The 230,686-nt window shown below is 56.2% G+C and carries 201 protein-coding genes, 4 tRNA genes and 3 pseudogenes (2 of these 208 cut by a window edge); 108 read left to right on the top strand and 100 right to left on the bottom strand.

Annotation, left to right across the window (positions count from 1 at the left end; translation table 11 throughout):
- Positions 1-403, bottom strand: partial view of a peptide-methionine (S)-S-oxide reductase MsrA gene (msrA, locus tag E0L20_RS12175; RefSeq protein WP_131634161.1) — the 5' portion only. The gene continues 239 nt to the left of window position 1, outside the view; the window shows 403 of its 642 coding nt (coding positions 1-403); its start codon is at positions 401-403; its stop codon lies off the left edge, out of view.
- 224 nt (positions 404-627) lie between these two features.
- Here msrA and tamA point away from each other — a divergent pair, with 224 nt between their 5' ends.
- From tamA to E0L20_RS12160, 3 genes are read left to right on the top strand one after another with little or no spacing between them, the layout of a single operon-like run.
- The gene (gene tamA, locus E0L20_RS12170) at positions 628-2,361 is read left to right on the top strand and encodes an autotransporter assembly complex protein TamA (protein WP_131634160.1); all 1,734 of its coding nucleotides are present in this window, start codon (positions 628-630) and stop codon (positions 2,359-2,361) included.
- Positions 2,358-6,134 (top strand): autotransporter assembly complex protein TamB, encoded by a 3,777-nt coding sequence (tamB, locus tag E0L20_RS12165; protein WP_131634159.1) that lies wholly within the window; start codon positions 2,358-2,360, stop codon positions 6,132-6,134. The genes tamA and tamB overlap by 4 nt, the downstream gene beginning before the upstream one ends.
- 2 nt (positions 6,135-6,136) lie before the next feature.
- Positions 6,137-6,481 (top strand): gamma-glutamylcyclotransferase family protein, encoded by a 345-nt coding sequence (locus E0L20_RS12160; RefSeq protein WP_131634158.1) that lies wholly within the window; start codon positions 6,137-6,139, stop codon positions 6,479-6,481.
- Between the two features lie 124 nt (positions 6,482-6,605).
- Here E0L20_RS12160 and ppa read toward each other — a convergent pair whose 3' ends face one another.
- Positions 6,606-7,136: an inorganic diphosphatase gene (ppa, locus tag E0L20_RS12155; RefSeq protein WP_010427397.1), complete on the bottom strand. Its 531-nt coding sequence runs from the start codon at positions 7,134-7,136 to the stop codon at positions 6,606-6,608.
- A 309-nt stretch (positions 7,137-7,445) separates the two neighbouring features.
- On the opposite strand from ppa, the gene ytfQ reads away from it, so the two are divergent.
- The 5 genes from ytfQ to E0L20_RS12130 all read left to right on the top strand — a co-directional run bounded on the left by ytfQ (position 7,446) and on the right by E0L20_RS12130 (position 13,724).
- On the top strand, positions 7,446-8,402 hold the full coding sequence (ytfQ, locus tag E0L20_RS12150; RefSeq protein WP_131634157.1) for a galactofuranose ABC transporter substrate-binding protein YtfQ: 957 nt from the start codon (positions 7,446-7,448) through the stop codon (positions 8,400-8,402).
- Between the two features lie 130 nt (positions 8,403-8,532).
- A complete protein-coding gene (gene ytfR / locus E0L20_RS12145; protein WP_131634156.1) occupies positions 8,533-10,035 on the top strand; it encodes a galactofuranose ABC transporter, ATP-binding protein YtfR in 1,503 nt (500 codons plus the stop codon).
- A gap of 10 nt (positions 10,036-10,045) precedes the next feature.
- Complete coding sequence (ytfT, locus tag E0L20_RS12140; protein ID WP_165500711.1) at positions 10,046-11,071, top strand: galactofuranose ABC transporter, ATP-binding protein YtfT; 1,026 nt, start codon at positions 10,046-10,048, stop codon at positions 11,069-11,071.
- Positions 11,058-12,059 (top strand): galactofuranose ABC transporter, permease protein YjfF, encoded by a 1,002-nt coding sequence (yjfF, locus tag E0L20_RS12135; protein WP_131634155.1) that lies wholly within the window; start codon positions 11,058-11,060, stop codon positions 12,057-12,059. Before ytfT ends, yjfF begins: the two co-directional genes overlap by 14 nt.
- A 93-nt stretch (positions 12,060-12,152) precedes the next feature.
- Entirely contained in the window at positions 12,153-13,724 is a 1,572-nt protein-coding gene (locus tag E0L20_RS12130; RefSeq protein WP_131634154.1) for a methyl-accepting chemotaxis protein, read from the top strand.
- Here the strand turns inward: E0L20_RS12130 and E0L20_RS12125 are convergent.
- Positions 13,696-14,052 (bottom strand): helix-turn-helix domain-containing protein, encoded by a 357-nt coding sequence (locus E0L20_RS12125; protein ID WP_131634235.1) that lies wholly within the window; start codon positions 14,050-14,052, stop codon positions 13,696-13,698. The genes E0L20_RS12130 and E0L20_RS12125 overlap by 29 nt on opposite strands.
- Before the next feature lie 151 nt (positions 14,053-14,203).
- Positions 14,204-15,202 carry a class 1 fructose-bisphosphatase gene (gene fbp, locus E0L20_RS12120; protein WP_131634153.1) on the bottom strand — a complete coding sequence of 333 codons (999 nt, stop codon included), beginning with the start codon at positions 15,200-15,202 and terminating at the stop codon, positions 14,204-14,206.
- Between the two features lie 198 nt (positions 15,203-15,400).
- On the opposite strand from fbp, the gene mpl reads away from it, so the two are divergent.
- The gene (gene mpl / locus E0L20_RS12110) at positions 15,401-16,777 is read left to right on the top strand and encodes a UDP-N-acetylmuramate:L-alanyl-gamma-D-glutamyl-meso-diaminopimelate ligase (protein WP_131634151.1); all 1,377 of its coding nucleotides are present in this window, start codon (positions 15,401-15,403) and stop codon (positions 16,775-16,777) included.
- 49 nt (positions 16,778-16,826) lie between these two features.
- On the opposite strand, the gene yjgA is transcribed toward mpl, so the two are convergent.
- The gene (gene yjgA / locus E0L20_RS12105) at positions 16,827-17,378 is read right to left on the bottom strand and encodes a ribosome biogenesis factor YjgA (RefSeq protein ID WP_131634150.1); all 552 of its coding nucleotides are present in this window, start codon (positions 17,376-17,378) and stop codon (positions 16,827-16,829) included.
- A 95-nt stretch (positions 17,379-17,473) separates the two neighbouring features.
- On the opposite strand from yjgA, the gene pmbA reads away from it, so the two are divergent.
- Both pmbA and cybC read left to right on the top strand, forming a co-directional pair.
- Positions 17,474-18,826 (top strand): metalloprotease PmbA, encoded by a 1,353-nt coding sequence (gene pmbA, locus E0L20_RS12100; protein ID WP_131634149.1) that lies wholly within the window; start codon positions 17,474-17,476, stop codon positions 18,824-18,826.
- A 38-nt stretch (positions 18,827-18,864) separates the two neighbouring features.
- Complete coding sequence (gene cybC / locus E0L20_RS12095; protein ID WP_131634148.1) at positions 18,865-19,251, top strand: cytochrome b562; 387 nt, start codon at positions 18,865-18,867, stop codon at positions 19,249-19,251.
- Between the two features lie 72 nt (positions 19,252-19,323).
- Here the strand turns inward: cybC and E0L20_RS12090 are convergent, their stop codons facing one another.
- Positions 19,324-19,446, bottom strand: a complete 123-nt coding sequence (locus E0L20_RS12090; protein WP_242673403.1) for a Hok/Gef family protein — start codon at positions 19,444-19,446, stop codon at positions 19,324-19,326.
- A 449-nt stretch (positions 19,447-19,895) separates the two neighbouring features.
- Here E0L20_RS12090 and E0L20_RS12085 point away from each other — a divergent pair, with 449 nt between their 5' ends.
- From E0L20_RS12085 to E0L20_RS12030, 12 genes are all read left to right on the top strand, one after another.
- Complete coding sequence (locus E0L20_RS12085) at positions 19,896-20,234, top strand: glycine dehydrogenase (RefSeq protein ID WP_108417867.1); 339 nt, start codon at positions 19,896-19,898, stop codon at positions 20,232-20,234.
- Positions 20,235-20,244: 10 nt separating this feature from the next.
- Positions 20,245-20,607, top strand: a complete 363-nt coding sequence (locus E0L20_RS12080; RefSeq protein WP_010427372.1) for an SFCGS family glycine-rich protein — start codon at positions 20,245-20,247, stop codon at positions 20,605-20,607.
- A gap of 2 nt (positions 20,608-20,609) precedes the next feature.
- Complete coding sequence (locus tag E0L20_RS12075) at positions 20,610-20,909, top strand: DUF4312 family protein (RefSeq protein ID WP_006810338.1); 300 nt, start codon at positions 20,610-20,612, stop codon at positions 20,907-20,909.
- Between the two features lie 22 nt (positions 20,910-20,931).
- Entirely contained in the window at positions 20,932-21,708 is a 777-nt protein-coding gene (locus tag E0L20_RS12070; protein ID WP_131634146.1) for a DUF4311 domain-containing protein, read from the top strand.
- A gap of 13 nt (positions 21,709-21,721) precedes the next feature.
- Positions 21,722-22,363 (top strand): DUF4310 family protein, encoded by a 642-nt coding sequence (locus E0L20_RS12065; RefSeq protein ID WP_006179056.1) that lies wholly within the window; start codon positions 21,722-21,724, stop codon positions 22,361-22,363.
- A 42-nt stretch (positions 22,364-22,405) separates the two neighbouring features.
- Positions 22,406-23,539 carry an amidohydrolase/deacetylase family metallohydrolase gene (locus tag E0L20_RS12060; protein WP_131634145.1) on the top strand — a complete coding sequence of 378 codons (1,134 nt, stop codon included), beginning with the start codon at positions 22,406-22,408 and terminating at the stop codon, positions 23,537-23,539.
- Positions 23,523-24,641 carry a DgaE family pyridoxal phosphate-dependent ammonia lyase gene (locus E0L20_RS12055; RefSeq protein ID WP_131634144.1) on the top strand — a complete coding sequence of 373 codons (1,119 nt, stop codon included), beginning with the start codon at positions 23,523-23,525 and terminating at the stop codon, positions 24,639-24,641. The genes E0L20_RS12060 and E0L20_RS12055 overlap by 17 nt, the downstream gene beginning before the upstream one ends.
- On the top strand, positions 24,638-25,378 hold the full coding sequence (gene dagF, locus E0L20_RS12050) for a 2-dehydro-3-deoxy-phosphogluconate aldolase (RefSeq protein ID WP_029739262.1): 741 nt from the start codon (positions 24,638-24,640) through the stop codon (positions 25,376-25,378). The genes E0L20_RS12055 and dagF overlap by 4 nt, the downstream gene beginning before the upstream one ends.
- Positions 25,379-25,502: 124 nt before the next feature.
- Complete coding sequence (locus E0L20_RS12045; RefSeq protein WP_131634143.1) at positions 25,503-26,639, top strand: lactonase family protein; 1,137 nt, start codon at positions 25,503-25,505, stop codon at positions 26,637-26,639.
- Between the two features lie 19 nt (positions 26,640-26,658).
- Complete coding sequence (locus tag E0L20_RS12040) at positions 26,659-28,569, top strand: BglG family transcription antiterminator (RefSeq protein WP_131634142.1); 1,911 nt, start codon at positions 26,659-26,661, stop codon at positions 28,567-28,569.
- A 77-nt stretch (positions 28,570-28,646) separates the two neighbouring features.
- On the top strand, positions 28,647-28,889 hold the full coding sequence (locus E0L20_RS12035) for a type II toxin-antitoxin system RelB/DinJ family antitoxin (protein ID WP_131634141.1): 243 nt from the start codon (positions 28,647-28,649) through the stop codon (positions 28,887-28,889).
- Positions 28,879-29,163: a type II toxin-antitoxin system RelE family toxin gene (locus tag E0L20_RS12030; RefSeq protein ID WP_131634140.1), complete on the top strand. Its 285-nt coding sequence runs from the start codon at positions 28,879-28,881 to the stop codon at positions 29,161-29,163. The genes E0L20_RS12035 and E0L20_RS12030 overlap by 11 nt, the downstream gene beginning before the upstream one ends.
- A gap of 3 nt (positions 29,164-29,166) precedes the next feature.
- On the opposite strand, the gene nrdG is transcribed toward E0L20_RS12030, so the two are convergent.
- The 5 genes from nrdG to treR all read right to left on the bottom strand — a co-directional run bounded on the left by nrdG (position 29,167) and on the right by treR (position 36,474).
- The gene (nrdG, locus tag E0L20_RS12025; RefSeq protein ID WP_131634139.1) at positions 29,167-29,631 is read right to left on the bottom strand and encodes an anaerobic ribonucleoside-triphosphate reductase-activating protein; all 465 of its coding nucleotides are present in this window, start codon (positions 29,629-29,631) and stop codon (positions 29,167-29,169) included.
- Positions 29,632-29,772: 141 nt separating this feature from the next.
- Positions 29,773-31,911, bottom strand: coding sequence for an anaerobic ribonucleoside-triphosphate reductase (gene nrdD / locus E0L20_RS12020; protein ID WP_131634138.1), 2,139 nt, complete (start codon positions 31,909-31,911; stop codon positions 29,773-29,775).
- A gap of 373 nt (positions 31,912-32,284) precedes the next feature.
- A complete protein-coding gene (gene treC, locus E0L20_RS12015) occupies positions 32,285-33,928 on the bottom strand; it encodes an alpha,alpha-phosphotrehalase (protein WP_131634137.1) in 1,644 nt (547 codons plus the stop codon).
- A gap of 51 nt (positions 33,929-33,979) precedes the next feature.
- Positions 33,980-35,398 carry a PTS trehalose transporter subunit IIBC gene (treB, locus tag E0L20_RS12010; RefSeq protein ID WP_207389447.1) on the bottom strand — a complete coding sequence of 473 codons (1,419 nt, stop codon included), beginning with the start codon at positions 35,396-35,398 and terminating at the stop codon, positions 33,980-33,982.
- Positions 35,399-35,526: 128 nt separating this feature from the next.
- The gene (treR, locus tag E0L20_RS12005; protein ID WP_131634135.1) at positions 35,527-36,474 is read right to left on the bottom strand and encodes a trehalose operon repressor TreR; all 948 of its coding nucleotides are present in this window, start codon (positions 36,472-36,474) and stop codon (positions 35,527-35,529) included.
- Between the two features lie 389 nt (positions 36,475-36,863).
- Here treR and mgtA point away from each other — a divergent pair, with 389 nt between their 5' ends.
- On the top strand, positions 36,864-39,572 hold the full coding sequence (mgtA, locus tag E0L20_RS12000; protein ID WP_131634134.1) for a magnesium-translocating P-type ATPase: 2,709 nt from the start codon (positions 36,864-36,866) through the stop codon (positions 39,570-39,572).
- A 210-nt stretch (positions 39,573-39,782) separates the two neighbouring features.
- Positions 39,783-42,167, top strand: a complete 2,385-nt coding sequence (locus tag E0L20_RS11995) for a beta-N-acetylhexosaminidase (RefSeq protein WP_131634133.1) — start codon at positions 39,783-39,785, stop codon at positions 42,165-42,167.
- An 83-nt stretch (positions 42,168-42,250) separates the two neighbouring features.
- Here the strand turns inward: E0L20_RS11995 and gbpA are convergent, their stop codons facing one another.
- The 5 genes from gbpA to E0L20_RS11970 all read right to left on the bottom strand — a co-directional run bounded on the left by gbpA (position 42,251) and on the right by E0L20_RS11970 (position 45,847).
- Positions 42,251-43,702 carry an N-acetylglucosamine-binding protein GbpA gene (gene gbpA, locus E0L20_RS11990; RefSeq protein ID WP_131634132.1) on the bottom strand — a complete coding sequence of 484 codons (1,452 nt, stop codon included), beginning with the start codon at positions 43,700-43,702 and terminating at the stop codon, positions 42,251-42,253.
- Positions 43,703-43,840: 138 nt separating this feature from the next.
- Positions 43,841-44,227 (bottom strand): 2-iminobutanoate/2-iminopropanoate deaminase, encoded by a 387-nt coding sequence (gene ridA, locus E0L20_RS11985; RefSeq protein WP_014882305.1) that lies wholly within the window; start codon positions 44,225-44,227, stop codon positions 43,841-43,843.
- Between the two features lie 74 nt (positions 44,228-44,301).
- Entirely contained in the window at positions 44,302-44,763 is a 462-nt protein-coding gene (pyrI, locus tag E0L20_RS11980) for an aspartate carbamoyltransferase regulatory subunit (RefSeq protein WP_003863370.1), read from the bottom strand.
- A 12-nt stretch (positions 44,764-44,775) separates the two neighbouring features.
- Positions 44,776-45,708 (bottom strand): aspartate carbamoyltransferase, encoded by a 933-nt coding sequence (gene pyrB, locus E0L20_RS11975; protein ID WP_131634131.1) that lies wholly within the window; start codon positions 45,706-45,708, stop codon positions 44,776-44,778.
- A 34-nt stretch (positions 45,709-45,742) separates the two neighbouring features.
- Positions 45,743-45,847: a pyrBI operon leader peptide gene (locus E0L20_RS11970; protein ID WP_022646880.1), complete on the bottom strand. Its 105-nt coding sequence runs from the start codon at positions 45,845-45,847 to the stop codon at positions 45,743-45,745.
- Between E0L20_RS11970 and E0L20_RS11965 the strand changes: the two are divergent.
- Positions 45,827-45,944: pseudogene (locus E0L20_RS11965) on the top strand (hypothetical protein). The gene E0L20_RS11970 and the pseudogene E0L20_RS11965 sit on opposite strands and share 21 nt — an antisense overlap.
- Positions 45,945-45,947: 3 nt before the next feature.
- Here the strand turns inward: E0L20_RS11965 and E0L20_RS11960 are convergent.
- The 5 genes from E0L20_RS11960 to arcA form a co-directional block, all read right to left on the bottom strand.
- Entirely contained in the window at positions 45,948-46,427 is a 480-nt protein-coding gene (locus E0L20_RS11960) for an arginine repressor (protein ID WP_003863366.1), read from the bottom strand.
- An 80-nt stretch (positions 46,428-46,507) separates the two neighbouring features.
- The gene (locus E0L20_RS11955) at positions 46,508-47,911 is read right to left on the bottom strand and encodes a YfcC family protein (protein ID WP_131634130.1); all 1,404 of its coding nucleotides are present in this window, start codon (positions 47,909-47,911) and stop codon (positions 46,508-46,510) included.
- A gap of 46 nt (positions 47,912-47,957) precedes the next feature.
- Positions 47,958-48,962 (bottom strand): ornithine carbamoyltransferase, encoded by a 1,005-nt coding sequence (argF, locus tag E0L20_RS11950; protein WP_119935755.1) that lies wholly within the window; start codon positions 48,960-48,962, stop codon positions 47,958-47,960.
- A gap of 129 nt (positions 48,963-49,091) precedes the next feature.
- Positions 49,092-50,003 carry a carbamate kinase gene (locus E0L20_RS11945; RefSeq protein ID WP_131634129.1) on the bottom strand — a complete coding sequence of 304 codons (912 nt, stop codon included), beginning with the start codon at positions 50,001-50,003 and terminating at the stop codon, positions 49,092-49,094.
- A 10-nt stretch (positions 50,004-50,013) separates the two neighbouring features.
- Entirely contained in the window at positions 50,014-51,234 is a 1,221-nt protein-coding gene (gene arcA / locus E0L20_RS11940) for an arginine deiminase (protein ID WP_131634128.1), read from the bottom strand.
- A 675-nt stretch (positions 51,235-51,909) separates the two neighbouring features.
- Here arcA and E0L20_RS11935 point away from each other — a divergent pair.
- The 5 genes from E0L20_RS11935 (at position 51,910) to E0L20_RS11915 (ending at position 58,727) form a co-directional block, all read left to right on the top strand.
- On the top strand, positions 51,910-52,362 hold the full coding sequence (locus tag E0L20_RS11935) for a YhcH/YjgK/YiaL family protein (protein WP_131634127.1): 453 nt from the start codon (positions 51,910-51,912) through the stop codon (positions 52,360-52,362).
- Between the two features lie 242 nt (positions 52,363-52,604).
- Positions 52,605-53,513 (top strand): 2-keto-3-deoxygluconate aldolase, encoded by a 909-nt coding sequence (gene yagE, locus E0L20_RS11930; RefSeq protein ID WP_131634126.1) that lies wholly within the window; start codon positions 52,605-52,607, stop codon positions 53,511-53,513.
- A gap of 14 nt (positions 53,514-53,527) precedes the next feature.
- On the top strand, positions 53,528-55,495 hold the full coding sequence (gene yagF, locus E0L20_RS11925) for a xylonate dehydratase YagF (RefSeq protein ID WP_131634125.1): 1,968 nt from the start codon (positions 53,528-53,530) through the stop codon (positions 55,493-55,495).
- A 227-nt stretch (positions 55,496-55,722) separates the two neighbouring features.
- Positions 55,723-57,105, top strand: coding sequence for an MFS transporter (locus E0L20_RS11920; RefSeq protein ID WP_131634124.1), 1,383 nt, complete (start codon positions 55,723-55,725; stop codon positions 57,103-57,105).
- An 11-nt stretch (positions 57,106-57,116) separates the two neighbouring features.
- Positions 57,117-58,727 (top strand): glycoside hydrolase family 43 protein, encoded by a 1,611-nt coding sequence (locus E0L20_RS11915; protein WP_131634123.1) that lies wholly within the window; start codon positions 57,117-57,119, stop codon positions 58,725-58,727.
- On the opposite strand, the gene xynR is transcribed toward E0L20_RS11915, so the two are convergent.
- The 3 genes from xynR to argL form a co-directional block, all read right to left on the bottom strand.
- On the bottom strand, positions 58,712-59,473 hold the full coding sequence (xynR, locus tag E0L20_RS11910) for a DNA-binding transcriptional repressor XynR (RefSeq protein WP_131634122.1): 762 nt from the start codon (positions 59,471-59,473) through the stop codon (positions 58,712-58,714). The genes E0L20_RS11915 and xynR overlap by 16 nt on opposite strands.
- A 180-nt stretch (positions 59,474-59,653) precedes the next feature.
- A complete protein-coding gene (gene argF, locus E0L20_RS11905) occupies positions 59,654-60,658 on the bottom strand; it encodes an ornithine carbamoyltransferase (protein ID WP_023299201.1) in 1,005 nt (334 codons plus the stop codon).
- Positions 60,628-60,723, bottom strand: a complete 96-nt coding sequence (argL, locus tag E0L20_RS24070; protein WP_233606871.1) for a putative translational regulatory protein ArgL — start codon at positions 60,721-60,723, stop codon at positions 60,628-60,630. Before argL ends, argF (E0L20_RS11905) begins: the two co-directional genes overlap by 31 nt.
- Positions 60,724-60,822: 99 nt before the next feature.
- Between argL and rraB the strand changes: the two genes are divergently transcribed.
- From rraB to E0L20_RS11830, 14 genes are all read left to right on the top strand, one after another.
- On the top strand, positions 60,823-61,248 hold the full coding sequence (rraB, locus tag E0L20_RS11900; RefSeq protein WP_119935749.1) for a ribonuclease E inhibitor RraB: 426 nt from the start codon (positions 60,823-60,825) through the stop codon (positions 61,246-61,248).
- A gap of 46 nt (positions 61,249-61,294) precedes the next feature.
- Positions 61,295-62,053: a tRNA isopentenyl-2-thiomethyl-A-37 hydroxylase MiaE gene (gene miaE / locus E0L20_RS11895; protein WP_131634121.1), complete on the top strand. Its 759-nt coding sequence runs from the start codon at positions 61,295-61,297 to the stop codon at positions 62,051-62,053.
- A gap of 30 nt (positions 62,054-62,083) precedes the next feature.
- On the top strand, positions 62,084-62,815 hold the full coding sequence (locus E0L20_RS11890; protein ID WP_131634120.1) for a topoisomerase II: 732 nt from the start codon (positions 62,084-62,086) through the stop codon (positions 62,813-62,815).
- Positions 62,816-62,921: 106 nt separating this feature from the next.
- Positions 62,922-63,006, top strand: a tRNA-Leu gene (locus E0L20_RS11885).
- A 198-nt stretch (positions 63,007-63,204) separates the two neighbouring features.
- Positions 63,205-64,470 (top strand): tyrosine-type recombinase/integrase, encoded by a 1,266-nt coding sequence (locus E0L20_RS11875; protein ID WP_022650293.1) that lies wholly within the window; start codon positions 63,205-63,207, stop codon positions 64,468-64,470.
- A gap of 1,140 nt (positions 64,471-65,610) precedes the next feature.
- Positions 65,611-70,320 carry a hypothetical protein gene (locus E0L20_RS11870; protein ID WP_116696540.1) on the top strand — a complete coding sequence of 1,570 codons (4,710 nt, stop codon included), beginning with the start codon at positions 65,611-65,613 and terminating at the stop codon, positions 70,318-70,320.
- A complete protein-coding gene (locus tag E0L20_RS23875; protein ID WP_165500710.1) occupies positions 70,317-72,548 on the top strand; it encodes a hypothetical protein in 2,232 nt (743 codons plus the stop codon). Before E0L20_RS11870 ends, E0L20_RS23875 begins: the two co-directional genes overlap by 4 nt.
- Positions 72,549-72,800: 252 nt before the next feature.
- Positions 72,801-75,659: a DEAD/DEAH box helicase gene (locus tag E0L20_RS11860; RefSeq protein WP_032645918.1), complete on the top strand. Its 2,859-nt coding sequence runs from the start codon at positions 72,801-72,803 to the stop codon at positions 75,657-75,659.
- Positions 75,660-75,661: 2 nt separating this feature from the next.
- On the top strand, positions 75,662-80,590 hold the full coding sequence (locus tag E0L20_RS11855) for a DNA methyltransferase family protein (RefSeq protein ID WP_131634119.1): 4,929 nt from the start codon (positions 75,662-75,664) through the stop codon (positions 80,588-80,590).
- On the top strand, positions 80,590-86,931 hold the full coding sequence (locus tag E0L20_RS11850) for a DEAD/DEAH box helicase (protein ID WP_022650298.1): 6,342 nt from the start codon (positions 80,590-80,592) through the stop codon (positions 86,929-86,931). Before E0L20_RS11855 ends, E0L20_RS11850 begins: the two co-directional genes overlap by 1 nt.
- Complete coding sequence (locus tag E0L20_RS11845; protein WP_022650299.1) at positions 86,928-89,051, top strand: ATP-dependent helicase; 2,124 nt, start codon at positions 86,928-86,930, stop codon at positions 89,049-89,051. Before E0L20_RS11850 ends, E0L20_RS11845 begins: the two co-directional genes overlap by 4 nt.
- Positions 89,052-89,231: 180 nt before the next feature.
- The gene (locus tag E0L20_RS11840) at positions 89,232-90,614 is read left to right on the top strand and encodes a hypothetical protein (protein WP_022650300.1); all 1,383 of its coding nucleotides are present in this window, start codon (positions 89,232-89,234) and stop codon (positions 90,612-90,614) included.
- Complete coding sequence (locus E0L20_RS11835) at positions 90,611-92,512, top strand: phospholipase D-like domain-containing protein (RefSeq protein WP_022650301.1); 1,902 nt, start codon at positions 90,611-90,613, stop codon at positions 92,510-92,512. The genes E0L20_RS11840 and E0L20_RS11835 overlap by 4 nt, the downstream gene beginning before the upstream one ends.
- The gene (locus tag E0L20_RS11830) at positions 92,502-95,156 is read left to right on the top strand and encodes a DEAD/DEAH box helicase family protein (RefSeq protein WP_022650302.1); all 2,655 of its coding nucleotides are present in this window, start codon (positions 92,502-92,504) and stop codon (positions 95,154-95,156) included. Before E0L20_RS11835 ends, E0L20_RS11830 begins: the two co-directional genes overlap by 11 nt.
- 423 nt (positions 95,157-95,579) lie before the next feature.
- Here the strand turns inward: E0L20_RS11830 and E0L20_RS11825 are convergent, their stop codons facing one another.
- The 4 genes from E0L20_RS11825 to E0L20_RS11810 form a co-directional block, all read right to left on the bottom strand.
- Complete coding sequence (locus tag E0L20_RS11825; protein ID WP_032645919.1) at positions 95,580-96,152, bottom strand: YagK/YfjJ domain-containing protein; 573 nt, start codon at positions 96,150-96,152, stop codon at positions 95,580-95,582.
- 170 nt (positions 96,153-96,322) lie between these two features.
- Entirely contained in the window at positions 96,323-96,946 is a 624-nt protein-coding gene (locus tag E0L20_RS11820; RefSeq protein ID WP_022650304.1) for a hypothetical protein, read from the bottom strand.
- A gap of 95 nt (positions 96,947-97,041) precedes the next feature.
- Positions 97,042-97,248, bottom strand: coding sequence for a helix-turn-helix transcriptional regulator (locus E0L20_RS11815; RefSeq protein ID WP_022650305.1), 207 nt, complete (start codon positions 97,246-97,248; stop codon positions 97,042-97,044).
- Positions 97,249-97,355: 107 nt separating this feature from the next.
- A complete protein-coding gene (locus tag E0L20_RS11810) occupies positions 97,356-97,934 on the bottom strand; it encodes a YagK/YfjJ domain-containing protein (protein WP_022650306.1) in 579 nt (192 codons plus the stop codon).
- Between the two features lie 415 nt (positions 97,935-98,349).
- Here E0L20_RS11810 and E0L20_RS11805 point away from each other — a divergent pair, with 415 nt between their 5' ends.
- Together E0L20_RS11805 and E0L20_RS11800 are read left to right on the top strand one after the other, a co-directional pair.
- A complete protein-coding gene (locus tag E0L20_RS11805; RefSeq protein ID WP_022650307.1) occupies positions 98,350-99,267 on the top strand; it encodes a hypothetical protein in 918 nt (305 codons plus the stop codon).
- Positions 99,268-99,608: 341 nt separating this feature from the next.
- Positions 99,609-101,192 (top strand): P-loop ATPase, Sll1717 family, encoded by a 1,584-nt coding sequence (locus E0L20_RS11800; protein WP_032645920.1) that lies wholly within the window; start codon positions 99,609-99,611, stop codon positions 101,190-101,192.
- A 410-nt stretch (positions 101,193-101,602) separates the two neighbouring features.
- Here E0L20_RS11800 and E0L20_RS11795 read toward each other — a convergent pair whose 3' ends face one another.
- Entirely contained in the window at positions 101,603-105,232 is a 3,630-nt protein-coding gene (locus E0L20_RS11795) for a DEAD/DEAH box helicase (protein WP_131634118.1), read from the bottom strand.
- Between the two features lie 290 nt (positions 105,233-105,522).
- Between E0L20_RS11795 and E0L20_RS11790 the strand changes: the two genes are divergently transcribed.
- The 10 genes from E0L20_RS11790 to E0L20_RS11745 all read left to right on the top strand — a co-directional run bounded on the left by E0L20_RS11790 (position 105,523) and on the right by E0L20_RS11745 (position 112,524).
- Positions 105,523-106,128, top strand: coding sequence for a hypothetical protein (locus E0L20_RS11790; RefSeq protein ID WP_124982910.1), 606 nt, complete (start codon positions 105,523-105,525; stop codon positions 106,126-106,128).
- Positions 106,129-106,359: 231 nt separating this feature from the next.
- Complete coding sequence (locus E0L20_RS11785; RefSeq protein ID WP_022650310.1) at positions 106,360-107,235, top strand: GTPase family protein; 876 nt, start codon at positions 106,360-106,362, stop codon at positions 107,233-107,235.
- A 315-nt stretch (positions 107,236-107,550) separates the two neighbouring features.
- Positions 107,551-108,009 (top strand): hypothetical protein, encoded by a 459-nt coding sequence (locus E0L20_RS11780; RefSeq protein ID WP_236728077.1) that lies wholly within the window; start codon positions 107,551-107,553, stop codon positions 108,007-108,009.
- Positions 108,010-108,109: 100 nt separating this feature from the next.
- On the top strand, positions 108,110-108,583 hold the full coding sequence (locus tag E0L20_RS11775; protein ID WP_022650312.1) for a hypothetical protein: 474 nt from the start codon (positions 108,110-108,112) through the stop codon (positions 108,581-108,583).
- 118 nt (positions 108,584-108,701) lie between these two features.
- Entirely contained in the window at positions 108,702-109,523 is an 822-nt protein-coding gene (locus E0L20_RS11770) for a DUF932 domain-containing protein (protein WP_131634117.1), read from the top strand.
- Positions 109,524-109,553: 30 nt separating this feature from the next.
- Positions 109,554-109,997 (top strand): antirestriction protein, encoded by a 444-nt coding sequence (locus E0L20_RS11765; RefSeq protein WP_022650314.1) that lies wholly within the window; start codon positions 109,554-109,556, stop codon positions 109,995-109,997.
- 12 nt (positions 109,998-110,009) lie between these two features.
- Positions 110,010-110,552, top strand: a complete 543-nt coding sequence (gene radC, locus E0L20_RS11760; RefSeq protein ID WP_022650315.1) for a RadC family protein — start codon at positions 110,010-110,012, stop codon at positions 110,550-110,552.
- A 10-nt stretch (positions 110,553-110,562) separates the two neighbouring features.
- The gene (locus E0L20_RS11755) at positions 110,563-110,904 is read left to right on the top strand and encodes a type IV toxin-antitoxin system YeeU family antitoxin (RefSeq protein WP_116696546.1); all 342 of its coding nucleotides are present in this window, start codon (positions 110,563-110,565) and stop codon (positions 110,902-110,904) included.
- 20 nt (positions 110,905-110,924) lie between these two features.
- Positions 110,925-111,266, top strand: coding sequence for a TA system toxin CbtA family protein (locus tag E0L20_RS11750; RefSeq protein WP_022650317.1), 342 nt, complete (start codon positions 110,925-110,927; stop codon positions 111,264-111,266).
- Positions 111,267-111,516: 250 nt separating this feature from the next.
- Positions 111,517-112,524 carry a restriction endonuclease gene (locus E0L20_RS11745; protein ID WP_022650318.1) on the top strand — a complete coding sequence of 336 codons (1,008 nt, stop codon included), beginning with the start codon at positions 111,517-111,519 and terminating at the stop codon, positions 112,522-112,524.
- 180 nt (positions 112,525-112,704) lie between these two features.
- Here the strand turns inward: E0L20_RS11745 and E0L20_RS11740 are convergent.
- A pseudogene (locus tag E0L20_RS11740) lies at positions 112,705-113,574 on the bottom strand (phosphorothioated DNA-binding restriction endonuclease).
- 300 nt (positions 113,575-113,874) lie between these two features.
- On the opposite strand from E0L20_RS11740, the gene E0L20_RS11735 reads away from it, so the two are divergent.
- The gene (locus E0L20_RS11735) at positions 113,875-114,330 is read left to right on the top strand and encodes a SymE family type I addiction module toxin (protein WP_131634116.1); all 456 of its coding nucleotides are present in this window, start codon (positions 113,875-113,877) and stop codon (positions 114,328-114,330) included.
- A gap of 43 nt (positions 114,331-114,373) precedes the next feature.
- Here the strand turns inward: E0L20_RS11735 and trpS are convergent, their stop codons facing one another.
- Positions 114,374-115,375 carry a tryptophan--tRNA ligase gene (gene trpS / locus E0L20_RS11730; RefSeq protein WP_131634115.1) on the bottom strand — a complete coding sequence of 334 codons (1,002 nt, stop codon included), beginning with the start codon at positions 115,373-115,375 and terminating at the stop codon, positions 114,374-114,376.
- Positions 115,376-115,574: 199 nt separating this feature from the next.
- Here trpS and fosA point away from each other — a divergent pair, with 199 nt between their 5' ends.
- Complete coding sequence (fosA, locus tag E0L20_RS11725; RefSeq protein ID WP_131634114.1) at positions 115,575-116,000, top strand: FosA/FosA2 family fosfomycin resistance glutathione transferase; 426 nt, start codon at positions 115,575-115,577, stop codon at positions 115,998-116,000.
- Here fosA and E0L20_RS11720 read toward each other — a convergent pair.
- Positions 115,986-116,993 (bottom strand): LacI family DNA-binding transcriptional regulator, encoded by a 1,008-nt coding sequence (locus E0L20_RS11720; protein WP_131634113.1) that lies wholly within the window; start codon positions 116,991-116,993, stop codon positions 115,986-115,988. The genes fosA and E0L20_RS11720 overlap by 15 nt on opposite strands.
- 185 nt (positions 116,994-117,178) lie before the next feature.
- On the opposite strand from E0L20_RS11720, the gene E0L20_RS11715 reads away from it, so the two are divergent.
- Positions 117,179-118,267, top strand: coding sequence for a cellulase family glycosylhydrolase (locus E0L20_RS11715; protein WP_131634112.1), 1,089 nt, complete (start codon positions 117,179-117,181; stop codon positions 118,265-118,267).
- Between the two features lie 50 nt (positions 118,268-118,317).
- Positions 118,318-119,712, top strand: coding sequence for an MFS transporter (locus E0L20_RS11710; protein ID WP_063428687.1), 1,395 nt, complete (start codon positions 118,318-118,320; stop codon positions 119,710-119,712).
- 41 nt (positions 119,713-119,753) lie between these two features.
- On the opposite strand, the pseudogene E0L20_RS11705 reads toward E0L20_RS11710, so the two are convergent.
- From E0L20_RS11705 to E0L20_RS11680, 6 genes and pseudogenes are all read right to left on the bottom strand, one after another.
- Positions 119,754-119,966 (bottom strand): annotated as a pseudogene (locus tag E0L20_RS11705) (alpha/beta fold hydrolase); the annotation flags it as partial.
- A 75-nt stretch (positions 119,967-120,041) separates the two neighbouring features.
- Positions 120,042-121,283 (bottom strand): hypothetical protein, encoded by a 1,242-nt coding sequence (locus E0L20_RS24065; RefSeq protein ID WP_242673401.1) that lies wholly within the window; start codon positions 121,281-121,283, stop codon positions 120,042-120,044.
- A gap of 125 nt (positions 121,284-121,408) precedes the next feature.
- A complete protein-coding gene (locus tag E0L20_RS11695; RefSeq protein WP_131634111.1) occupies positions 121,409-122,230 on the bottom strand; it encodes an alpha/beta fold hydrolase in 822 nt (273 codons plus the stop codon).
- A 30-nt stretch (positions 122,231-122,260) separates the two neighbouring features.
- Positions 122,261-123,880, bottom strand: a complete 1,620-nt coding sequence (locus E0L20_RS11690) for an MFS transporter (protein ID WP_131634110.1) — start codon at positions 123,878-123,880, stop codon at positions 122,261-122,263.
- Entirely contained in the window at positions 123,877-124,284 is a 408-nt protein-coding gene (locus tag E0L20_RS11685; protein WP_131634109.1) for a DoxX family protein, read from the bottom strand. Before E0L20_RS11685 ends, E0L20_RS11690 begins: the two co-directional genes overlap by 4 nt.
- Complete coding sequence (locus E0L20_RS11680) at positions 124,284-126,155, bottom strand: amidohydrolase (RefSeq protein ID WP_131634108.1); 1,872 nt, start codon at positions 126,153-126,155, stop codon at positions 124,284-124,286. The genes E0L20_RS11685 and E0L20_RS11680 overlap by 1 nt, the downstream gene beginning before the upstream one ends.
- Positions 126,156-126,375: 220 nt before the next feature.
- Here E0L20_RS11680 and E0L20_RS11675 point away from each other — a divergent pair, with 220 nt between their 5' ends.
- From E0L20_RS11675 to E0L20_RS11655, 5 genes are all read left to right on the top strand, one after another.
- Complete coding sequence (locus E0L20_RS11675) at positions 126,376-127,062, top strand: hydrolase (protein WP_131634107.1); 687 nt, start codon at positions 126,376-126,378, stop codon at positions 127,060-127,062.
- Between the two features lie 61 nt (positions 127,063-127,123).
- The gene (locus tag E0L20_RS11670; protein ID WP_131634106.1) at positions 127,124-127,345 is read left to right on the top strand and encodes a DUF1427 family protein; all 222 of its coding nucleotides are present in this window, start codon (positions 127,124-127,126) and stop codon (positions 127,343-127,345) included.
- On the top strand, positions 127,342-127,602 hold the full coding sequence (locus E0L20_RS11665; RefSeq protein ID WP_131634105.1) for a XapX domain-containing protein: 261 nt from the start codon (positions 127,342-127,344) through the stop codon (positions 127,600-127,602). Before E0L20_RS11670 ends, E0L20_RS11665 begins: the two co-directional genes overlap by 4 nt.
- A gap of 23 nt (positions 127,603-127,625) precedes the next feature.
- The gene (locus E0L20_RS11660; RefSeq protein WP_131634104.1) at positions 127,626-128,006 is read left to right on the top strand and encodes a response regulator transcription factor; all 381 of its coding nucleotides are present in this window, start codon (positions 127,626-127,628) and stop codon (positions 128,004-128,006) included.
- 9 nt (positions 128,007-128,015) lie between these two features.
- On the top strand, positions 128,016-133,601 hold the full coding sequence (locus E0L20_RS11655) for a trifunctional serine/threonine-protein kinase/ATP-binding protein/sensor histidine kinase (protein WP_131634103.1): 5,586 nt from the start codon (positions 128,016-128,018) through the stop codon (positions 133,599-133,601).
- Between the two features lie 2 nt (positions 133,602-133,603).
- On the opposite strand, the gene E0L20_RS11650 is transcribed toward E0L20_RS11655, so the two are convergent.
- Together E0L20_RS11650 and E0L20_RS11645 are read right to left on the bottom strand one after the other, a co-directional pair.
- Positions 133,604-134,221 carry a response regulator transcription factor gene (locus E0L20_RS11650; protein ID WP_131634102.1) on the bottom strand — a complete coding sequence of 206 codons (618 nt, stop codon included), beginning with the start codon at positions 134,219-134,221 and terminating at the stop codon, positions 133,604-133,606.
- A gap of 182 nt (positions 134,222-134,403) precedes the next feature.
- A complete protein-coding gene (locus E0L20_RS11645; protein WP_131634101.1) occupies positions 134,404-134,790 on the bottom strand; it encodes a VOC family protein in 387 nt (128 codons plus the stop codon).
- An 88-nt stretch (positions 134,791-134,878) separates the two neighbouring features.
- Between E0L20_RS11645 and E0L20_RS11640 the strand changes: the two genes are divergently transcribed.
- Together E0L20_RS11640 and E0L20_RS11635 are read left to right on the top strand one after the other, a co-directional pair.
- Positions 134,879-135,481, top strand: coding sequence for an ATP-dependent Clp protease proteolytic subunit (locus tag E0L20_RS11640; protein WP_131634100.1), 603 nt, complete (start codon positions 134,879-134,881; stop codon positions 135,479-135,481).
- A 135-nt stretch (positions 135,482-135,616) separates the two neighbouring features.
- Complete coding sequence (locus E0L20_RS11635; protein WP_131634099.1) at positions 135,617-136,738, top strand: ribosomal protein uL16 3-hydroxylase; 1,122 nt, start codon at positions 135,617-135,619, stop codon at positions 136,736-136,738.
- 38 nt (positions 136,739-136,776) lie between these two features.
- On the opposite strand, the gene E0L20_RS11630 is transcribed toward E0L20_RS11635, so the two are convergent.
- Positions 136,777-136,962, bottom strand: coding sequence for a hypothetical protein (locus tag E0L20_RS11630; RefSeq protein ID WP_010427252.1), 186 nt, complete (start codon positions 136,960-136,962; stop codon positions 136,777-136,779).
- Between the two features lie 219 nt (positions 136,963-137,181).
- Between E0L20_RS11630 and E0L20_RS11625 the strand changes: the two genes are divergently transcribed.
- The 3 genes from E0L20_RS11625 to foxA all read left to right on the top strand — a co-directional run bounded on the left by E0L20_RS11625 (position 137,182) and on the right by foxA (position 140,806).
- Positions 137,182-137,415 carry a DUF2171 domain-containing protein gene (locus E0L20_RS11625; RefSeq protein WP_131634098.1) on the top strand — a complete coding sequence of 78 codons (234 nt, stop codon included), beginning with the start codon at positions 137,182-137,184 and terminating at the stop codon, positions 137,413-137,415.
- A 201-nt stretch (positions 137,416-137,616) separates the two neighbouring features.
- The gene (locus tag E0L20_RS11620; RefSeq protein WP_131634097.1) at positions 137,617-138,576 is read left to right on the top strand and encodes a helix-turn-helix transcriptional regulator; all 960 of its coding nucleotides are present in this window, start codon (positions 137,617-137,619) and stop codon (positions 138,574-138,576) included.
- A gap of 121 nt (positions 138,577-138,697) precedes the next feature.
- Complete coding sequence (gene foxA / locus E0L20_RS11615) at positions 138,698-140,806, top strand: ferrioxamine B receptor FoxA (RefSeq protein WP_131634096.1); 2,109 nt, start codon at positions 138,698-138,700, stop codon at positions 140,804-140,806.
- Between the two features lie 61 nt (positions 140,807-140,867).
- On the opposite strand, the gene E0L20_RS11610 is transcribed toward foxA, so the two are convergent.
- A complete protein-coding gene (locus E0L20_RS11610; protein WP_131634095.1) occupies positions 140,868-142,283 on the bottom strand; it encodes an aminotransferase-like domain-containing protein in 1,416 nt (471 codons plus the stop codon).
- A 176-nt stretch (positions 142,284-142,459) separates the two neighbouring features.
- On the opposite strand from E0L20_RS11610, the gene E0L20_RS11605 reads away from it, so the two are divergent.
- On the top strand, positions 142,460-142,621 hold the full coding sequence (locus E0L20_RS11605; protein ID WP_023334364.1) for a DUF1127 domain-containing protein: 162 nt from the start codon (positions 142,460-142,462) through the stop codon (positions 142,619-142,621).
- Between the two features lie 85 nt (positions 142,622-142,706).
- On the opposite strand, the gene pdxR is transcribed toward E0L20_RS11605, so the two are convergent.
- Positions 142,707-144,095 carry a MocR-like pyridoxine biosynthesis transcription factor PdxR gene (gene pdxR / locus E0L20_RS11600; RefSeq protein WP_131634094.1) on the bottom strand — a complete coding sequence of 463 codons (1,389 nt, stop codon included), beginning with the start codon at positions 144,093-144,095 and terminating at the stop codon, positions 142,707-142,709.
- Positions 144,096-144,196: 101 nt separating this feature from the next.
- Between pdxR and E0L20_RS11595 the strand changes: the two genes are divergently transcribed.
- The gene (locus E0L20_RS11595; protein WP_131634093.1) at positions 144,197-144,676 is read left to right on the top strand and encodes a carboxymuconolactone decarboxylase family protein; all 480 of its coding nucleotides are present in this window, start codon (positions 144,197-144,199) and stop codon (positions 144,674-144,676) included.
- Here the strand turns inward: E0L20_RS11595 and E0L20_RS11590 are convergent.
- Positions 144,663-145,565 carry a LysR family transcriptional regulator gene (locus E0L20_RS11590; protein ID WP_131634092.1) on the bottom strand — a complete coding sequence of 301 codons (903 nt, stop codon included), beginning with the start codon at positions 145,563-145,565 and terminating at the stop codon, positions 144,663-144,665. The genes E0L20_RS11595 and E0L20_RS11590 overlap by 14 nt on opposite strands.
- 100 nt (positions 145,566-145,665) lie before the next feature.
- On the opposite strand from E0L20_RS11590, the gene E0L20_RS11585 reads away from it, so the two are divergent.
- The 7 genes from E0L20_RS11585 to E0L20_RS11555 all read left to right on the top strand — a co-directional run bounded on the left by E0L20_RS11585 (position 145,666) and on the right by E0L20_RS11555 (position 151,820).
- A complete protein-coding gene (locus tag E0L20_RS11585; protein WP_131634091.1) occupies positions 145,666-147,081 on the top strand; it encodes an aldehyde dehydrogenase family protein in 1,416 nt (471 codons plus the stop codon).
- A gap of 152 nt (positions 147,082-147,233) precedes the next feature.
- Positions 147,234-147,557, top strand: coding sequence for an antibiotic biosynthesis monooxygenase family protein (locus E0L20_RS11580; RefSeq protein WP_131634090.1), 324 nt, complete (start codon positions 147,234-147,236; stop codon positions 147,555-147,557).
- Positions 147,550-147,945: an amino acid-binding protein gene (locus tag E0L20_RS11575; protein WP_131634089.1), complete on the top strand. Its 396-nt coding sequence runs from the start codon at positions 147,550-147,552 to the stop codon at positions 147,943-147,945. Before E0L20_RS11580 ends, E0L20_RS11575 begins: the two co-directional genes overlap by 8 nt.
- Entirely contained in the window at positions 147,920-148,615 is a 696-nt protein-coding gene (locus tag E0L20_RS11570; protein ID WP_131634088.1) for an ArsR/SmtB family transcription factor, read from the top strand. Before E0L20_RS11575 ends, E0L20_RS11570 begins: the two co-directional genes overlap by 26 nt.
- A 589-nt stretch (positions 148,616-149,204) precedes the next feature.
- Positions 149,205-149,675 carry a MarR family winged helix-turn-helix transcriptional regulator gene (locus tag E0L20_RS11565; protein WP_119935696.1) on the top strand — a complete coding sequence of 157 codons (471 nt, stop codon included), beginning with the start codon at positions 149,205-149,207 and terminating at the stop codon, positions 149,673-149,675.
- Positions 149,672-150,739 carry an HlyD family secretion protein gene (locus E0L20_RS11560; RefSeq protein ID WP_131634087.1) on the top strand — a complete coding sequence of 356 codons (1,068 nt, stop codon included), beginning with the start codon at positions 149,672-149,674 and terminating at the stop codon, positions 150,737-150,739. Before E0L20_RS11565 ends, E0L20_RS11560 begins: the two co-directional genes overlap by 4 nt.
- 4 nt (positions 150,740-150,743) lie before the next feature.
- Positions 150,744-151,820 (top strand): DUF2955 domain-containing protein, encoded by a 1,077-nt coding sequence (locus E0L20_RS11555; RefSeq protein WP_131634086.1) that lies wholly within the window; start codon positions 150,744-150,746, stop codon positions 151,818-151,820.
- On the opposite strand, the gene E0L20_RS11550 is transcribed toward E0L20_RS11555, so the two are convergent.
- Positions 151,790-153,088 carry a DUF445 domain-containing protein gene (locus tag E0L20_RS11550; RefSeq protein WP_131634085.1) on the bottom strand — a complete coding sequence of 433 codons (1,299 nt, stop codon included), beginning with the start codon at positions 153,086-153,088 and terminating at the stop codon, positions 151,790-151,792. The two genes, E0L20_RS11555 and E0L20_RS11550, sit on opposite strands and share 31 nt — an antisense overlap.
- A 170-nt stretch (positions 153,089-153,258) precedes the next feature.
- On the opposite strand from E0L20_RS11550, the gene E0L20_RS11545 reads away from it, so the two are divergent.
- Positions 153,259-153,546 carry a BrnT family toxin gene (locus E0L20_RS11545; RefSeq protein ID WP_010427219.1) on the top strand — a complete coding sequence of 96 codons (288 nt, stop codon included), beginning with the start codon at positions 153,259-153,261 and terminating at the stop codon, positions 153,544-153,546.
- Entirely contained in the window at positions 153,533-153,835 is a 303-nt protein-coding gene (locus E0L20_RS11540; RefSeq protein ID WP_131634084.1) for a BrnA antitoxin family protein, read from the top strand. The genes E0L20_RS11545 and E0L20_RS11540 overlap by 14 nt, the downstream gene beginning before the upstream one ends.
- 30 nt (positions 153,836-153,865) lie before the next feature.
- Here E0L20_RS11540 and E0L20_RS11535 read toward each other — a convergent pair whose 3' ends face one another.
- Positions 153,866-154,504: a LysE family translocator gene (locus tag E0L20_RS11535; RefSeq protein WP_131634083.1), complete on the bottom strand. Its 639-nt coding sequence runs from the start codon at positions 154,502-154,504 to the stop codon at positions 153,866-153,868.
- Positions 154,505-154,551: 47 nt separating this feature from the next.
- Positions 154,552-155,295, bottom strand: a complete 744-nt coding sequence (locus E0L20_RS11530; RefSeq protein WP_131634082.1) for an AraC family transcriptional regulator — start codon at positions 155,293-155,295, stop codon at positions 154,552-154,554.
- A 156-nt stretch (positions 155,296-155,451) separates the two neighbouring features.
- Here E0L20_RS11530 and E0L20_RS11525 point away from each other — a divergent pair, with 156 nt between their 5' ends.
- Positions 155,452-156,822, top strand: a complete 1,371-nt coding sequence (locus E0L20_RS11525; RefSeq protein ID WP_131634081.1) for an NAD-dependent succinate-semialdehyde dehydrogenase — start codon at positions 155,452-155,454, stop codon at positions 156,820-156,822.
- Positions 156,823-156,972: 150 nt separating this feature from the next.
- On the opposite strand, the gene E0L20_RS11520 is transcribed toward E0L20_RS11525, so the two are convergent.
- From E0L20_RS11520 to hpaG, 15 genes are all read right to left on the bottom strand, one after another.
- Positions 156,973-157,518 carry a YfaZ family outer membrane protein gene (locus tag E0L20_RS11520; RefSeq protein ID WP_131634080.1) on the bottom strand — a complete coding sequence of 182 codons (546 nt, stop codon included), beginning with the start codon at positions 157,516-157,518 and terminating at the stop codon, positions 156,973-156,975.
- Between the two features lie 389 nt (positions 157,519-157,907).
- Complete coding sequence (gene yjiA / locus E0L20_RS11515) at positions 157,908-158,861, bottom strand: GTPase (protein ID WP_131634079.1); 954 nt, start codon at positions 158,859-158,861, stop codon at positions 157,908-157,910.
- A gap of 10 nt (positions 158,862-158,871) precedes the next feature.
- Positions 158,872-159,075 (bottom strand): YbdD/YjiX family protein, encoded by a 204-nt coding sequence (locus tag E0L20_RS11510; protein WP_003856610.1) that lies wholly within the window; start codon positions 159,073-159,075, stop codon positions 158,872-158,874.
- Between the two features lie 116 nt (positions 159,076-159,191).
- Positions 159,192-161,345: a carbon starvation CstA family protein gene (locus E0L20_RS11505; protein WP_131634078.1), complete on the bottom strand. Its 2,154-nt coding sequence runs from the start codon at positions 161,343-161,345 to the stop codon at positions 159,192-159,194.
- 217 nt (positions 161,346-161,562) lie between these two features.
- Positions 161,563-161,820: an HTH domain-containing protein gene (locus E0L20_RS11500; protein WP_131634077.1), complete on the bottom strand. Its 258-nt coding sequence runs from the start codon at positions 161,818-161,820 to the stop codon at positions 161,563-161,565.
- A 121-nt stretch (positions 161,821-161,941) separates the two neighbouring features.
- Positions 161,942-162,454, bottom strand: coding sequence for a 4-hydroxyphenylacetate 3-monooxygenase reductase subunit (locus E0L20_RS11495; protein ID WP_131634076.1), 513 nt, complete (start codon positions 162,452-162,454; stop codon positions 161,942-161,944).
- A gap of 17 nt (positions 162,455-162,471) precedes the next feature.
- On the bottom strand, positions 162,472-164,034 hold the full coding sequence (gene hpaB, locus E0L20_RS11490) for a 4-hydroxyphenylacetate 3-monooxygenase, oxygenase component (RefSeq protein ID WP_131634075.1): 1,563 nt from the start codon (positions 164,032-164,034) through the stop codon (positions 162,472-162,474).
- Positions 164,035-164,246: 212 nt separating this feature from the next.
- The gene (gene hpaA / locus E0L20_RS11485) at positions 164,247-165,152 is read right to left on the bottom strand and encodes a 4-hydroxyphenylacetate catabolism regulatory protein HpaA (protein ID WP_131634074.1); all 906 of its coding nucleotides are present in this window, start codon (positions 165,150-165,152) and stop codon (positions 164,247-164,249) included.
- Positions 165,124-166,470, bottom strand: a complete 1,347-nt coding sequence (gene hpaX / locus E0L20_RS11480; RefSeq protein ID WP_131634073.1) for a 4-hydroxyphenylacetate permease — start codon at positions 166,468-166,470, stop codon at positions 165,124-165,126. Before hpaX ends, hpaA begins: the two co-directional genes overlap by 29 nt.
- A 21-nt stretch (positions 166,471-166,491) precedes the next feature.
- Positions 166,492-167,289, bottom strand: coding sequence for a 4-hydroxy-2-oxoheptanedioate aldolase (gene hpaI / locus E0L20_RS11475; protein ID WP_131634072.1), 798 nt, complete (start codon positions 167,287-167,289; stop codon positions 166,492-166,494).
- A 9-nt stretch (positions 167,290-167,298) separates the two neighbouring features.
- Positions 167,299-168,102 carry a 2-oxo-hept-4-ene-1,7-dioate hydratase gene (gene hpaH / locus E0L20_RS11470; RefSeq protein WP_108417166.1) on the bottom strand — a complete coding sequence of 268 codons (804 nt, stop codon included), beginning with the start codon at positions 168,100-168,102 and terminating at the stop codon, positions 167,299-167,301.
- Between the two features lie 130 nt (positions 168,103-168,232).
- A complete protein-coding gene (locus E0L20_RS11465; protein WP_131634071.1) occupies positions 168,233-168,613 on the bottom strand; it encodes a 5-carboxymethyl-2-hydroxymuconate Delta-isomerase in 381 nt (126 codons plus the stop codon).
- A 9-nt stretch (positions 168,614-168,622) separates the two neighbouring features.
- Positions 168,623-169,474 carry a 3,4-dihydroxyphenylacetate 2,3-dioxygenase gene (hpaD, locus tag E0L20_RS11460; RefSeq protein ID WP_121424955.1) on the bottom strand — a complete coding sequence of 284 codons (852 nt, stop codon included), beginning with the start codon at positions 169,472-169,474 and terminating at the stop codon, positions 168,623-168,625.
- Positions 169,475-169,476: 2 nt separating this feature from the next.
- Entirely contained in the window at positions 169,477-170,943 is a 1,467-nt protein-coding gene (hpaE, locus tag E0L20_RS11455; protein WP_047367279.1) for a 5-carboxymethyl-2-hydroxymuconate semialdehyde dehydrogenase, read from the bottom strand.
- A complete protein-coding gene (hpaG, locus tag E0L20_RS11450; protein ID WP_131634070.1) occupies positions 170,940-172,217 on the bottom strand; it encodes a 4-hydroxyphenylacetate degradation bifunctional isomerase/decarboxylase in 1,278 nt (425 codons plus the stop codon). Before hpaG ends, hpaE begins: the two co-directional genes overlap by 4 nt.
- 270 nt (positions 172,218-172,487) lie before the next feature.
- Between hpaG and hpaR the strand changes: the two genes are divergently transcribed.
- Together hpaR and tsr are read left to right on the top strand one after the other, a co-directional pair.
- Positions 172,488-172,928 (top strand): homoprotocatechuate degradation operon regulator HpaR, encoded by a 441-nt coding sequence (gene hpaR / locus E0L20_RS11445; protein WP_131634069.1) that lies wholly within the window; start codon positions 172,488-172,490, stop codon positions 172,926-172,928.
- Positions 172,929-173,012: 84 nt separating this feature from the next.
- Positions 173,013-174,677, top strand: coding sequence for a methyl-accepting chemotaxis protein (gene tsr, locus E0L20_RS11440; protein WP_131634068.1), 1,665 nt, complete (start codon positions 173,013-173,015; stop codon positions 174,675-174,677).
- A 58-nt stretch (positions 174,678-174,735) separates the two neighbouring features.
- Here the strand turns inward: tsr and E0L20_RS11435 are convergent, their stop codons facing one another.
- The 18 genes from E0L20_RS11435 to E0L20_RS11350 form a co-directional block, all read right to left on the bottom strand.
- Positions 174,736-175,242 (bottom strand): GNAT family N-acetyltransferase, encoded by a 507-nt coding sequence (locus tag E0L20_RS11435; protein ID WP_131634232.1) that lies wholly within the window; start codon positions 175,240-175,242, stop codon positions 174,736-174,738.
- A gap of 29 nt (positions 175,243-175,271) precedes the next feature.
- Positions 175,272-175,745 (bottom strand): hypothetical protein, encoded by a 474-nt coding sequence (locus E0L20_RS11430; protein WP_131634067.1) that lies wholly within the window; start codon positions 175,743-175,745, stop codon positions 175,272-175,274.
- Between the two features lie 3 nt (positions 175,746-175,748).
- Positions 175,749-176,492, bottom strand: coding sequence for a winged helix-turn-helix domain-containing protein (locus tag E0L20_RS11425; RefSeq protein ID WP_131634066.1), 744 nt, complete (start codon positions 176,490-176,492; stop codon positions 175,749-175,751).
- 129 nt (positions 176,493-176,621) lie between these two features.
- On the bottom strand, positions 176,622-177,551 hold the full coding sequence (locus E0L20_RS11420; protein ID WP_242673400.1) for a Csu type fimbrial protein: 930 nt from the start codon (positions 177,549-177,551) through the stop codon (positions 176,622-176,624).
- A gap of 14 nt (positions 177,552-177,565) precedes the next feature.
- Complete coding sequence (locus tag E0L20_RS11415) at positions 177,566-179,797, bottom strand: fimbria/pilus outer membrane usher protein (protein ID WP_131634064.1); 2,232 nt, start codon at positions 179,795-179,797, stop codon at positions 177,566-177,568.
- A complete protein-coding gene (locus E0L20_RS11410) occupies positions 179,778-180,554 on the bottom strand; it encodes a fimbrial biogenesis chaperone (protein ID WP_131634063.1) in 777 nt (258 codons plus the stop codon). Before E0L20_RS11410 ends, E0L20_RS11415 begins: the two co-directional genes overlap by 20 nt.
- A 2-nt stretch (positions 180,555-180,556) precedes the next feature.
- On the bottom strand, positions 180,557-181,051 hold the full coding sequence (locus E0L20_RS11405) for a Csu type fimbrial protein (protein WP_131634062.1): 495 nt from the start codon (positions 181,049-181,051) through the stop codon (positions 180,557-180,559).
- A gap of 23 nt (positions 181,052-181,074) precedes the next feature.
- A complete protein-coding gene (locus tag E0L20_RS11400; protein ID WP_131634061.1) occupies positions 181,075-181,623 on the bottom strand; it encodes a helix-turn-helix domain-containing protein in 549 nt (182 codons plus the stop codon).
- Positions 181,620-182,258: an EAL domain-containing protein gene (locus tag E0L20_RS11395; RefSeq protein WP_131634060.1), complete on the bottom strand. Its 639-nt coding sequence runs from the start codon at positions 182,256-182,258 to the stop codon at positions 181,620-181,622. The genes E0L20_RS11400 and E0L20_RS11395 overlap by 4 nt, the downstream gene beginning before the upstream one ends.
- A 179-nt stretch (positions 182,259-182,437) precedes the next feature.
- Positions 182,438-184,729 (bottom strand): phosphatidylglycerol--membrane-oligosaccharide glycerophosphotransferase, encoded by a 2,292-nt coding sequence (opgB, locus tag E0L20_RS11390; RefSeq protein WP_131634059.1) that lies wholly within the window; start codon positions 184,727-184,729, stop codon positions 182,438-182,440.
- 269 nt (positions 184,730-184,998) lie between these two features.
- Complete coding sequence (locus E0L20_RS11385; protein ID WP_131634231.1) at positions 184,999-185,481, bottom strand: YjjA family protein; 483 nt, start codon at positions 185,479-185,481, stop codon at positions 184,999-185,001.
- 84 nt (positions 185,482-185,565) lie between these two features.
- Positions 185,566-186,303 (bottom strand): replicative helicase loader DnaC, encoded by a 738-nt coding sequence (gene dnaC / locus E0L20_RS11380; RefSeq protein ID WP_131634058.1) that lies wholly within the window; start codon positions 186,301-186,303, stop codon positions 185,566-185,568.
- Positions 186,300-186,845 carry a primosomal protein DnaT gene (gene dnaT, locus E0L20_RS11375; protein ID WP_131634057.1) on the bottom strand — a complete coding sequence of 182 codons (546 nt, stop codon included), beginning with the start codon at positions 186,843-186,845 and terminating at the stop codon, positions 186,300-186,302. Before dnaT ends, dnaC begins: the two co-directional genes overlap by 4 nt.
- A gap of 149 nt (positions 186,846-186,994) precedes the next feature.
- Positions 186,995-187,423, bottom strand: a complete 429-nt coding sequence (locus E0L20_RS11370) for an organic hydroperoxide resistance protein (RefSeq protein ID WP_119935649.1) — start codon at positions 187,421-187,423, stop codon at positions 186,995-186,997.
- Positions 187,424-187,506: 83 nt separating this feature from the next.
- Positions 187,507-187,959: a MarR family winged helix-turn-helix transcriptional regulator gene (locus E0L20_RS11365; RefSeq protein WP_131634056.1), complete on the bottom strand. Its 453-nt coding sequence runs from the start codon at positions 187,957-187,959 to the stop codon at positions 187,507-187,509.
- Between the two features lie 41 nt (positions 187,960-188,000).
- Positions 188,001-188,642 (bottom strand): TetR family transcriptional regulator, encoded by a 642-nt coding sequence (locus E0L20_RS11360; protein ID WP_131634055.1) that lies wholly within the window; start codon positions 188,640-188,642, stop codon positions 188,001-188,003.
- A gap of 59 nt (positions 188,643-188,701) precedes the next feature.
- A complete protein-coding gene (locus E0L20_RS11355) occupies positions 188,702-189,175 on the bottom strand; it encodes a threonine/serine exporter (RefSeq protein WP_131634054.1) in 474 nt (157 codons plus the stop codon).
- Positions 189,166-189,942 carry a threonine/serine exporter family protein gene (locus E0L20_RS11350; RefSeq protein ID WP_131634053.1) on the bottom strand — a complete coding sequence of 259 codons (777 nt, stop codon included), beginning with the start codon at positions 189,940-189,942 and terminating at the stop codon, positions 189,166-189,168. The genes E0L20_RS11355 and E0L20_RS11350 overlap by 10 nt, the downstream gene beginning before the upstream one ends.
- 409 nt (positions 189,943-190,351) lie before the next feature.
- On the opposite strand from E0L20_RS11350, the gene E0L20_RS11345 reads away from it, so the two are divergent.
- Positions 190,352-191,089, top strand: a complete 738-nt coding sequence (locus E0L20_RS11345; protein ID WP_131634052.1) for a helix-turn-helix transcriptional regulator — start codon at positions 190,352-190,354, stop codon at positions 191,087-191,089.
- Positions 191,086-191,721, top strand: a complete 636-nt coding sequence (gene bglJ / locus E0L20_RS11340; protein WP_131634230.1) for a DNA-binding transcriptional activator BglJ — start codon at positions 191,086-191,088, stop codon at positions 191,719-191,721. The genes E0L20_RS11345 and bglJ overlap by 4 nt, the downstream gene beginning before the upstream one ends.
- Before the next feature lie 37 nt (positions 191,722-191,758).
- Here bglJ and E0L20_RS11335 read toward each other — a convergent pair whose 3' ends face one another.
- A complete protein-coding gene (locus E0L20_RS11335; protein ID WP_131634051.1) occupies positions 191,759-192,217 on the bottom strand; it encodes a YbaK/EbsC family protein in 459 nt (152 codons plus the stop codon).
- A 328-nt stretch (positions 192,218-192,545) separates the two neighbouring features.
- Between E0L20_RS11335 and E0L20_RS11330 the strand changes: the two genes are divergently transcribed.
- On the top strand, positions 192,546-193,892 hold the full coding sequence (locus tag E0L20_RS11330; RefSeq protein ID WP_131634050.1) for a PTS sugar transporter subunit IIC: 1,347 nt from the start codon (positions 192,546-192,548) through the stop codon (positions 193,890-193,892).
- Positions 193,893-194,032: 140 nt separating this feature from the next.
- Here E0L20_RS11330 and fhuF read toward each other — a convergent pair whose 3' ends face one another.
- Both fhuF and E0L20_RS11320 read right to left on the bottom strand, forming a co-directional pair.
- Entirely contained in the window at positions 194,033-194,821 is a 789-nt protein-coding gene (gene fhuF / locus E0L20_RS11325; protein WP_131634049.1) for a siderophore-iron reductase FhuF, read from the bottom strand.
- A gap of 94 nt (positions 194,822-194,915) precedes the next feature.
- Complete coding sequence (locus E0L20_RS11320) at positions 194,916-195,980, bottom strand: GGDEF domain-containing protein (protein ID WP_131634048.1); 1,065 nt, start codon at positions 195,978-195,980, stop codon at positions 194,916-194,918.
- 215 nt (positions 195,981-196,195) lie between these two features.
- Here E0L20_RS11320 and E0L20_RS11315 point away from each other — a divergent pair, with 215 nt between their 5' ends.
- Positions 196,196-196,465, top strand: a complete 270-nt coding sequence (locus E0L20_RS11315; protein ID WP_207389445.1) for a DUF1435 domain-containing protein — start codon at positions 196,196-196,198, stop codon at positions 196,463-196,465.
- Positions 196,466-196,516: 51 nt separating this feature from the next.
- On the opposite strand, the gene E0L20_RS11310 is transcribed toward E0L20_RS11315, so the two are convergent.
- The 4 genes from E0L20_RS11310 to rsmC form a co-directional block, all read right to left on the bottom strand.
- Positions 196,517-196,603 (bottom strand) — tRNA-Leu (locus tag E0L20_RS11310).
- 32 nt (positions 196,604-196,635) lie between these two features.
- A tRNA-Leu gene (locus tag E0L20_RS11305) sits at positions 196,636-196,721 on the bottom strand.
- 28 nt (positions 196,722-196,749) lie between these two features.
- Positions 196,750-196,836: transfer RNA gene (locus E0L20_RS11300), tRNA-Leu, on the bottom strand.
- Between the two features lie 174 nt (positions 196,837-197,010).
- A complete protein-coding gene (gene rsmC, locus E0L20_RS11295; protein ID WP_131634046.1) occupies positions 197,011-198,039 on the bottom strand; it encodes a 16S rRNA (guanine(1207)-N(2))-methyltransferase RsmC in 1,029 nt (342 codons plus the stop codon).
- A 102-nt stretch (positions 198,040-198,141) separates the two neighbouring features.
- Between rsmC and E0L20_RS11290 the strand changes: the two genes are divergently transcribed.
- The 8 genes from E0L20_RS11290 (at position 198,142) to E0L20_RS11255 (ending at position 204,511) form a co-directional block, all read left to right on the top strand.
- Complete coding sequence (locus tag E0L20_RS11290; protein ID WP_131634045.1) at positions 198,142-198,555, top strand: DNA polymerase III subunit psi; 414 nt, start codon at positions 198,142-198,144, stop codon at positions 198,553-198,555.
- A complete protein-coding gene (gene rimI, locus E0L20_RS11285) occupies positions 198,524-198,967 on the top strand; it encodes a ribosomal protein S18-alanine N-acetyltransferase (protein WP_131634044.1) in 444 nt (147 codons plus the stop codon). Before E0L20_RS11290 ends, rimI begins: the two co-directional genes overlap by 32 nt.
- A 20-nt stretch (positions 198,968-198,987) precedes the next feature.
- Positions 198,988-199,665, top strand: a complete 678-nt coding sequence (yjjG, locus tag E0L20_RS11280; protein WP_131634043.1) for a pyrimidine 5'-nucleotidase — start codon at positions 198,988-198,990, stop codon at positions 199,663-199,665.
- A gap of 91 nt (positions 199,666-199,756) precedes the next feature.
- Positions 199,757-201,346: a peptide chain release factor 3 gene (prfC, locus tag E0L20_RS11275; protein ID WP_131634042.1), complete on the top strand. Its 1,590-nt coding sequence runs from the start codon at positions 199,757-199,759 to the stop codon at positions 201,344-201,346.
- A gap of 304 nt (positions 201,347-201,650) precedes the next feature.
- Positions 201,651-202,268, top strand: a complete 618-nt coding sequence (gene osmY / locus E0L20_RS11270; protein ID WP_131634041.1) for a molecular chaperone OsmY — start codon at positions 201,651-201,653, stop codon at positions 202,266-202,268.
- A 127-nt stretch (positions 202,269-202,395) separates the two neighbouring features.
- Complete coding sequence (locus tag E0L20_RS11265; RefSeq protein ID WP_003856556.1) at positions 202,396-202,557, top strand: DUF1328 domain-containing protein; 162 nt, start codon at positions 202,396-202,398, stop codon at positions 202,555-202,557.
- Between the two features lie 122 nt (positions 202,558-202,679).
- Positions 202,680-203,732, top strand: a complete 1,053-nt coding sequence (locus E0L20_RS11260; protein ID WP_131634229.1) for a patatin-like phospholipase family protein — start codon at positions 202,680-202,682, stop codon at positions 203,730-203,732.
- Positions 203,729-204,511 (top strand): TatD family hydrolase, encoded by a 783-nt coding sequence (locus E0L20_RS11255; protein WP_131634040.1) that lies wholly within the window; start codon positions 203,729-203,731, stop codon positions 204,509-204,511. The genes E0L20_RS11260 and E0L20_RS11255 overlap by 4 nt, the downstream gene beginning before the upstream one ends.
- Here E0L20_RS11255 and E0L20_RS11250 read toward each other — a convergent pair.
- Positions 204,506-205,366, bottom strand: coding sequence for a YjjW family glycine radical enzyme activase (locus tag E0L20_RS11250; RefSeq protein WP_131634039.1), 861 nt, complete (start codon positions 205,364-205,366; stop codon positions 204,506-204,508). The genes E0L20_RS11255 and E0L20_RS11250 overlap by 6 nt on opposite strands.
- Entirely contained in the window at positions 205,341-206,876 is a 1,536-nt protein-coding gene (locus E0L20_RS11245) for a YjjI family glycine radical enzyme (protein ID WP_131634038.1), read from the bottom strand. Before E0L20_RS11245 ends, E0L20_RS11250 begins: the two co-directional genes overlap by 26 nt.
- 261 nt (positions 206,877-207,137) lie before the next feature.
- Here E0L20_RS11245 and deoC point away from each other — a divergent pair, with 261 nt between their 5' ends.
- The 4 genes from deoC (at position 207,138) to deoD (ending at position 211,465) form a co-directional block, all read left to right on the top strand.
- A complete protein-coding gene (gene deoC, locus E0L20_RS11240) occupies positions 207,138-207,917 on the top strand; it encodes a deoxyribose-phosphate aldolase (protein ID WP_207389444.1) in 780 nt (259 codons plus the stop codon).
- 100 nt (positions 207,918-208,017) lie between these two features.
- Complete coding sequence (deoA, locus tag E0L20_RS11235) at positions 208,018-209,340, top strand: thymidine phosphorylase (RefSeq protein ID WP_131634036.1); 1,323 nt, start codon at positions 208,018-208,020, stop codon at positions 209,338-209,340.
- A 53-nt stretch (positions 209,341-209,393) separates the two neighbouring features.
- Positions 209,394-210,617: a phosphopentomutase gene (gene deoB, locus E0L20_RS11230; protein ID WP_131634035.1), complete on the top strand. Its 1,224-nt coding sequence runs from the start codon at positions 209,394-209,396 to the stop codon at positions 210,615-210,617.
- 125 nt (positions 210,618-210,742) lie between these two features.
- A complete protein-coding gene (gene deoD / locus E0L20_RS11225) occupies positions 210,743-211,465 on the top strand; it encodes a purine-nucleoside phosphorylase (RefSeq protein ID WP_010427122.1) in 723 nt (240 codons plus the stop codon).
- 38 nt (positions 211,466-211,503) lie between these two features.
- Here deoD and E0L20_RS11220 read toward each other — a convergent pair whose 3' ends face one another.
- The 7 genes from E0L20_RS11220 to E0L20_RS11190 form a co-directional block, all read right to left on the bottom strand.
- The gene (locus E0L20_RS11220; RefSeq protein WP_131634034.1) at positions 211,504-212,076 is read right to left on the bottom strand and encodes a DUF1120 domain-containing protein; all 573 of its coding nucleotides are present in this window, start codon (positions 212,074-212,076) and stop codon (positions 211,504-211,506) included.
- The gene (locus tag E0L20_RS11215; RefSeq protein ID WP_131634033.1) at positions 212,073-214,493 is read right to left on the bottom strand and encodes a fimbrial biogenesis usher protein; all 2,421 of its coding nucleotides are present in this window, start codon (positions 214,491-214,493) and stop codon (positions 212,073-212,075) included. The genes E0L20_RS11220 and E0L20_RS11215 overlap by 4 nt, the downstream gene beginning before the upstream one ends.
- Positions 214,494-214,518: 25 nt before the next feature.
- Positions 214,519-215,226, bottom strand: a complete 708-nt coding sequence (locus E0L20_RS11210) for a fimbria/pilus chaperone family protein (protein WP_131634032.1) — start codon at positions 215,224-215,226, stop codon at positions 214,519-214,521.
- A gap of 77 nt (positions 215,227-215,303) precedes the next feature.
- On the bottom strand, positions 215,304-215,987 hold the full coding sequence (locus tag E0L20_RS11205; RefSeq protein WP_131634031.1) for a DUF1120 domain-containing protein: 684 nt from the start codon (positions 215,985-215,987) through the stop codon (positions 215,304-215,306).
- A gap of 53 nt (positions 215,988-216,040) precedes the next feature.
- On the bottom strand, positions 216,041-216,742 hold the full coding sequence (locus E0L20_RS11200) for a DUF1120 domain-containing protein (RefSeq protein WP_131634030.1): 702 nt from the start codon (positions 216,740-216,742) through the stop codon (positions 216,041-216,043).
- A 247-nt stretch (positions 216,743-216,989) separates the two neighbouring features.
- Entirely contained in the window at positions 216,990-218,006 is a 1,017-nt protein-coding gene (lplA, locus tag E0L20_RS11195) for a lipoate--protein ligase (RefSeq protein ID WP_131634029.1), read from the bottom strand.
- Positions 218,007-218,045: 39 nt separating this feature from the next.
- Positions 218,046-218,690 carry a YtjB family periplasmic protein gene (locus tag E0L20_RS11190; protein ID WP_131634028.1) on the bottom strand — a complete coding sequence of 215 codons (645 nt, stop codon included), beginning with the start codon at positions 218,688-218,690 and terminating at the stop codon, positions 218,046-218,048.
- Positions 218,691-218,807: 117 nt separating this feature from the next.
- On the opposite strand from E0L20_RS11190, the gene serB reads away from it, so the two are divergent.
- The 3 genes from serB to nadR all read left to right on the top strand — a co-directional run bounded on the left by serB (position 218,808) and on the right by nadR (position 222,506).
- Complete coding sequence (gene serB / locus E0L20_RS11185; protein ID WP_131634027.1) at positions 218,808-219,776, top strand: phosphoserine phosphatase; 969 nt, start codon at positions 218,808-218,810, stop codon at positions 219,774-219,776.
- A 74-nt stretch (positions 219,777-219,850) separates the two neighbouring features.
- Positions 219,851-221,236: a DNA repair protein RadA gene (gene radA / locus E0L20_RS11180; protein ID WP_119935623.1), complete on the top strand. Its 1,386-nt coding sequence runs from the start codon at positions 219,851-219,853 to the stop codon at positions 221,234-221,236.
- A gap of 37 nt (positions 221,237-221,273) precedes the next feature.
- On the top strand, positions 221,274-222,506 hold the full coding sequence (nadR, locus tag E0L20_RS11175; protein WP_131634026.1) for a multifunctional transcriptional regulator/nicotinamide-nucleotide adenylyltransferase/ribosylnicotinamide kinase NadR: 1,233 nt from the start codon (positions 221,274-221,276) through the stop codon (positions 222,504-222,506).
- A gap of 67 nt (positions 222,507-222,573) precedes the next feature.
- Here the strand turns inward: nadR and E0L20_RS11170 are convergent, their stop codons facing one another.
- The gene (locus E0L20_RS11170; RefSeq protein WP_131634025.1) at positions 222,574-223,575 is read right to left on the bottom strand and encodes a zinc-binding alcohol dehydrogenase family protein; all 1,002 of its coding nucleotides are present in this window, start codon (positions 223,573-223,575) and stop codon (positions 222,574-222,576) included.
- Between the two features lie 108 nt (positions 223,576-223,683).
- Between E0L20_RS11170 and E0L20_RS11165 the strand changes: the two genes are divergently transcribed.
- A complete protein-coding gene (locus E0L20_RS11165; protein WP_131634024.1) occupies positions 223,684-224,583 on the top strand; it encodes a LysR family transcriptional regulator in 900 nt (299 codons plus the stop codon).
- 91 nt (positions 224,584-224,674) lie between these two features.
- Here the strand turns inward: E0L20_RS11165 and ettA are convergent, their stop codons facing one another.
- Positions 224,675-226,342 (bottom strand): energy-dependent translational throttle protein EttA, encoded by a 1,668-nt coding sequence (gene ettA / locus E0L20_RS11160; RefSeq protein ID WP_131634023.1) that lies wholly within the window; start codon positions 226,340-226,342, stop codon positions 224,675-224,677.
- Positions 226,343-226,568: 226 nt separating this feature from the next.
- On the opposite strand from ettA, the gene sltY reads away from it, so the two are divergent.
- Both sltY and trpR read left to right on the top strand, forming a co-directional pair.
- Entirely contained in the window at positions 226,569-228,506 is a 1,938-nt protein-coding gene (gene sltY / locus E0L20_RS11155; protein WP_131634022.1) for a murein transglycosylase, read from the top strand.
- A 55-nt stretch (positions 228,507-228,561) separates the two neighbouring features.
- Positions 228,562-228,891, top strand: coding sequence for a trp operon repressor (trpR, locus tag E0L20_RS11150; RefSeq protein ID WP_119935618.1), 330 nt, complete (start codon positions 228,562-228,564; stop codon positions 228,889-228,891).
- A 7-nt stretch (positions 228,892-228,898) separates the two neighbouring features.
- On the opposite strand, the gene yjjX is transcribed toward trpR, so the two are convergent.
- Complete coding sequence (gene yjjX, locus E0L20_RS11145; RefSeq protein ID WP_131634021.1) at positions 228,899-229,414, bottom strand: inosine/xanthosine triphosphatase; 516 nt, start codon at positions 229,412-229,414, stop codon at positions 228,899-228,901.
- 49 nt (positions 229,415-229,463) lie between these two features.
- Between yjjX and gpmB the strand changes: the two genes are divergently transcribed.
- Positions 229,464-230,111 carry a 2,3-diphosphoglycerate-dependent phosphoglycerate mutase GpmB gene (gpmB, locus tag E0L20_RS11140; RefSeq protein WP_008502057.1) on the top strand — a complete coding sequence of 216 codons (648 nt, stop codon included), beginning with the start codon at positions 229,464-229,466 and terminating at the stop codon, positions 230,109-230,111.
- On the opposite strand, the gene robA is transcribed toward gpmB, so the two are convergent.
- Positions 230,108-230,686 carry the 3' portion of an MDR efflux pump AcrAB transcriptional activator RobA gene (gene robA / locus E0L20_RS11135; protein ID WP_131634020.1) on the bottom strand. Its footprint extends 291 nt past the window's final position, so the window shows 579 of its 870 coding nt (coding positions 292-870); the start codon falls outside the window, past its right edge — the gene reads right to left on this strand; it ends in the stop codon at positions 230,108-230,110. The genes gpmB and robA overlap by 4 nt on opposite strands.

Here is a 230,686-nt window from a genome sequence, read left to right as displayed (position 1 = left end):
ACTGGGTGCCGCGATCGTTGCCCTGACGCATGCCCTGGGCCGGGTCGTGGTTTTCCCAGAAGACCTGCAGCAGCTGTTCGTAGCTGATGATGGCAGGATCGTACACCACGCGCACGGCTTCAGCGTGGCCGGTTTCGCCGGAGCACACTTCGCGGTAGGTTGGGTTTGGCGTATAGCCACCGGTGTAACCTGCGGCGGTACTGTAAACGCCCGGCAGCTGCCAGTAGAGCCGCTCGACGCCCCAGAAGCAGCCCATCGCGAACAGGGCAATCTCCATTCCATCAGGAACGTTTGTCATTGAATGGTTGTTTACGGCGTGTAACGTTGCCACTGGCATAGGGGTATTGCGTCCCGGTAACGCATCGGCTTGCGAAACCAGATGCTTTTTGTCGAATAAACTCACGGTGGGGCCTCCCGGGTAGCGATGTTTCGGTTAAGGTTGTCACGACGCGTTTAATTGAACACAATAAATGCGCTGAATGAGACTAGATTTAATCATAAGAAATATTTGGGTGTTACACCCTTTTTCAACCCGCGAATTGGGTTTTTGGCTAACAGGCCGTATTGAGCCGCGGAGCGGCACTTCATTTGCTTCCAGGGTGGAAACAGGGATATTCAGGAGAAAACGTGACAAAAATCCGCCAGTTATGTCTAGTCAGCGTATTGCTGACAAGCGGGATTGCCAGCGCGGCGAATGTCCGTTTGCAGGTTGAGGGGTTATCCGGGGCGCTGGAAAAAAACGTGCGCGCGCAGCTGTCGACGATCCAGAGCGATGAAGTCACGCCGGATCGGCGTTTTCGCGCGCGCGTAGATGACGCGATCCGTGAAGGGCTAAAAGCGCTGGGGTATTACGAACCCACCATTGATTTCGATTTACGTCCACCTCCGGCCAAAGGGCGGCAGGTGCTGATTGCCCGCGTCTCGCCGGGGGAGCCGGTATTGATTGGCGGCACCAACGTGGTGCTGCGCGGCGGCGCGCGCACCGACCGGGATTATCTGGATCTGCTCAGCGAGCGCCCGAAGGTGGGCACCGTGCTGAACCACGGTGATTACGACCACTTCAAAAAATCGCTCACCAGCGTGTCGCTGCGCAAGGGCTATTTCGACAGCCAGTTCAACAAAAGCCAGCTTGGCGTTGCATTAGGCCGACGTCAGGCGTTCTGGGATATCGATTTCGACAGCGGCGAGCGCTATCGCTTTGGCGATGTCACCTTTGAAGGCTCGCAAATCCGCGAAGAGTATCTGCAGAACCTGGTGCCGTTCAAAAAAGGCGATTACTACCAGTCGAGCGATCTGGGCGAGCTGAACCGCCGCCTGTCGGCGACCGGCTGGTTTAACTCGGTTGTTGTCGCGCCGGAGTTCGATCACGCGCGCAAAACCAAGGTGTTGCCGCTGCACGGCGTTGTTTCGCCGCGCACCGAGAACACGATTGAGACCGGGGTTGGCTATTCGACGGACGTAGGCCCGCGCGTGAAGGCGACGTGGAAAAAACCGTGGATGAACTCCTATGGCCACAGCCTGACCACCAGCGCCAGCATCTCCGCGCCGGAACAGCAGCTCGACTTCAGCTACAAAATGCCGCTGCTGAAAAACCCGCTGGAACAGTATTACCTGCTGCAGGGGGGCTTTAAGCGCACCGACCTGAACGACACCGAGCAGGATTCCACCACGCTCGCCGTGTCGCGATTCTGGGACCTCTCCAGCGGCTGGCAGCGCGCCATCAACCTGCGCTGGAGCCTTGACCACTTTACCCAGGCAAACGTCACCAACACCACCATGCTGCTTTATCCGGGCGTGATGATTAGCCGTACCCGCTCGCGCGGAGGGCTGATGCCCGTCTGGGGCGACTCGCAGCGGTACTCCATCGACTATTCCAACTCCGCCTGGGGCTCAGACGTGGATTTCTCCGTCGTTCAGGCGCAAAACGTCTGGATCCGGACGCTGTATGACAAACACCGCTTCGTGATGCGCGGCAACCTCGGCTGGATTGAAACCGGCGATTTCGAACGCGTTCCGCCGGACCTGCGTTTCTTCGCCGGCGGCGACCGCAGCATTCGCGGGTATAAGTACAAATCCATCTCGCCGGAAAATAGCAAAGGCCAGCTGACCGGTGCGTCCAAGCTGGCGACCGGCTCGCTGGAGTATCAGTACAACGTCAGCGGAAAATGGTGGGGCGCAATGTTTGTCGACGGCGGCGAGGCGGTGAATGATATCCGCCGCAGCGATTTCAAAACCGGCGCGGGCGTCGGCGTGCGCTGGCAGTCGCCCGTCGGGCCGATCAAGCTCGACTTCGCCGTCCCGGTGGGCGACAAAGACGAACACGGATTACAGTTTTACATCGGTCTGGGGCCTGAATTATGAGTTTATGGAAGAAGATAAGCCTCGGCGTGTTGATATTCATCGTGCTGCTGCTCGGCACGGTGGCGTTTCTGGTCGGCACGACGACCGGTCTGCATTTGCTGTTTAACGCGGCTAACCGCTGGGTACCGGGTCTGGAAATTGGTCAGGTGACGGGCGGCTGGCGCGATCTGCGCCTCAAAAACATTCGTTATGAACAGCCCGGCGTGGCGGTGAACGCAGGGGAGTTCCACCTGGCGGTGAAGCTCGGCTGCCTCAAAGACAGCAAGCTCTGCGTTAACGATCTCTCGCTAAAAGATGTCAACGTGGCGATAGATTCGAAAAAAATGCCCAAGTCGGCGCCTGTCGAAGAAGAGGATAGCGGCCCGCTGAACCTCTCAACGCCGTACCCGATTGCGCTCTATCGGGTGGCGCTGGATAACGTCAATATCAAGATCGACGACACCACCGTATCGGTAATGGATTTCACCTCCGGCCTGCGCTGGCAGGAGAAAAACCTCACCCTGACGCCAACCTCCCTGCAGGGGCTGCTGATTGCCTTGCCAAAAGTGGCCGACGTGGCGCAGGAAGAGATCGTCGAGCCGAAGATCCAGAACCCGCAGCCGGAAGAGAAGCCGCTGGGCGAAACGCTGAAAGACCTCTTCTCGAAGCCCGTCCTGCCCGAGATGACCGACGTTCATCTGCCGCTGAACCTCAACATTGAAGAGTTTAAAGGTGAGCAGCTTCGACTGACCGGCGATACCGATCTGACGGTCTTCAACATGCTGCTTAAAGTGAGCAGCATTGACGGCAACATGAAGCTCGACGCGCTGGATATCGACACCAATCAGGGCTCGGTTAACGCGTCGGGGAATGCCCTGCTGCGGGATAACTGGCCGGTGGACATTACGCTCAACAGCGCGCTCAACATCGATCCGCTGAAAGGCGAAAAGGTGAAGGTGAAGGTTGGCGGCGCGCTGCGCGATAAGCTCGAGTTTGGCGTGAATCTCTCCGGCCCGGTGGATATGGTCCTGCGGGGGCAAACCCAGCTGGCGGAAGCCGGTTTACCGATCAATCTGGAGATTGTCAGCCAGCAGCTTTACTGGCCGTTCACCGGCGAAAAACAGTTCCAGGCCGATGACCTGAAGCTGAAGCTGAGCGGCAAGATGACCGATTACACCCTGTCGTTCCGCACGGCGGTGAAGGGGCAGGGCGTGCCGCCCGCGAACATCACGCTGGACGCGAAGGGGAATGAACAGCAGGTTAACCTTGATAAGCTGACCGTCGCGGCACTGGAAGGGAAAACCGAGCTGACCGCGCTGCTCGACTGGCAGCAGGCGATCAGCTGGCGCGGCGAGCTGAAGTTGACGGGCATCAACACCGCCAAAGAGGTGCCGGACTGGCCGTCGAAGCTGGACGGCCTGATCAAAACGCGCGGCAGCCTGTACGGCGGCACGTGGCAGATGGACGTGCCGGAAATCAAGCTCACCGGTAACGTGAAGCAGAATAAGGTCAACGTTGAAGGTTCCGTTAAGGGCAACAGCTACCTGCAGTGGGTGATCCCGGGTCTGCACGTGGCGCTGGGCCGCAACACGGCGGACATCAAAGGCGAGCTGGGGGTGAAGGATCTCGATCTGGACGCCACCATCGACGCGCCGAATCTGGACAACGCCCTGCCTGGACTTGGCGGTACGGCGAAAGGGCTGGTGAAGGTGCGCGGTACCGTGGAGGCGCCGCAGCTGCTGGCGGACATTACCGCCAATAACCTGCGCTGGCAGGAGCTGAGCGTGGCCCGCGTTCGCGTAGAAGGGGATGTGAAATCCACCGATCAGATTGGCGGTAACCTGAACCTGCGCGTGGAGCGCATTTCTCAGCCGGACGTGAACATTAATCTGGTCACCCTGGACGCCAAAGGGAACGAGAAGCAGCACGATCTCCAGCTGCGCGTGCAGGGCGAACCGGTCTCCGGCCAGCTGCACCTGACAGGCAGCTTCGACCGCAAGGAAGAACGCTGGAAAGGGACGCTGGATAATACGCGTTTCAATACACCGGTCGGGCCGCTGGCTCTGTCGCGCTCCATCGCGCTGGACTACCGCAACGCCGAGCAGAAGATCAGCATTGGGCCACACTGCTGGACCAACCCGAACGCCGAGCTGTGCGTACCGCAAACCATTGATGCGGGCGCGGAAGGGCGCGCGCAGATCAATCTCAACCGCTTCGATCTGGCGATGCTGAAACCGTTTATGCCGGATACCACCCAGGCCAGCGGCGTGTTCAGTGGAAAAGCGGACGTGGCGTGGGACACCACCAAAGAGGGGCTGCCTCAGGGGAGCGTCACGCTTTCCGGGCGTAACGTGAAGGTGACGCAGACGGTCAATGATGCGCCGCTGCCGGTCGCTTTCGACACCCTGAACCTGAGCGCCGACCTGCACAATAACCGTGCGCAGCTGGAGTGGCTTATCCGCCTGACCAACAACGGCCAGTTTGACGGGCAGGTGCAGATTACCGATCCGCAGGGTCGACGCAATCTGGGCGGCAACGTCAATGTCCGTAACTTCAACCTCGCGATGGTAAACCCAATTTTTTCTCGCGGGGAAAAAGCCGCCGGGATGCTCAATGCAAACCTGCGCCTGGCCGGCAGTGCGCAAAGCCCGCAGCTGTTTGGCCAGATGCAGCTAAACGGCGTGGATATCGACGGTAACTTTATGCCGTTTGATATGCAGCCGAGCCAGATTGCAATGAACTTCAACGGCATGAGCTCGACGCTCAGCGGATCGGTGCTGACCCAGCAGGGGCAGATCAACCTGAGCGGTGACGCCGACTGGAGCCAGCTTGATAACTGGCGTGCCCGTATCGCGGCGAAGGGCAGCCGGGTGCGTATTACCGTTCCGCCGATGGTGCGCCTGGACGTCTCGCCTGATGTGGTCTTCGTCGCGACGCCAAGCCTCTTCACCCTGGATGGACGCGTCGACGTTCCCTGGGCGCGTATCGTGGTTCACGACGTGCCGGAAAGCGCGGTTGGCGTCTCCAGTGATGAAGTTATGCTCAGTGATAATCTGAAACCTGTCGAGGAGAAGAGCGCGGGCATACCGATCAATAGTAATCTTATCGTGCACGTGGGGAATAACGTGCGGTTGGATGCGTTTGGGCTGAAGGCGAGGCTGACGGGCGATCTGAAAGTGGCCCAGGATAAACAAGGGCTTGGCCTGAACGGGCAGATCAATATTCCTGAGGGGCGTTTCCACGCCTATGGTCAGGATCTGATTGTGCGTAAGGGTGAGCTGCTGTTCTCTGGCCCGCCGGATCAGCCTTTGTTGAACATCGAAGCGATTCGTAACCCGGATGCGACCGAAGACGACGTGATTGCCGGCGTGCGCGTGACCGGCTCTGCCGACGAGCCGAAGGCGGAAATCTTCTCCGACCCGGCGATGTCGCAGCAGGAGGCACTTTCTTACCTGCTGCGTGGACAAGGCCTGGAGAGCGGTCAAAGCGACAGTGCGGCGATGACGTCAATGTTAGTCGGCCTGGGGGTTGCACAAAGTGGTCAGGTTGTGGGTAAAATCGGCGAGACGTTCGGCGTAAGCAATCTGGCGCTGGACACCCAGGGCGTGGGTGACTCCTCGCAGGTGGTGGTCAGCGGCTACGTACTGCCGGGTCTGCAGGTAAAATATGGCGTGGGGATCTTTGACTCACTGGCAACACTCACGTTACGCTATCGCCTGATGCCCAAGCTATATCTGGAAGCAGTGTCTGGCATAGATCAGGCACTTGATCTGCTCTATCAGTTTGAGTTTTAGCAATGCGAATATTTGTTTACGGCAGTTTACGAACCAAGCAGGGCAACAGTCACTGGATGACCAATGCCTTGCTGCTGGGGAATTACAATATCGATAACTACCAGTTGTACAGTCTGGGCCACTATCCAGGCGCGGTTCCGGGGGAAGGAACGGTACAGGGTGAGGTTTATCGTATTGATAATGCTACGCTTGCCGAACTTGATGCCTTGCGCACCAGGGGCGGTGAATACGCACGCCAGTTGATCCAGACGCCGTACGGAAGTGCGTGGATGTACGTGTACCAGCGTCCGGTCGATGGGTTAACGCGGATTGAAAGCGGTAACTGGTTAGACAGAGACCAGTACTGATAAAAACAACGCCACCGAAAGGTGGCGTTGTTTTTTTGCGCCTCTTGCAGGCTGGCGCTGCGCGAAACTCTCCAGCCACAAAAAAGCCCCGACTCGCGGGGCTTTTTTGGATCGGCAGTCAGAATTACTTCTTAGCCGCGCGCTCGAAGGACGCGATGATTTCTGCTTTCGCAGCTTCAGCGTTGTCCCAGCCGTCAACCTTAACCCACTTGCCTTTTTCGAGGTCTTTGTAGTGCTCGAAGAAGTGAGTGATCTGCGCTTTCAGCAGCTCTGGCAGGTCGTTCACATCTTTGATGTGATCGTACTCTTTGCTCAGCTTGGTGTGCGGTACCGCAACCAGCTTCGCATCTTCACCGGATTCGTCGGTCATTTTCAGCACGCCAACCGGACGGCAGCGAATGACGGAGCCTGGCTCCAGCGGGTATGGCGTTGGGACCAGCACGTCAACCGGGTCACCGTCCAGAGACAGGGTGTGGTTGATGTAGCCGTAGTTGCACGGATAGAACATCGCGGTAGACATGAAACGGTCTACGAACAGGGCGCCGCTCTCTTTGTCCACTTCGTATTTGATAGGATCTGCGTTAGCCGGGATTTCGATAACAACGTAGATGTCTTCTGGCAGTTCTTTACCCGCAGGGACGTTGAGTAAGCTCATGTCTGTGTCCTTTAAAATGGATGGTAAACAAGTGGCAGGTATTATAGCCAACTGGCGCTGAATGTCTCCGCCTGTTTTTGCCCTCTCGCCTCGTTTGTCTCACTTTTCAGACCGTTTCCATGGCAGGAAAATCCATAAACTCAGCTGCATTTTAAATGCTGAAATGAAAGCGATTACAAACTTGTGATTAACGTTTCATTCACTTTTCTGAAGTGTGATGTAACGCAATTCGTTACATATATCATTGGCTATAGTCATTTCGCAGAACACCTTTTAACCAACGATAAACACCCCTACGAGGACGTTCATATGTGGAAGCGCTTACTTCTTGTCACAGCAGTTTCGGCAGCCATGTCGTCTATGGCGATGGCCGCACCCTTAACCGTAGGATTCTCGCAGGTCGGATCTGAATCCGGCTGGCGCGCGGCGGAAACCAACGTTGCGAAAAGCGAGGCCGAGAAACGCGGTATCACGCTGAAAATTGCTGATGGTCAGCAAAAACAAGAGAACCAAATCAAGGCGGTACGCTCCTTTATTGCCCAGGGCGTGGACGCCATCTTCATTGCGCCGGTCGTGGCAACGGGCTGGGAACCGGTACTGAAGGAAGCGAAAGACGCAGAAATTCCGGTCTTCCTGCTCGATCGTTCCATCGATGTGAAAGACAAATCTCTCTATATGACCACCGTCACCGCCAACAACGTGCTCGAAGGCCAGCTGATTGGCGACTGGCTGATAAAACAGGTCGACGGCAAGCCGTGTAACGTCGTTGAGCTTCAGGGCACCGTCGGCGCGAGCGTGGCGATTGACCGTAAGAAAGGCTTCGCTGAGGCTATCGGCAAAGCGCCAAACATCAAGATTATCCGCTCGCAGTCCGGCGATTTTACGCGCAGCAAGGGCAAAGAGGTCATGGAAAGCTTTATCAAGGCTGAAAACAACGGCAAGAACATCTGCATGGTTTACGCCCACAACGACGACATGGCGATCGGGGCCATCCAGGCCATTAAGGAAGCGGGCCTGAAGCCGGGCAAAGATATCCTCACCGGCTCTATCGACGGCGTGCCTGACATCTACAAAGCGATGATCGACGGCGAAGCCAACGCCAGCGTCGAGCTGACGCCGAACATGGCGGGCCCGGCATTTGACGCGCTGGAGAAATTCAAGAAAGACGGCACGATGCCAGAGAAAGTGACGGTCACCAAGTCCACGCTCTACCTGCCGGATACGGCGAAAGAAGAGTTAGAGAAGAAGAAAAATATGGGCTACTAAGTTCCTCGCCCCTCACCCTTGCCCTCTCCCCAGAGGGGAGAGGGCAAAGGGCAGGTTGGGCAGAAAATTAAAGATTGGCACGATCTCTCCCCTCTCCCCTCCGGGGAGAGGGTCAGGGTGAGGGGGAACCATGACTACAGCACAACACCAGGAAATCCTCCGCACAGAGGGCTTGAGTAAATTCTTCCCCGGCGTGAAGGCGCTGGATAACGTTGATTTCAGCCTGCGGCGCGGCGAGATTATGGCGCTGCTGGGCGAGAACGGTGCGGGTAAATCGACGCTGATCAAAGCCCTGACCGGCGTGTATCACGCGGATCGCGGCACCATCTGGCTGGAAGGCAACGCCATTTCGCCAAAAAATACCGCCCACGCCCAGCAGCTGGGGATCGGGACGGTGTACCAGGAAGTGAACCTGCTGCCGAACATGTCGGTGGCGGACAACCTGTTTATTGGCCGTGAGCCACGCCGTTTTGGCCTGCTGCGCCGCAAAGAGATGGAGGCGCGGGCGACAAAGCTGATGGAATCGTACGGCTTCTCCCTCGACGTCCGCGAGCCGCTGAACCGCTTTTCCGTGGCGATGCAGCAGATCGTCGCCATTTGCCGCGCCATCGATCTCTCGGCCAAAGTGCTGATCCTCGACGAACCCACCGCCAGCCTCGATACCCAGGAAGTGGAAATGCTCTTTACCCTGATGCGCCATCTGCGCGATCGGGGCGTAAGCCTGATCTTCGTCACCCACTTCCTCGATCAGGTGTATGAGGTGAGCGATCGAATCACGGTGCTGCGCAACGGCAGCTTTGTCGGCTGCCGCGAAACCCGCGAGCTGCCGCAGATTGAGCTGGTCAAAATGATGCTGGGCCGCGAGCTGGAAACCAACGCGCTTCAGCGCGCAGGCCGCACGCTGCTGAGCGATAAACCGGTCGCCGCGTTCAGCGATTACGGCAAAAAAGGCGTTATCTCGCCGTTCAGCCTGGCGGTCCGTCCCGGCGAGATCGTCGGGCTGGCGGGCCTGCTGGGCTCGGGTCGCACCGAAACCGCCGAGGTGATCTTCGGGATCAAGCCTGCCGACAGCGGCAGCGCGCTGATCAAGGGCAAACCGCAAACCCTGCGGTCGCCGCATCAGGCCTCCTGTCTGGGCGTCGGCTTCTGCCCGGAAGACCGGAAAACGGACGGCATTATTGCCGCCGCCTCGGTGCGGGAAAATATCATTCTGGCGCTGCAGGCGCAGCGCGGCTGGCTGCGCCCGATACCCCGCAAAGAGCAGAACGCCATTGCCGAGCGCTTTATCCGCCAGCTGGGCATCCGCACGCCGAGCGCGGAACAGCCCATCGAGTTTCTCTCCGGCGGCAACCAGCAGAAGGTGCTGCTGTCGCGCTGGCTGCTGACCAAACCGCAGTTCCTGATCCTCGACGAGCCCACGCGCGGCATTGACGTGGGGGCGCACGCCGAAATTATTCGACTGATCGAGACGCTCTGTGCGGACGGGCTGGCGCTGCTGGTGATCTCGTCCGAGCTGGAAGAGCTGGTGGGCTATGCCGATCGCGTCATCATCATGCGCGATCGCAAACAGGTGGCAGAGATCCCGCTGGATAAGCTGTCCGTTCCGGCAATCATGAATGCCATCGCGGCGTAAGGAGTTAATCGTGATGCCCCGTTCCCTTTCGCAAACCGGCGAGTCAAAGCGCCGCTTCAGCTGGCCGACCGGCACGCCGCAAATCGCTGCGCTGCTGCTGGTGCTGCTGGTGGATAGCCTGGTCTCGCCGCATTTCTTCCAGATCATCATTCAGGATGGCCGCCTGTTCGGCAGCCCGATAGACATTTTAAACCGCGCTGCCCCCGTGGCGCTGCTGGCGATTGGCATGACGCTGGTGATTGCCACCGGCGGGATTGACCTCTCCGTTGGCGCGGTGATGGCCATCGCCGGCGCTACCGCCGCCTCGATGACCGTGGCCGGACATAGTCTGCCTGTCGTGCTGCTGGCCGCGCTGGGGTCAGGCGTACTGGCCGGGCTGTGGAACGGCATTCTGGTGGCGGTTCTCAAAATTCAGCCCTTTGTCGCCACGCTGATACTGATGGTGGCCGGACGCGGCGTGGCGCAGCTCATTACCTCCGGGCAGATCGTCACCTTTAACTCTCCGAGCCTGGCGTGGATCGGCAGCGGTAATTTTCTCTTCTTCCCGACGCCGGTGATCGTTGCGCTGGTGACGCTGCTGGCGTTCTGGCTTGTTACCCGCAAAACGGCGCTCGGCATGTTTATTGAAGCGGTGGGGATTAACATTCGCGCCGCGCGCAACGCCGGGGTGAATACCCGGCTGATGGTGATGCTGACCTACGTGCTGAGCGGCGTCTGCGCTGCGATTGCCGGGGTTATTGTCGCCGCGGATATTCGCGGCGCCGATGCCAACAACGCCGGACTCTGGCTGGAGCTGGATGCCATTCTGGCGGTGGTCATTGGCGGTGCATCGCTGATGGGGGGCCGCTTTAACCTGCTGCTCTCCGTAGTAGGGGCGCTGATTATTCAGGGGATGAACACCGGCATTCTGCTCTCTGGCTTCCAGCCGGAGCTTAACCAGGTGGTGAAAGCGGTGGTCGTGCTCTGCGTGCTGATCGTTCAGTCGCCGCGCTTTGTCAGCATCATTAAGGGGATCCGTGGCCATGATAAAACGTAATTTACCGCTGATGATCACGCTGGGCGTGTTTGTGCTGGGCTACCTGTATTGCCTTACGCAGTTCCCCGGCTTTGCCTCCACGCGCGTGATTTGCAATATCCTGACCGATAACGCGTTTCTGGGCATCATCGCCGTCGGGATGACCTTTGTGATCCTCTCCGGCGGAATCGATCTCTCCGTCGGCTCGGTGATCGCCTTTACCGGCGTATTTCTCGCAAAAGCCATTGGGTTCTGGGGCATCTCGCCGCTGGTGGCATTCCCGCTGGTGCTGGTCATGGGCTGCGCGTTCGGCGCTTTTATGGGGCTACTGATCGACGCGCTGAAAATTCCGGCCTTTATCATCACTCTGGCGGGCATGTTTTTCCTGCGCGGCGTGAGCTATCTGGTGTCGGAGGAGTCGATTCCGATTAACCATCCGATCTACGACACGCTCTCAAGCCTGGCGTGGAAAATTCCCGGCGGCGGTCGCCTGAGCGCGATGGGGCTGCTGATGCTGGGCGTGGTGGTGATTGGGATCTTCCTGGCGCACCGCACCCGGTTTGGCAATCAGGTCTACGCCATTGGCGGTAGCGCCACCTCGGCCAACCTGATGGGCATTTCCACCCGCAGCACCACCATCCGCATCTATATGCTCTCGACCGGGCTGGCAACGCTGGCGGGGATCGTGTTCTCAATTTACACCCAGGCCGGTTACGCGCTGGCGGGCGTGGGGGTGGAGCTGGACGCGATTGCCTCCGTCGTGATTGGCGGCACGCTGCTCAGCGGGGGCGTGGGAACGGTGCTGGGCACGCTGTTCGGCGTGGCGATCCAGGGGCTGATTCAGACCTACATTAACTTCGACGGCACGCTCAGCTCGTGGTGGACAAAGATCGCCATCGGCGTTCTGCTGTTTATCTTTATCGCCCTGCAGCGCGGCCTGACGGTGCTCTGGGAGAACCGCCAAAGCTCGCCTGTTACGCGCGTGAGCACGTCAGCAACAAAGCTATAACACTATGAATTTGCTTAAAGACTAAACATTTTCCGGTAGCAGCCGATACTCTTCTTTTACGCCAAGAAATATCTCGCTACCGGAAATAACATCATGCTTAAAACGCTATCGATTCGTACCGGCTTGCTCTCTTTACTGGCCGTTATGACCCTTCTGCTGCTGATTGTCAGCGGCATCGGCATTTATGCCCTCACGCAGAGTTCCAGTTCGCTCCAGCGCATCAACCACCTTCAGGGTGAGCAGATGGTGCAGCTTAACTCTGGCTATACCCTGATCCTGCGCGCGCGCAATGAGGCGGGCCAGGCCGTCAGGATGATGGAAATCGGTCTGCTGGACGATGCATCCAAATCGGTAAAAAACATCAATCAGGAAGTCGCGTTGGCTCAGAAAACGCTGAAGGGCGTGATCGACGGCGGCGTGGCTGACGAGCAGGGACAAAAGCTGCTGGATAACGTGGCGAAGAGTCTGGCGGCGTACAACCAGCAGGGGATCAACCCGATGCTGAAAGCGCTTAACGACCAGAGCGCCGACGGTTATTACGATCTGCTGGAGAATACGCTGATCCCGGTCGCGAAGCAGTTTGACAACGACATGCAGGCGTTCCAGGCGTGGAGCGAAGCGCGCGGGAAAGCGGAAGTTAGCGCGGTGCAGGCGAGCAAAACGCGGGTGCTGATCCTGATCGTCGTGGCGGCGCTGCTGACGGCGGGGATTATCGTCCTGGCCTGGCTGGTGCTGCGTCACATGCTCCTCAAGCCGCTCTCGGCATCGATTTCCCAGCTTGAGCACGTGGCATCAGGCGATTTAACCCACACGCTGAACGCCCCGGCGAGCCAGGAATTCAACCGCCTGAACGCGGCCATTGAAGAGATGCGCCAGTCGCTGATGGGCTCGGTTTTGCGCGTGCGCGATGCCAGCTCGCAAATTGATGTCGGCAGCCGCGAGCTGACGGCGGGGAACATGCACCTTGCCCAGCGCACGGAATCCAACGCGACGTCGCTGGAGCAGACGGCAGCCAGCATGGAAGAGATTACCGCCACGGTGAAGCTCAATGCCGATAACGCGGAGCAGGCGCACCAGATGGCGAAATCCGTGTCCGATACTGCCGACCACGGCAGCGAGATGGTCTGCTACGTAATTGAAAAAATGCGCGATATCTCAGGCAGCTCGGCGCGTATCGCCGACATCCTGAGCGTGATTGACGGCATTGCGTTCCAGACCAATATTCTGGCGCTTAACGCCTCCGTGGAAGCGGCGCGCGCGGGCGAGCAGGGGCGCGGTTTTGCCGTTGTGGCGGGTGAAGTACGTAACCTGGCCAGCCGCAGCGCCGATGCCGCAAAAGAGATCCGTTCGCTTATTAGCGATTCGCAAACCCACGTGAATGAGGGCAGCGAGCTGGCGCAGCAGGCTGGCGAAACGATGGACGAAATTGCAACGGAAGTGATGCGTATGACCAGGCTGATGCGCGAAATTGCGACCGCGTCTCAGGAGCAGAGCCGCGGTATTGAGCAGGTGAATATTGCGGTGAACCAGATGGATGAAACCGCCCAGCAAAACGCGGCGCTGGTTCAGCAATCTTCCGCCGCGACGCGCTCGCTGGAAGAGCAGTCGCGGGAGCTGATGGAAGCCATGTCATCATTTAAGCTGACGGTTCAGACTGCGGGATAAATATCTCCGGCCCTGGTACAGGCTGTGCCAGGGTTTTATTTTTCCCTGAATTCGCTTCACGCATATTATCGTGAATATTACCGATTAATATTTCCAGAGAACAGGTGAGCGCTAAAGCTTTCTCGGTCGGTTCAAGAAATAAACCTTTACGGAAAAACAGCGGCTCATCAAACAGCTGATTAAACCGCTTTAACGCCAGGCTCACCGCCGGGCGAGACATCTCCAGGCGTACCGACGCCTTCGCCATGCTGCCGCAGCGGACCACTTCAATAAAAACAGGAATAAGATTTAAATCAATGCCGGTATTGGCACGAGAATAATTATTTATCACGACGTGATGCTCCACGAAATAACGGTCAAACTGTTATGGAAATAATGCAGGAGCAGTGATGAATGTTAAAGCGCGTTTTTTATAAACACTTATACGGTAAAATATATAAATGAGTTGGGGAGCCGAAGTGGCTCCCCTGAAAGGTGCGTTACGCGTCCGGATACTCGCGGATCAGACGTTCAACATCTTCAACCATATGGTCATTGCCCACGAAGAACGAACGACGCTGGTGCAGGCTTTCCGGCACGATGTCCAGGATACGCTCTTTACCGTCGCTCGCCTTGCCGCCCGCCTGCTCGGCCAGGAACGCCATTGGGTTGCATTCATACAGCAGACGCAGCTTGCCGTCCGGGTGGCTGGCGGTGCTTGGGTAGAGGTAAATGCCGCCCTTCAGCAGGTTGCGGTGGAAGTCTGCAACCAGAGAGCCGATGTAGCGCGAGGTGTACGGGCGCTGCGTGGCTTTGTCTTCTTCCTGGCAGAATTTGATGTACTTCTTCACGCCGTTCGGGAAGCGGATGTAGTTACCTTCGTTAATGGAGTAAGTGTTGCCCTTCTGCGGGAAGCGCATACGTTCCTGGCTCAGGCAGAAAACGCCCAGCGACGGATCGTAGGTAAAGGCGTGAACGCCGCAGCCGGTCGTGTAGACCAGCATGGTGGATGAGCCATACACCACATAGCCCGCCGCAACCTGCTTGCTGCCCGGCTGGAGGAAATCTTCTTCCGTTACCGGTGTGCCAACCGGCGTGACGCGGCGGTAGATGGAGAAAATGGTGCCAACAGAGACGTTCACGTCGATGTTGGAGGAGCCGTCGAGAGGGTCCATCAGAACAACGTATTTTGCGTGTTCGCACCCTTCGAAAACGACAATTTCATCTTCTTCTTCCGAGGCGATACCCGCAACGATGTCGCGCGCGCGCAGTGCAGCTTTCAGTTTTTCATTTGCGAACAGGTCGAGCTTCTGTTGAACCTCGCCCTGAACGTTCTCGGCACCGCTGGCACCCAGGATATCGACCAGTCCGGCCTTGTTGATATCGCGGTGGATGATCTTAGCGCCCAGCTTTATTGCCGACAGCAAAGCAGTGAGTTCACCGGTAGCATGAGAGAACTCGTGCTGCTTTTCGACAATAAATTCACCTAACGTTTTCATAACACTTTCCCTGCATCTTATGTGAGTAGAGCGATCGTATGTTCACTAAAACGACTAAAGCCCAACAATCTTAACAAACATTCAAATATTAGCGCAGAGGTGAATCGCGCCAGCAGGATACGGAATTTCCTGAAATGCGTTTTACTGCCGCTGACATGTGAGTAAAATGTGCGCCACATTGAAGAAGGATAGTGACGTATGCGCATTCATATATTGGGGATTTGTGGCACTTTCATGGGCGGGCTGGCAATGCTGGCGCGTTCTCTTGGCCATGAGGTGACAGGTTCGGACGCCAATGTGTATCCGCCGATGAGCACGCTTCTGGAGAAGCAGGGTATCTCTCTTATTCAGGGATACGATGCCAGCCAGCTTGATCCACAGCCGGATCTGGTGATTATCGGTAACGCCATGACCCGCGGTAATCCGTGCGTTGAAGCGGTGCTGGAACGTAATATTCCGTTCATGTCTGGCCCGCAGTGGCTGCATGATTTCGTCCTGCGCGACCGCTGGGTTGTTGCCGTAGCCGGCACGCACGGCAAAACCACCACTGCCGGGATGGCAACCTGGATCCTCGAAGCCTGCGGCTACAAGCCGGGCTTTGTGATCGGCGGCGTCCCGGGTAATTTCGACGTTTCTGCACGCCTGGGCGATAGCCCGTTCTTCGTGATCGAAGCCGACGAGTACGACTGCGCGTTCTTCGACAAACGATCCAAGTTCGTCCATTACTGCCCGCGCACGCTGATCCTCAACAATCTTGAGTTCGATCATGCGGATATTTTTGACGACCTGAAAGCCATCCAGAAACAGTTCCACCACCTGGTGCGCATCGTGCCGGGTCAGGGCCGCATCATCCTGCCGGAGAATGACATCAACCTGAAGCAGACGATGGCGATGGGCTGCTGGAGCGAGCAGGAGCTGGTGGGCGAGCAGGGCCACTGGCAGGCGAAAAAACTCAACGCGGATGCCTCCGAGTGGGAAGTGCTGCTCGACGGCGAGAAAGTGGGTGAGGTGAAGTGGGGCCTGGTGGGCGAGCACAACATGCACAACGGCCTGATGGCGATTGCCGCCGCGCGTCACGTGGGCGTGCTGCCTGCGGATGCGGCCAATGCGCTGGGCTCGTTTATCAATGCCCGTCGCCGTCTGGAACTGCGCGGTGAAGCCCACGGTGTGACCGTGTATGACGATTTCGCGCACCACCCAACGGCTATTCTGGCCACGCTTGCCGCCCTGCGCGGTAAAGTGGGCGGCACTGCGCGCATTCTTGCGGTGCTGGAGCCGCGATCTAACACCATGAAAATGGGCATCTGCAAAGACGATCTCGCGCCGTCGTTAGGACGTGCCGACGAGGTCTTCCTGCTGCAGCCGCAGCATATTCCGTGGCAGGTGGCGGAAGTCGCCGACGCCTGCATTCAGCCTGCGCACTGGAGCGCGGACGTGGATGTCTTAGCGGATATGGTGGTGAAAGCCGCACAGCCTGGCGACCACATTCTGGTGATGAGCAACGGCGGGTTCGGTGGCATCCATCAGAAGCTGCTGGACGGTCTGGCGAAGAAAGCGGAAGCGGCCGCAGAGTAGCGGTATAAAAGTCCCCTCTCCCCTTTGGGGAGAGGGTTAGGGTGAGGGGTTACTCTTCGTTCTCAGACAGCTCGCGCAGATACTGGAAAATCAGGCGCGCGGACTTCGGCGGCTTATTCCCTTCTTTCTCTTTCTTCGCGTTGCGGATCAATGAACGCAGCTGCTGGCGGTCGGCATCCGGCCACAGGTTCAGCACTTCAGGTACGGCATCATCGCCTTCTTCAATCAGACGATCGCGGATCTGCTCAAGCTTATGGAAAAACGCAACCTGCTGGTTGTGGCGGTTTTTCAGCTTGTCCAGCGCCTGGCGGATCGGATCTACGTCGCGCTGACGCAGCATTTTCCCGATGAGCTGAAGCTGGCGACGACGGCCTTCTTTCTTGATTTTCTGTGCCAGTTCAATGGCATCGCGCAGATCCTGGTCGAGCGGGATCTTGTCCAGCGCGTTTTTACCCAGTTCTACCATTTCTGCGCCAAGCTGTTTTAACTCTTCGGCGTCACGTTTAATTTCACTTTTACTGACCCAGATGATCTCATCATCTTCGTCTTCGATGTCATCACCGGGAACGTCGTCGAGCCAGTCTTCGGGCTGCTTAGTCATGTCAGGCTCCTTAAAAAAAGAGGCTAATGTTACCAGTTAAGACGCGCACTGAAAAACGGTTCTCTGTTAGACTTCAGTTAACTCTCTCTTACAGTATGGCATTTGCGATGAAAGTAACCTCACAAGTTGAAGCGCAGCGTAAGATTCTGGAAGAAGCCGTCTCCACCGCGCTGATGCTTGCTTCAGAAAAATCAGATGGTGCCGAAGTGGCGGTCAGCAAAACTACCGGCATCAGCGTGAGCACCCGCTATGGCGAAGTGGAAAATGTCGAATTCAACAGCGATGGCGCGCTTGGGATCACGGTATATCACCAGAATCGCAAAGGCAGCGCGTCATCCACCGATCTCAGCCCGGATGCCATTGCCCGTACGGTGCAGGCGGCGCTGGATATCGCCCGTTACACCTCCCCGGACCCTTACGCAGGCGTAGCGGATAAAGATCTGCTGGCCTTCGATGCCCCGGATCTCGATCTTTTCCACCCTGCGGAAGTAACCCCGGACGAAGCGATAGAGATGGCCGCGCGTGCCGAGCAGGCTTCCCTGCAGGCTGATAAGCGCATCACCAATACCGAAGGCGGCAGCTTCAACAGCCACTACGGCATCAAAGTCTTCGGCAACAGCCACGGCATGCTGCAGGGCTACTGCTCAACGCGCCACTCGCTCTCCAGCTGCGTCATCGCCGAAGAGAACGGCGACATGGAGCGTGACTACGCGTACACCATTGGCCGCGCGCTGGGGGATTTGCAGTCTCCTGAGTGGGTCGGTAAAGAGTGTGCCGAGCGCACGCTGTCTCGCCTGTCGCCGCGCAAACTCTCCACCATGAAGGCCCCGGTCATTTTTGCCAACGAAGTGGCGACCGGCCTGTTTGGCCATCTGGTCGGCGCGATCGCGGGCGGCTCGGTGTACCGTAAATCGACCTTCCTGCTCGACTCGCTGGGCAAACAGATCCTGCCGGAATGGCTGACGATTGAAGAGCATCCGCACCTGCTGAAAGGGCTGGCCTCCACGCCGTTCGACAGCGAAGGCGTGCGCACCGAACGTCGCGATATCATCAAAGACGGTATTCTGACCCAGTGGCTGCTGACCAACTACTCTGCGCGCAAGCTGGGGCTGAAAAGCACCGGGCATGCGGGCGGCATTCATAACTGGCGCATTGAAGGGCAGGGCCTGAACTTCGAGCAGATGCTGAAAGAGATGGGCACCGGCCTGGTCGTCACGGAACTGATGGGCCAGGGCGTAAGCGGCATCACCGGCGACTACTCGCGCGGTGCGGCGGGCTTCTGGGTTGAAAACGGCGAAATTCAGTATCCTGTGAGCGAAATCACCATCGCCGGCAACCTGAAGGACATGTGGCGCAACATCGTTACGGTCGGTAACGATATTGAAACACGTAGCAATATACAGTGTGGTTCTGTGTTACTTCCGGAGATGAAAATCGCCGGACAATAGATTTAGCGTTTTGTTAATAATAAAAAAGGAAGTGAGCAATGCGTAAACACCTGTTAGCGATCGTCGCAGCTTCAACGCTGGTTCTTGGCTCGTCTGCGTTTGCCGCCGATCTTGAAGACAACATGGACATCCTCAGTGAAAACCTGAAGGTAGTGCAAAAAACCGACAATGCGGCGGAGATGAAAGACGCATTGACGAAGATGCGTGAAGCGGCGCTGGACGCGCAAAAAGCGACCCCTCCGAAGCTGGAAAGCAAAGCGGCAGACAGCGCCGAGATGAAGGACTATCGCCACGGCTTTGACGTGCTGGTTGGCCAGATCGACGGCGCGCTGAAGCTGGCTAACGAAGGCAAAGTGAAGGAAGCCCAGGCGGCAGCCGACCAGTTCGTGGCTACGCGCAACACCTACCACAAAAAATATCGTTAATTGGGTGCCTGAGCTGTACGTCCTTTCTCCGTGTGCGGGGGCACGCTCTGTACCCCCGCGCATGCTTGCTCCCTACTTACCGGAGCGACAATCCATCCTCGCTGTCACTGCAAAAGAATCGTTTCGAAAACTGATCTCGCACAGTGTTTTCCGCGTCACCAGCGTTAAGATGATTATTGTCAAAGCAATAATCATCAAAACTCCAGTGCCTGGATTTTGGCGTTTCATGGATGCCTCCTTGCTGTAAAGCGGGCGAGGTAGCGAACTCCACGGTTGGACGTGTCGTTTACGGCCCCGCCCTGATTTAAATTCAGGTTGGGGCTTTCCACTTTCCGTCCCATGCATGAGACGGTCAGTCTCAAGCACCCGCAGCCACTCTAGCGAATCCCCATAAGAAAACCTTATCCACGTCACATTTCTACGAGCCTGCTCGGAAACTTTTCGACTCTGATTACCTGTTAACGCCCGTTTAATAGCGTGACATTCATCACGTAAATACAGCGATTTATCCAGATTCACCGTATTTATGTGGCACAGATCACTGCTGCGGCTCGCCTTTCCACTTCGAAGTGGAAAACAACTCGCTACAAACAATTCCCCTGCAACGTTAGTTTTATTCCAGAGCCATTAACGGGGTAAGACCAGTGATTAACGGAGCGGTAATGAACGACGTTGGGGAACAGGCGGAGCAAACAGAGCAGCTCGCGAACACCATGCTGCAGCAGGTTTATGCCCTGCTGGCCAGACACGACATCATCCCTAATGCAGTGCAGGAGCAGATGCTGACCTCCCACGTTCGTGCGATGGCGCACCGGTCCGTGACCGGCGAGCCGCTGCCGGAGGTTGAAGCGGAGCTGTTCGACGAAATTTCACCCGATTCAATGCAACTTGCCCGTGAAGTGGTAGCGCAGTTCGGCAACCTTCCTGATGAAGAAGCCTGGCTGCTCTCCGTTCACTTCGAAGTCGCGAAAGACAACCTTTAAGGAGCAACACATGGAACAGATTACAGTCGTGATTGGCGATCGCTTGGGCAAAGGTCAGAAAGTGGCTGCCGGTGTGGAAAAAGCAGGTGGACGCGCGGTGGTTGTGCCGGGCATGGCCGCGGATATGAAGCTGGGCGACATGATGAAAGCGGAAAACGCCACCTTCGGCATCTCCTTCTGCGGCAGCGGCGGCGCGGGTGCCATCACTGCCCAAACCAAATATGGCTACAAGGCCAAATACGGGATGCGTTCCGTGGAAGAGGGCGTAACCGCCATCAACGAAGGCTGCAACGTGCTGGGCTTTGGCTTTATGGATAAAGAAGAGCTGGGCGAGCGTCTGGTGCAGGCGTGGCAGAAGAAATACGGCGCATAAGCATGAAAGAACAGTTCACAACCACGGTGAGAGTGAAGGGGAAAGGCGACGCCAAAGCGCGCGCCTTTGCCGACGCGCTCAACCACGTTCAGGCCGCGGTGATGAAAGCCTCACCGCATATCTTACTGCGTATTGAGCCACAGGATGTGCAGGTTGTTCAGGCGCAAGAAGCGGTGCGTAAAGAAGCGTTTCTGTTCTTCTTTCTGCGCCGGGAAAGACGCACCTACAGCGTGGAGCTGGATGTGACCGTCAACGTGACCGCCATCAATCTTGACCAGGTGGATTTCGTCACGCAACGCTGATTATTCATAAAAGGGCAGACTGATGTTCTTAATTATATTAATAAAATCGCTCATCATTGGCGGCCTCGTTGGCGTCGGTGTGGGAGCCGGGGCTGCACGCATGTTTCATGCGCCTACCACTCAGGGTATGGGCGCGTTTCGTACGTTGGGGGAGCTGAACTCCTGTGAAGGGGATCCGGCATCCCACTTCTCCTTTGGGTTAGGCTTCTTCTTTAACGCCTGGGCCTCTTCCGTGGCCGCAGGTGCCTTCACACAGGACGTTGACCACCGCATCATCCCGAACTGGGGTGCTGCTGCACTGATGATCAAAAACCGTAATGTCGGCGAAACGCTGCACGACCCGCGCAAAATGGCGATTGCCTGCGGCGTGATCGGCATGATCGTCGTGACCTTCCTGAACCTGACCGCCTCCTCCGTGCCGGCAGCGCTTCAGGTCACCGCCGTGAAGGTGCTGGTGCCTGCGGCAAACCTGCTGGTGAACACCGTGATGCCGGTGATCTTCTGGCTGGCGGCCATCGACGCGGGTAAAAAATCCGGCTTCTGGGCCACCGTGTTCGGCGGCGCAGCGCAGCTGATCATGGGTAACGCCGTACCGGGCCTGGTGCTGGGTATCCTGATCGGTAAAGGCGTAGAAGAGAGCGGCTGGAACCACGTCACCAAAGTGATGATGGCGGCCATTGTTGCCCTGTTCGTGCTGAGCGGCTTCTTCCGCGGCTTCGACATGAAGATGATCGAATCCTTCCATCTGACGGTGCCGAACTGGCTCGACATGATCCACAACTCGCTCAGCGGTAAATAACAGGAGCCTCTAAATGGAACAGAATAAAGGTTTTTGGTATGCCGACTGGTCGTTCCCGATCTTCGTTGGCCTGCTCTCCTCCGGCGTCTTCGCCGGGACGCACATGTACTACCTCTACGGCATCGGCGCGTTTAACGAAGTGGCCTTCGTGGCGATGCTGAAAGCGGGAATGGATACCGGCGTCTACGGCGCGGTCGCGGCGTTCGGCGCGAGCTTCCTGTTCGCCCGAATTATCGAAGGGTCGCTGGTCGGTATTCTTGATATCGGCGGAGCCATCCAGACCGGCGTGGGCCTCGGCGTTCCGGCGCTGCTGCTGGGCGCGGGCATCATGTTCCCGGTGACCAACTTCATTGCCGCGCTGATCACCGGCCTGGTGATTGGTCTGGCGATTGGCTACGTCATCATCCTGGCGCGTAAGTTCACCATCAACCAGAGCAACTCCACCTACGGTGCAGACGTGATGATGGGCGCGGGTAACGCCTCCGGCCGCTTCCTCGGGCCGTTGATTATCCTCAGCGCCATGACCGCCTCCATCCCGATCGGCGTCGGTTCCCTGCTGGGCGCGCTGCTGTTCTACATCTGGCAGAAGCCGATTACCGGCGGTGCGATCCTCGGTGCAATGCTGTTGGGCTGGCTGTTCCCGGTCGCCCTTTAATACCCGCGGGCGCTCAGGCGCCCGCCTTATCAGGAGATCCTCATGTTTGATTTACTCCTGCGCCGTGCGCGCCTTGCCGACGATACCCTGACCGATATCGCCATTCAGGACGGGAAAATCGCGGCGCTGGGCGAGATTGATGCTCCCGCTCGTAAAACGGTCGAGCTGAACGGCGACGTGTTCGTCAGCGCAGGCTGGATTGATTCCCACGTTCACTGCTACCCGAACTCCCCGATTTACCACGATGAACCCGACAGCGTGGGCATTGCCACCGGCGTAACCACCGTGGTGGACGCGGGCAGCACCGGCGCCGACGACGTGGACGATTTCTACGACATCACCCGCAGAGCCTCCACCGAAGTCTTTGCCCTGCTGAACATCTCCCGCGTGGGGCTTATTGCCCAGAACGAGCTGGCCAACATGGCGAACGTTGACGCCAGCGCAGTGCAGCAGGCGGTGAAGCGCCACCCCGATTTTATCGTCGGCCTGAAGGCGCGCATGAGCAGCAGCGTGGTCGGTGAAAACGGCATAACGCCGCTGGAGCGCGCCAAGGCCATTCAGAAAGAGAACGGCGACCTGCCGCTGATGGTGCATATCGGTAACAACCCGCCGAACCTCGACGAAATTGCCGAACTGCTGAGCTCCGGCGACATCATCACCCACTGCTACAACGGCAAGCCAAACCGCATTCTGACGCCATCCGGCGAGCTGCGCGCCTCCATCACCTCTGCCCTGAAGCGCGGCGTGCGCCTGGACGTCGGCCACGGCACGGCGAGCTTCAGCTTTGAGGTGGCAAAACGCGCCATCGCGATGGGCATTCTGCCGCACACCATCAGCTCGGATATCTACTGTCGCAACCGCATCAACGGCCCGGTCGGCTCGCTGGCAAGCGTGATGTCGAAGTTTCTCGCCATCGGCATGTCATTGCCGCAGGTGATTGACTGCGTGACCGCCAACGCCGCCGACGGCCTGCGCCTGACGCGCAAGGGCCGCATCCAGCCTGGCCTCGACGCCGACCTGACGCTGTTCACGATTAAACGCCAGCCGACGGTGCTGACGGATGCTGAAAACGACAGCCTGCAGGCTGAACACATTCTGGTGCCGCTTGCCGCGATCCGCGCGGGCAAGGGCTACATGACCGAACAAGGGAGCACGGAACATGCCTTCGATTTATGAGAAGTACAACTTAAAGCAGGTGATCAACACCTCCGGCCGCATGACGGCGCTGGGCGTCTCCACCCCGCGCCCGGAAGTGGTGCAGGCGGCGATGGACGGCATGAATCACTATTTCGAGATGAAGGATCTGGTCAACAAAACCGGGGAATACATCGCGAAGCTGCTGGACGTGGAAGGCGCGACGGTCGTCTCCTGCGCGTCGGCGGGCATTGCCCAGTCCGTGGCGGCGGTGCTGGTGAAAGACAGCGACTGGCTGCTGGAAAACCTGCACGTGACCCCGATTGAGAACAACGAAATCGTCCTGCCGAAAGGCCACAACGTGAACTTTGGCGCGCCGGTGGGCACCATGGTCGCGCTGGGCGGCGGCAAGCTGGTGGAAGCGGGCTACGCCAACGAATGCTCCGCCGATCAGCTGGCGGCGGCGATCACTTCGCGCACGGCGGCGATCCTCTACATCAAATCGCACCACTGCGTGCAGAAAAGCATGCTCAGCGTCGAGCAGGCGGCGGTGGTGGCGCGCAAGCACGATCTCCCGCTGATCGTCGATGCGGCGGCGGAGGAAGATCTGCACGCCTACTACCGCTCCGGCGCCGATCTGGTGATCTACAGCGGCGCGAAGGCGATCGAAGGGCCAACCAGCGGGCTGGTGATCGGCAAAACCCAGTACGTTGAGTGGGTGAAGCGCCAGACGGCGGGCATTGGTCGCGCGATGAAGGTCGGTAAAGAAGGTATTCTTGGCCTGACCTGCGCCATCGAACACTACCTGACGGCGACCAAAGAGAGCGGGGCCGAGATGGTGGCGAAGATGACGCCGTTTATCGACGCGCTCAACACCCTGAACGGCGTCACCGCGCGCGTGGTCTGGGACAGCGCCGGCCGCGACATCGCGCGCACCGAGATTAAGTTTGACGAAGCGACAACCGGCGTCGGCACCGGCGATCTGGTGGCGAAGCTGAAGCAGGGCGAATACGCCATTTACTTCCGTGGCTACAAGGCCAACGAAGGGATTATCGAAGCGGACGTGCGCAGCGTGAATGCTGACCAGCTGAACATCGTATACCGCCGCATTAGCGAAGTATTAGGACAGGAGAAAAAAGCATGAAACTGACCCCCAATTTTTACCGTGACCGCGTCTGCCTGAACGTGCTGGCAGGATCGAAAGCCAACGCCAGCGCCATTTACGAGGCGGCGGAAGGTCACGTGCTGGTGGGCGTGCTCTCCAAAAATTACCCGGACGTGGCGAGCGCCGTTGCCGATATGCGTGAATATGCCGCGCTGATTGATAACGCGCTCTCCGTTGGGCTGGGCGCGGGCGATCCGAACCAGTCGGCGATGGTGAGTGAAATTTCCCGTCAGGTCCAGCCGCAGCACGTCAACCAGGTGTTCACCGGCGTAGCCACCAGCCGCGCGCTGCTGGGGCAGAATGAATCGGTGGTTAACGGTCTGGTCTCGCCGACCGGCACCGTCGGGATGGTCAAAATCTCCACCGGCCCGCTGAGCAGCAACGCGCCTGACGGCATCGTGCCGGTTGAAACCGCGATTGCCCTGCTGAAGGATTTCGGCGGCAGCTCCATCAAATACTTCCCGATGGGCGGCCTGAAGTGCCGTGACGAGTACAAAGCGGTGGCGGAAGCCTGCGCCCGTCACGACTTCTGGCTGGAGCCAACCGGAGGTATCGATCTGGAAAACTACGAGGAGATCCTGCAGATCGCCCTCGACGCGGGCGTGAGCAAAATCATCCCGCATATCTACAGCTCAATTATCGACAAAGCCAGCGGCGACACGCGCCCGGAAGACGTGCGTACGCTGCTGGCGATGACGAAGAAGCTGGTTAAGTAGCAAAAACAACACCCCTCACCCCAGCCCTCTCCCCAAAGGGGAGAGGGTGTCATCGTCCCCTCTCCCCTTTGGGGAGAGGGTTAGGGTGAGGGGGCAAACACCGCACACACCCGAAGGAGCCGCCATGCACACCCGTAACCTGCTCGTCGCTTCACTCTCTCTGCTTGCCACCACTGCCGTCGCTCAAACCCAGTACGCCTGGGTCGGCACCTACAACCCCAACGGTGAAGGGCTGTACCGCTTTACCGTCGATCCGCAAACCGGCGCGCTCGGCAACAAAACGCTGGTGAGCACATTGCCCAACGCCGCGCAGCTGGCCGCCTCTCACGACGGCAAAACGCTGTATCTGGCAAGCGAAGTGGAGCAGGGCGTGGTGCAGGCGCTGCGGGTGGGGGATAACGGCGCGCTGAGCGAGTTGAATCAGGTGGCGTCCGGCGGTGCCGGGCCGGTGTATCTTTCCCTGACGCCGAACGGCAAGCATCTGCTGGTGGCGAACTACGTCAGCGGATCGATTGCCGTTTTGCCGGTCAACACAGACGGCAGCCTGGGTGAGGCCACGGACACTCATCAGGATCAAGGCGAAGCGGGCGCGGCGAAGCCAGAAGCGGCTGCGGAGGGCAGCTTTGCCATCAGCGATCACAACGGCCCCCATGCGCACATGATCGCCGCCGATCCGAGCGGGAAATACGTATTTTCTACCGATCTGGGGCTGGATCGCCTCTACCAGTACCGTTTTGACGATCGAACAGGGAAGTTAACCCCGAACGATCCGCCGTTTATCAGCGCTTCCTCAAAAGGCGCCGGGCCGCGCCATTTTGTCTTTACGCCAAAAGGGGATGGCCTGTGGCTGATTAACGAAGAGGCGTCTACGCTGACCCATTATGCCGTGACGGCAAACGGCACGCTGCAAGAGGGCAAAACGGTTTCCGCGCTGCCGGAAGGTTACAAAGGCACCAGTTTTGCCGCAGGGCTGGCGTTAAGCGCCGACGGCAAGCAGCTGTATGTGGCTAATCGTTTGCATAACAGCATCGCGCACTTTACCGTAACGGCGGATGGCACGCTGATCCATCGGGACGACGTGTGGACGCGGGGGGATTACCCGCGCACCCTGACGCTTGATAAGCAGGGGCGCTGGCTGTACGTCATGAACCAGCGCAGCGACAACATTACCCGTTTCCGCGTGGCGCAGGACGGCAAACTCAGCTTCGAGCCGGACTATACCCCGGTCGGCAGCCCATCCCAGATGGTCATTTCACCCTAAGCCGTAAGAGGACAACGACGTGCGATTCCCGAACCAACGTTTAGCGCAACTTTTCGACCTGTTGCAAAACGAGACGCTGCCGCAGGACGAGCTGGCGCAGCGGCTGTCGGTCTCCACGCGAACCGTCCGTGCCGATATCACCGCCCTGAACGCGTTGCTGGCAAGCCACGGCGCGCAGTTTATTCTGAGCCGCGGCAACGGCTATCAGCTCAAAATCGACGACGCTGAACGTTATCAGCAATTGCAGGCATCCCACCCGCGCGCGCTGCGCATTCCCCGGACCGGGCCCGAGCGCGTGCATTATCTGGTGGTGCGTTTTCTCACTTCCGCATTCTCTCTCAAGCTGGAAGATCTGGCGGACGAGTGGTTCGTCAGCCGCGCCACGCTGCAAAGCGACATGGTGGAGGTCCGCGAGTGGTTCCATCGCTATCACCTGACGCTGGAAACCCGCCCGCGTCACGGCATGAAGCTGTTTGGCAGCGAGATGGCGACCCGGGCCTGCCTCACCGATCTTCTCTGGGAGCTGGCGCAGCAGGACAGCCTGAACCCGCTGGTGACGGACGTTGCGCTGAATGCGGGCGTAGCGGAACAGATGGTGCCCGTGCTGCACGACGCGCTGACGCGTCACCACATCCGCCTGACCGACGAAGGCGAGCTGTTCCTGCGCCTGTACTGCGCGGTGTCGGTGCGCCGCATCAGCGAGGGCTATCCGCTGCCGGAATTCCACGCCGAAGACGTGGAAGAGAACGTGCGCGAGGCGGCGAAGGATATCGCCGTCACTATCCAGCAGCTGGCGGGCAAAGCGCTTTCACCTTCGGAGGAGAGCTGGCTCTGCGTGCACATTGCGGCGCGGCAGATCCAGGAGATTGCCCCGAGCGCCATCAATGCCGACGACGACGAGGCGCTGGTCAACTACATCCTGCGCTATATCAACACCCACTATAACTACAACCTGCTCAGCGACGAGCAGCTGCACGCGGACCTGCTCACGCACATCAAAACCATGATCACCCGCGTGCGGTATCAAATCATGATCCCCAACCCGCTGCTGGATAACATTAAGCAGCACTACCCGATGGCCTGGGATATGACCCTGGCGGCGGTGTCGAGCTGGGGCAAATACACGCCGTATGTGATCAGCGAAAACGAGATTGGCTTCCTGGTGCTGCATATTGGCGTCGGGCTGGAGCGCCACTACAACATTGGCTACCAGCGCCAGCCGCGCGTGCTGCTGGTGTGCGACGCCGGTAATGCTATGGTCCGCATGATTGAAGCGGTGCTGCAGCGTAAATATCCGCAAATTGAGGTCACGCGCACGCTCACCCTGCGCGAGTACGAGCTGGCCGAATCCATCGGCGAAGACTTTGTCATATCCACCGCCCGCGTGAGCGAAAAGTCTAAGCCGGTGGTAATGATCGCCCCGTTCCCGACCGACTATCAGCTGGAGCAGATCGGCAAGCTGGTGCTGGTGGACCGCACCCGCCCGTGGATGCTGGATAAATACTTCGACGCCGCCCATTTCCGTATCATCGACACGCCCGTTGACCAGCAAACGCTGTTCCGCGAGCTGTGCGAGCAGCTTGAAGGCGAAGGCTACGTCGGGGCGGAGTTCCTGGAATCGGTTATCGAGCGTGAGGCCATCGTCAGCACCATGCTCGGCGACGGCATTGCGCTGCCGCACTCCCTCGGCCTGCTGGCGCAGAAAACGGTGGTCTATACCGTGCTGGCGCCGCAGGGCATTCAGTGGGGCGATGAAACCGCGCACGTCATCTTCCTGCTCGCCATCAGCAAAAGCGAATACGAAGAGGCGATGGCGATTTACGATATTTTCGTCACCTTCCTGCGTGAACGGGCGATGTCGCGGCTGTGTAGCTGCGGAGATTTTGCCGAGTTTAAGGCGGTGGCGATGGAGAGTTTGAGTCGGTTTTGAGAGGCGTTATCCATAATTCGATGTAATGCGAATGTAATGCTAAACTGCATTACACATTCGATTTTGCTGGAGGCATAATGGCCACGCTAAACGTCCGTCTGGATGACAAACTCAAAAACGAGGCTTATGCCGTGCTGGAAAAACTCAATATCACCCCAACGGAAGCCGTGCGATTACTGTTTCAGTACGTCGCGGAGACGGGACGTATGCCGGTGAAAACGGTCACCATTAGCGACAGTGAAGATGAACTGGTACAGGCAGTCCGGGAGCGACTAGCGAATCCGCAAAAGGGAATTAAGGTTAGCCTGGATGACTTATGAACTGGAATTTGACCCGAGGGCGTTAAAGGAGTGGAGCAAGTTGGGGGAGACTGTAAAAGACCAGTTTAAGAAGAAACTAGCGGACGTGTTGGTGAACCCCAGGGGCGAATCGGCCCGCCTTCATGGTCTACCTGATTGCTACAAAATAAAACTCAGAGCGCAGGGTTATCGTTTGGTCTATCAGGTTCAGGACAACGTTGTAACGGTATTTGTTATCGCTATCGGTAAGAGAGAGAAATCAGCCGTTTATCATGATGCTAACAAACGGCTCTAACGATCACCGCAGATGATGCACAACCTGGTTACTGCTTCCGCGCCAAATCAGCGCCGGGTCTTTTAAATCCTGCACGAACTTGCCGTCGACCAGGACGTTAATCAGATCGACCACTTCCCTTTGCTGCGCGTTCAGCTCATCCAGCTTATAGCCTGTCCAGACCCAGATATCTTTTCCCACGCACTCGCGGCGAATGCGTTTTACCAGCTTCATGATATCCGGCACGTTTTGCGGGTGCAGGGGGTCGCCGCCGGAAAGTGAGATCCCCTGACGGTGAATGCGCGTGTCGTTCAGGTCGTTGATGATTCGGTCTTCCATCTCGGCGGTAAAAGGCATGCCGGAGTTCAGGCGCCAGGTGCTTTTGTTGTAGCAGCCGGGGCATTCGTGAACGCAGCCTGAGACGAACAGAGTGCAGCGGGTGCCGGGACCGTTGACGATGTCGACGGGGTAGTACTGGTGATAATTCATAGCGTTAACCTGATGCCCTCACCCCAGCCCTCTCCCACGGGGAGAGGGAGAAAACCGGAGTCAGGCTTAGCAATGTGCTCGATCGGTTCCCTCTCCCTTGAGGGAGAGGGGTAGGGTGAGGGGGAGAACCCTGCGCAGAACTTACCCGATCTGCCCATTCCCTAAATGCTTCACGCGGCGCTTAACCTCTTCCTGCTTGCCGGCGTTAAACGGACGGGCATCCGGGCTGCCGAGATAACCGCACACGCGACGGGTCACGGAGACGCGGGCCGCGTCGTGGTTGCCGCATTTCGGGCAGGTGAAGCCTTTGCTCGTACACTCAAACTCACCGGTAAAGCCGCACTCGTAGCACTCGTCGATTGGCGTGTTGGTTCCGTAATACGGCACGTGCTGATAGCTGTAATCCCACACGTCTTCCAGCGCCTTCAGGTTATGCTGGATGTTCGGGTACTCGCCGTAGCAGATGAACCCACCGCTGGCGATCGGCGGATACGCCGCTTCGAAGTCGATCTTGTCGTACGGGTTCACCTTTTTCTCCACGTCGAGGTGGAAGCTGTTGGTGTAGTAACCTTTGTCGGTCACGCCTTCCACGATGCCGAACTCGGCGGCGTCAAGGCGGCAGAAGCGGTCGCACAGGTTCTCGCTCGGCGTGCTGTAAAGGCTAAAGCCGTAGCCGGTTTCGTCTTTCCACTGGTCAACCGCGTCGCGCAGGCGCTGAACAATCGCCACGCCTTTTTCACGCAGGGCTTCGCTGTCGTACACGTGCTTGTCGCCAAACAGCGCGTTGATGGTTTCGTGAATGCCGATATAGCCCAGCGAAATCGACGCGCGGCCGTTTTTGAAGATCTCGGACACGTCATCGTCCGCTTTCAGACGCACGCCGCAGGCCCCTTCCATATAGAGGATGGGCGCGACGCGGGCCTTCACCCCTTCCAGACGGGCAATGCGGGTCATCAGCGCTTTGCGCGCAAGCTGCAGGCGTTCATCCAGCAGTTTCCAGAATTCGGCCTCATTGCCTTTGGCTTCCAGCGCGATGCGCGGCAGGTTCAGGCTGATGACGCCCAGGTTGTTGCGCCCGTCGTGGATCTGCTCGCCGTTTTCATCTTCGTACACGCCGAGGAAGCTGCGGCAACCCATAGGCGTTTTAAACGACCCGGTCACTTTGACCACCTGATCGTAGTTCAGGATGTCCGGATACATGCGCTTGCTCGCGCACTCCAGCGCCAGCTGTTTGATGTCGTAGTTCGGATCGCCAAACTTGTGATTCAGGCCGTCGCGGATGGCGAACACCAGCTTCGGGAACACCGCGGTTTTGCGGTTTTTGCCGAGGCCGGAAATGCGGTTACGCAGGATGGACTGCTGGATCAGGCGTGATTCCCAGCTGGTGCCCAGACCAAAACCGAAGGTCACAAACGGCGTCTGGCCGTTGGCGGTGTGCAGCGTGTTCACTTCGTATTCCAGAGACTGGAAGGCGTCGTAGCACTCTTTTTCTGTGCGGGAATGGGCATAGCCGTCCGCGTCCGGGATCTGCCACTCTTCGGCCGTTTTACGATGCTTGTTAAAGCTTGCCGTCACGAACGGGGCCAGCACTTCATCAATGCGGTTGATGGTAGTGCCGCCATAAATGTGGCTCGCGACCTGAGCGATAATTTGCGCGGTGACGGCCGTGGCGGTGGAAATAGATTTTGGCGGTTCAATCTCGGCGTTACCCATCTTAAAGCCGTGGGTCAGCATGCCCTTCAGGTCGATGAGCATGCAGTTGAACATCGGGAAGAACGGCGAGTAGTCGAGATCGTGATAGTGGATTTCACCGCGCTCGTGCGCAGACACCACGTCGCGCGGCAGCAGATGCTGACGGGCATAGTGTTTCGCGACGATACCGGCCAGCAGATCGCGCTGGGTCGGGATCACTTTGCTGTCTTTATTGGCGTTTTCGTTGAGCAGCGACGAGTTTGTCTGCTCCACCAGGCCACGAATTTCCTGGTTCAGGCGGCCGCGCTTCTCGCGCTGGACGTCGCGATCGTGGCGGTACTCAATATAGGCACGCGCCAGCTGCTTGTAGGGGCCCGACATCAGCTGGTTCTCAACGGCGGTCTGGATCTCGTTGATATCGACCTGGCTGCGTTCATTCATCTGGCTGCTAACGACTTCTGCGACGGTGGCGCAGTAATCTGCGTCATCGACTCCCGCTGCTTTAGCTGCACGCAGAATGGCTTCCTGGATGCGCTCTGATTTAAACGGCACTTTACAGCCATCACGTTTCATCACATGCGGTGTCATGATCACTCCATTTTTAAAAACAGGTTATCCACAGAGGTAGAAAAGTATGCACCGGGCGTATTGCCAACCAGGCCAGAGACTTCCCTCGTTTCCAACGCCTGTTATCCACAATTCCGGCCAGCGTCGTCGCCGTCTTGTTGTTGGAATAGTAGACGATAAATACAATATGTTGGGTCGGGATGCATTTTAAGTGCTACATATAGTGATTTGCATCAAACATGTTTGCGTTTTTTTTGATTCAGGACAAAGTAAAAAGACGAGAGTACAAACGGCGGGCGCTTCAGCGATTGTAAATGCGCGTGAGAAAAATCTGATTAATTATTCAACAAAAACAGTAAAATAAGCCGGGCGGTGGATAACGCCCGGCCAGAAATTACGCCTGTCGCCACCAGACGGCTTCAAACGGGCGAAGCGAGGTGGCTTGTGGTGTCGGATAGTTACTCATTACCACCTGCGCGTCGCCGCTCAGAACGTTTGACGGCCAGGCCAGAATTTCGCTGCTCAGGTTTGCTACCACAATCAGGGTTTGCCCCTGCCACTGGCGACGATAGCACCACAGAGAAGGGTGCTCGGGCAGCAGATCCTGATAATCCCCCCACGTCAGTACCGGCAGGGTTTTACGCAGGCGAATCAGCGACTGGTAGGTGTAAAACACCGAGTCCGGGTCGTCGAGCGCCGCGCGGGCGTTCACGGTTTCGTAGTTATCACAGACGCCAATCCACGGCTCGCCCTCGGTAAAGCCCGCGTTGTGCGACGCGTCCCACTGCATCGGCGTGCGGCCATTATCGCGGGACTTGCTTGCCAGGATCGCCAGCAATTCGTCCGGATCGCGACCGTTTGCCCGCAGTTCGGCGAACATGTTCAGGCTTTCTACGTCGCGATAGTCGGTGATACGGCTAAAGTGCGGGTTGGTCATGCCCAGCTCTTCACCCTGATAAATATACGGCGTGCCCTGCATCCCGTGCAGCACCATGCCGAGCATTTTCGCGGCGGCTACGCGGTGTTCCCCTTCGTCACCAAAGCGCGACACGATGCGCGGCTGGTCGTGGTTACACCAGAACAGCGCGTTCCACGCCTTGTTGTGCATCCCCTGCTGCCAGTGGGTAAACAGCGTTTTCAGCGCCACGAAGTCCGGCTTCGCCTTCGTCCACTTTTCGCCGCCGGGGTAGTCCACCTTCAGGTGGTGGAAGTTAAAGGTCATCGACAGCTCGCTGCCGTCGAGCGACGCGTACTGCTGGCAGTTTTCCAGCGAGGTCGAGGACATTTCGCCCACCGTCATCAGGCTGCGCGGCGTAAAGACGTCGCGGCTCATCTCCTGCAGATATTCATGGATGCGCGGCCCGTCGGTATAGAAGCGGCGGCCATCGCCAATATTGTCGTCCGGGAAATCCTGATCTTTTGAAATCAGGTTAATCACGTCCAGACGCAGGCCGTCCACGCCGCGATCGGCCCAGAATTCGCACACCTTTTTCAGCTCGGCGCGCACCTCCGGGTTTTCCCAGTTGAGATCGGCCTGCTCTGGCGCAAACAGGTGCAGATAATACTGTTCGCTCTCGGCGTGCCAGCGCCAGGCGTTGCCGCCAAACTTGGAGCGCCAGTTGTTGGGCAGCTGCTCCGGCGTGCCGTCGCGCCAGATGTAAAACTGGCGGTACGGACTCGCTTTGTTCAGCGACTCGCGGAACCAGGCGTGCTGGGTCGAGGTGTGGTTGAACACCATATCCAGCACGATGCGAATGCCGCGCGCGTGCGCCTCGGCAACCAGCTCGTCGAAGTCATCCAGCGTGCCGTAGGCCGGGTCGATGGCGGTGTAATTCGCCACGTCGTAGCCGTTATCCACCTGCGGGGAGATGTAAAACGGCGTCAGCCAGATGGCGTCGATGCCGAGGGTTTTCAGGTAGTCCAGGCGCTGCGTCACGCCGCGCAGATCGCCGGTGCCGCGCCCGGTAGTGTCCTGGAAACTCTTCGGGTAAATCTGATAGATGACGCCGTTCTGCCACCAGTGAGGAAGGGTATTCATAGTGTGTTCCTGCAAATGCGAAGGGGCGCAACTGCGCCCCGAAAGAAGAAGTTAAACAATCTGCAGCGTGCCCTGACGGAACTTACGCTGATAAACCACGGTGGTGAGCGCCATTGGAATGATAATCGCGATAGCCATCGCCAGCGCAAACACCTGCCAGAAAGCGGGCTGGATAGAGAGAATGCCCGGCAGGCCGCCGACGCCAATGCCGTTCGCCATCACGCCGTACAGGCCGCACAGCAAGCCCGCCAGACCGGAGCCGATCATCGCGCAGAGCATCGGGAATCGGTACTTCAGGTTAATGCCGTACATCGCCGGTTCGGTGACGCCGAGGTAGGCGGAGATGGCCGCCGGAACGGAGATTTCACGCTCGTTGTGCTTGCGGCTGACGATGATGATGCCGGTCACCGCAGAGGCCTGCGCAATGTTCGACAGGGCGATAATCGGCCAGACCGGCGTGCCGCCGAGGCTTTGAATCATCTGCATATCAATCGCCAGCGTGGTCTGGTGCACGCCGGTGATCACCAGCGGGGCATACAGGAAGCCGAACAGCGCGGCACCGATCGGCGCGAAGCTGCCGGTCATCAGATGGCGCACCGCGAAGGCCACGCCGTCGCCAATCATGCGGCCAAACGGACCGATAAAGGCGTGCGCCAGGAACACCGCCAGGATCAGCGAGCAAACCGGCACCACCACCAGATAGAGATAATCCGGCACGATGCGCTTCAGGCGGGTTTCAATAAAGCCCAGCGCCAGACCCGCCAGCAGTGCCGGAATGACCTGCGCCTGATAGCCCACCTTGGCGATGGTAAACAGGCCGAAGTTCCACACCTCAGGCACCTGCTGCCCAAGTAAGTAAGCGTTCATTAACTGCGGAGAGACCAGGGTGACGCCCAGCACGATACCGAGAATCGGCGTCCCGCCCATCTTGCGTACCGCAGACCAGCAAATCCCTACCGGCAGATAGAAGAAGATCGCTTCGCCAATCAGCCACAGGAAGTCGTAGATGCTTTGCAGCGCGGGGTACATCTGCGCCAGCGTTTTGCCGTCGCTCATCGGCACATCGCCGATGACGTTACGGAAGCCTAAGATTAAGCCCCCGCTGATCAGCGCCGGCAGCAGCGGGAAGAAGATCTCCGCGAAGTGGGAAATCAGCTGCTCGTGCCACTTCATGTTCTGGCGCGCGGCCTTCTTCGCCTGCTCTTTATCAGCAGAAGAGTGCCCGGTAGTCGCCAGCAGAGCCTGATAGTAATCGCCCACTTCGGTACCAATCACCACCTGAAACTGACCGGCGTTGGTGAAGCAGCCTTTAACCATCTTCAGCTCTTCGATGGCCTTGGGATTGGCTTTGGCCGGATCGTTAAGCACAAAGCGCAGGCGGGTAATGCAGTGGCTGACGGTGGCGATGTTCTCGCGCCCGCCGACCAGGACGATCAGCCGATCGATATCTTCTTGTTTAACTTTACTCATCATGAAACCTCATGACTGATGGTGAAGGGGGTAATGACCTGAGCGCAAGCCTACTCCTTCAGCGTAACGGCGAAAATGGGAACGTTCCCGAAATTAGGCGAAGATCACAATAAACCGTATAGCGGGGTTTATGAAAGGTGGGCGGGAATAACGATCTGACGCGGCTCAGCGCGCCCGTTAATCTGCTCGATCAGCTGCGCAGCGGCCTGTCTGCCGGATTCGGCGTAGCCCGGATCGACGGTGATGATTTCCGGGTGCAGGAACTTCATCAGCGGCGTGCTGCCGACGCTCGCGATCTGCAAATCGTCGATGCGCTGCTCCTGCAAATATTTGCTGGCTCCCAGCGCCAGGGTATCCGTCGCGCACAGCAGCGCGGTGGTCTGAGGGGTCAATACGCTGGCGACCTGCTCATAGCCCTGCTTCATGCCCAGCCCCGGCAGGGAGGCTACGGCAGAAAGGTTATGCTCTTTGCAAAAGCTCAGATACGCCTCATGGCGACGCTTGCCGGTGGTGACATCCGCGTGCGGTACGCCCAGATAGCTGATGTGGCGATGGCCTTTTTCATACAGGCGCTGCATCAGGGTAATAATCGCCCCCTCGTCGTCGTAACAGACGGAGGCAAAACCGGGGGCATCGCGCGCCAGCAGCACCAGCGACGGTTGCCAGGGTTTGAGCATCTCGTCTTTTATGCCGGTAAAACCAAACAGCACCACGCCGTCGATGTTGCGGCGCTGGAGCATACCGAGATGCTCTTCCACCATCTGCGTCGAGAACTGGCTCTCCATCATGATCGGATCATATCCCTGCTCGTAAAATGCAGGGAGCATGGTCTGCACGGCAAGGTTTTCCGAGAGGGAATCCAGACGCGAAACGATAATGGCGACCACTTTGTCACTCTGCCCACGCATGGCGCGCGCGGAGCGGGAAGGGGAAAAACCGTGCTGATTCATCACCGCCTCGACGCGCTCGCGCGTGCGCTCGCTGACACCGCTCTCGTTATTCAGCACGCGCGACACGGTGGATTTCCCCACGCCGCTTAAACGCGCGATGTCTTTAATCGTAAGGCGGTTCTGCATGCTGTATTCCCTGTAACAACGATAAAATGGTCAATTGAGCCTAATAGCCTTGTGCAATTTCGCTATGGGCAAAGTCTGGTTTACGTTCGGTTTATTTGCGTGGAGTTATAATACCGCCCGATTAGCCACAAACGGTATGGTTAAATCCTTATACTGCGCGGCGACACCCTACTTTTTTACTTACCGGAGGCGACATGGATCCCGATCCCACACCTCTCCTGAACGGGAGAAAACCTTCTATCCGGTAAGCCAGCCCTGTTGCTGTCTCACCGGCGTGAGGCAGTAACGTCTTAAACGTTCCTGCTTGAAAAGTTAAGTGCCTGACAGGTACGGCATTGCCGCGCCTGCAGAAAGACTGCGTCCGCCTTTGCGGATGCGGGGGAATGACTATGCTGAAAAATATCACCCGGCAGCTGCTTGCCCAGCTCAGCCGCCATCTGCCACATCGTCTTGTCCAGCGCGACCCGCTGCCAAATGCTAAAAACATGGCGGGAACGGCGATCCCAGCCTCCCTGACCGAACGCTGCCTGAACGTGGCGGCGATGGATGAAAATGAAGTCTGGCGCGCGTTCGGCGGACACCCGGAAGGGCTGAACGCCTCAGAGGTGGAAAAAATCCGCGCCGTGCATGGCGACAATCAAATCCCGGCGCAAAAACCGGCACCATGGTGGGTACACCTCTGGCTCTGCTACCGTAACCCGTTCAACCTGCTGCTGACCGTGCTGGGGCTTATCTCTTACGCGACGGAAGATCTGTTTGCCGCAGGCGTGATTGCCCTGATGGTCGGCATCTCCACGCTGCTGAACTTCATTCAGGAAGCCCGCTCTACCAGAGCGGCAGACGCCCTGAAGGCGATGGTCAGCAACACCGCGACCGTTTCACGCGTGATTAACGACCTCGGTGAAAATGCCTGGGTGGAGCTGCCTATCGACCAGCTGGTGCCGGGCGATCTGGTGAAGCTGGCAGCGGGGGATATGATCCCGGCGGATTTACGCATTATCCAGGCGCGCGATCTGTTCGTCGCGCAGGCATCGCTGACCGGGGAATCCCTGCCCGTTGAAAAGGTGGCGCGCAGCCGCGACCCGCAGCAGATGAACCCCCTCGAATGCGACACCCTGTGCTTTATGGGCACTACGGTGGTGAGCGGCACGGCGCAGGCAATTGTCACCGCCACGGGCGGCAACACCTGGTTTGGGCAGCTTGCCGGACGCGTGACGGAGCAGGAGAGCGAGCCTAACGCTTTCCAGAAAGGCATTGGCCGCGTCAGCATGCTGCTGATCCGCTTTATGATGGTCATGACGCCGATCGTCCTGCTGATCAACGGCTACACCAAGGGCGACTGGTGGGAAGCGGCGCTGTTTGCCCTCTCCGTGGCCGTTGGCTTAACGCCGGAAATGCTGCCGATGATTGTCACCTCCACGCTGGCGCGCGGCGCGGTCAAGCTCTCGAAGCAAAAGGTGATCGTCAAACATCTTGATGCCATTCAGAACTTCGGCGCGATGGACATTCTCTGCACCGATAAAACCGGCACTCTGACGCAGGATAAAATCGTGCTGGAGAACCACACCGATATCTCCGGCAAAACCAGCGAGCGCGTGCTGCACACCGCGTGGCTGAACAGCCACTACCAGACCGGGCTGAAAAACCTGCTCGACGTCGCGGTGCTGGAAGGGGTGGATGAGGAATCTGCCCGCACGCTCTCCGGCCGCTGGCAGAAGGTGGACGAAATTCCGTTCGACTTCGAGCGCCGCCGCATGTCGGTGGTGGTGAGCGAGCAGCAGGACGTCCATCAGCTGATCTGCAAAGGTGCGCTGCAGGAGATCCTGAATGTTTCCAGCCAGGTGCGTTATAACGGCGATATCGTGCCGCTGGACGACACCATGCTGCGTCGCATCAAGCGCGTCACCGACAACCTGAATCGTCAGGGGCTGCGCGTAGTCGCGGTAGCCAGCAAAATGCTGCCCGCGCGTGAAGGTGACTATCAGCGTATCGATGAATCCGATTTGATCCTTGAAGGTTATATCGCATTCCTCGATCCGCCGAAGGAGACTACCGCTCCGGCGCTCAAAGCGTTAAAAGCGAGCGGCATTACCGTAAAAATCCTCACCGGCGACAGCGAGCTGGTGGCCGCTAAGGTGTGCCACGAAGTGGGGCTGGACGCGGGCGACGTGGTGGTGGGGAGCGACATTGAGCACCTCTCCGACGACGAGCTGGCGAAACTCGCCCTGCACACCACATTGTTTGCCCGCCTGACGCCGATGCACAAAGAGCGCATCGTCACGCTGCTGCGACGCGAGGGGCACGTGGTGGGCTTTATGGGCGACGGCATCAACGACGCGCCCGCCCTGCGTGCGGCGGATATCGGCATCTCCGTGGACGGTGCCGTGGATATCGCCCGTGAAGCGGCGGATATCATCCTGCTGGAAAAGAGCCTGATGGTGCTGGAGGAGGGCGTGATCGAAGGACGCCGCACCTTTGCCAACATGCTGAAGTACATCAAAATGACCGCCAGCTCTAACTTCGGTAACGTCTTCAGCGTGCTGGTGGCGAGCGCGTTCCTGCCGTTCCTGCCGATGCTGCCGCTGCACCTGCTGATCCAGAACCTGATGTACGACGTGTCTCAGGTAGCGATCCCGTTTGATAACGTAGACGACGAGCAGATCCAGAAGCCGCAGCGCTGGAACCCCGCCGATCTGGGCCGCTTTATGCTGTTCTTTGGGCCGATCAGCTCCATTTTCGACATTTTGACCTTCTGCCTTATGTGGTTTGTGTTCCACGCCAACACCCCGGAACATCAGACGCTGTTCCAGTCCGGCTGGTTCGTGGTGGGGCTGCTGTCGCAGACGCTGATTGTGCACATGATCCGCACCCGCCGCATTCCGTTCATCCAGAGCCGCGCCGCGTGGCCGCTCATCATCATGACCGGGATTGTGATGGCGCTGGGTATCGCGCTGCCGTTCTCGCCGCTGGCGAGCTACCTGCAGCTGCAGGCGCTGCCGCTGAGCTACTTCCCGTGGCTGGTGGCGATCCTCGCGGGTTATATGGTGCTGACGCAGATGGTGAAAGGCATTTATGCGCGTCGGTATGGGTGGCAGTAATTTTTTACCCTCACCCTAACCCTCTCCCTGGAAGGGAAAGGGAATGATTCCCCCCTCGCCCCTTTGGGGAGAGGACCGGGGTGAGGGGACTGGCTTTCCTCCCAAATTCAACAACCTGTGATCTCCGTCGGCGCAAACGCTTGACGACAAATTGAGCGCATGTTAACAGAATGTTTTGCCTTTTTTCGGCCCGTCAAATAAGGAACATTCATGTTACGGTACAGCCTCTTAACCGCCGGGCTTATGCTCGGCACATCTGCTTTTGCCGCTCCGGCAGGCGATCTCCCCTTAATGCCCTGGCCTGCAAAGGTTGAACGCCCGACAACCCAGGGCGCGCTGGTTATCGACAATAAAATCTCCGTCAGCGTCAGCGGTGACGATCTGGGCGACGCGGTCAACCGCCTGCGCCAGCGCATCGCCCTGCAAACCGGCTGGACGCTGCAGCCGCAGGCTGAAAAGCCAGACAAACCGACCATCCGCATCGCCATCGCCAAAAAGGTCAAGCCGCAGCCGCTGCCGGACAGCGATGAAAGCTATAAGCTCACGGTGGACGCCAACGGCGTCGATATCTCCGCCAACACCCGCTTCGGCGCGCTGCGCGCCATGGAAACATTGCTCCAGCTGATGCAAAACGGCGTCGAGAATACCTCTGTTCCGTGGGTTTCCATCGAGGATTCGCCGCGCTTCCCGTGGCGCGGGCTGCTGCTCGATTCGGCGCGCCACTTTATCCCGCTGCCCGATATCAAGCGCCAGATAGACGGCATGGCCGCGGCGAAGCTGAACGTCCTGCACTGGCACTTAACCGACGATCAGGGCTGGCGCTTCAGCTCGACGCGCTACCCTAAGCTGACGCAGCTTGCCAGCGACGGGCTGTTTTACACGCCTGAACAGATGCGCGAGGTGGTTCGTTACGCCACCGAGCGCGGTATTCGCGTGGTGCCGGAAATCGACATGCCGGGCCACGCCTCGGCGATTGCCGTGGCCTATCCGGAGCTGATGAGCGCGCCGGGGCCGTACGCAATGGAGCGCCACTGGGGCGTGCTGAAGCCGGTGCTGGATCCGACAAAAGACGCAACCTACGCCTTTGCCGACGCGATGGTCAGCGAACTGGCGGCGATCTTCCCCGATCCCTATCTGCACATCGGCGGCGACGAGATGGACGACAGCCAGTGGAAAGCGAACGCGGCGATCCAGACGTTTATGCGCGATAACAAACTGGCGGACAGCCACGCCCTGCAGGCGTATTTCAACCGCAAGCTGGAGACGATCCTCGAGAAACACCACCGGCAGATGGTCGGCTGGGACGAGATCTACCATCCCGACCTGCCGAAAAGCATTCTGATCCAGTCCTGGCAGGGGCAGGATGCGCTGGGGCAGGTGGCGCAGAACGGCTACAAAGGGATTCTCTCGACGGGCTTCTACCTCGACCAGCCGCAATCCACCGCCTACCACTACCGGAACGAAATCGTGCCGCAGGGGCTGAACGGCGTGGACGTTATTGGCGATACCGACAGCGCCCAGAGCTGGGCCTTCACCATGCCGCGCCTGAAGGGCAAGCCGGTGGAGGGGAGCTTCACGCTGGTGAAAGGGGATGCCGGCTGGCGCGGATTTATTGATTTTGCCGGGAAATCCCGCCGCGCGGTGCAGGATATTGAATGGCGCGATGACAATCAGGTCACGTTTACCGTCGACACCTGGATGGGCGAGACGCGCCCGGTTGTTAACGTCGATAGCGACAGTCTGAGCGGCTATTTCCTGGTGGGTAACGCCCGTTACCCGATTAGCGGCACGCGTCTGGACGCGGTGCCAAAAGGCACGCCGCCGGTGGTGCCGGATACGGCGAATGAGGCCAACCTGCTCGGCGGCGAAGCGGCGCTATGGGCGGAAAACGTTGTCGCGCCGGTGCTGGATATCCGCCTGTGGCCGCGCGCCTTTGCGGTGGCGGAGCGCTTATGGTCGGCGAAGGACGTCAACGATGTCGACAATATGTACACCCGCCTGCAGGCGATGGACAGCTGGACGACGGTCTCGGTCGGGCTGCAGCAGCATACGCAACAGCAGGTGCAGTTCACGCGCCTTGCTAACAATGCCGATACCCTGCCGCTGCAGATCCTCGCTCAGGCAATAGAGCCGGCGCAGTATTACACCCGTCAGCACCTCAAATTCCAGGCGGGGAATTATCATCAGTTCGAGCCGCTTAACCGGTTCGCTGATGCGCTGAACGCCGAAAGCACCACCGTGCGGCAGATGAACAAATGGGTCGACCGTCTGGTGAGCGACGCGGAAGACACCGAAAGCGCCGACGCGCTGCGTCACGTCTTTAACCGCTGGCAGAACAATACCAGCGACGCGCTGGCGCTAAGCGAAAACAGCTATCAGCTGAAGGCCATTAAGCCGGTGATTCAGGAGGTGGATAAGCTGGCTGCAATTGGCCTGAGGCTGACGGATCTGGTAGCGCGCCAGGGCACGCTGGATGATAAAGAGATCGCATCGATTCAGAGCGAGCTGGATAACGCGGCGAAGATTCAGGACGAGGTGGTGATTGCGGCGGTATATCCGCTGGAGACGCTGCTTAGGGCGACGCGGAATCAGTAACCCCTCACCCTAACCCTCTCCCCAAAGGGGAGAGGGGACTTTAACACCCTCTCCCCTTTGGGGAGAGGGCCGGGGTGAGGGGACTAGTTCTTCAACACCCACGCCTCTTTCCAGTGTGCGCCAACGCCTGGCTCATACTGGTTGGCGGTTGGGCTGTACTGCACGCAGTAGCCGCTGTACGGGAAAGGCTTACATTCGTAGGTCTTACCGTCTTTAGGCTGCAGCACCACGGTACCTGCTTTGTAGGACGCGATATTGTCCGGGAAGGTGAAGTCGTGGTGACCGGTGCTGTCTGCCGCTGCATCGCCTTCCAGCATCAGGTTCAGCACGTCCTGGGCGAACATGGTGCCGTCTTTATTGGTCGCGTAGTATTTCAGCATGTGGTGGCCAGGGGTCACGTCATTCAGGGTCATGGTCACGTCCTGGTTGGCGTTGTTCATGTCCTGCTTCAGGTAGCCTTTTTCCGCACCGTGGTGGTTCATCACGTGAGCTTCCACGTTCACGTCACCTTTGGTGTTCACGTGGAAGGTCACGGTCGCGTTGCCGTGCTCGATTTTGCTGTACTGCAGATCGGTAACGGCGATCGTTTCGTTCACCTCCGCCTTCTGCTCTTCATACGAAATCGCGACGGACTGAAGCGTGCTGCCGTCTTTCACGAAGACGCTATTCGCGCCGTGAACAGGGCTAATCTCACCTGCTTCATCCTTCACGCCGACGCGCACGTCGCTCTGGGCGGTATTGATTTTCTGCGCCAGATCGTAAGACCACTGGTTAGCGTCGCCCTGCTCGGCGGAGCCGATGGTCATTTCGGTACGCATGGAGGTCACTTCGCCGTTAGCATCGAAGAAGCGTGCAATCACCTTATCGCCCGCGTTCAGGTTATTACCCGCGATCTGGCCGCTCAGGGTTTTGCTCCACTGGGAAACAACGGCAGGCGTTTCGTCTGGCGTAACGTTGCCGCCGTTACCGAAATCAACGTCAATGGCCTGATAGAAACTATTTGTGGTGTCTGCAATTTCCCATACGCCGTAAATAACCTGGTAGCCGGTACGCTCAGGAACATTACAGTTCATTGGCTGGGTAACCGCCGGTGCCTGGCTATTTCCGTTGATGGTACAGAACGGCGTTAATTCAAACTGGTCGCGAGACAGTGGCTTATTTGGATCCCAGTTTTGTTTGGTAATATAATAACGCCAGTTAACGGTTTTATGTGGCGCGGTATGGTGCCAGACGAATTCATGTGGGCCCGCCGTCATTGGGGTTTTGGTCCACGCGTTCAGGCTTTGCTTATCCAGCTGAGAATACTGGGAGATGCCTGCGCTGGCGAGCTGGCCGTCCGGTGGCAGTGCGCCGGTCGGGAAGCCGGAGGTTTTTTCCACGCTCTGTGGTTCGTACTGGACGGAACCACAATCAATATTCTGGCCCAGTTTGCACATATAGGCGCGGCTGGCTGGTGATTCAATATATCCGTGAGCAAGTGCGGAAGACGCAACGGTTAACGTTGCGACGGCAAGTGCAATTTTTGACAGTTTCATTACTCATCCGTTATTAGAGAATATTACAAGGCGAGGAGAGTCTAATAATGGACCGGGCTATGTGTCATTTTATACAGAGGGTAAAAGTGTTCGAAATAAAAAAGGCAGCCCGAGCTGCCTTTTCTTTATTGAAATAAATTAGCGACGTACGGCAATCGCTTCGATTTCAATTTTCACGTCTTTAGGCAGACGCGCCACTTCCACGCAGGAGCGCGCCGGGAAGGTGGCGTTGTGCTCGGTGAAGAAGGCTTCGTAAGTGGCGTTAACGGTCGCGAAGTCGTTCAGATCTTTCACGAACACGGTGGTTTTCACGATATCGCCCACTTTCAGGCCTGCAGATTCAACGATAGCCTGCACGTTTTCCAGCGACTGACGCGCCTGCGCCGCCACGTCGGCCGGTACTTCACCGGTTTTTGGGTTCACCGGGATCTGGCCCGAAGTGATGATCATGCTGCCCAGATCAACGCCCTGAACGTATGGGCCGATAGCCGCTGGTGCATTTTCCGTCGCGAGTACTTTGGTCATGATTTCTCCAGAATAACAGCTGATTTAAGAGTCCCGGCCATTATAGGGAGGCCGGGATCCTTTACCAACCTCAATTAGTTGGCCAGCACCACATAATGAGAAAACTCTTTTTCGCAGTATTTGCATTTGAGCGCGATGTCGTTGGCGCGTTTTTTCACTGCAAAACTGGATGAAACCGGCTCGGCGTGGCTGATGCAGTTGCTGTTCGGGCAGACCAGCACGCTTTCAATACGATCCGGCAGGCTCGGGCGCGATTTACCCACCACGTCGTAATCGTCGATGCGGTTAACCGTGGCGTCCGGCGCGTACAGCGACAGCTGGTTGACCTGCTCGTCGGTCAGGAAGGTATTCTCGATTTTGATCAGGTCTTTGCGGCCCATCTCGCCCGACGGCAGGTTCAGGCCGATGGTGATGCGCTGGTCGGTTTCGGTCAGTTTGAACAGCGTCAGCAGCTTAAAGCCCACCTGCGCAGGGATGTGGTCAATCACGGTGCCACGCTTGATGGCTTCAACCTGGAGTTTGTTATCGTGTGTCATTGTCGTTTCCCCTTACAGTGCCAATTCGCGATTCAGAACCAGTGCCAGTAACGCCTGGCGGGCGAAGATGCCGTTTCCGGCCTGCTGGAAGTACCAGGCGTGCGGCGTTTTATCCACGTCGGTGTGGATCTCATCGATGCGCGGCAGCGGGTGCAGCACCTTCATGTTGTCGCGCGCGCCCTCGAGGTCGCTGGCGCGCAGCACGAACTGCGCCTTCACGTTGGCGTACTCGGACGGGTCCAGACGCTCTTTTTGCACGCGGGTCATGTAGAGAATATCCACGTTGCCCACCACCTCTTCGATGCTGGCGTGCAGGCTCCACGCGATGCCTTTCTCATCCAGCATGTCGAGAATGTACTGCGGCATCGCCAGCGCGTCCGGCGCGATGAAGAAGAAGCGGTTGCCGTTAAATTTCGCCAGCGCCTGGGTCAGGGAGTGGACGGTGCGGCCGTACTTCAGGTCGCCGACCATGGCGATGTTCAGGTTCTCAAGCTGGCCCTGCGTCTCCTGAATGGTGAAGAGATCGAGCAGGGTCTGCGTCGGGTGCTGGTTGGCGCCGTCGCCGGCGTTCAGCACCGGAATGCCGCCGGAAAACTCGGTCGCCAGACGCGCCGCGCCCTCCTGCGGGTGGCGCATCACAATCGCGTCGACGTAGGTGCTGATCACTGAAATGGTGTCCGCCAGGGTCTCGCCTTTTTTACCCAGCGACGTGTTGCTGCTGTCCGAGAAGCCCACCACGCTCGCGCCCAGGCGATGCATGGAGGTCTCAAAGGAGAGGCGGGTGCGGGTCGAGGCTTCGAAGAAGCAGCTCGCAATCACCTTGTGCTTCAGCAGCTCCGGTTGCGGATTCGCCTTCAGTTTTGCCGCGGTTTCCAGAACCAGTTCCAGCTCTTCGCGGCTGAGGTCGTTTATGGAAATGATGTGTTTTTGATAAAGCGGATTCATGTTTATCTCCTGACGCCGGGCAAAAAAAAGCCCCTCAAATGAGGGGCTCTGGGAATAGGTTTAGCAACGGGAAGAAAAACGGCAGGCCAGCGTCTGATTTCAGACGCGGTAAGACGTTATGTCGTACACGCTTGACCATGCTTCCTCCCGGCAAATTGTCGGGCATTATACGCAGCTCGCTTTTCGGATCAAGCGATTTAATGCACGCTTTACTCAATGCAAACGGTTCTTTATGAATATTAATGCGTTCTGAGTAAATAATTAATTTGCTTATGCACCAGCGCGGTGCGCTTTACGACGCGGGGGGCGACCCAGACGATACTGCTTCCGGCCACCACGCCTAAAATTTCCGGTAACTGGTGGTAATCCAGAATACGCGCCACCGCGCGGCCATATCCGGCAACCGTATGGATAAGGATAAATTCGCTGTTGTGCTCCACGCTCACCACCATTTCGGAGACGGTGCGCGCGGCATCGGGGGCAGGGCGCAGCTGGGGATTCAGCGAATAAATCTTTAGCCCTTTGGCATTTCGAATTTTTATGACACCGAGCAATTTAAGCAGACGTGAAACGGTGGACTGGCTGATGGTCTCAAAACCACGCTCCTGCAAGTCCCGGCGGATCTCCTCCTGAGAGAGATAGCTCTTTTCCGCGATCAGACGCTGGCAGACCGTTAGCTGTAGTTGCTCTTTGGGAGAGTACTCTTCGTAATCCATCATAGTTCCCATATCAGTTCCCGAAATAACCGGTGGCACCGCACCGATCCGTAGGCCGGATAAGCGCAGCGCCATCCGGCAAATTACAACAGGGCACCCAGGCTTAACGCCACCATAATCACCACCGTTAGAATACCCAGCAGCGGCGCCACCCATTTCAGATAGCGCACGTAGGGCACGCGGGCAATAGCCAGCCCGCCCATCACGACGGCAGAGGTGGGGGTGATCAGGTTAACGATGCCGGACGCCGACTGGTAAGCCGTAACCACCAGGTCGCGGTTGACGTTAGCGAAATCGGCAAGGGGCGCCATGATCGGCATCGTCAGAACGGCCAGGCCGGATGAAGAAGGCACAAGAAACGACAGCACCACCTCCAGCCAGTACATCACGTTGATGAATGCCACCGTCGACAACCCGGTAACCATCCCCTCGGCGCTGTGCAAAATGGTGTGGGTAATCATGCCCTTATCCATGATCACTACGATACCGCGCGCGATGCCGATAATCAGCGCGACGCCCAGCAAATCTCGCGCGCCGTTGATAAACGTTGAGGTCAGCTCCTCTTCGCTCATGCGGGCGATCAGGCCGACGATAATGGCGCTGGCGAGGAACACCGCCGAGATCTCCGCCATCCACCAGCCCAGCACCGCCACGCCGTAGATCATCACCGCGAAGGCAAGCGCAAAAATCACCAGGATCAGCTTGCGCACCGGGGTAAATTCCAGCGACTGCTCGCCCTTGTTGCCGAGGAAGTGGGCGAGGTTCTCCTCCTGCTTATCCGCAACGATGGAGAGCGACGGATCCTTGCGTACCTTACGGGCGTAGCGCATCACCCACGCCACACAGATGATCCAGCCGATGACCAGCAGCGCCACGCGCAAGATGATGCCGTTGGTAAAAGGGATCCCCGCGGCGTTGGCGGCGATCACCGTGGCGAACGGGTTGATGGTGGAACCGAGGGTGCCGATCCCCGCGCCGAGCAGCACGGTGGAGGCGGCAACAACCGGATCGAACCGCGCCGCCAGCATCACCGGAACAAGCAGTGTGTAAAACGGCAGCGACTCTTCGGCCATGCCGTAGATGGTGCCGCCTGCGGCAAACAGCGCCATCAGGATCGGGATCATCCACTCCTCGCGGCCGCGCAGGCGAGTGGTGACGCGTTCGATCCCGGCGTCAATCGCCCCGGTTTTGGTGACGATCCCGAGAAATCCCCCGATGATCAGGATAAACAGCGCCACGTCGATCGCCCCGGCCTGCCCGGATTCCGGATCGTACAGTCCGGCAATCGGCGCCATCAGCACCGAAACCAGCCCCTGCGGATGCGCCGCGACGTGCGCGTAGGTTCCGGCAACCGGGACTTCTTTGCCGAGCGCCTCGTTCATCGCCATATGGTACTGCCCGGCCGGCACTATCCACGTCAGCACGGCTACCACGGCAATCAGAAAAAAGAGAATGGTGTAAGCGGAGGGAAACTTGAACTTGCCCATGATGTTCTCCTGAACCCGGCGCACCCCGCGGCACGCCGGGCGGTGATTAGTCGCCGAGTGTCGCCACCATGACCGCTTTGATGGTGTGCATGCGGTTCTCTGCTTCGTCGAAGACGATGGAGTTCGGTGATTCGAAGACCTCTTCCGTCACCTCCAGCCCCTTCAGGCCGTACGCCATCTCGATCTCGCGGCCCACCTTGGTGTGTTCGTTGTGGAACGCCGGCAGGCAGTGCATAAACTTGACGTTCGGGTTGCCGGTGGCCTTCATCACCTGCGCGTTAATCTGATACGGCTTCATCAGGCTGACGCGCTCGGCCCAGGCCTCCTTCGGCTCGCCCATGGAGACCCACACGTCGGTGTAGAGGAAATCGGTGCCCTGCACGCCTTCCTCCACGTCGTCGGTGAGGGTGATGCGCGCGCCCGTTTCTTTGGCAATGGCGCGGCACTGCTCAACCAGCCCGGCTTCCGGCCAGAAGGATTTCGGCGCGACGAGGCGGATATCCATCCCCATCTTGGCCGCTCCGACCATCAGCGAGTTGCCCATGTTGTTGCGCGCGTCGCCGAGGTAGGCAAAGCTCAGCTCCGGCAGGGTTTTGCCCGGCGCGTGCTCCAGCATGGTCATCAGGTCGGCGAGGATTTGGGTCGGGTGGAACTCGTCGGTCAGGCCGTTCCACACCGGCACGCCCGCGTACTCGCCCAGCTCTTCGACGATGGCCTGGCCGTAGCCGCGGTATTCGATGCCGTCATACATACGGCCTAATACGCGGGCGGTGTCCTTCATCGACTCTTTATGGCCAATCTGCGATCCGCTTGGGCCGAGGTAGGTGACCTGCGCGCCCTGGTCGAACGCGCCCACTTCGAAGGCGCAGCGGGTGCGGGTGGAGGTTTTTTCAAAGATCAGGGCGATGTTTTTCCCGACCAGGGTTTGCTTTTCGCGCCCGGCCTTTTTGGCGGCCTTCAGCTCGATGGCGAGGTCGATCAGGTACTGGATCTCCGCCGGGGTGTAGTCCAGCAGTTTCAGGAAGTTGCGGTTTTTCAGGTTGATGGTCATGGGTAAATCCTTTTTAAAATTAATGTCTAAGACCTACCCCTCACCCCAGCCCTCTCCCCTTTGGGGAGAGGGTGTTTCAAGTCCCCTCTCCCCTTTGGGGAGAGGGTTAGGGTGAGGGGAAACGGGTGCTCAGTTACGAATCAACGTGCCTTTCTCGCCCGCGAGGATCTCCGCGCCGTCGGCCAGCGCGCCGATCCCGGCAATGCCGCCGCAGGCCTCAACAAACTCGCGGCAGGCGGCCACTTTCGGCCCCATCGATCCGGCGTCGAACTGCATACCTCTGAGCAGCTCCGGCGTTACCTGCGCCAGCGGGCGCTGGGTCGGCTTGCCCCAGTCGAGGTACACCGCGTCGGCATCGGTCAGGATCAGCAGGGCGTCGGCCTCGATCTGGCGCGCCAGCAGGGCGGCGGAGAGGTCTTTGTCGATCACCGCCTCAACGCCGCGATAGCCGTTGGCGTTTTCCACCACCGGCACGCCGCCGCCGCCGTTGCAGATCACCAGATGGTCGCGCTGAATCAGCGCCGTGATGGCGTCGCTCTCAACGATGCGCTTCGGCTGCGGCGATGGCACCACGCGGCGGACGTAGCTGCCGTCGGCCTTGAACACCCAGCCTTTTTCCGCCGCCAGCGCTTTCGCCTGGGCTTCGCTGTACACCGGGCCGATGTACTTAGTCGGGTTGCGGAAGGCCGGGTCGGCGGCGTCCACTTCCACCTGCGTGAGCAGGACGCTCACCTCGCGCTGGGGCAGATTGTTTTTCAGCGCCTGCTGGAGCATGTAGCCGATCATTCCCTGGCTTTCGGCACCGAGAACGTCCAGCGGGTAGGGCGTCACTTTGTCGTAGGCGCTGTTCTGCAGCGCCAGCAGCCCGACCTGCGGCCCGTTGCCGTGCACCAGCACCACGCGCCACTGCTCCGTCAGCCCGGCGATGGTGCGGGCGGCCTGCTCGATGTTCTGGCGCTGGATCTCCGCTTCCAGCGGCTCGCCGCGCTTGAGCAGCGCGTTGCCGCCAAGCGCCACAACCAGAGTGGGTTTTCGTTCCATGATGGCTCCTTTAAATTCCGTCGCGTTCAAGCGGGCAGCTCATGCAGCGCGCGCCGCCGCGGCCGCGTCCGAGTTCATCACCGGGGATGGGCAGCACGGTGATGCCCGCTTTGTCGTACTTCTCGTTGGTCCAGACGTTGCGCTCGTAGCCGATCACCACGCCCGGGCGAATGGTCAGCACGTTGTTGGCGTCGTTCCACTGCTCGCGTTCCGCTTCAAAGGCGTCGCCGCCGGTGGTGATCAGGCGCACCTGGCTAATGCCGAGCGCTTTCTCGATGGCGTGCAGCAGGTCGGTTTCCTGGGTGCGCTGCAGGCCGCCGCGCCCGTCCGGGGTGAGCGTCCAGCACTGGGCGTCCTTACGCACCACTTCCGGGTAGACGGAGAAGGTATCCACGTCGATGTGGGTCATGACGGTGTCGAGGTGCATGCAGGAGCGGTGTTTTGGCAGCTCAACGGCGATCACGCGCTCGGCCTGGCGGTGCTTGAACAGGCTGTTGGCAAGGAACTCTACGCCCTGCGGGGTGGTGCGCTCGGACATGCCGATCAGTACCGCGCCGCGACCAATCACCAATACGTCGCCGCCTTCTAACGTGGCGTGGTCGTAATTAATATTTTCATCGCCGAAATACTTAATAAATTCGCCGTCGGCAAACGCCGGGTGCCAGCGATATATTGCCCGCAGGTTATTGGTTTCACGCTGACGCGCAGCTTTCGCCATCGGATTAATGGAGACGCCGTTATAAATCCAGCACGAGGTGTCGCGGGTAAATAAATGGTTCGGCAGCGGCTTCATAATAAAATCATTCGCCGTGTGGGTATCCACCACCATATTTTTAATGGCCGCCGGAATTTCGCCGTAGGTTAATCCGCCGCTCAGCCTGCGCGCCAGTTCGCGGTGCGGCATATCCGCCAGCCAGCCGCGCACGTCGCCGGCAAAGGTCGGCCCGAGGCGATAGTCGGAGATTTGCGTATCCAGCAGCCAGGCTTTCGCCTCTGCAATATCAAGGGTTTGTGTCAGAAGGTCGGTCAACAGCAGGACTTCCACACCCTGCTCGCGCAGCGTGTTTGCGAAGATGTCATGCTCCTCGCCCGCCCGCTCAACCGAGAGCACGTCATCGAAAAGCAGCTCCTGGCAATTCGATGGCGTTAAACGTTTAAGACTTAAATTTGGGCGGTGCAGCATAACGCTACGCAATTGACCAATTTCAGAACCGACGTAATGCTTTTCCATAATTATTCCTTTAACTGTTTTTCAGAATAAAAAGGGCATGCGCCATGTAATGTATTTAATTGCATGGCGGCAAAGCTCAATTGATTTCGTGATTCATACTAGGCGGTTAAATAATCCGTAATGTGATGTTGCTCACGCGAAACCGGATATTAAGGGGTTTGTTTTCATTTGCATGATTCGAATCAGATAATGATTAATTGGGTATTATTGCGCGGTGAATGGTTAAGCAGGAATTGTTGGCATTATTTGAGGTTGTTATTATTTTGTGGATTTTTATAATTTGTAATATATTTATATGTTGCTGATTTTTAATGGTTATTTTAGGCGTGAAGAATGGCTATGCATGAAAGTTAATTAACTATTTTTGACTTAAGAAAAATCAATAAATAATTATGGTTTTTTAGAGCAAATTATCAAAACAGTAAAGTGTGAGGCGGCAACGGGTTTTGTTAATTAGAGAGCATGATCAAGAGGTTAGAACAGCCGTGCGATAAGCGCTGATCGAGGTTATGCATAACCCCTGCATAAATGCCTGGGCAGGGTTAACAGCAAATTAACACCTTTCCCGATAAACATGCGCTCGCGCAAACCTCGTCCAAAAAGGGCTGGTATGGCAGCCGGGATTCTCGTATAAAAGATGAAAATGAAACATTGTTTTATATTGAGGGTTAAAACATGATTATCGGCAACATCCACTATCTGCAGTCCTGGCTGCCTGACGATCTGCGCCAGGCCATTGAGCACGTTAAAGCGAACGTCACCGACGCCACGCCGCTGGGCAAGCACGACATCAACGGCAACAGCCTGTTTTATCTGGTCTCCGAAGACATGACCCAGCCTTTCGCCGAGCGCCGCGCCGAGTACCATGCGCGCTACCTGGATATTCAGATCGTGATGAAGGGCCAGGAAGGGATGACCTTCAGCACCCTGCCGCACGGCGCGCCGGACACCGACTGGCTGGCGGACAAAGACATCGCGTTCCTGCCGGAAGGCGAGCAGGAGAAAACCGTGGTGCTGAGCGAAGGGGATTTTGTGGTGTTCTGGCCGGGTGAAGTGCATAAGCCGCTGTGCGCGGTGGGAGCGCCTGCGAAGGTCAGGAAAGTGGTTGTGAAGATGCTGGTAGAGTAATCCTTACCCCTCACCCTAACCCTCTCCCCACAGGGGAGAGGGGACTGCTCCGAGCCGTCTTTTCCCCCTCGCCCCCTTGGGGAGAGGGCCGGGGTGAGGGGCAATATGTGATCCAGCTTAAATTTCCCACACTCCTTCTTCCCTTCCCATTTACCTGCCCATTTTCTGCGTCATAGTATGATCGTTAAATTAATGAACGCTGTTCTATAATGTAGAACAAAATGATTCAGCAAGGAGATCTTATGCCGCAGTCCGCGTTGTTCACGGGAATCATTCCCCCTGTCTCCACCATCTTTACCGCCGACGGCCAGCTCGATAAGCAGGGCACCGCCGCGCTGATCGACGATCTCATCAAAGCAGGCGTTGACGGCCTGTTCTTCCTGGGCAGCGGCGGCGAGTTCTCCCAGCTAGGCGCCGAAGAGCGTAAAGCCATTGCCCAGTTTGCTATCGATCACGTCGATCGTCGCGTGCCTGTCCTGATCGGCACCGGCGGCACCAACGCCCGGGAAACTATTGAACTCAGCCAGCACGCGCAGCAGGCGGGCGCGGACGGCATCGTGGTGATTAACCCCTACTACTGGAAAGTGTCGGAAGCGAACCTGATCCGCTATTTCGAGCAGGTGGCCGACAGCGTCACGCTGCCGGTGATGCTCTATAACTTCCCGGCGCTGACCGGGCAGGATCTGACACCGACGCTGGTGAAAACCCTCGCCGACTCGCGCAGCAATATTATCGGCATCAAAGACACCATCGACTCCGTCGCCCACCTGCGCAGCATGATCCACACCGTCAAAGGCGCTCATCCGCACTTCACGGTGCTCTGCGGCTACGACGATCACCTCTTCAATACCCTGCTGCTCGGCGGCGACGGGGCGATCTCGGCGAGCGGCAACTTTGCCCCGCAGGTGTCGGTGAATCTTCTGAAAGCCTGGCGGGATAAAGACGTGGCGAAAGCGGCTGAGTATCATCAGACCTTACTGCAAATACCGCAGATGTATCAGCTGGATACGCCGTTTGTGAATGTCATTAAAGAGGCGATTGTGCTCTGCGGCCGCCCGATTTCCACGCACGTGCTGCCGCCCGCCTCTGCGCTGGACGAGCCGCGTAAGGCGCAGCTGAAAACCCTGCTGCAACAGCTCAAGCTCTGCTGAGCCGGACGATAACGATGACCATTGAGAAAATTTTCACCCCACAGGACGACGCGTTTTATGCGGTGATCACCCACGCGGCGGGGCCGCAGGGCGCGCTGCCGCTGACCCCGCAGATGCTGATGGAATCCCCCAGCGGCAACCTGTTCGGCATGACGCAGAACGCCGGGATGGGCTGGGATGCCAACAGGCTGACCGGGAAAGAGGTGCTGATTATCGGCACCCAGGGCGGCATCCGCGCCGGAGATGGACGCCCGGTCGCGCTGGGCTACCACACCGGCCACTGGGAGATCGGCATGCAGATGCAGGCGGCGGCGAAGGAGATCACCCGCAACGGCGGGATCCCGTTTGCGGCCTTCGTCAGCGATCCGTGCGACGGGCGCTCCCAGGGCACGCACGGCATGTTCGATTCCCTGCCGTACCGCAACGACGCGGCGATCGTGTTTCGCCGCCTGATCCGCTCCCTGCCGACGCGCCGGGCGGTGATCGGCGTGGCAACCTGCGATAAAGGGCTGCCCGCCACCATGATTGCGCTGGCCGCGATGCACAACCTGCCGACTATTCTGGTGCCGGGCGGGGCGACGTTGCCGCCAACGGTGGGGGAAGACGCGGGCAAGGTGCAGACCATCGGCGCGCGCTTTGCCAACCACGAACTCTCCCTGCAGGAGGCCGCCGAGTTGGGCTGTCGCGCTTGCGCGTCGCCGGGCGGCGGGTGTCAGTTCCTCGGCACGGCGGGCACCTCGCAGGTGGTCGCGGAGGCGCTGGGCCTGGCGCTGCCGCACTCTGCGCTTGCGCCGTCCGGGCAGGCGGTGTGGCTGGAGATTGCCCGCCAGTCGGCGCGGGCGGTGAGCGAGCTGGATAACCGTGGCATTACCACGCGTGATATCCTCACCGATAAAGCCATCGAAAACGCGATGGTGATCCACGCGGCGTTCGGCGGCTCCACCAATTTACTGCTGCACATTCCGGCCATCGCCCACGCGGCGGGCTGCACGATCCCGGACGTTGAGCACTGGACGCGCGTCAACCGCAGGGTGCCGCGCCTGGTCAGCGTGCTGCCCAACGGCCCGGACTATCACCCGACCGTGCGCGCGTTCCTCGCGGGCGGCGTGCCGGAGGTGATGCTCCACCTGCGCGATCTCGGCCTGCTGCATCTGGACGCCATGACCGTGACCGGCCAGACGGTGGGCGAGAACCTCGACTGGTGGCAGGCGTCCGAGCGCCGGGCGCGCTTCCGCCAGTGCCTGCGCGAGCAGGACAGCGTAGAGCCGGATGACGTGATCCTGCCGCCGGAGAAGGCAAAAGCGAAAGGGCTGACCTCGACGGTCTGCTTCCCGACGGGCAACATCGCGCCGGAAGGTTCGGTGATCAAGGCCACGGCGATCGACCCATCGGTGGTGGGCGAAGATGGCGTTTACCGCCACACCGGCCGGGTGCGGGTGTTTGTTTCCGAGGCGCAGGCGATTAAGGCCATCAAGCGGGAAGAGATTGCGCAGGGCGATATCATGGTGGTGATCGGCGGCGGGCCGTCCGGCACCGGCATGGAAGAGACCTACCAGCTCACCGCCGCGCTCAAGCATATCTCGTGGGGCAAGACGGTGTCGCTCATCACCGATGCGCGCTTTTCGGGCGTGTCGACGGGCGCCTGCTTCGGCCACGTGTCGCCGGAGGCGCTGGCGGGCGGGCCGATTGGCAAGCTGCGCGATAACGACATCATCGAGATTGCCGTTGACCGCCTGACACTCACGGGCAGCGTAAACTTCATCGGCACGCCGGATAACCCGCTGACGCCGGAAGAGGGCGCGCGCGAGCTGGCGCGGCGGCAGACGCATCCGGACCTGCACGCCCACGACTTTTTGCCGGACGATACCCGGCTGTGGGCAGCACTGCAGTCGGTAAGCGGCGGCACCTGGAAAGGCTGTATTTATGACACCGATAAAATCATTGAGGTAATTAACGCCGGTAAAAAAGCGCTCGGCATTTAATTATTTTCAGAGATAAAACCGTCTGCGGGAAATATTCCGCGGACGGCTTTCGCGTTTCTGTAATTTATCAATATAAACAATATGTTGTGATATATCGTGCCGTGTCACAAAAGCAAAATAACGTAATTCGGAAATAAGATATGACCATTGCTGGTTAATTGAGCAGCTCATTACACTCCATTAACACGATGTTGTAATTCAGCACACTACATAAGGGTGTAATTCTGATGACGCAATTAACCATGAAAGACAAAATTGGCTACGGGCTCGGTGACACCGCCTGCGGCTTCGTCTGGCAGGCCACGATGTTCCTGCTGGCCTATTTCTACACCGACGTCTTCGGCCTGTCGGCGGGGATTATGGGCACGCTGTTTTTGGTCTCCCGCGTGCTCGACGCCGTCACCGACCCGCTGATGGGGCTGCTGGTAGACCGCACCCGCACGCGGCACGGCCAGTTCCGCCCGTTCCTGCTGTGGGGCGCCATCCCGTTTGGCATCGTCTGCGTGCTGACCTTCTACACGCCGGACTTCTCCGCGCAGGGCAAAATCATCTACGCCTGCGTGACCTACATTCTCCTGACCCTGGTTTACACCTTCGTTAACGTGCCGTACTGCGCCATGCCGGGCGTCATTACCGCCGACCCGAAAGAGCGTCACGCCCTGCAGTCCTGGCGCTTCTTCCTGGCGGCGGCGGGCTCGCTCGCCATCAGCGGCATCGCGCTGCCGCTGGTAAGCATCATCGGCAAAGGGGACGAGCAGGTGGGCTACTTCGGCGCCATGTGCGTGCTCGGGCTGAGCGGCGTGGTGCTGCTTTACGTCTGCTTCTTCACCACCAAAGAGCGCTACGCCTTTGAGGTGCAGCCGGGCTCGTCGGTGGCGAAAGATCTTAAGCTGCTGCTGGGCAATAGCCAGTGGCGGATCATGTGCGCGTTCAAGATGATGGCGACCTGCTCCAACGTGGTGCGCGGCGGGGCGACGCTCTACTTCGTGAAATACGTGATGGATCACCCGGAGATGGCGACCCAGTTCTTACTCTACGGTAGCCTTGCTACCATGTTCGGTTCGCTCTGCTCCTCCCGCCTGCTGGGCCGCTTCGACCGCGTCACCGCCTTCAAGTGGATCATCGTCGCCTACTCGCTGATCAGCCTGCTGATTTTCATCACCCCGGCCGAGCACATCGCGCTCATTTTTGCCCTCAACATCCTGTTCCTGTTCGTCTTTAACACCACCACGCCGCTTCAGTGGCTGATGGCCTCTGACGTGGTGGATTACGAGGAGAGCCGCAGCGGTCGCCGCCTCGACGGGCTGGTGTTCTCCACCTACCTGTTCAGCCTGAAGATTGGCCTGGCGATTGGCGGGGCGGTGGTGGGCTGGATCCTCGCGTACGTGAACTACTCCGCCAGCAGCAGCGTGCAGCCGGTCGAGGTGCTGACCACCATCAAAATTCTGTTCTGCGTGGTGCCCGTGGTGCTCTATGCGGGCATGTTCATCATGCTGTCGTTTTATAAGCTCACCGACGCCCGCGTGGAGGCCATCAGCCAGCAGCTGATCAAGCACCGCGCGGCGCAGGGCGAGGCCGTTCCCGACGCCGCGACAGCCGCATCCCATTAACCGGAGGCAATATGGAAATCACTAACCCGATACTCACCGGCTTCAACCCGGACCCGTCCCTGTGCCGCCAGGGCGAGGACTACTACATCGCCACCTCGACCTTCGAGTGGTTCCCGGGCGTGCGCATCTACCACTCCCGCGACCTGAAAAACTGGTCGCTGGTCAGCACGCCGCTGGACCGCGTGTCGATGCTGGACATGAAGGGCAACCCGGACTCCGGCGGCATTTGGGCGCCGTGCCTGAGCTACGCCGACGGCAAATTCTGGCTGCTCTACACCGACGTGAAGATTGTCGACTCGCCGTGGAAAAACGGCCGTAACTACCTCGTCACCGCACCCTCCATCGAGGGGCCGTGGAGCGAGCCGATCCCGATGGGCAACGGCGGGTTTGACCCGTCCCTGTTTCACGACGACGATGGCCGCAAGTACTATATCTACCGCCCGTGGGGGCCGCGCCACCACAGTAACCCGCACAACACCATCGTGTTGCAGGCGTTTGACCCGCAGACCGGCACCCTCTCGCCCGAGCGCAAAACGCTATTTACCGGCACGCCGCTCTGCTACACCGAGGGGGCGCACCTGTATCGCCACGCGGGATGGTACTACCTGATGGTGGCCGAGGGCGGCACCAGCTACGAGCACGCGGTTGTGGTGCTGCGTTCCAAAAATATTGACGGGCCGTACGAGCTGCACCCGGACGTGACGATGATGACCAGCTGGCACCTGCCGGAGAACCCGCTGCAGAAGAGCGGACACGGCTCGCTGCTGCAGACCCACACCGGAGAGTGGTACATGGCCTACCTCACCAGCCGCCCGCTGCGCCTGCCCGGCGTGCCGCTGCTGGCCTCCGGCGGGCGCGGCTACTGCCCGCTGGGGCGCGAGACCGGCATCGCCCGCATTGAGTGGCGCGACGGCTGGCCGTACGTGGAAGGCGGCAAGCACGCGCAGCTGACCGTGAAAGGCCCGCAGGTGGCCGAGCAGCCCGCTGCCGTTCAGAGCAGCTGGCGGGACGATTTCGACGCCAGTTCGCTTGACCCGGAGCTGCAGACCCTGCGCATTCCGTTCGACGACACCCTCGGCTCGCTCACCGCGCGCCCGGGCTATTTACGGCTCTACGGCAACGACTCCCTCAACTCGACCTTTACCCAGTCGACCGTGGCGCGACGCTGGCAGCACTTCGCCTTCCGCTCAGAGACGCGGATGCAGTTTTCGCCGGTCCACTTCCAGCAGAGCGCGGGGCTGACCTGCTACTACAACAGCAAAAACTGGAGCTACTGCTTTGTGGACTACGAGGAGGGGCAGGGCAGAACCATCAAGGTTATTCAGCTCGACCACAACGTGCCGTCGTGGCCGCTGCACGAGCAGCCGATTCCGGTGCCGGAGAGCGCGGAGAGCATCTGGCTGCGGGTGGACGTGGATACGCTGGTCTACCGCTACAGCTACTCGTTCGACGGCGAGACGTGGCACGACGTGCCGGTAACCTATGAGGCGTGGAAGCTGTCGGATGACTACGTCGGCGGGCGCGGCTTCTTCACCGGCGCGTTTGTGGGGCTGCACTGCGAGGACATCAGCGGCGACGGCTGCCACGCGGACTTCGACTACTTCACCTACGAGCCGGCATAGCCCAGGGCGCGTGAGAGCGCGAGCCCGGCCTGCTGAAGCTGCTCGCGGAAATTAGCCAGCTCCGCATCGTCCACGCGGGAGGTCAAGGTCGAGAGGCTCAGGGCGGCGATGACGCGGGACTCGTGGTTCCACACCGGCACCGCAACGCAGCGCACGCCCTGCTCGTTCTCTTCGCTATCCAGGGCGTAACCCTGCTCGCGGGTCTGCGTCAGGGCGCTCATTAACGCTTCGCGAGACGCGAGGGTGGCGGGCGTAAAGGTGGTGTACTGATAGCCCTCCAGCAGGGCGTTCAGCTCGGCCTCGCCCAGCCAGGCAATCAGCACCTTGCCGATAGCGGTGGCGTGAACCGGCAGGCGGCGGCCGATGCGCGAATAGGCGATGGCGGCCAGCTTGCCTTCAATCTTCTCGATATAGACCCCTTCACGCCCGTCCAGGATCCCCAGATGGGTGGTTTGCCCGGTCCGCTGGGACAGCTCCGTCAGCCAGCCTTTTGCCTTTTGGCGAATATCGATGGAGCCCACGACAAAATGGCCGCGCTCGACCAGCTTCATGCCGAGGCGATACTTACCGTTTTCCGGGTTCTGATCGATATAGCCGTGAAGCTGCAGGGTTTTCAGCAGCGAGTGGAGGGTACTCTTGCTCAGCCCCATCAGTTTGCTGATGTCGGTGATCTTAAGCTCGGTGGCCTGCTCGTTGAACAGGTCGAGGATCTGCAAGGCACGTTCAACAGACTGAATAATCGGCATAATGCTGGCATGTCCACGCTGGAATTAAGGCGAAAACGTACCTTTTTCGGGGTGAAAAATCAATGAAATGGAGCCGGTTTGCTCGGCGGCGCTTCGCTTGCACGGGCCTACGGGTTAGGTGTTCTCCCTCTCCCTGTGGGAGAGGGCCGGGGTGAGGGCACCAGACCGCAGAGGATTAAATCACTCCCCAAGCGTCGCCACCATCACCGCCTTAATCGTATGCATCCGGTTTTCCGCCTGGTCGAACACGATGCTCGCCGCCGACTCAAACACCTCGTCCGTCACCTCCATCCCGCCGTGCAGGTCGAACTCCTTCGCCATCTGCTTGCCGAGCGTGGTCTGGTCGTCATGGAACGCCGGCAGACAGTGCAGGAACTTCACGTTTGGGTTGCCGGTCAGCGCCATCATCTGCGCGTTCACCTGATACCCGCGCAGCAGCGCAATCCGCTCCGCCCACTTCTCTTTGGCTTCGCCCATCGACACCCAGACGTCGGTATAGATAAAGTCCGCGCCCTTAACGCCCGCCGCCACGTCTTCCGTCAGCGTGATCTTCCCGCCGTGCTTCTCCGCCAGCGCGCTGCACTCCGCCACCAGGCTCTCTTCCGGCCAGCAGGCTTTCGGGGCCACCAGGCGCAGATCCAGCCCGGTCAGCGCCGCCGCTTCCAGCATCGAGTTGCCCATGTTGTTGCGCGCGTCACCCGCGTAGACCAGCGTCATCTCGTTAAACGCCTTGCCCGGCAGGTGCTCCTGCATGGTCAGCAGGTCCGCCAGCAGCTGGGTCGGATGGAACTCGTTGGTCAGCCCGTTCCACACCGGCACGCCCGCATACTGCGCCAGCGTCTCGACCACTTCCTGGCCGTGACCGCGATACTGAATGCCGTCGTACATCCGCCCGAGAACCCGTGCGGTGTCCTTAATTGACTCTTTATGCCCAATCTGGCTGCCGCTCGGCCCTAAATAGGTGACGCGTGCGCCCTGGTCAAATGCGGCAACTTCGAAAGAGCAACGTGTACGGGTCGAGTCTTTTTCGAAGATGAGCGCGATGTTTTTACCGGTAAGCTTCTGTACTTCCTTGCCATTTTTTTTATCGGCTTTGAGCTGTGCGGCAAGGGTCAGCAGAGAAGTGAACTGTGCAGGGGTAAAATCGAGCAGTTTCAGAAAGTGTTTCTTGTACAAATCGGACATTTTATCCTCGCATGGCTAATGCCACTTATTGAATTAAAATTCACTTTATATGTGTAATTATTCATTTGCAACCCCGTTTCACAATTCTTTCTTACAAAGGTGGAGGCAAACACGTCCGTGTGTGAAAATAGAAGTATCTGCCGCACTTTAAAGAGGAATGAGCCATGGCAAACCCGGAACACCTGGAAGAGCAACGCGAAGAGACGCGTCTGATTATTGAAGAACTGCTGGAAGACGGTAGCGATCCGGACGCGCTGTACACCATCGAGCACCATTTCTCTGCCGACGATTTCGACGCGCTGGAAAAAATGGCCGTGGAAGCCTTCAAGCTGGGTTACGAAGTGACCGAGCCGGAAGAGCTGGAAGTGGAAGAGGGCGACACCGTCATCTGCTGCGATATCCTGAGCGAAGGCGCGCTGAAGGCGGAACTTATTGACGCGCAGGTTGAACAGCTGATGAACCTGGCCGAGAAGTTTGAAGTGGAATACGACGGCTGGGGAACCTACTTCGAAGATCCGAACGGTGAAGACGGCGAAGAAGGCGACGACGAAGATTTCATCGACGAAGACGACGACGGCGTGCGTCACTAAGCGTTTCAGGCGGTGGCGCGCGCCACCGCTTTTTTAAGGCAGAACCATGGATTACCCGCAGATACTCGCCCCCGTACTCAACTTCCTCCAGTGCCCGACCCCGCAAGCATGGATTGATAAAGCCCGCGACCCGGCGAACCTGCCGCTGCTGCTCACCGACCACATGGTGTGCGAGCTCAAGGCCGCCCAGACCGCGTTATTACTCGTGCGCAAATACGTCGCCGACGAAAGCGGTGCCGACGCGCTGCTCGACTGGCTCAAACCCTACGAACAGTTCACCTTCCGCGACGGCCCGGAGCCGGACTTCATCGCCCTGCACAGGCAGATTGGCAAAAGCGTGATGCCCAAAACCGACGACCCGTGGGGCCAGGCGCTCATCGACAGCATGGTGCTGCTGATTAAAGAGGAGCTGCACCACTTCTGGCAGGTGCGCGAGGCGATGCTGGCCCGCGACATTCCGTACGTCAAAATCACCGCCAGCCGCTACGCTAAAGGGATGCTGAAGGCAGTGCGCACCCACGAACCGCTGACGCTGATCGACAAGCTCATCTGCGGCGCCTACATCGAAGCCCGCTCCTGCGAACGCTTCGCCGCGCTGGCCCCGTACCTCGACGACGACCTGCAGAAGTTTTATCTCTCGCTGCTGCGCTCGGAAGCTCGCCATTATCAGGACTACCTGACGCTGGCCCAGCAGGTGAGCGACGACGATATCTCACCGCGCATACAGCTTTTTGGCGAAATTGAAGCCACACTTATCTCGACACCGGACAACGAGTTTCGCTTCCACAGCGGCGTGCCGGTGTAAACCGGCATAACTCAAGGATAAGGATGCGAGATGAATAAAACGTGGACCCGTATTGTGATTGTCGTCATTGCGGCTGCCGCCGTGGCGTTCTGGGTGTACTTCGACAAGCAGCGCATGCAGCAAACCCCCGAACAGCAGCTTGATACCACCCTCAACGCGATGCCCGCCTGGCAGGTGATTAAAGAGCAGGAACCCGCGTTCCAGCAGCGCATCCGCGAACAGATCCTCACCATGCAGAAGATGGGCGAGTCTGAACAGCACATCATCGACGTCATCCAGCCGCAGATTTTGAGCCTGCAGATGTCGCGCCTGCAGCACGCCCCGGACGCCAACGTGGTGGATTATATGAAGGCCAACATGGAGCAGACAGCCGCCATCCAGAAGGTGAGCGACGACGCCTGCTTCCGCTTCCTCTACCCGGCGGTGAAGGGCGGCGTTAACCCGGTGCGGGTGCTGGATAAACAGATGATGGCGCGGCGCATGCAGGCCGACGCCGACATGATGCGCGCGGCGTATGGCAAAAACAGCCACAATGTGACTCCGGCCGAGCGTGAGGCCGCCGTGACGACCGTCCGCCCGATTATGAAGGCGCTGGCGGATAAATACGGCGAGGACATCCAGCTGCTGCAGATGCCGGAGAACGCGGTGGGCAAAGAGAAGCTCTCCTGCGATATGGTGCAGGACATGTGGGCGAAGGTGCTGAAGCTGCCGGAGCAGAAGGCGGCGGGGGTGATTCGTCTGGCGGTGTCTGAGCTGGAGTGACGAAGGGCGCTGGTTTTTTGGGCACTTAGCGCGGGTTTAGCGCGTCGTCGCTTGCATGGCGGCGCGCGACAGGTATAATCCACAACGTTTCCGCATCCCCTTCAGTGCCGAAGTGGCGAAATCGGTAGACGCAGTTGATTCAAAATCAACCGTAGAAATACGTGCCGGTTCGAGTCCGGCCTTCGGCACCATCGGAACATCAATAGACGTCAACGGACGTCTTTTTTTGTGCCTGAAATCCAGTATCCGCAAGGCTTTCCTCGCTTTTTCACTCAACCTAAGTCAACCTGATTCAATCTACATCAACTTACTGATGCGGGTACAACTGCGGGTATATCCCGGTTCGATAATGTTTGTACCCACACAGAACCCTTGAAAGGATACTCATCATGGCTCTGAGTGATGTGAAGGTTCGTTCGGCTAAGCCTGAAGCTAAAGCCTATAAACTTACTGACGGTGAAGGCATGGTGTTGCTGGTTCACCCTAACGGCTCAAAATACTGGCGGCTACGTTATCGCTTTGGTGGTAAAGAGAAGATGCTGGCGTTGGGAAAATACCCTGAAGTGTCATTGGCGGATGCCCGGGCACGCCGGGATGAGGCTCGTAAGCTATTAGCTAATGGTGTCGATCCCAGTGAGAACAAGAAAGCCGTTAAGGTAGAGCAGGAGCAAGAGGCGATAACGTTTGAAGTGGTTGCCAGAGAGTGGCACACCAGCAATCAAAAGTGGTCGGCATCGCATAGTGCTCGTGTATTGAAAAGCCTCGAAGACAATTTATTTGCTTCAGTTGGGAAGCGAAATATCAAAGATATTGGTACTCGTGACTTACTGGTTCCAATTAAAGCAGTGGAAAAGTCAGGACGCCTTGAAGTGGCTGCGCGTCTTCAACAGCGAACAACCGCAATAATGCGCTTTGCAGTACAGAACGGCTTAATTGATTACAATCCTGCACAAGAGATCGCTGGTGCGATCGCAACAGCTAAACGAAAGCATCGCGCTGCGCTAGATCTCAACCGAATTCCTGAGTTACTCCATCGTATTGATAACTACACCGGCAGACCATTAACGCGGTTAGCTGTGGATTTGACGTTACTGGTTTTCATCCGTTCGAGCGAGTTACGTTTTGCTCGCTGGACAGAAGTGGATTTTGAAACGGCTATGTGGACGATTCCGGGCGAGCGTGAGCCACTTGAAGGAGTTAAGCATTCTCAACGTGGTTCGAAGATGCGTACTCCACATCTTGTTCCTTTGTCGCGACAAGCTCTCGCTATCTTGCAAAAGATCAAAAGCATGAATGGGAACCGAGAGCTGATTTTCGTGGGCGATCACGATCCACGTAAGCCGATGAGTGAGAATACGGTTAACAAGGCTCTGCGAGTGATGGGCTATGACACGAAAACGGAAGTGTGTGGTCATGGATTCAGGACTATGGCGTGTAGTTCGTTAATTGAGTCTGGATTATGGTCGAGGGATGCTGTGGAGCGGCAGATGAGCCATCAGGAGCGTAGCTCTGTGCGTGCGGCTTATATCCATAAGGCGGAACATCTTGGTGAGCGAAGGTTAATGCTGCAGTGGTGGGCTGATTATCTGGATGCGAATCGCAATGAGGTCACATCACCTTATCTCTATGCAAAGATTAATGAACCCTTATCTTGATTGAATATAAACAGCCATTCAGTTATTTATCAATGAAATGGCTGTTTATACCCGTGTTGTGCGCTGTATCGTCAACAGCATTACGACTGCCAGGCAACCTTTCTCCTTAAAGGCGGAATTCAACATATTTTTATAATACTCTTTTTTGATGACTTCGCTGCGCCGGAGGCCATGTGTAACGTGGTTTAGAGTAAGTAATGTTGATGATCTACCCCGAGATAGATTCTTCTAGCCATTAATTTAAATTTATAACTGTTGGCTAACAACGCTGAACGGTTCTCTGCCAACGGCGGAGATAATCGGCTAGGTGTTGAAGGTATCATATTCTTCCAGCAACCAAGTGGATTTGCCGACATTGCTGCTCGTGCTTGTTAAGCCCATCAAAAAATTAATCGCTTGAACGCGGCTATTGGATTGGATTTTATACTGTCTATTTATCATTCAACTGAAACACATAAGCCATGTTAACTATATGGTTTTTATGCTTGTTCTTCAGCGCAGTCACGGTATGATTTAACAATTCGCCCTTCAGTTTATGCTATATGACTTTGCTATAAGTAAGCAATTTGGGGAAGCATGATTAGCTATTAATATCTTGAAATAGCTAATCAAAAGTCAACTTACTCCGGTGATATAAGACTGATATGTAACCAATATTTTATTTGTTGTGGTCGCTTCGGAAGGTAGTCGAAATCGTTAGTAAAAAAACATCAATGTTGAGGCGAAAAATAGTTGGCAGCTACTTTGATCAGGCGATGAAGAGATGTGCGTTCATGTTGTTGTTCGTCAGGGACGGTTCACCATTTATCGGAAAGGTGACTGCCCTATCACAGTGTGTGCTCAAATAGTAAACACGTTGTAGATATGGCCTATCCTGCACGGTTTTAAGACCGTGTCATTTGCTGCCGTAGTTGAAGTTGAAAAACACGCTCGGGAAAGTTAAGCAGACTCTAAGCAATGCACTACAGGAAGGTTTGTCCCCCTGAGTCCCGTCTTGCCAAGAGCATCTCTGAAAAGTGCCTCGAAAATATGATGAATATTTATCGAAGACGTTTTTGGCGTGGGAGTATGGATTACGGGTTTTGACGTTGAGCGTTTGGCTGAGTGGTTGCAGGTGCATTTATATTAAGGGGAAGAAGAATGAGAAAAAGCTGGACTATAGAGGAAGATTGTAAGCTGCTAACCTTGGTGCGTCAGCACTTTTCCGCGCTGGTCAGCCATAACCGGCTGAATGCCACAATGCCATTTAGCCAGCAGCTCCACGATGCATTTGACTTACCTGATCGCGATGCCGCAGCATTGTTGTATCGACTCGAACAGGCAAAAATCCTGGGATTTGCCAGCCGTCCTGGAGGCGATCCCACTAAACAGCAGTTTCGCTGTCTGATAAACAATGATTTGGCGCTATACGATTACAGCCTCACCTTCCCCACTCTCAGAAAAGCATTGCATCCTGATACTGTTGCAGCAGTGCTAAACCACTTCACGATTAGCAATCCACACGAAACTCTATCCAATACTATCAATGAAATTGCAAGAGCCTTGCATCTTGCCCCCATGCAAGTGGAAAAGACTCTGCTCGAAAGCGGCCAAATAACCATCAATAGTTACCGTAAATGTGAGCGTGTTGGAGAGAAAACTATCAATAATAATCTGCAAGATCTCATCTCCAGACAAATTCCTGACATAACGCTGGTTAAAGAGATTAACGCCTGTCGCGCCCAAGTCTCTCAACTTTACCACGTGCATGAACGTGATGGCGCTGAGGTTATTTTCAGTTCCGATGGCACGGGTTTCGGCAAAAGCTATGGCGTGATTCAAGGGTATGTTGAATATCTGGAACGTTTCGCCAAAACCCAGCAGCCAAATTACCTGTTTCCCGAAGGCGGCTTTACCAACCTGTTGTTCATGTCGCCGCAAAAATCACAAATCGACCTGGACAGTAGCCAGAAAGAGAAAATTCTGGCCTCTGGTGGCGAGTTCATTTGCGTTCTCTCCCGTAATGATATTGCCGACCTCGACTTTATGGACTGGGCCACGGGCCTGAAAAATCGCGACCGCTATATTCAGTGGTACGAAGGGGCGAAAGGTAGCAAATATATTGGCAGCGCAATGCGTTCGCTCAATTACCATGTCTCACAAATTGATCGCTGTGAAGAGCAGTTAAAAAAGCTGACAACATACGGTTCTCAGGATACCAACTACGAAAGAGAAATTCTTGAAGAGCAGCTAAAAAACTGTCGTCATAGTATCCGCAATACGATTGAGTCAGCCTGTAAATTACTATTTGGACCAGATAGTGAAAAAGCTTCCATTAAAGAGTACATTCGTCGCGGGCTCCAGGCGCGCCAAGAGCGAATGCAACACGCGGAGACAGCACGAAAACCAAGCAAGTCTGAACTAAGCGTACACGAAGTCTACTTCGAGCTTATCAAACAGGTATTGCCTTTCGAAGTTTGCCAGTACCGCCCGTCGGTGCTATTAATGACTACAAATAAGTTCGACACATCAACTTACCGACTGGCGCCTCGTCAGCGAGGTGAAGGCGTGCATTTTGAGTCCGTAGGTTTCGACTTGCTGATTGGTGGCAAGCTGGCTCCCAAAGATCCACAGATCAGCACCGTTGCGGCAGCTGGCCATACCGGGCAGGTTGCTTATCTTCGTGATGAACACTTCAGACGTAATCCAGACTGCCCTTTTCGCCAGAAAAATATTCGCTTTACGGTAATCATTGATGAACTACATGAAGCCTACACCCGTCTTGAAGAAACATGCCATGTAAAGCTAATCACACAGGAAAATAATCTGGCGCATGTTATCTCTGTCGCGGGACGTATTCACAATGCGGTACTCAGCCTGGAGCGCCGGAAAAAGCCCAAAGAAGCGCAAACGACCTTTGAGCAAGAGATGGTCAAATTCATCACCATCCTTCGAGACCTACTGGCGAAAAAGTGCGAATTATCACCCGGTACGACGCTGGGCTCGATCCTGGAGATGTTTCGCGACCAGTTAGGAGCATTCGAAGTTAACGGCGACGCCGCCGAACGCATCATTTCCATTACCCGGAATGTGTTCAGTTTTAACCCCAAAATGTACGTTAATGAAGAGGGGCTGAAACGCATTCGTATGCGCAACAGCGAAGGCGACATAACGCGCACCGAGCTATATTACGAAGTCGAAAATGATGCCAGCGACACCAATCCCACCCTGCACGATCTGTTCCAATTGGTCTCCGTCATCCTCGCCGCCTGTTCTGATATCACCAACCGACACTTTAAGCGCTGGGTAAAAAATGGTGGCCAGGATAACTCCAGCAGCCAGAATACACCTTTGGGCCAATTTGTTGACGCAGCCAATAATGTAGCTGGAGTGGTGCGACATATCTTCGATCGCACCACCGATAAAAACTTGTTGATTGATCATTTCTACGCTTATCTGCAACCCAAAACCGTATTCACGATGACGCCGATAGTTGAACTCAATTACGTGAACAGTGGAGCCGAGCGTACAATTATTCTGGCGTTTGAGATGGATCTGGTACAAGAGTTGCCTGAAGCCATGCTGCTACGTTTATTAACGGGCACGCACAATAAAGTGATTGGACTTAGCGCCACCAGTGGTTTTAGCCACACCAAAAACGGTAACTTCAATCGTCACTTCCTGGAGCGCTATAGCCGTGACCTTGGCTATCGAGTCATTGAACGTAAAAAAACAGATATCGATACGCTTAGAGCACTACGCGCGTTGAGAGCCAGTATCCGCAACGTCGACTTCAGGGTGTTCGATGATAAGCAGTTAAAATTGACCGATATCTACCAAAATTGTGAGATCTATCGCAGGACGTATGACAACTTTTTCGACGCGCTGAAGAAACCGCTGGAGTACGACCTGAAAAATACCTATAAACGGCGTCAGTACCAGCGGGAACTTGAAGCGTTATTGCTTGCCGCCTACGAGGGTAAAAACAGCCTGATTTTGTCCCTTTCAGGGACATTTAAGCGGGCCTTTATCAGCGCCTGGCGCACTCATCAATCAGCCTGGCGTCAGCAGTACGGTATGCACTCCCGGTGCGATGAAAAAACGGATAACGATAAGAAACATGACCAGATCCTGACCTTTACCCCATTCAAAGGGCGTCACACAGTCCATTTGGTCTTTTTCGATTCACCACTGGCTAATGTCGAAGATATTAGGCAAGAAACCTATCTCAAGAACAGCAATACCGTACTGGTATTTATGAGCAGCTACAAAAGTGCAGGCACCGGCCTCAACTACTTTGTGAAATACCATGACGGCGATATTAATGATATCAATGCACCACGTCTGGATGTCGATTTTGAGCGCTTAGTGCTCATCAACTCCTCGTTTTACAGCGAAGTAAAGGACAACAGCGGCAACCTTAATACATTACCTAACTACGTTACCGTGCTTAAACACTACGCTGATGACGATATTACCGTCCACAAGCTGGCCGATTTCAACGTTAATTTCGCCCACGGCGAAAACTATCGCCTGTTAATGGCCGAACATGATATGAGCTTATTCAAAGTCGTCGTGCAGGCCGTAGGGCGAGTCGAGCGTCGCGACACTCTATTGAAAACAGAAATCTTTTTACCCCGCGATGTGTTCCGTAATGTTGCATTCCAGTTCGCCGCTCTCAGTGAAGATAGCGGTAACGAGGTAGTATCAGAAAGCATGTCCTTGCTTAACCACCGCCTAATGGAGGAGTGCGAAAAGCTGAGTCAGAACCAGTCATTTAGTGATGCAGAACAGCGGTATGCGTTTGAACAGGCTATCGTAGAAAATGGTCGCCGCATCGATGCTGTTCATAAGCGAGTCCTGAAAACCGACTGGATAAATCAGGTACGCGCCGGCAACCTTGAATATCTCGAATTATGTAATTTATTCCGCGATTCTGACTCCTTTACCGATCCCATGCGTTGGCTGGAAAAACTTCAGGCTAATTCCTTGTATGCCGCCAATCGGCAAATGCAATCAATCCACCACGCCCTGTTTATCGACCGCCATCAGGGCAACCAAACTATTTTACTTTGCCACAAACGCGGCCCGGATGGACTTGTCCACAGAGATTATTCCGCCCTGTCGGATTTCGCTGGCGGCGCAAGAGAGTACCGGCCTGAGCTCACCCTCTTTCCGCAGTATAGAAACGATGTCGATTTTACCCCCGGCAACCTGGTCGGCGAGTTGATTCGTGAATGTGACAACATCCAGGAAACGGCATTCAAAAAATGGGTACCCAACCCCAGGCTAGTTCCGTTGCTCAAAGGCAATGTCGGTGAATATCTCTTCGATAAAGTGCTAAAAAGCTATGGCGTTACCCCACTTTCTGATCAACAGGTGTTTGAACGCCTTGAACCGCTAGTATATGAGTTTTTTGACCGCTTTATTGAAGTGGGTAACGACCTGCTCTGCATCGACGTTAAACGCTGGGCGACGCAGTTGGATGATTTAACGCGGGCAGAAGAAACGCTTGAGAAAAGCAACAACAAGATTCGCCAGATCCGTAATATCACCAGCCAAAAGGCGGATACAGAGGGGCAGAAACAGCTTCAGGCTGTGCTGTCAGGCCGTTACGAACGCATTCGATTTGTCTATCTGAACGTCGCCTACAGCCAGAACCCCAATAATCTGATGTGGCAAGATAACGTGGATCACACGATCCACTACCTTAACCTGTTGCAAACCGACTATCAGTACTATCAGCCCAAAAATCGAGAGAGCGGACGAGCTCAGGAAAACTCGAAACTGAGCATGACATTGGACATTAACCCAATGTTACTAACCCTGCTGGGTGTAGAAAAGTTGCCGACTAAAGGAAAAGTCTCATGATCCCTAATTTGAATGAACTGACGGATACTCCGATTGCCCGAACCAATTTGATCAAGCTTGAAGAAGATCAGCTGACGACCATCCAGCGTCTATTGGCCCCTGTATCTAATATCTATACGATAGACTTCATGGTTCAGCGCTTTACTAAAGAGCGAAAAGAAAAATCCGCTGATTACTATGCGCGAATTCATCAGGAGGTAAAATCTTGCGTGCGTCAGAAGCTTGGGCTGGAGGCCGGGCAGGAGGTAAAATATGAACTGCATTGCTTACCAAATTACCATCACGTCTTTTTTTTCCTGGCGCCTGCAACTAACCCGAACAGTCAGGCTCATAGGACGTTGGCAGAACGTATTGAAAAGCTTTGTCAGCAACTCACCGCTGAAAATCATGACCTATCTCGCCTGATTCAGGGATTATTTAGCCTGCATTTGAAAATGGTAATGCTGGAAAAAGCCAGTGAGCGCTTTTCGGTATCGCCGACTTACTTCAACTCAACGCTTTACCTTAACGCTCGTCTGAGTCAGCCCGTCACACAAAAAAAAGGCACCGGGGTGATGGAAGCCTTTGAGCTCGACATTTATGCCTCAGAATATAATGAACTCGCTTTTACCCTGCACAAACGAAAATTCTTGGTCGAACCGGCGGATGAGATGCACCTATCCCTGGACGATACCAGCGTGTGGTTTAGCATCGATAATCGTCGGCTTAAAGCTCGGCGCAAACTTGATGCCCGTGATAGCAAACTGGATTTTTTTCGTGAGCGCAGCGGTTATGGCGAATGCCAGGCCTATACCTATAACGTAGTCATGAATGCTGCCTGCGAGCGGCTCAGTGAACTAGAGATCCCCCATCAACCTATCCCATTTCAGGCTACACACGAGGTCAATCAGTTTGCTACCGACCTTGATCAACAGCTGGCTAATACGCTGTTGGTGGTTAATAACGGCGTCGAATTCAGCGCCACGCAAGAAGCTTATTTCTTTGACGCATTAGCCAACCAGTTCCCCGGGTATAAACTCTGGCCGCTGGCATCGCTTAAACATTCTCAGCAAACCAGATTTGCTGGGCTGCCTGCCAATACATCTATTCTTGTACTCAATGCGGTAGATGAAGAACGAAGCAACAGCATCCGGCAGCAAGAGAATGAATCTGTTGAGTACAATGATTTCTATGCAGCTTTTGCCGACGTCCGAAAACAACCTGAACTCAACTGGGATATTTATACCCAGCTTAAGTTAGATCGTTTGCAAGGGTGGCTAAATCAACAACCACTGCCTGTGGTTTTACAAGGAATGAACATTGATCGTAAGTTGCTGGATGCGATTGATTTTATTAATGAACAATTGATAAGCAACCCTGCTCAATACGAAATCGAACTTACGAAACCACACAGTCGTCTCAAGTCAGCAGTTACCTTATTGAAAAGTAAGGTACGCCGAACGAAAACTGAACTATGGTTCAAAGAGAGCTTACTCAATCAACATCACATTCCACTGCCAGACTTGGCGAACGGGCACTATACCGCCTATGCGGTACGCAAAACGAAAAGTAATATCCACCTGCTTGGGTATGTTGAACTAAAAATAGAGCACGGCCAACTTAGGGTGGTTGATACCGGGATCGTCGAAGGTGAATTCGAGTATCTATCTGTTGATCATCCAGCTCTGGGACGACTAAAGAAATTATTCGATAAAAGCTTCTATCTCTACGACCATACAGCAGATGTGCTACTTACCACCTACAACAGCTCCCGCGTGCCGCGCCTGATTGGCCCGGCGCAATTTAATATCGTCGATTCATACGCTTATCAGGAACAAGAAAAAGCGCTGGCGGAGCGTCAAGGTGATAAATTTAACGGGTATACTATCACCCGCTCAGCAAAATTGGAGCAAAACGTACTGCCCTATCTGATATCACCGGGCCGCTCGAAATACGACTCGTTGACTAAAACTCAAAAGATGAAGCATCACCATATTTACCTGCAACCGCATGAGAATGGAGTGTTTGTTCTGGTAAGCGATGCTCAGCCTACAAATCCTACTATTGCACGGCCTAACCTGGTAGAAAATCTGCTGATATGGGATGCCCAAGGTAAGGCCGTAGATGTATTTAATCACCCGTTAACTGGTGCTTACCTCAATAGCTTCACCCTGGATATGCTAAGGAGCGGCGAAAGTAGTAAGAGTTCGATTTTTGCCAAGCTTTCACGATTGATGGTTGAGAACTAACACGGTCTATAACCTTCGTCCCTTAATCACGAATTCTCCCCCACCGACTCAGTGTGGGGGAGTTGACCCAGCTCACTTTTTAACTATCGCTGTTTGAAATTTATGCGTTATTTCTGCGTATTACATTCCATTTTATCCCCCCTGACGCCACCCTTCATGTTATCTTTAAAGCCCTCTTTTTTATCGCAGTGTGCAGCGACATATCGCTCGGGATAGTGTTATCACCACTGCCTCATACAGACAGAAAAACCGATGAATAAGCAAAATTATGCACCTGGAATGCGGGTGGTTATTCGTGATGCAGAGTGGCGCATTCGCCGGGCGGATGACAGCGGAGATGGTGGTTACCTGCTGACCTGTGATGGCATTTCGGAGCTGGTACGCGGTAAAGAAGGGCTGTTTCTAACAAAGCTGGAGCAAAAAGTCGAGATTCTTGATCCAGCAAAAACAAATCTGGTGGAAGATGAGTCAGCCAATTACCAGGCGGCTCAATTGTACATAGAGAGCCAGCTACGCCAACGCGTCCCGACTGACAGCAAAGTCCATTTTGGACATCAGGCTGCGATGGACTCCATGCCCTTTCAGCTCGATCCCACACGCATGGCACTGGCACAGCCGCGCCAGCGGATATTAATTGCTGATGCGGTAGGGCTGGGTAAAACGCTGGAAGCCGGTATCCTGGTTTCAGAACTGATTCGCCGTGGACGTGGCAAACGCATTCTGGTGCTGGCGGTTAAATCCATGCTCACGCAATTCCAGAAAGAGTTCTGGAGCCGTTTTGCTATTCCATTGACGCGGCTTGACTCCGCTGGTTTACAAAAGGTGCGTAACCGCATCCCAACCAACCACAACCCGTTCCATTATTTCGATAAGACCATTATCTCCATCGATACCCTGAAACAGGACATCGAATATCGCCATCACCTGGAAAACGCCTGGTGGGATATTATTGTTATCGATGAAGCGCATAATGTCGCTGAACGTGGGACCAGCTCTTTGCGCAGCAAACTGGCAAAATTGCTCGCCGGGCGCAGCGATACGCTGATTATGCTTTCAGCTACGCCGCATGACGGTAAGGCTGAAAGTTTTGCCAGCCTGATGAATATGCTCGACCCGACGGCCATTGCCAATCCGAAAGAGTATGAATACGCCGATTTTGCCGATAAAAATCTGGTTGTGCGTCGCTTCAAAAAAGACGTGAAAGATCAGATGGCTGGCGAGTTTCCGGAACGTAATATCGTCAAACTCACGCACCCGGCAACCGGGGCCGAAGAAGAAGCTTATCGTCGGCTGGTTGAGAGCCAGTTCCGTGACGATGATGATGAAGACTCGCGGTCAAATAAAGGCCGCCTGTTCAAAATTACGCTCGAAAAAGCGTTGTTCTCCAGTCCAATGGCATGTGCAAGCGTGGTGGCTAACCGCCTGAAGCGGCTTGATAACCGCAAAGAAATAAACAGTCAGAGCCAGATTAACGAATTAGAGTCACTGCTGCTGGCGCTCAATAATATTGATGCCAGTCAGTTCAGCAAGTATCAGTTGTTGCTGGAGACCATCCGTAACGATCTCCGCTGGAAAGCGAATAACACAGAAGATCGTTTGGTGATCTTTACCGAGAGTATCAAAACGCTCGAGTTCCTTGAGCAGCAACTGCGTTCCGATCTCAAGCTGAAAGACGATCAAATTGCCACGTTGCGAGGCGATCAGGGCGATACAGTTCTGATGGAAACCGTCGAAGCGTTTGGCAAATCCCAGTCTCCGTTACGCCTGCTCATCTGCTCGGATGTCGCGTCTGAAGGTATCAACCTGCATCACCTCAGCCATAAAATGATTCACTTCGATATTCCGTGGTCGCTGATGGTATTCCAGCAGCGTAACGGACGTATTGACCGCTACGGACAAAAACACCAGCCACAGATCCGTTACTTGCTGACTGAAGCCAGTGAACCGCAGATCAACGGTGATATGCGCGTGCTGGAAGTGCTGATCAATAAAGACGAACAGGCGCAGAAGAATATCGGTGACAGCTCCGAATTTACTGGCAAATTTACGCAGGAAGAGGAAGAAGAGCAGGTTGCTGAATTCATGATGCAGGACGATGGTGCCAGCCTGTTCGACGACCTGTTGAATAGCAATGTCACTGAAAATACTGGAAACGACCTGTTTGGCGAAATCTGCAGCGCAGTGTCCAGCGATGCCTCAGCCGTGACCGAAAGCGACATTAGCCTGTTTGATAATGAGCAAGCATACTGCGAAAAGGCGCTGGGCTATCTGAAGGCCAGCGGCCAGACCGTGCAATACGATACCTTACCTGATAACACCTTATCGCTGGTCGCACCGGAGGAGTTACGCCGTCGTTTTAACCAGTTACCGCCGGAAATTGCGCCGGAAAACTGGCAGCTTTATCTAAGCCAGGACAAAACCGTTATCACGGAAGCAATTTCGCGTGCGCGCGGTGAGCAACATGCCTGGCCCGATGTGCAGTATCTCTGGCAAATTAACCCGGTCGTGCAGTGGCTAGACGACAAAATTCAGTCCGCCTTTGGTCGCCACCAGGCTCCGGTGATGCGCCTGTCGCACCTGTTTGAGCCTGATGAAGATCACTTCATCCTTTCCGGGCTGTTCCCGAACCGTAAGTCGCACCCGATGGTGAACCCGTGGCTGGTGGTGAGCTTTAACCGCGAAGCGTTAAGCGGTAGCCTGCCTTTTGCTGAGTTCCTGAAACGATATCCGCAACTGAGTAGCAAGCTGACAAACAGCGGCGGGAAGGATCGTAACCACCAACGCCAGCAGGATCTACTGGAAGCGGCGATCGCCCATGCGCGGGATGTCTTTGTTCACGATCGAAATGCTTTTGAGGGACATATCAATCAGCAGCTCAGTGAACATCTGCAAAAGCTGGACGTTCTGCGTGGGCGTCAGCTGAGTCAACTGGAACTGGATTTTGCCGATAATAAACAGCAGCTTTCAGTGAAACAGAGCCGCAAAGAACAACGTCAGCGCGAAATCGAACACAATTTTGACAGCTACATCCAATGGATTGAGGACACCATGACCACCGAAAAAGAGCCATACATCCAGGTTATTGCAGTAATCACCGGAGCGGAGGGCTAAACATGGCGCTGGTCGGTATTAATAACGAAAACGAATTTTACTCCAACCACTATCTGGGCGAAGTCTTTACCAGCGACATCCGCGATGTTCTGGAGCCCTGGATTGAGCAGGAAAATGCCGCTCGCGAAGCTGAACGCGCTGCCCGCGAACAGGGCAAAGAGGTTGAGGCGGGCTACCGCGCGCCATGGAATCAGCTTAACAGCCTGGCAACAGATTTTTTCCGTAGACTCACTGAACATGAAAAACAGCGCCAGATCCCGCAGCGTCTTGCCGATCAGCGCACTCGCTGGCAGCCGCTGTTAAAGGCATTGGGTTATGAACTTAATCCGCACATTCAGATGCTGGATGACTATACACCACTGCCGGTACTGGCGCGTTACAACAGCACTGACGGTAGTCCGTGGCTGTGGATTGTTGAAGCACACGATCAGGAAGAGGGAACGCTGGACCCGCTGGCGCTCTCCTTACTGACCGCGCAATTCCCGGCGGATACCGACAAACATAAGCGCGACAGCCTGCGTAAGAAAGCGAACGGCGAATACCGCAGCTGGCAGGATCTACTCTCCACGGTGGTCTTTACGCAAAATGAACCGCCGCGTTTTGTGCTGCTGCTCGGCAACCGCCAGCTGCTATTGCTGGATCGTACTAAGTGGGCGCAAAACCGTCTGCTGCGTTTTGATTTTGAAGAAATTTTAAGTCGTCGCGAGATAGATACCCTGAAAGCGGCGTCGGTGTTGCTACACAAAGATTCGCTGTTGCCAGGCAGTGGTGCTCCGTACCTCGATTCGCTGGATGACAATTCGCACAAGCATGCGTTTGGCGTGTCGGAAGATCTGAAATATGCCCTGCGTGAGAGCATTGAGCTGTTGGGTAATGAAGCGATGCGTTATCTCATCGACAACGAGCTGGCTTATTATACCGGGAAACGTGCTATTAACCCGGATGAGTTGAGCCGCGAATGCCTGCGGTATATGTATCGTCTGTTGTTCCTGTTCTATATCGAAGCGCGCCCGGAACTGGGCTATGCGCCGATGACCGCCAAAACCTATCTGCAGGGATACAGTCTGGAAACGCTGCGCGATCTGGAGATGATCCCGCTGACCAGCGAAGAAGATCGCAACGGGCGCTACTTTCACGATAGCCTGAATATGCTGTTCAAACTGGTGCGTGACGGCTACAGCGGCGGCGTGAAAATGCAGGGCGACCTGGAGAGCGGCGACCGGATCACTATTCATAGCCATCAGTTCAGTGTACCGCGCCTTGAAAGCCATCTGTTTGAAGCGAGTAACACCCGTATTCTTAACCGCGTGGTGTTTCGCAACGAAACCCTGCAACAAATTATTCAGGCGATGTCGTTAAGCCGCCCGGGTAAAGGACGTTTCAACCGCCGGGGGCGTATCTCCTATCGTCAGTTGGGTATCAACCAGTTAGGTGCAGTGTATGAAGCGCTGCTCTCCTATCGAGGATTCTTTGCCAGTGATGACCTCTACGAGGTGAAAAAAGCTGGAGAAGAGTTTAACGAGCTGGAGACTGGCTATTTCGTTAGCAAAGACGAGATCGGTAAATACCACGACGATGAGAAGGTCTACGAAAAAGACGGCAGCCTGCGTATTCACCGTAAAGGCAGCTTTATCTACCGCATGGCCGGGCGAGACCGCGAAAAATCAGCCTCTTACTACACCCCGGAAGTACTGACCCGATCGTTAGTCAAGTATGCCCTGAAAGAACTGTTTAAAGAGCAGATTGATCCGATTACCGATCCGCACGCCAAAGCCGACGCAATATTAAACCTCACCGTGTGCGAACCGGCGATGGGCAGCGCGGCGTTCCTTAACGAAGCCATCAACCAGCTAGCGGAAGCTTACCTGTTCCACAAACAGCAGGCGGAAGGTCGCCGCATTCCTCAGGATCGCTACACCCAGGAGCTGCAACGGGTGAAAATGTACATTGCCGACAACAACGTATTCGGCGTGGACTTGAACCCGGTGGCGGTGGAACTGGCGGAAGTGTCGCTGTGGCTGAATGCCATCAGCGGCGATGCATTTGTACCGTGGTTTGGCTACCAGCTGCACTGCGGCAACTCGCTGGTTGGGGCGCGGCGTCAGGTGTTCAACAAGAGCGAACTGACCTACAAAAAAGCGAAAGATCCGAGCTGGCTTAACAGCGAGCCAGCCGAGCTGGCGATGAATATTCCACGCGAAGAGAAGCAGATTTTCCACTTCCTGCTACCGGACAGCGGCATGGCCAACTACAGCGACAAAACCGTCAAGCAGCGCTATCCGGATGATTTCAAAGCGTTGGATAGCTGGCGCAAAGAGTTTACTAAAAGCTTTGCTCCACATGAGATTGTTGATGTGCAGCGCATCAGCGGCAAAGTGGAAGCGCTCTGGAACACGTTTCGTCAGCAGCTGAAAGCCGAGCGTCAGAAAACCGCCGACAATTACCCGGTATGGCCTGCGGAAAATACGGCTCAAGTTCGCTCTTCTTTAAGCAGCAAAGATGAAACCTTCAGCGGCCGCCTCGAAGATAACAGTACCTATCAGAAACTGCGCTGGGTGATGGACTACTGGTGCGCGCTGTGGTTCTGGCCGATCGACAAAGCGGATGAACTGCCGGATCGCGGTATGTGGCTGATGGAGATGGAGACTCTGCTCGACGGTATTGTCGTCACGGAAAGAGTGATAGAAAGTACAGAACAGGCCACCGGCGATCTGTTTGCCGACGAGGGCATGGTGCGTGAAGAGTCTTCGCTGTTTTCCGGTGCAGGTCGCCTGAAAACCGATGTGCTGTTCCGCCATTTGCCGCGTCTGGCGATTGTTGATGCGCTGAAAAAGCAGCACCGTTTCTTCCATTGGGATCTGGAATTCTGCGATCTGTACGCCGAGCGTGGTGGTTTTGACCTGATGCTTGGAAACCCGCCGTGGCTGAAAGTGGAATGGCAGGAAGCGGGTGTGCTGGGCGACTACGAGCCGGAGTTTGTTCTAGGCCGATTGAGTGCTTCGAAGTTGGCGACATTGCGTCATGAAACCTTCAATCGAATTCCGCTGCTCGAAAATGCCTGGCGCAGCGAGTATGAAGGCTGCGAAGGGATGCAAAACTTCCTGAATGCGCAGCAGAACTACCCGGTGCTGCGTGGCGTGCAGACTAATCTGTATAAATGCTTCCTGCCGCAGGCATGGCGCTTAGGGGCGCAGAAAGGCGTGGCAGGTTTCCTGCACCCGGAAGGAATTTATGATGATCCAAAAGGTGGGCAGCTGCGTGCGTCGGTATATCCGAGGCTGAGGGCGCATTTTCAATTTCATAATGAATTGAGCCTTTTTGCCGAGGTTCATCATGCAACGATGTTCAGTATCAATATCTATGGACCGCAGAATATAAAGCCGTCCTTTATTAACATGTCAAATGTTTACGCAGTAAGCGCTATTGATGCCTCGTTTGAACACAACAACGCTGGTCCTGTTCCGGGTATCAAAGATGAGCAGGAAATTGAAGGCAAAATCAAAGTTTCCTGGAATACATCGGGCCATCGTTCACGGCTAATTCATATTGGTTTAAAGGAGCTCTCTTTATTTGCTCGTCTGTATGACAGTGAAGGAACTCCTGCATGGCAGGCTCGTCTGCCAGCTTTGCACGCAGAACAACTTGTAGCGGTGTTGGAGAAATTTGCTAGCCAGCCGAAGCGATTAGGTGATTTGCAAGGTCAATATTTTTCAACGGTTATGTTCGATGAAACTTATGCGCAGAGGGATGGGACAATACTACGTAAGACTCAATTCCCTCAAGATGCATCACAATGGGTCTTGTCTGGCCCACACTTCTTTGTTGGGGCTCCGTTCTACAAGACGCCACGAGAAAACTGTACGTTAAACAGCGATTATGATTGCCTGGACTTGCTAACATTGCCCGACGACTATTTGCCTCGCACTAACTATATTCCGGCATGTGATGCGCAGGAGTATGCCAAACGTACTCCACGCGTTACTTGGACTGAACCGGGTGAAGATGAACCGAGAAAGGTGACGGATTATTATCGTTACGTTGCCAGAAAAATGCTGAGCCAGTCTGGGGAAAGAACTCTAATTCCAACGCTTATACCACCTGCAGTAGGGCATATAGATGGTTGTTTTTCGGCGGTTTTCAGCGATACTCATCGCCTGACATTATTTACAACGGCATCACTGTCCATTGCATTTGATTTTTGGGTTAAAAGTACTGGTAAATCAAACTTTAGAGATGAATTACTAAAACTGATGCCTTTGGTCTGCGAAGCTGGAAGGCAGTTAGTCGCACGTGGCTTAACATTGATGGGTGTAGGTACCGCTTATGCTAATCTCTGGCAATCCTGCTACACCCAAGAATTCAACACCCAACGCTGGAGCCGCGATCTCCCACAGCTCCCTCAGAATTTCTTCGCCAATCTGACCCCAGAGTGGCAGCGTAACTGCGCTTTACGCTCCGACTACAGCCGCCGTCAGGCGCTGGTGGAAATCGACGTGCTGGTGGCGCAGGCGCTAGGGTTAACTCTCGAAGAACTACTTACTATCTATCGCGTTCAGTTCCCGGTCATGCGTCAGTACGAAGCGGACACCTGGTACGATCAAAACGGCCGCATTATTTTTACCCCAAGTAAAGGCCTAGTGGGCGTTGGCCTGCCGCGTACCGCGCGTAAAGCTGACCTGAAAAACGGTTTTGTCTTTGATGTCGACAGCCCGGACTGGACCGGTGGCGACTGTACCGATCAAGCCATCGGCTGGGATGATGTCAAGCATTTTCAAACCGGCACTGTTAGCGCCACTTTTGATGATTATACCCGCAGCGATGAAGGCGAGCGCCGAACCGTCGTCTGGCAGGCACCTTTTATCAAACCTGACCGTGAAGACGATTATAAAGTGGCCTGGGCATTCTTTGCACAAGATAAGGAGAGCGCCTGATGCTGCCTTCCGTTGTTAGTCGGCAGGTTGCCGACAGCGTTGCTTCCTTTTTACGGGCTGCCTTTCCGCTTAACAGCCCGCTGTTTAACGGTGAAGAAAACAATAACGTCTCTATGCTGGAGCAATTTCTGTCCCAGCCGGAAACGCTGCTGAAAGGGCCGTATCTTTCCGCTCAGCTGCCGTTTCGTAAAAGTGACTTACCGCTGAACTTCTTCCCTTACCTGACGCTGCCGTTCCCACCGCACGCGCATCAGGCGCAGGCGTTTCAGCGCCTGGGTATCGAGACGCCTCAGCCGACGCTGGTGGCGACCGGGACGGGTTCCGGTAAAACGGAATGTTTTATGTTCCCGCTGCTTAACCATTGTGCTGGGGCATCAGAGGCCGGTGTTAAAGCGATCATCATTTATCCAATGAACGCCCTGGCAACCGATCAGGCCAGCCGTTTCGCTAAAACCATCGCCAGCGATCCGCAACTACATGGCAAAGTGACTGTCGGGCTGTTTGTCGGCGACAGTGAAATCGAGCCCAGCAAAAAGATGTCTGCGGATAAAGTCATCACCTGCAAACATACCCTGCGCGAGAACCCACCGGATATCCTGCTGACCAACTATAAGATGCTGGATTACCTGCTGATGCGCCCCGGCGATCAGAAGCTCTGGCGCTATAACCAGCCAGGGTCACTGCGTTATCTGGTGGTGGATGAACTGCATACGTTTGATGGTGCGCAGGGGTCGGATCTGGCCTGTCTGGTGCGCCGCTTAAAGCATCATATCGGTGTTGATGACAAGCGTTTTGCCTGTGTGGGAACGTCGGCTACCGTAGGTGACGAACTGGGGCAACTACTCGATTATGCGAAAACGATCTTTGATCAGCCGTTTAGCGATGACGCGGTTATTCGCGAAGATCGCTACACGGCGGCAGAGTATCTGCAAGGTTATACCATCGAGTACAGTCAGTATCCGGGACAGGATGTCAGCGCGGCGCTGGATCCGCAAACGTACGCCAGCCCGGTAGATTATCTGAACGGACAAATTCCACTATGGTTTCCGGATAGTTCACTGCAATTACCTGCCGATCTGGACAGCGATCTCGGACGTGAAAAGCGTATTGAGTTGGGCTCATTGTTACGTCGCCACAGCATCCTGCACGTACTCCTTGAGGATTTGCAGGGGGGAATTTTGTCGGAACAGCAGTGCCTGGAAAATCTCCAGGTGATGCTGGCGGAAAGCGCCGGGCATGCAACCCGCGTGCTGCAAAGCATTCTGGCACTAATTGCCCAGGCACGCCTGGAGGTTCCAGAAAAACAGGAAGATCGGGAAAAGCGCCTACAGGTGAACAAAGCGCGGCCCGTACTGCCTTTTGTGCAACTACGTTCTCAGCTGTGGTTGCGCGAGATGCGCCGCCTGGTTGCCAGCGTGTCAAAAACACCTAAGCTTGTTTTTGCTGATGATGTCGCGGTGGAAGATCGCGAACATTATCTTCCCGTTATTCACTGTCGTGACTGCCATGCTACCGGGTGGGCGAGCCTGCGCCATGGTCAGAGCGTTCAACTCGAAACTGATCTGGACGGTATTTATCGTCAGTTCTTCGAAAAAGGCCGTTCTATTGTATTGGCCTTCCCGGATAACAACGATAAACCTGTCAGCGGTGTTCACCAGAAGCTGTGCCCTTCCTGTTTAAAGCTCAATAAGCAATCTAACGTGCAGTGCGGGCATTGTGGCCATACTGGTCTGCTACAAGTACTTATCCCGGATATGCTCAAAGAGCGTAAGGATGAGCTGGAATTTGCCAACGAATGCCCGTACTGCAACAGCAAACAGGGTATTTCGATTCTTGGGTCACAGGCAGCCAGCCTGTCGGCGGTGATGATCCATCAGCTTTATGGCAGCCAGTTCAACGAACATAAAAAACTGATTACGTTTTCTGACTCGGTACAGGATGCCGCACACCGCGCCAGTTTCTTTACCGCCCGAACCTGGCCGTTGATGGTACGCGGACAAATCGCCAGCGTGTTGGGTGAAAAAGAAACGTTACCGTTGGATGCCTTTGCGGCACGTGTCTGCCAGCAGACGCGTGAACGTTCACCGGATGATGCCCATTTTGCCGCGAGCTTCATCGCGCCCAACATGCAGTGGATGAACGATTACCAGACGTTGAAGAACGAAGGCCAGCTGGCAGAGAGTTCCGATTTACCGGAGCTGGTTTCTCTTCGTCTCGACTGGGAGGTATACAGCGAATTTACCCTACGCGCACGAATTGGACGTACGCTGGAGGCCACCGGTTACGCAGCTGCAGGAATTGATGTTGCACGTTTCAATTCAGCGATAACGGCGCTTCACCAACAGCTTGTCGAAGAGCTGGGTGATGAAATGGTTGGGGTCAGCGTTGAGCAGGTGGCACACCTGGTTATTGGCGTTCTTTGGCATCAGCGGCAGGCGGGAGCTGTTCTGCATCCGGCGTTCGAAAGTTATCGTCGTGAGGGTAAGACCTTTATGATGACGCAGAAGGAGCGAACTTCACGCTATATGCCATCTATTGGTCCGAAAACGCGTAAACCGGCCTATGCCTCGTTTGAAAAAATAAATGGCTTCCATCGATTGATTGGTGCGAAATCCAACCCCAGCTGGTATCAGCATTGGATCAACCGCACACTCAGCAACGGTAATAATCTGTTTATCAGCAGCCTGGCAGAGACGGTTTTACGACGTCTGTTTGCGGCACTGAAAATGGCCGGGTTGGTAAAAGATTTTGATACAAAAGGCAAAGAAGCATGGGGGCTAGTACCTTCGGCGCTGGTGGTGAGCCGCGATGTTGTTCAGCTAAACTGCTCTTGCTGTCGTGAGGTTGTTCGGGCACCGGCCGATCAGGGGTGGCACTGGCGAAACGCGCCATGTCTTTCTCTGCGCTGTGAAGGCCGCTATCAGGAAACTGAAAATACAGTGACCTGGCACTGGGATAATATGGACATCGCTCGTGTTCAGGGGGCAGAGCATACCGGATTACTGAGCCGTGAAGATCGTGAGGCTACGGAACAATCGTTCTACCGCGGTAATCAGCCATGGAATATCAACCTGCTTTCGGCAACACCGACGCTGGAGATGGGTATCGATGTGGGTGACCTTTCTACGGTATTACTCTGTTCTGTTCCACCCGCGCAGGCTAATTACTTACAGCGTATTGGTCGTGCCGGGCGTAAAGACGGCAATGCACTTAACATCACTGTGGCTGAGGGGAACCCGCACGATCAGTTCTTCTTTGAAGAGCCTCTGGAGATGATGCAAGGGCAGGTACAGGCCCCTGGTGTGTTCCTGAACGCAACGGCTATCCTGGAGCGTCAGCTGGCTGCATTCTGCATGGACAACTGGGTGAAAACCGGCGTCCCGGCATCTGCTATCAGCAAAAACGTGAAGCAGATGCTGGACGAGCTGGAGTTTGGACACAAGTCTGGGTTCCCTTATAACTTCCTGCGTTATATTGATCAGCATCATGTGTATATTGCTCAGCAGTTCTCATCCATCTTCCCTGATCTTACGGAAGACACTCGTCTACAGTTACTGTCATATTTGCAAGGGGCATCAGGGCAGCGTTCTCTGGTTCAACGTATCGAACAAGCATTAAAACTGCTGGTGGAAGATCGCAAATCGTTGCGTTCCCGGATTGATAAACTCAAGCGCAGTATCGACAAGCTAGAGAGCGATCCGCACGATCAAAACTTTGACAGCGATATGCGCGAGTTGACTTCGGAACGTCAGGCGCTGATGGCCCTGGTGAACCAGATCAATAACAAGCAAACGCTTAATTTCCTCACCGATGAAGGATTACTTCCCAACTATGCCTTCCCGGAGGCCGGTATTACGCTGCGTTCTGTGCTGTGGCGGCGTAAAGACGGTGGGGAGACGCGTGAGTATCAGAACACGACCTACGAATACGAACGTCCGGCATCAACGGCGCTGGCTGAACTGGCCCCGTTGAATAACTTCTATGCGGGCGGGCATAAAGTTGAAATCGAACAGATTGATCTTAAATTGTCTGAGCCTGAAAACTGGCGTATTTGCAGCCACTGTAACTACAGCGAGAATATCGATCAGACCGGCGATCAGCATAAATACTGCCCTAAATGCGGCACACCAGGTTGGGCTGATGCCGGACAAAAAACGACGTTACTGAAGCTTCGCCAGGTTTATGCCCGCTCAAGCGCCCGGGACAGCCAGATCAGTGATGAGAGCGATAGCCGAGAACCGGCATTCTTCCAGCGACAGCTGCTGGTCAGCTTCGAAAAAGAGGATGTATCGGCCGCTTATGCCATTGATGAAGGAGAAATCCCGTTTGGCTTTGAGTTTTTGAGCAAAGTGACTCTGCGAGATATCAACTTTGGCAAAATGGCGGATGATGCCAATGAACTGATGATCGCAGGAGAGGCAAAGAAACGCACCGGGTTTAAAGTTTGCCTCGGCTGCGGCATGGTGCAGCGCCCTCGCGATCATGAACCTCGTCATGACCTGAGCTGTAAATATCGCGCTGAACCCGAAAAAGCGAAGTTTGAAGATTATCTCTACCTTTATCGCCAACTGGAATCTGAGGCATTGCGTATCCTGCTGCCAGTGACCAGCTACAGCAACGATCGCGTGGTGGAAGCCTCCCTGGGTGCAGCCATTCAGCTTGGGCTTAAACATTACTTCAAAGGTAACGTGGATCATCTGAAAGGCGTGGTGTATCGCGAGCCGGAAAATGAGGGCGAATCCTGGCGTCAGTATCTGGTGATTTACGACACCGTACCAGGGGGGACTGGCTCACTCAAAGAATTGATGCGTACACCTGACAACCTTCTGAAATTACTTGAGCTGGCCTACAAGGCGCTAGTGGAATGCAGCTGCAACCATGATACGCATAAAGACGGCTGCTATCGCTGTGTTTACGCTTACCGTGACCGCGGGCGTATGAAGTATGTATCAAGAGATCAGGCGCGTCTCTTACTGGCGAAAATCCTGAAGGCCAGTGCTTCTATACGCGTTATTGATTCCATCAAAAACATTTCGCTTGATGCCATGATGGGGAGTGAACTGGAAAAACGGTTCATTCACTGCCTGCAGGATAACAAAAATCTTCTCGTGAGCCGGAGTTATGCCCATCAGAATGCAGGCTGGATTATTAATACCCGTACAGAACCGGCGATGAGCTGGCATCTCAAAGCACAGATTGATTTAGGGGTTAAAGAAGGGGTTGGCATCCTTAGCCGACCAGATTATGTGCTCTACCCTCTGATGCAGTCAGAAAAGATAAAACCGGTAGCAATTTTCCTGGATGGTTTTGCTTTTCATAAAGATAGCGTGTCGGATGATGTCCAAAAACGGCAGGCGATTAAAGACAGCGGTAATTTTTGGGTATGGACACTGACCTGGGCTGACCTTCAAGAACAAGGCATTAAACATGTACAGAATGTTATGGGGCTTGGCCATAATCCGGATATGAAACAGCCTAAGTTTTATAACCTGTTCCATGATACAAACTTTGCTACGCTTGAAGGTTCATTCCGGGAGAGAAACAGTTTTGCACTGCTACTCGATTATCTCTCTGATCCCGGTAATAAAACTCTGCTATGGCAGAAAATGGCTGCTGCCTTTGCTTGGGTGTGGCTGGATCCTAAAAAGTCGCAGGATACTGGAGCCAAACAAAAGTACGCCTATGAAATGCAGGAGAACGCTCCCGCTTATCGGTTGAATGCACTTTTGCCTGATGAACCTTTTGTATTTGGTGGTTTACTGGATAGCTGTAGTTCATCACAACAGTTCATTGAGCTGGCAGCTGTTGTACCGCAACAAGCCATTAAATCAACGACAAGCATTGAACAAATGCGAAATTGGTTGAGGCTGCATATTTGCTTTGACGATCGTTATTCCCAGGATGATGGCTATGAAGCCGGATTTAACGGTTTCTGGTGGATGGTGAATTTACTGCAGTTCCTGCCAGATATGACATTTACCAGCCGTAAAGCGGTTCATTTACCGCAGGAGGCTGAAACGGTAAAAATGCAGACTTCGGTTGTAGTGGATATTCAGCCTGACGAGAGCTGGGCAGAAATACTTGAGTTTGGCTTATTGGGCGCAGAAGAAATCGCTTTGCTTCAGTCGTTATCGCTTCCGGCACCGACGGTTGGATATGAATTGCAGGATGACGATGGCGAAATTATTGCAGAAGCCGATCTCGCCTGGCCATTACAAAAGCAAGCCTTGATTATTGATAATCAGGAGTTTACTGCTTTATTCGCAAGTAAGGGTTGGCACGTTGCATTCGGGCCAATTGACGAAAATACATTGCAGCATCTGTCCGGAGGTGACAAATGACGATTCCAACGCCAAAGGTGGCACTTTCTGATGGTTTTCTGGGGGCTTTTGCGCGGATTCCTAAAGCGCAGCAAAAAAAGGTCCAGGAATTCATCTCTAAGTTCCGCCAGGATCCGACGAGTAATGGGCTGAACTACGAAAAGATCCACGATGCACGCAGCAATAATGTGCATTCCGTGCGTATAGACCAAACCTACCGGGGGATCGTCCTGAAACCTGAGCAGGGTGCTCTGTATATGCTGATGTGGGTGGATAAGCATGACGAAGCCTACGACTGGGCGCGGCGACACGAATGTGCGATTCACCCGGTAACCGGTGCGATTCAGGTGATTGATACCAGCTATATCAAACCTACCCCCGAGCCGACTGTTGTTGATAAACCCAAACTCTTTGCTGCGTATACGGCAGAGCAGATCCTCGCGCTGGGTGTTCCTCCTGTGTTTATTGAGCAGGTGATGGCTCTTGTGGATACCACAGGGCTGAATCAGCTGGAAAGCGTGATGCCTGCAGAAGCCTGGGAGCCCCTACACTGGCTGGCAGAAGGTCTGGATTACCAGGAAGTGCTGGAGGAGTTTAACGATCACCGTGATGAGCCTGTTGATACCAAGGACTTTATTGAGGCAATTGAGAGAAGTAAACGTCGTTTCCATGTCGTTGAAAATGAACAGGAGCTACTGCAAATGCTCAATGCGCCACTGGAAAAATGGCGTGTATTCCTGCACCCGAGCCAGCGAAAACTGGTGGAGTCTCCGGCAAATGGTCCGGTACGTGTATTGGGTGGTGCAGGCACGGGAAAAACAGTTGTTGCGATGCATCGTGCTCGTTGGTTATCCCAACGCCTGGCCGATAAACCCGGTAAAAAAGTTCTGTTCACAACCTTCACCCGTAACCTGGCGGCGGATATTCGCGCCAACCTCCAGCGTTTGTGTAGTCGTGAGGAGATGGCGCGTATTGAAGTTGTTAACATTGATGCCTGGATGAGCGAGCAACTGAAACGCCATGGATATGATTTCCGCGTGGTGTATGACAGCGATGAAGGGCGACGTAAATGCTGGAACTATGCCTTGCAGCAAGTCCCTGCTGAACTGGGTTTACCGGAAAACTTTTATTCTGAAGAGTGGCAACGTGTTGTTCAGCCGAATGCAGTTTACAGTCGTGAAGAATATCTGAAGGTGAGCCGTATTGGTCGTGGCACGGCGTTATCACGTATTCAGCGCGCGAAAATCTGGCCTGTGTTTGAAGAGTTCCGGGCACAAATGGCGCGAGCCAAACTGCGAGAGATGGGAGATGCCATGCATGAGGCAATCATTCTGTTTAAAGAAAAACAGGTGCAATTGCCTTATAGCAGTATTGTAGTCGATGAAGCTCAGGATATAGGCGCACCGGCCTTTACCCTTATTCGTAGCCTGGTTCCAGAGTCTCCTAACGATCTCTTTATCGTGGGTGATGGACATCAGCGTATTTACCGCAATAAAGTCGTGCTCGGTCAGTGTGGGATTAATGTTCGTGGGCGTCGTAGTAAAAAACTGAAAATTAACTACCGGACTACAGAAGAGACGCGACAGTTTGCCGTCGGGTTATTAACCGGCGTTAAGGTTGACAACCTGGATGGTGAAACTGATTCCTGCAACGATTATTTATCATTGCTTCATGGTGAAAAACCCATGATTACTAATGCTTCAGATTTTAAGGAAGAGGCTGAGACGATTATCAAGCAAATTCAGGCGCTGTTAGCCAATGATGTCCGTTCCCAGGATATCTGCATTACTTCCCGCACGAGGCATACGAATGAGCGCTATGTGTCAGCTCTGAATGAAGCGGGAATTGAAACTTTTAATTTAGGGAATGATAGTGGCGACAGTGATCAACGGGCCGGTGTTCGCATTGCAACAATGCACCGCATTAAAGGGCTAGAGTTCCAGTATGTGTTCCTTGCGGGTATCAACGATGGCGTTGTACCGGAAGTAAAAGCCATAGCATCTGACGATCCTGTTGAACAACGTGATGCATTATTTAATGAACGTGCGCTGCTCCATGTGGCTGCAACCCGCGCGGTAAAAGGACTGTTTGTTTCATCTTACGGTAAACCTAGTTTCTTACTGGAGCCTGAAAGCGAGTAATCCAGCCAGATAACCAGAAGCTACAGCTTCTGGTTATCTGCATTTTAGCACTCATCAATATCGGCCACTGATTTGCTGATTTGGTAAGTGCCAGGAAAGAAAGTGGAACATGGAAGGGCTTTCGCAGTGCACTGATTGCGTGTTGTTAGCCCTGTGGGCATAAGCGACTGACGCAACGAAATGTACATCGAGAAATTTCTGACTGAATACGATGACTCGCTAACGGGTGAGTTGAATGTGGATCCGCTTGGGCAATTAGTCATCTGGTCGTCCTGGGGGCAGGACATCTTTCATAGCCGTATTACTTCTATCGCAAATGATGTACGGCAATATACGCTGAATCTGCTGCATCACAGCGTATTGCGCCAGATACTGGTCGATGAAAAGCTGCAAACTTCAGGCGTGATGAAAGGTCTGTATCCCAAAAAGCAATTACATGAGTTTAGAGTTGCCTGTCTGATCCATTTGGAAAATATTTATATCTACTCCATGCTGGCGGCTGAAAAAAGAGGTGTCACTCTCACTGGTGTGCAGGGTATTAATAAAGCCAGATCTAAATGGAACGCTGCAAATAAAAATCCTCAGATACTTTTTGGTCATGAGAAAAGTAGTGAGTTACTGACTAATCAGATCGCTCTTGGTACCAATGGGCGCTATAAATCGCCAATGATGAAAATGCATTTTTTCTCTACTGATTATCGCTATGATCTGCCGGAAAGCAAGCCAGTGTGGCAGGCAGCAGAGGCATTTATTCGGAATGTACCAGAGCTGAAAAAATTACATGCAGCGGCATTGACTTACATGCAATTGAAAATGCAGGCCTCACATAAGCGCGACCTCAACCCATTTTTCGAAGATATTCCTGTCGGCCTAAAAAAGGCGTATGTAAAGGCATTCCGCGACCCGAAAATGGTCGGGGATTATTCGCGAATATTCTGGCTACAAAGAACGGGGTTAGATAAATATGCAGCGGGTGCTATTTATCGGGTACTCAAGCAGGAACGTTTGGACGAGTTAGAGCTTACAGATGCTGAAGTTTTCAAACGTGCCATGCATCAGGCGAAAAGTATGCCTGAAATGAATGAAAGTGACCTCAGGGAGTTACAACATATCAGTCAGGCGGAGCCATTTTTATCCCTGATCGACCTGATGTTTTCAGGCTTACGCCGACAGAGTAGTCAGACTTTGGCAGAATTTCGTCAATTCTGGCAGTCGCGCGGTCTTACGGAACTTGATCTGCCACAAAAGGCGGCTCAACTTCTGGAAAATGATGTGCTCCTTTCCTCGCTTTCCGGTACGCCCGCCAGACGTTTTCAGCAACTATTAGCACTGGCCTGTATGCCGTCGCTGGAAGATCAGGTTCGAGGCTTGCTGGATTATCATCACAAGATAATGGAGTCAAGGGGGCAGTTCCCGTGGCTCCTGCTTGAAGGTGATGATATTTTGCTGCAGGTACCACCATGTTCGCTACGCGAAGATCGTCAGAATAGCGACTGGGTAAACCGTTATTATCTACCACAGTTCAGACATTTGCTGAACGGTTTATGGGGGCATTCTGCATGAAGCTGTTAGATGTCTTCAAAAAGCAAATTGCTGATATGGGTATGTTGAAACGTGTCTGGCTCACCACCTTTAATCTGGATATCTCTTTTGTTGAAACGTGGGTACTTCCTGCTGTGTTGGGTATGGACCCGCCCGTTAGTCGTATGGATTACGAAGGTCTGCAGCGTGCGCTGAATGAGAGTGGTATTGATTTCCGCATCTACTGCGATCCGCGCATGATTGCGAAAGAAAAGCCGAAACGTACCTCCATTGCGGTATATCCGGTGTCGGTGCGTAAGCTGGCTCAAAGCGAAGAGTCTTATCTGGATAAAGAGCGCGGGCTGTTTCACCCAAAAGTATTTTATCTCGAAGATCACTACAGAAAGATTATTGTGGGTGCGGGCAGTGCCAACCTTACGCTTAGTGGGTGGGGGCGAAATCAAGAAACTGTGGATTTTCGTTGTGTTGCAAGTAATGCCCAATACCAGCAGGTAAAACGATTTTTTACCACAATTGATAACAGTCTGAATGATGAAGAATTTTTCCCAACCCGTCGCAAGTTTCTCGGTGATGATCCTGATTGGTCATTTATTCACAGTCTGGCTGGTTGCACACTGCTAGATGCATTAAAAAACGGCGGTGAGATTCATACACTCAGTGTTTGGTCGCCTTATCTTGCTGAGGATTTAGCAGGGTTTATCGACAATATTGGGCATGAAGTGCTCGTAGAACTGGTTCCGGATTTGGTTGAGGGACGTTATATCCGCACTCGATGGAGTGACAGTATTCAGGCAATGATTACAAATAAAAAGCTTACCGTGTATCGCTCTCCAGTGCCCAAGGACGATAGGGCATTGATGACCCACGCCAAGCTCTGGCTGGCGAAAAGCAATACCGGTACGCAACTTGCCGTGGGGTCCTGGAATTTCACCAACCCGGGTTGCAGCAGCTTACCTGAGGCAAACTGGAATGTAGAAGCGGGAATTGTGCATCCGGTCTCTCGTAACATCACGATTTGCGGCAAAGAATGGGATGATGTTAATGAAGAGAATTTCGCCAGTGAAGCATTGTTGGAGGAAGAAGCGCTGGAGCCTGATGAACTTCAACCTTTCGATCTGAGCGTTATTTTTGACTGGACTCGATGTGAGTATCAGATTTCCGGGCAATGGTTCGGTGGTAAGCCTGCGTCAGGTTATCAACTGATATTGCCCGGTATCAACGGGGCAAATGAATTGGTATGGAAAGCTACCGGTATAGGTCTGAAATCGCCCCGGCAATTGACGGTATTAAATAGCAATGCCGTATTGGATAACCCCTTTTATACCCTTCGTAGAACAGGAATAACCGACTGGCAGGGCATGATCGTTGAAAGCGGTATTGAAAACCGGCGTGCGTTGAGCTTTAAGTCGCTAGATGACTTACTTAACAGCTATCTGAATTCAGCGGATCCCGCATTGAGTGATCGCCTTATGCTGCGCTGTGCTGGAGCGCAGGATGAAGAGCAAAGTGAGGGGATGGCGCAAGTCATGAATTTAGATGCCACTAGCTATTTCCGCCTCTTTCAGGCTATCCAACAACGGCGCAACTGGCTAGCAGACGCGGACGATGGCACTCATCTATATCGTCGTTTGTTCAGTGAACCAGGTTGCTTACAGGAATTGGCTGAAATAGCCAGGGAGCGTATAAATCAACCGACTCAGCTAGTATTTAACTGGTTTCTGGCCCAAGAAGTTAACACTCTGGCCGCTCTGGCAAGAAAGCGTGTTAAAAGCATACGTCACAAACAAGGGGCTGAAGCCATATCTGTGGCTGTGCACTTGTGGGAGTCTCTACAGGTTGCAATTCCCCCCCTAACTAGCGATGCCACTAGCCTACGTTATCTCGCTGCTATCATGGAAGACTGTAGTTATGGCGAATAAGTTAAAACAGATCATTACCCCGGTTGAGGTTTCAGCCGTGATGAATTTCGATGCGACTGATACGCACTGGCAGTATCAATCCGGTGCTTCCAGCATGGCGGCGAAGCAGGCAGAGGGGGTGGCTGGGTTGTGGAATTTGCTGAATAAACAACGACTGGCACTCCTTGCTGATGAAGTCGGCATGGGGAAAACTTATCAGGCGATGGGAGTAATGTTGTTGTTATGGCAGGCAAAACCTGATGCACGCATTCTGGTTATGGCACCTAACAGGACGCTCTGTGATAACTGGGAGAGAGAATTTAGCATTTTCACAGAGATACACTATCGGGCTGAACATAATGCCTTTACCACTTTAGAGGGTAAGACAAAATATGCCCCACAAATTTATGGCAGACTGGCGGAGCTGGCGGCCGCTGTGGAGAAAAAATCTCACCATTTTTACCTTACTACTATCCATTCACTAAGCGGTCTGGTCCCTCCAGATGAAAAAAAAGATGCTTTAAATGCTGCCGCGTCTTATGGCGTGTTATATCGTCAGCAGATTAAGCAAGCTCTTGGAAAAGGAGGGTTTGACTTAATTATAATCGATGAGGCTCATTACTTTCGTAATCGAAGCGGATCACAGCGTGCCGCCGCCGCTCAGGCCTTCTTTGGTGATGCGCAGGACCGGCTGGGGAGCAATGTACTGTTGTTGACGGCAACTCCAAATCACTCAGCATCGCGAAATGTTTATGACATATTTAGCTACTTCAGTGACATGCCAAAACGTTATGCAGAGGATGATGTCCGTGCGCTGATGAATGATTTTGCCATCCGCCGACTGCGCAAAATGCAGGGCAGAGAGAGCAGCCACAGCAAATATGAATATCGTCATGAGCGCGCTAGCATTTCCAGTTTTACTAATAAGATGGATGCTGAGTTGTTTTTTGCTCTATATCAGAAACAACTCGTAGTTCAACTGGACAAAGAGAAAAAGGCAGGTGGCGGCAGGCGCATGCTATATGGCTATCTTGAAGGGTTTGAATCAACGGGCAGTACCGCAAGTGAGCGGGATAATAGTAGTGATGAAGAGGGGCAAATCCATAATGACTTCAACCACGCGCCGGATTCTGCTCTGCTCAATAGCTTGACCCGGCAGTTTCACGATATCTATAACCGCTTTCCAGATCATCCCAAATACGACACTCTGGTAGAGGCCTGCTTTACCAGTGATCCGTTCAAGCAGTCTCAGCCGCTACATTGTAGTAAGCATTTGGTTTTTGTTCGTCGAATACCATCTGTACGCGAAATTACTCAGCGCATCAACGCACGTTATGATGAAATAATGGCTGAGCGATTGATGAATGTCTGGCAGCTACCTGCAAAGGCGCTGGCAGAATGGCGAGAGTCGGGTTGGTCCCGAGATATTTTTGTTAAGCTTTTATCGGAAAAATCCAATGAAAAGTCCGATTTTGATGAGCATATGCTGGAGGACGGGGAGACAGATGAGCCTGAAACGGATAACGAGCTAAAGCTTTCAAGTAAAATTGCCGAGCTATTTGTTATGAAGAAAACGGGCCTGCGCAGTACCGACTGCGCCAACGTTAGTTTGCGTTTCCGTCGCCCTGAAAGCCTCTTTTCATTATTTCTTGAGCCTGCATTGGATGGTACGACCGGGACCTATCATTATCATTACCGCAAAGAGTCTGGTGAACGTCAACGTGACAGCTATGGTGATGCCGCGAGAGATGCCCGGCTGCAGCAGTCGACAACAGCTCAGAAAATCAAATATATCACTGCTTTGCCCACAGCTTGGGGATTGATGTTTCATGAGCTGCCGCGGCCAGCAAAAGAGCAATTGATTAAGTGGCGTGACCAGCCTAACGGTATGGCAATTATTGAGAACTTTGCCAACTATCTTCGCACGGGTTACCTGTTTGCCAGCCCTGTGATCATTGAGCTCTATTGCTGGTTTACAGAGTTCAACCGTCGACCTCAAACAGGTGAGGTCCAGCAGCGATATCAGCATTTTGTAGAATGGGTCACCCCAAAATTGAATGGATCACTGATGCTACGTTATTTTGTGGCTGCCATTGAAACTTTCGAAACGCTATGTGTGAAAATTGTTGGCCAGAAACTAGATAATACTCAATATACTTGGCGCGAGTTCACTAGCTTGAGTAGTCCAAGTTGGTATGCCAGCGGGCAGTCAAAAAATCGCGAACGTTTAATTCGTGGATTTAATTCACCTTTCTTCCCTAATGTGCTGGTAGCAACCTCTGTGTTGCAGGAAGGCGTGAATCTTCATCTTCAATGCAATCAAGTTCATCATTATGGCATCGCCTGGACTCCTGGTGATAACGAGCAGAGGAATGGACGGGTTGATCGCCTCTTTGGTCGAATCAATACAATGCTTCAAGTCCAGGGGGCGGCTGAGATGATTATCAATTATCCCTACCTTGCAGGTACCTTCGACCAGGATCAGTTGGCATCATTTATACGCCATAAACACAGTGTTGAAGAGAAGTTAGATAGTTGCGAGCTGGAGGATTTTGACAGCGAAATTGATATTCAGGAGGATCCTCAAGGTTGGCAAAAATGGCTACGGCATCCTTGTAAGGATAAAGATAAAGAAGATCCTTACCCAGCCAAGTTTGATCAGTAGTGTTTATCATTTATGCGGTAATAATATATCAGGTGGTTACGAGCAGTTTTTTGCAGGAAACTATTTTAAATAGAAACTAGGGTCACAACACCACAGGTCAGGCAGTATTTTTTTTCATCGCAATCATTTTTACATAAAACGCAGTGCCAGAAAAAAACAGTGGTGCAGATACCAGCTCTGCCAGCATAAATCTCAGTTTTCTTTGTCGGCAATCATCCTGACCCTGAGGGGGCCAGAGCGTTATCGTCGAAAGCAATCAAGGAGTTGGCAAACATAGTATTGGTTCCTGCCAGACAATTCGCAGGTCTAACCGTCCCAGCAAGACTGACAGACACCGTGCGGTTGGATGGTTTAAAGGTGTTATGAGGGTGGGAGTAGTGTGGTTCTCACACGATGAGATGCTGGCGTAAAAAATTGCCTTACTTAGAAGACATTCTTACGTGGCCGTCTGCTTGAATGTCGTTCGGGGACCTCATTGCAACCGAACAGTAACAGCCCATGTTTCTGCTGGGTTTTGGTCATATACGCCAGTACCTGTCGGATGTTGGTGATACTGTCCGGATCGCTGTAACGTACCGGAATGTAGATGTTGGCCTCGTAATGCTCTTTAAACTCACATCTGTGATACCAGCCTTCCCGGTCAGTGATATCGCTCCAGTACAAACCGGCTTGCTGCGCCCAGGGATAGGTATTCTGAGTTTTACTACCATCCAGCCAGAACACGACATGAGCATGGTAGTGGTGGTCTTCTGTCCATTCGATAACCCAGAAGAAACCGACCACCGCTTCGAGTTGCATCATACGGTTCATCAGCTTTCGGATATCCCATTCAAGCTGCCGGTGATCCCGCAGGAAAAACTTAGCGATATGATCCTGGTAAAACAGATCTGTTCGGAGTGCCCGCAGGCAGGAGTAGCGTTCAACCATATTGTCGATATGATTGTTCAGGAGTGACTGTAAAAACAAGTCTGGCTCCCATTGTTGTTTGTTGTGCATAGGATGATTTTCTTTAGTGCTGGCGAGGGCCAGTCAGTGGAATGCACCAGGTCTTCAGGAAGGGCCATGGCAGAGGGAGTTGCATGGATTAGGGGGGGGATGGTTGTAAAAAGGGAGTGCCTATTAATTATATTAATTAACCTAAATTAATTTTCACTCCCCAATAACCCTCAAATTCTTTGCATGACTATGGATGAAGCCTGATTAAGTGGTTCCGCTGTCGTCCGCCATGCAAAGCAGACATACTCGTCCATCAGACTGGTCAGTGCAGGGTTTTCAGCCTGCCGGTCATTGATCCAGATATCCATCTCCTTGTCTTTTTTGAACCTGAGGTTGCCGGTCCAGTCATCAAGGCAATTACCCAACATCAAATCGTACCAGCACAGCCAGACCAGTTTCAGACGCAGCTCACTACCGCTGAACTGGCGGAACAAACTGATGAGCTTATTTGCCAGAGGACGCTGTTTTAAACGTACGCACTCAGACAGCAAAATCCCCTCCAGCATGGGATGGTGAGCCAGCAGATGCTCCTGAGTAAATAAACTGACGCTCAGGTCATCATTAACAGTCAGTGGAGCTGCTGCTCTGCCATAAATAATCCGGTGCAGGCACTGGGGGACAATAGCAATAACCTCTTCCTCTCCCGGAAACTTAAGGCTGCTAACCGTCAGGGTATGATGGTGGTAGATATTCTGGTGACACATACCCGATCTGATCGTCAGCTTCGTAAAATCGGTCAACCAGACCTGATAATATCTATAAAGTTCTTCGTAACGAGGCTTGTAATCTTTCATGGTTCATATTCCTTCTGGCTTAAATGACAGACAGCAGAAAACCTCCGAACGAGTCGGATAGTTATTTTCTTGCCGGGGGTTAGGTCAGAGTGGTGTTATTTACGGGACTGGTTAATACGTTCCTGAAGCCAGTTTTCTACTTCGCTCTTTAACCAGCGAGAACTGCGCCCCAGTTTGACTGGTTTGGGGAAGGCACCATCTTGAATCAGCTTATAAAACCATTTATCTGTAAGCCCCGTTAGCTTCGTGATGAACCGCATATCCACCAGTTGGTCATCGAGCAAAGAAATTTGTTCTGTCATGATGCTGTCTTCCAGTATGAGATTATCCTGAGCTGGTGGGTGATTGCTCGTTACCACCAGCCCTTCCACATCAATGGATTGATACGTAAAAAAGTGCAGAACGCGAGTTACACTGTGCGAGGGCGCCCCAGTCCGCTGGGCGGCGGTATCTCACTGGCTCCGTAGTAATAGTGACCGTGCTTTTGTTCTTCTTTGGCAAGGTAACTGATGATGTAGCGCAGGTTATCGATGGCTTCGGTATCACCGTAGTTCACTGGCTTATCAATACTGACGTCATAAGTGGACTTGTATTCGCAGCGGTTGTAATACCCTTCTCGTTGCGTTATTTCCCGCCATATTGTTCCGATTCTCTCAGCTATTGGGTAGGTAGCCTGATTAAGGTGCCTGTCGAGATAGAACACGATATGGGCATGGCATCCGTGGTCTACAGAGTTCTCGAGTACCCAGAAATACCCTGCCAGATTTGTGTGCTGCAGAGTGCGTTCAACCAGCATGCGTACTTCTCGCTCAGTTTCGTTCCAGGAATGACGTTTATAGCGCTCTGTACCTTTCTGATAGAACAGGTCGAGTCTGAGTGCCTGTATTCGGGAGTATCGGTTCAGTAGCTGATTCAGGTGGTCATTGAGTAGAGACAGTAGAAACCAGTTCATCGTGTATCTGGAATTGAAAGGGTAAGGTGTGTGCATTGATTTATCCTTTGTCAGGTGGAGTACAAAGGATTGGGATGAGATGTAATTTTTAAGAGAAGCGGAGATATGGCAGATACAGGGAACTGTGTATCCAGGGGATGACAGGCAGGGTTAATGATTGGGGGAAGGCGTTGTGAACAGGGTGGTATAGAAACAGGAAGTGCCCCTTAATTATACTAAAAACCCAAATGTTCATATCAGCTGTTTAAGGATTCTAATGAGGTGAACAGAGGAGGATAGTAGAGTAAAAACTACAGTAATAATGCAGTAAAACATCAAAGTAATATCACAATAAAATCAGTAGGATATCAGTAAGAAATCAGTCATTCCTCAGCCTGTGACACGTCTCTCTCCACATAAAAGATGCTCATGCTAATCTGTGTCCGGGAGCCAGAATTAGAGGGAAGAGACGATGTTGCATTACGATATGATCCGTTACGAGATCATGTATCTAAAAATGCTGGGAGCACTTTCCAACACTGATCACTCCTTACAGTTGAGTACTTATGATTCGCCAGATCAGTTTCGACTTTTAATCTCTCAGATCCTTGAACGGCATTTCCTGGGCGATCAGGACAGAATCAAAATTGGCCGGAAAACTCTTAAAGAATGGGCTGAGCTGCTACTAATTGATAAAGATTATTTTGATTGTTTCAAAGGTACACCAAGAGCATTGTGGTTTGCTCACCATTATATTTTTGAATACCCAGTATTATCTGCAGGGCTGACGCTTGGTGGGTTGGGGAATGACGTCGGTTGTTCAGGAAGTTTTAATTCTCTTTTAATGGATAATAATATCTTCGCAAATCTTGATTTCCCTAATTTGAATATCGACTTGGACGATATCGATTGGGACCTGATAAAAAATCCACAGGCCACTACTTCGAAAAAACCGAAACGCGTTTTCTCCCGATTTTATCTGAACGCGGGAGCAAGTACCGATCTGTACAACCCCTCCCCGGTAACTGAGCGTGAACTCATCAATGGTGTGATGAGATACATTGATGAAGCTCCATGCTCACTTGGAGATAAGATCTCTTATTTCAAAAAACTGCATGAGCGCTGGCTTGAGCAATATGATTTTTTTCTGACAGATTTTGACTGGATATCACGTGAAAATGAAACTCAGTTAGTATATCTCTGGGACTATCTCAAAGGAAAAGAACGAATAGCAGGCTATCTTCGCCCATATAACACGTCTATGCGTTATGACATGATTATTGCGGCTATAGATGTGTGGAACGTCCAACCTGAAGAGAAGCTGGAGTTTATTGAGAAGATGAAACATGCCTGGCAGTCATCAAAATCTTATCGGCGATCCGCTAAATAGCGTTGTGATCCCAGTGGTTTGTTGGTCTGATTTCTCAATGTTGTGATGAATCTGAGTAGACCTGGAGTCTTCTATCTATCTCCCTCTTTGTCCCGTTACGTATAGAGCACATACTTGTGAAAGATTACCATGGCGAGGTATGGACGATTACCTGGCTATCGGCGCGTCTATCTCTGGTACCAAGCAAACAACCTGCTGGATCTGAAGGTCAGCAATGAGCGAGGAGCGGACATCATTGTTGCCGGAAACGCTAATATCCTTTGGCTAGTCCTTTAGCATTCTAGTAATAGATTTTTTTGTTTTTTAGAGTATCATCAATAACTTATCTAAAGAAAAGCCAAATGCTAACACATTATTTGGCGACGTTAATCCAAGGAAGAGTATTAGGAGCTAAAATGGTATTTAAAAGTTTTATACGCAAGGAAAAAAATGCCCTCTATATTGGTGCACCTGAAGCAGAGGCAGAATCGTTGCCAACTTCAAAAGTCAATTTGCGAGATGTTTATGAAGATCTTCACAATCTCTACGAAGAACTTTCTGACGAGAAATTTATATTGATTGGACGCAAAGGTTGCGGGAAAAGTGCATTTGCGGAATATACATATTTGTCAGCAATCGAACAACCCAATTTATTTTGTTCATTTGTTAGCCAAGATAATTTAAGTTTGGAAAGGCTCGTTCAGTTAGGCAATGAACATAACTCGGAGCATACAAAAGATCACTTATTTAAATGGCTAATTTACACTAATATCATCAAGATGTTTTTTGAGAATGAAGCTGCTGCTCAAGCAGATGGATACAAATTACTGCAAGAATTTCTCAAAAAGAATAGTGGTTACATTGACATAAATACAGGTGAAATAGTTGAGCTAATAAAGAAACATTCCTTTGAGGTCAGCATTGAGCAATTTAAGAGATTTTTCAAAGGGAAGTTTAATTCTGATATACAAATTAAAGAATCAAGGGCAGCATTCTATAAATTGATACCTCATTTGGAAAAAGTTGTTGTAGAGGTTTTGACGAGTAAGCTCAATAGAGAGAATCAAAATTCTTACGCTTTGTTTTTTGATGATTTAGATATTGACTTTGATGCCAATGATAATAACTCAACAGACACACTGATACAGCTAATCAGAACATCTAAACATGTAAATAATACCGTGTTTGCTAAAAATAATGCATCAGCGAAAGTTATAATACTGATTCGAGATGATGTGGAGCGACTTTTATCCACGCAAGCAGCTGATATATCTAAAGTTTTCTCATCTTACTCCACAAGGCTATCCTGGAGTGAGGATGACAATGCAGGAAAGTCTGATGAAAACGATCTCGCCATTAAGAAAATGATAAATAAGCGGATTGCAAATGCTTTCCGCCAAGCAAACCTACAGTTCAAAAATAAAAATACACCATGGGAAAGTCTTATAGATGATGACTTCTCTCCAAAGACAAGTTTTAAGTATGTATGCGACCACACACTAATTCGGCCACGAGATTTGATACTTTTCTTCAAACCACTTGAGTCCGGTTACTACTCGATACCATTAAATAAAACGGATGTTAATAAGTTATTGGGGCTGTATTCAGCTGAACTTGTTAAGGAGTTAAGTAACGAACTTTCGTCGTTCTATAACCCCTTTCAGATTCAAAACATTTTCGATGCTTTAAAAGACATTAGTTTGAAGTATGACTGTACTTATTCGGAAGCTGTTGAATTTATAGAAAACAATTGTGTAAACTTGTCATCTGTAAAATTACTGCAAGAGCTATATGATCGTTCCATGATTGGTTGCATTAATGGCACTAATGGTTATGCGCACTTTAAACATCGGACAAGTAAAAAAGATGCTCATGAGTATAGACTTGATCCTACAGGGCTAGTTATAGTGCATTCAGGAATAAGTATAAACCTGCGCAACCGGTAGCTTATAGTTTCCGATATCTTTACTGTAGGTTCAGACTGAATTAAGCCACTCATTGTTAGTTAAGCCTGACTTTTAACAGGCTTAACTATAAAACTAGAGATATGCTGTATAGACCATACAGAAAAGAATGTAAGCGAGTACAAGCCAAATATACAAATGCCAATATTGAAAACAATCTTTTGAATATTTTAGTTCTTATTAGTTTATATGTAAATAATTTCGATATACGAACTTTTAGATGTCGTAATGTAATTTTAAACAAGTATTGCATTCATACTTTCTTTCATAAATGTAGGTACTCATAATTCCAGTAACGCCCGCTCTTGGCACATAGCGGTCGGCTCGTTACAGAGCTAAATAAAAGATTAGTTGCGATGTGCCCTTAACAATGAGTGCCGCCTCGGAGATTGTTAGGCTGATTTCGCCAATTGCCGATGCAGGACCTGAAGGCTAGTTCCCGCCCCTGTCCATGCAGCAGCCGAGCCGACCACATACAGGTTTTGCTTGGCGCGTGAGACGGCTACATTGATTATGTTTGGTGGGCTTGCCGCCCACTGACGTGCTCTTTGCTGACTCGCTTTCGGCGCACCCAGCAACAGGATTACCGTGTCCGCCTCTCGGCCCTGGAACGTGTGGATTGTGCCTACACGATCACGGCACCATTCATCCAGCTTTACGCCGAACGTTCGCAGCAGATCAGTTTCACTGTCGAGACGCCGACGCATGTTCTGCTCTACGATCTTGAATGGTGTGATGATAAATACGTCCGGATTTGTAATGCCCGATGCTGCCAGCTCTTTGAGCATTCGCACAACCGCTTCGCCCTCGTCGGGACACCACTTCGTCTCAGCATCGCCATTGATATCCACCCAGTGAGATCTCCCCAAAGCCGAGCCTATAGATCCGGGTTTTTTAGGCCCGACAGCATGGACCATCTGCCCGGCATAGGCGATGGAGTTAGAAACATCAAACATTGGGTTCTGGCAACGCCTGTGAACGAGCAATGGCAGCCCGACTTCTCGATCACCTACGTCCATGACGAAGGTGGATTTGAAGCGCGATGCCTGATCAGCAAGGGTCTGCGTAGATGCTGCGGGGGCAGACCATTCGACTTGGTCAATGTCAAAGAACTTGCAGATTTCGGCGTTCAGCTTTTCAGGAAGTGAAACTACAGGTGGGATTTGCAACGGGTCACCTACCACAATGGAGCGCTTTGCCCGCATGATAGCTCCAACTGCTGCCTGAGGAACGGCTTGGCCCGCTTCATCTACCAGAAGCCAACCAATGCTCTCTGGTGGCAGATCCCCGAACATCGTCCGAACAGAGGCGAATGTCGTGGACACGGTCGGCACAACCACGAAAAGGCTTGACCAAAGGTCGGGGAGAAGTTCACGGTGAGCGGAAGACTGGAAGGCACCAGCTACCATGCCTGACATCAATAACCCAAGATTGTGTTGCAAGCGGCTGGCCGAAGCATCGATGAACGTTTTATGCACAGTCAGGGCAGCGGCGAAAAGATCCTCCCGCAGGCGATGAACCTCATCGGGAAGCCATGGCGCAGTGAGGTGGATAGCCTCGTGCTCGCGCTCGAAGAACCTCTCATCAACGACCCTGTCTCCCATACGGTTTCGTGCCTGTGCCTCGGTTGCCTTCAATTTCGAGACAGCCTGACATTTGCTGGAAATTTCCTGGTCGAGTTGCTGTAACAGGGACTCAGTATTGCTCCACTCAGCCCTTGCAAGCTCTAGGGCACCGTCCGTCCCCTGCGCCCGTATGACTGATTGCTGCAAGGTCGTCGAGAGCTTCTGCAGTGTCGATCTCCACGACTTCCAGGCCGCAGTCGCAAACAAACGGGAGAAGAAACCTGGACGGCAAGCAAGATGGCTGTCGAGCATGATCTTGTCCTGCTCGATCTGCGATTTTGCCTTCTCATGCTCTCGTTGGCAGGATTCAGCAGTCTTGTGTGCCTCTTCGACGGCTTCATTCAGACTCGGTCGACGCTGTTCAGCCCTTTGAAGTTCGGTGATCGCTCCCTTGAGCGCCTGGATATCCCGTCGCATCTCTTCGATGCTGGCGATTTCGGCGTCTACCGTCTCCTTAAGTTTAAGAAAGGCGGTTCGCGCTTTCAGCCAGGCCGCAGCAGCATCCGCTTCGTTGGTGCTGGGCCGCTCATTGACAACCACGCTGGGCATCACACGATCGATGGTTTCGCCAGTTCGCTCGTCCTTGATCTCACGCATGACATTTATGCCGCGAGCTGCTTTCAGGTAGGTAAGGAAACCACCGTCTTCATTCCACCAGAAACCTTGCTGAAACGCGCCTCGGTTGCTGCTCTTGCCGAGAGCAGCGGCGATCAGCCCCCAGGTTTCGACAGTGTCGGAGGGGATGTCCCCCTCGGCCTCGGCTTCGAAATAGCCGGCGCGTTTGGGATTCGCAATCAGGTCGCTGATGGACCGGAAGTAGGCGATCTGTTCATGGCGACCATTGGCTTCCTTGAGAGGAAGCTCTTTACTGACGTTTTCGACCGCTTTGTTATTGGAGGAGGCTACGACGATCTCATGGCCCCTCAAGGATGCATGTAACTTGTAGAAGTGCAGGAATGCATTGGAACCGAATGCCAGCTTCTCGCCTGTTGTGGAAAAGGCATCCTGCGGTTTGTTGAAGCCGGACATCGCCGTGGCCCGATCGAGAATGCATCCAACGACGATATCCCGGAGAAGAGTGGTCTTACCGGTTCCCGGAGGCCCATTGACGCCGATGATACCTGGAGCATCATTCAGCTCAGCACGCGCCGCATTCACGGCAGCCTGTTGAAGCAACACCAGTGGATGGCCGCCTTTCGAAGGCCAACGAGCCTGCGGCATGAGCGACGGTGCGACGAACGGCTCAACTGCGGAAATGGGCGATAGCACGTCGATTTTCTGGTCAGGTCTGCCAATTCCCATGTAGCGGCGCAAACCGGTTCCGGCTTTGCCCGTCTCGAGCAATTTGGTTGCTTCACCGAGATCTTCAAGATAGAAGGAATTCAGTAACGAAGGTTCAGGCGGCGCCTTAGCCTTGAAATGATGAAACACCTTAATCGCGAATGTGGGTGGCTCAACCAAATGCTCGGGTACACTGAACTGCGATACAAGCCATTTATAAGCGTTATGAACAACATTCAGATCGATCGGTATGGGTTCTCCATCTTTGTTGTGGTGGCGAACCATTCGATCCAGATGCTCGATAATGCGCGGCTCAACATTCGGCCAATTCCCTAAACTCCCAAGCTTAAGATCGAGAGCCGGCTTGAGTGCCCAGGCAAAACTGGACACGGCAACGCCTTTTTCCTCAAGCACATAGCCTTCTTTGTCGATCAGGATCGAGCCGATGGCCGCTTTCTTACCGTCCGGGCGTGAACGCTCCTCATCCTCGCCAAAAACCTTGACCAGCTCGTCCGTCGCCTTGTCGAGAGCGATGGAGCCGAGGACGACCTCGAAATAAAGCTTATGGCTGGGCTTGCTGCGGGCATTTGGTCCCCATGGTACACCTCGCTCCAATAGGGCAACCCTAGAGCGGTCGCCGGTTGCCATATCCTCTGGGCGTTTATAACCTTGAGGCGACAGTGCTTCGAGGGCTGTCCATGCTGCCAGTATTGCTCGCGCATCATTCGACTTACCTGTCGGAGAGAAAGATGGGAGTGGACCTAGGTCGATCTGGTCTTCGCCGAATTGCTGTTGCATGACAGGAGCTGGATTAGCCTTGGGTTGCTGTTGCACTACCGCTGCAGGCTCATCACGGGGCGGAACTTGGGAGGATTGTGTGGACGACGAGCCAGGATGACGCGCTGATGGACTGGAATCCGACATTGAGATCACGCAGTGACCACTAAGTACAGTTCGGGCTTGCTCGATTTTAGTCCTCAACGTTCGGGCCTTGGCAGTATTGCGGAAGGTCAGTTCGTTCAACAGCCGTTCAAGTTCACTAGCATTGTTCCGTGACCGCTCGAAAATTTCCTCCAGATCGAAGATTGATTTTTGCGCATACTGCCTTGTAGTCATTTTTTCTGCAACTCCAGACCCCATCAGTTGAGAGATTTTATGCTAATTAGCATGATTTCTAAAACGGTAAACTTCCGCTCCTTGCACGGAGCAGACCTAAAGCAAGTCCGTTAGGTCCGCTGTGAGCGAAGAGCGGACCCAACTCAATATAATTTGTTAAAATTTTCGAGTTGATCACTAGTATCTTTCATGAAACCCAACTTACTGATATTCTCGTAAAAAAGAATTCTTAACTTGTGTGAATGTAGATAATAGCAGGAACTAAAGCTTAATAACTTAGGAAGCTTGATATGTCTGGTAGCCACAATGATAGTAACATTAGTGCACACTCTGGAAATGCGCAGAACAAGGCTGAAGTTGTTAAAGCATCTTTAAACATAGGCAGTGCGCTATTGGTCGCAATAATCGCAGCTTTAGGGGGAATGGCCGGCTCATATCTCACGGGTTCAAAGTTAGTTGAAAGTACAAGAGTCCCAGCACTCATCAATGCCAGAACGATTTGTACTACTGCTGTTAACGAAGATGAATACAAATTTCGTGAAAAAGCCTCTGATTTTTTGGCTGCGGTAGCTGCATTTGATGCTGATAAATCTCTTTTATATAAAGCTAATCATAATCAACTTTACCAACCAGCGAAATCAGCCATAACTAAAGCAATGTCGATAAGTTCTTATTCTTCTGAACGTCTATCAGTACTGGCAGTAAATATTGCATCATCTATAAAACAACTTGCAATTTCTGATATGGATTATGTTATTTCAGATAGTGGCGCTTATAAAAAACTATCTTCCTCAATGGAGGAATGGCCAGAGGCATATAATGAATATATGAAAACCTTCGATGTAAAACGTGCTTCTTGCAACTCCGATGCTATAAGCTATAAATCAGAAAAATAAGGAATGAAATGACTTCAAGACAGTTGGCCAACTTCTAAAGAATCAGCATTACAGAATGCTGATATCATCTGCTTCAGGCATGAAGCAGACATCGTTCAATCCTATATTGCACAAGGTCCTTTACGTGTTAATCTAAAATTCCAAATTATTTCAGACAGATATTATCTCAGTGAATCCCCGCCTTCCTGACTAGATCGCGGGATTTTTAATTTTTCACGCTGAGACTACTGTATGAATAAACCTGATGGCCTTCAGGCCCTTGAACAACCGCTCGCGTCGCTTCCTCACACGCTTCGTCAGCTTATTCTTGAACGTATCCAGAACCTGACCCACTACGAGCCGTTGATTGGCATCATGGGCAAAAGTGGTGCTGGTAAATCCTCTCTTTGCAACGAGCTTTTCCGGGGCGAGGTGTCGCCGGTATGTGACGTGAACGCCTGTACTCGCGACGTACTGCGCTTCCGGCTACGCAGCGGGCGTCACAGTCTGGTAATTGTCGATTTACCGGGTGTAGGTGAAAACGGGCGGCGGGATCATGAGTACCGGGCCCTGTACCGTCGTATGCTGCCGGAGCTGGACCTGGTGCTGTGGGTCATTAAGGCCGACGATCGGGCACTGACCGTGGACGAGCAGTTCTGGCACGGCGTGATGCAACCTTACAGGCAAAAGGTACTGTTTGTGATTAACCAGGCCGACAAAATCGAACCCTGTCATGAATGGGATAGCGCGATCGGCACGCCCTCGCCACAACAACAGGTAAATCTTAAAGCGAAGCAGGTTGCGATTATGGCAATGTTTAAACCGCATCATCCGGTCTGTGTGGTGTCCGCCAGCACTGGATGGGGCATTGAGGATATGGTGGCAAACATGATGTGTTGTCTGCCTGACCGCGCCACCAGCCCGGTGGTGACACAACTGCAAGGGAGACTCTGCACAGAGCCGGTAAAGTCGCAGGCCCGCGACAGTTTCGGTGAAGCTGTGAGCCGGGTTTTTGATACGGCAGAGTCATCGTCGTTCCTGCCTGCATCGCTGAAAACGGTGATTCGTACCGTGCGTGATGTGGTGGTGTCCGTCGCCCGTGCCGTCTGGGACTGGATTTTCTTCTGAAACCAGACTTTATACTCCTCCCGGTCAACCGTGGGCATGAGTCTCATTCCCAGACCCACTTCTTGTAATCAGAATACCCCGTTGCCCCCACTTCGTGGCACCGGATACCTGAGTCCCTGTTCTGTCACACATTTTCCCCGAAAGGGATGACAACCCTTGCTCTTATTAATAGAATGTAACGATCGATATCTATTTTATTGATCGTTATTATCGATCGATATCTAAAGGCATCTGCTCAGTCTGCAGCGCACCAGGTACGCCGTTGCGGGCGCTGACTCCGGATTTTCTGAAATGGCTAAGGAATGAAAAATGAAAATGAGGTTTGCAGTTTTTGCGCTGGTCTTCTGCGTCAGTCTCAGTACCGCGGCACGGGAACGGGTCGATATTCCGGCGAACACTATCTGGTCGTTTAAGGACCCTGGTGGTCGGGTGTTATGGGATGTCTGTGGGGGAAAACAAAGCTCCTGCACCATCGTGTTGGCGGCAACGAACAGGGTGGCCATCGTTAATCGTAAATCCACTAACGGCTGCGCCCTGGGGGATTTTTACGTAGTGGGTAAACCCGAAAAAGCCTGGAACCAGTACGACACGGGGACCTGCAGCAGCAATGCTTACTTCAGTCAGGGGACCATGAACAACGGGCAGTACCGGACTATCGATGTCCGTCTCAACGGGGAACTGGTAAAACGATTCCCGGTGGAATACTGGTCGATGGTGAAATCCTTTTCGGGTAGCAACCGGCCAAAATGGAAGGACAAAACGACAGACAGATAAGAGCGTTGATGAAATTAATTAAGGTTGTCCGGGTTCCCGGTGCGCTTCAGCGCGCCCTGACGGATTCCCTCCCTCTGATGTTAATGAAAGGAAATCACTTATGCGTTTATCTCATGCCGCCCTGGCGTTCGTTATGCTGGCCTCAGCCTCCGTTGCACAGGCCATCCCCAATATGTGGAGCAGCGGCTTCGCTCAGGGTGTGACCGAATACATCATCACCGGCCCGGAGAAAGTGGTCTTTAATCTTAACTGCACCACCAGCCCCGATGAGCAGAATGTGCTGCAGCACAGCGTATACCTGACCCTGCCCGACGGTACCTTGCTGAATTCTCACGATGACGGAACCGACATCACCGTGGTGATGGATGACAGCCAGTATCCGTTACCGTCATTCCTCGGCTGGCGAAACGGTGACAATGCCTGGGTGTCATTTATTGACGCCCTGAGCCAGGCTGCGAATTTTGATGTTTACGTCAACGATAAAAAAGTCGGCACCTTCAGTCCGGGGCTGAAGAATACGGAGAAAGAATTATCTGACCTCAGTGGCTGCAGAACCACCCATTACAGCGATTAATCCTCCACATTTCAGTTCTCTACAGCCCGCAACACACCAACACCAGATAGCAACAGGCCATGCTCCTTCGGGAACATGGCTTTTTGTTTTTATTTCATTATCAGATAAGGAGTTAGCCATGCGATTAGCCAGCCGCTTTGGCCGTATAAACCAGATACGCCGTGACCGGCCTCTGACCCACGAAGAGCTGATGAGCCATGTCCCCAGCGTGTTCGGGAGTGACAAGCATGAATCTCGTTCAGACCGTTACACCTACATCCCTACCATTACCATTCTCGAAAGCCTGCAGCGTGAAGGCTTTGAGCCGTTCTTTGCCTGCCAGACAAAGGTTCGCGACCAGAGCAAGCGGGAACACACCAAACATATGCTTCGCCTGCGTCGTGCCGGTCAACTGACCGGACATCAGGTGCCGGAAATCATTCTACTTAACAGCCATGACGGCTCATCAAGCTACCAGATGTTGCCGGGGCTATTTCGAGGCGTCTGTACCAACGGTCTGGTCTGCGGACAGTCATTTGGCGAAGTGCGGGTACCACATAAAGGGAATGTTGTTGAGAGGGGGATTGAAGGGGCTTACGAAGTGCTCGGTGTGTTTGACCGGGTGGAGGAGAAGCGCGATGCAATGCAGTCACTGGCACTGCCAGAACCAGCCCGTAACGCACTGGCGAATGCCGCGCTGAAGTATCGCTTTGGTGAAGACCACCAGCCGGTCACGGTATCGCAGTTGTTGACCCCACGTCGCCGGGAGGACTACAGCGATGACCTGTGGACCGTCTATCAGCGGCTACAAGAGAACCTGATGAAAGGAGGTCTGTCAGGGCGAACCGCTCTGGGGAAAAGTAGCCGCACCCGTGCTGTTACCGGTATTGATGGCGATGTGAAGCTCAATCGCGCCCTGTGGGTTATGGCTGAAAACATGCTCGAATTTTTCGGGCGTTAAACAACCGTTCCGGCATAAGGAGATAGTTTAATGAATACACAAAATCATCAGTTCGCGGAGCATACCGCAATTACTGCCTCAGTGGTCCCGGACGAGTTACGCATCGGCTTCTGGCCGCAGCACTTTGGCTCCATCCCACAATGGATAACCCTTGAACCTCGCATTTTCGCCTGGATGGATCGGCTGTGTGCCGATAACCACGGTGGTATCTGGCGTTTTTCGACACTCAGCAACGGCGGCGCTTTTATGGCTCCCGAGTCAGATCACGATGAGAAGTGGACATTGTTCAACAGCATGAACGGCAATGGCGCAGAGCTTACCAGTGAAGCTGCAGGGATGGTCGCCTGTCTGATGGCTTACAATCACCACGCCTGTCGCACCGAGTGTGACGCGATGACTGAGCACTATTATCGCTTACGCGACTACGCGCTGAACCATCCAGAGTGCAGAGCCATTATGCATCTCATCGACTGAGGGATACCGAACATGAATACTGTATTATCCCCGCTGTCATCTCAGCCTGAACTCTTTCCACTGGCGATTATGGCCCAGCATGGTTGTTTGCTTCCCGCGACCTCCGGATTAACCCCCTATGCCCAACGCACCATTCGTCGTGCCATCAACCTGCTGGATAAATATCTGCGCCAGCCCGGTATATCCTTTACCTCCAGTACTGCTGCCCGTAACTGGCTTCGGTTACATCTGGCAGGACAAGAACGGGAAGTGTTTATGGTGCTCTATCTCGATAACCAGCACCGTTTACTGGAGAGTGAAACGCTATTTGCCGGTTCGATTAACCATGTCCAGGTCCATCCCCGCGAGGTAGTGAAGTCAGCGCTTCGCTTCAATGCTGCAGCTGTCGTCCTCGCACACAATCATCCCTCCGGCGATCCGGAGCCCAGTCAATGTGACCGCAACATTACGGGTAGGCTTAAAGAAGCGTTAGCACTGGTTGATGTGAACACGCTCGATCATCTGGTTATCGGATCAGATGGCATTGTGTCGTTTGCAGAGCGAGGCTGGATATGAGGGTACTTCAATGAAATCTACTGACTCAGAGAACGATTCATTTCTCAAGTGGGGTCTGAATCGTAATGTGACACCTTGCTTTGGCGCTCGTCTGGTACAGGAGGGAAACCGGCTGCACTATCTGGCTGACCGGGCCAGTATCACCGGTAAGTTCAGCGAAGCAGAATGTCTTAAGCTGGATGTGGCATTCCCGCATTTTATCAGCCAGATGGAATCGATGCTGACTACTGGTGAAATGAATCCTCGCCATGCCCACTGTGTCACCCTGCACCACAATGGTTTCACCTGCGAAGCCGATACCCTTGGCAGTTGCGGCTACGTATACATCGCCGTTTACTCCACCCATCGTTAACTACTTTCACAAGAGCAAATATGAAAACTCTACCTGCAACAAATCCGCAGGCGGCGAAGCTATGTCTGTCGCCCGTGGCTGTCTGGCAAATGCTGCTTGCACTCCTGCTGGAACAACATTATGGCCTGACTCTCAACGACACGCCATTCAGTGATGAAACGGTAATTCAGGAACATATCGATGCCGGTATATCTTTGGCCGATGCCGTTAATTTTCTGGTGGAAAAGTACGGGCTGGTTCGTATTGATCGCAGGGGATTCGACTGGCAAGAACAGTCCCCATATCTGCGGGCAGTCGATATTCTGCGGGCGCGACAGGCAACAGGTTTATTGAAAGCGCGGCACGGTGAACATTGGGAATAGCCTTCCTGATTCACACTGCAGCTTTCCTTACTTAATTAATTTACTCATTCCAAAAAGCACCTGCCGATGCTGGTTGGTGCTTTTACTTATATGGACGAAATATCATGCAAATTGAAACTGTAATTTTAACTGGGCACATTATCGCAAGCACAATCCGGGAATGCTGGGCCGTCGTTGTTGATGGTTTTGACGCATACTACGATCAAGCTTATGATCCAGCATAATTTCTTTTCCTCATGAAGGGACTGGTATGGGCAATAGAATGTGGATGATCCGCGGTGACGGCGGCAAGCTCTATGACGATTTTCGCGATAAGCAAATTGTAGGCATCGGTTGGTCTCAGCTGGCTCCATTAGTCAAATCCGGCCTATCCCGAGCCCAGTTACTCGCCTTATACCAGGAGGCTGATCCCTTAACAAAGCTCGGAACAGCCCGTTCTGGCGCATCGCAGGTCTGGCGTTTTGTGAATGAGATCCAAAAGGGTGATTGGGTTATTACCTATTCGCCAGCCAACCGTACTTATTTGCTAGGCAAAGTTACTTCAGACTTCCAGTATCATCCTGAATGGGTGGAAGAGGGGATGGGTATCGCTCGGCAGGTTAAATGGAATACTCAAGAAATCGACCGCGATAGACTGTCTGTTGCTACCAAAAACACATTGGGTTCTACGCTGACGGTTTTCCAGCTTCCAGAATATGCGCTAGAAGAGCTTTTGCAGGATAAGAAACCCACTGCAGATGTAATTACTCAGAATCCAATTGCGATGGATGAAGATGAGGCTGTTTCGGATCCGCTTCGCGATATGGAAATGCTGGCGTTTGAGGGTATCAAAGATCGTATCAACTCTCTTGACTGGGATGAGATGCAAAATCTTGTTGCCGGAGTTTTACGCGGCATGGGCTATAAAACGCAGGTCTCACCTGCGGGAGCCGATCGGGGTAAAGACATTATTGCTTCACCTGATGGATTTGGTTTTGAAAATCCACGTATTATCGTTGAGGTAAAACATCGCAGGGAGCAAATGGGGAGTCAGCAGATCCGCAGCTTTATTGGCGGTCGTCATCCAGAAGATCGTGGGCTTTATGTCAGTACGGGGGGCTTTACGAAAGATGCTCGCTATGAAGCCGACCGCTCACAGATACCTCTGACGCTCTGGACGCTGGACGATCTTGTCAGAGCCCTCATTGAAAACTATGAGCAGGTTGATATCGAAACCAAACTTTTGGTGCCTCTGAAGAAAACTTTCCTTCCTGCCTGAATCCTGCTTTGATAGCCATATCGGTGTTCTACTGGTATGGCTTTATACCCACTTGAAATGTCTATTTTTTGTACGGATTTTAACTTGTGGGTACAAGTACGGGTATAACTATTTATTTCTGTTTATAAACAATATTGATATCAGCCTATTAGGTGTGAAATTCGAGTCCGGCCTTCGCACTCATCCTCTAAATACCTCCCTCCGATGCCACTCCACAAACCCCTCCCCTGGATAATTCCCTTTCACCATCGGCAAAGCAATCAGCTTTCCAGCAAAATCCCAGAACAACCGCCCAACAATCCCGCCCCCATTCACCGCCTCTGACACCAACACCCGCATACTCTCATCCAGCCCAATCGATCCTTTATCAAACGCCTTATGATGAATCGCACACAACGCCAGTCCGTTCGGGATCTCACACGGTCCGCCAAACTGCTTCCACTTGATATGCGCGGCTTCAAGTCCAACAGAGGCATTATCATGTCGCATATTGAATCCACAAATAGCGCACTCGTAGTTGTAAGCACGCAGAACCTGCTGACGGAACAGCGGATCGCGAACCTTACGGATCTGCTGGATATCAAAACCCATTTCATCCGCGATCTCTTCCTGAATGCTTTCAGGAAAGTGCGCTTCAAGGATCTGCTGCGCCAGCGAGCCGATCAGATTTTTGTTCTTATTCAGCAGCGCAAAGTGTTCTTCATCAAACCCGCCTGCGACGTTATGTTCCACAAGTTCTTTAACAGGCGGTTGTTTACTGCCAGTAGTTGAACAGAACTCAGTATTCTGAAGATCCTAAAACCCGTCCCTCTTGAGCCGCCAGAAGGGCATATTTGGGTAATGTGCCTTCCGCTGTGGGCCAAAGCGTTCTAACAGGCTAAGCAGCTGCTCGTGGACCTCGGTTCCGTAATCAAAGAGTCGCGCATGTCCCTGCTGATAGTTCGCCAGCACGTACAGAAGCAATAAAGGCTTATGCGGCGCACGCTGTTCGCCTTTGCGCCAGATGGTGATGTCGGCAATTGCCTGTTCGAGAGTTTTGCTGGAAGCCATCGCGTTACGGAAGAAGGTAAATAATTGCGATGATGCTCGCAAAACCCAGACCAATCAACCCGCAATCAACAAAAACATGACCTTACCGTACCAAACCTTATTTCCTGAATCCCCCTCGCAAATTCTAAATTTACCCCACCCAAAACCGCTGTATTTATATTCAGCCCTGTATAATGAGCACCAGAAATTACGCCGAACGGCAAAGGAAGTATCAAAGAGAATTTAACAAGGAATTCGCGATATGAAGGTGCTGCAACACCCCCATACCGCTAACCACAAACAACTACTGAGGAGTTGAAAATGGCTGCAACGAATTTTAAGCCAGAGTTTACTGTTTGCAAAACAGAATCAGACGCTTTCACCGGCATGATTGAAAACCGCGAGCTGGTGCGCAAAAACAGCGCCCGCCGACTTCACGGCAACCAGCTTAACGCGGCGCCCGTCCATCCCCGCGCGGAGACGCCGCAGGACAGTGCCGCCTGCTGCGAACTTTATTCCCGCATAGATATGAAATACCTTCTTTTGGGCGGCGAGTGGTTAAAACGCGCGGGTTTCATCAACGGCATGCCCGTAAAAATACGCGCCATGAAAGACTGCATTGTGATTACGCCACAACATACAAGAGAATTATGGGGATGCCTGGAAGGGATGAGCGTGGTGAATATAAATAAGCAGAAAGTCGCGCAGTGGTTAAAAACATTTCCAGGAGCGTTGAACGACACCGGCGATATTCCGGTGATTAAGCGCAACGCCTGATAAATATCCCGGATCTGCGCCGGGATTATTATTTAATCTGCTGTCAAAACACCGGCACCCCCAGCCCAACCTTCACCTCCCTCAACGTCTCCTGCGTCACCCCCTGCGCCCGTTCGGTCCCGCGCTTCAGCATCGCCATTAGCTCTCCCTTGTCCTGCATATACATCGCCCTGCGCTCCCGCATCGGCGCAATCAGTTCCTGCAAACACCCCTCCAGCTCGTTCTTGCAAACCCGGTCCCCAAGCCCGCCCGCCTGATAGTGCGCCTTCATCGCCGCCACTTTCTCCTTGTCCGGATGAAACGCGTCGAGGTACGTAAACACCACGTTCCCCTCAATCTGTCCCGGGTCGCTCACCTTCAGGTGGTTCGGATCGGTGTACATCGCGCTCACTGCACGATGAATGGTCTCTTCGCTGGCCGAAAGGTGCAGCGTGTTGCCCAGCGATTTCGACATCTTGGCGCTGCCGTCGATGCCGGGCAGGCGGCTGGTGTCGCTCAGCATCGCCTTGCAGTGGCGCAGCACCGGGGCGGGCAGCAGGCTGTTCATCTTGTGCACAATCTCGTTGGTCTGCTCAATCATCGGCAGCTGGTCGTCGCCGACGGGCACGCACTCGGCCTTAAACGCGGTGATGTCCGCCGCCTGGCTGATGGGGTAGGCCATAAACCCGACCGGCAGCGAGCGGGCGAAACTCTTCTGCGCAATCTCGTTTTTCACCGTCGGGTTACGCTCCACGCGGGCGACGGTGACGATGTTCATATACAGCATCGTCAGCTCGGCGAGGGCGGGCAGGGCGGACTGCAGGCAGATCGTGGTCAGGTTCGGGTCGATGCCGGCGGCGAGGTAGTCGGCCAGCACTTCGGGGATGTTGTCGCGAATTTTCTGCGGGTTGCTGCCGTTGTCGGTCAAGCCCTGCAGGTCGGCAATCAGCACAAACTGGTTGTGCGTCTGCTGGAGCGCCACGCGCTGGCGCAGCGATCCGACGAAATGACCGAGGTGCAGCGGGCCGGTTGGGCGATCGCCGGTGAGGATGGTGGGTGCGTTCATAAAGACTCCTTAATGTGCAGTTGCCGAAAGGGGTCTTAGAAATGTGAAAGCCGCCTTTCGGCGGCTATCTGAAAATGGGGAAAACAACTCCGTGCCGCCTTTAAGAAGGCAGCCACCAGCGGTTTACGATGAGCACGGCGTGGTTTATGTTCATGCTTTTACCGTACCACGTCCGGCGCGAAAAACAAAAGGGCACGTCATGCTGCAATCTCTCAACCATCTGAACCTCGCGGTCAGCGACCTGCAAAAAAGCGTCACCTTCTGGCACGAGCTGCTGGGGCTTGCGCTGCACGCCCGCTGGAATACCGGGGCCTATCTCACCTGCGGCGATCTCTGGGTCTGCCTGTCGTACGACGAGGCGCGCAGGAACGTGCCGCCGCAGGAGAGCGACTACACCCACTACGCGTTTACCGTGCCGGAGGCGGATTTTGAACCCTTCTCGCAAAGGCTGGAGCAGGCGGGCGTCACCGTCTGGAAGCAGAATAAAAGCGAGGGGGCGTCGTTCTATTTTCTCGACCCGGACGGGCACAAGCTGGAGCTGCACGTGGGCAGCCTCGCCGCGCGGCTGGCGGCGTGTCGCGAGAAGCCCTATGCGGGCATGGTGTTTACCTCAGACGAGGCTTGAGGCGCGCACCTTCAGCCTGCCCGCCAGCGTCACGTGCGTGGCGGCATCTTCCTGATTGCACAGGTACTCCACCGCCAGTCGTCCCAGCTCGCTGTAGGGCAGTTGGATACTGGTCAGCGGCGGGGTGAGCTGCTCGGAGATCTTCTGGTCGTCGTAGCCCGCCAGCAGCATGTCCTGCGGGATACGCACGCCGTTCACCGCCAGCGCCTGATAGCAGCCAATCGCCAGCCAGTCGCTGGCGCAGAAGATGGCGTCCGGGCGCGCGGCCAGTTCCAGCAGGGAGGTGGTGGCGGTAAAAGACTCGCTGAACTGCCAGTTGGTCTGGCGCACCAGATTATCGTCGCACGCGAGTCCGGCCTGCTGTAATGCCGCCTGGTAGCCCGCCAGACGCTGGCGGGAGGCCTCCATCCAGCTCTCCCCGGTGATGTGGGCGATGCGCGTGGCCCCGCAGGCGATGAGGTGTTTAGTGACCTGGAAGGCGTTGGCGTAGTCGTCCGGGATAAACGACGGCAGCAGCGGCGAGCCGGGGTCGCGCTGGTTGAGCAGCACCAGCGGGATGCGGGTGCAGTCCTGGAAGGCCGTCATATCCACCAGCGTGGTGACCGGAGACGCGAGAATAATCCCGATGCAGTTGCGCTTCTCCGGCTGGCGGATGATGTTCAGCGCCAGCTCGATGTCGTCGCCGTAGTCGTAGACGGTGAGCAGGGTCTCGTTGCGCCACGCCGCTTCCCGCGCCTGGCTGATGGCGTCGATAAACGGGTCGAAGCTCTGCATAGAGCTGACCAGCAGGGCGATCTCTTCCTGGTTGCGCGGGGCGTGGACGGCGGGGAGGCGGTCGTAGCCGAGCTCGGTGGCAACGCCAATCACCCGCTGGCGGGTGTCGTCGCTGAGCTTGATGTTGCGGGACTGGTTAAGCACCAGCGATACCGTCGCCTGCGACACGCCCGCCGCCCGCGCAATATCGTTCATCGTCACTTTCGTTTTTCGCTTCATCCGTCCTCTCCCTTTCGCGATTTCGCATCATACCCTAACCGCGCGCTTACGCGCCGTCGATCACGTTTCTCATTCATCGAAGCGTGAACTTTGTGAGGGGCATCGCTTTTCTAAACGCCGTGATTTGCGCATTTATCCCGCGGCTAATATTTATTAGCTAAATATTATCAGTAAGAGGACGCGTAATGAAAGAGCAGTGGAGCAGGGAGCAGGCACAGGCGTGGTACGAGCAAAAAGGCTGGCTGTGCGGGTTTAACTATCTGCCGTCGACGGCGGTGAACTGGACCGATATCTGGCAGGAAGAGACCTTCGATGCCGCCACCATCGAGCGCGAGCTGGGCTGGGCGGCGGACGCGGGCTATAACACCCTGCGCATCAACCTGCCGTTTATCGTCTGGGAGCACGATCGTGACGGGCTGATGGCGCGCATCGACCGCTTTTTGACGATTGCCGACGGTCGCGGGTTCAGCACCATGCTGACCCTGATGGACGACTGCGGCTTCTCCGGCGACGAGCCTTACCTCGGCCCGCAAAAGCCGCCGGTGCCGGGCAAGCACAACAGCCAGGCGGCGGCGAGCCCGGGGCGTGACAGGGTGTGCGATCCCGACTGCTGGCCGCAGATTGAGCGCTATATCCGCGACGTTGTCCGCCAGTTCCGCGAGGATAAGCGCGTTCTGCTGTGGGATCTCTATAACGAGCCGGGCAACCGCGGCATTTTCGCGACCGGCACGCAGGAGGTGCAGTACGACGCGAAGCTGGAGACCTACGCGCACGCGCTGATGAAGCTCGCGTTCCAGTGGGTGCGTGAAGAAGACCCGACCCAGCCGCTCACCGTCTGCGCGTGGCGCCTGCCGCCGGAAGAGGAGGGCGAGACGTTCTTCCAGCACCTGCTGGACCAGACCGCACTGGAACTGTCGGACGTGGTGAGCTTCCACGCCTACACCCACACCGGCCGGATGACGGCGATTATCCAGCAGCTGCAACAGCTCGGTCGCCCGCTGTTCTGCACCGAATGGCTGGCGCGCCACGTGGGCAGCACCATCGAAGAGCAGCTCCCGCTGATGTACGCGGCGAAGGTCGCGCCGTACCAGTGGGGGCTGGTGCGCGGCAAAACCCAGACGTGGCTGCCGTGGCCGGTGGTGATGAAGGAGTCCACGGACTACTGCCGCCTCTGGTTCCACGACGTGTTCGAGGAGAACGGCATTCCGTTCTCGCGCCGTGAAATCGCATTAATGCAGCAGTTGCGCAAGATCGCCCCGAAAGTTCAGGGCTAATAATATCGACCCGGCGGACCACCGCCGGGCAACCAGGCAGGCATATAACAATGGCAACGACAATGAAAATACCGTCTCGCGAGTTGTGGTCTTATTTTGGCTATGGTTTAGGTCAGTGTTTTAGCTTTGGTTTAGTGGGTTCGTTTATTAATTATTTTTACACCGACGTGCTGGGGATCTCGGCGCTGGCGGCGAGCACCATCTTCCTGATTGCCCGCGCGTGGGACGCGGTTCACGATCCGCTGTTTGCCAGCATTATGGACACCATTAACAGCCGGTTCGGCAAATTTCGCCACTTTTTGCTGATCGCCCCGCTGCTGATCACCGGCGTCACGCTGCTGTCGTTCTATAAAATCGAAGCGGACATGACCACCAAAATCCTCTACGCCGGGGTGACGTATATCCTGTGGGGGACGCTGTACGCCATCTCCGATATCCCGTTCTGGTCGATGTCGTCGGTAATGACCAACGACTCCGCCCAGCGCACCCGTGCGGTGACGGCGGCGATGCTCGGGGTGAACGCCGGGATTGCCTGCGCCAACATTTTCTTCCCGAAGCTGGCGGCGTTCTTCGCCCAGTACAGCAACGATAAAGGCTACTTTATGGCGGCGCTGGTGATGATGCTGGTGGGCCTGCCGCTGATGCTCAACGGCTTTATGCAGATCAAAGAGCGCGTGCCGCCGAGCCCGGAAAAGGTGACCATCCGCGACACCTTCCACAACCTGCGTCAGAACAAGCCGCTGTTTATCGTCCTGCTGTCGTTCTTCTTCTGCGTGTTCCACAACGTGGCGGGCGGGCTGTATATCTACTTCTTTATCAACAACCTGGGTGACGGCAGCCTTCAGATGGCAATTGGCGTGATGGGGATCGTGGCGGCGGTGCTGTGCCTGGTCGCGCCGATGCTGACGCGGCGGATGCAGAAGCGGAAGCTGTTTATGATCCTCTGCGGGCTGGACGTGGCGGTGCGCGTGGTGATGTGGTTTGTCGGGTATCAGCAGGTGACGATGCTGTTTATTCTGCTCGGCCTGAGCACCCTGTTCGTGATGATGACCAACATCCTCACCTCGTCGATGATTGCCGACACCATCGAGTACGCGGAGTACCACACGAACAAGCGCTGCGCGGCGATCACCTTCTCCGGGCAGACCTTTACCGGCAAAATGTCGGTGGCGGTGGGCGGCGGGCTAATCGGCGTGTTCCTGACCATGATTGGCTACGTGCCGCAGGCGCAAATCCAGAGCGAAGGCGTGCTGTCGGGGCTGTTCTTCGGGATTTGTTTGTTACCGGCGATTGGGTCGCTGATCCGCATTGTGTTTATGTCGCGCTTTACCTTTACCGAGGAGAAGCATGCGGAGATTTGTCGGCTGCTGGCGGAGCGGAACGCGTCTGCGAAAGCGCCGGGTGGCGGCTGCGCCTTACCCGGCCTACAGGACCAGCCCTTGTAGGCCTGATAAGCGAAGCGCCATCAGGCTTCGCTTTTAAAGACTTACAGCGACTTCACAAACGCCAGCAGATCTTCGTTGAGCTGGTCCTGGTGGGTCAGCGCGAAGCCGTGCGGCGCGTTGTCGTACACCTTCAGCGTGGCGTTTTTGATCATCTCTGCCGCCAGCTTGCCGGTGCTTTCAAACGGTACGATCTGGTCGTTGCTGCCGTGGATCACCAGTGCCGGCACGTCGATTTTGGCCATAATCCGGTGAGCCCGGGCAGAAGCATGAGCCTCCGCTTACGGTGAATTGATTAAGTAGCGCCCGCGTTGCGGGCGTTTCTTAAAAAGCTACTTAATATCATGAAGCAACTTTAATAAGAGGCTATCACCGGTAGATTTAATTTTCTGAAAATAAACAGGCTCAGCTAAAGGCGAATCCCATTGGTGTATCTCATCCTTCTTAAACGGGATACATTTCATAGCGGTGTTTTTTAACCGTTTTATGCGAAGGTCATATTCGTCAAAGTTGTCTGGCGTAGTTTTCAGGCTCAGCGATCTGGCATGATTGATTTGCGTAGGGCAAATAAGCTGAATGTTTCCAAGCGAGAAAATGTTTACGCCGGTGATAAAGAATCTCGAAGGGATATCTTTATAGTAACGTGTGTTCCATGTTAAACCATCAAACATCGCTGGCGGGTGAGTGTGAGTATCTATGTAATATTGATGTGTGCGCCAGTCGCTAATGCCGGAAAGGTTCATGGTCATGTTAATGATCATATTGGGGGTGGGGCGGAAAATCATTGTCAGGACAAGCATGCTGACAGGAATAATGATTAGTGTATAAATGATTATTTGCAATAAATTTTTATTTTTCTTTTCGTTTATCAGGATCATTCCTGGGAAGATACCCACAATAATCATCGCGACCGAGAGTGCAAGGAAAATGATAACCTGTAAGAATGTATTGCTTTCTTCGTTAAAATCTAGCTGACCCGCGATAAAAATGAGTGGGAAGATTTGTGTAAAAGCAGGGGCAATCAATAACAGAGGCAGCCAGTTCCTGACGGCGTTTTTCTGCAAATATTTTACATCACGCGTATCATCAACATCCTTATATGACTGAACGTTGAACATAAGCTTGTAGCATAAGCCATACGATGCGGCCAGTATTATGGCTATCGCTAAGGCAAGAACGATAAAACCATTTACATGCAGAAAAAATTGTAAGCAGAACGCTCCGATAAGCACAACGCACATTACAACGCTATTACCAAAACAGACTGAGGTAAAGCTATGTGTCAAACCTTCGTATTTAACAAACTCTTTCTCATGTGCGGTGTAAATTAAGTAAGCAAGGAAAGATGAGATAAAAATGACAAGGCTGAAGCCAAGTAGTGAGACAAGGGTAAACCCAAATATTATTCCTACTGCGCTACTCACGCTCAATGCATCATATAAAATATCAAGCCGGTCAATATTCGCAAGATAGAACCATATAACGCTAAATGTACAGGCTGTGACAAATGAAGAGGATGTTAAAATAGCGATGATAAACTTTCGAGTTAGCCGCTTATGAAACTGGATATTCATCTTATGTAGTCTCCCTTTGAAATGAAGGAATACTAGTCACAAGGGAGAGGAAGTTCTACGCTCAAATTTGGTATGCCCGGAAGTGCATATTCAGGCTGACGCCTTCTGGCGTCAGCCTCGGGAACTTACAGCGACTTCACAAACGCGAGCAGATCTTCGTTGAGCTGGTCCTGGTGGGTCAGCGCGAAGCCGTGCGGCGCGTTGTCGTACACCTTCAGCGTGGCGTTTTTGATCATCTCTGCCGCCAGCTTGCCGGTGGTTTCAAACGGCACGATCTGGTCGTTGCTGCCGTGGATCACCAGCGTCGGCACGTCGATTTTCGCCATATCCGGGCGGAAGTCGGTTTCGCCGAACGCGGTCACGCAGTCGATGGTGCCCTTCAGCGACGCCAGCAGGGCGATGTTCAGCGTCTGGGTCAGGGCACCGGCAGAGACGGTCTGCCCGGCGTTGATGCCGTAGAACGGCGTCGCGAAGTCGCTGATGAACTGGGCGCGATCTTTACGCAGCCCGTCGCGAATGCCGTCGAACACGCTCTGATCCACGCCCTGCGGGAAGGTATCGGATTTACCGAAGATCGGCGTCACCGCGCCCAGCAGCGCCAGACCGGCCACGCGCGCGCTGCCGTAGTTGTTGATGTAGCGGGTTACGTCGCCGCCGCCCATGGAGAAGCCCACCAGCGTCACGTCGCGCAGATCCAGGGTGACGATCAGGTCGTTAATGTCGGACGCAAAGGTGTCGTAGTCGTAGCCGTTCCACGGCTGATCCGAGCGGCCAAAGCCGCGACGGTCAAAGGCGATGGCGCGGAAGCCGCGCTCGGCCAGATAGTTCAACTGGCTGTCCCACATGTCGCCGTCCAGCGGCCAGCCGTGGCTGAAGAGAACCGGTTTGCCCGCGCCGCAATCTTTGTAGTAAATCTGCGTGCCGTCTTTTGCCTTAAACGTTGCCATAGTGTGTTCCTGTGCAGGTGATGGTTATGGTTATACCGGCGCGACCAGGTAGCGAATAGCCGGTGATGTTGTGCCCTGATGAAAAGCCAGAACGCGGCTCTGCAGCAGGAGGTCATTCATGGTGTGGCGCTCCTGCTGGCGCAGATGCTCGATCCAGGAGCCCATCAGGAAGGTCTCGATAAACAGGCCGGGACGCTCAATATCCTCGTATACCGCCCAGCTCATCGCCCCGGCGCGGCGGCGCACCCGGCGCAGCTCGTGAACCGCCTCCAGGAAGGCCTTCGTGTTCTGCGGGTCGATGATGTACTCGTGCGACACCAGCACCGGGCCGCGCTCGTTGGGCAGGTCAATCTCCACGCCGTCCAGCGGCTGGCCGCTGAGGTCGAGGTTCAGGTCCGGATCTTTCCCCAGCTTCCAGCGGAACACCGTCGCGCTCGCCAGCACCATGCCCAGCGTGGCGACAACCAGCGAGGTCGGGGTGCCGAAGCGGGAAGCGATCTGCCCCCAGATGGCGCTGCCCGCGGTCATCGAGCCGAAGAACACCGTCAGGTAGACCGCCAGCGCGCGGGCCTTCACCCAGCGGGCGGCGCTGCGCTGCGCGCCGAGGTTCAGCGTTGAAAGCACCGCAATCCACGCGAAGCCGGTGAAGAACTCAAACAGATTCAGCAGCCAGACGTGGCGCACGAACGCCAGCGCCAGCATGGTGAGGGCAAAGGTCAGGCTGGCGGCCACCATCAGGCGGTCGGCGTTCAGCCGCTGGCGCAGGCGCGGCAGCAGGATGGCCCCGGCAATCGCCCCCAGGCCAATGCACGCCAGCATCACGCCGTAGCCCGCAGGGCCTAAGCCCAGCTCGCGGCGCGCCACCAGCGGCAGAAGTGCCCAGCCCGCGCTGCCGAAAACGAAGAAGGCCACGGTGCGCACCAGCACGTTGCGCAGCACCGGCGCGGCGTGCACGTAGCGAATGCCTGAGCGCACCGCAGAGAAGAAGTGCTCCGGCGGCAGGCGCTGCACGGACGGCGCCGGACGCCAGCGCCACAGCACCCACGCCACGCCGACCACGGAGAGCGCGTTCAGGGCAAACACCATCCACGGCCCGGCGAGCGACAGCAGAAAACCGCCCAGCGCGGGGCCAATCGCCCGGCTGATGTTTACCCCGAGCGAGTTGAGCGCCACGGCGGCACCCAGCTCCGGCTTGCTCACCAGATCGGGCACCACGGCCTGGAACGGCGGCGAGCTCATCGCCGCGCCCACGCTCAGCAGAAACGTCGCCACCAGCAGAACGGTGGGGGTGACGTGTCCGGTGAAGGAGAGCACCGTCAGCCCGGCGGCGGCGATGAACAACCACAGCTGGGAGAAGAGCAGGTATTTACGCCGGTCGACGATGTCCGCCATCACCCCAGACGGCAGGGCGAAGAGGAACATCGGCAGGCTGCTGGCCGCCTGCACCAGCGCGATGTCCAGCGGGTCGGCGCTCAGGGTCAGCATGCTCCAGTTGATGCCGACGTCGCTCATCCATGAGCCGACGTTAGAGACCACCGTGGCGATCCACAGCATGCGGAACACCGGCTGGCTCAGCGGCTGCCAGGGCGAAACCGTCGGTGCGGGCGTCGTCTCGACGTGTGCGTCGCGAACGTCGTTAACCTGGGTCATGCGAACCTCTCCGCTGCCTTACGCTGCAGCCGCCACTGGCCTGGCCCGGTGAGGGCGAGGGTGGTGAAGATAATCAGCAGCAGCCAGCCAAACTGCCCTTCGGCAATCGACCAGTTCGGGTGGACCGCCAGCATCGCCACCAGCAGCACGGCGATAATCGGCAGGCACGCCAGGCGGGTGTACACGCCCGCAATGATAAACAGCGGGCAGATCACCTCGGCGACAATCGCCGGGATCAGGCTGGCGTAAGGCCCGAAGCCGAACGGATCTTCAATGCGCGTCAGCTCTTCGCTGAAGTGCAGCACCTTCGGCAGGCCGTGCACGTACAGCAGCAGCAGGCTGCCGGTCAGGCGCAGGAAGAATAGCCCCAGGTCGATCCGGGGCGGGGTAAAGGTGTTTTTCATCAGAATGCAAAGCAGCTGCAGCCCAGCGCCCCCCAGAAAGCGTTATCGTCGGACACCGGCATCTCTGACGTGCGGGCGAAATCATGCTGGTGGCTGTGAACTCCGCACGGGCCGCTGCAGTGGTGGACGGCGCTCATGCCCACGCGTGCGGCCTGCGGCGGCGCGCTGCGGTAGTGGCCCGGCACCTTCACCACCGGGGACCACTCGGGCAGAACCGGAATGGCAGGCGGCGCGAGCGGGCCAAAGCTGCCTGCGGCGTAAACGATATCGCCGTTGACCACCGTCAGGACGGACTCGATGCCCTTGATCTCCTCTTCCGGCACGCGGAAGTAGTCTTTGCTTAGCACCGCCAGATCGGCGAGCTGGCCGACCTTGATCTGCCCCTTCTGGTTCTGCTCGCTGGAGAACCACGCGCTGCCCTGGGTCCAGAGCATCAGGGCGGTATCGCGGTCCAGACGGGCGCTGTGGTCGTACATCTGCATCCCGCCAACGGTGCGGCCGGAGACCAGCCAGTAGAGCGCGGTCCACGGGTTGTAGCTCGCCACGCGGGTGGCGTCCGTCCCTAAGCCCACCGGCACGCCGGTCTCGAGCATTTTCGCCACCGGCGGCGTGTGGCGGGTGGCTTCGATGCCGTAGCGCTCGGCAAAGTATTCCCCCTGGAAGGCCATGCGGTGCTGGACGGCAATGCCGCCGCCCAGTTCTTTGATGCGGTCGATGTTGGCCTGGGTAACGGTTTCCGCATGGTCGAAGAACCAGTGCAGGCCGTTGAACGGAATGTCGCGGTTCACCTTCTCGAAAACGTCCAGCATGCGGCTGATGGATTCGTTGTAGGTGGCGTGCAGGCGGAACGGCCAGCGGTGCTCCACCAGATGGCGTACCACGCGCTCCAGCTCGTCCTCCATGCCCGGCGCGAGGTCCGGGCGCGGCTCGAGGAAATCTTCAAAATCGGCGGCGGAGAAGACCAGCATCTCGCCCGCGCCATTGTGGCGGAAGAAATCGCTGCCCTGGCCCGGCGTGAGCATGTCGGTCCATTTTTCAAAGTCTTCCAGCTCGTGGCCCGGACGCTGGGTAAACAGGTTGTAGGCGATGCGGACGGTCATCTGCTTTTTCTCGTGCAGCTCGGCAATCACCTCGTAATCTTCCGGGTAGTTCTGGAAGCCGCCGCCCGCGTCAATGGCGCTGGTCAGCCCCAGACGGTTCAGCTCGCGCATGAACTGGCGCGTGGAGTTGACCTGCTGTTCCAGCGGCAGCTTTGGCCCTTTGGCCAGCGTGGCGTAGAGGATCATGGCGTTCGGACGGGCGATCAGCATCCCGGTCGGGTTGCCGTTGGCATCGCGCTGGATCTCCCCGCCCGGCGGGTTTGGCGTGTCTTTGGTGTAGCCGACCACCTTCAGCGCGGCGCGGTTGAGCAGGGCGCGGTCGTACAGGTGCAGGATGAAGACCGGGGTGTCCGGCGCGGCGTCGTTAATCTCGTCCAGCGTCGGCATGCGGCGCTCGGCGAACTGGAACTCGGTCCAGCCGCCCACCACGCGCACCCACTGGGGCGACGGCGTGCGCAGGGCCTGCTCTTTCAGCATCCGCAGGGCGTCAGCCAGGGACGGTACGCCTTCCCAGCGCAGCTCGAGGTTGTAGTTCAGCCCGCCGCGGATCAGGTGCAGGTGGGAGTCGTTCAGGCCGGGGATGGCGGTGTGGCCTTTCAGGTCCACTACCTTGGTGCCGTCGCAGTGGTGCTGCATCACCTCGGCGACGGTACCCACTTCCAGAAATTTTCCGTCGCGCACGGCAACGGCTTCCGCGAGAGGGTTCTCGCGATCGACGGTGTGAAACTGGCCGTTAACCAGAATGAGATCGGCTTTACCGAGGGTAACCATAACTGCTCCAGACTGAGAGGGGAATGGTCAGGATTATGGGAACCGGTTTCGGCAAAGATCCAGTTATACAATAGGATAGGTATACCAAAGTATAACTATACCTAAGGTTAACTATACGAAGAGATAATTACGCCCGGGCGGCGCGGGTCATAGGATGAATGCGATTTTATCGGCGTGCTTTTCACGGCGATTTTAACCTTTAACCTCACTGGATAATCTTATGACCACTTCAAAGCTCGAAGTCTTAACCCCTGCGAACTGTCAGGTAATCTTCATCGACCACCAGCCGCAGATGGCGTTTGGCGTGCAGTCGATTGACCGCCAGGTGCTGAAAAACAACACCGTGGCGCTGGCGAAAGCGGCAAAAGTATTCAACATCCCGACCATCATCACCACCGTTGAGACCGAAAGCTTCTCCGGCAATACCTATCCGGAGCTGCTGGACGTGTTCCCGGGCCAGGACATCCTGGAGCGTACCTCCATGAACTCCTGGGACGACCAGAAGGTGCGCGACGCGCTGCAGGCCAACGGCAAGAAGAAGGTGGTAGTTGCCGGCCTGTGGACCGAAGTGTGCAACAACAGCTTTGCCCTGTGCGCGATGCTGGAAGGCGACTACGAAATTTATATGGTGGCGGACGCGTCCGGCGGCACCTCCAAAGAAGCCCACGACTACGCGATGCAGCGCATGATCCAGGCGGGCGTGATCCCGGTGACCTGGCAGCAGGTGATGCTGGAGTGGCAGCGCGACTGGGCGCGTAAAGAGACCTACACCGCGGTGATGGATATCGTGCGCGAGCACTCCGGCGCGTACGGCATGGGCGTGGATTACGCCTACACCATGGTGCACAAAGCGCCGTCTCGCCAGAAGAGCGAGCACCGCACCTTAGCGCCGGTCCCGGCTCGCTAAGTTCCGCTGGCGGGCTGGTCCCTCATCCGGCTCGCCGCTGCCTTTTTCTCTGGAGTTCACAATGAGTACAGGGTTGATATCCCTCGCGGCAGGCGTGCTGATCGGCCTGATGTATGCCGTGCTGAAGGTACGCTCCCCCGCGCCGCCCGCGCTGGCGCTGATTGGCCTGCTGGGCATGCTGGCGGGCGAACAGGCGATGCGCCATCTGATGTCCCGCGACCCCGCCGCCAGCGTGCAGGTGACGGTTCCGCAGGCGCAGCCCCCGTTGGGTGCGTCATCATGAAGGCCTGGATAATTTCGCTGGTATGCGGCGTGGCTGCTGGGGTAATTTACGCCCTGCTCGACGTCCATTCACCGGCCCCGCCGGTGGTCGCGCTGCTTGGCCTGTTCGGCATGCTGGTGGGAGAACAGCTGATCCCCATCGGGCGTCGTCTATTGAGCCGTGAACCGCTTACCCTGGCCTGGTTTCGCCACGAATGCGTGCCGAAAATCAGCGGGACTGCGCCCCCTGCGCCCGCGAAGGAAAGCCGCGACGCGTAACGCTTTGTTTGAGGAAAGACAGCATGACGCTGCCGTGGCGCATTGCCATCATTGATGACGAACGTTCTGTCCGCAGCGGGCTGAGTAACCTGCTGCAGTCGGAAGGGTATACAACCGATACCTTTGATTCGGCAGAGGTGTTTTTGAGCCATCCTCTCGCGCTGTCCGACGCCGCGTTGGTGATCGCCGACATCAAGCTGCGCGGCATGAACGGCATTGAGCTGCTTGAGAAGCTGCGCCTGCTGGCCGTGCCGCCGCCGCCAATACTCTTCATATCCGGTCATGCTGATGAAAATATGCAGCGGTACGCTCTCAGCCTGGGCGCCGCTGCATTTTTGCGTAAGCCTATTAACATCGATATTCTGCTGGATCACATTCAGCGGGAGCTGGCCCGCCGACAATAAGGATCGCGGATGAACGAACAAGCGTCGCCTGCATTTTGGCCTGCCCGTGGGGATCTTCACGACGGGCGGGCCTTTGTACTGAAAGAGGATGTGATTTTTACCGTGCTGGCGCAGGAGGGCGGCATCGCCTGGATGAACGGGCGGCATCCCCAGTCCGGCGGTTCGTTTATTATTGCCACCGCGGTCAGCGATGAAGAAGAGGAGCGGGCCACCCGGCTGCTGAAAAACGAGTTTGCCCTGCGCGATCGGCTTCACGACGGCTGGGCGATTCGGGCCGTGGCCTCAACCCAGTACCGCGGACGCTTCGCGCTGGTCTATACCCCGTTCGCCTTTGAGCTGCTGGCGCGCCGGGCGGGCAAGGCGATCTCCGGCATCTCTCGCTTTATCGAGCTGGCAATCCGCATCTGCGTTCCCCTGCGCCAGATGCACCTGCAGAACCTCATTCACGGCGACATCAAGCCCGGCAATATTTTTGTGCATCACGACGCCACCTGCCGCCTGGGCAGCTTTGGCCTCTCCAGCAGCACCTCCGAGGCCTTCTCCCTGACCCGGCTTGCGGTCGCGGGCGGGACGCCTGCCTATATGTCGCCGGAACACACCACCCGCACCCGGCGCGCCGTGGATGGCCGCAGCGATCTCTATAGCCTCGGTATGGTGCTGTACGAGCTTCTCACCGGGCGTCTGCCGTTTGAACGGAGCGCAGACGACCAGACCCACTGGGCGCACTATCACATTGCCTCCGAGCCGCTTGCCCCGGGGCAGGTGCGCCCGGACGTGCCGGAAATGCTTTCGACGATAATCCTCAAGCTGCTGGAGAAGAGCCCGGAGAACCGTTATCAGACGGTCGATGGCCTGATTGCCGATCTCCGGCGCTGCCAGGCGACGCTGACCGCCGAAGGCGAGATTGCCCGCTTTATTCCCGGCCAGCAGGACCGTTCCCCGGCCATTCATCTGGCGGATGCGCTGTTTGCCGCCCATCCGCAGGCCAATGAAGCCCTTGCCGCGTTCGAACGCGTCGGGCAGAACGGCGTGCCGGAGCTGGTCATCATTGGCGGCCCCTCGGGGATCGGCAAATCCTCCGTCATCGCCACCGCGCTAAAGGCGCTTCAGCAGCGCAAGGTGCTGCTGGCGGTGGGGAAGGTCGATCAGTTTTCATCCTCCTTGCCCTACGGCGTGCTGAGCTCGGCGTTTCGTTCCCTGACGCTGCACCTGCTTGGCCTGCCGGCGGAGGAGGTGACGAAGTGGAAAATCCGCCTGACCCGCGCCCTTGAGGGCTACGAGGAGCTGGCCGTCAGCCTGGTGCCGGAGCTGAATTTACTCGTGGAGAGCAAGCCGCGCCTCTCTGCGGATACGTTTTCCATCGACGCGCGGGCGCGCTTTAGCCACATGATGCTGGCGCTGGTCAGAACCTTTGCCACCCAGGGCGCGCCGCTGGTGCTCCTGCTGGATGATATTCAGTGGATTGATGCCGCCAGCCTGCAAACGCTAAAACACCTGCTGGTCACCTGCGGCGCGATCCCGCTGCTGGTGGTGGTGGCCCACCGGGATATCGGCTCGCTCTCTGACGCTTTCCTGCAAAAGCAGCTGGCGAGCCTGCCGGAGTCGGCGCAGAACGCGACCACCATTATCCCGCAGCCGCTTACGGTGAAGGCCGTGGCGCGCTGGCTGGGCAGCATCTTCCATGTCCGCAGCGCCAGCACCGCCGATCTTGCTACCCTTATCCATGAAAAGACCGGCGGCAACCCGCTGTTTGTGAATGAGTTTTTCCGCCGCATCGTCGACGACGGGCTGGTGGTGCATAGCAAATACCAGGACAAATGGCAGTACGATCTGCAGGCCATCCGCGCCCGGCACTACACCGAGAACGTGGTCACCCTGGTGCTTGAGCAGCTCAAGGAGATGCCCGAAGAGACGCGTCGCCTGCTGGGCAGCATCGCCTGCCTGGGCTGCACGGGGGAGCTGGAGATGATGTGCCGCGTGGTGGGCGTGTCGGTGGCGGAAATCCGCTATGCGCTGCACCCGGCGGTGATCGCGCAGCTGATTGTGCTGACGGAAAAAGAGTACGCTTTCACCCACGACAGGGTGCAGGAAGCGGCCTTTGCGCTGCTGGACCCGGCTGAAAAGAGCCATCTGCACCTGACCACCGCCCGCCTGCTGGCCGATGCCGCGCGTCAGGCGGCGGGCAACGAGCTGCTGTTCCGCGCCGTGCACCACGTTACCGCCGCGCTGGACTGCATCCAGCCTGCGCCTCAGCGCCAGATGTTCCGCGAGCTGAGCCTGCTCGCCGCGCGACGCGCCAGGCGCACCGGGGACTACGCGTCGGCGCTCGGCTATATCCAGACCGCCAGAGCGCTGGGCAATGCCGGCGCGGTGTCTGATTTTATTCTCGATATCGAAGAGGCGGGGTGCGAGTTCGCGCTGGGCCATCTTGAGCGCACGCGCGAGCTGTGCGACGCCATTCTCGGCTCGCCGGGCGGGCTGACGGAAAAAGCGCTGGCGGCCAACCTGCTGGCGGAGGTCTATATGCGCCAGTCGGATATCCGGCTGGCGCTGGAAGCGGCGCTCTGCTGGCTGGGCGTGTTTGGCATCCAGATCAGCCGCTATCCGGAAAACGCCGAGTGCGACGAGGCCTGGCAGCAGTTCTGCACCCGCACGGGCGATGCGGCGCAGAACCCGTTCGCCCGGTTGACGGTCATGGAGAGCGCTGAGACCGAAGCGGTGATGAATCTGCTCTACAGCGCCAGCATTTTTGCCAGCTTTACCTGCCCGCGCCTGCACTTCCTGCTGCTTTGCCGGATGATGCACCTGACGCTCGATCGCGGCATTACGGGCGCGTCCACTACCGCTATGGCCTGGTTTGGCGTGCTGATTGGTCACCGTTACGGCGAGTACCGTCTGGGGTTTGAGTACGGCACGCTGGCCCGCGAGCTGGTGAACCGTCACGGCTACGGTGCCTATGAAGCCAAAACGCTGCTGCCGCTTGACCAGCTGAGCGTCTGGACCCAGCCGCTGTCGTACACCATTGAGTGCGCGAAAGCCTGTTTCACCTCGGCGGTGACCCACGGCGACATGACGATGGCCTGCTTTGCCGCCTGCCATCAGATCATCAACTTCCTCTCCCGGGGCGATCACCTGGACGGCGTGCTGACCAGCATCGAGCGCGGGCTGGCCTTCGTGCGCAAAACGCACTTCCAGGACATTGAAACCGTCCTGCAGATCCAGCGGCGCTACGTGGAGTTTTTGCGCACCCCTGCGATCGGCACCTGGAGCGCCGCGCAGGCGCTGCCGGAGGATCTGCTGCCCGCGCCGCCGGAGCAGGCGCCCGAGCAGACCTCGACCATGCTGTTCTGGTACTGGCTCTATCGCGGGATGGCGCACTTTACCTGCGGCGAGTATGCGGACGCGCAGGCGGATCTGGAGATGGCGGGCTGGTACGCGTGGTCCGCGCCGGGCCATATTCACCTGCTGGATTACCATCTCTACAGCGCGCTGGCGCTCTCGCGGCAGCTGACGCCGGAAACCTTCTCGGCGGATTACCGCCGCAGCATCCATTTCCACTACGATAAAATTGCCCTCTGGGCGCGCGTTAATCCGGGCACGTTCGCCGATAAAGAGGCACTGATTTACGCCGAAATCGTTCGTCTGGACGGCATGAACAGCATCGCGCTGGAGCAGTATGAAAAGGCGGTGCGGCTGTCGCGCGAGGGCGGGTTTAATCCCATCAACGCCCTGGCGCACGAGCTGGCGGGGCGCTTCTCGCTGGCCTGCGGCTACCCGACCGCCTCGGACGCCCATTTTCGCGGGTCGATTGCCGCCTGGGGCCGCGCGGGCGCGCAGGCCAAAGTGCGCCAGCTGGAGCAGGATTTCCCGCACCTTCTGGCCGCCGGGCAGGCCAGCGCCTACGACACGGTGGCCTATGCCCAGAACGAGGTGATCCGCGACCTGCAGAGCGTGATCAAAGCGTCGCGTGCGCTGTCGGAAGAAATTAACCTGGAACGCCTGATTGAAAACCTGATGACGCTCCTGCTCGAACGCGCCGGGGCGCAGCGCGGCCTGCTGCTGCGCGTCAACGACAACCTTATTCCGGAGATCGAGGCCAGCGCCTGGACCAGCGCCGAAGGCGTGCGGGTGCGTATCCTCAAAGACGCGCCGATGGCTACCGACATGCCGCTGTCCGTGCTGGCGGCGGTGATCCGCACCGGGCAGGAGATCCGCACCGGCAAGCCGGAGGAGTTTCATCCGTTCAGCCAGGACCCCTATCTGGTGACGTCCGGCGCCGCCGTGATGTGCGTCCCGATGTTCAAGCAGGCGCGGCTGGTGGGCGTGCTGTATCTGGAAAACCGCCTGATGCCGGAGGTTTTTACCGCCGAGGACTCGCGGGTGGTGAGCCTGCTGGGCGCGCAGGCTGCGGTTTCGCTGGAGACGGCGCGCCTGTATGCGGAACTGCTGGCGGAGAACATCCAGCGCAGGCGCGTGGAGAAAGAGCTGCGCGCCAGCCAGACCTCGCTGATGCTGGGCGAGCAGATCAGCCACACCGGCAGCTGGCGCTGGGAGCTGGTGCAGGATCTGATGTTTATGTCCGAAGAGTACGCCCGCATTCTCGGCCTGCCTGAACAGCAAAAGATGATCTCCATGGCGGAATTTTTGACCTTTGTGCATCAGGACGATTACGCCCGTATCAGCGCTCTCGTCAACCAGAGCGTGCGCGACGGGCTATCCATGCGGGCGGAGTTCCGCATTACCCGCACCGACGGCTCCGTGCGCTACATTCTGGGGATCGGCGATCCGGTCGGCGTCGGCAGCGAGGTGAACGAGTATTACGGGATCATCACCGACATCACCAGCCAGCGGGCGGCGGAGGATGCCATGCGGGTGGCGCAGGCGGATCTGGCCCGGGTGTCCAGGGCGACTACCGTTGGCCAGCTCACCTCATCCATCGCCCACGAGATCAACCAGCCGCTGATGTCGATTGTCTCTAACGCCGGGGCAAGCCTGCGCTGGCTCAACCGGGAGCCTGCCCGGCTGGATAAGGTGCGCGAAGGCCTGGAGGAGATCGCCGCGGAAGGCGAGCGGGCGGGAGAGATTATTCGCAGCATTCAGTCTCTGACGCGCAAGCAGGATCCGACCTTTACGCGCATCGATCTGCATTACCTGATCCATCACATCATCACCCTCTCGCGCAGCGAGCTGGAGCAGCGACATATAAGCGTTGATTATCTGTTGCATGCCCGGAACAGCTTTATCACCGGCGACAGCGTGCAGATCCAGCAGGTGCTGCTCAACCTGGTGATGAACGCGGTGGAGGCGATGGCGGAGGTGACGGATCGTCCATGCTGCATCACGATATCCACCGCTAACTGCGTTGATAATAAAGTGATTTTCGAGATTGCGGACACCGGCAGCGGCATTGAGCCTGAGCTTACCGAGCGCATTTTTGATTCGTTCTACTCGACCAAAGCGCAGGGCATGGGGATGGGGCTGACCATCAGCGCCAGCATTATCGAACGCCACCGGGGCAGGCTGTCCGCGCGCCGCGGCGATCCTTACGGCACCGTCTTTGCCTTCGCGTTGCCGCTGGCCGAGCAGGAAAGCTGAGGTTAATCCACCGGCTGGCTTTTGGTCAGGCGCTCAACGGCCCTGACCAGCTCGGCCACGGAGCGCACCTGCATTTTGTCCATCACGCGGCGGCGATGCACCTTAACCGTAATTTCGCTCACGCCCAGCTCGGCGGCGATCTGCTTGTTTAACAGGCCGCTAATCGCCAGCTGGAGCACTTCATGCTCGCGCGGGGTAAGAGACATATGGCGCTGCTTCAGGGCGTAATGCTCCTTAAACTGAGCTGCGTTGTTTTGCGCCAGCTTCAGCGCTGATTCAATGGAATCAATTAAGGCACTGGATTCAACGGGTTTGGTGAGGAATTCGTAGGCACCGCCCTTAATCGCCCGAACGGACATCGGGATAGTGCCGTGGCCGGTAAGAAAGATAATGGGTATCTCTCGCCCGCTGGCCTTCAGGGCATCTGCCACATCAAAGCCGCTGATGGCGGGCATCTGCATATCGAGGATCACGCAGGAGGGCAGATCTTCGAAGCGGTGCTGAAGGAACGTTTCTGCCGATGAAAACCCGATGGCGTGCAGGTCTGAAGACTCCAGCAGACCGATTACGGAGTGCCTGACAGCGTCATCGTCATCAACCACATAAACAATGTGTTCCATTCACGCCCCGGTGTGTGATCGGTAAAAAATCGAGAGGAAAAGCAGCCCCTTATAACCGTAAGGGACTGTTTGCACTGCGCATTCATACTAACACATTAGTTATCATTATCATTTACCAATATGAAAATGATATTAAAGTGTAATGAATATGTGGCGGATTGGTTAGTAACGAAACGCTGTTTTTATGCACCGACAAGCTCAACCCGGTTGCCGTCCGGATCGGCAATCACCGCTTCATAAAAGCCATCGCCGGTCATGCGCGGGGCGCTGAGCAGCGTGTCGCCTGCGCGCGCCTGCTCCGCCATGCTGTCTACCCTGGCCCTGCTGCCAACATCAATGGCGATATGCGCCCAGCCCACAAACTCCGGATGCGCGGGCGCGTCGGGCAGATCCGGAACCGTCATCAGTTCAATGGTCGGCCCGCCCTCAAGCGTAATAAAGTGCGATGCAAATCCCGGCCGATTTTTACTGACGTAGCGTTCGTTACTCTGCCCGCCAAAAACGGTTGTCCAGAACGCAACCTGAGCGTCCAGCCTGCGGGTCCAGAGCGCGACGTGTGCAATTTTCATAAGTTCCCTCGTTATGTGTCCGTGAGGACTTTCACCGGTAAAACAGGCTACACTCTGGTTTTGAGCGCGACAAGCTGAGGAAATAACAATGCACTACACACTGAAAGAAAGCGACAAGGATAAAGCGGAAGGGACAACCGGCGCGGGCGCTCTGCAGCAAAAACTGCTGGAATCGCGTTCGATTGTGATCTCCGGTGAGATCAACCAGGAGCTGGCCCAGAAGGTCATCACCCAGATGATCCTGCTGCAGAGCGTCAGCAACGATCCGATCAAGCTGTACATCAACAGCCAGGGCGGCCACGTGGAAGCGGGCGATACCATCCACGACTTCATCAAATTTATTCGTCCGGAAGTGCACGTTATCGGCACCGGCTGGGTGGCAAGCGCCGGGATCACCATCTTCCTGGCGGCGAAAAAAGAGCACCGTTACTCCCTGCCGAACACCCGCTTTATGATCCACCAGCCGCTGGGCGGCGTGCGCGGTCAGGCGACGGATATCGAAATCGAAGCGCGCGAGATCATCCGCATGCTGGATCGCGTGAACAAGCTGATCGCTGACGCCACCGGCCAGCCGCTGGAAAAAGTGAAAAAAGATACCGATCGCAACTTCTGGATGTCTCCGGCAGAAGCGCTGGACTACGGCATCGTGGGCAAGCTGATTACCCACTATGACGAGCTGAAGCTGGATTAAGTTTTAGCGGCGTGTACGTGTCGGGTGGCGGCTTCGCCTTGCCCGACCTACGCGTGCTGGTTTGACCCATGACAAGTTCCCCCTCTGCTTTCTTGCCTATAATCGCGCCTGTTTACCCTCTCACTGGTGCTTACCATGGCGTATCAACTGAACCTGAACTGGCCGGAATTTCTTGAGAAATACTGGCAAAAAAAACCCGTAGTGCTGAAAAATGCCTTTCCGAATTTTGTCGATCCTATTACCCCGGACGAGCTGGCAGGGCTGGCGATGGAGCCGGAAGTCGATAGCCGTCTGGTGAGCCACTCCAACGGAAAATGGCAGGCCAGCAATGGTCCGTTTGAGCATTTCGACAATTTGGGTGAAACCGGCTGGTCGCTGCTGGCGCAGGCGGTAAACCACTGGCATATGCCCGCGGCTGAGCTGGTGCGTCCGTTCCGCGTCCTGCCGGACTGGCGTCTCGACGACTTGATGATCTCCTTCTCCGTGCCCGGCGGCGGCGTGGGTCCGCATATCGATCAGTACGACGTGTTTATCATTCAGGGGATGGGGAGCCGCCGCTGGCGCGTGGGCGATAAGCTGCCGATGCGTCAGTTCTGCCCGCATCCGGCGCTGCTGCACGTCGATCCGTTTGAGCCCATCATCGACGAAGATCTTGCCCCGGGCGATATCCTCTACATTCCGCCTGGATTCCCGCACGACGGCTTTACCCATGAAACCGCGCTGAACTACTCCGTGGGCTTCCGCGGGCCGAACGGCCGCGACCTGATCAGCAGCTTCGCCGATTACGCGCTGGAAAACGATCTGGGCGGCGAGCACTACAGCGATCCGGATCTGACCTGCCGCGAGCATCCTGGCCGCGTGGAACAGTACGAGCTGGATCGTATTCGCCAGATGATGATCGACATGATCGGCCGGCCGGATGATTTCACTAAATGGTTTGGCAGCTTTGTTTCAACCCCGCGCCACGAGCTGGACATCGCTGCCGCCGAGCCGCCGTACGCGCCGGAAGAGGTGCTGGATGCGCTGCAGGGCGGTGAGACGCTGTCGCGCCTGAGCGGCCTGCGCGTGCTGAACGTCAACGGCAGCTTCTTCATCAACAGCGAGCAGTTGGAAACCGTAGATGCAAACGCGGCGGATGCGCTGTGCCGTTACACCGAGCTGGGCCAGGCAGAGCTGGGCGAGGCGCTGGAGAATCCGGCCTTTGTTGAAGAGCTGACCGGACTGATTAACCAGGGATACTGGTTCTTCGACGAGTAACAGGTGGCGGCGTTTAGCCTGGCCAAACGCCGCTTCATTCAAACCAGCATATTACAGGCCTTCCAGTAGTTCAGGAGCCGCTCATCGTCGCGCTCTTTCTCCGCCTTGATTTTCATGGCCTGCGCCAGGTTTTCTCGCGATACCTCATGGCCCTTTTGCACGATGTCTAAAACCGCCTCACCAAGAGCCAGCGAAATTTCTGTCCGATTATTGCGAATCGTCATAAATACCTCCTCGTTGGTTGCGATAGTTTAATTATGAAAGATAAATAATCCGTCGATAATAATTCATCTAATTCTTATTTTTTCGCCTCTGCGCTATATAGACTTAATATGCAATCCTGTCAATGATGTTTCAAAATGATAATAAGCGCCTGAAACCGGAATTTATGCGCTACAGTTAATTCCGTGCAACAGCCAAATAACCGAAACAGGAGAATGATTATGGTAGATAAAAGCGCAATTAAGGATCACACTCAGGTTGTAGCCAGCTGCGGAACGCACGTCGGTGTTGTGGATCATCTGGATGGTGAACGTATCAAGCTTGCTAAAAGCGATCCGGAATCAGGTGGTAAACACCACTATATTCCGCTCGGCTGGGTCGACAAAGTGGATGATAATAAAGTCATCCTGACCAAAAACCATAAAGAGGTTTTTGCTGAGTGGCAGGAAGCATAGTTCTTTACTGCATCCTGAAATAATATACGGCTCCGGCACAGGCTGGAGCTTGTTATTTTATTACTGCATGGATAAATAACGCTTCGCTTATTTACTCACAGCGGTGCAGCCCCCTCTTCCCCGCAATCTTTCGCGCTGGCATAGCCTTTGCCCCACCGTAATGGTAATCTTTCTCACTTATCCGCCCACGCACATGCCACTATGACCCAGTCTGCACACCGAAATACGTCCACCCGACGCCTCTTTTGCGTCGAAGACTTCATTGGCTTTGGCGAGCGCTACGGTATCGACTACCGCTTCCCGCAGCTTGTGGATGCCCAGGCCATCGGCAGCCCGGTGCTGCACGGCGATGTGGAGGAGATGATGCTCTCTTCCGGCATTTCGCTCACCCACTCAGACGTTCGCGTTTTGCAGCCCTATGAAACCACCTCTCGCCATAACAGCCCGCTCTATATGCTGGTGGTGCTCGAAGGATGCGTGACGTTAATGCTCAACGGCAGCGAGTACGCGGTGCGCTCCGGCATGGCGTTCAGCTCGCGTCTGAGCGAGGAGCAGGTGATGAACGCCCGTCATGACGCCGACAGCACCCTGAAAACGCTCTCGTTCGGCGTTTACCCGAACGATGCCCGGCGTGAAAGCCTGCTGGAATCGCTGCTTCAGGAGTGGGCGACCCTGAACCCTCCTGCGTCCGTCTGGCAGGTGCCGGGATGCGTCCTGTCGGGAATTCAGCACGCGCAACGGCAGGGATTAAGCCCGCTTTCCCGCAAGCTGCTGCTGGAAGGGCTGATGTACCAGCTTCTGGGGCATGGCCTGGACCATCTCCAGCAAAACGGGCCAACGCGGCCTGAACATGCGCGCCTGGAGCGCGTGCGCTGTATGCTGGAGCAGTCGCCGGAGCAGGATCACACGCTGGCGCAGCTTGCAGCCGTGGCGGCAATGAGTCAGAGCAGCCTGCGCAGCAAATTCCGCCAGCGCTACGGCTGCACGCTGTTTGATTACCTTCGCGACTGTCGCCTTGCGCTGGCGCGCCGCTACCTGCTGGAAGGCCACAGCGTACAGCAGGCCGCGTGGATGAGCGGGTATCAGCACGCCACGAACTTCGCCACCGCCTTTCGTCGTCATTACGGTCTTTCACCCGGCGACGTACGTAAAACCCGCTAACGTAATTTCTGTCGCCGCGCGAACGTGATTCGTGCGGTTTGGCATTGCGCATACATATCCTGGCGGCGCGCATAGCCGTTTGCTGCATCAAAAAGGTAATAATTCTTATTAACAATTAGAAATGCCTTTGGAGAGGATCATGTTTGCTAAATCGCGTCTGGCACTGCTGGTGGGATGGGTTACCGGTAGCGTCGCTTTTCCTTTGATGGCGCAGGATGCGCAGAAAACAGATACCGTGGTGGTCACGTCGCAGATGCAGTCTGCCGCCACCAAGCTTGAAACGCCGGATATCGAAACCCCGCAGTCCGTTTCTATCGTCACCCGCGAGCAGTTCGAAGAGCAGGGCGCAACCAGCGTGCGTCAGGCCGTGAGCTACACGCCGGGCGTGTATAGCAACCAGATTGGTGCCTCTAACCGCTTCGACTATATCGTTCTGCGCGGCTTCTCCGACGGTAGCCTGGATAACGTTTACCTCGACGGCCTGAAGATGATGGGCGACACCAACTCCCACAGTTCGCTGGTGGTCGATCCGTGGTTCCTCGACAACATTGAGGTGGTGCGCGGCCCGGCCTCCGTGCTCTACGGGCGCTCGTCGCCTGGCGGGATTGTGGCGCTCACCTCCCGCAAGCCGTCGTTCGATCCGGGCGGGGAGATCAAGCTTTTCGCCGGGAACAATAACCAGCGCGGGGCGATGTTCGACGTCACCGGGCCGGTGGATGATAACGACCGCGTGGCGGTGCGCCTGAGCGGGATGACCCGTTACGCTGATTCACAGTTCGATCCGCTGAAGGAAGAGCGTTACGCCCTGATGCCGAGCCTGACCTGGCGCATCACCGATAACACCCGCCTGGAGCTGATGGCCTATCTGCACCGCGATCCGGAAGGCGGTAGCCACTCCGGCCTGCCGTACGACGGCACGGTAAATCCGCACTACGGTAAGAAAATCTCCAATACCTTCTATGAAGGGGAGGATGATTACGACAAATACGATCGTCGCGAAAACATGGTGGGCTATAACGTCGAGCATATGTTCGACAGCGGCTGGTCGGTGCGCCAGAAGCTTCGCTACCTGCACACCAAAGTGGAGCTGAACCAGGTGTATGCCGCGGGCTGGCTGAATGAAACTGAACTCAACCGCGGCTATTCCGGCTCTGACGAGAAGATGAACGCCATCACCCTGGATAACCAGGTCGACGGCAGCTTCGACACCGGGATAGTAAACCACCGCGTGCTGATCGGCATGGACTATCAGGATCGCAGCAACAATGTGAAGGGCTACTACGGCGGCTTCCCGCCGATAGACGCCTTCCACCCGGTGTACGGCGCGAAGCCGGACTACATCACCCAGTACAGCAAGGAAAAACACAAGCTGCGCCAGACCGGCTACTACCTGCAGGACCAGATGTCCATTGACCGCTGGCGCCTGACGCTGGGCGGGCGTTACGACCAGGTGAGCGTGTCTAACGTCGACAACTTCAACCACACCCGCAGCGATCTGGATAAGAACAACTTCAGCAGCCGCGCGGCACTGTTGTATCTGTTTGATAACGGCGTCGCGCCGTACGTGAGCTACTCTACCGCCTTTACGCCGACCAGCTTTGCCGACGAGAAGGGCAATATTCTGGACCCGATGAAGGGCAAACAGTGGGAAGCGGGCGTGAAGTATGAGCCGGAGGGGATGAACAGCCAGTTCAGCGCCTCGGTGTTCCGCATTAACCAGAAGAACATCGCCACCAAAGAGGAACCGACCGATCCGTACCGTTCCATCGGTGAAATCGAGTCCGAAGGCGTAGAGCTGGAGGCGATTGGTCAGCTGACCGACAGCCTGCGCCTGCAGGCGGCGTACACCTATACGGACATTCGCTACAAGAAGAGCAGCCCGGAGGAAGAGGGCAAGCGCGCCGTCTATGCCCCGCGTAACATGGCCAGCGGCTGGCTGAGCTACGACGTCAAAACCGGCCCGCTGGACGGCCTGACCGTTGGCTCCGGCGTGCGCTACGTAAACGGCATCACCAGCGATCGCCAGAATACCCATACGCTACCGTCGTACACGCTGGTGGATATCGTGGTAGGCTATGACCTGTCGAAGGTGGGCCTGACGGGCGTAAGCGCGCAGCTGAACGTCAATAACCTGACGGACAAGAGCTACGTGGCGGCGTGTAACTCGCTCTCTTACTGCTACTTCGGTGCAGAACGCAGCATTGTGGGCAGCGTTTCGTGGAAGTTCTGAGTCGTTGACGATTTCCTCCCTCTCCCAGTGGGAGAGGGTTGGGGTGAGGGCAAAAAACGCACTACTCCTCCATCGCAATCACAATCGCTTCGCCCATCTTTTTCAACGCCTCGCGATTCTTCTCCGTCGGCGGCAGCGCCACGTTGATCCGCAGACAGTTGCGGTACTTCCCGGAGGCGGAAAACAGCGACCCGGCCGCGGCCTGGATCTTCAGCCGACACAGCTGCTTGCTGACGCACACCATGTCGACCTTCTCCGGCAGCTCAATCCACAGCAGGAAGCTTCCCTGCGGGCGCGTGACGCAAATCTCTGCAGGAAAATACTGCCGCACCCAGCAGGTGTAGGTTTCCATATTCTGCTGATAAATCTGACGCATACGGCGCACGTGGCGATGGTAATGGCCGTCGCGAATAAACGCCGCCACCGCCATCTGCGTGCCCGGCACGTTAAACCCGCCCGCGGCGTATTTCATGTGCATCACCCGGTCGTAATAGCGTCCCGGCACAATCCAGCCGACGCGCAGGCCCGGCGCCACGGTTTTGGTAAACGAGCTGCAGAGGATCACGCGGCCGTCGATATCCATCGAATGGATGGTGCGCGGGCGCGGGTACTCTGCCGCCAGCTCGCCGTAAATGTCATCCTCCACGATCACGATATCGTGCCGCTGGGCCAGCGCAAGCACCTGCTTCTTGCGCGCTTCCGGCATAATAAACCCGAGCGGGTTATTGCAGTTCGGCACCAGGATCACCGCCTTGATCGGCCACTGCTCCAGCGCCAGCTCTAATGCCTCAATGCTGATGCCGGTTTCAGGATCGGTTGGGATCTCGATGGCCTTGATGTCGAACCCGCGCAGCATCTGCATGGTGCCGTGAAACGACGGCGACTCCACCGCCACGATGTCCCCCGGCTTGCACACCGAGAGCAGGGCGATCGACAGCGCGCCGTGGCAGCCGTTGGTGATGACAATCTCGTTCGCTGCCACCGTTGAACCGCCGTCGAGCATCAGGCGGGCGATCTGCTCGCGCAGCTCCAGGCGCCCGTCGAGGACGTCATAGCTCAGCATTTCAGCCGGATTATGCTGCGCAATGCGGCTCATCTCTCGCCACAGCGGCTTCAGGCTCGGCTGGTTAACGTCCGGCGAGCCGCCGCCAAAGGAGATCATCTCTTTGTCGGCGCGGGCATCCAGCAGCATCATCACTTCATCCCACTGGGTGACGTCCACGGGGCGCTGCACCGGGCGCGTCATGGCCGGAACGGGCGGCTGGGCCTTGCGCTGAGAAACAAAATAGCCGGAGCGCGGCTGAGGCGTGATCAGCTGGAGGTTTTCGAGAATATGGTAGGCCTGCTGTATGGTGCTGATGCTCACGCCGTGCTCCTGGCTCAGCGTACGCACCGACGGCAAACGTTCGCCGCTGCGATACAGCCCTTGTTCAATGCGTTCCGCCAGAAGATTGGCCAGATGTTGGTAGCGCGTCATGCTGTATCCTTTGTTTTCACCATACAGATTAGTAAACCAGTACAGATTGCCGCAAAAATTGCCATGCAGTTACTGTTTTAGCGGATCTGTATGTTAAACAAAAGTTGTTTTTGAATCTGTATTGTGCGAGCCGATTTCCACGATGATATCCCCACTGGCACAGTGAGGAGAGCATCATGGAATTCTATGAGAACCGTTCAAAACGTCCGTTCGTCGTGTTTGTCTGGATCGGCAAAACGATCTGCAACTGGTATCGCATCAACCGCACCCGCCGCATATTGAGCCAGATGAGCGACGAGCAGCTCAAGGATGTGGGGTTGTCGCGGTATGACGTGTGAGGCATTTATCGCCCGGTGGCGCTTCGCTTACCGGGCCTACGGGATCGAGTAGGCCGGGTAAGGCGTAGCCGCCACCCGGCGATGTTCAGCTCAACAGCCCAAACGTCTGCCGCTTCGGCCTTTCCAGCAAATCTACCGCCTCCTGATACGACCGCACGTTGTTATAGCCCATCACCAGCCCGTAGCGTTTGCCCGACCCGCGATACCATTCAGAGAGCGCGTTCACCTGCAGCTGCTGCGCCTGCCAGCAGTGCGCAATCTCCCGGTCGCAGCTTCCCTTCGTGAGAAACGCCACAACATGCATCCCGCCGTCGTTTTGCTCGGTGAAAAACAGATCGCCATACACCTCGCGCAGGGCGGCAATCATCCAGTCGCGGCGGGTCTGGTACAGGGCACGCATTTTCTTGAGATGGCGGAAAAAATGCCCCTCGTTGAGGAACGCGGTGAGGATCTTCTGCGTCAGCACTGGCTGGCCGCTGGCGACAATGTCCGCGCAGTCGGTGAAGGCCTCAACGGTGCTGGCGGGCATCACGATATAGCCCATCCGCAGCGACGGCATGATGGTTTTGCTGAAGGTGCCCATAAAGATCACCCGGTCGTGCTGGTCGAGGCTTTTCAGCGACGGCAGCACCTTGCGGGTGTAGTGAAATTCGCCGTCGTAGTCGTCCTCGACGATCCAGGCCTCGTGCTGTGAGGCCCAGTCGAGCAACTGCTGCTTGCGCGGCAGCGAAAGCGTCACCGCCAGCGGGCTCTGGTGCGACGGCGTGACGATAGCAAAGCGCGCGTCGCGATGGTTACGCAGCAGGTATTCGGTATCAACGCCAGAGCGATCGACGGGCACGGTGTGCAGCCGCGGCACGATCCGCTTGAGAAGCTGCTGTCCCATAAAGTAGCCAGGATCTTCAAACACCACCTTGTCGCTGCGGCTGGCGAGGGTATCGAGGATCAGCCGCAGGCTGCCGCTGTAGCCGCTGGTGATTAAGATCTGCTCGGCGCTGCAGGACAGCCCGCGCGAGATATTGAGATAGCGGGCAATCGCCTCGCGCAGCGGATACCAGCCCAGAACGGGCGGGTTGAGCATCTCCTCCTGACGCATGGCGCGCGTTGCCTGGCCCGCCAGCAGCAGCCATTTTTTATACGGAAAACTGTCGAGCGAGGGAATGCCGGGGCGCAGAAATCCCGCCCGCTCGCGCTGGCTGATGAGCGATTCTGGCAGCGTGCCGGTGGGCTGTTCCGCAGGCGCATTTTTGGCGGGCAGCAGAAGATCCGGATTCACCCGCGTGCCGCGCGCGCCCTGGCTCACCAGATACCCTTCGCCCGTCAGGATGGCGTAGGCCGTTTCGACGGTTTTACGCGCCACCTTCAGCTCTTCGGCCAGCACGCGGATGGCGGGCACCCTGTCGCCCGGCTTCAGCACGCCGCGCGTAATGTAATCGCGATAGCGAGAATAGATCTCGTGATAGCCGAGCTTCATGTCCTACCTCATTTTGGTGGTTTTGTATCTTTTTACTATGTCATTAACGGCGTAGATTTGCCTCATCGCATGACACATGCCGCACAAAAAGAGGAAAGACAATGAGCACTCGCGTTAACCACCACAAAGCTACACCTGCCCTCGCCAACGCCCTGTCCGCCCTGAGCATGGAAGTGGCAAAAACCTCCATCGACCCGGCGCTGAAGCACCTGATCGACATTCGCGTATCGCAGCTGAACGGCTGCACCTTCTGCCTGGATATGCACTCGAAAGAGGCCAAAATCGGCGGCGAGCGCGAGCTGCGCCTGTACCATCTGGCGGCCTGGCGCGAGTCTCCGCTGTTCAGCGCCCGCGAGAAAGCCGCGCTGGCCTTCACCGAAGCGCTGACGCAGATTGGGGTTCACGGCGTGAGCGACGCGCTGTACCGCAGCGTGGCGGAGCACTTCTCGGACGTCGAGATTTCAGAGCTAAACTTCGCCATCGTGGCGATCAACGCCTGGAACCGCCTGGGGATCACCTCCCGCATGGAGCCGGGATCGCTGGATGCGGCTTACGGGCTGAACAAGGCTAACCTGGAATAATTCCGCGCTCGCGGATCGTCGCCACCAGCGCCCGCAGTCCCGGCGGGACGTGGCGATGCCCTGGGTAATACAGGCGCAGCCCGGCAAACGGCTGCGTCCAGTCGTCTAAGACGCTCACCAGTTCCCCGCTTTTCAGCTCGTCCTGAATATAGAGTTCCGGTAAAAACCCCACTCCTAAACCCGCCTTCACGGCCCGAATTGACGCGAAAAGATCGGACGTCGCAAAGCGCGGCGGCACGGCCAGCGCGTACGTCTCCCCGCGACGCGACAACTCCCAGCGGTAGATCCCGCCGTGGGCCATGCGCATGCCGATCCCCTGATGTGAAAGCAGATCGTCCGGCGTCTGCGGAATGCCGTGGCGTGCAAAATAGTCCGGCGTGGCGGTGACGAGCTGGCGGATCTCGCCGGTCAGCGGCACGGCGATCATGTCCTGCGGCACGGACTCCTCAAGGCGGATCCCGGCGTCATAGCCTTCCGCGACGATGTCGATCATTCGCGCTTCGCTGACGGTCTCTACGCGCATCTTCGGGTAGCGGATCATAAAGTCGATCAGCAGCTGGTCCAGAAACAGGGTGCCGATATGGTTCGGCACGTTCAGACGCAGCGTGCCGGTAAGTTCCCCGGCGTCGCCGTGGATCTCCTCGCTGGCGAGACGGATCTCCTGCAGGGCCGGGCCGATACGCGCCACGTAGCGCTGTCCGGCGTCGGTGAGCGCCACGCTGCGGGTGGTGCGGTTAAAGAGGCGGGTATCAAGGCGGCTCTCCAGCCCGGCGATGGCGTTGCTGACCGCCGTGGCGGACATGCCCAGCTCCTGCGCCGCGGCGCGAAAGCTGCCGCGGCGCACCACCGCCATCACTACTTCCAGCTCTGTCAGACCTGAACGATGCATAGATTATCCTGAAAATCGAAACAACCCTTGCAGCATAGCGTGGATTATCGCAACGTATAAGCCGTGCCAGACTGTGTTCACACAGCCTGAGGAGGTTTATATGCACACCATCGAACAGATCTTTATTAACGGCGAATTTGTTACCCCGCACGGCACAGAGTGGTTTGATTTGTACAACCCGGCGACGGCGCGGGTTATCGGCCAGGTTCGTCTGGCGGATGAGGATGACGCAGATCGCGCCGTTGCGGCGGCAAAAGCGGCGTTTCCGGCGTGGTCGCAGACCACAAAGCAGGAACGCATCGCGGCGTTAAAACGTATGCACGCCGCCGTGGCCGCTCGCCACGACGATCTGCTGGAGGCGGTCATTGAAGAGTACGGCGCGCCCGCCTCGCGCTCGGCGTGGATGGCCAGCTATCCGGCGGAGGTGATTGCTCAGGCCATTGAGGCGCTGGAGGCGTTTGCATTCGTCACCCCCGCAGGCGCAGCCACGGTGCAGATGACGCCGCTTGGCGTAGCGGGGCTGATTACGCCGTGGAACAGCGACGCGGGGTTTATCTGCGGCAAGCTGGCGGCCGCGCTGGCGGCGGGCTGTACGGCGGTCATCAAGCCGAGCGAAATGAGCGCCCTGCAAACCCGGATTGTCACCGAAGCGCTGCGCGATGCCGCGCTGCCGCCGGGCGTGTTTAACATCGTCACCGGGCGCGGCGACACGGTAGGAGAAACCCTCAGCCGCCATCCGGACGTGGCAAAAATCTCCTTTACCGGCTCGACGAATACCGGCAGGGCGATCCTGCGCAACGCGGCGGAGAGCTTTAAGCGCGTGACCCTGGAGTTAGGCGGCAAATCGCCGACGATCCTGCTGGATGATGTGGATCTGGCGCAGGCGATCCCGCTGGTGATCCAGGCCGGGTTTATGAACAGCGGGCAGGCGTGCGTGGCCGGAACGCGCATTCTGGTGCCGCAGGCGCGTAAGGCGGAAATCGAAACCGCGCTGGCGCAGGCCGTGGCGGCGGTGAAATCCGGCGACCCGCGCGATAGCGCAACGGACGTCGGCCCGATGGTCAGCGAAAAGCAGTGGCTGCGGGTGGAGGGCTATATCCGCAAAGGAAGCGAAGAGGGCGCGCGCCTGCTGGCGGGCGGCGAAGGGCGACCAGAAGGCACCCGGGACGGCTGGTTTGTGCGCCCGACGCTGTTTGTAGACGTTAACAATCAGATGGCGATTGCCCGCGACGAGATCTTCGGCCCGGTGCTGTGCGTAATCCCTTATCGTGACGAGGCGGAGGCGATTGCCATTGCCAACGACACAGAATACGGCCTGAGCGCGATGGTGCTGGGCGGCGATGCGGACCGCGCGCGCCGCGTGGCGCAGCAGATTGTTGCAGGCCGGGTGCTGGTGAACACCCTTGCCCATGAACCGAAAGCGCCGTTCGGCGGGTTTAAGCACTCCGGCGTGGGGCGCGAGATGGGCGAGTGGGGGATTCGGGCGTTTATGGAGCCGCGGTCGATTCTGGGTTAAAACCCGCCCGGTGGCGCTGCGCTTACCGGGCCTACATAAGCCCGTAGGCCGGATAAGCGCAGAGTCATCCGGCACAACACTTCGCTCTTTGCCGAAGCATTGTGCTTTTCCATCCTGCATTCTCTCCTCATCCTCACAACGGAGAGACACCCATGATTGCAGTCATTTTCGAAGCGAAAGCTGCGCCCGCGCATCAGGCCCGCTACCTGCAGCTCGCCGCCGAACTCAAGCCTTTGCTGGCGGATATCGACGGCTTTATTGATATCGAACGGTTCCAGAGCCTGACCACCGACGGCAAAATCCTTTCCCTTTCCTGGTGGCGGGATGAAGAGGCCGTCCGCCGCTGGAAGCAGAACGTCTTCCATCAGGCCGCGCAGGCCGAAGGGCGGGAGTCGATTTTCGCGTACTACCGCATTCGGGTGACACAGCTGGTGCGGGAATACAGTTCCGAAACCGGAGGGCACGAGGATGTATGACGTTCATGTGATTTTTAGCGATATCCCCGGTGAACTGGCGCGCTTTGGGCAGCTGCTGGGGCACAACGGCGTGGGGCTGGAAGGCGGTGGCGTATTTGGCACGAATGCCCACTTCCTGGTGGAAGAGGGGGAAAAAGCCCATCGCGTGCTGGTGGAAGCCGGGTTCAACGTGCAGGCCGTACGCAAGCCGGTAATCAGAAAACTGAAACAGGAGCGGCCCGGCGAGCTGGGCGAGCTAGCGGCCGCGCTGGCCGCAAAGGGCGTGTCTATCCTGACCCAGTACAGCGACCACGCGAATCACCTTATTCTGCTGACGGATGATGATAAGCTGGCCGCAGAGATCACCGAACCCTGGGCGACATATGTTAAAAACGAGCCTACCTCCTGATAACAGCGCGGCGCTGGAACAGGCCGTTGCGGCTGTGGCGGCGGCAATGGCCGATCCGTCGCGCGTGAAGATGCTGTGCGCAATGATGGACGGGCGGGCGTGGACTGCTACCGAGCTGAGCGTGGCGGCAGACGTTGCGCCGTCGACCGCCAGCGGGCATCTCGCCCGGCTGGTGGAGGGAAAGCTGATTACCTGCCTGTCTCAGGGTCGGCATCGCTACTATCGCCTGGCGGGGCACGACGTGGCGGCGCTGGTCGAGCAGATGATGGGGCTCTCCTGGAGCCGCATCACCCCGCCGGAAACCACCGCGCCTAAAGCCATGCGTGAAGCGCGGACCTGCTACGACCATCTTGCGGGCGCGGTGGCGGTGCAGATCTATGATTTTATGCAGGCGGAAGCCTGGCTGGAGGCAGACGGTTCTGCGCTCACGCCGTATGGCCGGGAGCAGTTCCTGAAGCTTGGTGTTCCGCTAAATCCTAATACCCGTCGCAAGGCCTGCTGCGCCTGCCTGGACTGGAGCGAGCGGCGCTTTCATCTTGGCGGTGAGGCGGGCGCGGCGCTGTTGATTTATCTGGAAAGCAAAGGGTGGATCCAGCGGGTGGCGGGGTACAGGGAGGTGGTGGTGACGGCGTCGGGGAAAAGTGCCGTCAGGAAGCATTTTAGCCGCTAAACTCTGCTGCGGGCTGGTGCCCTCACCCCGACCCTCTCCCACGGGGCTGAGGGTTCCCCAGTAATTTTTTAAACTGGAAGCGATTAGAGTTTAATCAGTAAAATGAATGGCTTACAGCGATATCCTGGTCCGGCTGTAAATCGCTGAGGCGTTTCCTGTAGGCCGGGGCGAGGCGCATGGATGCGCCGAGAGGGCGGGCTTTACAGGGATGTTACCTCCGCCCGTACCCGATAAGCCGGAAGGAATAAGCCGAAGGCACCGCGTACCGGCGATTTACCGCCGGGAGCCCGGGTTGCCAGGGTGGTGGCGATTGAGCCACCCTGGCACGTTCACCGGTTATGGCGTTACAGAGTAGCAAGAAAATTGAAGTGAACGGAAATACCACCTTAGCCGTATGTTCCCCTCACCCTAACCCTCTCCCCGGAGGGGCGAGGGGATTGTTCACTGCTCGCTTTAATTTGTGGGGAACCCTCAGCCCACGGGGAGAGGGAGAACATCGTTTTCGCAATTCCTGCGCTTTTACTTCTCGTTTCTTGATACTTACCCTGATAACTATTATCTTGACCGCGTGTGACGAGAGGTTTCCCCCATGAGTGAAGAAGATCTGTTCTGCCGCAGGCCGATGGGTATGCGGATGGCGATGGTCGTGCGTCAGTGGCGCGCGGTGATCGACGACGCCATTCTCGATACCGGGTTAACCCAGTCGAGCTGGACGGTGATGATGCAGCTTCACCAGCTTGGGGATAACGTCTCGGTGAGCGAACTGGCGGAGGTGCAGGGTATTGAACTGCCGCCGCTGATGCGCACCCTGACGCAGCTGGAAAAGCAGGGCTACCTGCTGCGCAGCGTATCGCCTTATGACAAGCGCATCCGGCTGTTGACGCTGACGCCTGAGGGTAAGACCGTTCTTGAAACGCTCACCCAGGTTATTGAGAACTTTCAGGCTCGCGTATCGCAAAACATCGCGCCGGAACATATCGACATTTTCAGCGCCACGCTGAATCAAATCGCCTGCAATTTGCGGACAATCCGCGAAGAAGATAACAAGACCGAAAAATAATGACTCCTGAACAAAAGTTTGCCCGCTGGGTAAGGGTAAGTATTGCCTCTTTCCTGCTGATGTTTGTCTACTTTATCGTCGCGGATATCTGGATCCCGCTGACGCCGGACTCCACCGTGATGCGCGTGGTGACCCCGGTGTCCGCGCGCGTTTCCGGCTACGTGGCGGCCGTCCACGTGCACAACAACAGCCAGGTCAAGAAAGGCGATCTGCTGTTTGAACTCGACGACACGCCGTTTCGCAATAAGGTCGAAGCCGCGCACATCGCGCTTGAGCAGGCTCGGCTCTCCAACGATCAGCTGGACGCGCAGATCGCCTCCGCGCAGGCCAGCCTGAAAACCGCCGTGCTGACGGCGCGTAACGACAAAGTCACCTTCGATCGCTACCAGAAGCTGAGCACGCTGCAGAACGTCTCCCAGTCAGATCTGGATAAGGTCCGCACCACCTGGCAGAGCAGCGAACAGTCCGTTAGCTCACTTCAGGCCAACATTCATAACCTGCGCATTCAGCGCGGCGAGCGGGACGAGCACCGCAACGTCACGCTGCAAAAATACCGTAACGCGCTGGATGAAGCCGAGCTGAACCTCGGCTGGACGAAGGTTTATGCCGAAGCCGACGGCACGGTGAGTAACCTGCAGCTGAGCCCGGGCTTTTACGCCACTTCCGGCTCGGCCGCGCTGGCGCTGGTGAACAACCAGACCGATATCGTGGCCGATTTCCGCGAAAAAAGCCTGCGCCATACCCATCAGGGCACCGACGCCGCCGTGGTATTTGACGCCTTCCCGGGGCGGGTGTTCCGCGCCCACGTAACCAGCAGCGACGCGGGGATACTCGCCGGGCAGGAAGCGGTAAACGGTCAACTGTCCGAGCCGGAAACCTCCAACCGCTGGGTGCGCGACGCCCAGCGTATGCGCATTCACGTCGCGCTGGACGAGGCGCTGCCGAAGCATCTGCCGACCGGCGCGCGCGCCACCGTGCAGCTCTATAACAGCGAAGGACCGTTTGCGCGCTTCTTCTCCGGGATGCAGATCCACCTGGTGAGCCTGCTTCACTATGTTTATTAGTTCGATGTCAATTAGCACCCTGGCGCGGGTCTTTACCCCGCACGGCAACATCGTCTACACGGCAAATGACTTTCGCCAGACCCTGCGCATCGTCTTTGCCGGGATGATCGCGCTCAGCATCTCCAGCTTCTACAACACCAGCTACGGCGTGTTTTTTGTGGTCTACCCGATCATGCTCCTGTCGCTGGTGCCGGTGTTTAACCGCCACGTGGCGAAGCAGTTTATCTTCAGCGCCTCGCTCAACTGCGTCGAAATGGTGCTCATCATCGGCTATCTGTCGCAATGGCCGGTCATCATGACGCTGGTGGTGTTCGCCCTGTACGTGATGCGCTTTCGCTTTATGAGCAAGGGGCCGCTGTTCCTGTTTGGCTCAATGGGCGTGGTCTGCCAGAGCGTGATGCTCAACTTTATGAGTTATCCCACCACTAACTGGCACACGCTTTTATTCTCCAACATCGAAGCGAGCGTGATGGCGGTATGCCTGAGCGCGCTGATGAACTACCTGCTGCCGGACGTTGAGCCGCGCAGGCCGCCGCCGCTGATCGAGAAAGACGATGCCCGCGTGCGCCACGAGTCGCTGCTCTCCGGCACCGTCGCGACGATGATTTTCGTCATTTTTCAGATTAGCGATTTAAGCGACTCGCTCTCGGCGCTGATGGCGGGCATTTTGATCCTGTTCCCGATGCACTATCGCGGTTCGGTGATGAGCTCCATCTGGCGCGTGGTCGGCGTGGTGCTGGGCTGTATTTACATCCTCATCGTGCAGCTCGTCCTCTACGACCACAGCAGCCATATGCTGCTGATGATGCCGCTGATTGGCCTTGGGCTGGCGTTTGGGGCGCGTTTACACGTGATGGAAAAGGTCGGGGCAGGCGTAGGCTTCGCCAGTATTACCACCATCGGCATTATGTTCGGCCAGAACATGCACCCGGACAGCGATCTGGTGTTCAGCGATCTGTACCGCATCACCTCCGTCACCGTTGCGCTGGTGGCGACGCTGACGATGGTGTTTCTGGTGCACCTGATCCTCAACCGCTTCGAAGCAACGCGCTACGTCATCGCGCCGCCAAAAGCGGAGTAATGCGCCAGCACGCCGGGCAGCTGCGAGAGTAAAAACAGGATCAGGCCAATCGTCCCGCCGACCAGCGTGCCGTTGACGCGAATGAACTGCAGATCTTTGCCGATGTTAAGCTCTATCTGGCGGGACATGTCTTTGGCGTCCCAGCTTTTCACCGTGTCGCTGATGTGGCGGGTCAGGAACGCGGCAAAATCCGGCGCGACGCGGTGCGCGGCCTGCTCCAGATGCTCGTTCAGCGAGGCCTGCAGGTTCGCGTCGTTCGTCAGGGTTTCCCCAAACCACTGGCCGGCATTAGCGATACGCTGCTTCACGCGCGAGTCCTCGCTGTGCATATCGGCCTTCAGCCACTGGCGCAGGTCGGCCCACATCTCGCCCAGATAGCGGTTAAACGCGTCGTCATTCTTCAGATAGTGCTTGATGTTATCGGCTTTGGCCGCCATCTCCGGGTCGTTTTTCAGGTTGTCGATAAGCTTCAGCGTGGCGCGGTCAAACGCCTGACGGATCTGGTGCGTGCGGTCGTGGGTGATATCGTCCAGCAGCGTATTCACCGCGTTCGAGACCATCTCCGCGCTCTGGTCCCCGAGCCACTCGGTGGGCAGCACCATCGCCTTACGCGGGTGTTCGGTCTTGAGCCAGTGGACGATCTGGTCAGAGATAAACTCCCGCGTGCTCTCCCGCTGAATTAGCGTAATCAGACGGCTGATGATCGCATCCAGCAGCACCTGATGGCGGTTGTTTTTGGTCATGCTCTCCAGCATGACGGCGCTGGTTTCGGTGAAATCAACCTTGTCGATGGCCTTATGCACCGCGCGTTTGAGCAGGCGCTGTATGCGCCCGTCGTCGGTGAGTTCCAGAAAACCGCTCATCACCTGAATCAGATGCTGCCCGACCCGCTGGGCGTTGTCGGGCTTGCTGAACCAGACGCCGATCATCTGGGCAGGTTCATAGCGGCGGATCAACGCCACCAGCGACTGGGTATCCAGAAACTTTTCCTGTACGAACTGGCCGAGATTGTCGCCAATCCGGTCTTTATTGCGCGGGATAATCGCCGTATGGCGCGAGATAAAGGGAATCGGCACCCGGCGGAACAGCGCGACCACGGCAAACCAGTCCGCCAGCGCGCCGACCATCGCCGCCTCGGCAATGGCCTTCGCGCCGCGCACCCAGAAGGTCTGCGGCAGGAAGAGCGTGGTGATAAACGCCGCGACGGCAATCAGCAGCAGCGACAGCGCCAGCAGCTTGGCGCGTTTGAGTTCAGTATGTTTTTCCATGGGTTAAGGATAGAGGGTTGTGGGGGGAAAGTGCAAAGAAGGAGAAGGGCCTCTGCATTTCAGCTTCTGGAATGCGCCTTCAGAAAATGAAATTGAATGATGTCGACTGGTTCAATTTACGAACGTTTTGTATATGCTTTTTTGTATATACAATAAGGGAAGGGTAAACTATGCCAACGGAGTTTGAATGGGATACCAACAAAGCAAAAAGTAATCTCATTAAGCATGGGATCCGCTTTGAAGAGGCTGTTCTGGTGTTTGACGATCCTTACCATTTATCTCTGCAGGATCGTCATGAAAATGGAGAGTTCCGTTGGCAGACCATTGGCCTTGTACATGGTCTAATTGTCATTATGGTCGCACACACGGTACGTTTTGAAAGTGGTGACGAAGTCATTCGAATCATTAGCGCACGAAAGGCGGACCGTAAAGAGAGGAGCCGTTATGAGCATGGTTAAACATAAACGCGGTAGTGCGCTTGAGGTTAGTGCTCGTCGTGAGGCTGAGCTCAAAGCACTCTCCGAAAAATCGGAAGCAGAGATTGATTATAGCGATATCCCTGCCGCAGGGGATGAACAGTGGTCAGGGGCGGTGCGAGGGAAGTTCTATCGACCACTCAAAACTCAGGCATCTGTACGTATCGACGCTGACGTGATGGAGTGGCTTAAACGGCCTGGAAAAGGTTATCAGACGAGGCTCAATGCCATTTTGCGTGAAGCAATGCTGCGCGATCAAAACAAAAAATAAGCAATGGGCGGCGTTAGGCTGCCCGCTATCTCAGCGTATAATTTCCACCAACCGCCACACCACCCACCCGCCAAACCCCATCAGCACCACTCCCGCCGTGCGCTCAATCCGCCACAGCGAACGGCTAAGCTTCTGTTGAACCGCTCGCAGCCCCATCAGCGACACCAGCACCAGATCCCACACCAGCACCACCATCACCATCCAGACGCCGCAGGTCGCCTGTTGAAGCAGCGTCACGTCCGGCCCCATCAGCGCCGTCATCAGCGCAAGATAGAACAGAGCATTCTTCGGATTAAGCAGCGCCGAGCCGAGCCCAAGCAGGATCTGCTTACGCAGCGAAGGAAAGCGCTGGTGGGTTTCATTCAGCGCCAGCGCCTGAGGTCGGCTGCGCACCAGGTGCGAGCCAATCCAGAGCAGGTACAGCGCGCCGGAGAGTTCAATCAGCGTGAACAGCCACGCGTACTGGCGCAGCGCGCTCCATCCCGCAATCACCAGCAAAATGTACAGCCCGTTGCCTGCGGCAATCCCTACGCACAGCCCGGCGCTGCCCCGCAGCCTATAGCGCGCGGCGTAGCCTACAAGTAAGAAGAAATCCGGACCCGGGCTTAGCAAGGCAACAAAATGCGCCAGCGCCAGGGCGAGAAATGCGGAGGGGAAGAACAGTTCCATAGCGACCTCTGAATAAAAACGGAGGTCAGGTTACGGTGTTTCAGAACCTATTTATTGTCTGATATTGATCGGCCGGTCGCGTACTGGCGGGGCGTGGCTGCGGTGTAGCTCACAAAGGTTTTGTGGAAATGGCTCTGGTCGGCAAACCCGCTCTGGTAGCCGACGTCGGCGATCTCATCTCCGGCACGCAGGCGCGCTTTGGCATATTCCACGCGGGAGACGTTGAGGAAACGCCCTGGCGTTAGCCCGGTGTCCTGCTTGAAGGTGCGGATCAGCGTCTCTTTACGCAGGGAAAATTGCCGGGCCAGGGCGTCCAGCGTGGGCGGCGCGGCAAGATCCTGCAAAATCGCCTGCTGCAGCTGCTGGCTGGTTGGACGTAGTCTCTGCCTGTCTTCTCCGTTCGAAGGAATTGCTGACAGCAACGCGTTCAACGCCTTTGATGACATGTTTTCAACAACATCCAGATAGCGCTTAAAGAGTGATGCGTTACGAATGACCTGCTGCCCGAGGGGAAGGTCAGTGTCGATGTAGAGCATATGGTAGCTGCGGGGCTGCCCGGCCACCGGGTTACAGCTGTGCGGGACGTGCGCGGGGATCGCAATGATGTCGCCCGGCGTCAGCAGATATTCCTGCCCACCGCACACGCACCGCGTACTCCCCTCCATAATCGCGCCGATCGACACTTGCGCATGGCTATGACGCTTATACGCCTGCGTGCTCTGCCACGTGCTGCGCAGTTCGAGGCCGGGCACGCGGTTGAACGTCTGACGAACGAGGCGGGTATCGGGCATAGGGTATCCTTTTATGAGCTACGTTTTTTATACCATCCCGGCGGGTATCCCGACAGCGTCTCGCTAAGAACCGTCTGGATATACCCAACTTTACGTCCATAGCCAGTCAGAGTGACTACCCTTAATACCCTAAGCGGTAAATTAAGGAGATTCGACATGGCTTATCAGACAGTAAATCCTGCCACTAACCAGCTCATCAAAGAATACCCCTCACATACCGATGCGGATATCGAAGCGGCGCTCAAGGCGGCCGATGCGCTTTACCATTCGGACTGGGCGAAAGGCGACATTAACCAGCGCCTGCCGGTGCTGCATAAGCTCGCCGACCTGATCGACGAGCGCGTGGAGGATCTGGCGAAAATCGCCAGTCAGGAGATGGGTAAGCTCATCGAGCAGAGCCGTGGCGAGGTAAAACTGTGCGCGCAGATCGCCCGCTATTACGCTGACAACGCGAAGCAGTTCCTGGCGCCGGTGAAATACGAATCTGAACTCGGTGAAGCCTGGGTTGAGCACCATCCTATCGGCGTGCTGATGGCCGTCGAGCCGTGGAACTTCCCTTACTATCAGCTGATGCGCGTGCTCGCGCCGAACCTGGCGGCGGGGAACCCGGTAATTGCCAAGCACGCCAGCATCGTGCCGCACTGTGCCGAAACCTTTGCGCACCTGGTGCGCGAGGCGGGCGCGCCGGAAGGGGCGTGGACCAACCTGTTTATCTCCTCCGATCAGGTGGCGAATATTATTGCCGACGATCGCGTGCAGGGGGCGGCGCTGACCGGTTCCGAAAAAGCGGGCAGCGTGGTCGCGGCGCAGGCCGCGAAGCACATCAAGAAATCTACGCTTGAACTGGGCGGTAACGACGTGTTCGTGGTGCTGGACGATGCCGACCTGGATAAAGCCGTGAAGATCGGTGTTAACGCGCGGCTCAACAACGCCGGGCAGGTTTGTACGGCGGCGAAGCGCTATATCCTGCACGAGAAGATCGCAGACGCATTCCTGAGTAAATTCACCGAGGCGTTTAAGCAGGTGAAAATTGGCGATCCGCTGGATGAAACCACCACGCTGGGGCCGCTGTCGTCCAAAGATGCGCTCGAGACGCTGACTAAGCAGGTTAACGAGGCGGTGAAAAATGGCGCGAAGCTGCACCATGGCGGCAAGCCGGTTCAGCGTGACGGCAGCTTCTTTGAGCCGACGATCCTAACGCATATCTCGCGCGATAACCCGGCGTACTTCGAGGAGTTCTTCGGTCCGGTCGCGCAGGTTTACGTGGTGAAAAGCGATGACGAAGCGGTCGCGCTGGCTAACGATTCCCACTACGGCCTGGGCGGCGCGGTGTTCAGCCAGGATATCGAGCGGGCGAAGAAAATAGCGTCGCGCATTGAGACCGGCATGGTCTACATCAACTGGCTGACCGATACCGCTGCGGAGCTGCCGTTTGGCGGCGTCAAGCGCTCCGGCTACGGGCGCGAGCTGTCGGATCTGGGAATCAAAGAGTTTGTGAACCAGAAGCTGGTGGTCGTGCGTCAGTAAGAAGTAAAAAAACCTGCCGGTTGGCAGGTTTCCATGACCCTTTCTTGCCGGGTGGCGCTGCGCTTACCCGGCCTACAATGTGCAACAGTATCAGCAGATTGCACTGTTCACTGTAGGCCCGTGCGTAGCGCCGCCGGGCGAAATACTGGCTTAGAAGCTTACGCCGCCACCGAAGTATGCGCCGTCAATCAGGGTGTGGTTTGGACGACCGTCTTTGCCGTCAACGCTCACGTGGCGGTAGCCCACTTTCAGCGTAACCGGTTTGATTGGTGACCAGCTTACGCCGCCGTTCGCTTCAACGTAGTTTTTCACGCTGTTGTTCAGGCCGTCTGGTGCAACATAGCCTTCGCCGAAGACGTTAATGCTGTCGGTCAGGGCCACGTTCACGCCGCCACCGATTGGGAACGCCACGCCGTTATCGCCTTTTTTAGGGCCGATGTAGATAGCTTTAGCGCCTGCGTTCAGCATCACCGGGCCCACTTCCAGGTTGTAACCTGCGCCAACGCCACCGGTCTGGGTGCCGTCATCGGTGTTTTTGAGCCAGTTACCTTCGGTGTACAGACCGGAAGAGGATTTACCCATTTCCACGTTCAGGTTAGTAAAGTTTTTACCCTGCTCAATGCTGCCGCCCACTGCCAGTGCGGAGCCAGAAACTACGGTCAGAGCGGAAAGGATAAGAACGTTGAGCTTTTTCATGAGTATTTCCTCGTCATCAAATTAATCTGAGGACACCTTAACAAGCGATGTTTATGACTGCAAATGTGACGGTGGTCGCGGTTTTATGCTGATTTTGTTAATGATTTTGCTTTTGATTGTTATGGCGGGGTTGGAGCAACATGACGTCAATACGTAATGCTTTTATGTTTAGATTGAGTTTAATTTTTATCTAAACGGACGCTGAACGGGGGAAGGAATAGTGATTTGAAACGCATTAATTGTATTTCTAATAATTTCCAAAAATGTTTCTGTTGAAATGGATAAATACCTAAGTTTACATTTTTATGTTTAATTTATACGCAGTGCCGAACTTTCTAAACGTTCCCGTTAACCCTTTTCCTCAGTGTGGGGGTTAACGGGACATGCCGCTATTTACGTAACCCCGCAAACGCCGCCCGAATTTCCTCTTCCGGCAGTTCTAAACCAATAAACACCATCACGCTGCGTGGTGTTTCATCGCCCCACGGCCTGTCCCAGTCGGCGCTGTACAGGCGCTGCACGCCCTGGAACAGCAGGCGGTTTGGCTCGCCGTCGATCCACAGCATGCCCTTGTAGCGCAACAGCCTGTCGGCAAACGACAGCAGCAGGTTCTCCATCACGCGCGATACCTCGCTGATGTCCACCGGGTAGTCCAGATCCACCACAATCGACGCCACGTCGTTTTGCTTATCCGCCATAAAGTGAAAGCGCGGTTTCGCGGTGACGTTCTCTTCCAGCATAAAGCCGCTGGTGTTGAACAGCTGAGACAGATCGATATCGCCGTGCGTCACGGTGTAAATCGGCGCGCGCGCGTTAATGCGCGTCAGGCGCTCGCGAAGTTTTTCGCTCTCACCGGCCACGTCGGTTTTGGTGAGCAGGATGCGGTCGGCGTAGCCCACCTGAGACTGGGCGATGGTGAACTGGTTCATCTGCTCGTCGGCGTGTACCGCGTCTACCAGAGCAATCACGCCGTCCAGCAGGTAGCGCTGGCAGAGGATCTCGTGAGAGAAAAAGGTTTGAATAATCGGGCCGGGGTCGGCCATGCCGGTGCACTCAATCACCAGACGGTCAAAGTCGATCTCGCCGCGATCGCGGCTGTCGAGCAGGTCCAGCAGGGCGTCTTCTAATTCGTTAGAGCGGGTGCAGCAGATGCAGCCGTTGGTGAGGGTTTTGATCTGCGTAGCGCGGTCGCCGATTAATTGATCGTCAACGGAGACTTCGCCGAACTCGTTTTCGATGACGGCGATTTTGAAGCCGTGCTGTTCATTCAGGATATGGCGCAGCAGGGTGGTTTTGCCTGCGCCGAGAAAACCGGTCAGCAGGGTAACGGCAATCGGGGTCATGGTCTCTCCTTTAGCAGCAGCGGACGCCGCCTTCTCCACTTCCGCCGTAGCGCGCTTCCTGACGCTCGCGGAAGAATTCGGTGTAGGTCATGTACGGCTTATCCGGATGGTTGGTCTTCATATGCTCAACGTAGTTGTCATAGTCCGGAATGCCAATCAGCATTTTCGCCGCCTGACCGAGGTATTTTTTTGCTTCGCCTAAGTTACCAAACATTGTGGGTTCCAGACAAAAAAGCACCCCTCACCCCGGCCCTCTCCCCAAAGGGGAGAGGGTGGAATCGTCCCCTCTCCCTTTTGGGGAGAGGGTTAGGGTGAGGGGATGTTTGTGAATTAATGGTGAGAAGAGGTCTTCACGCCGCCTTCCGGCACCGGCACGTACGGGGTTTCTTTATCCGTACGCCCGTCGGCGTTGCGCACGTTCATCCAGGTTTTGATGCCGTAGAAGATGATGCTGTACACCACCACCAGGAACAGAATGCTCAGACCCGCGTTGGTGTAGTTGTTCACCACGATATGGTTCATGTTGGCAATCTGCTGCGCGGTCAGATCCGCGCCGCCTGCGGCAATCTTCTCTTTGTACTGGTTAGCCATGAAGAAGAAGCCTTCCAGCTGCGGGTTGGCGCTGAACAGCTTCAGGCCAAGCGCCCAGGTGGTGCAGAGCAGCAGCCACAGCGCAGGAACAACCGTTACCCAGATGTATTTGGTGCGTTTCATCTTCACGAGGACCACGGTACCGAGCACCAGAGCAACGGCTGCGAGCATCTGGTTAGAGATACCGAACAGCGGCCACAGGCTCTTCACGCCGCCCAGCGGGTCAACAACGCCCTGATACAGCAGGTAGCCCCACAGGCCGACGCAGCCCGCAGTACCCAGAATACCGGCGACCAGTGAATCAGTTTTCTTCAGGAACGGCACGAAGTTACCGAGCAAATCTTGCAGCATGAAGCGGCCCGCACGGGTACCGGCGTCCAGCGCGGTCAGGATGAACAGCGCTTCGAACAGAATACCGAAGTGGTACCAGAAGCCCATGTCCGCCCACGGCAGCACTTTGTGGAACACGTGTGCGATACCGACGGCCAGCGTAGGTGCACCGCCTGCGCGGTTCAGCACGGACGGTTCGCCGATGTCCTTCGCGGTCTGCATGATCTGCTCAGGCGAAATCACGAAGCCCCAGGAGCTGACGGTCGCCGCGGCGTGTGCGCTCGCGTCCTTCAGCTGCGCCATAATCAGCGCCGCGTTGTCACCGCCCATCTCGTGCAGGTTCGGCATGGTGATGCCCAGGCCCGCAGGCGGGGTGTTCATCGCGAAGTACAGGCCCGGCTCGATGATGGAGGCTGCCACCAGCGCCATGATCGCCACGAAAGACTCCATCAGCATTGCGCCGTAGCCGATCAGACGCGCGTCTTTCTCGTTCGCCAGCAGCTTAGGCGTGGTGCCGGAGGCAATCAGGGCGTGGAAGCCGGAGACCGCGCCGCAGGCGATGGTGATAAACAGGAACGGGAACAGCGCGCCTTTCCACAGCGGGCCGGTGCCGTCGATGTACTGGGTCACCGCAGGCATTTTCAGATCCGGGTTAATCACCAGGATACCGATAGCCAGACCGACGATAACGCCGATTTTCAGGAAGGTCGCCAGGTAGTCGCGCGGGGCCAGAATCAGCCACACCGGCAGCAGCGCGGAGATAAACGCATAGCCAATCAGCGCGAAGGTGATGGTGGTGTCCTTGAAGGTCAGCGCCGGGCCCCAGTACGGGTCGTGCGCAATCACGCCGCCGAAGTAGATGGAGGCAACCAGCAGCACGATACCGATGACCGACACTTCACCCACGCGGCCCGGACGGATAAAGCGCATGTAGATACCCATGAACAGCGCAATCGGTACGGTTGAGCAGACGGTGAAGACACCCCACGGGCTTTCGGCCAGCGCTTTCACCACGATCAGGGCCAGCACCGCGAGGATGATGATCATAATCAGGAAGCAGCCGAACAGCGCGATGGTACCCGGCACGCGGCCCATCTCTTCTTTGACCATCTCACCCAGAGAGGCACCGTTACGGCGGGAAGAGATAAACAGCACCATAAAGTCCTGCACCGCACCCGCCAGCACCACGCCTGCGAGCAGCCACAGGGTACCCGGCAGGTAGCCCATCTGCGCGGCCAGCACCGGGCCGACCAGCGGGCCAGCGCCTGCGATAGCGGCAAAGTGGTGGCCAAACAGCACGTAGCGGTTGGTTGGCACGTAGTTCAGGCCGTCATTGTTAATGACCGCCGGGGTGGCGCGCGTCGGGTCGAGCTTCATGACCTTCTGCGCGATGTACAGGCTGTAGTAGCGATAAGCCACAAGGTAGACGGAAACCGACGCGACCACGATCCACAGGGCGCTTACGTGTTCGCCCCGGCGTAATGCGACAACCGCCAGACAGAAAGCGCCGAGGATCCCGAGTAATGCCCAGGGCACGTGCTTCAGTAGTTTTTTAGTATCCATAATAGACCTGGTTTTTTATGTAAGAAAAAGGGGTCAGGGTTTGTTGTGAGGAGGTATTGATTAATGCTGGGGGGATCGTGCCAGATCTTCGCGCGCGTAAAGTACGGTAAATGGGTGAGTGGTTGAAAGCGATGTGTGAGCGGTCAAAAGCGAGGGCGAGTGGTTAAGGCTCGCCGCCAGCGGAGGGAAATATGTGATTGAGATCACTAAGGATAATCTACTCTTGCGCGGCTTCGCCGTTAACCTCAGGACAATGCGTGCAGCGATTTTGCTGATAGGCCGGAAGCAGCTGATACTGCCCTTTACCGTCGTGTTCGATAATCGGGGAGAGCGCCTGTAAATCGCGGTACACCGTTCGTTCGGTAATGCCAAATTTTTGCATCAGATCGCTACGAGTAACGTTTCCGTCGCGGTGCAGGGCAATAATAATGTCAACCAGACGTTCAGCCGAGCGGCTACGGGATGAAGGAGCCATAAGACTTTCCAGCGTTAAGGGGGCGGCTGGCGATAAGCGCCTGCCGCCCCGGAAAATTTATCTTATGGATAGTTAACGGCGTACTTTTGCGGAAACCTTAGCGTTTTTTTACGCCGGGGGATTAAATCGCGGCCTCCATCTCCATGACGACCGGGTGAAAACGGCGTTTAAAATAGATCAGGCCGTGCCCCTCTTCACTGAGGATGATGTTTTTAATTTCAACAAGATAGACGAGATGCGTGCCGATGGCCTGCACCTGACTTATCTCGCCCTCCAGGCTTGCCAGCGCGCCTTTCAGCACCGGCTGCGCCAGCGGCCCTTTCTGCCAGCAGGAGAGGGTAAAACGCTCCTCCATGGCCATGCCGGTCATCCCCGCGAAGTGGCGGGCCATGATCTCCTGCTCGTGGTTCAGCACGTTCACGCACAGCCTGCCGTTGCCCTGAAAGACCGGATTCATGGCGCTGTTGGCGTTGATGCAGACCATCAGCGAAGGCGGCGTATCCGTTACCGAGCAGACGGCGGTGGCGGTGATACCGCATCGACCGGCCTCGCCCTCGGTGGTGACAATGTTGACTGCGGCAGACAGGCTGCTCATCGCGTCGCGAAAGCGCAGGCGTTGTTCATCTGATTGCATTGAAACCTCCCGCTGCGCTATTTCAGCAGCTTGTCGAGCATGTTGATATCGGCGTTGTTGTGCAGGTGCGCTACCGTCCAGCCGTGCTGGTCGTACTCGGACATGCAGCGGTCGACCATCGCCATCATTTTGTCCATGTTGCCGGAGCTTTGCGCCTGGCGCAGGCACTGCAGGCGGATCTCATCCTGACTGCCGGAGTAGTTGATTTCGTACAGCTCGTGGCGGCCGCCAAACTCGCTGCCGATGGCGTCCCACATCAGTTTCAAAATCTTGATGCGTTCGACGTGATCCATACCGTTCGAGCCGCGCACGTACTTCGCCAGATACTGGTCGATCTGCGGGTTGTTCAGGTCGCGGGCGCTGGACGGCAGGTAGATCAGACCGGACGTCACGTTACGCTCGATGATGTTCTTGATCTTGGCGTAGGCCATCGGGGCCATCACGCGGTAGGTTTGCAGCGCGGCGTGATCCGGCAGGTACGCGCCGTTGACCCACGGCGTGGCTTCGGAACACATGGAGTCGCTCAGCGCCCAGAACATGTTGCGCCAGGCCACCACTTCCCCGAGATCCGCCTGCACGCCGCGGAACTCCAGGGTGCCGGTGCACTCCAGGGATTTCTTCAGCAGGGCGGTGATGAAGTCGAGCTTCACCGCCAGGCGCACGCAGGCCTGCAGCGGGTACATCCGCGCAAAGCCGCCCTCCATCGTCCAGCGGCGGCAGCGGTCGAAATCGCGGTAGATCAGCACGTTTTCCCAGGGGATCAGCACGTGGTCCATCACCAGGATCGCGTCGTTCTCGTCGAAGCGGCTGGAGAGCGGGTAGTCGTACGGGGATCCGGTTGCGCCTGCCACCATCTCGTAAGAGGCGCGGGAGATCAGCTTCACGCCTTCGGCATCCATCGGCGCGACGAACATCAGCGCAAAGTCCGGGTTTTCGCCCATCACCTGCGCGGAGCCAAAGCCGATCATGTTGTAGTGGGTCAGCGCCGAGTTGGTTGCCACCACTTTCGCACCGCTGACGATGATCCCGGCGTCGGTCTCTTTCTCCAGCTTGATGTAGACGTCTTTCACCTCGTCCGCCGGCTTGTGGCGGTCGATCGGCGGGTTAACGATGGCGTGGTTGAAGTACAGGCCGGTTTCCTGAATGCGGGTGTACCAGCTGCGGGCGTTCTGTTCGAACTGGCCGTAGAAGGCCGGGTTAGCGCCGAGCGCGCAGCCGAACGCGGCCTTGTAGTCCGGCGTGCGGCCCATCCAGCCGTAGCTCAGGCGCGACCACTCGGCGATGGCGTCGCGCTGCTGGCGCAGGTCGTCGGCGCTTTTCGCCACGCGGAAGAACTTGTGGGTATAGCCGCCGCTGCCGGTGTCGGTGCCCCAGCACAGCGTGTCCTGCATGTCCGGCTTGTGCAGCGCGTCGTACATCTGCGCGATGGAGGCCGCCGCGTTGCGAAACGCCGGATGGGTGGTGACGTCTTTGACGCGCTCGCCGTAGATATAAATCTCACGACCGTCCTGCAGGCTCTTTAAATACTCTTCGCCGGTTAACGGACGTTTGGCATCAGCGCGGAAATCTTCAGGCTTCATAGGGACCTCGTATCGGAATAGGATTGTTAAATTTATGTTTTGTTTTTGTTTTTTAATTGAAGCCTGCGAGGGGCGTAACGTGAAGGGACGATTGGGACAACGGCGGGTACTTTTCGGGCGGGATTGGGATTTGTGATCGTTGTCCCCTCACCCCGGCCCTCTCCCCAAAGGGGCGAGGGTGTAATCGTTCCCTCTCCCCTTTGGGGAGAGGGTTAGGGTGAGGGGAAAGGTTTCACCGGTACTTTCTGCGCCCGATACGCGCTCGGCGAGCACCCCACTAAGCGGTTAAAAAACCGGGCAAAATAGGCCGGATCCTTAAACCCCAGCTGCCAGGCAATCTCGCTCACCGCACTGTCGGAGAAGAGCAGCAGCCGCCTGGCTTCCCGCAGCTGGCGGTCGAAGATCAGCCGCTTCGGCGGGCGGTTGGCGAAGCGGCGGCAGATATCCGTCAGGCGGGATTCGGTCAGGTGCAGCTCGCTGGCGTATTCCGGCACCGTCCAGTGCTGGTGGTAGTGGGCATCTATCAGCTGGGTAAAGCGCTGGAACAGCTTCAGCTCGCCGCGCATGCCGCCGGAAGCGTGGTCGTCGAGCTTCGCGTTGCGCAGCAGCAGGGTAAAGACCGCCTGCGCCAGCAGGACCAGCGTGTGCTCGCGCCCCGGCAGCTGCTCCGTGGATTCCCGGGCAATCAGCTGCCAGTAGTGCTTCAGCGCCGCCAGCTCGTCCGGCCTGTCGGCCAGCGAGAGGCAGATCCCCGGCAGGCCAAACGCTTCCCGCGTGCCGGGGTAGAGTACCTCCAGCAGCGGCCAGATCAGATCCTCGCGCACCGTCAGCACGTGCCCGTCGCTGTCGGATTCGGTGATAAACGCGTGCGGCACCGACGGCGGCGTGAGGACGAACAGCGGGGCCTGCACCGAGTAGCGGTGATCGTCGAGCTGGAGTTCAATCTGTCCGGTATCGAGAAAGTGCATCTGAAAATACTGGTCGTGACGATGCGCCTGCATGTCGCGGCCAAAAAAGGCCGCCATGCGGGCGAACGACTGGTAGTGCACATCGTCGGTGCCCAGACTTTCGTCGTACTCCTTGCGGATATCAATGTTGGCGATGGGGCTCTGGCACATGCTCGTTCCTCTGTTGATCCCGCTGCGTCATCGGAATGCGCGTCAGCACCAGCGCGCCGACCACCAGCAGCCCGGCCACGAACCACAGCCCGGAGCTGAAGCTGCCGGTCGCGTCGCGCAGGATCCCAATCAGCAACGGGCTGACGGCGGATCCGACGTTGCCGATGGCGTTGATCACCGCCAGCGCCACCGCGCGTGACTGCAGGCTAATCACCTGGTCCGGCGTGGTCCAGAATATGGCCATGGCGGTAAAGGATCCGGTTGAGGCCATAATGATGCCAAGCAGCTGGATCAGGCTGTGATCGGTGGCCGAGGCCAGCATCCATCCCGCCGCGGCGAACAGGTACGGCAGGATGGTGTGCTTTTTTCGCTCTTTCAGCCTGTCGGAGCGTCGGCTCCACCAGATCATCCCGAGAATGGTGCAAAACTGCGGGATCGCCGCCAGCAGGCCGATGACGATATTGCTGCTCCCCGTATTGAAGCTTTGCAGGATCTGCGGCGTCCAGATGTTGATGGCGCTGAGCGTGTTGGTCAGGCAGAAGTAGGCCAGCGTGTAGAGCAGCACCGCCGGGGTCAGCACTTCGCGCAGCGTCGATCGCGGCGTGACGGATTGGGCAATGGCGACCTCCTGCTCGCGGGCGATCATCGTTTTCAGCGCCTGCTTTTCGTCGTCGTCCAGCCAGGTGGCCTGATCCGGCGTGTCGTTGAGGTAAAACCAGGTCACCACGCCGAGCACCACCGACGGCAGCCCCTCCAGCAGGAACAGCCACTGCCAGCCCTTCAGGTTCCACAGCCCGTCCATCGCCAGAATGTACCCGGAGAGGATCGAGCCGAGCATCATGGTCACCGGCATGGCGATCATAAACAGCGCGTTGGCGCGGGCGCGGTGATAGGCCGGGAACCACCAGGTGAGGTAGACCAAAATCCCCGGCAGGAAGCCCGCTTCGGCAATGCCCACCAGCATGCGTAAAACATAGAGCGTGTGCGGGCTGGTGGCGAACATGGTGCAGGTGGAGGCGATGCCCCACACCACCATGATCCCGGCGATCCAGCGCCGCGCGCCGATCTTCGCCAGCATGATGTTGCTCGGGATCCCGCACAGCACGTAGGTGACGTAAAATAGCGTCGCGGCCAGGCCAAACATGGTCGACGTCAGGCCCAGATCTTTGCCCATCGTCAGCCCGGCAAAGCCGATGTTGATGCGATCGAGAAACGAAAAGACAAACAGGATGAAGAGAAAGACGATCAAACGACGGAACAGCTTGTTGATAACGCGATGTTCTACAGCTTTATTATCTTGCAGGGTAGAGGTCGTCATGCTGCGCTCCAGATCTTACGATTAGTAGACGGATTTATTGTTATTCACTGACGTAACCGGTTTTTCGATAAAACGTGCCGCCAGCGCTTCCGCGCCGCGGGCGAGCAGGGTGGTGTCGACGCCGACGGCGACAAACAGCGCGCCGAGTTCAAGGTAGCGTTTTGCCAGCGGCTCGTTCGCCATCAGGATGCCGGGCGCTTTACCGGCGCTAAGGATCTGCGCGATCGCCTGCTCGATGGCGGCCTGGATTTCCGGGTGCTGCGGGTTGCCGGCAAAGCCCATGTCGGCGCTCAGATCCGCCGGGCCGATAAACACGCCGTCGACGCCTTCCACGTCCAGGATCTGCGGCAGGTTTTTTAGCGCTTCGCGGGTTTCAATTTGCACCAGCACGCACATGGCGTCGTTGGCCTGCTGGAGGTAGTCCGGAATGCGGTTCCAGCGCGAGGCGCGCGCCAGGGCGCTGCCGACGCCGCGAATGCCCGCGGGCGGGTAGCGGGTGGAACGTACCGCCAGCCGCGCTTCGTCGGCGTTTTGCACCATCGGCACCAGCAGGGTTTGCGCCCCCACGTCCAGCAGCTGTTTGATCTGCACCGGGTCGTTCCACGACGGGCGTACCACCGGCTGGCTGGGATAAGGCGCGATGGCCTGTAATTGGGTTAAGACGGTCTGCACGCTGTTCGGCGCGTGCTCGCCGTCGATCAGCAGCCAGTCGAAGCCCGCCCCGGCCAGCAGCTCGGCGCTGTAGCTGCTGGTCAGCCCCAGCCATAAACCGATTTGCGGACGGCCCGCCTTCAGCGCCGCTTTGAATGCGTTTTGCATGGTCCTCTCCTAAACAAAGCGGCAGCTGATGGAGCCCATGCTGCCGTAGTCGACGTGGAAGGTGTCGCCTCTGCTGGCGGGCACCGGGCGGGTAAAGGAGCCGCCGAGAATGATCTGCCCCGGCTCAAGCTGCACGTCGTAGGGTGCCAGCTTGTTCGCCAGCCACGCCACGCCGTTCGCCGGATGGTTGAGCACCCCTGCGGCAACGCCGGTCTCTTCGATCACGCCGTTGCGGTAGAGCAGGGCGGAGATCCAGCGCAGATCCAGCGCGTCGGGCTTAATCGGACGACCGCCGAGGATCACCCCCGCGTTGGCGGCGTTATCGGAAATTGTGTCGAACACCTTGCGCGGGCGCTGGGTTTCCGGGTCAACGTTGTGGCAGCGGGCGTCGATCAGCTCCAGCGCGGGGATGACGTAGTCCGTGGCGTTGTAGACGTCGAAGATCGTGCAGTTCGGGCCGCGCAGCGGCTTCGCCAGCACGAAGGCCAGCTCCACTTCGATGCGCGGAACGATAAAGCGATCGACGGGAATATCGCTGCCGTCGTGGAAGAACATGTCGTCCAGCAGCGCGCCGTAGTCCGGCTCGCTTATCTGCGAGCTGGCCTGCATCGCTTTGGAGGTGAGGCCGATCTTGTGGCCCTTCAGCACGCGGCCTTCGGCGATCTTCAGGCTCACCCATTCGCGCTGGACGGCGTAGGCGTCTTCAATGGTGATCTCCGGGTACTCCAGCGAGATCGCGCGGATCTGCTCCCGGGACTGTTCCGCCTGATGCAGACGGTGGGCGATCAGGGTATGGGTATGTTTGTCGAGCATGGCGATATCCTGTTTTATGTTTTTTTCTCCCTCTCCCCGTGGGAGAGGGGCGGGGTGAGGGCATCAGGCCGCAGAGATTTCCCCTCACCCTAACCCTCTCCCAAGGGGAGAGGGGACAGTCCGTGCGGTATTACTTAAACAATGCGTGCACGTTGTTTTGTTTGTAGTTCAGCGTCGGATCAAGTTCTTCCATGGCGAAAGAGAGCGCCAGATAGCGGCTCTCCATCAGCTCCGCGAAGTGCGTTTTGATCAGCGCAAACAGCATCTCCCCCACGGCCTCGCGGCTCTCCAGGCTGCGCCCGGCACCAATCTTCAGCGTCATATGCACAAAGGCGTAATCGTGCCTGCCGTCGGCCATCTGCCAGGTGTCCAGCCAGTGGGCGCGGCTGCGGATACCGCCGATGGGGAAGATGCCCGTCGCGGCGAGCGCCTCGTTGACTTTGGCGAACAGCCCCGGCAGGTCGGCCTGCTCGCGGATGTTGTTGGTACATTCAGCAATAAAGTGCGGCACGGTGGCTCCTTACGCGGGCAGCGGGAAAACGGCGTTAACCTGGCCGGTGCCGGAGCTGGCGAACAGCTCGGTGAGGAACTCCACCTTGCCGTCGTACTGGTCCCAGCCGAGCATCCCCAGCAGCATCACCGTGTCGTGCATGTTGCCCTCGCCGTAGCAGTAGTCGGCGTACTCCGGCAGCATGCTGCAAAACTCCTTAAACTGGCCTTCGCGCCACAGCTTCACCACGCGCTCGTCCATCTGACGGTCGAATTCGCGGGTGTAGCTGTTCATCCCTTCCTCGGCGCGCTGGTCGTCGATAAAGCGGTGCGACAGCGAGCCGCTGGCGAGCACCGCCACGGTGCCGTCGTATTTTTCGATAGCGCTGACGATGGCCTCGCCCAGCCTGCGGCTGTCGGCAAAGTCGTGAACCGTGCAGAACGCCGAGATGGAGATCACCTTGAAGTGCTTATCCGCGTTCATGTAGCGCATCGGCACCAGCGTGCCGTACTCCAGCTTGAGGCTGGGGATGTTGTGCGCTTTGGCGCGCACGCCGAGCTTCACCGCTTCGTCGGCGATCAGCTGGCCGAGTTCCGGGTTGCCGTCGTAGTCGTAGGTCATGTCGCGGATAAAGTGCGGCAGCTCGTTGCTGGTGTAGACGCCCGCAAAATGGTCCGCACAGTTGATGTGGTACGCGCTGTTCACCAGCCAGTGGGTGTCGAACACGATGATGGTGTCCACGCCCAGCTCGCGGCAGCGCTTGCTGATCTCTTTATGCCCGTCGATGGCCGACTGGCGGCAGCCGTGGTTTTTCCCCGGCAGCTCGGAGAGGTACATCGACGGAACGTGCGTGATTTTTGCCGCTAACGCTAATTTACCCATGATCAGATCCCCCACTTTGGAATCGGATGGTCGCCCATGGAGATGCAGACGTTCTTCATCTCCGCGAACACCTCGAAGCTGTACTCGCCGCCCTCGCGGCCGGTGCCGGAGGCCTTCACGCCGCCAAACGGCTGGCGCAGGTCGCGCACGTTCTGGGTGTTGACGAACACCATGCCCGCTTCGATGCTGCGCGCCAGGCGCAGCACCTTGCTGACGTCCTGCGTCCAGATGTACGAGGCCAGCCCGTACTCGACGTCGTTGGCCAGGCGCAGGCCTTCCGCTTCGTCCTTAAACGGCAGCAGGCAGGCCACCGGCCCGAAGATCTCCTCCTGCGCCACGCGCATGCGGTTGTCGACGTCCGCCAGCACGGTTGGTCGTAGGAAGTTGCCGCCCTTCAGGTGCGCAGGCAGGTCGGTCGGTTTGTCCGGGCCGCCCGCCAGCAGGGTTGCGCCTTCCTCGATGCCGAGACGGATGTAGCCGGAAACCTTCTCCCAGTGCTGTTGGCTGATGAGCGCGCCAATCTGGGTGTTCGGATCGGTCGGGTCGCCCACGCGCAGGCGGTTGGCGCGCTCGGCGAAGCGCTTGACGAATTCGGGGTAGATGCTCTGCTGGATAAAGATGCGCGAGCCCGCGGTGCAGCGCTCGCCGTTGATCGAGAAGATGGTGAACAGGGCGGCGTCCAGCGCGCGCTCGATGTCGGCATCTTCAAAAATCAGCACCGGTGATTTGCCGCCCAGCTCCATGGAGTACTTCTTCAGCCCGGCGTTTTTCATGATGTTGCGCCCGGTGGCGGTGCCGCCGGTGAAGGAGACGGCGCGCACGTCGTGATGGCGCACCAGCGCGTCGCCCGCCGTCGCGCCGTAGCCCTGCACTACGTTCAGCACGCCCGCCGGAATGCCCGCCTCCAGCGCCAGCTCGCCCAGGCGGTCGGCGGTGAGAGGAGAGAGTTCAGACATCTTCAGCACCGCGGTGTTGCCGAGCGCCAGGCACGGCGCAACCTTCCAGGTGGCGGTCATAAACGGCACGTTCCACGGCGACACCAGCGCGCAGACGCCCACCGGCTGCACCAGGGTGTAGTTGAGCATCTTGTCGTCGACCGGGTAGGTTTTGCCGTTCATCTGCTGGCACACCTCGGCGAAGAACTCGAAGTTGTGCGAGGCGCGCGGAATGAGCACGTTTTTGGTCTGGTGGATCGGCAGGCCGGTATCGGCGGTTTCCATGGCCGCAATTTCCGGCACGTTCTGGTCGATCAGATCGCCCAGACGGCGCATCAGGCGCGCGCGCTCCTTCATCGGCAGGTTGGCCCACTTCGGGAACGCCTCTTTGGCGGCGGCGACGGCCTGGTGAATTTCAGCTTCACCGCCGGAGGCGACTTCCGCTAATACCTCGCCGGAGGCCGGGTTGGTGGTGTGGAAGTACTCGCTTCCGGCGACGTTTTTACCGTTGATCCAGTGGTTAATCTTTTTCATTTTGCAGTCTCCTCGCTGACAATTCGGTTCACCAGGCGTCCCACGCCCTCCACTTCCACCACCACCTCATCGCCCGGCACCACGTCGGACAGCCCTTTCGGCGTGCCGGTGGCAATCATGTCGCCCGGCTGCAGGGTCATAAAATCGCTCAGGTAGGCAATCAGGTACGGGATGCTGAAGATCAGATCCGCCGTGGTGCCTTCCTGGCGCAGCTCGCCGTTGACGAAGGTGCGCAGGGCGAGATTGTGCGGGTCGGGAATTGCCGCTTTCGGCACGATGTGGGGGGAAATGGGCGTCAGCCCGTCGCGGCTTTTTACCCGCAGGTTCGGGCGGTAGTAGTTTTCCAGGTAGTCACGGATGGCGTAGTCGTTGCAGATCGTGTAGCCCGCCACGTAGTCCATCGCCTCGGCTTCGCTGACCTTACGCGCGGTTTTACCGATGACCACCACCAGCTCCGCCTCGTAGTGCATGTATTCGATATTGTTCGGGCGCACCGACGTCTGGTTGTCGCCGTTGAAGGTGTTTGGCGCTTTGATAAATACCAGCGGCTCGGTGGGCGGCTTGAAGTCCAGCTCGCTGGCGTGATCGGCATAGTTCAGACCGAGGGCAAACAGCGTGGCGTGCGGCGGCGTGCTGTGGGCAATAGTGACGTTGCGCTCATCCACCACCGGGTTTTCCAGCGGCGGAAAGCCTGCCGCCAGAATGCGCACGCGATCGCCCGGGCGGATCTCCACGCGGCTTTGCGGGGTGCCGAGCAGGATCGCATCGCCGGGATTGAGGGTGGCGAACTCGCTCAGGGCGCTCAGCAGTTCGGCGGCGCTGCGCTGAAGATCGGCCGTGTTCCAGTGGTCCGCTTCGCGGCCGTTGATCTCGGTGATGATGGTCAGGTTATCCACGCTATCAACGGCGGCCAGTTCGCCGAGGGGGCAAAATCCGTCCCGGCATTTGGCCTTGATGGCCGGGCGGTAGAAGCTCTCTTCCGGCAGGCTCACCTCGTTGGCCAGCGCATATCCGGCGATGTAGTCCGCCGCATTTTCTGCGCTGACTTTGCTGGCTTTTTTGCCGACGACCAGCGCTACCGTCGCACCGCTCAGCACCGTTTCCCCCTGCGGGAAGGGGATCGGCTCGCCCGTGTGGATCACCGTGTTATGCGGCTTGATAAACCACACGGCTGTTTTCGGCGGCGTGTTGTAGGGGGCTTTTTCAAACGCCTCGGCCCAGGCTTCTCGCTGGCTCTGGTGGTTTAGCGCCACGGCAAAAACGGTACCTTTCATTCACATACTCCTCAGGTCAACGGCCCGATATTGATTTCATTAATATGTTAATGATCTGGTTTTATGCTTTTACTGTTCGTTTCGCAATCAGAAGTGAAAAATTTGTGATATGAATAACAATAAATTTACATTATGTTATTAATAACGTTATGAAACAGCGTGTTAAAAATATTGATTGGTTTCTGTTAGACTTTTTGGTGGAAAACGTGTTGTTTATAAAAGCATCTTTTATTGATTGTTTACTTATTAATGATGTGAAGGGGAGAGGCTATGCATGACTCATTAACCATTGCGCTGCTGCAGGCGCGGGAAGCGGCGATGTCGTACTTCCGACCTATCGTGAAGCGCCATAACCTCACCGAGCAGCAGTGGCGCATCGTGCGCGTGCTGGCCGAAAATCCGTCGATGGATTTTCACGATCTGGCGTTCCGGACCTGTATTTTGCGCCCGAGCCTGACCGGTATTCTCACGCGCATGGAGCGCGACGGCCTGGTGCTGCGCTTAAAGCCGGTCAACGACCAGCGCAAGCTGTACGTGTCGCTGACCAAAGAGGGCAATACGTTGTATGAGCATGCCCAGGCGCAGGTGGAAGAGGCGTATCAGCAAATCGAGGCGGAGTACACGCCGGAGAAGATGAAGCAGCTGACGACGCTGCTGCAAGAGTTTATTGAACTCGGAAACCGGCATAACGCAGCGCGGGAAGAAGAGTAAAAACCACAAATTCCAGGATGATTTTCGTAAAGTTTTCCCTTTCCAGGCCGAAAATTCTTTATCTGTCTGAAGGAAAGAGAAAACATGTTAAACCGTATCAAGATTGTCACCAGCTTATTGCTGGTTTTAGCTATTTTTGGCCTTTTACAACTCACATCCGGTGGTCTTTTCTTTAATGCGCTCAAGCATGACAAAGAGAATTTCACCGTCCTGCAAACCATTCGCCAGCAACAATCTACGCTCAACGGCAGCTGGGTCGCGCTGCTGCAAACCCGTAACACCCTGAACCGCGCGGGCATCCGCTACATGATGGATCAGAGCAACATCGGCAGCGGCGCGACCGTTTCCGATCTGATGCAGATTGCGTCTGCCTCCCTGAAGCAGGCGGAAAAAAACTGGGCGGATTACGAAGCCCTGCCGCGCGACCCGCGCCAAAGCGATGCCGCCGCGATGGAGATCAAGCGTAACTACGATATCTACCACGGCGCGCTGGCGGAGCTGATCCAGCTGCTGGGCGCAGGTAAAATCAACGCCTTCTTCGACCAGCCGACCCAGAGCTATCAGGACGGCTTTGAAAAGCAGTACGTGAGCTATCTGCAGCAGAACGACAAGCTGTACGAAACGGCGGTTAAAGACAGCAACAGCTCGTACACTCAGGCTATCTGGGTGCTGATTAGCGTGCTGATTGCCGTGCTGGTGGTGATCGTCGCCGTCTGGCTGGGCATTAAGCAGGCGCTGATTTCGCCGCTGAACCGCCTGATTGACAGCATTCGTCATATCGCCAGCGGCGATCTGGTGAAGCGCATCGACGTGGAAGGTTCTAACGAGATGGGCGAGCTGGCGGATTCTCTGCGCCATATGCAGGGCGAGCTGGTGCGTACCGTCGGCGACGTGCGTAACGGCGCGAACGCAATCTACAGCGGCGCGAGCGAAATCTCGATGGGCAACAACGACCTCTCTTCCCGTACCGAGCAGCAGGCCGCTTCTCTGGAAGAGACGGCTGCCAGCATGGAACAGCTGACCGCAACCGTTAAGCAGAACGCCGAGAACGCCCGTCAGGCGAGCAACCTGGCGCTGAGCGCGTCTGAAACCGCGCAGAAGGGCGGCAAGGTGGTGGATAACGTGGTGCAGACCATGCGCGACATCGCCGGCAGTTCGCAGAAAATTGCTGACATTATCAGCGTAATCGACGGCATTGCCTTCCAGACCAACATTCTGGCACTGAACGCGGCGGTCGAAGCGGCGCGTGCGGGCGAGCAGGGTCGTGGCTTTGCCGTTGTGGCAGGCGAAGTCCGTAACCTGGCGCAGCGCAGCGCCCAGGCGGCACGCGAGATTAAGAGCCTGATTGAAGACTCCGTGGGGCGCGTGGAAATCGGGTCGACGCTGGTTGAGAGCGCCGGTGAAACCATGGGGGAAATCGTGAATGCGGTGACCCGCGTGACCGATATTATGGGTGAAATCGCCTCTGCGTCTGACGAGCAGAGCCGCGGTATCGACCAGGTGGGTCTGGCGGTGGCCGAGATGGATCGCGTGACCCAGCAGAACGCCTCGCTGGTGGAGGAGTCTGCGGCGGCGGCGGCGGCGCTGGAAGAGCAGGCGAGCCGTCTGACCCAGGCGGTTGCGGTGTTCCGCATTCAGCAGGAGCAGATGAAAGCGCGCGAGTTCGCCTCGGCGAAGACCGTTGTTAGCCCGGTGATGTCGCGGAAAGCGGCAGCCACCGACGCGGGCGAGAACTGGGAAACCTTCTAATCCTGCGCGCTGTGCCGGGTGGCGGCTACGCCTTACCCGGCCTACGTTATTATGGATATTACAGAGGCAGCCGCATGGCGCAGCGGGAGTCATACGCTAAACCGTGCGCGGCCTCTTCCTCTCTTTTCTGGCGCAGTTCAGGCGTTAGCGCCGTCACCTCTTCAAACCCAAGTCGCGCATAAAACGGCGCATTCCACGGCACGTCACGGAACGTCGTCAACGTGAGCGAGCGGAGTCCTCTCATGCGGGCATGCTCGGCCGCGCGGGCGATGAGCTGGCGTCCTATGCCGTTGCCCTGCCAGTCCAGATGCACCGACAGTTCAACGATAAACAGCGATGATGGATGAACCTCTGCGAGGATAAATCCCACCGGCTGTCCGTCCGCGAACGCAGTCCAGCTGAGCCCCGTATCGACGTAGCCGAGATGACGTTCAGTCGACATGGTTTCACCGTCGGCCAGCCAGGCCAGCGCGCGATCGTCACGAAAGCGCTGGCCTGCCGCGCGTTCGATAGCCGGCAGCATGCCAACGTCATGCTCTGCAGTAGGGTGGATAAGGATTTTCATGGCGGGAAGTATAGCGCGACTCGCCACGATTATTCCGAGCAGATCAGCAGCGGTGAGTAGAAGTTGCCAAGCACCATCGCCTCTTCCGGCGTGCGTTCAACGGTGAGCAGCCGTTTTTGTCCGAGCGTTAATCCTGCGACGTACTTTTCAAATACGCCTTTAGGCAATGCATCATGGCTGAACCGCTCGATCCCGGTAATGGTGATTTCATAAAGCGTGTCGTGCATGTGCCGCCAGCGAAAGGTTTCCTGACGGGAAACATCCCAGTCCCGTTGGGCGTTAAGGACATTGCCGTTGAGCGTCAAATAACCGCTGCCGTCGGGGTGAAAGCGCATCACGATTTCCCCCTCGAAGTTGAAGTTATTGTCATCACGCCGATCGGCGAAGGTCAGGCTACCCTCGCAGGTGACGGATAGGGGGGCCGTATAGCGAGACCACAGCACCGCGAGGACAATCACTATCAGGTTGAAGGCGACAATCAGCCCCATTTTTTTACGCGTCATGAATCACCATTCGTAGTAGTAAAGCGTGCGGCAGGTGCTGGCTTTGTTCTCTTTCGTCAGGGAACACTGGGAAAGAACCAGCCGCCCTTCGTGGCCGTAGAACAGCGTGTTCTGTATATGCAGGTAAAAAATTGAGTTTTTCAGGCAGGGCAGATTGCCATCGCGCTGGATTGCCTGCGCCAGCGCAATGGCCTTGCTGTGGAACACGTCCGCCAGCGGGGAAAAGGTATAGACCGGGCATTCGCCGATGTGGGTGAGCAGGTGCATTTCCGCATGCTGCTGATGTTGCTTTATCACCAACATCCAGACGCACAGCGCCACCACCAGGACGGTGAATCCGCCGCAAAACAGCAGCGCTGATTGATAGCGCCGGGGTGTTTTGCCCGATGCCTCACGTTCCTGCCGATCGGGCTGAGGCTGCACCGTAATATCGGCACTCAGCATAAACCCCATTTTGGGCACGGTGACGATAAACGGCGTCTCCGGCACCAGGCCTGCCAGTATTTTACGCAGGATGCTGATGTACTGATTGAGCGAATTATTGGAACCCTGCAGACCCCGCTCATCCCACACTTCGCGCAGAAAGGCTTCACGTTCAACGACGTTACCATGCCGTTTCACCAGCAGTTTCATAATGCTGTTGGCGGTGGTCGTGAGCACCTGGGGCTCAACGTCAGGCGCATCGACAAGTGAAATCGAACCGTCTTCGTCGTTGTAGACAAGGGCTTCAGCAAGCAGGAATTTCATAGCGTGTTTAAGGCAGACAGAGAAAATGAAATACAAACGGCGGGGGGATACCGCGCCGTTTATGAGGTAAGAATGTTATTTTATCCGCATTGTTACCGATAACATTGATCCAGTTTGGCTTTTGATCGATTAATAAGTGAGCGTAACAATCACGTCGTCAATGAATTCCCCTGTCCCGGTCAGGGGCTGGGCAGGCACCTCTCCGTAAATGGTATAGCTTTGCGTTCCGCCGTCGGTGTTTGAAACATTGAGGGCGTCGCCGCTGCTGCGATCGCCCCAGCGTCTTGTCGCAGCGGCATCCTGCCAAAGCCCATAGCGCAGACATTGCCCTTCGCTATTGCAGACCTGCCGCTGGGTGCCGCTGGCATGCGTTCCGCTGCTCATCCCGAGCGCAAAGGCGGTGCCGGCAGGGCATCGTGCGGATAATGTCGCCGTGGATCGCGTGGCGCTGCGCGTGCTGGTGCTGCTGAGCGTCCCGAAGTTGAGCGGGGTCACGCGTTGAATAAAGCAGCCGTCGTTTAGCGTGGCTTCGGCTCGGCTGGCGCCCTGGGTCTGTTCGCCATCGGCCGAGCCGTCCGAGCAGCTTTGCAGCGCCTCCTGAGAGGCTGCGCTCCGCCATGAGATGCGTAAGTCCATGTTGTATTTAAAATAGCTGCGGGCAGGCAGCTGGCTTTGTCCGGCGGGAATGGTGGCGAGCAGCGGAAAGCTCCCGCTCACGGTGGCGTTGCTGGCGGCCACGAGCGTTTGCTGCATCAGGTTGCCGCTGGCGGGGGCATTCAGCTCCTGGGCGTGCTCAAAGGCGTTGAAGATGCGAAAAAGCAGAGCGTATTGTTTGCCCTCCTCATCGCCCGTCGACATCATTTTGAACGGTGAGCTTTCAACGCTGCTCAGGCATACGTTGATGTATTGCGTGGTCCCGTAATCCGCCTGGCAGCTAAATTTTACTTTAGTATTGGTGGTCGCCGCTTCGCCGGCCGTCAGCGTGCCGAAATTGATGCTGGCACCTGACGTCATCCAGCAGCTGAGCGCCAGCGCGTTAAGCGGCTGCAGGATGCTCATCCATAACAGTATTCTTAATGACACATCCGTTCTCCGATATTGACGGTGGCGGCGTCTGAAGGGCGTGACGGAAGGCTCACGCGGCACTCGCCTGCGGAAGTTCTCACGACCAGTTCGCCGGGCAGAGGCGGATCTTCCAGCCAGATAAAGCCGTCGCGGCCGACGATCGTGGTGCCGCCTGAGGTGGACACCTGACTCCCCATTTCGACCGGTTGGTGTTGCTCATCGACCAGCCTTGCCTGGACCGTGACCGCACGGTGCACGTCGAAATCGACCTTCACGGCGGTTGCTGTTCCCGGCCTGGCGTAGATGTCGGTAACGGGCGTCATGACATCTGCCGGGAGCGCCAGAGGATCGATGGTGACCTTATTGTTGTGATAGCGAGGCAGATCGGTCAGTAGCAGATAACCGTCTTCGTCGGTTTCCCCCGCCGGGCGATTTTCGAGCAGCACCGGGATGTGCCCCGTGCCGCGGGTGGAAACCAGCGCCAGTCCCTGCTCGCTGTAGCGCAGGGCGTGGACGGTGTGGTCCAGCAGCGTCAGGCTGCCTTCTCCGGACGCGTACTGGCTGTTCAGGTTTCTTCCGCGCTCCAGCCCCACGTGCCATTCGCCGTAGCGGCTCAGGTGGCCGACGTCGGCATATTTTCCATCATCGTTGCCGGCGCGTTTCCCCATTTGCCAGGACCAGCCGCCGGTCTGGTCGTCCGGTTGATGACGATAGTCCAGCCGCTGCGTGTCCTGACTCGCCTGCACCGAGACGGTATCCCGGTGGCCAAAGGGAACAGAGAACATCAGCTGTACGCTGTGCGAGGAGTCGGATAGCGAACGGGTATAGCTCAGCGTGGCGGAGAGCTGTGCCGGCAGCATTGCGGACCAGGAGGCATTGAGGTAGCGCTGCCTGCTGCCCTGAATATTTTGTTGCACCCAGCCTGCGCCCAGCGAGCCAAAATGGCTAAACGAGTGGCTCACCCACAGGGAATCGCTGCGGCGGGCGGGCAGGGTGCCGCTCATGCGGGCGTTATCGGCAAAGGCGGCGTCCGTGCGCACCGTGCTGGCAGAAAGGCCGGTGCCGCCGCCGTTCCACTGCCAGCCCAGCCCCCATTTCACGCCGCTGCCGTACGGGCTGTCGCTGAACGCAAGGTGCTGGCTGACAACCCCCAATTGAGGCGAGATCAGCCAATCCACGCCCATGCCTCCGTTATGCATTTTTCGCTGCTGCTCCGCGTGCAGCGCCAGCGTTAAGCGATTGTTTACGCCGTATCGCCAGCCTGCATCGGCCATCGGCGATGCGGCGTAATCCTCCGAGCGAACGGCATAGTTTTGCCGCATCCAGCCGATATCCAGCGAGCCGCTGCTCAGACCTTCCGCCAGCATGTCCGGAGCCCCGTACAGATCGAGCTGCACGGTGCGGCGCTGTCCATTGATGTCCGTGATAACCACCTGCGCCTGTCCGCTGCCGGTGAAGGTGGGCAGGGTATCGAGCCGGTATTCGCCTGGCGTGACGCGCTGGCTGCTCTGCTTTAAGCCGTCAATATAGAGATCGACCGTTGAGGGGAGTACCGCGCTGTCGCTGTACTGCGTGCGGGGGGCGGTGTTGAGCTGCGGGTTGAGCTGAAAATTACGTGCAAGATGAAGCCCGCCGAAGCGCACCTGGCGGCTCCAGCCTGTGCCGGTGGTCACGCTGTCGCCCAGCGCCAGGCTCATGAGTGATGACGGATAATCCCACTCCCAGCGCGTTTCAAGACGCGTGTGGCTTGATTGCTCTGAGCCGATCTCGTTCCCTGCGCGGCTGGAAAAACTGCTGCTCAGGATGCCCGGCAGCGCGCCGGATGCGGTAAGCGTGGTGAACGCGCTGGCCTGCTTCTGGCCGGGGCTATCGCGGGCATAAAGAGAGTACGCAAGGCTTACGGCGCCGATCGCCTTCGCCTGAGGATAGCGGTGCTGCTGCACCGGCGCTTCACTGACCAAATGCTGCTGGCCGTCGAGCGCCCTTACGGTAGCGGTGATAACAACCTGCTGGGCGAGCGTATCAAGGCTGACCTGCAGCCCCGGCTGGGCAGAGAGATTCACCCATTCACTGCGTCCTTTCGCGGTACGCAGCCCCAGCGTTTTCGCATCGCGGCGCGTCACCCACAGGGCATCACCCTCCACGCGACAGGCCCACAGCCCGTCGCGCGGTGAGTGATTGACGGTAATGGCCAGCCACTGCGTGGAGGCTTCGGCAGGCTCAGCGCGGGCCGTTAGCATGAGCGGCATCCAGAGCAGAACGGCGAGCAGTGGCAGGATGCAGGGAAATCTGGCTGGCATGACGGTTTTCATTGAGATAAACGCGCAGCGAGCTGAGCGTACGGCGCGCGTGCTGCCCGAGCGGGAGGACGTATTTCTGTCCCGGCAGTACATATCCCGCCAGTCCTTTCACGGTTTCTGCAACCTGCCCATCGGCGGTCAGAGCCTGTACGTTACTGAGACGAACATGCTGTTCTCCCGCGTTGTAACACTGAATTGCCCCAGGCGTTGTCAGCTGTTCGCAGTTCAGATCGCCGTCGCTGCTGGCGTCACGCTGCGTGCCGGCAATAAACACCGGGATTGAGTAGCGCAGGAGGAAATGCACCGCGTTACGCTCGCGGGTTTGCGCGTTATGGGAGGGCAGCTCATCAATGACCAGGCGGTAGCTCTGCTCCTGCTGACGCGCGCCGGGCTGCAGAACAATAATGCGGATCAGCTGCTGCTGGCCTGGGGCAAGCGCCGTCATTGCCGGGCTGCTGACGATCTCATCTGTCGGCGTCAGAACATCTTTACCGTTGGCCTGCGTCCAGTCATAGACGCGGATCTGCGCGTGGATGTGGGTATCGCCACTGTTAGTGAGATAGAGCGCCGTGGCCCGCTGATTGCTCTCCAGATCCAGAGTGACGGGGGCAACCTGCAGCGTAGCCCCCAGGGTATAGCGCGAGAGCAGCAGCAAGGCCAACAGCCAAAGAAGGGGAAGAAGATAAGGCCGACGCATGATTAATAGACCAGATTCAGCGTAACGTCGTCGGTGTACGTCCCGGCCTGCGCGGCGGCAAGCGCGCCGGCTTCTATCACGCCATACAGGGTTTCGCTCTGCTCCTGGCCGTTACCGGTGCCGGTGAGGCCCTGGCTGTTGGTCACCTGGGTCTGCTTGTTCTCGTCGGCGTAAAGTTTCCACGCAATGCTCTGCGCGCCAGAGCCGTTGTTCTCAGGTTTCAGCCAGAAGGTCCCGCTGTCGCTGTTGTCGCTGCTGTAGGCAGAGAGGGTAAAAGGCGTGCCGTTGGTGCAGGTGACGTTGAGCTGCGTGCTGGCCTGAATTTCACCCGCTTCATCAGAGCTGTGGCGTGAGAAGCTCAAATCGTTGGCCTTCAGCGTACAGGACTTCACCACTTCCAGCGTTACATGCATGGTTGCCGTCGCGGTTTCTGCGGACATGGCGGTAACGGGAAGCAGAACAAGAGCACCGGTAAAAAGCGTGGGGAGTAATTTCATGATCTTATTTCCAGAATGACAAATCAGAGATAGAACGACTGCTGTTCCAGCAGGCAGATTTTGCGGTGAAATTCCGCCAGGTTGTGGCAATGGAATTTGCTCATCGCGTTACGCTTGTGGGTGTAAATCGTTTTCGGGGATTTATTCAGCAGCTGCGCGATACGCACCAGGCTGATGCCTTTGCTAAGCAGCGTGCAGACCCGCAGCTCCTGGCGCGTCAGCGTGGCATCGGGAAGGCTGTCGTTGCTGAAGTCCGCCTGACGTAACCGCTGGCTGAGCTGAATAATTGACAGGTTGTCGGCCAGTATCCTGACGCGCCCGGCGGGAAGGTAAACGCTAACGTCATTGATGCGGCGCTCGTCGGTGAATATCAGCCAGCTGTTGTCGGCGGTATCTCTCATCACCTGCTCGCGCAAGCGTAAAAGCGTTTCCGGGCTGACGCTGTTGATCCAAAAAATATCGGGGCGCGGCGTCATCATCATCGCGATAAGCGTTTTCAGGCCAAGCCACAAAAAGGCGTTTTCGCTCAGGATGATGATGTGAAATTGGGCGCGGCTGAGGGAGCTATTCATTGCTTGTTCCATAAGTAACCCTGTCCGTAATCGGCTACGCTTGCCCGCGCCAGCGCGTAGTCGCCAAAGGTTTCAATGCCTTCAATCAGCACCTTGCCGGCAAGCTTTTTGCAGTTGCGGGCGAGCTGCAGAAAACGCTCTTGCTCCGTTCGTCCGGACCAGAAGGTGTGTTTGTCGATCTTGATGCCGTTGAACAGAAACCGGCAGGCCAGCAGCTTCGGCAGAATGGCTTCGTAGACGTCATCGGCCCATACCTCGATTTTGCGCTGGCGCAGAGAGGCAATCCGCAGGCGCAGCTCGCGGGTTTGTTCGTGGCTGAGCTGGACAATTTCCTCGAGGTCGGTCAGCTCAATCGCCAGATCCTCCGGGCGCGGCGTTTCCATCATCAGCCTGTCGATGAAGTCCTCTTCCAGCAGCAGTTCGGAGGTGGTATTCAGATAGTATTTACCGTTCTCCCGGCATGACATGGCATGACGAAGCTGAGAAAAAAAGTGCTGCTTTCGCTGAGAAAAAGACATCGCGCCGAAGTAGTGCTCCAGATTGACGTGGGGTTTTGCCGTAGAGAGCATCTCCCAGGCAATAACATGCTCCGTGTGTAGTGCCCGGATAGATTCGAATTTATAACCCGTTAACATGATGGAACTGCGTGTGACCTCGTAGAATATTTGTCGGGATTGCATCCTACTTTTTTGGCTTCATTAAGAATATTTATAGATAAAACCAGATTAAATATGGTGATTTAATCTGGTTTATAAATGAATTAAAGGTTTATATATTTTATAAAATTCGCCCGGCAGGACGCCGGGCGGAGGGATTAGCTTTCGCTGTTAACGATTTTGATTTCGACCATGCCGATGCCAAGCTGGCGCGGGGAGTGACCGAGAATATTGCCTTCGTTGGAAGACTGCGGATCGGGCGGCACAATCACCAGGGTATTGCTGCGCGACGGGTTATCGAAATGCAGCGTGGTGGTGGAGACGTCGTTTCCAAGCGTCAGCGTCTGCTCTTTATCACCGACGCGTACCGGAATAGGCCGGTTGGCGTTTGGCCCATAGGCCCTGGCGGTGATCACCAGATCGAATTTTTCCGGCAGAGGGTGGGTGTACTCAATTTTCACCTCGTTACCCAGCTGCGCGTTCGACCAGCGTCCCCAGGACTCAGGACGAGAGATGCCGCTAAACTGCTTAACCTCTTCCGGCGCGCCGGCCACGTTGAAGATGAAGCTGTCGGCCTTGTAGCGGATATCGTTGTCGACGATTTTCAGCAGATCGACGTTGCGCTGGTAGCGAGCGGTGTCGATAACCGTATCCTTAAACGCGGTTTTACCCTTCCACTGCGCGCTGTCGACGTGCTGAACGGTCTGTTCCCCGCCGAGTTGGCCCTGAGAGACGCACCAGTCGGTTGAGAGCGACAGCGGCTGCGACCAGAGCTGGCCCATTTTGTAGCACTTGTCGATCCAGACAAAGTTATCGCGCGGGGCGAAATCGGCCAGCTGGAAGCGCAGCGGGGCAGAGTATTCACTCTCTGGCAGGGGTTCGACGCGGTTGTCGGATACGCGCAGCAGCAGCGGCAGGCGGAAATGGCTGCCGGAGAAGGCGATCGTGTTTTTATCCCGATCGATGGTGAAATCCTTCATCTCTTTCGGGAAGTTCCACAGGCGGATGATGTCCGGCTTCCACGCGAGGATTTTCTCCTTCATGTTGAGGAACACTTCCGACAGGGACTGCCCTGACAGCGTGCTGCGGCCAAGGCCAATAAAGTTGTCGCCCCCCAGAATATCCAGCACCGTTGCGCCGTTATCCATCGAGTTACGCTTGGTGGCAATGACCTCCTGCTGGGGCTTGTCGCCGCGCATGACGAAGAACAGATTGCTGCGGTCCAGTTTGTTTAGTTCATCCCAGGCGCTGTTTTTCATCGCCAGATGGTCAGACGAGACGACAATCACCGTGTTTTTGAAATACGGCGAGGCTTTGATTTTCTCAATGAGCGCGGCGATATGCTCCTGACTGCAGGTCACGGCGCTGAAGGATTTATTGCTTTTACCTTTGATGTCGTAGTTTTTGCGCTTACAGGTGCGCGAGACGAATCCGTCCGGATGGTGGGTATCGACGGTCAGGGCAAAGAGGGAGAAACGCTTGCCCGCGCGGGACAGCTCTTCAAATTTTTTCCAGGTTTCATCCAGCACGGTATCGTCGTAGAAGCCCCAGTCGTTACGATACGCGGGGTCTGCAACCGTGGTTTTTAACTCTTCCGAGCCGTAAAGATGGTCAAATCCATGGGATTTCAGGAACACATCTTTGCCGGCAAAGCGCAGGTTTGCGCCCTGCATAAAGTAGTTTTCGTAGCCGGAGTTTTTCAGGATATCGCCGAGGCAGATATTCTGCGGGAAGAAGCTCGACATCGACGCCGATGCGTTGCCTTCAAACGGCGCGAACAGCGGGATACCGCACTGGGAGGCGACCATGCCGGCGATGGTGTAATCGGTACCCGGTAACTGCATGGTCTTGCTAAAGTCGAGACCCTGGTCTTTCAGCGCGCCGAGATCGGGCGTCAGGTTCGGGAAAGCATCGTTATCAAAATAGGTGCGCTCCAGGCTCTCGCCGTAGATATAGACCAGGTTGAGCTTCGGGTTATCTATCTTCTTCGCCGGCTCTTTGTAGTACGCCGTGAAATCGGGGTCGCCGTCGCGCGACTGGGATTTGACCAGCTCGGTGATCTGGTGGAATGCCGGGCTGGCATCAACGGACGCCAGCGCCAGGAACAGCGCCAGCAGGCTGTAGCCGTGATGATGTGGATGATGACGGCGGCGGCGTAGCACCCAGGCAAGCGTGCCAAAAATAGCGACCAGCGCCACGACAAGTCCCAGGCCAGGAAGTATGTACTTACTAACTCCTGCACCCGTCAGGCTGTTGGTGAGGGTATAGAGCACCGCATCGTTAATACCGTCTCCGGTGAAGTAATCGCTGGCGTACAGGGTAATGTTTAAAACAATAAAAATGCCGAGTACCACCAGCGTGGCGACAAACCACCAGGTGTTACGGCCGGCTTTCCAGGCGTAAACGCCGATGGAAGCCAGAAAAAGGATAAGGGACATTAATTCTGACAACAGCATATCCTCATGACGCCAGACGGTTAGCTGGCTACTGATTATTTTTTGGGTAACACAATGTAATGGCGATGTCGTTTAGCTGCAATTTTAGCGTCACAAAAGTGTGCAGTTGTTAGGATTTGGTTTATAAAATCGATTTTTTGAAGGCGGTCGCATCCTGGCATGCACAGGCTGAGAGGGTGGCAGGGGGGTAAAACACGCCTCTCACGCCGCGTTGCAAGACTATCGCAATAAACGCGGCGTGTTGTGGCAAAAAATGGGGAGGATCAGGAGAGGAAATTAACGCCTTGTTTCAGCACCAGATCGCAGGCTTTGGTTTTCACCTGTTTCGCCAGAGAGGAGTTGCCGAGCGTGCTCAGGTTAAGCTGCTGGCCATTTTGCGCGTTGAGCAGGCCCTGAATACCGTCCATGTAATTGGTATCCGCTTTTTGTTCCTGCGTATCCAGACCCAGCTTACCCAGCACCTGATTTTTGATGTTCTGGGTATCGGTCACGGAGGCCAGCTTCTGCTTCGCGCAGTATTCCAGAATGCCCGCCGCGTTGTTCATTGTGCCCGCGCTCAGGCTCTGGGAGCTGTTACCCAGCAGGCTGGTAAGGGAGGAAGCCGACAGCCCACCCTGAGAACTGCCGCTCTCTTTGGTTAATTCGCTTGCTGCGCTGGAAAGCGACTCCTGCCAGGAGGCCGCCTGCGCCGCGCTGGTTGCCAGCAGTGCGCCGAAAAGTGTGCTGATAAGTAACTGTTTTTTCATCATGGCTTACTCAATAAGGTCCGTTTTGGGCCGGAAGTGGTTCCAGTATATACCTCCGCGCCGCGCGCGATTCCTGGAACTTTCTTAATACTCTTTGCCGGTGACGCGGCTGCGATAGCTGTCCCAGTCGAAGATAACGTACAGGCTGTTGCCGAGCTTCATGCGATCCATCACGCGCTCTCCCAGCAGACGGGTCATCTCGTCGATATTGTGGTTCGTCAGCATGCCGGTGGGGCGTTTCGACGAGGAGCGCCGATCGACGATCTGGTTGATGATCACTTTTTCGTAGCGGGATTCGGTCTGCACGCCGATCTCGTCGATGACCAGCAGGTCGACGTTGCTCAGGTCGTTAAGCAGCTGTTCTTCGCTGGTTTCGCGGTTGCTGAAGGTGTCTTTCATGGCGGACATGATATCGGCCACGGTGATGATCAGCACCGATTTCCCGCGCAGGAGCAGCTCGTTGCAGATAGCGGCTGCGAGGTGGTTTTTGCCGGTGCCGGGCTTGCCGCTGAAGATAAAGCTGGCGATATTGCCGTCGAACTCATCTACGTACTGGCGGGCCTGGCTGAGGGCGTTCATCTGTCCCTGCGATTCGACCCTATAGTTGTCGAAGGAACAGTTCTGATGCAGCGGTCGAATGCCCGAACGGTTAAAGGTGCGCTGCATTTTCATCGCCCGGTTTTCACGGGCAAGGGCGGCGGCACGGATCTCGCCCTGTTCTTTTTGCCACGCCAGCAGCTCCTCACCGGTAGTGAACGCGGGCTTCACGTTGGCTGGCATCATTTTTTGCAGACGTTTCATCAGGTCGCCGACGTTTTTCATTTCGCACCTCGGAATCCGTTAGGGATCTGTTTATCCGGTTCTGAAAACGCGTTGATATCGCGCTTGGGCTGGCCGTTGTTGCTGGCGCGGTTGATTTGAATGCTGCGCGCGAGCTTTTGCTGCCACTGAACGTGGTGGAACACTTTCCCTTCCGCCTGCCAGTAAGCGGTGAAGGCCGCCAGCTCTTCGGGGGTGACCGGCTGCGCGAGCGCAATGCCCCACAGCGCCGCCTGGCGCTGGAAATCGGCGTCCGGCTGCCAGCCTGCGTACATCGGGAATTTGCCCATTGGCACGGCGACGGGCGCGCTACCCGGCTCGTCAAAGAACTGGTTATCCAGCGTGACGTCGCTTGCCGGACGCGACAGCCGCGCCTCGATATCCAGAAGCTGTGCCAGACGCTCGGGCGTGATCGCGTAAAACGCCGGCGCGTTGTCGGCAAATACCGCGAGCGTACCGCCTTCGGCGTGGGTCAACACACCGCGAGGGTCGCGCATAAAGGCATCAATGCCAGCAATGCTGGTGGTCAGGATTCTGGAGGACATAATGCTTTCTCTACTGGGTTACTACGGGCGTGATATCGGCTTATGGTAGCACAGAGAGGAGGAGGGAATGGAGGGGATTTCCCCGGTGACGCTGCGCTTACCGGGGCTACAATTGTAGGCCTGATAAGCACAGCGCCATCAGGCATTTATCACGCGATGATGTTCAGCGTCACGTCGATATTGCCGCGGGTGGCGTTGGAGTACGGGCAAACGATGTGTGCCGCATCCACCAGCTTTTTCGCTTCGGCTGCGTCCATCCCTTCCACGTGAATGTTCAGCTTCGCTTCGATACCAAAACCGGTTGGCAGCGGGCCGATACCCACTTCGCCTTCGATAAACGCGTCTTTTGGCAGGGAGAATTTGTCGCGAGCCGCCACAAACTTCATGGCACCCAGGAAGCAGGCGGAGTAGCCGGCAGCAAACAGCTGTTCCGGGTTGGTGACGTCGCCACCCATGCCGCCCATCTCCTTCGGCACGCCCAGCTTAACGTCCAGTACGCCATCGGAAGAGGTGGCGCGGCCATCACGGCCTCCGGTTGCTTTTGCTTTGGCGGTGTAAACAACTTTTTCTAAAGACATGGCAGGTTCCTCATCTTACTTTTATGCGTGCTATTAAATAGCGCGCGATGTTTATGGATAATAATAACGCGTAAAGTATAGCTTTACGCGCGGTGAAGCTGGTGACGCAAATGTTCGAGCTGCTGCTTGAGTGTCAGCATCGTGTCGGTATCGCACTGGGCTGCACATCCCACGGCGTGCGGAATGCCCGTCGCCTGCTGCTGAAGGGCACGCCCCGCATCGGTAAGGGTGACCGCGACCTGACGTTCGTCCTTACGGGAGCGGTGGCGGGCGATCAGCCCTGCGCTTTCCAGACGCTTTAACAGCGGCGTCAGCGTGGCGGAGTCCAGAAACAGCCGTTCACCAATGTCCGACACCGTCACGTCATCCTGCTCCCACAGCACCAGCATGACCAGGTATTGCGGATAGGTCAGGTTCAGCGGTGCCAGCAGCTGCCGGTACAGCTTGTTAAGCGCCAGGTTTGCCGAGTAGAGGGCAAAACAGAGCTGGTTATCCAGCAGAAGCGCCGCGTTGGTGTCGTTTGTTTTTGCGTTCATGGAATGAATATAGATAGTGCACGATATAATTGCAAGCTATTTTATGGGCAGGTGTAGCGGAGTGCCACCTGGACCGCCATTTTCCGGTAGTGCTGACGTTGCGCCTGCTCATCCGCACCCTCTTCAAACAGCAGCGTAAAGGTGTAGCTGTTGGCCACGTAGTGGAAGCTAAAGCTGCTGATTAGGCGGTGGAGATCGCGGGCATCCACCGTTTGGTTAAACAGCTGTTTTTCTTTCCCACGCTGCAGGATATCTTCGAGCAGTTCAAGCGCGCTGCGGTTCACCTGGCGCAGATAGCTGGACTGCTGCATAAAGCGGCCGCGCTGCATGTTCTCCATGCAGATGATGCGGATGTAGTCAGGGTGATCGGCGTGGTAGTCAAACGTGGCTTCCACCAGATGCACCAGCGCTTCGACGGGTGGCATTCCTGCCAGGCTTAGCTGTTTTTCACTGGCGCGGATTTGGGTATACACATACTCCAGCGCCAGCAGATAGAGGTTTTCTTTATTCTTAAAGTGGTACACCACCATCCGTTTGGTGGTGCCTGCTTTCTCGGCTATTTGCTCCATGCGCGCGCCGTTCAGCCCGTATTCGGCAAACAGGGCGATAGCGCTCTGGAAAATGGTCTCTTTCAGGCTGGAGCCTTCATTGTGGTCGGGGAGTTCGCTGCCAGGGTTAGCCACATCCTTTCCTTATCGTCACCAAACGGAATGGGGGAGATTATCCCCGGCGTCGTTAAATATCAAACGCGCGGGCGTTTACGGTATAACCATAAGCCGGGGATCGACAGCCCGATAGAGAGCGCGCCGACAATGGATGAGGCTTTTAAAAAATTGCTCAGCAGGAGGATCATTTGCGGCTCACTGTAGCCGAAATGGCTGATTTTCACCGCGGAAATCATCGCCGTATAGGCTGAGATCCCCGGAAACATGGGAATAACGGCGGCGACGGTAAACACCTTTGGGTGCGCCAGATACCAGCGCGACCACTGGATGCCAATACTCCCGACCAGCATGGAGGCCATAAATGTCGACCATTCGATGTTAAAGCCGGCGGTCATCATGACCATTCGCGATCCGTGGCCAATCGCGCCCAGCAGAGCACACCACGGAAGCGCGCGCTGCGGCACGTTGAAGACCATCGCAAAACCGACGGCGGGAATGGCGGCCAGAGCCATGTCCTGCGCCAGTGCAAACAGAAATTCCACTATGCCCATCCGCGTAACCCCCACAGCGTCATCGCCATAACCACGCCGATACAGGTTGCCAGCGTCAGCAGGCTGGCAATCGCCCAGCGCGCCAGGCCGGTGTTAATGTGCCCTTTGAACATGTCGGCAACGGCGTTAATCAGCGGGAAGCCCGGCACCAGCAGGAGCACGCTGGCGGCCATGGCCACGGTTGGCGTATTGGCAAACTGCGGCAGGCGCAAGAGCAGGCCAGAAACCGTGGTCGCCACAAAGGCGGTAATACAGAAGTTGATCTGCGGGTGCAGCTGTCGGTGCGTCAGCATCTGGCGAACATACATGGCGATGCTGCTGGCGAAAAAGGTAATGACAGCGCCGTCCCAGCCGCCCTGATTGAGCTTGCAAAAGCAGGCGCACGACAGCCCCACCATAAGCACGACCAGCCAGCGCGGATAGCGCAATGGTTTGATTTGATTAAAGCGCTTTTCAATTTCTTTGAGGTCGAGAAGTTTATGTTCGGCCAGAATGACAATATGTTGCACCTCGGTCACTACGTGCATATTGATGCCACGATCGTGATTCTTGCGCGTGGAGGTCAGGCACTGGCCCTCTTTAATCGTGGTTAGCACAATGGCGTTTGATGAGATGGCGCTTTCGACGCTATCCATACCCAGCGCCAGCCCCAGCCGTGTAGAAAGCTCTTCGACGAGCGCGCTTTCGGCCCCATGCTGGAGCAGAAAAAGCCCGCACTGAATACATAGCCGCGTTGCTGCACGCTGCATTGACCGTTCTGCCTGCATGTCTTGCCCTGAAAGAAGATGGATGGCTTGCCTGATGGCCCGTAATGTTTACTTTTAACACAAAGTCCGGTGTCCGTTGCTCTGGGTCAGATCAAGATTTGTGCAAACAGCAGCAGCCTGGCTGGCGGTGATAGCCTTTTTAATTATCAACCTTGTGAATTTTTAAGTTCTAAATATATATAATTTTTATTAAGTTTTTCTAAATTTATATTTTCATTCTTTTAAGGTAGTTTGAATTAAAATTAATTGTCCTTTATGAGATATTAAGCCTGTTTTGGGCGATTCTTAAATCATTAAATAATCTTATTTTCAGCTTGAATTAATCGGTTTACTCCCAGGGACAAAAACACATTACGCCTTGAAGTATTAGAAGGCTACTGAATAAATTAAAAATGGACACGGAGGGTCTATGTTGCCAGCGAATGGTAAACACGGAGTGGTGATCAGCAGGATACCCGTTATGCAAAACGGGTTGGGTGGTGTTATGTCGCGCCATTTTCCTGAGTTTGAATTGAGCTATTGCCGCTCGTTACAAGAGTTAACCTTGCTTCAGCTGCGCCGCGCTGAGGTAATCATTGCGGATGTTTCTGGTGATTACCGGAACCCGCGGGGCACGCTCGAAGAGTATTATGGTTTATTGAATCAATACCGTGATATTCACTGGATATTTTTAGTTTCTCGCCCCCTTTATCCCATTGCCGTTGAGCTACTCATGCGCCCGGAAAGTACGTTACTTTCGGATATGGAGCCAATAGAAGGCGTGATTAACGCTATTCGCGCAGGGAGCGAGCGGGCTGAGCGTATCAGCCAGACGTTACTGCAGCCAGAGCCCCAAAACTCTGAGGATGAGAGCGAGCATTTTATTGCGCTTACACAGTCCGAACGCAAGGTGTTGCGCCTGCTGGGTAAAGGGTGGGGAATTAACCAAATTGCCACCTTGCTTAAGAAGAGCAACAAAACGATCAGTGCGCAAAAAAACAGCGCGATGCGCCGGTTATCGCTACGAAGTAATGCCGATATGTATGCCTGGATCAGCAGTACACAGGGAATGAGAGAACTGAGCTTAATCTCAGCCTATGGAGAGTACGAGGAATGGAAAAAACCGATTCAACAAGACATATCGCCGTCATCGAAAATTGCGCTATGAGTGCCGTAGGGCTGCAGCACCTCTTTGCTATGCCAAAGCTGAGTCATTACAAGCTGCACCTGTTTACTCAGTTCGATAGCTTCAAGGCGGTACTTCCTCACATCTCGTTTTTCTCGGTGATCTATTCACTGTCCGATTCGCGTCAGGAACGGAGAAACTGTTTGGCCTACCTGCGAGACCTGGCATTTACGCATGGGGATATTCAGCGCATTGTGTTGGCGTCTGATGAAGTGGAAGCGCGGTTGATAAGCCATCTTTCGCCTTCGCGCCTGCACGGCATTATCAGTAAATCGGTGTCGCTTGATCACTTACAGGAAGAGATGGTGGCATTGCTGAGTGAGACGCTTCGAATAAACGACAATATGCTGAACCATCTGTATGTGAACCAGAACAGGATGTTAAGCCCCACAGAGCGGGCGATATTGCGTTATATGTCTTCGGGCTACTCCATCCCCGAAATTGCTGCACAGCTTGAGCGTAACATTAAGACTATCCGGGCACATAAGTTTAATGCGATGGTCAAACTGGGGGTAAATTCTGACGTCGGGCTACTCGACGCGGCGGATATTATTACGCACCTTCCGACAAGAGAGTCGCGTGCTCCCTTGTTAAGCACGCCAGCATTCCTCTAGCCTCGCGTTGATGCGCCAGCCAGGTCTGGCGCTTCAATCAAATACAGACATCTACCCACCTGGCGGACGTCAGCTCCGCCATCCGATCCGGTGAAATGCGAACGGCACTGTGAATGGCGCCTGCTGCAGGCAGCACCTCAGCGTACTGTTTCAGAGAGATGTCGCAAAATACCGAAAGCGGGTTTTCCAGTCCGAACGGGCAGACGCCGCCGACAGGATGGCCGGTAATGGTCACTACCTCATCGCTGCTCAGCATGCGGGCTTTTGCACCAAAGGTATCTTTCAGTTTTTTGTTATCCAGACGCGCATCGCCCTTCGCGACCACCAGGATAACCTCATTTTTGACCTTAAGTGACAGCGTCTTTGCTATTTGCCCTGGCTCAACGCAATGAGCGGCAGCGGCCAGCGCAACGGTTGCGGTACTCTGACTAAGCTCAATAATTTCAATGTCCGGCGCGTTGTCGGTAAAAAACTGCTGTACAGACTGCAAACTCATTGTTTCCTCCTGACAAATATCCTGCGTAATCTGTCATAAGAAATTATGCTCTGTAAATATCTCTTCGGTAACAAATATCCCGCTCCGCCGATTTCTGGATCGCCTTCACATTCACAGAAACCGGTTACAGTAACCGGTTGCAGAGCGTGATGCGCCGATTAATACTGAGTACGTAACGTCCCCTGTATCCAATAATAAGAGCAAATTATGAAACCATTCCGTCTGAGCAGTACCGCTGGTACACGAGCCAGCAAGGTTGTGAAGCTGATTTATGGAACAACGTGTGGCGTGAAAACGCCTGTAACGAACGTCTGACAGGAGATCTGCTATGTCTGCCAACCATGCTGCGTTTAATCTGATATTTCGTTTTGTTGAGAATTACGTCAGCCCGATTGCCGGGCGGATCTCCTCCCAGCGTCATGTTATGGCAATCCGCGATGGGTTCATCTCCGCGATGCCGTTTATGATTGTGGGCTCGTTCCTGTTGGTGTTTGCTTACCCTCCTTTCTCGCCCGATACTACCTGGGGCTTTGCCCGCGCCTGGCTGGATATGGCGAAGCAATTTGAGGGCCAGATCCTGACGCCGTTTGATATGACGATGGGCATCATGTCCATTTATATTTGTGCGGCTATCGCCTATAACCTTGGCAAACATTATGTGAAGTCGCATCAGCTCGATCCCTTCATGTGCGCCATGCTGTCGCTGATGGCATTTCTGCTGGTCGCCGCGCCGAAAACAAAAGGCGCTTTGCCGGTAGACAGCCTGGGCGGGACGGGGATCTTTACCGCGATTTTGGTTGCGATCTATTGCGTAGAGATGATGCGTTTTCTGAAAGCGCACAACATCGGTATTCGGCTACCGGACCAGGTTCCGCCGATGATCAAAAACTCTTTTGATCTGCTGATCCCGGTGCTGGTGGTGGTGTTGACGCTTTATCCGCTGAGCCTGCTGATTCAGTCTCAGTTTGGCATGCTGATCCCGCAGGCGATTATGTCGGTATTCAAACCACTGGTATCCGCTGCGGACTCGCTGCCTGCGATCCTGCTGGCCGTGCTGATTGGTCATTTGCTGTGGTTCGCGGGGATCCACGGGGCGGCAATTGTCTCCGGCATGCTGCAGATGTTCTGGCTGACTAACCTCGGCGCAAACCAGACCGCGCTGGCTGCCAGCCAGCCGCTGCCGCACATCTTTATGGAAGCATTCTGGACATTCTTCATTGTTATCGGTGGTTCGGGGGCGACGATGGGGCTAGTGATCTGCTACCTGCGCAGCCGCTCTGCTCATCTGCGTTCGATAGGCCGTCTGAGCGTGGTACCAAGCTTCTTTAACATCAACGAACCCGTCATCTTTGGTACGCCGATTGTAATGAACCCGGTATTCTTTATTCCGTTCCTGCTGGCGCCAATGGTTAACGCCGTGCTGGCATGGGGAGTGATGAAGCTGGATCTGATTGGTCGCGTGATCTCCGTTGTGCCGTGGACGGCACCGGCTCCGATAGGCGCAGCGTGGGCGCTGGGCTGGGATTTCCGTGCGGCTATTCTGGTGGTGGTTCTGGCCTGCGTGTCGGCAATAATCTACTTCCCGTTCTTTAAAGTGTACGAGAAGCAGCTGCTGGAGCAGGAAGCGGAAGAAGCGCAGCGTAACGCGGAAGAGGAAAATCAGCAGGTAGCCTAGGTAAAAGCAAAACGGCAACTCATGTTGCCGTTTTTAGTGTTTGTTCTCTCTCCCTGTAGGAGAGGGACAGGGTGAGGGCATCAGGCCGGGCCAGTGTTTGTAGGCCCGGCAAGCGAAGCGCCACCGGGCAATTAACGGCACTACTTCAGCGTGCAATCCCCGCACTGCTGCACGTCCGGCAGGCGATAGCGCTGACAGCAGGTACGGCGCACCAGAAGGCCGTCACGCGGGACGACGGTACGGAATAAGGGGTTATCCCGCCCATCCGAAAGCTGTTTTGCGAAGAAACAGGACTGGCGCAGCGCATCAACCTTCTCATCGCCCAGCAGCGGTTTCATCTCCGTCAGATACCAGTGGATCAAATATCCGGTATTGCTCCAGATAAGCTTACCGTTTATCTCTCCCGTCGCTTCCAGCGCGTCAACTACGGGAACCAGCGCGTGGGTAACGAGTCGCTCCATACGTTCCTGAGCAGAAAGCAGGCTGGCGTCCCGGTCTTCGTGTAAGTCAATCCAGAAGCAGGCTGCGCGCCCGGTTTCATGAAATTCGACGTGAAAATAATCCGGCGAGAGATCCAGCATGCTGTTCTGGGTTAACAAGGCCAGCATGAGGGGAGGAACCATCAAGCCGATATACCACTGTGCCCAAAGCGAGATCAGCGGTTTATTTTCCCGCGCAAGCGTCGGCTGGTTGCGATAGATGTGGTCTGAATAGGTGGCCAGCAGCGACTGCAGTTCTGTAGAACGCTGCCATTGGGAAAGCGTCATCGCAGCGTGCGGGTGAGCTTCATCAAGCTTGATAAAATCCAGCAGATGGGCTCGGGTTTCTGCAATCTTGTCGCGAATGGCGTCCGCAAGCGTAACGTTCCCCGTGGAGAGACTGGCTCGCCAGAGGAGAGGTTCAACGGCTTGTACGGTACGTGTGGCCATAGTTTGGATAGAAATCTAAATGATAATGATTGCCAATCCTAACTATTGCTCATTTCGATAGCAAGCCTTTTGTCCCTGATGCATGACGCTGCGTTTATATCGCCTGCAATTCGTCGCTGAGCAGGATGCTGTTGCGTCCCATATGCTTCGCTTCGTAGAGGGCTTTATCAGCTTTTTCCAGCGCACGCTCAACGTCGTCACCCTCGTAAATCGCGATGCCGATGCTGATGGTGACGTTGGTCGCGACGCTTTCGTTGAACATATGTGGGATTTTCAAATCATACACTTTCTGCCGGATCTGCTCTGCGGTCTGGCGGGCATGTTCCAGCGAGATATTCGTCAGCAGCACCATAAACTCTTCGCCGCCGAAGCGCGCAACGATATCACGCGAACGGACGGCATCCCGAATGGCGGCAGAGACGCGGATCAACGCCTGATCCCCCATCATATGGCCGTAGTGGTCGTTGTACGCTTTGAAATGGTCAATATCCAGCAGCAGCACAAAGTGCTCGCCGTTCTCCACCGTTGGCAGGTTATCCAGCCGACTCTGCAGGCCGCGGCGATTATAAAGGCCGGTAAGCGGGTCCATCATGCTGAGGTCGGTAAGCGTTTCTCGTTCTTCCAGCAGGCGGGAGAGCAACTCCTGTGCGAACCGGTCGTTGCGTCTTTGCAGGACGTGATGAATGCCAATCGCCACCACGGGAAGCGCAAAAGAGTAGATCATCCTTAACCAGCTATCCGGATCGCCGAGCCACAGGCAAACAATAAATGCAGGCAGTGAATGCAGCGTGAAGGCTTTGATATTGCTGGCAAACGCCAGCGAACCAATAAAGAGCACCGTCAACAGCGCCATGTTCAAATATGTCGCCCGATCGTGAGTAATTAACGAGAATTTAGAGGCGATCTGCCAGGCCCATAAAATACCGAAGATGGCCGAAACGATGGGAATATTTATTTTTCGCGTGCCGTCCTTTCCGTGCCAGATGAGCAGGCCCGCACTTAGCGTAAACACGGCAAACAGCGGAACAGATAATACGCGCACGGAATAGAGCGGGTTTGTTACCGAGAACAGCGCAGATATTGCGTTCAGAAAAAGAAATAAACGTAAAGATAATTGATATTTGCTATTGACCAAAGACCGCCAGGATTGTGATGTCATATTCGTGCTTTTTTAATAATATTTAATTAAAACAGATAAATAGGTGTTGTTCTGGGATAGTGAAAGCAAAAAAATTGAATTGTAATTATCAGATAAACTTTATAGGAAGTTAACAGGTGAGCAATTTATCACCTTACACATTTGCTGTCATTATGGGAAAGGTAAAGGTCGCGGGATTTTAACGGTGCGAGCTGACAAATGATAATTTATATCATATGATATTGGTTATCATTATCGGTTTGAAAGGGCGGATCATGTTGCACAGGGCGCTGGGAAGTGGTTGGGGGGTATTACTGCCGGGGGCAATACTTGGCGGTCTGATGTTTGCCGATCTCTCTATCGATATCTGGAAAGCCATCATTGTGTCAGGATTGCTGGTGACGTCTGCGATGATTTGGCATAAGCAGTTGCGGCATTTTGTGTTATTGCCATCATGCGTCGCGCTGGTCAGCGGAATACTGGTGATACTGATGAGTTTGAAGTAACAGGGAAAAATGAGGCACTACAGGAAAACGACAGGAGAGAAGCAAGATAATTGGTGCGAGGGGGGGGACTCGAACCCCCACATCCGTAAGGACACTAACACCTGAAGCTAGCGCGTCTACCAATTCCGCCACCTTCGCACAGTCATCTTACTATTTTGATATCGCCTCGTTGGTGCGAGGGGGGGGACTCGAACCCCCACATCCTAAGGACACTAACACCTGAAGCTAGCGCGTCTACCAATTCCGCCACCTTCGCCCAGTGCGAGCAATATCAACGTGATTTATGGTGCGAGGGGGGGGACTCGAACCCCCACATCCGTAAGGACACTAACACCTGAAGCTAGCGCGTCTACCAATTCCGCCACCTTCGCATACCATCGACACTGTAAAAGTATCGTAACCACGGAGGCGCATTCTAGATGTTTTCAGCTTTACGTCAACAGAAAAGTGCGCACGTTTTATTGATTGCTGCAAAAATGGCCGGAACTGAAACGCCTGCTTGCCGGATGGCGCTGGCGCTTATCCGGCCTGCATTACATGGCGAATTATTTCTTCGCCTGACGCGTCATCACGGTGCGGTACACTTTGAAACGGCCAGTCTGGGCGATCACCTCGTGGAAGCCGAAGGTTTCATCCAGCACTTTCGGGTAGGCCAGGAAGGCGTTCGCGACGATACGCAGCTCGCCGCCGCTGTTAAGGTGACGGGTTGCGCCACGGATCAGCGTTTGTGCCGCTTCCAGGCTGGTTTCCATACCGTCGTGGAACGGCGGGTTGGAGATGATCATGTCGAAGCGCCCGGTGACGTCGGAGAAGACGTTGCTGGCAACCACGTCGCCTTCAATGCCGTTTGCGGCGAGCGTTGCGCGGCTGGCTTCCACCGCCGGGGCGCTGACGTCACACAAGGTTAAACGCACTTTAGGCGAATGGCTGGCAAGCACCGTTGACAGCACGCCCGCGCCGCAGCCCACGTCCAGCACTTTGCCCTTAGTGTGCGGCGTCAGGGTAGATAACAGCAGCTTGCTTCCCACGTCCAGATAGTCGCGGCTGAACACGCCCGGGAGGGTTTTGATGGTCAGGCCGTCAAGCTCGTACTCGCCCCAGAAGGCTTCGGCATCGAAGGTTGCCTGTTTTTCCAGACGACCGTGGTACAGGCCACAGCGGCGGGCGCTGTCGACTTTGTTCAGCGGCGCGTAGTCTTCCAGCATCTGTTCAGCACTGCGCACACCGCTGCGGTTCTCACCGACCACGAAGATATCGCAGCCGACCGGCAGCAGGGAGAGCAGGTTCATCAGCTGGAACTGCGCTTCCGGCTTGTTCTTCGGCCAGTAGTAGATCAGCGTATCGCAGTCGGCAACATCGCTCTGCTCCGCCACCAGGCTAAAGCGCGCGCGCTCGCCCATCTGGCGGCTCAGCACCTGCCAGTGGTGGTAGTACTGGGTGTGGGCACGGCTTTCAGCACAGTCGAAACGCGCAGGCAGGTCATCCTGCATATCTCCGGCAAACAGAATACGGCTTTGTTCGAAATCATCACTGTGGCGCAGCAAGACTTCACTTGCCGGGGTAAATGCAGACATGAATTGTTCCTCAATAAACTCAGGCGGGGATTATAGTAGGTAGATGGCGCACTTTCGACACATTTGCTATATTTGCGCGCCTGAGAGACAGGAGTTTTCCCTATGACATCCCGACGAGACTGGCAGTTGCAGCAGCTGGGCATTACCCAGTGGGCCTTGCGTCGCCCGACGGCGTTGCAGGGCGAAATCGCCATCTCCATCCCTGCGCACGTGCGCCTGGTGATGGTGGCGGAGGAAATGCCTGCCCTGAATGAACCCCTTATCGGTGATGTCCTTCGCAGCCTGAAGCTGACGTCCGATCAGGTTTTACCGCTAACACCAGATCGGGTAGCGATGCTCCCCCCTGACAGCCGCTGCAACAGCTGGCGTTTGGGTGAGACGGACGCGACCTCTCTGCAGGGGAGCCAAATCTCCTCGCCAGCGCTTGACGAACTGAAGGCCGACCCAAACGCGCGTCGCGCGCTATGGCAACAAATCTGCGAATATGAACACGATTTCTTCCCTCACGACGCCTGATCTGACGACGGCATTCGAGATTGAAAAACGCGCCCACGCCTTTCCGTGGAGCGAAAAAACCTTCGCCAGCAACCAGGGCGAACGGTATCTGAACTACCGCATGGACGTCGATGGCAAAATGGCGGCGTTTGCGATTACCCAGGTCGTTCTTGATGAAGCGACGCTGTTTAACATTGCGGTTGATCCTGCGTTTCAGCGCCGTGGGCTGGGGAGAGAACTGCTCGAGCACCTCATTCGGGCGCTCGAAACCCGTGACGTTTTCACCCTGTGGCTGGAGGTGCGCGCGTCGAACGTCGCCGCCATCGCGCTCTATGAAAGCTTAGGCTTTAACGAGGCGACAATCCGCCGTAACTACTACCCCACTGCAGAGGGACGTGAAGACGCCATCATTATGGCTCTGCCGATTGGATAACAAATAATAAGGTTGTAACGATGAAATGGGACTGGATTTTCTTTGATGCCGACGAAACGCTGTTTACGTTTGACTCATTCGGCGGCCTACAGCGGATGTTTCTCGACTATAGCGTGACCTTCACCGCTGAAGATTTTCAGGACTATCAGGCGGTGAACAAGCCGCTGTGGGTGGATTACCAGAATGGGGCCATCACCGCGTTACAACTGCAGCACCAGCGCTTCGACGTGTGGGCCGAACGCCTGAACGTGAGCCCGGGGGCGCTGAACGATGCCTTCCTGAACGCCATGGCGGATATCTGCGCGCCATTGCCTGGCGCAGTTTCCCTGCTGGATTCACTTAAAGGCAAGGCGAAGCTCGGGATTATCACCAACGGCTTTACCGCGCTGCAGCAGATCCGCCTCGAGCGCACCGGCCTGCGGGATCATTTTGACGCGCTGGTGATCTCCGAAGAGGTGGGCGTGCCGAAGCCGGACCCGCGTATTTTTGATTACGCGCTGGCGAAGGCCGGCAACCCTGACCGCGACCGCGTGCTGATGGTAGGGGATACCGCAGAGTCCGATATTCTTGGCGGCATCAGGTCCGGTCTGTCGACCGTCTGGTTAAATGCGCACGGCCGCGTGCAGCCGGAAGGCATCGAGCCGACCTGGACCGTCTCGTCATTAAGCGAACTGGAGCAGCTCCTGTGTAAACAATGATTGCCTGCCCCCCGTTGATGGGTAAAATAGCCGCAATTTCGTATTCCATGATGCGTGGCGTGCTGCCGCGCTTATAAAAGAAGATTTAATTATGACGTTGTCTCCTTATCTGCAGGAGGTGGCCAAGCGCCGCACTTTTGCCATTATCTCGCACCCGGATGCCGGTAAAACGACCATCACCGAGAAGGTGCTGCTGTTCGGACAGGCGATCCAGACTGCCGGTACCGTTAAGGGCCGTGGCTCCAGCCAGCACGCAAAATCTGACTGGATGGAGATGGAAAAGCAGCGTGGTATTTCGATTACCACCTCCGTGATGCAGTTCCCGTATCACGACTGCCTGGTGAACCTGCTGGACACCCCGGGCCACGAAGACTTCTCCGAAGATACCTACCGCACCCTGACGGCGGTGGACTGCTGCCTGATGGTGATCGACGCCGCGAAAGGTGTAGAAGACCGGACCCGTAAGCTGATGGAAGTCACCCGTCTGCGCGACACGCCGATCCTCACCTTTATGAACAAACTCGACCGTGACATCCGCGATCCGATGGAAGTGATGGACGAGGTTGAAAGCGAGCTGAAGATCGCCTGTGCGCCAATCACCTGGCCGATCGGCTGCGGCAAGCTGTTTAAAGGTGTTTACCACCTCTATAAAGACGAAACCTACCTGTATCAGACCGGTAAGGGCCACACCATTCAGGAAGTCCGCGTGGTAAAAGGCCTGGACAACCCTGAGCTGGACGCTGCGGTTGGTGAAGAGCTGGCCGCGCAGCTGCGCGACGAGCTGGAGCTGGTGAAAGGTGCGTCCCACGAGTTCGATAAAGAGCTGTTCCTGGCGGGCGAAATTACGCCGGTGTTCTTCGGTACCGCGCTGGGTAACTTTGGCGTTGACCATATGCTCGACGGTCTGGTGGAGTGGGCGCCGCGCCCAATGCCGCGCAAAACCGACACCCGCGAAGTCGAAGCGCAGGAAGAGAAGTTCACCGGCTTCGTCTTTAAAATTCAGGCCAACATGGACCCGAAACACCGCGACCGCGTAGCGTTCATGCGCGTGGTGTCCGGTAAATATGAGAAGGGCATGAAGCTGCGCCAGGTCCGTATCGGGAAAGACGTTGTCATCTCCGACGCGCTGACCTTTATGGCGGGCGACCGTTCGCACGTTGAAGAGGCCTATCCGGGCGACATCATCGGCCTGCATAACCACGGTACTATCCAGATCGGCGATACCTTCACCCAGGGCGAAATGATGAAGTTCACCGGCATTCCGAACTTCGCGCCGGAACTGTTCCGTCGCATTCGCCTGCGCGACCCGCTGAAGCAGAAACAGCTGCTGAAAGGCCTGGTTCAGCTCTCAGAAGAGGGCGCCGTGCAGGTGTTCCGCCCAATCGCGAACAACGACCTGATCGTGGGCGCGGTCGGTGTGCTGCAGTTCGACGTGGTGGTTGCGCGCCTGAAGAGCGAGTACAACGTTGAAGCGATTTACGAATCCGTAAACGTGGCAACGGCGCGCTGGGTTGAATGTTCTGACGTGAAGAAATTCGAAGAATTTAAGCGTAAGAACGAGATCCAGCTGGCGCTGGATGGCGGCGATAACCTGACCTATATCGCCCCAACCATGGTGAACCTGAACCTGACGCAGGAACGTTATCCTGACGTTCAGTTCCGTAAAACCCGCGAGCACTAATCCCCCCTCAGAGCACGGCTGCCGCCGTGCTCGTCTTTAATTCCTGTCTTATTAATCCCTTGCGGAATGTTCTTAATTCATCGCAATTTCATGTCATTCGCGCGTTTTTTGCCCAATTTTGAAAGCGGCGCTGTGAGAGTGATCTATATTTAACTCAGTGTTTAGCACCGGGCACGGATGAATTAACTGTTCAATGCATGACTCAACGTTCTCCATTTCGCCCGTGTGTTTATTCGCAACATATAAAACTAGCAATAAGGGAAGTTTGTCGCCCGAATAACGGGCAAAACACAGGAATACATCGATGAATATGACAAGACTGAAGATTTCTAAAACTCTGCTGGCTGTGACATTGGGTAGCGTCCTGGTAAGTGGTTCTGCCCTGGCGGAAACCAGCACCATGGATAAAGCGCAGTCCACTGCTGATACCGCAGGGGAAAAAATCGATAGCTCTATGAATAAAGTCGGTAATTTCATGGATGACAGCTCAATCACAGCAAAAGTGAAAGCCGCGCTGGTGGATGATGAAGCCATCAAGAGCACCGATATTTCCGTTAAAACCGATAAGAAAGTTGTCACCCTGAGTGGTTTCGTTGAAAGCCAGGCTCAGGCTGAACAGGCAGTGAAGGTGGCCAAGGGTGTTGAAGGCGTAACCGACGTGAGCGACAAACTGCACGTCCGTGATGCTAAAGACTCCTCTGTGAAAGGTTATGCCGGGGATGCGGCAACCACCAGCGAAATCAAAGCTAAACTCTTAGCAGATGACATCGTACCTTCACGAAAAGTGAAAGTGGAAACCACCGACGGTGTGGTTCAGCTTTCCGGTACGGTAGATTCCCAGGCGCAAATTGAACGTGCTGAAACCATCGCGAAAGCCATTGATGGCGTAAAAAGCGTCAAAAACGACCTGAAAGCGAAGTAAATCAACACAATTCGCCCGTCTGGCTGAGGCCAGCGGGCGAAATAAGAACGACACTGGAATGACGCCGGTGAGTCGCCTGAGCGCTCACGTTTAGCGGCCGACATTAACTATGGTAAAGGAGAGGCTTATGTTTCGTTGGGGCATTATATTTCTGGTTATCGCGTTAATTGCCGCCGCATTGGGCTTTGGTGGATTGGCAGGTACAGCGGCCTGGGCAGCAAAAATTGTCTTCGTCGTCGGTATTATCCTGTTCCTGGTCAGCCTGTTTACGGGTCGACGCCGTCCGTAGCAAACGCAATATTTCATAAACAAAGTAAAGCCAGTCCTTGTGACTGGCTTTTTCTTGTTTGAGTCTCAGTGCCGGAGTGCGTTACTGTGTCTGAACAGAATAACGAAAACAGGAAGGCAGAGGTGGGGCAGCGAATTCCCGTTACGCTCGGTAATATTGCGCCGCTGGCGTTGAAACCGTTTCACGCAGGGCAGCTTGCGCTGGTGTGTGAAGGCGGCGGGCAGCGCGGCATTTTCACGGCCGGCGTGCTGGACGAATTTATGCGCGCGCAGTTTAACCCTTTCAACCTCTACTTTGGCACCTCTGCAGGTGCTCAGAATCTGTCCGCTTACGTCTGTAATCAGCCCGGCTATGCCCGCAAGGTCATAATGCGCTACACGACGTCGAAGGAATTTTTCAATCCGGTGCGTTTTGTGCGCGGCGGAAACCTGATCGATCTCGACTGGCTGCTGGAGTCCACCGCCAGCCAGATGCCGCTGGCGATGGACACCGCCGCACGTCTGTTTGATAGCGGAAAAGAGTTCTGGATGTGCGCCAGCCGGGGCGATGACTACTCTCCGGGCTATTTTTCGCCGCAGAAAGAGAACTGGCTCGACATCATTCGCGCCTCCAGCGCCATTCCCGGTTTTTATCGCACCGGCGCGCTGCTGGACGGGATTAGCTACCTGGACGGCGGTATCAGCGATGCAGTACCGGTACAGGAAGCCGCGCGACGCGGGGCGAAAACCATCGTCGTGATCCGCACCGTGCCCTCGCAAATGTATTACACCCCGCAGTGGTTTAAGCGCATGGAGCGCTGGCTGGGCGATAGCAGCCTGCAGCCGCTGGTGAATATTGCGAAGCTGCATGAATCGACCTACGGTGCGATGCAGCAATTTATTGAAAAACCGCCGGGCAAGCTGCGCATCTTCGAAATTTATCCGCCTAAGCCGCTGGTTAGCATGGCGCTGGGCAGCCGCCTGCCGGCGCTGCGCATGGATTACAAAACAGGTCGGCTGTGCGGACGCTATTTCCTCGCGACGGTGGGGAAAATGCTGGCTGAGCAACCGCCCCTTCACCGACATAAGCGAATTATCACTCCCCCTGCCATCGTGGCGAATGACGCGCTGGCGATGCCGCTGATCGACATTCCGCAGGCGAATGATGCGCCACTGGATAACGAGGATCTGGCGTGACGTACCGTTTTGTCGACACCCACTGCCACTTTGATTTTCCGCCGTTTACCGGAGATGAGCTGCAAAGCATCGCCCGCGCAGAAGACGCCGGCGTTCAGGCGATAATTGTGCCCGCAATTGAAGCCGCATACTTCGATCGCGTGCTGGCGCTTGCCCGCCGCCATGATTCGCTGTATGCCGCGCTGGGCCTGCATCCAATTGTGATTGAACACCATCTGGACGAGCATATCGACAGGCTGGACGCGGTTGTGCAAACGGCAGGAAACAAGCTGGTGGCCATTGGCGAAATCGGGCTCGATCTCTATCGCGATGATCCCCAGTTTGAGCGCCAGCAGACGATCCTCGACGCGCAGCTCAGGCTGGCAAAGCGCCGCGATCTGCCGGTGATCCTCCACTCAAGGCGCACGCACGACAAGCTGGCGATGCACCTGAAGCGTGCCGATCTGCCGCGCAGGGGCGTGGTGCACGGTTTTTCCGGCAGCCTACAGCAGGCGCAGCGTTTTATCGATCTGGGCTATAAGATTGGCGTCGGTGGCACCATCACCTATCCGCGCGCCAGTAAAACCCGGGACGTGATGGCGCAGCTGCCGCTGTCGGCGCTGCTACTGGAAACCGATGCCCCCGACATGCCGCTCAACGGCTTTCAGGGGCAGCCTAATCGTCCGGAACAGGCGGCGCGCGTGTTTACCACCCTTTGTGGACTGCGTAAGGAGCCTGAAGAGGTGATTGCCGATGCGCTACTTGAAAACACCCGTTCGGTATTTGGCATCGCGCTATAGATAAAGCGCCGGGCGGATCGCCCTAATCTTCTGCTTTTCCAGCGCTTCAGCCAGGGGTTCAACGTCCTCCGGCGTGGCGCTGCGCCATGATGCCTCCTCTCCGTAAACGCCGTGCGCGTGAAACGCGTTGATGCGTACCGGGACGTTGCCCAGGGAGTGGATAAACGTGGTCAATGCTTCGATATGTTCCAGATAATCGCACTGCTCGGGGATCACCAGCAGCCGCAGCTCGGTTAACCGCTGATGCTGCGCCAGCCAGCGGATGCTCTGCTTAATCTGCGGGTTTTCGCGCCCGGTCAGGAAGCGGTGATGTTCGTTTCCCCAGGCTTTCAGATCCAGCATCGCTCCATCCAGTACCGGCAGAAGCTTTTGCCAGCCGGTTTCACCCAGCAGACCGTTGCTGTCTACCAGACAGGTTAAATGGCGCAGAGCGGGATCGGCTTTGATCGCCGTAAATAGGGCGATCACAAACGGCAGCTGCGTGGTGGCTTCGCCGCCGCTGACGGTAACGCCCTCGATAAACGGAGCGGCTTTGCGGATCTGCGCGAGGATCTCCTCCACGCTAAAGCGGTGCGCCATCGGCGTGGCCTGCTGCGGGCACAGGTGCAGGCAGGTGTCGCACTGCTGACACTGGCTCTCCTGCCACCAGACCCGCCCGGCCTGAATGTTCAGCGCATCGTGCGGACAGTGGGGCACGCAGTCGCCGCAGTCGTTGCAGCGACCGATCGTCCACGGGTTGTGGCAGGTTTTGCAGCGCAGGTTGCACCCCTGCAGGAACAGCGCCAGGCGGCTGCCCGGCCCGTCCACGCAGGAGAAGGGGATAACCTGACTAACTAAAGCGCATCTGCTGTTCATGGCTTATCACGCGCGGCTGACGTTCCAGAATGCGGGTATTGCGCGCGGCTTCCTCTCCCAGCCAGGTGGTGTTGGTGCGCGATCCGGCCTCCCGATACTTCTCAAGATCCGACAGCCGCACCATGTATCCGGTGACGCGCACCAGATCGTTGCCCGCCACGTTGGCGGTGAATTCACGCATACCGGCGCTAAAGGCGCCCAGGCACAGCTGCACCACGGCCTGCGGGTTACGTTTTACCGTCTCTTCCAGCGTCAGGATGTCGCTGATCCCGGAGTGATAGTGTTTGTGGTGTGGCGCAACGGCCAGCAGATGGGTAATCGGATCGGGCTCGTCGCCGTAAGGCAGCCGCGCGCCCGGCGTAGTGCCCGAATCCGAACTGATCCCCGACTGCGCATGGAGCATCGCGCGTTTTTTCCAGCCGTGTTTAACCGGCGTGTTCTCCACAAACGCCGCGAGCCGTTCGCTGATGCGATAGCCCAGGGCGTTGGCCTGCTCGTCCTTGCCGTAGCGTGCTTTCATTCCGCTCTTGTCACAGAGCGTGTTTACCGCTTCGGCCAGGCCGTACATGCCAAACATCGGCACAAAACGATCTGCCTCAATCAACCCCTCTTTCACCAGGAAGCTATTCTCAAAGAATCCAGATTGCTCATACAGAAAATCGCAGCGTGCATCGATGATGGCCATTTGCTGCTCGCAGTAGTGCGGCAACGTGCGGGTAAAGAAATCTTCAACGGAGGCGCTGTGTTCAGCAATCGCCTTCAGGTTAAGGCGAACCAGGGTGCTGCCACCGCCTGCCAGCGGCAGTGAGTTGTAACAGCTCACAACGCCGTAACGGCCTTTTGTGAAAATTTTATCATTCACCGGGCCATTAGAAATATGCGGTTTGCTGCATTCGCAAATATTTTTAGCCACCTTAAGCAGCAAATCATCCGGTGTGATTTCAGGATCGTAGATAAAGGTCAAATTCGGTGCGACCTGCTTCAGCTCCGCATCAGCGCGCAGAATGGCGCGCATGACCGGCGTGTCTGCCGGGCCGATATTGGCGTGCATAAAGGCATCCGGCAGCGTGCGGTCGAGGTAGCGCCAGAAACGTTTTATTCGGCTATCGATCTCTTCCTGTGTTAGAATTCTAACATACGGTTGCAGTATCCCATCGAGCTGGCCCAGATACACGGGCATCGATGTGACGGACGGAACATGATGGTAGAGGATGGTTAACAGCGAGAGGGCATCGTCGAGATCGTTTGCCCCTTCCAGCTCCAGCCATTCTGAACCGTTAGCCAGGAATTTTGCGTAATCCGGCAGTACGTAGCGCGGCTTGTAAGGCGCATGACCTTCGAACATGTCGCAGATAAAGCCCTCGTCCAGCGCGGCGCGGGCAGCCGATGGCAGCGTGGGATAGGGCAGATTATTTTCCGCTTCCAGCGCCAGAAAATGACGTTTTTGCTCCGGGGTTAATACCGGGCTTGTCACAATGTGCTGGCAACGTTGTTGCAGGGCGTCGGGCATGTTCGCTTCCTTGATGGTTCTGCGGATGGTCAGTGAATTGTAGGAAGCCAGCCTGCCGAGGCTTTTGATCCGACAGGGGGTATCGCTGCTTTAGCCGGCAATTTGCGCGCTAAAGTTTGAAGAAGATCTCATTACAGTAATGCAAATTTGTACGCAGTTTTCATTAACTGTGATGAATGTCGAAGTGTGGATGCGGGTGAATGTTAGAATACTCACAGACCCGCAAGGTAAATTTATACGGCACTGCCGTTGGAGAATGTTATGACCGACTTAACTGCAAGCAGCCTGCGCGCGATGAAGCTGATGGACCTGACTACCCTGAACGATGACGACACCAATGAGAAAGTCATCGCCCTGTGCCACCAGGCGAAAACGCCGGTGGGTAACACCGCCGCCGTCTGTATCTACCCGCGCTTTATCCCTATTGCCCGCAAAACGCTGAACGCGCAGGGCACGCCGGACGTGCGCATTGCCACCGTGACCAACTTCCCGCACGGCAATGACGATATCGACATCGCGCTGGCAGAAACCCGCGCGGCGATTGCCTACGGCGCTGATGAAGTTGACGTGGTATTCCCGTATCGCGCGCTGATTGCCGGCAACGAGCAGGTCGGTTTTGACCTGGTGAAAGCCTGTAAAGACGCGTGTGCGGCGGCAAACGTGCTGCTTAAAGTGATCATCGAAACCGGCGAGCTGAAAGAAGAGGCGCTGATTCGTAAGGCGTCTGAAATCTCCATCAAAGCCGGTGCGGATTTCATCAAAACCTCTACCGGTAAAGTGCCGGTTAACGCCACCCCGGAAAGCGCGCGCATCATGATGGAAGTAATCCGCGACATGGGCGTGTCCAAAACCGTTGGCTTCAAGCCTGCGGGCGGCGTGCGTACCGCTGAAGACGCGCAGCAGTTCCTGGCGATTGCCGACGAGCTGTTTGGCGCAGACTGGGCCGATTCCCGTCACTACCGCTTCGGCGCGTCCAGCCTGCTGGCCAGCCTGCTGAAGGCGCTGGGTCACGGCGACGGTAAGAGCGCAAGCAGCTACTAAGTTTGAATTGCCGGGTGGCGCTACGCTTACCCGGCCTACCGGATCGTGGTCGGGTAAACCGTACCCGCCGCCATTCACCCGATTCCTCATGGGGGTTACCGTGTTTCTCGCACAAGAAATTATTCGTAAAAAACGTGATGGTCATGCATTAAGCGACGAAGAGATCCGCTTCTTTATCAACGGCATTCGTGATAACACCGTCTCTGAAGGGCAGATTGCGGCTCTGGCGATGACCATTTTCTTCCACGATATGTCGATGCCCGAGCGCGTGTCGCTGACCATGGCGATGCGAGATTCAGGAACCGTTCTGGACTGGAAAAGCCTCAACCTCAACGGCCCGATCGTTGACAAACACTCCACCGGCGGCGTGGGCGACGTGACCTCCCTGATGCTCGGCCCGATGGTGGCGGCCTGCGGCGGTTACGTTCCGATGATCTCCGGACGCGGCCTGGGCCACACTGGCGGTACGCTCGACAAGCTGGAAGCCATTCCGGGCTTCGATATCTTCCCGGATGACGGCCGCTTCCGCGACATTATTAAAGACGTTGGCGTGGCGATTATCGGCCAGACCAGCTCTCTTGCTCCGGCAGACAAGCGTTTCTACGCGACGCGCGACATTACCGCCACCGTTGACTCCATCCCGCTGATTACCGCCTCGATCCTTGCCAAAAAACTGGCAGAAGGCCTGGACGCGCTGGTGATGGACGTGAAGGTCGGCAGCGGCGCGTTTATGCCAACCTATGAACTTTCTGCTGCGCTTGCCGAAGCGATCGTTGGCGTCTCCAACGGCGCAGGCGTGCGCACTACCGCGCTGCTCACCGACATGAACCAGGTGCTGGCCTCCAGCGCCGGTAACGCCGTCGAAGTGCGCGAAGCGGTCCAGTTCCTGACGGGTGAATACCGTAACCCGCGCCTGTTTGACGTCACCATGGCGCTGTGCGTTGAGATGTTAATCTCCGGCAAGCTGGCCAAAGACGATGCAGAAGCGCGCGCGAAGCTGCAGGCGGTGCTGGACAACGGCAAAGCGGCGGAGATCTTTGGCCGCATGGTGGCCGCGCAGAAAGGCCCGACCGATTTCGTTGAAAACTACGCCAAATACCTGCCGACCGCGATGCTCAGCAAAGCCGTTTATGCGGATACCGAAGGCTTTGTTTCGGCAATGGACACCCGCGCGCTCGGCATGGCGGTCGTGTCTATGGGCGGCGGTCGCCGTCAGGCATCGGACACCATTGATTACAGCGTCGGCTTTACCGATATGGCCCGCCTGGGCGGCAGCGTTGACGGCCAACGTCCGCTGGCGGTGATCCACGCGAAGGACGAAGCCAGCTGGCAGGACGCGGCGAAAGCGGTGAAGGCGGCAATTAAGCTTGACGATAAAGCACCGGAAACCACACCGACTGTCTATCGCCGTATCACTGAATAACGGTATACTGATCTGATCGCTATTTTTTGAAGCACTACGTACGGAGAACAATTATGAAACGTGCATTTATTATGGTGCTGGACTCATTCGGCATCGGCGCAACTGAAGATGCGGATCGTTTTGGTGACGTGGGTTCCGATACCATGGGTCACATCGCGGAAGCCTGCGCTAAAGGCGAAGCGGACAACGGTCGTAAAGGTCCTCTGACCCTGCCAAACCTGACCCGTCTCGGGCTGGTGAAAGCGCATGAAGGTTCTACCGGTAAAATCGCAGCCGGTATGGACGGCAACGCGGAAGTGGTGGGCGCATACGCCTGGGCGCACGAGCTCTCTTCCGGTAAAGATACCCCGTCTGGGCACTGGGAAATCGCCGGTGTGCCGGTTCTGTTCGACTGGGGCTACTTCTCGGATCATGAGAACAGCTTCCCACAGGAGCTGCTGGACAAGCTGGTGAAGCGTGCCAACCTGCCGGGCTATCTCGGCAACTGCCACTCTTCCGGTACCGTGATCCTGGACGAGCTCGGTGAAGAACACATGAAAACCGGCAAGCCGATTTTCTACACCTCTGCCGACTCCGTGTTCCAGATTGCCTGCCACGAAGAGACCTACGGCCTGGATAAACTTTACGAGCTGTGCGAAATCGCCCGTGAAGAGCTGACCGAAGGCGGCTACAACATTGGCCGCGTGATCGCGCGTCCGTTTATCGGCGACAAAGCGGGTAACTTCCAGCGCACCGGCAATCGTCACGATCTGGCCGTTGAGCCACCGGCGCCAACCGTGCTGCAGAAGCTGGTTGAAGAGAAAGACGGCCACGTGGTTTCCGTGGGTAAAATCGCGGACATCTACGCCAACTGCGGCATCACCAAAAAAGTGAAAGCCACCGGTCTGGACGCGCTGTTCGATGCCACCATCAAAGAGATGAAGGAAGCGGGCGACAAGACCATTGTCTTCACCAACTTCGTGGACTTCGACTCCTCCTGGGGCCACCGTCGCGACGTCGCAGGCTATGCGGCCGGTCTGGAACTGTTCGACCGCCGTCTGCCGGAGCTGATGGAGCTGGTGGGTGAAGATGACATTCTGATCCTGACCGCGGACCACGGCTGTGACCCAACTTGGACCGGTACCGACCATACCCGTGAGCACATTCCGGTGCTGGTGTACGGCCCGAAAGTGAAGCCGGGCTCGCTGGGGCACCGTGAAACCTTCGCGGATATCGGCCAGACCATTGCGAAATACTTTGGTACGTCTGACATGGAATATGGCAAGGCCATGTTCTAAACGGATTGGGTGCGGCCTGATGCCCTCACCCCGGCCCTCTCCCACAGGGAGAGGGAGAACAGAATGTAGGCCCGGATCGCTGCGCGCCACCGGGCAAAAAAAATTCAAATGAAAAGGAACTGAAGATGGCAACTCCTCACATTAATGCAGAAATGGGTGATTTCGCTGACGTCGTATTGATGCCGGGCGACCCGCTGCGCGCGAAGCACATTGCTGAAACCTTCCTGGAAGACGTGCGTGAAGTGAACAACGTTCGCGGCATGCTGGGCTTCACCGGTACCTACAAAGGCCGCAAAATCTCGGTAATGGGCCACGGCATGGGTATCCCATCCTGCTCCATCTACACCAAAGAGCTGATCACCGATTTCGGCGTGAAGAAAATCATCCGCGTTGGCTCCTGCGGCGCGGTGCGCATGGACGTTAAGCTGCGCGATATCGTTATCGGCATGGGTGCCTGCACCGATTCCAAAGTGAACCGCATGCGTTTTAAAGACCATGACTTCGCGGCGATTGCTGACTTCGGTATGGTGCGCGACGCGGTTGACGCGGCAAAAGCGCTGGGCGTTGAAGCGCGCGTGGGTAACATCTTCTCTGCTGACCTGTTCTATGCACCGGACGGCGGCGAGATGTTCGACGTGATGGAAAAATACGGCATCCTGGGCGTGGAAATGGAAGCGGCGGGTATCTACGGCGTTGCGGCTGAGTTCGGTGCGAAAGCGCTGACCATCTGCACCGTGTCTGACCATATCCGTACCCACGAGCAGACCACCGCTGCCGAGCGTCAGACGACCTTCAACGACATGATCAAAATCGCGCTGGAATCCGTTCTGCTGGGCGATAAAGAGTAATCTTTTCTGCCGGGCGGCGTTCGCAGCCCGGCATCTTCTTACTGCTGCGTTAACACTTCCCACATCAGATCGCTTTCAAGCGTGGTGATATCCGTTGAGTATGAAAATTGCCTATCGTTAAGGACGGGCGTCAATTTCATGGTGAAGCTCATATGGCTACCGCTTACCGGGGCCTGGTTATCGACGGCAATGATCCCATCGTTATTACGCAGTAACAGGCTTTCCTGGCTTTCCCCACTCGGCGTGAAATGGGTGCGGTCGACCGTTTTGGAGAACGCGTAGCTTTTTCCGTCCACCACCATATTGCTCACGCGCACCGCCAGACCGCTGTTATCACCAAAATAGAAGCGGCCTTTTTCCCCTGCGCGGCCCTGGATAAACAGGGCGACAGGCTGGCTATCCTGACAATTAACGTTGACGTTGATCTCCCTGGACGGCATCTGGTTCCAGCCTTTTTTGGCCTCCACGACGTCATTCTGCTTCAGCAGGCCAAAGCTAATGCCGCTCGTGGTAAAGGAGAGCTGGCATTCATCATCCGCCAGGGCTACGTGGGTTGAAAGTGAAGATAGGGCTGCTACTGCAATCAGCAGATATTTTCCTCGGGATCTCATTGGCAAACTCCTTTCGCCATTTCATAGAACGCGTCTTTGTCCTGCTGGTCGCTCAGCGTGTATTTAATGCGACACAGGCGCTGCATGTTGTCATCCACGGCGTACAGCGTCGGGCTTTTCGACATATCGGAAATGAAAATGCGCCCGTCATCGACGGTGCTGACCAGATAGTTGTTTTTCTCATCCACAATACTGGTGCCTTTCGGTAACCAGCTGCCGTCAGCCTGTTTCACTTCCAGCATCACGCGGCGGGTGTTAAGCACTTCAAAGTCCAGCTCTTTGAAGGCGGCGTGGGCTGCCGAGATATTTTTGATCCCGTTAGCCAGGTCCATGCTCTTTGGTAAGGTATTGGCGTTCACTTCGATACGTGACTTCCGCCATTCCGTCATTTCAGGCACGACGGCCTGACCCCAGCGGTCGGTCCAGACGCGACCCTGAGGCGTGGAGATTTCAATGCCGCTCTCGGGTTCACTCAGACGAGCGATACCGAAGGTCTCTTTCACCTCGTATGGTGAGAAGGTCAGGCCATGTCCATGCGCGGCGATCCCGCCGGAGAGCGTTGCACTGTAGTTGCGCTGGTCGCTGCCGCTGGAGCCTGCGCCAATGCCGAGCTGGGTATAATGCAGGTTGGTATTAATATTGCCGTTGAAGCTGTTTTCGTGGCTCTGGTCGTCACGATCGGCAGAGATATAGTAGTTGGTGTCCTGGCCCAGCGAACCGCTATTTTGCAGGCCATAGTTAGTCTTCTCACCCTGGCTGCGCATATACGCACCCACGCGCTGCGATCCCAGCGGGAAGCTGACGTTGACGTAAAACATATCGTCGTCGTTCAGCGTGCTGTCATCGTCGTCCGACTGCTGGTTGACGGCGTGCTGCCAGTTGGCAGAGATATTCATGTACTTGAATGACTGTCCCCAGGAGACGATCACGCTGCGGGTATCATCGCTGTCATTGGTTGCCTGATAGCCGTAATAGCCCAGAGAGAAGGTGCCGAGCATGTTATTGCTCCAGCTCAGGTTCGCGCTGTAGCTGCTCTGATAGCCGTCAAAGTCGTCGACAAGGGCTTCCGTCAGTTCGCGATAGCCGGTGCTGTATTTCGCCGCGCTGAGGCTGACGTTCAGGTTGCCCGGTATCGACATGCCGGCGCTCAACTCTCCCTTCGCCCCCTGCTGCGATTCGCCGTAGTTTGCCTTGCTGCCCAGCAGCGAGCCGGAAAGCGTCATGCGTTCAGCCGGGAGCCACTGCAGCATGCCCCCGACAGCCTGGTAGTCCTGGGCGAGCACGCCGGATGCGGTGGTGATCCAGTCTCTGTCGAGACGCCAGCCGTCGGAAACGTTGTAGACCCAGGGCATGGAGTAATTGCTGTCGACTTCGCGAACGCGGCCCAGCGACATCGCCAGGCCCACCGGGCGCGATACCTGGAAGTTGAACGAAGAGGACGGCACGGTAAAGCGGGTAATGGAGTTGTCGGTCTCCACCACGCTGACGTCGAGGTTGGCATTGCTGCGCACCACGGGCACGTTTTCGAGGTTGAACGGCCCCGCGTTGACCAGCGTGGAGTAAATCAGCTGACCCGACTGGCGGACCTCAACGCGCGCCTGGTTGCCCCGCGCGAGTCCCTTAACGGTAACGCCCGGCGTATCCTGCGCTAAACCCTGTTCGGGAATAAACTGTACGCCGTTGATGGCCGCGCCGCCAAAAAGCGGAGACTGAACGTTAATTTGCCCGACCTGCGCGCGAACCTTCTGTGACTGGAACACGTGTTCACCGTAGGTATACAGGCTGTCTGAACGGTATTCCCCATTGTCGTCGGTGATCATATAGCGGCTACGCACCGCCCACTCAGCGATGTTTAACCCGGCTTCGAGGTTGGCCTGGGTATAATCCTGGCTCTCAGAACCGCTAAATTCACTGCGGCTGCTGAACAGGTTGTAGTTGAACAGCCCGGCCGTACCGCCCTTAATGAAGTTTTGCGGGGTCAGAAAACCGTTGTCCAGCGCCTCTGCCGGTAAATACAACTCCAGCGATTCGCTGCCGGGCATGGCGTTAATCACGGCAGAGGGATAATCCGCGAGCAAATCGTGGCAGGATTCATTCTTGCCGATGCGCAAGGGCATTAAGCCCGTGGCGCTGATAAAGTCCTCATCGGCACACACCTGACCCTTATCCCCAAAAAGCACTGCCAGAGATCCTTTGTCCACGCCGTTGATTTTGACTGAAACGGTATGTCTTCCAGGAAGAAAACGCGGCGCTTCGGAAAAGTACTCCGCCAGGTTTTTACTGATCCCGCGCGTGGCAAGAATATCCGTATCAAAGGTCACTTCCCTGGCCATCAACGGCGAGCCGGGGATAATTGAAACTGTCAGCGAGCAGTAAAGCGCTGCTCGAATCAAAGAGGCAAGGTTCAGGCTGTTCACGCATTAACTCTCATTATATTTATTGTTATTGACCCAGCGGTGCGGTGAAGTCCGGAACGTTAATGCCGTAGCGGCTGGCTGGATAGAAACGCACGGATTTATCGCCGGCAATCCCTTTCGCCACGCTGACGTCCAGCGTCTGGCCCGGCAGGATGTAGGTTTTCTGCAGCTTCCCGGCGGTATTGGACGGCAGGAAGGTGACGTTTTGCGCCAGGCGAACCACATAGGCGGACGGGTTTTTCACTTTGATGTTCTGGCCGCTACCGGACCAGGTCAGCAGCTTCCAGGCATCGGTGACGACGGGCAGATTTTTAGGGCGGATGAGCACCGGCAGATCCTGGCGCATGTTGAAGCCAATCTTCATGTTTTTATCGGTGTTTTTTGGCGGAATGCCTTCAAACGTCACGCGTTTGAGATGCTCAACCGTGAGCGGCTGCGTGTTCTGCATAATAAAGCGCAGCTGCTGCTGCTGGCCTGGCTCGACGCGAACGACCGGCTGGGTCACGTCCAGCTTGATGCCGGTGTCATCGGGCAGATCGATAATGGTGGTGTACAGCAGCGCAGGGCCGTTATCGGTATTTTTGACGTTCATTACGCCGCTGTGGGTGGATTCATCAACGACCAGCAGCGTGGTTTCCGGCACCATGCCCGCGGCATTCGCCTGCGTTACAAGGGCAGAAAACAGGAATGGGGCGGCAAGCGCCAGTTTGCAAAGAGAGGATGATACAGACATCGAGATTATTCCTTTAACCTGATAAAAAGGCCTCCTCAATAAAAGGAGGCCTGGTTCATTCATTATCGCGGTGATAATTAGATATATTTCACGGTGATCGTTGCCTGGCCTGACAGATTGGTATCATCCGTAATGGCCAGCGTAGTGGTGTCTTCAATCGCCAGAGAAACCTTCAGCGGGAATACCGCAGTGGTGTAAGCCAGTGGCGCAGTGGTACCGGTGGTCGCCACGGTCATCATTTCGGCATTGCCGTTTTTGATGATACCGGTGGTAGATTTAGCCCAGGTCGGCGCGGTGGCCGCACCGGAGATTGGATCGACCTTCACGCCGTCAGCGGTGACGTTAGCAATGTCGGTGAAGACAGAATAGGCACCGATTTTCACGTCGCCTGCCAGACCCACGCCGTAAGACTGGTCTGCGCTGCTTACTGAACCGTTTGCGGCATCGCCGTTAGTGATGGTCACGCCAGTAGCGCGAGACGCCGCGCTGTCATCGGTAATGGTCCAGCCCGCTTTCGCACCGGCGTCCGGGCAATTGATGGTCAGGGAGATGTCTTTGGTGCCCAGCTGGTTGTCGGTGGTGGCAGACAGTTCAGACAGGTGGATACGGCCGTAGTCCACTACGCCGCCGCCGCTCAGGGTCGGGGTGCAGGCTTCAACAGAGAGCAGGCCGGTCACTTTCAGTACAGCGGTAGAGGCTGCGTTCGCGCCTGCGGCGGTCAGCGCCATCGCGACGGCACTGGCAAGTAAAATCTTTTTCATCGTTGTTCCTTAACGGTTAATTCATCGCGCCAATATCAGGGGCACGAAAGGGATTACAGGTAGTGAAGCGTAATGGTTGCCTGACCGGCGATTGGGGTATCGTCAGTAATCGCCAGGGTGGATGTTTTTTCTACTGCGAGCGCGATGCGCAGCGGGAAGACGGCGTTGGTAAAAGCGATAGGCTGCGTAGGGTTGGCCAGAGAAAGAGAGTACTGCTCATCAGTTTCGGCATAATCATATACTGTGGCCTCAAAGAACTTCGTCCATCCTTCTACGGCATCGGTATTAGTATTGATTGAGTCAATGACCTTTTGTGTAGTGCCATCGGCGGTTGACGCATTTTTGTTGATCGAAACGGCATAGGCACCGATATTGACCCCCCCTGCGGTTTTACCTACGCCAAAATGGTTAGTCTCGGAGCCACTGTAAACGTTGCCGCCGCTGAAGCCAGCACTGAGGATATCAATGTTGGCGGCACCCCCTACGTTATCTTCAATAGTCCATGACACCTTGGTGGGGGAGGAACATGTAATGGACAGCGTGGTGTCTTTGTGGCCTAGCTGGTTTGTCGCTGTCGAAGACAGCGTATCAACAAAATAGGTACCAAAATCAATGGTAACACCACCGCTCATGGATGGGGTACAGGCGTCGTTAGTCAGGACACCCTGAACTTTTAACTGTGCGGTAGAATCTGCAGCGTGCGCGGTTGCAGAAAGTGCCATAGCAACGGTTGTTGCAACTAATAACTTTTTCATCGTTAATCCTTAACGAAAATGTGAAGTAATCGCGGAAGGGATAATTAGTATTATCTTGCGAGTCTGTATTTTCGTTTCGGGTGATGAATACGTCTATTTAGATTATTTGCAGCGTGTTTTCAGAAGAGCTAAATAAATAATGGAATGATAAAGTTAATAGTATGGCTGTTATTAAATGTAAATTAAATTTACTGAATATATTTACCCCACTAAAGCCGTTTCGCAGGCTTTAGTGGGATATCAGGTATTACTGAACCGCAGTTATTATCCACTGTGATAATTCCCGCAGCTCCTTTTCCTGCTCGGGGAAATCGCCGATCAGCGCATCGCATTCCTGCTGCAGCATATCCGCCCGATACAGGCAGCCCTGCAAACGTGCCGCCAGCGCCTCCAGCGGCGCCGGGTTCAGACTGTCCGTAAACACCTGCGTGCGGGTGATATGGCCTTTCTCGACGTCAAAGTGCAGCTCCACGCCGCCCCATGTAAAACGCTCATCCAGCAGATGGGAAAACGCAGGCGCCTGGCCGAAGTTCCACTCCCAGCTGCTCTGGCGGGCGAAGGTTTCCGCGAAGTTGGGCAGGTCCGGAGTGTTATCCGGGGAGATGACTTCCGCGTCGACGCGCTCGCTGTAATGTTCGAAGAATGCGTCACGGATCGCATCGCAAATCTGCTCGTGGGTAATTCCCGGCAGCAGCTCCACCAGATTCGCCACGCGCCCGCGCACGGAGGTAATCCCCTTGGCCTGCAGCTTTTTCTTGTCCGGGTTGAGGTAGTTCGCCAGACGGCTCAGGTCGGCGTTCAGCAGCAGGGTGCCGTGGTGGAAGCCGCGATCCATCGTTTCGCGGTAGGCGGAGCCGGAGACCTTCCGGTCGCCCTCGGGGGTTTTCACCACCAGGTCGTTACGCCCGGACGCCTCCGCCGTCACGCCGAGCGAATTCAGCGCGTTGAGGACGATGGATGTTGAGATAGTTTTGTCGTACTCCGGTTTGCCCGCCATAAAGGTGAAGCAGGTATTGCCGAGGTCGTGGAATACCGCGCCGCCGCCGCTGCTGCGGCGCGCAAGGCGGACGTTGTCCTCTTCCATGCGCCGCGTGTTGCACTCTTTCCACGGATTTTGCGCGCGGCCAATCACCACCGTATCGGCGTTACGCCAGAGAAACAAAACGCGCTGGGTGGCGGGCATCTGGCGGAAGATACACTCTTCCACCGCGAGATTGAACCAGGGATCGTAAGAGTCAGAGATAAGCAGGCGTAACGTCGTCATGGCAGAGTTCCTTTTCCGAATCGTTCGCCTACTTTATCACTATTCTTTCTTCTCGCTCTCTTCGTCTTCGGGAACCGACCTGCTGGCGGTGAGCAGGAACGGCGACTGCTGCCAGCGGGTGCGCTTGCCCTGGAGCAGGGTACGCGCCAGCACGACGCCAATCGCCAGCGAGAGCAGCAGCATCAGGCGCAGAATATTGGTGGTGTTATCCACCTGTTTGGCTTCGGTCGGCAGGGTGTGGGTGTCGAGCGTCAGGCGCAGATAGCCCAGTGGACCATTCTTTCCCTGAATAGGTTCGACAATTTGCTGGTTGAAATAGCCCCCGGCTTTTTTGCCGTCCAGCGCCAGCCTGTCGCGCACGTCAACGTGCTCGCCCGCGCGGGCAATCAGATCGCCTTTTTCGTCGTAGACGCCCGCGTCCAGAATGCGGCTGTTCTCCGTTAACAGGCGTAAGACCTGGCCTATGCGCTTGTCATCGGGCGTTTCGTTACGCATGGACGGCGCGACGTTGAGCGTCACCTGGCGCGCCAGCGTGCGGGCCAGCTCTTCAAACTGCGGGTTTCGTTGCCGTTGATGGTTCTGGCTAAACCAGGATGCCCCTTGCATCAGCGCGACCAATAGTGCGAGACAGGAAAGGACAATCACGGCGCGATGTAGCCGGAATTTCAGTTTTGCGCGAGCCATATTCCACCTGCTGAAAATTTACGGCTTAATGTTGCCAGAAGTGATGGTTACAGGGTAGCCTCATGCGTTATTTTCCCTCTGGAACCTTCCGGCGCGAACGAATTTACAGGAGCTTCAATGCCGAACATTACCTGGTGCGACCTGCCAACGGATGTCTCTTTATGGCCAGGATTGCCGCTCTCATTAAGTGGCGATGAGGTGATGCCTCTGGATTACCACGCTGGCCGTAGCGGCTGGCTGCTGTACGGACGCGGTCTGGACAAGCAGCGTCTCACCCAATACCAAACTAAACTGGGTGCGGCGATGGTCATTGTGGCGGCCTGGTGCGTGGAAGATTATCAGGTCATTCGCCTGGCCGGTTCCCTGACCCAGCGCGCGACGCGACTGGCGCACGATGCCGGGCTGGACGTTGCGCCGCTCGGTAAAATTCCGCACCTGAAAACGCCGGGCCTGCTGGTGATGGACATGGATTCTACCGCCATCCAGATCGAGTGCATCGACGAAATCGCCAAACTGGCGGGCAGCGGCGAGCTGGTGGCGGAAGTCACCGAGCGTGCGATGCGCGGCGAGCTGGACTTCACCGCCAGCCTGAGGCAGCGCGTGGCAACCCTGAAGGGGGCCGACGCGAACATTCTGCGCCAGGTGCGCGACGAGCTGCCGCTGATGCCGGGGCTGACGCAGCTGGTGCTGAAGCTGGAGACGCTCGGCTGGAAAGTGGCGATTGCCTCCGGCGGGTTCACCTTCTTTGCCGACTACCTGCGCGACAAGCTGCGTCTGACCACCGTAGTGGCAAACGAGCTGGAGATTATGGACGGCAAGCTGACCGGGCAGGTGATCGGTGACATCGTCGACGCGCAGTACAAGGCCAATACCCTGACGCGCCTGGCGGGAAAATATGACATTCCGGCGGCGCAGACCGTGGCCATCGGCGACGGTGCCAACGATCTGCCGATGATCAAGGTTGCTGGTCTTGGCATTGCTTATCACGCCAAGCCAAAAGTAAATGAAAAGACGGAAGTGACTATCCGTCACGCTGACCTGATGGGGGTGTTCTGCATTCTCTCCGGCAGCATTAATCAGAAATAACGGTCGGCTTTGTAGGCCGGGTAAGCGTTAGCGCCACCCGGCGCGCAGGCCGCACAGAAATAACGAGGTAAACCGTGGCGAAAGCTCCAAAACGCGCATTTGTCTGTAATGAATGTGGTGCGGATTATCCGCGCTGGCAGGGGCAATGCAGCGCCTGTCATGCCTGGAACACCATCACCGAAGTGCGTGGTGTGGCGGCTTCGCCGAGCGTGGCCCGTAACGAGCGCCTGAGCGGCTACGCGGGCAACGCCGGCGTGTCGAAAGTGCAAAAGCTCTCGGACATCAGCCTGGAAGAGCTGCCGCGCTTCTCCACCGGCTTCAAAGAGTTCGACCGCGTGCTCGGCGGCGGCGTGGTGCCGGGCAGCGCCATTCTGATCGGCGGTAACCCGGGCGCGGGTAAATCGACCCTGCTGCTGCAAACGCTGTGCAAGCTCGCCGAACAGATGAAAACCCTGTACGTCACGGGCGAAGAGTCGCTGCAGCAGGTGGCGATGCGCGCGCACCGCCTGGGCCTGCCGACCGGCAACCTGAACATGCTCTCTGAAACCAGCATCGAGCAGATCTGCATGATTGCCGAAGAAGAGCAGCCGAAGCTGATGGTGATCGACTCCATTCAGGTGATGCACATGGCGGACATTCAGTCCTCGCCGGGCAGCGTGGCGCAGGTGCGCGAAACCGCTGCCTACCTCACGCGCTTTGCCAAAACGCGCGGTGTGGCGATCGTGATGGTGGGCCACGTGACCAAAGACGGCTCGCTTGCCGGGCCGAAGGTGCTTGAACACTGTATCGACTGCTCCGTGATGCTCGACGGTGATGCCGACTCCCGCTTCCGTACCCTGCGCAGCCACAAGAACCGCTTTGGCGCGGTGAACGAACTGGGCGTGTTTGCCATGACCGAGCAGGGGCTGCGGGAAGTCAGCAACCCGTCGGCCATCTTCCTGAGCCGTGGTGATGAAGTTACCTCCGGCAGCTCGGTGATGGTGCTGTGGGAAGGGACGCGCCCGCTGCTGGTCGAAATTCAGGCGCTGGTGGACGTGTCGATGATGGGCAACCCGCGGCGCGTGGCGGTCGGTCTGGAGCAGAACCGTCTGGCGATCCTGCTGGCGGTGCTGCACCGTCACGGCGGCCTGCAGATGGCGGATCAGGACGTCTTCGTCAACGTGGTCGGCGGCGTGAAAGTCTCGGAAACCAGCGCAGACCTGGCGCTGCTGCTGGCGATGGTCTCCAGCCTGCGCGACAGGCCGCTGCCGCAGGATCTGGTGGTCTTTGGCGAAGTAGGGCTGGCCGGGGAGATCCGTCCGGTACCGAGCGGCCAGGAGCGTATCTCCGAGGCGGCGAAACACGGCTTCCGTCGTGCCATTGTCCCAGCCGCCAACGTGCCGAAAAAAATCCCGGAAGGGATGAAGGTCTTCGGCGTGAAAAAACTCGCGGATGCGTTAAATGTCTTTGACGACTTATAATTACGTAAATTTGATTTTGCAGGAGGCACCGTAATTTATGTCATCATTTGACTATCTCAAGACCGCAATCCGCCAGAAGGGCTGCACGCTGCAGCAGGTGGCGGATGCCAGCGGCATGACCAAAGGCTACTTAAGCCAGCTGCTGAACGCCAAAATCAAAAGCCCCAGCGCGCAGAAGCTCGAAGCGCTGCACCGCTTTCTGGGGCTGGAATTCCCGCGTATGCAAAAGAACATCGGCGTGGTGTTCGGCAAGTTTTACCCGCTGCATACCGGGCATATCTATCTGATCCAGCGCGCCTGTAGCCAGGTTGACGAACTGCACATCATCATGGGCTACGACGAAACGCGTGACCGTCAGCTGTTCGAGGACAGCGCCATGTCGCAGCAGCCGACGGTGCCGGATCGCCTGCGCTGGCTGCTTCAGACCTTTAAGTACCAGAAAAACATTCGCATTCATGCCTTCAACGAAGAGGGCATGGAGCCGTATCCGCACGGCTGGGACGTGTGGAGCAACGGCGTGAAGGCGTTTATGGAAGAGAAGGGCATTGCCCCGAACTGGATCTACACCTCTGAAGAGTCCGACGCGCCGCAGTTCCGCGAGCATCTGGGCATCGAGACGGTGCTGATCGATCCGAAGCGCACCTTCATGAACATCAGCGGGGCGCAGATCCGCGAAAACCCGTCCCGCTACTGGGATTACATTCCGACCGAAGTGAAGCCGTTCTTTGTGCGCACGGTGGCCATTCTGGGCGGCGAATCGAGCGGAAAATCGACGCTGGTCAACAAGCTGGCGAATATCTTCAACACTACCAGCGCGTGGGAGTACGGGCGCGATTACGTCTTATCCCACCTGGGCGGCGACGAGATGGCGCTACAGTATTCTGATTACGATAAAATCGCGCTCGGCCATGCGCAGTACATTGATTTTGCAGTGAAGTATGCCAACAAGGTGGCGTTCATCGACACCGATTTCGTCACCACCCAGGCGTTCTGCAAGAAGTATGAAGGGCGAGAGCACCCGTTCGTGCAGGCGCTGATTGACGAGTACCGCTTTGACCTGGTGATCCTGCTGGAAAACAACACGCCGTGGGTGGCCGACGGCATGCGCAGCCTCGGCAGCTCCGTCAACAGAAAAGAGTTTCAGTCCATGCTGGTGGAGATGCTGAACGAGAACAACGTTGAGTTTGTCCACGTGGAGGAGTCTGACTACGACTCCCGCTTCCTGCGCTGCGTCGAGCTGGTGAAGGAGATGATGGGGGAGCAGGGGTAAAAAACTTACCCCTCACCCTAACCCTCTCCCCACAGGGGAGAGGGCCGGGGTGAGGGGAACAAGCCACTCAATACTCAACCACCACTTTCCCCCGCATATGCCCCTCCAGCACCTTGCGGTGCGCCTCGGTAATGCTTTCCACGCTCAGCCCGTGCAGCGTTTCGCTGAGCGAGCTTTCCACTACGCCGTTATCCACCAGCTTGGCCACCTCACTGAGGATCTCCCCCTGGCGCGCCATATCCGCCGTCTGGTACATGCTGCGGGTATACATAAATTCCCAGTGCAGGGCGGCGGATTTAGACTTCAGCTTGTCCTGATTCAGCGGATGTTCATTCTCGACGATAGAGCAGATATGCCCCTGCGGCGCAATCAGTTCGCTGACCGCATCCCAGTGCCCGTCGGTATCGTTGAGGATGAAAATATAATCCACAAAGGTCAGCCCCTGTTTCGAGAGCTCGCCTTTCAGGTCGCGGTAGTTGACGACGCGGTCCGCACCGCGATCGCGACACCACTGGGCGGAATCTTCCCGCGAGGCGGTAGCGATCACCGTGACCTTACTGTTGTGCTTCGCAAACGGGATCGCCAGCGATCCGACGCCGCCCGCGCCGCCAACGATCAGCAACGTTTTGTCCGCTCCGGCATCCTGAATGTTCAGCCGTTCAAACAGGCCTTCCCACGCGGTGAGGGCGGTTAAGGGCAGTGCAGCGGCAGCGGCCCAGCCGAGGCTTGCAGGCTTATGCCCGACAATGCGCGCATCGATCAGCTGATGCGTGGCGTTACTGCCCGAGCGGGTGATATCGCCCGCGTACCAGACTTCGTCGCCGGGTTTGAACCCGGTGACGCCAGCCCCAACGGCTTTGACGATCCCGCTGGCATCCCACCCGAGAATGCGCGGATCTTTCAGGCCATTTTTAGAGATACCTGCATGGACTTTGGTATCGACAGGATTTATGGAAACGGCTTTGACCTCGACCAGCAGATCGTGCTCGCCGGGCTGCGGCATCGGTAAATCGATCTCAATGAAAGCGGCGGGGTTCGCTGGGTTAACGGCAATGGCTTTAACAGACATGGTGTGCTCCTCAATGGAATGCGTTTTGTTGAGGCTAGTCTATAAAGTGGACAGCTGCGTGATAAGATGGACAATCAAGAACGCAGCGTTCGTACAGGATGAACAATCATGTTTAAACAGCTTCAGGATATGGCGCTGTTCGCGCTGGTGGCCGAGATGGGGAGCTTTACCGCGGCGGCGCAGAAGGCGGAGCTGCCTAAATCCAGCGTCAGCCAGCGGATTAGCCAGCTGGAGCAGCAGGTGGGCATTCGCCTGCTGAACCGCACCACGCGCAGGATCAGCCTGACGTTTGCGGGCGAGCACTATCTGGTGCACTGCCGCGAGATGCTGGCGGCCAGCGAGCGGGCGGAGTACGCCATCCAGCGCCTGCGCGAAAATCCCAGCGGGCGGCTGCGGATCACTTGTCCGGCGGGGATTGGCGCAACGCTGCTGGCGCATCTGAACGCCGAGTTCCAGCTTCGCTATCCCGACGTGTCGCTGGATGTGTCGATCTCTGACGACGTGGTGGATCTTGTCGAGTCCGGCTTTGACGTGGCGCTGCGAACCGGCAAGCCGCAGGACTCCTCCCTGATTGGCCGCATGATCGGGCACTGCCCGCGCTACATGCTGGCCTCGCCGGACTATCTGGCTCGCCGGGAGCCGTTAGTCCATCCCCGTCAGCTGGTGGAGCACCGCTGCATTACGCACCGGGCGTGGTCGGAGTGGCTTCTGCGAAGCGAAAGCGAGGATTATCGCTACCTGCCGGATAACGCCCACATGACCGATAATCTGGTATACGCCCGCGAATGTGCGATTGCCGGCGCGGGGATCACGCTGCTGCCCGCGTTCCTGGTGGAAGATAAGATCGAAAAGGGGGCGCTGGTTCAGGTGCTGCCGGAATGGAACGTCGAAGGCAACGACCTGTGGCTGGCGTACCCAAGCCGCAAGCTGAATTCACCTGCGCTGATGAGCTATATCGAGTTTGCGATGCAGTTTGATGAGGTGAAGCGGTATTACGTGGGTGGGTGATTGTGTGCGGCCTGATGCCCTCACCCTGGCCCTCTCCCACGGGGAGAGGGTACAAACATAAAAAACGGCAACCGAAGTTGCCGTTTTGCTTTTATTTCGAAATACGCTTGTACTTAATACGCTTCGGCTCCAGCGCGTCGGCGCCCAGCGTGCGTTTCTTGTACTCTTCGTATTCGGTAAAGTTACCTTCGAAGAACTCCACTTTACCTTCGTCCTGGTAGTCCAGGATGTGGGTCGCGATACGGTCCAGGAACCAGCGGTCGTGCGAGATAACCATCGCGCAGCCCGGGAACTCCAGCAGGGCGTTTTCCAGCGCGCGCAGGGTTTCGATATCCAGGTCGTTGGTTGGTTCATCGAGCAGCAGAACGTTACCGCCAACCTGCAGCAGCTTCGCCAGGTGCAGACGACCGCGCTCGCCGCCGGACAGCTCGCCCACGCGTTTTCCCTGGTCGGTGCCTTTGAAGTTAAAGCGGCCAACGTAGGCGCGGCTTGGCATCTCGGTGTTGCCGATACGCATGATATCCAGACCGCCGGAGACTTCTTCCCACACGGTTTTGCTGTTGTCCATCGCGTCACGGAACTGGTCAACGGAGGCCAGCTTCACGGTTTCACCCAGGGTGATAGAGCCGCTGTCAGGCTGTTCCTGACCGGACATCATGCGGAACAGGGTCGATTTACCCGCGCCGTTCGGACCGATGATCCCAACAATAGCCCCTTTCGGTACGGAGAAGCTCAGGTCGTCGATCAGCAGGCGGTCGCCGTAAGACTTGCGCAGGTTGCTGACTTCAACCACTTTATCCCCCAGACGTGCTCCAGGCGGAATAAACAGTTCGTTGGTTTCGTTACGTTTCTGGTATTCGGTGTTGTTCAGCTCTTCGAAGCGCGCCAGACGGGCTTTGCCCTTAGACTGACGGCCTTTAGCGCCCTGACGAACCCACTCCAGCTCTTTCTCAATAGACTTGCGGCGCGCCGCTTCCTGAGACGCTTCCTGCGCCAGACGCTGATCTTTCTGCTCCAGCCAGGAGGAGTAGTTGCCTTCCCACGGAATACCTTCGCCGCGGTCCAGCTCCAGGATCCAGCCCGCAACGTTATCAAGGAAGTAACGGTCGTGGGTAATCGCCACAACGGTGCCTTCGAAGTCGTGCAGGAAGCGTTCCAGCCAGGCGACAGACTCAGCATCCAGGTGGTTGGTTGGTTCGTCGAGCAGCAGCATGTCTGGTTTTTCCAGCAGCAGGCGGCACAGCGCCACGCGGCGGCGTTCACCCCCGGAGAGCTTCTCAACTTTGGCATCCCAGTCCGGCAGGCGCAGGGCATCCGCTGCGCGCTCCAGCTGCACGTTCAGGTTGTGACCGTCGTGCGCCTGGATGATCTCTTCAAATTTGCCCTGCTGCGCGGCCAGCTTGTCGAAGTCCGCATCCGGTTCGGCGTACTTCGCGTACACTTCATCCAGACCTTTCAGCGCGTTAACCACTTCGGCAACCGCTTCTTCAACGGATTCGCGAACGGTGTGCTCCGGGTTCAGCTGAGGTTCCTGCGGCAGGTAACCAATCTTGATGCCGGGCTGCGGGCGGGCTTCACCTTCGATGTCTGTATCGATGCCGGCCATGATGCGCAGCAGGGTGGACTTACCGGCACCGTTGAGACCCAGAACACCGATTTTTGCGCCCGGGAAGAAGCTCAGCGAGATATTTTTAAGAATATGACGTTTCGGCGGAACCACTTTGCCGACACGATGCATGGTATAAACGAATTGAGCCACGTTGGACTTCGCCTCTTTTATCATGATGAGTGTGGAATTCAGCCTCGAAGTGTAGCCTTTTTCACGCCCTAATCCCAGCCAGGAACGTCGGGAGTGTTAAAACGCGCAGGAAAGGTAAAAAAGTGTCCATAACGTGGCGCGTTGCAGGATGCCTGGTTAGCATAAGTTGATACGACTTTGACGTGGCAAGACGCCGCAACTAACGAAAAACAATGAGGAAGAGCTTGTGGAAAAAGCCAAACGGGTGGTCTGGCGTCTGCTGGCTGCCAGCGTATGCGTAATGGCGGTAAGCCAGGCGGTGCATGCCGATTCACTGGATGAACAACGTAACCGCTACGCCCAAATCAAACAGGCGTGGGACAATAAGCAGATGGACACCGTGCAGGCGCTGATGCCGACGCTGAAGGACTATCCGCTGTATCCGTATCTGGAGTATCGCCAGATCACCGACGATCTGATGAACCAGCCGACGGTCACCGTGAATAACTTTATTCAGGCGAACCCGACCCTGCCGCCCGCGCGCAACCTGAAGTCTCGCTTTGTGAACGAGCTGGCGCGTCGTGAAGACTGGCGCGGGCTGCTGGCGTTTAGTCCGGAAAAGCCGGGCACCACGGAAGCGCAGTGCAATTACTACTACGCCAAATGGGCAACCGGACAGCAGGACGAAGCCTGGGCGGGCGCGAAAGATCTGTGGCTGACGGGCAAAAGTCAGCCTAACGCCTGTGACTCGCTGTTCGGCGCATGGCGCGCGTCCGGCAAACAGGACCCGCTGGCCTATCTTGAGCGTATTCGCCTGGCGATGAAGGCCGGAAATACCCGTTTGGTTACCGCGCTCGCGGGGCAGATGCCGCCGGATTACCAGACCATTTCTACGGCGGTTATCGGTCTGGCTAACGATCCTAATTCAGTCCTGACGTTTGCCCGTTCAACGGGGGCTACCGATTTTACCCGCCAGATGGCGGCGGTCGCCTTTACCAGCGTGGCGCGTGACGATGTCGAAAACGCGCGGCTGATGATCCCTCAGCTGGTGCAGGCGCAGCAGCTTAACGAAGAGCAAACTCAGGAGCTGCGCGATACGGTAGCGTGGCGATTGATGGGCACGGACGTTACCGACGAGCAGGCCCGCTGGCGTGACGACGCGATTATGCGTTCAAACTCTACCTCAATCGTGGAGCGTCGCGTGCGGATGGCGCTGGGCACCGGCGATCGTCGCGGACTGAATACCTGGCTTGCGCGTCTGCCGATGGATGCCAAAGAGAAAGACGAATGGCGCTACTGGCAGGCCGATCTGCTGCTGGAGCGCGGGCGTGACGATGAAGCGAAAGATATCCTCCATTCTCTGATGCAGCAGCGCGGATTCTACCCGATGGTGGCGGCGCAGCGTCTGGGCGAGGAGTACACCTTCCGCATCGACAAAGCGCCCGCCAACGCCGATCCTGCGCTGACGCAGGGGCCGGAAATGGCGCGCGTGCGCGAGCTGATGTACTGGAATATGGATAACACCGCGCGCAGCGAGTGGGCGAACCTGGTGACCAGCCGCACGACGAACGAGAAGGCTCAGCTGGCGCGCTATGCGTTTGATAATCACTGGTGGGATCTGAGCGTGCAGGCGACGATCTCAGGCAAGCTCTGGGATCATCTCGAAGAGCGCTTCCCGCTGGCGTACAAAGATCTGTTCGATCGTTACACCAGCGGGAAGGACATTCCAAAAAGCTATGCGATGGCGATTGCCCGCCAGGAGAGCGCCTGGAACCCGAAGGTGCGATCCCCGGTGGGAGCCAGCGGCCTGATGCAAATCATGCCGGGAACGGCGACGCACACGGTGAAGATGTTTAACATCCCGGGCTACAGCAGTCCGTCACAGCTGTTAGATCCGGAAACCAACATCAACATCGGCACCAGCTACCTGCAGTACGTTTATCAGCAGTTCGGCAATAACCGCATCTTCTCCTCGGCGGCGTATAACGCTGGCCCCGGACGCGTGCGTACCTGGCTTGGTAACAGCGCCGGACGTATTGATGCCGTAGCGTTTGTTGAGAGCATTCCGTTCTCGGAAACGCGTGGATATGTGAAGAACGTGCTGGCATATGATGCGTACTATCGTTACTTCATGGGAGAGAAAGATACGCTGATGAGCGATGCCGAGTGGCAGAAGCGTTACTGATCGCGGTGGGTTGTGTTATGCTGTACTCGCTAATGAGTACAAGAGGCAGCATAACATGACCCAGCATTCCCCGTATTCCTCGGCGATGGCCGAACAACGCAATCAGGAGTGGCTTCGTTTTGTGGAGTTGCTCCGCCAGTCATACGATAAGGATCTGCATTTGCCGCTTTTGCAGCTGATGCTGACGCCCGACGAGCGCGAAGCGCTGGGCACGCGCGTGCGGATTATTGAAGAATTGTTGCGCGGCGAGATGAGCCAGCGCGAGCTGAAAAACGAGCTCGGCGCGGGCATCGCGACCATCACCCGCGGATCGAACAGCCTGAAGTCTGCGCCGGTTGAGCTGCGCCAGTGGCTGGAAGCGGTATTGTTGAAAAACGCCGGATGACGATGGCTCAACGATAAATCGCGTTATGGAACGGGCTTAACGCCAGGATCACCGCCTGGTGATACACGCTTGAGCGCGTCAGAGCGCCCGCGGTAAAGACGCCGATTGCCCCTTCTTTGCGGCCAATCTCGTCAATGCCGGTGTACTGCGACATCACCGGCCCCAGCGCTTCACCTTCGCGCACTTTGTCCAGAATGATCTCCGGCAGCGGCAGGGTCGCCGAGCGAGCCTCACCCCGCTGCTCACGGCTTTCGATCACCACCCAGCTAAAGGTGGCCCCTTCGTCGATGCCCGCTTCAATAGCCACCCAGAAGTCAGCGTTCGGGGCCGCGGCTTTTGCATTTGCCACGCGATTCCGTGCGCCAGCGCGCGTTTCCTCGCTTCCGAACGGCTGTTCAGGTACGCCACTCTCGACGCCGACGGCGTCAATATGGCAGGATCCTTCGCCGAAGATCTCTTCAAATGCCCTTAGAATTGCCTGAATTTTGGCAGGATTAGTGGTAGCAGAGACAACATGGTGCATAATTAAGCTCGATTCAAAAAAACTCATCGCAGTATAACGGAAAAAAAGCATGTTACAGGTATACCTTGTTCGCCACGGTGAAACGCAGTGGAACGCCGAGCGACGTATTCAAGGCCAGTCAGACAGTCCCCTTACTGAAAAGGGCGTGCAGCAAGCGTGGCAGGTGGCAGAACGCGCCAGAACGCTGGGCATTACGCACGTTATCACCAGCGATTTAGGTCGCACGCAGCAGACGGCGCGCATTATCGCAGATGCCTGCGGCTGCGACGTCATGCTTGAGCCGCGCCTGCGCGAGCTGGATATGGGCGTGCTGGAAAAGCGCCATATCGACACGCTAACGGAAACGGAAGAGGGCTGGCGCCGCACGCTGGTGAACGGCACCGAAGATGGCCGTATTCCTGAAGGCGAATCCATGCAGGAGCTGAGCGTGCGTATGCATGCCGCACTGGCGGAATGCCTGAAGCTGCCGGCTGGGAGTCGCCCGCTGCTGGTGAGCCACGGAATCGCGCTGGGCTGCCTGGTAAGCACTATCCTGGGACTACCGGCTTACGCTGAACGCCGCTTGCGCCTGCGCAACTGCTCGATTTCCCGGATTGATTATCAGGAAAGCGCGTGGCTGGCGTCGGGATGGGTGGTGGAGATGGCAGGGGACATTTCGCATCTCGATGCCCCTGCGCTTGACGAACTGCAGCGTTAACGACGTACCGGAATCAAGAATTCCATACGCAAATCGATTGGGCCTTCTTCCGGTTTGACATTGCTTGCCGGGTAGTAGCGCTCAATATCCTGACCTTTACGGCGATTCAGATTCAGCATTGGCATGCAGGTCCCGTAAACGGTCAGGATAAAGTCCTGAACGCCCGTTCCCAGCCCTTCATACGAGAACATCACGTACTCGCCGCCTTCCAGCACAACCGGTTTAGAACCCTGAATGTAGCCGTTCGCCATCTCTGGCGTGAGCGCGGTGGTATAAAACACCTCCTGCTCGTCGTCTTTTTCATGGCTAGGGCGCGTTTCGTTCAGGCCATAAAGGATCGGCGGGATCGCCGGAGCATGGCTCAGGAAATCGCGCCAGAACTGGACGCGCATCTGATGACGGAACTCAGAAATCTGCTCCAGTGAGCAGGAGTAGCTCTGGGTTGTGCCGATCAGATGGGTTTCCGGCAGGGTGACCATTTCGTATTTCGGCATGGCGAACTCGCCCAGACGCAGCGGCGGGCGCATGCCAAAGGAGCTCCAGTCTGGCGAGCGGCGATAGAGCGCTGGCGTCAA

The organism is Enterobacter wuhouensis (assembly GCF_004331265.1).
Lineage (GTDB): Bacteria > Pseudomonadota > Gammaproteobacteria > Enterobacterales > Enterobacteriaceae > Enterobacter > Enterobacter wuhouensis.
This window is presented reverse-complemented; position numbering and strand designations above follow the sequence as displayed.

Excerpts from the sequence above, each read along its gene's own strand:
- E0L20_RS11575 (WP_131634089.1), top strand. The coding sequence starts at position 147,550 with ATGTATGACGTTCATGTGATTTTTAGCGATATCCCCGGTGAACTGGCG.
- E0L20_RS11860 (WP_032645918.1), top strand. The coding sequence starts at position 72,801 with ATGAATAAGCAAAATTATGCACCTGGAATGCGGGTGGTTATTCGTGAT.
- E0L20_RS11590 (WP_131634092.1), bottom strand. The coding sequence starts at position 145,565 with ATGCATCGTTCAGGTCTGACAGAGCTGGAAGTAGTGATGGCGGTGGTG.
- E0L20_RS11555 (WP_131634086.1), top strand. The coding sequence starts at position 150,744 with ATGTCAATTAGCACCCTGGCGCGGGTCTTTACCCCGCACGGCAACATC.
- serB (WP_131634027.1), top strand. The coding sequence starts at position 218,808 with ATGCCGAACATTACCTGGTGCGACCTGCCAACGGATGTCTCTTTATGG.
- E0L20_RS11800 (WP_032645920.1), top strand. The coding sequence starts at position 99,609 with ATGCTAACACATTATTTGGCGACGTTAATCCAAGGAAGAGTATTAGGA.
- E0L20_RS11715 (WP_131634112.1), top strand. The coding sequence starts at position 117,179 with ATGAAAGAGCAGTGGAGCAGGGAGCAGGCACAGGCGTGGTACGAGCAA.
- E0L20_RS11625 (WP_131634098.1), top strand. The coding sequence starts at position 137,182 with ATGGTAGATAAAAGCGCAATTAAGGATCACACTCAGGTTGTAGCCAGC.
- hpaB (WP_131634075.1), bottom strand. The coding sequence starts at position 164,034 with ATGAAGCCTGAAGATTTCCGCGCTGATGCCAAACGTCCGTTAACCGGC.
- E0L20_RS11690 (WP_131634110.1), bottom strand. The coding sequence starts at position 123,880 with ATGACCCAGGTTAACGACGTTCGCGACGCACACGTCGAGACGACGCCC.
- argF (WP_023299201.1), bottom strand. The coding sequence starts at position 60,658 with ATGTCCGATTTGTACAAGAAACACTTTCTGAAACTGCTCGATTTTACC.
- E0L20_RS11350 (WP_131634053.1), bottom strand. The coding sequence starts at position 189,942 with ATGCAGGCAGAACGGTCAATGCAGCGTGCAGCAACGCGGCTATGTATT.
- fhuF (WP_131634049.1), bottom strand. The coding sequence starts at position 194,821 with ATGGCCACACGTACCGTACAAGCCGTTGAACCTCTCCTCTGGCGAGCC.
- E0L20_RS11825 (WP_032645919.1), bottom strand. The coding sequence starts at position 96,152 with ATGCACAACAAACAACAATGGGAGCCAGACTTGTTTTTACAGTCACTC.
- E0L20_RS11545 (WP_010427219.1), top strand. The coding sequence starts at position 153,259 with ATGCCAACGGAGTTTGAATGGGATACCAACAAAGCAAAAAGTAATCTC.
- prfC (WP_131634042.1), top strand. The coding sequence starts at position 199,757 with ATGACGTTGTCTCCTTATCTGCAGGAGGTGGCCAAGCGCCGCACTTTT.
- E0L20_RS12070 (WP_131634146.1), top strand. The coding sequence starts at position 20,932 with ATGTTCTTAATTATATTAATAAAATCGCTCATCATTGGCGGCCTCGTT.
- fbp (WP_131634153.1), bottom strand. The coding sequence starts at position 15,202 with ATGAAAACGTTAGGTGAATTTATTGTCGAAAAGCAGCACGAGTTCTCT.
- E0L20_RS11845 (WP_022650299.1), top strand. The coding sequence starts at position 86,928 with ATGACGATTCCAACGCCAAAGGTGGCACTTTCTGATGGTTTTCTGGGG.
- E0L20_RS11245 (WP_131634038.1), bottom strand. The coding sequence starts at position 206,876 with ATGCCCGACGCCCTGCAACAACGTTGCCAGCACATTGTGACAAGCCCG.
- dagF (WP_029739262.1), top strand. The coding sequence starts at position 24,638 with ATGAAACTGACCCCCAATTTTTACCGTGACCGCGTCTGCCTGAACGTG.
- hpaR (WP_131634069.1), top strand. The coding sequence starts at position 172,488 with ATGCATGACTCATTAACCATTGCGCTGCTGCAGGCGCGGGAAGCGGCG.
- E0L20_RS12035 (WP_131634141.1), top strand. The coding sequence starts at position 28,647 with ATGGCCACGCTAAACGTCCGTCTGGATGACAAACTCAAAAACGAGGCT.
- yjiA (WP_131634079.1), bottom strand. The coding sequence starts at position 158,861 with ATGACCCCGATTGCCGTTACCCTGCTGACCGGTTTTCTCGGCGCAGGC.
- E0L20_RS11750 (WP_022650317.1), top strand. The coding sequence starts at position 110,925 with ATGAAAACTCTACCTGCAACAAATCCGCAGGCGGCGAAGCTATGTCTG.
- hpaI (WP_131634072.1), bottom strand. The coding sequence starts at position 167,289 with ATGCAAAACGCATTCAAAGCGGCGCTGAAGGCGGGCCGTCCGCAAATC.
- E0L20_RS11890 (WP_131634120.1), top strand. The coding sequence starts at position 62,084 with ATGAATAAAACGTGGACCCGTATTGTGATTGTCGTCATTGCGGCTGCC.
- E0L20_RS12055 (WP_131634144.1), top strand. The coding sequence starts at position 23,523 with ATGCCTTCGATTTATGAGAAGTACAACTTAAAGCAGGTGATCAACACC.
- E0L20_RS11635 (WP_131634099.1), top strand. The coding sequence starts at position 135,617 with ATGGCGTATCAACTGAACCTGAACTGGCCGGAATTTCTTGAGAAATAC.
- E0L20_RS11755 (WP_116696546.1), top strand. The coding sequence starts at position 110,563 with ATGAAATCTACTGACTCAGAGAACGATTCATTTCTCAAGTGGGGTCTG.
- hpaE (WP_047367279.1), bottom strand. The coding sequence starts at position 170,943 with ATGAAAAAGATTAACCACTGGATCAACGGTAAAAACGTCGCCGGAAGC.
- trpR (WP_119935618.1), top strand. The coding sequence starts at position 228,562 with ATGACCCAGCATTCCCCGTATTCCTCGGCGATGGCCGAACAACGCAAT.
- E0L20_RS11370 (WP_119935649.1), bottom strand. The coding sequence starts at position 187,423 with ATGTCTTTAGAAAAAGTTGTTTACACCGCCAAAGCAAAAGCAACCGGA.
- foxA (WP_131634096.1), top strand. The coding sequence starts at position 138,698 with ATGCCTTTGGAGAGGATCATGTTTGCTAAATCGCGTCTGGCACTGCTG.
- E0L20_RS11875 (WP_022650293.1), top strand. The coding sequence starts at position 63,205 with ATGGCTCTGAGTGATGTGAAGGTTCGTTCGGCTAAGCCTGAAGCTAAA.
- E0L20_RS11870 (WP_116696540.1), top strand. The coding sequence starts at position 65,611 with ATGAGAAAAAGCTGGACTATAGAGGAAGATTGTAAGCTGCTAACCTTG.
- yagF (WP_131634125.1), top strand. The coding sequence starts at position 53,528 with ATGACCATTGAGAAAATTTTCACCCCACAGGACGACGCGTTTTATGCG.
- hpaA (WP_131634074.1), bottom strand. The coding sequence starts at position 165,152 with ATGTGCCAGAGCCCCATCGCCAACATTGATATCCGCAAGGAGTACGAC.
- radC (WP_022650315.1), top strand. The coding sequence starts at position 110,010 with ATGAATACTGTATTATCCCCGCTGTCATCTCAGCCTGAACTCTTTCCA.
- E0L20_RS11320 (WP_131634048.1), bottom strand. The coding sequence starts at position 195,980 with ATGACATCACAATCCTGGCGGTCTTTGGTCAATAGCAAATATCAATTA.
- E0L20_RS11165 (WP_131634024.1), top strand. The coding sequence starts at position 223,684 with ATGTTTAAACAGCTTCAGGATATGGCGCTGTTCGCGCTGGTGGCCGAG.
- rsmC (WP_131634046.1), bottom strand. The coding sequence starts at position 198,039 with ATGTCTGCATTTACCCCGGCAAGTGAAGTCTTGCTGCGCCACAGTGAT.
- E0L20_RS11935 (WP_131634127.1), top strand. The coding sequence starts at position 51,910 with ATGATTATCGGCAACATCCACTATCTGCAGTCCTGGCTGCCTGACGAT.
- E0L20_RS24065 (WP_242673401.1), bottom strand. The coding sequence starts at position 121,283 with ATGAATATCCAGTTTCATAAGCGGCTAACTCGAAAGTTTATCATCGCT.
- E0L20_RS11820 (WP_022650304.1), bottom strand. The coding sequence starts at position 96,946 with ATGAAAGATTACAAGCCTCGTTACGAAGAACTTTATAGATATTATCAG.
- E0L20_RS12160 (WP_131634158.1), top strand. The coding sequence starts at position 6,137 with ATGCGAATATTTGTTTACGGCAGTTTACGAACCAAGCAGGGCAACAGT.
- E0L20_RS11660 (WP_131634104.1), top strand. The coding sequence starts at position 127,626 with ATGACGCTGCCGTGGCGCATTGCCATCATTGATGACGAACGTTCTGTC.
- E0L20_RS11365 (WP_131634056.1), bottom strand. The coding sequence starts at position 187,959 with ATGAACGCAAAAACAAACGACACCAACGCGGCGCTTCTGCTGGATAAC.
- E0L20_RS11410 (WP_131634063.1), bottom strand. The coding sequence starts at position 180,554 with ATGCGTCGGCCTTATCTTCTTCCCCTTCTTTGGCTGTTGGCCTTGCTG.
- E0L20_RS11745 (WP_022650318.1), top strand. The coding sequence starts at position 111,517 with ATGGGCAATAGAATGTGGATGATCCGCGGTGACGGCGGCAAGCTCTAT.
- E0L20_RS11420 (WP_242673400.1), bottom strand. The coding sequence starts at position 177,551 with ATGAGCATCCTGCAGCCGCTTAACGCGCTGGCGCTCAGCTGCTGGATG.
- E0L20_RS11400 (WP_131634061.1), bottom strand. The coding sequence starts at position 181,623 with ATGAATAGCTCCCTCAGCCGCGCCCAATTTCACATCATCATCCTGAGC.
- E0L20_RS11330 (WP_131634050.1), top strand. The coding sequence starts at position 192,546 with ATGTCTGCCAACCATGCTGCGTTTAATCTGATATTTCGTTTTGTTGAG.
- E0L20_RS11510 (WP_003856610.1), bottom strand. The coding sequence starts at position 159,075 with ATGTTTGGTAACTTAGGCGAAGCAAAAAAATACCTCGGTCAGGCGGCG.
- arcA (WP_131634128.1), bottom strand. The coding sequence starts at position 51,234 with ATGGAAAAGCATTACGTCGGTTCTGAAATTGGTCAATTGCGTAGCGTT.
- E0L20_RS11315 (WP_207389445.1), top strand. The coding sequence starts at position 196,196 with ATGATATTGGTTATCATTATCGGTTTGAAAGGGCGGATCATGTTGCAC.
- E0L20_RS11585 (WP_131634091.1), top strand. The coding sequence starts at position 145,666 with ATGCACACCATCGAACAGATCTTTATTAACGGCGAATTTGTTACCCCG.
- E0L20_RS11995 (WP_131634133.1), top strand. The coding sequence starts at position 39,783 with ATGTTACGGTACAGCCTCTTAACCGCCGGGCTTATGCTCGGCACATCT.
- fosA (WP_131634114.1), top strand. The coding sequence starts at position 115,575 with ATGCTGCAATCTCTCAACCATCTGAACCTCGCGGTCAGCGACCTGCAA.
- argL (WP_233606871.1), bottom strand. The coding sequence starts at position 60,723 with ATGAATAATTACACATATAAAGTGAATTTTAATTCAATAAGTGGCATT.
- E0L20_RS11830 (WP_022650302.1), top strand. The coding sequence starts at position 92,502 with ATGGCGAATAAGTTAAAACAGATCATTACCCCGGTTGAGGTTTCAGCC.
- E0L20_RS11650 (WP_131634102.1), bottom strand. The coding sequence starts at position 134,221 with ATGGAACACATTGTTTATGTGGTTGATGACGATGACGCTGTCAGGCAC.
- ytfR (WP_131634156.1), top strand. The coding sequence starts at position 8,533 with ATGACTACAGCACAACACCAGGAAATCCTCCGCACAGAGGGCTTGAGT.
- E0L20_RS11790 (WP_124982910.1), top strand. The coding sequence starts at position 105,523 with ATGTCTGGTAGCCACAATGATAGTAACATTAGTGCACACTCTGGAAAT.
- E0L20_RS11520 (WP_131634080.1), bottom strand. The coding sequence starts at position 157,518 with ATGAAAAAGCTCAACGTTCTTATCCTTTCCGCTCTGACCGTAGTTTCT.
- pyrI (WP_003863370.1), bottom strand. The coding sequence starts at position 44,763 with ATGACACACGATAACAAACTCCAGGTTGAAGCCATCAAGCGTGGCACC.
- E0L20_RS11840 (WP_022650300.1), top strand. The coding sequence starts at position 89,232 with ATGTACATCGAGAAATTTCTGACTGAATACGATGACTCGCTAACGGGT.
- E0L20_RS11425 (WP_131634066.1), bottom strand. The coding sequence starts at position 176,492 with ATGAAATTCCTGCTTGCTGAAGCCCTTGTCTACAACGACGAAGACGGT.
- E0L20_RS11535 (WP_131634083.1), bottom strand. The coding sequence starts at position 154,504 with ATGGAACTGTTCTTCCCCTCCGCATTTCTCGCCCTGGCGCTGGCGCAT.
- E0L20_RS11805 (WP_022650307.1), top strand. The coding sequence starts at position 98,350 with ATGTTGCATTACGATATGATCCGTTACGAGATCATGTATCTAAAAATG.
- nrdG (WP_131634139.1), bottom strand. The coding sequence starts at position 29,631 with ATGAATTATCACCAGTACTACCCCGTCGACATCGTCAACGGTCCCGGC.
- lplA (WP_131634029.1), bottom strand. The coding sequence starts at position 218,006 with ATGACGACGTTACGCCTGCTTATCTCTGACTCTTACGATCCCTGGTTC.
- E0L20_RS11695 (WP_131634111.1), bottom strand. The coding sequence starts at position 122,230 with ATGGCAACGTTTAAGGCAAAAGACGGCACGCAGATTTACTACAAAGAT.
- E0L20_RS11580 (WP_131634090.1), top strand. The coding sequence starts at position 147,234 with ATGATTGCAGTCATTTTCGAAGCGAAAGCTGCGCCCGCGCATCAGGCC.
- E0L20_RS11405 (WP_131634062.1), bottom strand. The coding sequence starts at position 181,051 with ATGAAATTACTCCCCACGCTTTTTACCGGTGCTCTTGTTCTGCTTCCC.
- tsr (WP_131634068.1), top strand. The coding sequence starts at position 173,013 with ATGTTAAACCGTATCAAGATTGTCACCAGCTTATTGCTGGTTTTAGCT.
- E0L20_RS11550 (WP_131634085.1), bottom strand. The coding sequence starts at position 153,088 with ATGGAAAAACATACTGAACTCAAACGCGCCAAGCTGCTGGCGCTGTCG.
- E0L20_RS12030 (WP_131634140.1), top strand. The coding sequence starts at position 28,879 with ATGACTTATGAACTGGAATTTGACCCGAGGGCGTTAAAGGAGTGGAGC.
- mpl (WP_131634151.1), top strand. The coding sequence starts at position 15,401 with ATGCGCATTCATATATTGGGGATTTGTGGCACTTTCATGGGCGGGCTG.
- argF (WP_119935755.1), bottom strand. The coding sequence starts at position 48,962 with ATGACCATCAACCTGAAAAACCGCAACTTCCTGAAACTGCTGGACTAC.
- E0L20_RS11395 (WP_131634060.1), bottom strand. The coding sequence starts at position 182,258 with ATGTTAACGGGTTATAAATTCGAATCTATCCGGGCACTACACACGGAG.
- E0L20_RS12130 (WP_131634154.1), top strand. The coding sequence starts at position 12,153 with ATGCTTAAAACGCTATCGATTCGTACCGGCTTGCTCTCTTTACTGGCC.
- gbpA (WP_131634132.1), bottom strand. The coding sequence starts at position 43,702 with ATGAAACTGTCAAAAATTGCACTTGCCGTCGCAACGTTAACCGTTGCG.
- E0L20_RS11265 (WP_003856556.1), top strand. The coding sequence starts at position 202,396 with ATGTTTCGTTGGGGCATTATATTTCTGGTTATCGCGTTAATTGCCGCC.
- E0L20_RS11780 (WP_236728077.1), top strand. The coding sequence starts at position 107,551 with ATGAGGTTTGCAGTTTTTGCGCTGGTCTTCTGCGTCAGTCTCAGTACC.
- E0L20_RS11680 (WP_131634108.1), bottom strand. The coding sequence starts at position 126,155 with ATGGTTACCCTCGGTAAAGCCGATCTCATTCTGGTTAACGGCCAGTTT.
- E0L20_RS12065 (WP_006179056.1), top strand. The coding sequence starts at position 21,722 with ATGGAACAGAATAAAGGTTTTTGGTATGCCGACTGGTCGTTCCCGATC.
- E0L20_RS11435 (WP_131634232.1), bottom strand. The coding sequence starts at position 175,242 with ATGAAAATCCTTATCCACCCTACTGCAGAGCATGACGTTGGCATGCTG.
- yjgA (WP_131634150.1), bottom strand. The coding sequence starts at position 17,378 with ATGACTAAGCAGCCCGAAGACTGGCTCGACGACGTTCCCGGTGATGAC.
- E0L20_RS11920 (WP_131634124.1), top strand. The coding sequence starts at position 55,723 with ATGACGCAATTAACCATGAAAGACAAAATTGGCTACGGGCTCGGTGAC.
- E0L20_RS11970 (WP_022646880.1), bottom strand. The coding sequence starts at position 45,847 with ATGGTCAAGCGTGTACGACATAACGTCTTACCGCGTCTGAAATCAGAC.
- E0L20_RS11670 (WP_131634106.1), top strand. The coding sequence starts at position 127,124 with ATGAGTACAGGGTTGATATCCCTCGCGGCAGGCGTGCTGATCGGCCTG.
- E0L20_RS11815 (WP_022650305.1), bottom strand. The coding sequence starts at position 97,248 with ATGACAGAACAAATTTCTTTGCTCGATGACCAACTGGTGGATATGCGG.
- yagE (WP_131634126.1), top strand. The coding sequence starts at position 52,605 with ATGCCGCAGTCCGCGTTGTTCACGGGAATCATTCCCCCTGTCTCCACC.
- pyrB (WP_131634131.1), bottom strand. The coding sequence starts at position 45,708 with ATGAATCCGCTTTATCAAAAACACATCATTTCCATAAACGACCTCAGC.
- yjfF (WP_131634155.1), top strand. The coding sequence starts at position 11,058 with ATGATAAAACGTAATTTACCGCTGATGATCACGCTGGGCGTGTTTGTG.
- E0L20_RS11505 (WP_131634078.1), bottom strand. The coding sequence starts at position 161,345 with ATGGATACTAAAAAACTACTGAAGCACGTGCCCTGGGCATTACTCGGG.
- E0L20_RS12090 (WP_242673403.1), bottom strand. The coding sequence starts at position 19,446 with ATGATTATTGCTTTGACAATAATCATCTTAACGCTGGTGACGCGGAAA.
- E0L20_RS11630 (WP_010427252.1), bottom strand. The coding sequence starts at position 136,962 with ATGACGATTCGCAATAATCGGACAGAAATTTCGCTGGCTCTTGGTGAG.
- E0L20_RS11610 (WP_131634095.1), bottom strand. The coding sequence starts at position 142,283 with ATGACGCGCTACCAACATCTGGCCAATCTTCTGGCGGAACGCATTGAA.
- E0L20_RS11945 (WP_131634129.1), bottom strand. The coding sequence starts at position 50,003 with ATGGAACGAAAACCCACTCTGGTTGTGGCGCTTGGCGGCAACGCGCTG.
- E0L20_RS11210 (WP_131634032.1), bottom strand. The coding sequence starts at position 215,226 with ATGTCTGTATCATCCTCTCTTTGCAAACTGGCGCTTGCCGCCCCATTC.
- hpaX (WP_131634073.1), bottom strand. The coding sequence starts at position 166,470 with ATGACGACCTCTACCCTGCAAGATAATAAAGCTGTAGAACATCGCGTT.
- osmY (WP_131634041.1), top strand. The coding sequence starts at position 201,651 with ATGAATATGACAAGACTGAAGATTTCTAAAACTCTGCTGGCTGTGACA.
- rimI (WP_131634044.1), top strand. The coding sequence starts at position 198,524 with ATGAACACGATTTCTTCCCTCACGACGCCTGATCTGACGACGGCATTC.
- E0L20_RS11775 (WP_022650312.1), top strand. The coding sequence starts at position 108,110 with ATGCGTTTATCTCATGCCGCCCTGGCGTTCGTTATGCTGGCCTCAGCC.
- gpmB (WP_008502057.1), top strand. The coding sequence starts at position 229,464 with ATGTTACAGGTATACCTTGTTCGCCACGGTGAAACGCAGTGGAACGCC.
- E0L20_RS11530 (WP_131634082.1), bottom strand. The coding sequence starts at position 155,295 with ATGCCCGATACCCGCCTCGTTCGTCAGACGTTCAACCGCGTGCCCGGC.
- E0L20_RS11850 (WP_022650298.1), top strand. The coding sequence starts at position 80,590 with ATGCTGCCTTCCGTTGTTAGTCGGCAGGTTGCCGACAGCGTTGCTTCC.
- E0L20_RS11430 (WP_131634067.1), bottom strand. The coding sequence starts at position 175,745 with ATGACGCGTAAAAAAATGGGGCTGATTGTCGCCTTCAACCTGATAGTG.
- rraB (WP_119935749.1), top strand. The coding sequence starts at position 60,823 with ATGGCAAACCCGGAACACCTGGAAGAGCAACGCGAAGAGACGCGTCTG.
- bglJ (WP_131634230.1), top strand. The coding sequence starts at position 191,086 with ATGAGTGCCGTAGGGCTGCAGCACCTCTTTGCTATGCCAAAGCTGAGT.
- E0L20_RS11495 (WP_131634076.1), bottom strand. The coding sequence starts at position 162,454 with ATGCAATCAGATGAACAACGCCTGCGCTTTCGCGACGCGATGAGCAGC.
- E0L20_RS11170 (WP_131634025.1), bottom strand. The coding sequence starts at position 223,575 with ATGTCTGTTAAAGCCATTGCCGTTAACCCAGCGAACCCCGCCGCTTTC.
- deoC (WP_207389444.1), top strand. The coding sequence starts at position 207,138 with ATGACCGACTTAACTGCAAGCAGCCTGCGCGCGATGAAGCTGATGGAC.
- E0L20_RS11915 (WP_131634123.1), top strand. The coding sequence starts at position 57,117 with ATGGAAATCACTAACCCGATACTCACCGGCTTCAACCCGGACCCGTCC.
- E0L20_RS11190 (WP_131634028.1), bottom strand. The coding sequence starts at position 218,690 with ATGGCTCGCGCAAAACTGAAATTCCGGCTACATCGCGCCGTGATTGTC.
- cybC (WP_131634148.1), top strand. The coding sequence starts at position 18,865 with ATGCGTAAACACCTGTTAGCGATCGTCGCAGCTTCAACGCTGGTTCTT.
- E0L20_RS11735 (WP_131634116.1), top strand. The coding sequence starts at position 113,875 with ATGGCTGCAACGAATTTTAAGCCAGAGTTTACTGTTTGCAAAACAGAA.
- mgtA (WP_131634134.1), top strand. The coding sequence starts at position 36,864 with ATGCTGAAAAATATCACCCGGCAGCTGCTTGCCCAGCTCAGCCGCCAT.
- ridA (WP_014882305.1), bottom strand. The coding sequence starts at position 44,227 with ATGACCAAAGTACTCGCGACGGAAAATGCACCAGCGGCTATCGGCCCA.
- E0L20_RS11685 (WP_131634109.1), bottom strand. The coding sequence starts at position 124,284 with ATGAAAAACACCTTTACCCCGCCCCGGATCGACCTGGGGCTATTCTTC.
- hpaG (WP_131634070.1), bottom strand. The coding sequence starts at position 172,217 with ATGAAAGGTACCGTTTTTGCCGTGGCGCTAAACCACCAGAGCCAGCGA.
- E0L20_RS11855 (WP_131634119.1), top strand. The coding sequence starts at position 75,662 with ATGGCGCTGGTCGGTATTAATAACGAAAACGAATTTTACTCCAACCAC.
- E0L20_RS11810 (WP_022650306.1), bottom strand. The coding sequence starts at position 97,934 with ATGCACACACCTTACCCTTTCAATTCCAGATACACGATGAACTGGTTT.
- E0L20_RS11710 (WP_063428687.1), top strand. The coding sequence starts at position 118,318 with ATGGCAACGACAATGAAAATACCGTCTCGCGAGTTGTGGTCTTATTTT.
- deoB (WP_131634035.1), top strand. The coding sequence starts at position 209,394 with ATGAAACGTGCATTTATTATGGTGCTGGACTCATTCGGCATCGGCGCA.
- E0L20_RS11335 (WP_131634051.1), bottom strand. The coding sequence starts at position 192,217 with ATGAGTTTGCAGTCTGTACAGCAGTTTTTTACCGACAACGCGCCGGAC.
- pmbA (WP_131634149.1), top strand. The coding sequence starts at position 17,474 with ATGGCATTTGCGATGAAAGTAACCTCACAAGTTGAAGCGCAGCGTAAG.
- E0L20_RS12080 (WP_010427372.1), top strand. The coding sequence starts at position 20,245 with ATGGAACAGATTACAGTCGTGATTGGCGATCGCTTGGGCAAAGGTCAG.
- ytfQ (WP_131634157.1), top strand. The coding sequence starts at position 7,446 with ATGTGGAAGCGCTTACTTCTTGTCACAGCAGTTTCGGCAGCCATGTCG.
- E0L20_RS11250 (WP_131634039.1), bottom strand. The coding sequence starts at position 205,366 with ATGAACAGCAGATGCGCTTTAGTTAGTCAGGTTATCCCCTTCTCCTGC.
- E0L20_RS11960 (WP_003863366.1), bottom strand. The coding sequence starts at position 46,427 with ATGATGGATTACGAAGAGTACTCTCCCAAAGAGCAACTACAGCTAACG.
- E0L20_RS11595 (WP_131634093.1), top strand. The coding sequence starts at position 144,197 with ATGAGCACTCGCGTTAACCACCACAAAGCTACACCTGCCCTCGCCAAC.
- treB (WP_207389447.1), bottom strand. The coding sequence starts at position 35,398 with ATGAGTAAAGTTAAACAAGAAGATATCGATCGGCTGATCGTCCTGGTC.
- E0L20_RS11770 (WP_131634117.1), top strand. The coding sequence starts at position 108,702 with ATGCGATTAGCCAGCCGCTTTGGCCGTATAAACCAGATACGCCGTGAC.
- E0L20_RS11665 (WP_131634105.1), top strand. The coding sequence starts at position 127,342 with ATGAAGGCCTGGATAATTTCGCTGGTATGCGGCGTGGCTGCTGGGGTA.
- E0L20_RS11415 (WP_131634064.1), bottom strand. The coding sequence starts at position 179,797 with ATGCTAACGGCCCGCGCTGAGCCTGCCGAAGCCTCCACGCAGTGGCTG.
- E0L20_RS11290 (WP_131634045.1), top strand. The coding sequence starts at position 198,142 with ATGACATCCCGACGAGACTGGCAGTTGCAGCAGCTGGGCATTACCCAG.
- dnaC (WP_131634058.1), bottom strand. The coding sequence starts at position 186,303 with ATGAAAAACGTCGGCGACCTGATGAAACGTCTGCAAAAAATGATGCCA.
- E0L20_RS12045 (WP_131634143.1), top strand. The coding sequence starts at position 25,503 with ATGCACACCCGTAACCTGCTCGTCGCTTCACTCTCTCTGCTTGCCACC.
- miaE (WP_131634121.1), top strand. The coding sequence starts at position 61,295 with ATGGATTACCCGCAGATACTCGCCCCCGTACTCAACTTCCTCCAGTGC.
- E0L20_RS11645 (WP_131634101.1), bottom strand. The coding sequence starts at position 134,790 with ATGAAAATTGCACACGTCGCGCTCTGGACCCGCAGGCTGGACGCTCAG.
- nrdD (WP_131634138.1), bottom strand. The coding sequence starts at position 31,911 with ATGACACCGCATGTGATGAAACGTGATGGCTGTAAAGTGCCGTTTAAA.
- E0L20_RS12075 (WP_006810338.1), top strand. The coding sequence starts at position 20,610 with ATGAAAGAACAGTTCACAACCACGGTGAGAGTGAAGGGGAAAGGCGAC.
- E0L20_RS11205 (WP_131634031.1), bottom strand. The coding sequence starts at position 215,987 with ATGAAAAAGATTTTACTTGCCAGTGCCGTCGCGATGGCGCTGACCGCC.
- xynR (WP_131634122.1), bottom strand. The coding sequence starts at position 59,473 with ATGCCGATTATTCAGTCTGTTGAACGTGCCTTGCAGATCCTCGACCTG.
- E0L20_RS11220 (WP_131634034.1), bottom strand. The coding sequence starts at position 212,076 with ATGAGATCCCGAGGAAAATATCTGCTGATTGCAGTAGCAGCCCTATCT.
- E0L20_RS11355 (WP_131634054.1), bottom strand. The coding sequence starts at position 189,175 with ATGGGCATAGTGGAATTTCTGTTTGCACTGGCGCAGGACATGGCTCTG.
- E0L20_RS11570 (WP_131634088.1), top strand. The coding sequence starts at position 147,920 with ATGTTAAAAACGAGCCTACCTCCTGATAACAGCGCGGCGCTGGAACAG.
- treR (WP_131634135.1), bottom strand. The coding sequence starts at position 36,474 with ATGCAGAACCGCCTTACGATTAAAGACATCGCGCGTTTAAGCGGCGTG.
- E0L20_RS11675 (WP_131634107.1), top strand. The coding sequence starts at position 126,376 with ATGACCACTTCAAAGCTCGAAGTCTTAACCCCTGCGAACTGTCAGGTA.
- nadR (WP_131634026.1), top strand. The coding sequence starts at position 221,274 with ATGTCATCATTTGACTATCTCAAGACCGCAATCCGCCAGAAGGGCTGC.
- E0L20_RS23875 (WP_165500710.1), top strand. The coding sequence starts at position 70,317 with ATGATCCCTAATTTGAATGAACTGACGGATACTCCGATTGCCCGAACC.
- hpaH (WP_108417166.1), bottom strand. The coding sequence starts at position 168,102 with ATGCTCGACAAACATACCCATACCCTGATCGCCCACCGTCTGCATCAG.
- E0L20_RS11605 (WP_023334364.1), top strand. The coding sequence starts at position 142,460 with ATGGAATTCTATGAGAACCGTTCAAAACGTCCGTTCGTCGTGTTTGTC.
- hpaD (WP_121424955.1), bottom strand. The coding sequence starts at position 169,474 with ATGGGTAAATTAGCGTTAGCGGCAAAAATCACGCACGTTCCGTCGATG.
- E0L20_RS11525 (WP_131634081.1), top strand. The coding sequence starts at position 155,452 with ATGGCTTATCAGACAGTAAATCCTGCCACTAACCAGCTCATCAAAGAA.
- dnaT (WP_131634057.1), bottom strand. The coding sequence starts at position 186,845 with ATGTCCTCCAGAATCCTGACCACCAGCATTGCTGGCATTGATGCCTTT.
- E0L20_RS11345 (WP_131634052.1), top strand. The coding sequence starts at position 190,352 with ATGTTGCCAGCGAATGGTAAACACGGAGTGGTGATCAGCAGGATACCC.
- E0L20_RS11540 (WP_131634084.1), top strand. The coding sequence starts at position 153,533 with ATGAGCATGGTTAAACATAAACGCGGTAGTGCGCTTGAGGTTAGTGCT.
- E0L20_RS11795 (WP_131634118.1), bottom strand. The coding sequence starts at position 105,232 with ATGACTACAAGGCAGTATGCGCAAAAATCAATCTTCGATCTGGAGGAA.
- yjjX (WP_131634021.1), bottom strand. The coding sequence starts at position 229,414 with ATGCACCATGTTGTCTCTGCTACCACTAATCCTGCCAAAATTCAGGCA.
- ppa (WP_010427397.1), bottom strand. The coding sequence starts at position 7,136 with ATGAGCTTACTCAACGTCCCTGCGGGTAAAGAACTGCCAGAAGACATC.
- deoD (WP_010427122.1), top strand. The coding sequence starts at position 210,743 with ATGGCAACTCCTCACATTAATGCAGAAATGGGTGATTTCGCTGACGTC.
- E0L20_RS11720 (WP_131634113.1), bottom strand. The coding sequence starts at position 116,993 with ATGAAGCGAAAAACGAAAGTGACGATGAACGATATTGCGCGGGCGGCG.
- E0L20_RS11835 (WP_022650301.1), top strand. The coding sequence starts at position 90,611 with ATGAAGCTGTTAGATGTCTTCAAAAAGCAAATTGCTGATATGGGTATG.
- E0L20_RS11640 (WP_131634100.1), top strand. The coding sequence starts at position 134,879 with ATGCACTACACACTGAAAGAAAGCGACAAGGATAAAGCGGAAGGGACA.
- E0L20_RS11200 (WP_131634030.1), bottom strand. The coding sequence starts at position 216,742 with ATGAAAAAGTTATTAGTTGCAACAACCGTTGCTATGGCACTTTCTGCA.
- trpS (WP_131634115.1), bottom strand. The coding sequence starts at position 115,375 with ATGAACGCACCCACCATCCTCACCGGCGATCGCCCAACCGGCCCGCTG.
- pdxR (WP_131634094.1), bottom strand. The coding sequence starts at position 144,095 with ATGAAGCTCGGCTATCACGAGATCTATTCTCGCTATCGCGATTACATT.
- E0L20_RS11785 (WP_022650310.1), top strand. The coding sequence starts at position 106,360 with ATGAATAAACCTGATGGCCTTCAGGCCCTTGAACAACCGCTCGCGTCG.
- E0L20_RS11565 (WP_119935696.1), top strand. The coding sequence starts at position 149,205 with ATGAGTGAAGAAGATCTGTTCTGCCGCAGGCCGATGGGTATGCGGATG.
- yjjG (WP_131634043.1), top strand. The coding sequence starts at position 198,988 with ATGAAATGGGACTGGATTTTCTTTGATGCCGACGAAACGCTGTTTACG.
- E0L20_RS11655 (WP_131634103.1), top strand. The coding sequence starts at position 128,016 with ATGAACGAACAAGCGTCGCCTGCATTTTGGCCTGCCCGTGGGGATCTT.
- E0L20_RS11500 (WP_131634077.1), bottom strand. The coding sequence starts at position 161,820 with ATGGCTCCTTCATCCCGTAGCCGCTCGGCTGAACGTCTGGTTGACATT.
- E0L20_RS11385 (WP_131634231.1), bottom strand. The coding sequence starts at position 185,481 with ATGAAAAAACAGTTACTTATCAGCACACTTTTCGGCGCACTGCTGGCA.
- E0L20_RS12060 (WP_131634145.1), top strand. The coding sequence starts at position 22,406 with ATGTTTGATTTACTCCTGCGCCGTGCGCGCCTTGCCGACGATACCCTG.
- treC (WP_131634137.1), bottom strand. The coding sequence starts at position 33,928 with ATGAATACCCTTCCTCACTGGTGGCAGAACGGCGTCATCTATCAGATT.
- tamB (WP_131634159.1), top strand. The coding sequence starts at position 2,358 with ATGAGTTTATGGAAGAAGATAAGCCTCGGCGTGTTGATATTCATCGTG.
- E0L20_RS11955 (WP_131634130.1), bottom strand. The coding sequence starts at position 47,911 with ATGGGCAAGTTCAAGTTTCCCTCCGCTTACACCATTCTCTTTTTTCTG.
- E0L20_RS11765 (WP_022650314.1), top strand. The coding sequence starts at position 109,554 with ATGAATACACAAAATCATCAGTTCGCGGAGCATACCGCAATTACTGCC.
- E0L20_RS11620 (WP_131634097.1), top strand. The coding sequence starts at position 137,617 with ATGACCCAGTCTGCACACCGAAATACGTCCACCCGACGCCTCTTTTGC.